Annotated in this window: 206 protein-coding genes, 1 tRNA gene, 1 other RNA gene and 2 pseudogenes (2 of these 210 running past the window's edge); 100 read left to right on the top strand and 110 right to left on the bottom strand. The window is 71.2% G+C overall.

Annotated features, from left to right (window positions below):
- The 3 genes from ACZ5K7_RS07325 to ACZ5K7_RS07315 all read right to left on the bottom strand — a co-directional run.
- Positions 1 to 557, bottom strand: partial view of a pyroglutamyl-peptidase I gene (locus tag ACZ5K7_RS07325; RefSeq protein WP_468911463.1) — the 5' portion only. 715 nt of this gene lie to the left of the window's left edge; only the first 557 of its 1272 coding nucleotides appear in the window; the start codon lies at positions 555 to 557; the stop codon falls past the left edge of the window.
- 291 nt (positions 558 to 848) lie between these two features.
- Complete coding sequence (locus tag ACZ5K7_RS07320; RefSeq protein ID WP_450971530.1) at positions 849 to 1823, bottom strand: aldose epimerase family protein; 975 nt, start codon at positions 1821 to 1823, stop codon at positions 849 to 851.
- Between the two features lie 23 nt (positions 1824 to 1846).
- Positions 1847 to 2746 carry an SGNH/GDSL hydrolase family protein gene (locus tag ACZ5K7_RS07315; protein ID WP_351692080.1) on the bottom strand — a complete coding sequence of 300 codons (900 nt, stop codon included), beginning with the start codon at positions 2744 to 2746 and terminating at the stop codon, positions 1847 to 1849.
- Between the two features lie 253 nt (positions 2747 to 2999).
- Between ACZ5K7_RS07315 and ACZ5K7_RS07310 the strand changes: the two genes are divergently transcribed.
- Complete coding sequence (locus ACZ5K7_RS07310; RefSeq protein WP_351692083.1) at positions 3000 to 3494, top strand: DUF3145 domain-containing protein; 495 nt, start codon at positions 3000 to 3002, stop codon at positions 3492 to 3494.
- A 199-nt stretch (positions 3495 to 3693) separates the two neighbouring features.
- On the opposite strand, the gene fabF is transcribed toward ACZ5K7_RS07310, so the two are convergent.
- The 5 genes from fabF to ACZ5K7_RS07285 form a co-directional block, all read right to left on the bottom strand.
- On the bottom strand, positions 3694 to 4956 hold the full coding sequence (gene fabF, locus ACZ5K7_RS07305; protein ID WP_351692086.1) for a beta-ketoacyl-ACP synthase II: 1263 nt from the start codon (positions 4954 to 4956) through the stop codon (positions 3694 to 3696).
- Positions 4957 to 5072: 116 nt separating this feature from the next.
- Entirely contained in the window at positions 5073 to 5321 is a 249-nt protein-coding gene (locus ACZ5K7_RS07300) for an acyl carrier protein (protein WP_351692089.1), read from the bottom strand.
- A 91-nt stretch (positions 5322 to 5412) separates the two neighbouring features.
- On the bottom strand, positions 5413 to 6444 hold the full coding sequence (locus ACZ5K7_RS07295) for a ketoacyl-ACP synthase III (protein WP_351692092.1): 1032 nt from the start codon (positions 6442 to 6444) through the stop codon (positions 5413 to 5415).
- 17 nt (positions 6445 to 6461) lie between these two features.
- Positions 6462 to 7382, bottom strand: a complete 921-nt coding sequence (locus tag ACZ5K7_RS07290) for an ACP S-malonyltransferase (RefSeq protein ID WP_468911456.1) — start codon at positions 7380 to 7382, stop codon at positions 6462 to 6464.
- 89 nt (positions 7383 to 7471) lie between these two features.
- On the bottom strand, positions 7472 to 8677 hold the full coding sequence (locus ACZ5K7_RS07285) for a PucR family transcriptional regulator (RefSeq protein ID WP_351692098.1): 1206 nt from the start codon (positions 8675 to 8677) through the stop codon (positions 7472 to 7474).
- A 73-nt stretch (positions 8678 to 8750) separates the two neighbouring features.
- Between ACZ5K7_RS07285 and ACZ5K7_RS07280 the strand changes: the two genes are divergently transcribed.
- Positions 8751 to 9404 carry a pirin family protein gene (locus tag ACZ5K7_RS07280; RefSeq protein WP_468911997.1) on the top strand — a complete coding sequence of 218 codons (654 nt, stop codon included), beginning with the start codon at positions 8751 to 8753 and terminating at the stop codon, positions 9402 to 9404.
- Positions 9405 to 9609: 205 nt separating this feature from the next.
- Here the strand turns inward: ACZ5K7_RS07280 and ACZ5K7_RS07275 are convergent, their stop codons facing one another.
- Both ACZ5K7_RS07275 and ACZ5K7_RS07270 read right to left on the bottom strand, forming a co-directional pair.
- Positions 9610 to 10434 carry a serine hydrolase domain-containing protein gene (locus ACZ5K7_RS07275; RefSeq protein WP_468911452.1) on the bottom strand — a complete coding sequence of 275 codons (825 nt, stop codon included), beginning with the start codon at positions 10432 to 10434 and terminating at the stop codon, positions 9610 to 9612.
- Between the two features lie 19 nt (positions 10435 to 10453).
- Positions 10454 to 10924, bottom strand: coding sequence for a GNAT family N-acetyltransferase (locus ACZ5K7_RS07270; protein WP_468911449.1), 471 nt, complete (start codon positions 10922 to 10924; stop codon positions 10454 to 10456).
- Positions 10925 to 11030: 106 nt separating this feature from the next.
- Here ACZ5K7_RS07270 and ACZ5K7_RS07265 point away from each other — a divergent pair, with 106 nt between their 5' ends.
- Positions 11031 to 11498 (top strand): MerR family transcriptional regulator, encoded by a 468-nt coding sequence (locus tag ACZ5K7_RS07265; protein WP_351692106.1) that lies wholly within the window; start codon positions 11031 to 11033, stop codon positions 11496 to 11498.
- A gap of 7 nt (positions 11499 to 11505) precedes the next feature.
- Here ACZ5K7_RS07265 and ACZ5K7_RS07260 read toward each other — a convergent pair whose 3' ends face one another.
- The 3 genes from ACZ5K7_RS07260 to ACZ5K7_RS07250 form a co-directional block, all read right to left on the bottom strand.
- Entirely contained in the window at positions 11506 to 12366 is an 861-nt protein-coding gene (locus ACZ5K7_RS07260) for a DUF4429 domain-containing protein (protein ID WP_468911446.1), read from the bottom strand.
- 67 nt (positions 12367 to 12433) lie between these two features.
- Entirely contained in the window at positions 12434 to 13651 is a 1218-nt protein-coding gene (locus tag ACZ5K7_RS07255; RefSeq protein ID WP_468911443.1) for an alpha/beta hydrolase, read from the bottom strand.
- A gap of 119 nt (positions 13652 to 13770) precedes the next feature.
- Positions 13771 to 14406 carry a TetR family transcriptional regulator gene (locus ACZ5K7_RS07250; protein WP_468911441.1) on the bottom strand — a complete coding sequence of 212 codons (636 nt, stop codon included), beginning with the start codon at positions 14404 to 14406 and terminating at the stop codon, positions 13771 to 13773.
- Positions 14407 to 14472: 66 nt separating this feature from the next.
- Here ACZ5K7_RS07250 and ACZ5K7_RS07245 point away from each other — a divergent pair, with 66 nt between their 5' ends.
- A complete protein-coding gene (locus ACZ5K7_RS07245; protein ID WP_468911439.1) occupies positions 14473 to 16092 on the top strand; it encodes an MFS transporter in 1620 nt (539 codons plus the stop codon).
- Between the two features lie 248 nt (positions 16093 to 16340).
- Positions 16341 to 16631, top strand: coding sequence for a small hydrophobic protein (locus tag ACZ5K7_RS07240; RefSeq protein ID WP_351692865.1), 291 nt, complete (start codon positions 16341 to 16343; stop codon positions 16629 to 16631).
- Positions 16632 to 16776: 145 nt separating this feature from the next.
- Here ACZ5K7_RS07240 and ACZ5K7_RS07235 read toward each other — a convergent pair whose 3' ends face one another.
- Both ACZ5K7_RS07235 and aceE read right to left on the bottom strand, forming a co-directional pair.
- The gene (locus ACZ5K7_RS07235; protein ID WP_351692121.1) at positions 16777 to 17622 is read right to left on the bottom strand and encodes a potassium channel family protein; all 846 of its coding nucleotides are present in this window, start codon (positions 17620 to 17622) and stop codon (positions 16777 to 16779) included.
- 137 nt (positions 17623 to 17759) lie between these two features.
- Positions 17760 to 20507, bottom strand: a complete 2748-nt coding sequence (aceE, locus tag ACZ5K7_RS07230; RefSeq protein WP_468911436.1) for a pyruvate dehydrogenase (acetyl-transferring), homodimeric type — start codon at positions 20505 to 20507, stop codon at positions 17760 to 17762.
- Positions 20508 to 20931: 424 nt separating this feature from the next.
- Between aceE and ACZ5K7_RS07225 the strand changes: the two genes are divergently transcribed.
- The 6 genes from ACZ5K7_RS07225 to ACZ5K7_RS07200 all read left to right on the top strand — a co-directional run bounded on the left by ACZ5K7_RS07225 (position 20932) and on the right by ACZ5K7_RS07200 (position 25557).
- Positions 20932 to 21369 carry a DUF3052 domain-containing protein gene (locus tag ACZ5K7_RS07225; protein ID WP_351692127.1) on the top strand — a complete coding sequence of 146 codons (438 nt, stop codon included), beginning with the start codon at positions 20932 to 20934 and terminating at the stop codon, positions 21367 to 21369.
- A gap of 118 nt (positions 21370 to 21487) precedes the next feature.
- Positions 21488 to 21946: a peroxiredoxin gene (locus ACZ5K7_RS07220; protein WP_351692130.1), complete on the top strand. Its 459-nt coding sequence runs from the start codon at positions 21488 to 21490 to the stop codon at positions 21944 to 21946.
- 175 nt (positions 21947 to 22121) lie between these two features.
- Positions 22122 to 22697: a TerD family protein gene (locus ACZ5K7_RS07215; protein WP_351692133.1), complete on the top strand. Its 576-nt coding sequence runs from the start codon at positions 22122 to 22124 to the stop codon at positions 22695 to 22697.
- A gap of 121 nt (positions 22698 to 22818) precedes the next feature.
- Positions 22819 to 23394 carry a TerD family protein gene (locus ACZ5K7_RS07210; protein WP_351692136.1) on the top strand — a complete coding sequence of 192 codons (576 nt, stop codon included), beginning with the start codon at positions 22819 to 22821 and terminating at the stop codon, positions 23392 to 23394.
- Between the two features lie 159 nt (positions 23395 to 23553).
- On the top strand, positions 23554 to 24699 hold the full coding sequence (locus ACZ5K7_RS07205) for a DUF475 domain-containing protein (protein WP_351692139.1): 1146 nt from the start codon (positions 23554 to 23556) through the stop codon (positions 24697 to 24699).
- Between the two features lie 120 nt (positions 24700 to 24819).
- Positions 24820 to 25557, top strand: a complete 738-nt coding sequence (locus ACZ5K7_RS07200; protein ID WP_351692141.1) for a TerD family protein — start codon at positions 24820 to 24822, stop codon at positions 25555 to 25557.
- Positions 25558 to 25675: 118 nt separating this feature from the next.
- Here the strand turns inward: ACZ5K7_RS07200 and ACZ5K7_RS07195 are convergent, their stop codons facing one another.
- On the bottom strand, positions 25676 to 26452 hold the full coding sequence (locus ACZ5K7_RS07195) for a TerD family protein (RefSeq protein ID WP_351692144.1): 777 nt from the start codon (positions 26450 to 26452) through the stop codon (positions 25676 to 25678).
- A 178-nt stretch (positions 26453 to 26630) separates the two neighbouring features.
- Between ACZ5K7_RS07195 and ACZ5K7_RS07190 the strand changes: the two genes are divergently transcribed.
- From ACZ5K7_RS07190 to ACZ5K7_RS07180, 3 genes are read left to right on the top strand one after another with little or no spacing between them, the layout of a single operon-like run.
- Positions 26631 to 27803, top strand: coding sequence for an HpcH/HpaI aldolase/citrate lyase family protein (locus ACZ5K7_RS07190; protein WP_351692147.1), 1173 nt, complete (start codon positions 26631 to 26633; stop codon positions 27801 to 27803).
- A gap of 29 nt (positions 27804 to 27832) precedes the next feature.
- Positions 27833 to 30454 carry a phosphoribosyltransferase gene (locus tag ACZ5K7_RS07185; protein WP_468911428.1) on the top strand — a complete coding sequence of 874 codons (2622 nt, stop codon included), beginning with the start codon at positions 27833 to 27835 and terminating at the stop codon, positions 30452 to 30454.
- Positions 30454 to 31266: an HAD family hydrolase gene (locus ACZ5K7_RS07180; protein ID WP_468911425.1), complete on the top strand. Its 813-nt coding sequence runs from the start codon at positions 30454 to 30456 to the stop codon at positions 31264 to 31266. Before ACZ5K7_RS07185 ends, ACZ5K7_RS07180 begins: the two co-directional genes overlap by 1 nt.
- Here the strand turns inward: ACZ5K7_RS07180 and ACZ5K7_RS07175 are convergent.
- The 3 genes from ACZ5K7_RS07175 to ACZ5K7_RS07165 form a co-directional block, all read right to left on the bottom strand.
- Positions 31263 to 31472, bottom strand: a complete 210-nt coding sequence (locus ACZ5K7_RS07175) for an FmdB family zinc ribbon protein (RefSeq protein ID WP_351692156.1) — start codon at positions 31470 to 31472, stop codon at positions 31263 to 31265. The two genes, ACZ5K7_RS07180 and ACZ5K7_RS07175, sit on opposite strands and share 4 nt — an antisense overlap.
- A gap of 73 nt (positions 31473 to 31545) precedes the next feature.
- Positions 31546 to 32118, bottom strand: a complete 573-nt coding sequence (locus ACZ5K7_RS07170; protein WP_468911423.1) for a DUF4383 domain-containing protein — start codon at positions 32116 to 32118, stop codon at positions 31546 to 31548.
- 69 nt (positions 32119 to 32187) lie between these two features.
- Positions 32188 to 33480 (bottom strand): hypothetical protein, encoded by a 1293-nt coding sequence (locus ACZ5K7_RS07165; protein WP_351692162.1) that lies wholly within the window; start codon positions 33478 to 33480, stop codon positions 32188 to 32190.
- A gap of 397 nt (positions 33481 to 33877) precedes the next feature.
- Here ACZ5K7_RS07165 and ACZ5K7_RS07160 point away from each other — a divergent pair.
- Positions 33878 to 33949, top strand: a tRNA-Val gene (locus tag ACZ5K7_RS07160).
- A gap of 46 nt (positions 33950 to 33995) precedes the next feature.
- On the opposite strand, the gene ACZ5K7_RS07155 is transcribed toward ACZ5K7_RS07160, so the two are convergent.
- From ACZ5K7_RS07155 to ACZ5K7_RS07120, 8 genes are all read right to left on the bottom strand, one after another.
- Positions 33996 to 34325, bottom strand: a complete 330-nt coding sequence (locus tag ACZ5K7_RS07155) for a hypothetical protein (RefSeq protein ID WP_351692165.1) — start codon at positions 34323 to 34325, stop codon at positions 33996 to 33998.
- Positions 34326 to 34538: 213 nt separating this feature from the next.
- Positions 34539 to 36659 (bottom strand): ArnT family glycosyltransferase, encoded by a 2121-nt coding sequence (locus ACZ5K7_RS07150; protein ID WP_468911420.1) that lies wholly within the window; start codon positions 36657 to 36659, stop codon positions 34539 to 34541.
- A 56-nt stretch (positions 36660 to 36715) separates the two neighbouring features.
- Positions 36716 to 37795 carry an NlpC/P60 family protein gene (locus ACZ5K7_RS07145; RefSeq protein WP_468911417.1) on the bottom strand — a complete coding sequence of 360 codons (1080 nt, stop codon included), beginning with the start codon at positions 37793 to 37795 and terminating at the stop codon, positions 36716 to 36718.
- 44 nt (positions 37796 to 37839) lie between these two features.
- Positions 37840 to 38322, bottom strand: coding sequence for a poly-gamma-glutamate biosynthesis protein PgsC/CapC (locus ACZ5K7_RS07140; RefSeq protein WP_351692173.1), 483 nt, complete (start codon positions 38320 to 38322; stop codon positions 37840 to 37842).
- Entirely contained in the window at positions 38319 to 39779 is a 1461-nt protein-coding gene (pgsB, locus tag ACZ5K7_RS07135; RefSeq protein ID WP_351692175.1) for a poly-gamma-glutamate synthase PgsB, read from the bottom strand. The genes ACZ5K7_RS07140 and pgsB overlap by 4 nt, the downstream gene beginning before the upstream one ends.
- Before the next feature lie 15 nt (positions 39780 to 39794).
- Positions 39795 to 42047 carry a HAMP domain-containing protein gene (locus ACZ5K7_RS07130; protein WP_468911413.1) on the bottom strand — a complete coding sequence of 751 codons (2253 nt, stop codon included), beginning with the start codon at positions 42045 to 42047 and terminating at the stop codon, positions 39795 to 39797.
- 315 nt (positions 42048 to 42362) lie between these two features.
- Positions 42363 to 43700 carry an alpha/beta hydrolase family protein gene (locus ACZ5K7_RS07125; RefSeq protein WP_468911410.1) on the bottom strand — a complete coding sequence of 446 codons (1338 nt, stop codon included), beginning with the start codon at positions 43698 to 43700 and terminating at the stop codon, positions 42363 to 42365.
- Between the two features lie 232 nt (positions 43701 to 43932).
- Positions 43933 to 45840: an SMI1/KNR4 family protein gene (locus ACZ5K7_RS07120; RefSeq protein ID WP_468911407.1), complete on the bottom strand. Its 1908-nt coding sequence runs from the start codon at positions 45838 to 45840 to the stop codon at positions 43933 to 43935.
- 105 nt (positions 45841 to 45945) lie between these two features.
- On the opposite strand from ACZ5K7_RS07120, the gene ACZ5K7_RS07115 reads away from it, so the two are divergent.
- On the top strand, positions 45946 to 46518 hold the full coding sequence (locus ACZ5K7_RS07115) for a phosphoribosylanthranilate isomerase (RefSeq protein ID WP_468911405.1): 573 nt from the start codon (positions 45946 to 45948) through the stop codon (positions 46516 to 46518).
- 95 nt (positions 46519 to 46613) lie between these two features.
- Here ACZ5K7_RS07115 and ACZ5K7_RS07110 read toward each other — a convergent pair whose 3' ends face one another.
- A complete protein-coding gene (locus ACZ5K7_RS07110; protein WP_468911402.1) occupies positions 46614 to 47555 on the bottom strand; it encodes a ketopantoate reductase family protein in 942 nt (313 codons plus the stop codon).
- Positions 47556 to 47651: 96 nt separating this feature from the next.
- Between ACZ5K7_RS07110 and ACZ5K7_RS07105 the strand changes: the two genes are divergently transcribed.
- A complete protein-coding gene (locus tag ACZ5K7_RS07105) occupies positions 47652 to 47885 on the top strand; it encodes a DUF2277 domain-containing protein (RefSeq protein ID WP_384472557.1) in 234 nt (77 codons plus the stop codon).
- A 102-nt stretch (positions 47886 to 47987) separates the two neighbouring features.
- Here ACZ5K7_RS07105 and ACZ5K7_RS07100 read toward each other — a convergent pair whose 3' ends face one another.
- From ACZ5K7_RS07100 to ACZ5K7_RS07085, 4 genes are all read right to left on the bottom strand, one after another.
- Entirely contained in the window at positions 47988 to 48599 is a 612-nt protein-coding gene (locus tag ACZ5K7_RS07100) for a DedA family protein (protein WP_351692196.1), read from the bottom strand.
- Between the two features lie 107 nt (positions 48600 to 48706).
- Entirely contained in the window at positions 48707 to 50596 is a 1890-nt protein-coding gene (locus ACZ5K7_RS07095; RefSeq protein ID WP_468911398.1) for an FAD/NAD(P)-binding protein, read from the bottom strand.
- Positions 50597 to 50725: 129 nt separating this feature from the next.
- Entirely contained in the window at positions 50726 to 52351 is a 1626-nt protein-coding gene (locus tag ACZ5K7_RS07090) for an alkaline phosphatase D family protein (protein ID WP_351692202.1), read from the bottom strand.
- A 185-nt stretch (positions 52352 to 52536) separates the two neighbouring features.
- Positions 52537 to 53181: an HNH endonuclease family protein gene (locus ACZ5K7_RS07085; RefSeq protein ID WP_468911395.1), complete on the bottom strand. Its 645-nt coding sequence runs from the start codon at positions 53179 to 53181 to the stop codon at positions 52537 to 52539.
- A gap of 423 nt (positions 53182 to 53604) precedes the next feature.
- Here ACZ5K7_RS07085 and ACZ5K7_RS07080 point away from each other — a divergent pair, with 423 nt between their 5' ends.
- Complete coding sequence (locus tag ACZ5K7_RS07080; protein WP_351692208.1) at positions 53605 to 54186, top strand: TMEM165/GDT1 family protein; 582 nt, start codon at positions 53605 to 53607, stop codon at positions 54184 to 54186.
- Positions 54187 to 54380: 194 nt separating this feature from the next.
- Complete coding sequence (locus tag ACZ5K7_RS07075; protein WP_351692211.1) at positions 54381 to 55037, top strand: HAD-IA family hydrolase; 657 nt, start codon at positions 54381 to 54383, stop codon at positions 55035 to 55037.
- 183 nt (positions 55038 to 55220) lie between these two features.
- Here ACZ5K7_RS07075 and ACZ5K7_RS07070 read toward each other — a convergent pair whose 3' ends face one another.
- Positions 55221 to 55409 (bottom strand): peptidoglycan-binding domain-containing protein, encoded by a 189-nt coding sequence (locus ACZ5K7_RS07070; RefSeq protein WP_351692213.1) that lies wholly within the window; start codon positions 55407 to 55409, stop codon positions 55221 to 55223.
- Between the two features lie 61 nt (positions 55410 to 55470).
- Here ACZ5K7_RS07070 and ACZ5K7_RS07065 point away from each other — a divergent pair, with 61 nt between their 5' ends.
- Both ACZ5K7_RS07065 and ACZ5K7_RS07060 read left to right on the top strand, forming a co-directional pair.
- Positions 55471 to 55842 carry a hypothetical protein gene (locus ACZ5K7_RS07065; RefSeq protein WP_468911391.1) on the top strand — a complete coding sequence of 124 codons (372 nt, stop codon included), beginning with the start codon at positions 55471 to 55473 and terminating at the stop codon, positions 55840 to 55842.
- A 790-nt stretch (positions 55843 to 56632) separates the two neighbouring features.
- A complete protein-coding gene (locus tag ACZ5K7_RS07060; protein WP_468911388.1) occupies positions 56633 to 58666 on the top strand; it encodes an MDR family MFS transporter in 2034 nt (677 codons plus the stop codon).
- Here the strand turns inward: ACZ5K7_RS07060 and ACZ5K7_RS07055 are convergent.
- Positions 58659 to 59156 (bottom strand): GNAT family N-acetyltransferase, encoded by a 498-nt coding sequence (locus ACZ5K7_RS07055; protein WP_351692221.1) that lies wholly within the window; start codon positions 59154 to 59156, stop codon positions 58659 to 58661. The genes ACZ5K7_RS07060 and ACZ5K7_RS07055 overlap by 8 nt on opposite strands.
- 152 nt (positions 59157 to 59308) lie before the next feature.
- Between ACZ5K7_RS07055 and ACZ5K7_RS07050 the strand changes: the two genes are divergently transcribed.
- Together ACZ5K7_RS07050 and ACZ5K7_RS07045 are read left to right on the top strand one after the other, a co-directional pair.
- Positions 59309 to 59962 carry a hypothetical protein gene (locus tag ACZ5K7_RS07050; RefSeq protein ID WP_351692224.1) on the top strand — a complete coding sequence of 218 codons (654 nt, stop codon included), beginning with the start codon at positions 59309 to 59311 and terminating at the stop codon, positions 59960 to 59962.
- A gap of 5 nt (positions 59963 to 59967) precedes the next feature.
- Positions 59968 to 60693, top strand: a complete 726-nt coding sequence (locus tag ACZ5K7_RS07045; RefSeq protein WP_468911384.1) for a hypothetical protein — start codon at positions 59968 to 59970, stop codon at positions 60691 to 60693.
- Here the strand turns inward: ACZ5K7_RS07045 and ACZ5K7_RS07040 are convergent.
- On the bottom strand, positions 60682 to 61113 hold the full coding sequence (locus ACZ5K7_RS07040) for a DnaJ family domain-containing protein (RefSeq protein ID WP_351692230.1): 432 nt from the start codon (positions 61111 to 61113) through the stop codon (positions 60682 to 60684). The two genes, ACZ5K7_RS07045 and ACZ5K7_RS07040, sit on opposite strands and share 12 nt — an antisense overlap.
- A gap of 91 nt (positions 61114 to 61204) precedes the next feature.
- Between ACZ5K7_RS07040 and ACZ5K7_RS07035 the strand changes: the two genes are divergently transcribed.
- Positions 61205 to 61594, top strand: coding sequence for a hypothetical protein (locus ACZ5K7_RS07035; protein WP_351692233.1), 390 nt, complete (start codon positions 61205 to 61207; stop codon positions 61592 to 61594).
- A gap of 36 nt (positions 61595 to 61630) precedes the next feature.
- Here ACZ5K7_RS07035 and ACZ5K7_RS07030 read toward each other — a convergent pair whose 3' ends face one another.
- The 3 genes from ACZ5K7_RS07030 to proP all read right to left on the bottom strand — a co-directional run bounded on the left by ACZ5K7_RS07030 (position 61631) and on the right by proP (position 65251).
- Positions 61631 to 62302, bottom strand: coding sequence for an O-methyltransferase (locus tag ACZ5K7_RS07030; RefSeq protein ID WP_351692236.1), 672 nt, complete (start codon positions 62300 to 62302; stop codon positions 61631 to 61633).
- A 109-nt stretch (positions 62303 to 62411) separates the two neighbouring features.
- A complete protein-coding gene (locus tag ACZ5K7_RS07025) occupies positions 62412 to 63599 on the bottom strand; it encodes a DUF2330 domain-containing protein (protein ID WP_468911381.1) in 1188 nt (395 codons plus the stop codon).
- A gap of 272 nt (positions 63600 to 63871) precedes the next feature.
- A complete protein-coding gene (proP, locus tag ACZ5K7_RS07020; RefSeq protein ID WP_450971520.1) occupies positions 63872 to 65251 on the bottom strand; it encodes a glycine betaine/L-proline transporter ProP in 1380 nt (459 codons plus the stop codon).
- Between the two features lie 371 nt (positions 65252 to 65622).
- Between proP and ACZ5K7_RS07015 the strand changes: the two genes are divergently transcribed.
- Positions 65623 to 67659, top strand: coding sequence for a bifunctional glycosyltransferase 87/phosphatase PAP2 family protein (locus ACZ5K7_RS07015; RefSeq protein ID WP_468911379.1), 2037 nt, complete (start codon positions 65623 to 65625; stop codon positions 67657 to 67659).
- Between the two features lie 197 nt (positions 67660 to 67856).
- Here ACZ5K7_RS07015 and ACZ5K7_RS07010 read toward each other — a convergent pair whose 3' ends face one another.
- Complete coding sequence (locus ACZ5K7_RS07010) at positions 67857 to 69026, bottom strand: steroid 3-ketoacyl-CoA thiolase (protein WP_351692245.1); 1170 nt, start codon at positions 69024 to 69026, stop codon at positions 67857 to 67859.
- Between the two features lie 275 nt (positions 69027 to 69301).
- Between ACZ5K7_RS07010 and ACZ5K7_RS07005 the strand changes: the two genes are divergently transcribed.
- The gene (locus ACZ5K7_RS07005; protein ID WP_351692248.1) at positions 69302 to 70537 is read left to right on the top strand and encodes a cytochrome P450; all 1236 of its coding nucleotides are present in this window, start codon (positions 69302 to 69304) and stop codon (positions 70535 to 70537) included.
- A 117-nt stretch (positions 70538 to 70654) separates the two neighbouring features.
- Here ACZ5K7_RS07005 and ACZ5K7_RS07000 read toward each other — a convergent pair whose 3' ends face one another.
- From ACZ5K7_RS07000 to ACZ5K7_RS06965, 8 genes are all read right to left on the bottom strand, one after another.
- Positions 70655 to 71341: a YoaK family protein gene (locus tag ACZ5K7_RS07000; protein ID WP_450971518.1), complete on the bottom strand. Its 687-nt coding sequence runs from the start codon at positions 71339 to 71341 to the stop codon at positions 70655 to 70657.
- Between the two features lie 157 nt (positions 71342 to 71498).
- Positions 71499 to 71912 (bottom strand): aggregation-promoting factor C-terminal-like domain-containing protein, encoded by a 414-nt coding sequence (locus tag ACZ5K7_RS06995; protein WP_351692254.1) that lies wholly within the window; start codon positions 71910 to 71912, stop codon positions 71499 to 71501.
- 336 nt (positions 71913 to 72248) lie between these two features.
- On the bottom strand, positions 72249 to 73058 hold the full coding sequence (locus ACZ5K7_RS06990) for an ECF transporter S component (protein WP_351692257.1): 810 nt from the start codon (positions 73056 to 73058) through the stop codon (positions 72249 to 72251).
- Entirely contained in the window at positions 73055 to 74914 is a 1860-nt protein-coding gene (locus ACZ5K7_RS06985) for an ABC transporter ATP-binding protein (RefSeq protein ID WP_468911375.1), read from the bottom strand. Before ACZ5K7_RS06985 ends, ACZ5K7_RS06990 begins: the two co-directional genes overlap by 4 nt.
- On the bottom strand, positions 74911 to 76035 hold the full coding sequence (locus tag ACZ5K7_RS06980) for an energy-coupling factor transporter transmembrane component T (RefSeq protein WP_468911994.1): 1125 nt from the start codon (positions 76033 to 76035) through the stop codon (positions 74911 to 74913). The genes ACZ5K7_RS06985 and ACZ5K7_RS06980 overlap by 4 nt, the downstream gene beginning before the upstream one ends.
- Positions 76036 to 76186: 151 nt before the next feature.
- Positions 76187 to 76798 carry an SCO2322 family protein gene (locus ACZ5K7_RS06975; RefSeq protein ID WP_468911991.1) on the bottom strand — a complete coding sequence of 204 codons (612 nt, stop codon included), beginning with the start codon at positions 76796 to 76798 and terminating at the stop codon, positions 76187 to 76189.
- A 35-nt stretch (positions 76799 to 76833) separates the two neighbouring features.
- Entirely contained in the window at positions 76834 to 78051 is a 1218-nt protein-coding gene (locus ACZ5K7_RS06970; protein ID WP_468911373.1) for a prenyltransferase/squalene oxidase repeat-containing protein, read from the bottom strand.
- A gap of 645 nt (positions 78052 to 78696) precedes the next feature.
- Positions 78697 to 79728, bottom strand: coding sequence for a hypothetical protein (locus ACZ5K7_RS06965; protein ID WP_468911371.1), 1032 nt, complete (start codon positions 79726 to 79728; stop codon positions 78697 to 78699).
- Positions 79729 to 80013: 285 nt separating this feature from the next.
- Here ACZ5K7_RS06965 and ACZ5K7_RS06960 point away from each other — a divergent pair, with 285 nt between their 5' ends.
- Entirely contained in the window at positions 80014 to 80610 is a 597-nt protein-coding gene (locus ACZ5K7_RS06960; protein ID WP_468911369.1) for an XRE family transcriptional regulator, read from the top strand.
- 139 nt (positions 80611 to 80749) lie between these two features.
- Here the strand turns inward: ACZ5K7_RS06960 and ACZ5K7_RS06955 are convergent, their stop codons facing one another.
- Complete coding sequence (locus ACZ5K7_RS06955; RefSeq protein WP_468911367.1) at positions 80750 to 81829, bottom strand: MBL fold metallo-hydrolase; 1080 nt, start codon at positions 81827 to 81829, stop codon at positions 80750 to 80752.
- 99 nt (positions 81830 to 81928) lie between these two features.
- Between ACZ5K7_RS06955 and ACZ5K7_RS06950 the strand changes: the two genes are divergently transcribed.
- From ACZ5K7_RS06950 to ACZ5K7_RS06940, 3 genes and pseudogenes are all read left to right on the top strand, one after another.
- Entirely contained in the window at positions 81929 to 83386 is a 1458-nt protein-coding gene (locus ACZ5K7_RS06950) for an aldehyde dehydrogenase (RefSeq protein ID WP_468911365.1), read from the top strand.
- 9 nt (positions 83387 to 83395) lie between these two features.
- Positions 83396 to 83629: a ferredoxin gene (locus ACZ5K7_RS06945; RefSeq protein WP_351692287.1), complete on the top strand. Its 234-nt coding sequence runs from the start codon at positions 83396 to 83398 to the stop codon at positions 83627 to 83629.
- A gap of 9 nt (positions 83630 to 83638) precedes the next feature.
- Positions 83639 to 83784 (top strand): annotated as a pseudogene (locus ACZ5K7_RS06940) (IS5/IS1182 family transposase); the annotation flags it as partial.
- 19 nt (positions 83785 to 83803) lie between these two features.
- On the opposite strand, the gene ACZ5K7_RS06935 reads toward ACZ5K7_RS06940, so the two are convergent.
- A complete protein-coding gene (locus tag ACZ5K7_RS06935) occupies positions 83804 to 84661 on the bottom strand; it encodes an alpha/beta fold hydrolase (protein ID WP_468911363.1) in 858 nt (285 codons plus the stop codon).
- Positions 84662 to 84761: 100 nt separating this feature from the next.
- Here ACZ5K7_RS06935 and ACZ5K7_RS06930 point away from each other — a divergent pair, with 100 nt between their 5' ends.
- The gene (locus ACZ5K7_RS06930) at positions 84762 to 85172 is read left to right on the top strand and encodes a winged helix-turn-helix transcriptional regulator (RefSeq protein ID WP_468911361.1); all 411 of its coding nucleotides are present in this window, start codon (positions 84762 to 84764) and stop codon (positions 85170 to 85172) included.
- 48 nt (positions 85173 to 85220) lie between these two features.
- On the opposite strand, the pseudogene ACZ5K7_RS06925 reads toward ACZ5K7_RS06930, so the two are convergent.
- A pseudogene (locus ACZ5K7_RS06925) lies at positions 85221 to 85394 on the bottom strand (IS481 family transposase); the annotation flags it as partial.
- Between the two features lie 87 nt (positions 85395 to 85481).
- Positions 85482 to 86426, bottom strand: a complete 945-nt coding sequence (locus ACZ5K7_RS06920) for an NADP-dependent oxidoreductase (RefSeq protein ID WP_468911359.1) — start codon at positions 86424 to 86426, stop codon at positions 85482 to 85484.
- Positions 86427 to 86496: 70 nt separating this feature from the next.
- Between ACZ5K7_RS06920 and ACZ5K7_RS06915 the strand changes: the two genes are divergently transcribed.
- A complete protein-coding gene (locus ACZ5K7_RS06915) occupies positions 86497 to 87510 on the top strand; it encodes a GlxA family transcriptional regulator (protein WP_351692299.1) in 1014 nt (337 codons plus the stop codon).
- A gap of 108 nt (positions 87511 to 87618) precedes the next feature.
- Here the strand turns inward: ACZ5K7_RS06915 and ACZ5K7_RS06910 are convergent, their stop codons facing one another.
- A complete protein-coding gene (locus ACZ5K7_RS06910; RefSeq protein ID WP_351692316.1) occupies positions 87619 to 88245 on the bottom strand; it encodes a maltokinase N-terminal cap-like domain-containing protein in 627 nt (208 codons plus the stop codon).
- A gap of 245 nt (positions 88246 to 88490) precedes the next feature.
- Here ACZ5K7_RS06910 and ACZ5K7_RS06905 point away from each other — a divergent pair, with 245 nt between their 5' ends.
- A complete protein-coding gene (locus ACZ5K7_RS06905; RefSeq protein WP_468911355.1) occupies positions 88491 to 89354 on the top strand; it encodes a tetratricopeptide repeat protein in 864 nt (287 codons plus the stop codon).
- 474 nt (positions 89355 to 89828) lie between these two features.
- Here the strand turns inward: ACZ5K7_RS06905 and ACZ5K7_RS06900 are convergent, their stop codons facing one another.
- The gene (locus ACZ5K7_RS06900; protein WP_351692322.1) at positions 89829 to 90458 is read right to left on the bottom strand and encodes a TetR family transcriptional regulator; all 630 of its coding nucleotides are present in this window, start codon (positions 90456 to 90458) and stop codon (positions 89829 to 89831) included.
- A 219-nt stretch (positions 90459 to 90677) separates the two neighbouring features.
- Between ACZ5K7_RS06900 and ACZ5K7_RS06895 the strand changes: the two genes are divergently transcribed.
- From ACZ5K7_RS06895 to ACZ5K7_RS06885, 3 genes are read left to right on the top strand one after another with little or no spacing between them, the layout of a single operon-like run.
- The gene (locus tag ACZ5K7_RS06895) at positions 90678 to 92132 is read left to right on the top strand and encodes a glycosyltransferase family 4 protein (RefSeq protein ID WP_468911351.1); all 1455 of its coding nucleotides are present in this window, start codon (positions 90678 to 90680) and stop codon (positions 92130 to 92132) included.
- The gene (locus tag ACZ5K7_RS06890) at positions 92126 to 92908 is read left to right on the top strand and encodes a class I SAM-dependent methyltransferase (protein WP_351692328.1); all 783 of its coding nucleotides are present in this window, start codon (positions 92126 to 92128) and stop codon (positions 92906 to 92908) included. Before ACZ5K7_RS06895 ends, ACZ5K7_RS06890 begins: the two co-directional genes overlap by 7 nt.
- On the top strand, positions 92905 to 93975 hold the full coding sequence (locus ACZ5K7_RS06885) for a prenyltransferase/squalene oxidase repeat-containing protein (protein ID WP_351692331.1): 1071 nt from the start codon (positions 92905 to 92907) through the stop codon (positions 93973 to 93975). The genes ACZ5K7_RS06890 and ACZ5K7_RS06885 overlap by 4 nt, the downstream gene beginning before the upstream one ends.
- Positions 93976 to 94041: 66 nt before the next feature.
- Here ACZ5K7_RS06885 and ACZ5K7_RS06880 read toward each other — a convergent pair whose 3' ends face one another.
- Positions 94042 to 94329 (bottom strand): hypothetical protein, encoded by a 288-nt coding sequence (locus ACZ5K7_RS06880; RefSeq protein ID WP_351692334.1) that lies wholly within the window; start codon positions 94327 to 94329, stop codon positions 94042 to 94044.
- Between the two features lie 134 nt (positions 94330 to 94463).
- Here ACZ5K7_RS06880 and ACZ5K7_RS06875 point away from each other — a divergent pair, with 134 nt between their 5' ends.
- On the top strand, positions 94464 to 95024 hold the full coding sequence (locus ACZ5K7_RS06875; protein WP_351692337.1) for a hypothetical protein: 561 nt from the start codon (positions 94464 to 94466) through the stop codon (positions 95022 to 95024).
- Positions 95025 to 95177: 153 nt separating this feature from the next.
- Positions 95178 to 95804 carry a hypothetical protein gene (locus ACZ5K7_RS06870; protein ID WP_468911346.1) on the top strand — a complete coding sequence of 209 codons (627 nt, stop codon included), beginning with the start codon at positions 95178 to 95180 and terminating at the stop codon, positions 95802 to 95804.
- Positions 95805 to 95841: 37 nt separating this feature from the next.
- On the opposite strand, the gene ACZ5K7_RS06865 is transcribed toward ACZ5K7_RS06870, so the two are convergent.
- The 5 genes from ACZ5K7_RS06865 to ACZ5K7_RS06845 all read right to left on the bottom strand — a co-directional run bounded on the left by ACZ5K7_RS06865 (position 95842) and on the right by ACZ5K7_RS06845 (position 101533).
- Positions 95842 to 96852 (bottom strand): LLM class F420-dependent oxidoreductase, encoded by a 1011-nt coding sequence (locus ACZ5K7_RS06865; protein WP_351692343.1) that lies wholly within the window; start codon positions 96850 to 96852, stop codon positions 95842 to 95844.
- A gap of 98 nt (positions 96853 to 96950) precedes the next feature.
- A complete protein-coding gene (locus ACZ5K7_RS06860; protein ID WP_351692346.1) occupies positions 96951 to 97757 on the bottom strand; it encodes a hypothetical protein in 807 nt (268 codons plus the stop codon).
- A 246-nt stretch (positions 97758 to 98003) separates the two neighbouring features.
- A complete protein-coding gene (locus ACZ5K7_RS06855; RefSeq protein WP_468911343.1) occupies positions 98004 to 98912 on the bottom strand; it encodes an N-acetylmuramoyl-L-alanine amidase in 909 nt (302 codons plus the stop codon).
- A gap of 22 nt (positions 98913 to 98934) precedes the next feature.
- A complete protein-coding gene (locus ACZ5K7_RS06850; protein WP_351692352.1) occupies positions 98935 to 99588 on the bottom strand; it encodes a class I SAM-dependent methyltransferase in 654 nt (217 codons plus the stop codon).
- 193 nt (positions 99589 to 99781) lie between these two features.
- Positions 99782 to 101533, bottom strand: coding sequence for an MFS transporter (locus ACZ5K7_RS06845; RefSeq protein ID WP_468911341.1), 1752 nt, complete (start codon positions 101531 to 101533; stop codon positions 99782 to 99784).
- Between the two features lie 204 nt (positions 101534 to 101737).
- Between ACZ5K7_RS06845 and ACZ5K7_RS06840 the strand changes: the two genes are divergently transcribed.
- From ACZ5K7_RS06840 to ACZ5K7_RS06825, 4 genes are all read left to right on the top strand, one after another.
- A complete protein-coding gene (locus ACZ5K7_RS06840; protein WP_468911338.1) occupies positions 101738 to 102982 on the top strand; it encodes a lipid-transfer protein in 1245 nt (414 codons plus the stop codon).
- Between the two features lie 103 nt (positions 102983 to 103085).
- Positions 103086 to 104522 carry an MFS transporter gene (locus ACZ5K7_RS06835; RefSeq protein WP_468911336.1) on the top strand — a complete coding sequence of 479 codons (1437 nt, stop codon included), beginning with the start codon at positions 103086 to 103088 and terminating at the stop codon, positions 104520 to 104522.
- 51 nt (positions 104523 to 104573) lie between these two features.
- Positions 104574 to 105113, top strand: coding sequence for a SigE family RNA polymerase sigma factor (locus ACZ5K7_RS06830; protein WP_351692364.1), 540 nt, complete (start codon positions 104574 to 104576; stop codon positions 105111 to 105113).
- A 26-nt stretch (positions 105114 to 105139) separates the two neighbouring features.
- Positions 105140 to 105946: a hypothetical protein gene (locus tag ACZ5K7_RS06825; RefSeq protein WP_468911333.1), complete on the top strand. Its 807-nt coding sequence runs from the start codon at positions 105140 to 105142 to the stop codon at positions 105944 to 105946.
- A gap of 25 nt (positions 105947 to 105971) precedes the next feature.
- Here ACZ5K7_RS06825 and ACZ5K7_RS06820 read toward each other — a convergent pair whose 3' ends face one another.
- The gene (locus ACZ5K7_RS06820) at positions 105972 to 106604 is read right to left on the bottom strand and encodes a response regulator transcription factor (RefSeq protein WP_351692874.1); all 633 of its coding nucleotides are present in this window, start codon (positions 106602 to 106604) and stop codon (positions 105972 to 105974) included.
- A gap of 260 nt (positions 106605 to 106864) precedes the next feature.
- Here ACZ5K7_RS06820 and ACZ5K7_RS06815 point away from each other — a divergent pair, with 260 nt between their 5' ends.
- Positions 106865 to 108433: an alpha-L-arabinofuranosidase B gene (locus tag ACZ5K7_RS06815; protein ID WP_468911330.1), complete on the top strand. Its 1569-nt coding sequence runs from the start codon at positions 106865 to 106867 to the stop codon at positions 108431 to 108433.
- Here the strand turns inward: ACZ5K7_RS06815 and ACZ5K7_RS06810 are convergent.
- The 3 genes from ACZ5K7_RS06810 to ACZ5K7_RS06800 are packed head-to-tail and all read right to left on the bottom strand — an operon-like array spanning position 108411 to position 111429.
- Complete coding sequence (locus ACZ5K7_RS06810) at positions 108411 to 109688, bottom strand: sensor histidine kinase (protein WP_468911327.1); 1278 nt, start codon at positions 109686 to 109688, stop codon at positions 108411 to 108413. The genes ACZ5K7_RS06815 and ACZ5K7_RS06810 overlap by 23 nt on opposite strands.
- Positions 109689 to 109705: 17 nt before the next feature.
- Complete coding sequence (locus ACZ5K7_RS06805) at positions 109706 to 110422, bottom strand: ABC transporter permease (RefSeq protein WP_468911325.1); 717 nt, start codon at positions 110420 to 110422, stop codon at positions 109706 to 109708.
- Positions 110422 to 111429 carry an ABC transporter ATP-binding protein gene (locus ACZ5K7_RS06800; protein WP_468911322.1) on the bottom strand — a complete coding sequence of 336 codons (1008 nt, stop codon included), beginning with the start codon at positions 111427 to 111429 and terminating at the stop codon, positions 110422 to 110424. The genes ACZ5K7_RS06805 and ACZ5K7_RS06800 overlap by 1 nt, the downstream gene beginning before the upstream one ends.
- A gap of 261 nt (positions 111430 to 111690) precedes the next feature.
- Here ACZ5K7_RS06800 and ACZ5K7_RS06795 point away from each other — a divergent pair, with 261 nt between their 5' ends.
- The 3 genes from ACZ5K7_RS06795 (at position 111691) to ACZ5K7_RS06785 (ending at position 114692) form a co-directional block, all read left to right on the top strand.
- Positions 111691 to 112548 carry a MaoC/PaaZ C-terminal domain-containing protein gene (locus ACZ5K7_RS06795; RefSeq protein WP_351692381.1) on the top strand — a complete coding sequence of 286 codons (858 nt, stop codon included), beginning with the start codon at positions 111691 to 111693 and terminating at the stop codon, positions 112546 to 112548.
- A gap of 81 nt (positions 112549 to 112629) precedes the next feature.
- Positions 112630 to 113706, top strand: a complete 1077-nt coding sequence (locus tag ACZ5K7_RS06790; protein WP_468911320.1) for a Zn-dependent alcohol dehydrogenase — start codon at positions 112630 to 112632, stop codon at positions 113704 to 113706.
- Positions 113707 to 113717: 11 nt separating this feature from the next.
- Complete coding sequence (locus ACZ5K7_RS06785) at positions 113718 to 114692, top strand: 3-oxoacyl-ACP reductase (RefSeq protein WP_468911318.1); 975 nt, start codon at positions 113718 to 113720, stop codon at positions 114690 to 114692.
- A gap of 66 nt (positions 114693 to 114758) precedes the next feature.
- Here the strand turns inward: ACZ5K7_RS06785 and ACZ5K7_RS06780 are convergent, their stop codons facing one another.
- Complete coding sequence (locus tag ACZ5K7_RS06780) at positions 114759 to 114911, bottom strand: hypothetical protein (protein ID WP_351692390.1); 153 nt, start codon at positions 114909 to 114911, stop codon at positions 114759 to 114761.
- A 117-nt stretch (positions 114912 to 115028) separates the two neighbouring features.
- Positions 115029 to 116234: a hypothetical protein gene (locus ACZ5K7_RS06775; protein ID WP_468911316.1), complete on the bottom strand. Its 1206-nt coding sequence runs from the start codon at positions 116232 to 116234 to the stop codon at positions 115029 to 115031.
- A gap of 187 nt (positions 116235 to 116421) precedes the next feature.
- Between ACZ5K7_RS06775 and ACZ5K7_RS06770 the strand changes: the two genes are divergently transcribed.
- Genes ACZ5K7_RS06770 through ACZ5K7_RS06760 form a run of 3 tightly spaced genes read left to right on the top strand, consistent with a single transcriptional unit; the run spans position 116422 to position 119307 of the window.
- Complete coding sequence (locus ACZ5K7_RS06770; RefSeq protein ID WP_468911313.1) at positions 116422 to 117261, top strand: Nif3-like dinuclear metal center hexameric protein; 840 nt, start codon at positions 116422 to 116424, stop codon at positions 117259 to 117261.
- Positions 117258 to 118001 carry a zinc ribbon domain-containing protein gene (locus ACZ5K7_RS06765; protein ID WP_351692877.1) on the top strand — a complete coding sequence of 248 codons (744 nt, stop codon included), beginning with the start codon at positions 117258 to 117260 and terminating at the stop codon, positions 117999 to 118001. The genes ACZ5K7_RS06770 and ACZ5K7_RS06765 overlap by 4 nt, the downstream gene beginning before the upstream one ends.
- Before the next feature lie 19 nt (positions 118002 to 118020).
- A complete protein-coding gene (locus ACZ5K7_RS06760; protein WP_468911310.1) occupies positions 118021 to 119307 on the top strand; it encodes a bifunctional RNase H/acid phosphatase in 1287 nt (428 codons plus the stop codon).
- On the opposite strand, the gene eda is transcribed toward ACZ5K7_RS06760, so the two are convergent.
- Together eda and yaaA are read right to left on the bottom strand one after the other, a co-directional pair.
- Positions 119279 to 119926: a bifunctional 4-hydroxy-2-oxoglutarate aldolase/2-dehydro-3-deoxy-phosphogluconate aldolase gene (gene eda / locus ACZ5K7_RS06755; RefSeq protein ID WP_468911307.1), complete on the bottom strand. Its 648-nt coding sequence runs from the start codon at positions 119924 to 119926 to the stop codon at positions 119279 to 119281. The genes ACZ5K7_RS06760 and eda overlap by 29 nt on opposite strands.
- 95 nt (positions 119927 to 120021) lie before the next feature.
- Positions 120022 to 120804 carry a peroxide stress protein YaaA gene (yaaA, locus tag ACZ5K7_RS06750; RefSeq protein ID WP_351692405.1) on the bottom strand — a complete coding sequence of 261 codons (783 nt, stop codon included), beginning with the start codon at positions 120802 to 120804 and terminating at the stop codon, positions 120022 to 120024.
- 88 nt (positions 120805 to 120892) lie between these two features.
- Here yaaA and ACZ5K7_RS06745 point away from each other — a divergent pair, with 88 nt between their 5' ends.
- Positions 120893 to 122329: an RNB domain-containing ribonuclease gene (locus ACZ5K7_RS06745; RefSeq protein ID WP_450971509.1), complete on the top strand. Its 1437-nt coding sequence runs from the start codon at positions 120893 to 120895 to the stop codon at positions 122327 to 122329.
- Here the strand turns inward: ACZ5K7_RS06745 and ACZ5K7_RS06740 are convergent.
- The 3 genes from ACZ5K7_RS06740 to ACZ5K7_RS06730 are packed head-to-tail and all read right to left on the bottom strand — an operon-like array spanning position 122220 to position 125313.
- Positions 122220 to 122897: a hypothetical protein gene (locus ACZ5K7_RS06740; protein ID WP_468911303.1), complete on the bottom strand. Its 678-nt coding sequence runs from the start codon at positions 122895 to 122897 to the stop codon at positions 122220 to 122222. The genes ACZ5K7_RS06745 and ACZ5K7_RS06740 overlap by 110 nt on opposite strands.
- Positions 122894 to 123646, bottom strand: coding sequence for a MerR family transcriptional regulator (locus ACZ5K7_RS06735; protein WP_468911300.1), 753 nt, complete (start codon positions 123644 to 123646; stop codon positions 122894 to 122896). The genes ACZ5K7_RS06740 and ACZ5K7_RS06735 overlap by 4 nt, the downstream gene beginning before the upstream one ends.
- Before the next feature lie 53 nt (positions 123647 to 123699).
- The gene (locus tag ACZ5K7_RS06730) at positions 123700 to 125313 is read right to left on the bottom strand and encodes an FAD-dependent monooxygenase (RefSeq protein WP_468911297.1); all 1614 of its coding nucleotides are present in this window, start codon (positions 125311 to 125313) and stop codon (positions 123700 to 123702) included.
- A gap of 46 nt (positions 125314 to 125359) precedes the next feature.
- On the opposite strand from ACZ5K7_RS06730, the gene ACZ5K7_RS06725 reads away from it, so the two are divergent.
- The 19 genes from ACZ5K7_RS06725 (at position 125360) to ACZ5K7_RS06635 (ending at position 147928) form a co-directional block, all read left to right on the top strand.
- Entirely contained in the window at positions 125360 to 125992 is a 633-nt protein-coding gene (locus ACZ5K7_RS06725) for a TetR/AcrR family transcriptional regulator (RefSeq protein WP_468911294.1), read from the top strand.
- A gap of 36 nt (positions 125993 to 126028) precedes the next feature.
- Positions 126029 to 126859 (top strand): helix-turn-helix transcriptional regulator, encoded by an 831-nt coding sequence (locus ACZ5K7_RS06720; protein WP_468911291.1) that lies wholly within the window; start codon positions 126029 to 126031, stop codon positions 126857 to 126859.
- 16 nt (positions 126860 to 126875) lie between these two features.
- Positions 126876 to 127844, top strand: coding sequence for a DMT family transporter (locus ACZ5K7_RS06715; RefSeq protein WP_468911288.1), 969 nt, complete (start codon positions 126876 to 126878; stop codon positions 127842 to 127844).
- 18 nt (positions 127845 to 127862) lie between these two features.
- Positions 127863 to 128269, top strand: an RNA gene (gene rnpB / locus ACZ5K7_RS06710) — RNase P RNA component class A.
- 810 nt (positions 128270 to 129079) lie between these two features.
- Entirely contained in the window at positions 129080 to 129901 is an 822-nt protein-coding gene (locus tag ACZ5K7_RS06705) for a helix-turn-helix transcriptional regulator (protein WP_468911285.1), read from the top strand.
- Positions 129902 to 130270: 369 nt separating this feature from the next.
- Entirely contained in the window at positions 130271 to 130450 is a 180-nt protein-coding gene (locus ACZ5K7_RS06700) for a hypothetical protein (protein WP_351692432.1), read from the top strand.
- A gap of 52 nt (positions 130451 to 130502) precedes the next feature.
- Positions 130503 to 131318, top strand: coding sequence for a phytanoyl-CoA dioxygenase family protein (locus tag ACZ5K7_RS06695; RefSeq protein ID WP_351692435.1), 816 nt, complete (start codon positions 130503 to 130505; stop codon positions 131316 to 131318).
- A complete protein-coding gene (locus ACZ5K7_RS06690) occupies positions 131315 to 132436 on the top strand; it encodes a zinc-binding dehydrogenase (RefSeq protein WP_468911282.1) in 1122 nt (373 codons plus the stop codon). Before ACZ5K7_RS06695 ends, ACZ5K7_RS06690 begins: the two co-directional genes overlap by 4 nt.
- A 16-nt stretch (positions 132437 to 132452) precedes the next feature.
- The gene (locus ACZ5K7_RS06685; RefSeq protein ID WP_468911279.1) at positions 132453 to 135716 is read left to right on the top strand and encodes an amino acid adenylation domain-containing protein; all 3264 of its coding nucleotides are present in this window, start codon (positions 132453 to 132455) and stop codon (positions 135714 to 135716) included.
- Positions 135713 to 136768 (top strand): GNAT family N-acetyltransferase, encoded by a 1056-nt coding sequence (locus tag ACZ5K7_RS06680; RefSeq protein WP_468911277.1) that lies wholly within the window; start codon positions 135713 to 135715, stop codon positions 136766 to 136768. The genes ACZ5K7_RS06685 and ACZ5K7_RS06680 overlap by 4 nt, the downstream gene beginning before the upstream one ends.
- Positions 136765 to 138063, top strand: coding sequence for an MFS transporter (locus ACZ5K7_RS06675; protein ID WP_468911274.1), 1299 nt, complete (start codon positions 136765 to 136767; stop codon positions 138061 to 138063). Before ACZ5K7_RS06680 ends, ACZ5K7_RS06675 begins: the two co-directional genes overlap by 4 nt.
- Positions 138060 to 140066, top strand: coding sequence for an FAD/NAD(P)-binding protein (locus ACZ5K7_RS06670; RefSeq protein ID WP_468911271.1), 2007 nt, complete (start codon positions 138060 to 138062; stop codon positions 140064 to 140066). The genes ACZ5K7_RS06675 and ACZ5K7_RS06670 overlap by 4 nt, the downstream gene beginning before the upstream one ends.
- Positions 140063 to 141502: a nitrosuccinate lyase gene (locus tag ACZ5K7_RS06665; protein WP_468911268.1), complete on the top strand. Its 1440-nt coding sequence runs from the start codon at positions 140063 to 140065 to the stop codon at positions 141500 to 141502. Before ACZ5K7_RS06670 ends, ACZ5K7_RS06665 begins: the two co-directional genes overlap by 4 nt.
- Before the next feature lie 176 nt (positions 141503 to 141678).
- Entirely contained in the window at positions 141679 to 143367 is a 1689-nt protein-coding gene (locus ACZ5K7_RS06660; protein ID WP_468911265.1) for a hypothetical protein, read from the top strand.
- Between the two features lie 74 nt (positions 143368 to 143441).
- Positions 143442 to 144617: an ATP-grasp domain-containing protein gene (locus tag ACZ5K7_RS06655; protein ID WP_468911262.1), complete on the top strand. Its 1176-nt coding sequence runs from the start codon at positions 143442 to 143444 to the stop codon at positions 144615 to 144617.
- A gap of 6 nt (positions 144618 to 144623) precedes the next feature.
- On the top strand, positions 144624 to 145415 hold the full coding sequence (locus ACZ5K7_RS06650) for a gamma-glutamyl-gamma-aminobutyrate hydrolase family protein (RefSeq protein ID WP_468911259.1): 792 nt from the start codon (positions 144624 to 144626) through the stop codon (positions 145413 to 145415).
- Positions 145409 to 146230 carry a hypothetical protein gene (locus tag ACZ5K7_RS06645; RefSeq protein ID WP_468911256.1) on the top strand — a complete coding sequence of 274 codons (822 nt, stop codon included), beginning with the start codon at positions 145409 to 145411 and terminating at the stop codon, positions 146228 to 146230. Before ACZ5K7_RS06650 ends, ACZ5K7_RS06645 begins: the two co-directional genes overlap by 7 nt.
- A 1-nt stretch (position 146231) precedes the next feature.
- Complete coding sequence (locus ACZ5K7_RS06640; RefSeq protein WP_468911253.1) at positions 146232 to 147281, top strand: hypothetical protein; 1050 nt, start codon at positions 146232 to 146234, stop codon at positions 147279 to 147281.
- Entirely contained in the window at positions 147278 to 147928 is a 651-nt protein-coding gene (locus ACZ5K7_RS06635) for a hypothetical protein (RefSeq protein WP_468911250.1), read from the top strand. The genes ACZ5K7_RS06640 and ACZ5K7_RS06635 overlap by 4 nt, the downstream gene beginning before the upstream one ends.
- A gap of 362 nt (positions 147929 to 148290) precedes the next feature.
- Here ACZ5K7_RS06635 and ACZ5K7_RS06630 read toward each other — a convergent pair whose 3' ends face one another.
- The gene (locus tag ACZ5K7_RS06630) at positions 148291 to 149232 is read right to left on the bottom strand and encodes an alpha/beta fold hydrolase (RefSeq protein ID WP_468911248.1); all 942 of its coding nucleotides are present in this window, start codon (positions 149230 to 149232) and stop codon (positions 148291 to 148293) included.
- 98 nt (positions 149233 to 149330) lie between these two features.
- Positions 149331 to 149840 carry a nuclear transport factor 2 family protein gene (locus ACZ5K7_RS06625; RefSeq protein ID WP_468911245.1) on the bottom strand — a complete coding sequence of 170 codons (510 nt, stop codon included), beginning with the start codon at positions 149838 to 149840 and terminating at the stop codon, positions 149331 to 149333.
- A 155-nt stretch (positions 149841 to 149995) separates the two neighbouring features.
- Between ACZ5K7_RS06625 and ACZ5K7_RS06620 the strand changes: the two genes are divergently transcribed.
- A complete protein-coding gene (locus ACZ5K7_RS06620; protein ID WP_468911243.1) occupies positions 149996 to 150475 on the top strand; it encodes a MarR family winged helix-turn-helix transcriptional regulator in 480 nt (159 codons plus the stop codon).
- Between the two features lie 189 nt (positions 150476 to 150664).
- Here ACZ5K7_RS06620 and budC read toward each other — a convergent pair whose 3' ends face one another.
- A complete protein-coding gene (budC, locus tag ACZ5K7_RS06615) occupies positions 150665 to 151441 on the bottom strand; it encodes a meso-2,3-butanediol dehydrogenase (RefSeq protein ID WP_468911240.1) in 777 nt (258 codons plus the stop codon).
- A 403-nt stretch (positions 151442 to 151844) separates the two neighbouring features.
- Between budC and ACZ5K7_RS06610 the strand changes: the two genes are divergently transcribed.
- The gene (locus tag ACZ5K7_RS06610; protein ID WP_468911237.1) at positions 151845 to 152786 is read left to right on the top strand and encodes a helix-turn-helix domain-containing protein; all 942 of its coding nucleotides are present in this window, start codon (positions 151845 to 151847) and stop codon (positions 152784 to 152786) included.
- A gap of 99 nt (positions 152787 to 152885) precedes the next feature.
- Here ACZ5K7_RS06610 and ACZ5K7_RS06605 read toward each other — a convergent pair whose 3' ends face one another.
- The 4 genes from ACZ5K7_RS06605 to ACZ5K7_RS06590 are packed head-to-tail and all read right to left on the bottom strand — an operon-like array spanning position 152886 to position 155981.
- Positions 152886 to 153824 carry a DODA-type extradiol aromatic ring-opening family dioxygenase gene (locus ACZ5K7_RS06605; protein ID WP_468911234.1) on the bottom strand — a complete coding sequence of 313 codons (939 nt, stop codon included), beginning with the start codon at positions 153822 to 153824 and terminating at the stop codon, positions 152886 to 152888.
- On the bottom strand, positions 153821 to 154699 hold the full coding sequence (locus ACZ5K7_RS06600; protein WP_468911231.1) for an alpha/beta fold hydrolase: 879 nt from the start codon (positions 154697 to 154699) through the stop codon (positions 153821 to 153823). Before ACZ5K7_RS06600 ends, ACZ5K7_RS06605 begins: the two co-directional genes overlap by 4 nt.
- Entirely contained in the window at positions 154696 to 155199 is a 504-nt protein-coding gene (locus ACZ5K7_RS06595) for a cupin domain-containing protein (RefSeq protein WP_468911229.1), read from the bottom strand. Before ACZ5K7_RS06595 ends, ACZ5K7_RS06600 begins: the two co-directional genes overlap by 4 nt.
- The gene (locus ACZ5K7_RS06590) at positions 155199 to 155981 is read right to left on the bottom strand and encodes an SDR family oxidoreductase (RefSeq protein WP_468911226.1); all 783 of its coding nucleotides are present in this window, start codon (positions 155979 to 155981) and stop codon (positions 155199 to 155201) included. Before ACZ5K7_RS06590 ends, ACZ5K7_RS06595 begins: the two co-directional genes overlap by 1 nt.
- Positions 155982 to 156120: 139 nt before the next feature.
- On the opposite strand from ACZ5K7_RS06590, the gene ACZ5K7_RS06585 reads away from it, so the two are divergent.
- From ACZ5K7_RS06585 to ACZ5K7_RS06560, 6 genes are all read left to right on the top strand, one after another.
- Entirely contained in the window at positions 156121 to 156885 is a 765-nt protein-coding gene (locus tag ACZ5K7_RS06585; RefSeq protein ID WP_468911223.1) for an IclR family transcriptional regulator, read from the top strand.
- A gap of 117 nt (positions 156886 to 157002) precedes the next feature.
- Complete coding sequence (locus ACZ5K7_RS06580; protein ID WP_351692501.1) at positions 157003 to 157467, top strand: cupin domain-containing protein; 465 nt, start codon at positions 157003 to 157005, stop codon at positions 157465 to 157467.
- Positions 157468 to 157469: 2 nt separating this feature from the next.
- Positions 157470 to 159071, top strand: a complete 1602-nt coding sequence (locus ACZ5K7_RS06575; RefSeq protein WP_468911219.1) for a flavin-containing monooxygenase — start codon at positions 157470 to 157472, stop codon at positions 159069 to 159071.
- A gap of 311 nt (positions 159072 to 159382) precedes the next feature.
- On the top strand, positions 159383 to 162589 hold the full coding sequence (locus ACZ5K7_RS06570; protein ID WP_468911216.1) for a TIM-barrel domain-containing protein: 3207 nt from the start codon (positions 159383 to 159385) through the stop codon (positions 162587 to 162589).
- A 400-nt stretch (positions 162590 to 162989) separates the two neighbouring features.
- On the top strand, positions 162990 to 163805 hold the full coding sequence (locus tag ACZ5K7_RS06565) for an SAM-dependent methyltransferase (RefSeq protein WP_468911213.1): 816 nt from the start codon (positions 162990 to 162992) through the stop codon (positions 163803 to 163805).
- Between the two features lie 203 nt (positions 163806 to 164008).
- A complete protein-coding gene (locus ACZ5K7_RS06560; RefSeq protein WP_351692512.1) occupies positions 164009 to 164548 on the top strand; it encodes an AMIN-like domain-containing (lipo)protein in 540 nt (179 codons plus the stop codon).
- A gap of 100 nt (positions 164549 to 164648) precedes the next feature.
- Here ACZ5K7_RS06560 and ACZ5K7_RS06555 read toward each other — a convergent pair whose 3' ends face one another.
- Together ACZ5K7_RS06555 and ACZ5K7_RS06550 are read right to left on the bottom strand one after the other, a co-directional pair.
- Positions 164649 to 166082 carry a sensor histidine kinase gene (locus tag ACZ5K7_RS06555; protein ID WP_468911210.1) on the bottom strand — a complete coding sequence of 478 codons (1434 nt, stop codon included), beginning with the start codon at positions 166080 to 166082 and terminating at the stop codon, positions 164649 to 164651.
- Between the two features lie 10 nt (positions 166083 to 166092).
- Positions 166093 to 166773, bottom strand: a complete 681-nt coding sequence (locus ACZ5K7_RS06550) for a response regulator transcription factor (protein ID WP_351692518.1) — start codon at positions 166771 to 166773, stop codon at positions 166093 to 166095.
- Positions 166774 to 167084: 311 nt separating this feature from the next.
- On the opposite strand from ACZ5K7_RS06550, the gene ACZ5K7_RS06545 reads away from it, so the two are divergent.
- Positions 167085 to 168293 carry a prolyl oligopeptidase family serine peptidase gene (locus ACZ5K7_RS06545; protein WP_468911206.1) on the top strand — a complete coding sequence of 403 codons (1209 nt, stop codon included), beginning with the start codon at positions 167085 to 167087 and terminating at the stop codon, positions 168291 to 168293.
- Between the two features lie 57 nt (positions 168294 to 168350).
- On the opposite strand, the gene ACZ5K7_RS06540 is transcribed toward ACZ5K7_RS06545, so the two are convergent.
- The 3 genes from ACZ5K7_RS06540 to ACZ5K7_RS06530 all read right to left on the bottom strand — a co-directional run bounded on the left by ACZ5K7_RS06540 (position 168351) and on the right by ACZ5K7_RS06530 (position 171748).
- Positions 168351 to 170693 (bottom strand): FdhF/YdeP family oxidoreductase, encoded by a 2343-nt coding sequence (locus ACZ5K7_RS06540; protein ID WP_468911203.1) that lies wholly within the window; start codon positions 170691 to 170693, stop codon positions 168351 to 168353.
- Between the two features lie 162 nt (positions 170694 to 170855).
- Positions 170856 to 171407 carry an HD domain-containing protein gene (locus ACZ5K7_RS06535; RefSeq protein ID WP_468911200.1) on the bottom strand — a complete coding sequence of 184 codons (552 nt, stop codon included), beginning with the start codon at positions 171405 to 171407 and terminating at the stop codon, positions 170856 to 170858.
- Entirely contained in the window at positions 171404 to 171748 is a 345-nt protein-coding gene (locus ACZ5K7_RS06530) for a hypothetical protein (RefSeq protein WP_468911197.1), read from the bottom strand. Before ACZ5K7_RS06530 ends, ACZ5K7_RS06535 begins: the two co-directional genes overlap by 4 nt.
- A 270-nt stretch (positions 171749 to 172018) precedes the next feature.
- Between ACZ5K7_RS06530 and ACZ5K7_RS06525 the strand changes: the two genes are divergently transcribed.
- A complete protein-coding gene (locus tag ACZ5K7_RS06525) occupies positions 172019 to 173119 on the top strand; it encodes a polyprenyl synthetase family protein (protein ID WP_468911194.1) in 1101 nt (366 codons plus the stop codon).
- A 273-nt stretch (positions 173120 to 173392) separates the two neighbouring features.
- Here ACZ5K7_RS06525 and ACZ5K7_RS06520 read toward each other — a convergent pair whose 3' ends face one another.
- The 4 genes from ACZ5K7_RS06520 to ACZ5K7_RS06505 form a co-directional block, all read right to left on the bottom strand.
- The gene (locus tag ACZ5K7_RS06520) at positions 173393 to 173788 is read right to left on the bottom strand and encodes an NUDIX hydrolase (RefSeq protein ID WP_351692527.1); all 396 of its coding nucleotides are present in this window, start codon (positions 173786 to 173788) and stop codon (positions 173393 to 173395) included.
- A gap of 132 nt (positions 173789 to 173920) precedes the next feature.
- Positions 173921 to 174553 carry a DUF1345 domain-containing protein gene (locus ACZ5K7_RS06515; RefSeq protein ID WP_468911192.1) on the bottom strand — a complete coding sequence of 211 codons (633 nt, stop codon included), beginning with the start codon at positions 174551 to 174553 and terminating at the stop codon, positions 173921 to 173923.
- A gap of 40 nt (positions 174554 to 174593) precedes the next feature.
- Positions 174594 to 175007 carry a MazG-like family protein gene (locus ACZ5K7_RS06510; RefSeq protein WP_468911189.1) on the bottom strand — a complete coding sequence of 138 codons (414 nt, stop codon included), beginning with the start codon at positions 175005 to 175007 and terminating at the stop codon, positions 174594 to 174596.
- Positions 175008 to 175038: 31 nt separating this feature from the next.
- A complete protein-coding gene (locus ACZ5K7_RS06505) occupies positions 175039 to 176472 on the bottom strand; it encodes a hypothetical protein (RefSeq protein WP_468911186.1) in 1434 nt (477 codons plus the stop codon).
- Positions 176473 to 177056: 584 nt separating this feature from the next.
- Here ACZ5K7_RS06505 and ACZ5K7_RS06500 point away from each other — a divergent pair.
- On the top strand, positions 177057 to 179219 hold the full coding sequence (locus tag ACZ5K7_RS06500) for an AIPR family protein (RefSeq protein ID WP_468911183.1): 2163 nt from the start codon (positions 177057 to 177059) through the stop codon (positions 179217 to 179219).
- A 148-nt stretch (positions 179220 to 179367) separates the two neighbouring features.
- Here the strand turns inward: ACZ5K7_RS06500 and ACZ5K7_RS06495 are convergent, their stop codons facing one another.
- Positions 179368 to 179979 (bottom strand): DUF6879 family protein, encoded by a 612-nt coding sequence (locus ACZ5K7_RS06495; protein WP_468911181.1) that lies wholly within the window; start codon positions 179977 to 179979, stop codon positions 179368 to 179370.
- Positions 179972 to 180241: a hypothetical protein gene (locus ACZ5K7_RS06490; protein ID WP_468911986.1), complete on the bottom strand. Its 270-nt coding sequence runs from the start codon at positions 180239 to 180241 to the stop codon at positions 179972 to 179974. The genes ACZ5K7_RS06495 and ACZ5K7_RS06490 overlap by 8 nt, the downstream gene beginning before the upstream one ends.
- A gap of 299 nt (positions 180242 to 180540) precedes the next feature.
- Here ACZ5K7_RS06490 and ACZ5K7_RS06485 point away from each other — a divergent pair, with 299 nt between their 5' ends.
- Both ACZ5K7_RS06485 and ACZ5K7_RS06480 read left to right on the top strand, forming a co-directional pair.
- Positions 180541 to 180894: a hypothetical protein gene (locus ACZ5K7_RS06485; protein ID WP_468911179.1), complete on the top strand. Its 354-nt coding sequence runs from the start codon at positions 180541 to 180543 to the stop codon at positions 180892 to 180894.
- 8 nt (positions 180895 to 180902) lie between these two features.
- Complete coding sequence (locus tag ACZ5K7_RS06480; protein ID WP_468911176.1) at positions 180903 to 183041, top strand: tetratricopeptide repeat protein; 2139 nt, start codon at positions 180903 to 180905, stop codon at positions 183039 to 183041.
- Positions 183042 to 183117: 76 nt separating this feature from the next.
- Here ACZ5K7_RS06480 and ACZ5K7_RS06475 read toward each other — a convergent pair whose 3' ends face one another.
- A complete protein-coding gene (locus ACZ5K7_RS06475; protein ID WP_468911174.1) occupies positions 183118 to 183321 on the bottom strand; it encodes a DUF397 domain-containing protein in 204 nt (67 codons plus the stop codon).
- Entirely contained in the window at positions 183318 to 184190 is an 873-nt protein-coding gene (locus ACZ5K7_RS06470) for a helix-turn-helix domain-containing protein (protein ID WP_468911172.1), read from the bottom strand. The genes ACZ5K7_RS06475 and ACZ5K7_RS06470 overlap by 4 nt, the downstream gene beginning before the upstream one ends.
- Positions 184191 to 184376: 186 nt before the next feature.
- Between ACZ5K7_RS06470 and ACZ5K7_RS06465 the strand changes: the two genes are divergently transcribed.
- Positions 184377 to 185039: an ATP-binding protein gene (locus tag ACZ5K7_RS06465; RefSeq protein ID WP_468911169.1), complete on the top strand. Its 663-nt coding sequence runs from the start codon at positions 184377 to 184379 to the stop codon at positions 185037 to 185039.
- A gap of 156 nt (positions 185040 to 185195) precedes the next feature.
- The gene (locus ACZ5K7_RS06460) at positions 185196 to 185789 is read left to right on the top strand and encodes a Uma2 family endonuclease (RefSeq protein WP_468911166.1); all 594 of its coding nucleotides are present in this window, start codon (positions 185196 to 185198) and stop codon (positions 185787 to 185789) included.
- Positions 185790 to 185853: 64 nt separating this feature from the next.
- Here the strand turns inward: ACZ5K7_RS06460 and ACZ5K7_RS06455 are convergent, their stop codons facing one another.
- The 4 genes from ACZ5K7_RS06455 to ACZ5K7_RS06440 all read right to left on the bottom strand — a co-directional run bounded on the left by ACZ5K7_RS06455 (position 185854) and on the right by ACZ5K7_RS06440 (position 194297).
- On the bottom strand, positions 185854 to 187395 hold the full coding sequence (locus ACZ5K7_RS06455; RefSeq protein WP_468911163.1) for an HsdM family class I SAM-dependent methyltransferase: 1542 nt from the start codon (positions 187393 to 187395) through the stop codon (positions 185854 to 185856).
- Positions 187396 to 187552: 157 nt separating this feature from the next.
- The gene (locus tag ACZ5K7_RS06450; RefSeq protein ID WP_468911160.1) at positions 187553 to 189199 is read right to left on the bottom strand and encodes a type I restriction-modification system subunit M; all 1647 of its coding nucleotides are present in this window, start codon (positions 189197 to 189199) and stop codon (positions 187553 to 187555) included.
- Entirely contained in the window at positions 189196 to 190620 is a 1425-nt protein-coding gene (locus ACZ5K7_RS06445; protein WP_468911157.1) for a restriction endonuclease subunit S, read from the bottom strand. The genes ACZ5K7_RS06450 and ACZ5K7_RS06445 overlap by 4 nt, the downstream gene beginning before the upstream one ends.
- Entirely contained in the window at positions 190617 to 194297 is a 3681-nt protein-coding gene (locus tag ACZ5K7_RS06440; RefSeq protein WP_468911154.1) for a type I restriction endonuclease subunit R, read from the bottom strand. The genes ACZ5K7_RS06445 and ACZ5K7_RS06440 overlap by 4 nt, the downstream gene beginning before the upstream one ends.
- 225 nt (positions 194298 to 194522) lie before the next feature.
- Between ACZ5K7_RS06440 and ACZ5K7_RS06435 the strand changes: the two genes are divergently transcribed.
- On the top strand, positions 194523 to 194660 hold the full coding sequence (locus tag ACZ5K7_RS06435; RefSeq protein ID WP_468911151.1) for a hypothetical protein: 138 nt from the start codon (positions 194523 to 194525) through the stop codon (positions 194658 to 194660).
- A gap of 386 nt (positions 194661 to 195046) precedes the next feature.
- Here ACZ5K7_RS06435 and ACZ5K7_RS06430 read toward each other — a convergent pair whose 3' ends face one another.
- On the bottom strand, positions 195047 to 195250 hold the full coding sequence (locus ACZ5K7_RS06430; protein WP_468911148.1) for a hypothetical protein: 204 nt from the start codon (positions 195248 to 195250) through the stop codon (positions 195047 to 195049).
- 7 nt (positions 195251 to 195257) lie between these two features.
- The gene (locus ACZ5K7_RS06425) at positions 195258 to 195803 is read right to left on the bottom strand and encodes a DoxX family protein (RefSeq protein ID WP_351692565.1); all 546 of its coding nucleotides are present in this window, start codon (positions 195801 to 195803) and stop codon (positions 195258 to 195260) included.
- Positions 195804 to 195923: 120 nt separating this feature from the next.
- Here ACZ5K7_RS06425 and ACZ5K7_RS06420 point away from each other — a divergent pair, with 120 nt between their 5' ends.
- Positions 195924 to 196250, top strand: coding sequence for a nuclear transport factor 2 family protein (locus ACZ5K7_RS06420; RefSeq protein WP_468911144.1), 327 nt, complete (start codon positions 195924 to 195926; stop codon positions 196248 to 196250).
- Positions 196251 to 196309: 59 nt separating this feature from the next.
- A complete protein-coding gene (locus tag ACZ5K7_RS06415; RefSeq protein WP_468911141.1) occupies positions 196310 to 197296 on the top strand; it encodes an aldo/keto reductase in 987 nt (328 codons plus the stop codon).
- A gap of 18 nt (positions 197297 to 197314) precedes the next feature.
- Here the strand turns inward: ACZ5K7_RS06415 and ACZ5K7_RS06410 are convergent, their stop codons facing one another.
- Both ACZ5K7_RS06410 and ACZ5K7_RS06405 read right to left on the bottom strand, forming a co-directional pair.
- Positions 197315 to 198097 (bottom strand): ABC transporter ATP-binding protein, encoded by a 783-nt coding sequence (locus ACZ5K7_RS06410; RefSeq protein WP_468911138.1) that lies wholly within the window; start codon positions 198095 to 198097, stop codon positions 197315 to 197317.
- Positions 198098 to 198183: 86 nt separating this feature from the next.
- Positions 198184 to 199650 (bottom strand): ABC transporter permease, encoded by a 1467-nt coding sequence (locus ACZ5K7_RS06405; RefSeq protein WP_351692577.1) that lies wholly within the window; start codon positions 199648 to 199650, stop codon positions 198184 to 198186.
- A gap of 200 nt (positions 199651 to 199850) precedes the next feature.
- On the opposite strand from ACZ5K7_RS06405, the gene ACZ5K7_RS06400 reads away from it, so the two are divergent.
- Complete coding sequence (locus ACZ5K7_RS06400) at positions 199851 to 201029, top strand: D-alanyl-D-alanine carboxypeptidase family protein (protein WP_468911134.1); 1179 nt, start codon at positions 199851 to 199853, stop codon at positions 201027 to 201029.
- A gap of 238 nt (positions 201030 to 201267) precedes the next feature.
- Here the strand turns inward: ACZ5K7_RS06400 and ACZ5K7_RS06395 are convergent, their stop codons facing one another.
- Complete coding sequence (locus tag ACZ5K7_RS06395) at positions 201268 to 202026, bottom strand: SDR family oxidoreductase (RefSeq protein WP_351692582.1); 759 nt, start codon at positions 202024 to 202026, stop codon at positions 201268 to 201270.
- Between the two features lie 151 nt (positions 202027 to 202177).
- Positions 202178 to 203176: a Gfo/Idh/MocA family protein gene (locus ACZ5K7_RS06390; RefSeq protein ID WP_468911131.1), complete on the bottom strand. Its 999-nt coding sequence runs from the start codon at positions 203174 to 203176 to the stop codon at positions 202178 to 202180.
- A 132-nt stretch (positions 203177 to 203308) separates the two neighbouring features.
- Between ACZ5K7_RS06390 and ACZ5K7_RS06385 the strand changes: the two genes are divergently transcribed.
- From ACZ5K7_RS06385 to ACZ5K7_RS06370, 4 genes are all read left to right on the top strand, one after another.
- The gene (locus ACZ5K7_RS06385) at positions 203309 to 204667 is read left to right on the top strand and encodes a multidrug effflux MFS transporter (protein WP_468911129.1); all 1359 of its coding nucleotides are present in this window, start codon (positions 203309 to 203311) and stop codon (positions 204665 to 204667) included.
- On the top strand, positions 204607 to 205806 hold the full coding sequence (locus ACZ5K7_RS06380; RefSeq protein WP_468911126.1) for a serine hydrolase domain-containing protein: 1200 nt from the start codon (positions 204607 to 204609) through the stop codon (positions 205804 to 205806). Before ACZ5K7_RS06385 ends, ACZ5K7_RS06380 begins: the two co-directional genes overlap by 61 nt.
- A 55-nt stretch (positions 205807 to 205861) precedes the next feature.
- Entirely contained in the window at positions 205862 to 206860 is a 999-nt protein-coding gene (locus tag ACZ5K7_RS06375; RefSeq protein ID WP_468911124.1) for a small ribosomal subunit Rsm22 family protein, read from the top strand.
- A gap of 253 nt (positions 206861 to 207113) precedes the next feature.
- Positions 207114 to 207857 carry a bifunctional DNA primase/polymerase gene (locus ACZ5K7_RS06370; RefSeq protein ID WP_351692597.1) on the top strand — a complete coding sequence of 248 codons (744 nt, stop codon included), beginning with the start codon at positions 207114 to 207116 and terminating at the stop codon, positions 207855 to 207857.
- Here ACZ5K7_RS06370 and ACZ5K7_RS06365 read toward each other — a convergent pair.
- From ACZ5K7_RS06365 to efeO, 4 genes are read right to left on the bottom strand one after another with little or no spacing between them, the layout of a single operon-like run.
- Positions 207854 to 208864, bottom strand: a complete 1011-nt coding sequence (locus ACZ5K7_RS06365; protein WP_351692600.1) for an SCO2278 family lipoprotein — start codon at positions 208862 to 208864, stop codon at positions 207854 to 207856. The genes ACZ5K7_RS06370 and ACZ5K7_RS06365 overlap by 4 nt on opposite strands.
- Complete coding sequence (gene efeU, locus ACZ5K7_RS06360; RefSeq protein ID WP_468911121.1) at positions 208803 to 209696, bottom strand: iron uptake transporter permease EfeU; 894 nt, start codon at positions 209694 to 209696, stop codon at positions 208803 to 208805. The genes ACZ5K7_RS06365 and efeU overlap by 62 nt, the downstream gene beginning before the upstream one ends.
- A 3-nt stretch (positions 209697 to 209699) precedes the next feature.
- Positions 209700 to 210953, bottom strand: coding sequence for an iron uptake transporter deferrochelatase/peroxidase subunit (efeB, locus tag ACZ5K7_RS06355; protein WP_468911118.1), 1254 nt, complete (start codon positions 210951 to 210953; stop codon positions 209700 to 209702).
- A 10-nt stretch (positions 210954 to 210963) separates the two neighbouring features.
- Positions 210964 to 212100 (bottom strand): iron uptake system protein EfeO, encoded by a 1137-nt coding sequence (gene efeO, locus ACZ5K7_RS06350; protein ID WP_468911115.1) that lies wholly within the window; start codon positions 212098 to 212100, stop codon positions 210964 to 210966.
- 265 nt (positions 212101 to 212365) lie between these two features.
- On the opposite strand from efeO, the gene ACZ5K7_RS06345 reads away from it, so the two are divergent.
- Positions 212366 to 212611, top strand: a complete 246-nt coding sequence (locus ACZ5K7_RS06345) for a hypothetical protein (protein WP_468911113.1) — start codon at positions 212366 to 212368, stop codon at positions 212609 to 212611.
- Complete coding sequence (locus tag ACZ5K7_RS06340; RefSeq protein WP_351692615.1) at positions 212604 to 213275, top strand: PhzF family phenazine biosynthesis protein; 672 nt, start codon at positions 212604 to 212606, stop codon at positions 213273 to 213275. Before ACZ5K7_RS06345 ends, ACZ5K7_RS06340 begins: the two co-directional genes overlap by 8 nt.
- Here ACZ5K7_RS06340 and ACZ5K7_RS06335 read toward each other — a convergent pair.
- The 3 genes from ACZ5K7_RS06335 to ACZ5K7_RS06325 all read right to left on the bottom strand — a co-directional run bounded on the left by ACZ5K7_RS06335 (position 213265) and on the right by ACZ5K7_RS06325 (position 215470).
- Entirely contained in the window at positions 213265 to 213447 is a 183-nt protein-coding gene (locus ACZ5K7_RS06335) for a hypothetical protein (protein WP_450971757.1), read from the bottom strand. The two genes, ACZ5K7_RS06340 and ACZ5K7_RS06335, sit on opposite strands and share 11 nt — an antisense overlap.
- Positions 213448 to 213624: 177 nt before the next feature.
- Positions 213625 to 214353, bottom strand: a complete 729-nt coding sequence (gene npdG / locus ACZ5K7_RS06330; RefSeq protein ID WP_351692621.1) for an NADPH-dependent F420 reductase — start codon at positions 214351 to 214353, stop codon at positions 213625 to 213627.
- 37 nt (positions 214354 to 214390) lie between these two features.
- On the bottom strand, positions 214391 to 215470 hold the full coding sequence (locus ACZ5K7_RS06325; RefSeq protein ID WP_468911108.1) for a sialidase family protein: 1080 nt from the start codon (positions 215468 to 215470) through the stop codon (positions 214391 to 214393).
- Between the two features lie 80 nt (positions 215471 to 215550).
- Here ACZ5K7_RS06325 and ACZ5K7_RS06320 point away from each other — a divergent pair, with 80 nt between their 5' ends.
- Positions 215551 to 216153 (top strand): hypothetical protein, encoded by a 603-nt coding sequence (locus ACZ5K7_RS06320; protein WP_468911105.1) that lies wholly within the window; start codon positions 215551 to 215553, stop codon positions 216151 to 216153.
- A gap of 192 nt (positions 216154 to 216345) precedes the next feature.
- Positions 216346 to 217614, top strand: coding sequence for an MFS transporter (locus ACZ5K7_RS06315; RefSeq protein WP_468911103.1), 1269 nt, complete (start codon positions 216346 to 216348; stop codon positions 217612 to 217614).
- On the opposite strand, the gene ACZ5K7_RS06310 is transcribed toward ACZ5K7_RS06315, so the two are convergent.
- Positions 217615 to 217848 (bottom strand): hypothetical protein, encoded by a 234-nt coding sequence (locus tag ACZ5K7_RS06310; RefSeq protein WP_351692634.1) that lies wholly within the window; start codon positions 217846 to 217848, stop codon positions 217615 to 217617.
- Between the two features lie 58 nt (positions 217849 to 217906).
- On the opposite strand from ACZ5K7_RS06310, the gene map reads away from it, so the two are divergent.
- Complete coding sequence (gene map / locus ACZ5K7_RS06305) at positions 217907 to 218764, top strand: type I methionyl aminopeptidase (protein ID WP_351692636.1); 858 nt, start codon at positions 217907 to 217909, stop codon at positions 218762 to 218764.
- Positions 218765 to 218913: 149 nt separating this feature from the next.
- Positions 218914 to 219561: a biliverdin-producing heme oxygenase gene (locus tag ACZ5K7_RS06300; RefSeq protein WP_468911098.1), complete on the top strand. Its 648-nt coding sequence runs from the start codon at positions 218914 to 218916 to the stop codon at positions 219559 to 219561.
- 20 nt (positions 219562 to 219581) lie between these two features.
- Here ACZ5K7_RS06300 and ACZ5K7_RS06295 read toward each other — a convergent pair whose 3' ends face one another.
- A complete protein-coding gene (locus ACZ5K7_RS06295) occupies positions 219582 to 220382 on the bottom strand; it encodes a site-2 protease family protein (RefSeq protein ID WP_450971755.1) in 801 nt (266 codons plus the stop codon).
- Between the two features lie 146 nt (positions 220383 to 220528).
- On the opposite strand from ACZ5K7_RS06295, the gene ACZ5K7_RS06290 reads away from it, so the two are divergent.
- A complete protein-coding gene (locus ACZ5K7_RS06290) occupies positions 220529 to 220987 on the top strand; it encodes a DUF6578 domain-containing protein (RefSeq protein WP_468911095.1) in 459 nt (152 codons plus the stop codon).
- A gap of 67 nt (positions 220988 to 221054) precedes the next feature.
- On the top strand, positions 221055 to 224321 hold the full coding sequence (locus ACZ5K7_RS06285) for a BTAD domain-containing putative transcriptional regulator (RefSeq protein WP_468911092.1): 3267 nt from the start codon (positions 221055 to 221057) through the stop codon (positions 224319 to 224321).
- Positions 224322 to 224343: 22 nt separating this feature from the next.
- On the opposite strand, the gene ACZ5K7_RS06280 is transcribed toward ACZ5K7_RS06285, so the two are convergent.
- Positions 224344 to 225123 carry the 3' portion of an ABC transporter permease gene (locus ACZ5K7_RS06280; RefSeq protein WP_351692651.1) on the bottom strand. 54 nt of this gene lie beyond the right edge of the window, so the window shows 780 of its 834 coding nt (coding positions 55–834); its start codon lies off the right edge, out of view; its stop codon occupies positions 224344 to 224346.

Below are 225123 nucleotides of genomic sequence, written 5' to 3'. Positions count from 1 at the left end.
TCGAGCGTGAACGGGTCGAACCCGGTGACCAGGATCCGCCGCACGCCCTTGCCGGGATACCGGATGTCGGTCTGCCCGCGCGAGGTCCGCTCCAGCACGTCGAGCAGCGCCGCCCGCTGCGGCTCGCTCAGCCCGAACCCCGGCTGCCAGGTGCGCACGTCCCGGGTCATCCCCAGCCGCGCCCAGTACAGCGGCCGGTCGTCGTCCCGGCTGATGTCACCGGAGACCGGCCCCCGCCCCTGCGCCCGGTCCACGGCCCGCCGCCACAACGCGGACCCGTCCCGTACGACGATCCGCCGGGCCTGCGTGTACGAGTGCGCGCCGCCGAGCGCTCGCGCGAACCCCGGCGCCACGGCGTCGAACCCGGACCGCCGGAGTATCTCCTGCGGCACGGCCCGGTCGAGCCGCTGCTCCTCGACGGTGGGGGAGGGCGGGGAGGACGGGGAGGACGGGGAGGACGGGGAGGGCACGGCAGCCGCGTGTGCGGCGCCCGGGGCGAGCGCCCCGGCCATCAGGGCGATTCCAAGGACACCGATCCGAACGCGCAGCGAAGTCACGGGAGTTGGCCTTCCGTCGCAGTGGGGTGCGTGGTGCCGTTCGGGCCGCAGTATCGCTTGCGGGGCGCGGTGTGGTCCACGCCGGGGGGAGCGAGCGCGCCGTCTTCCGGAGTGTTCGGGAGGTGCGAACGCTCCCGGGTGTTTGTGAAGGGTTCGTACGGGATACCTGTGAGGTGGGCGATCACCGGCCGTCGTCTCACCGGCGCGGCTAAGGTCTGGTGTGGGACCAGTCCCCCTTGAGCAGCCCCGGTCCGGGACCTGACCCCTGGACCGGGGCTTGCGGTTGGCCCGTCAGTCCCGCACCCCGAAGCCGTACACCGTCTCCGAGCGGTACACCGTGCCCGGGTCGAGGCGGGTGCTCGGGAACTCCGGGCGGTTGGGGGAGTCCGGGAAGTGCTGGGTCTCCAGGGCGACGCCGTCGCCCGGGGCGAACGGACCGCTCAGGTGCTCGGCCGTGTAGAGCTGGACGCCGGGCTCGGTGGTGGCCACGGTGAGGGTGCGGCCGGACGTCGGATCGTGCAGCTCGGCGATCTCGGCGGGGGAGTCCGTGACCCCCTTGTCGAGGACCAGGTTGTGGTCGTAGCCGGAGCCCACCTTGCGGGCCGTACGGAAGTCGAAACGGGAGCCGGAGACGTCCGCCAGGACCCCGGTCGGGATCAGGTCGCCGTCGACGGGGGTGTACCGGGAGGCGGCGATCCGGAGTTCGTGGCCGCCCGCGTTCCCGGAGCCCGCGAGGTTGAAGTAGCTGTGGTTGGTGAGGTTCACCACGGTCGGCGCGTCGGTGACCGCCTCGTAGGAGACACGCAGCGCGCCGGACGCGTCCAGCGTGTACGTCACCGTGAGCTCCAGCCGCCCCGGGAAGCCCTCCTCGCCGTGCGGGCTCACCCGCGTCAGCCGTACCCCGTGCTCGACGCCCTCGACCTCCCACACCCGCTTGTCGAAGCCGCGAGCGCCGCCGTGCAGGGAGTTGGGCCCGTTGTTCGGCTCCAGGGCGTAGGTCACGCCGTCCAGCGGGAAGCGGGCGTGTGCGATCCGGTTGGCGTACCGGCCGACCAGGGCGCCGAAGTACGGGCCCGGGTGCTCCAGATAGCCGTCCAGGCCGGCGAACCCCAGCACCACGTCCGCCGTCCGCCCGTCCCGGTCCGGTACCTCCACCGACTGCACGATGCCGCCGTACGACAGGACCCGCACCCGGGTCCCCGCGCGCTCCAGCGTCCAGCGGTGCACCTCGGTGCCGTCGGAGAGTGTGCCGAAAAGTTCGCTCATGGGGGAAACCCTAAGCCAAGGGTCTAGTCCACCGGGTCCTTGCCGGTGATGGTCCGGTAGGCGATCGCGGCGAGCTTCGACTGGCCGTCGGTGCTCGGATGGAACCAGTCCCAGTGACTCAACTGATCCGTGCCGAAGCGGTACTCGTACACCGCCCCGCCGTCGAAACGGCACCGGCGGTCCTTGGCGCAGACCTGCGCCAGCACCTTGTTGTAGTCCTCGACCCGCTGCTGCACCCGGTCCCGGCGCACGGTCGCCGCGCTGGTCAGGTTGTCCGCGTCGGCCAGCATCGACGGGCAGATGCCCAGCTTCCAGATCTGCTTGCCCAGCGGACTGGTCCGCCCCTGCGACCACAGCCGCTTCAGATTCGGCACGCTCGACACGTACACCTGCGTCTTCGGCAGCGACTTCCGCAGGGTGCCCAGGGCATCCTCGAACTGGGCGCGGAAGTCCGCCACCGAGGTCATCGCCCGCACCGACGTACGGCACGCGTCGTTCGCCCCCGCCATCACCGTCACCAGCTGCGGCCTGTGCCTGACCGCGTCGGCCATCTGCCCGGACAGGTCGGCCATCCGGGCGCCGGTCACCGCGTAGTTCCAGCTGTGGTCCGCCGCCTTCGCCCGCCCCAGCAGCCGCACCGCCAGGCTGTCCACCTGGTCGCTGGTGCCGGTCGCCCAGGACACCTCCGGGCAGTCCGAGAGCACCGTGCACGCGTCGAAACCGCGGGTGACGGAGTCGCCGACGGCCGCGATCGAGGCCGGGCTGCGGTCCCACACCGGCACGGTCCGCACGGCACGCGTCCGGCCGCCGTCGCCCCCCGAGGAGGAACCGCCGATCACGTCGCATCCGGCCAGCCCCAGCACGGCGGTCGCGGCGACGACACCGATCAGGGCACGCGAACGCCGGCGTCGCTGCTTCCGCATACCCCGCTGGTCCTCTCCGTCGGCTGATTCGTCCCCCTTCATAACAACGCACGGGAGTTCCCACCCCCCGCCCTGCAACGGTCCACCCCCGTACAAGCGTCCCCCTGGGTGAATGGCGGGGGTTTCCTGGCTGTGGGACCGACGGTACGTCACACTCCTTGCGCCGCCGCACGGTAGCCTCGCCATCAACGCGGCCGTCGTGCCACTGCCGCCAGCCAGCCAGCAAGATGTCCCGCTCTGCCCGGAGGTTCCGGTGACGACACGTGGAGTTCTGTACGTGCACTCCGCGCCGCGCGCGCTGTGCCCGCACGTCGAGTGGGCCGTCGCCGGGGTGCTAGGCACGCGCGTCAACCTCGACTGGATCCGGCAGCCCGCGGCGCCCGGCACCTGGCGCTCCGAGTTCTCCTGGCAGGGCGAGGTCGGCACGGCCTCCAAACTGGCCTCCGCGCTGCGCGGCTGGCACCTGCTGCGCTTCGAGGTCACGGCCGAACCCTGCGCGAAGGCCGAGGGCGAGCGCTACAGCTGCACTCCCGACCTCGGCATCTTCCACGCGGTCACCGGGATCCACGGCGACATCCTGATCCCGGAGGACCGCCTGAGGGCCGCGATGACCCGCTCACAGCGCGGGGAGACCGACCTGGAGGCCGAGATCTCCAGACTCCTCGGCAAGCCCTGGGACGACGAACTGGAGCCGTTCCGGTACGCCGGCGAAGGCGCCCCGGTGCGCTGGCTCCACCAGGTGGTCTGACGCCGGATGCCGTCTGCGGCGCCGTCGTGGCTGAGCGCGCAGTTCCCCGCGCCCCCAGAAGACCAGGGGCGAGCGCCCCTTTAGGGGCGCGGGGAACTGCGCGACAAGCCCCCACCGGCGGGTCAGCCGACAACGAAACGCAAAGTGGCCCGAACTCCGACAGGGAGTCCGGGCCACACGCCGTTCAGGGCGACGAACCTCACACGGTCCTGAAGGCAAGCGCCACGTTGTGCCCACCGAACCCGAACGAGTCGTTCAGCACGGCGATCCGCCCCTCGGGCAGCTGACGCGCCTTGCCCGACACGACATCCGCGTTGACCTCGGGGTCGAGGTTGTCCAGGTTGATGGTCGGCGGAGCCGTGCGGTTCACCAGCGCCAGGATCGACGCGACGGTCTCGATCCCCCCCGCACCGCCCAGCAGGTGACCCGTCATCGACTTGGTCGCCGAGATGGCCATGTGGTCGACGTCGTCGCCGAACACCTTCCGCAGCGCCTTGATCTCGGCCACGTCACCCTGCGGCGTCGACGTCGCGTGCGCGTTGACGTGCACGATCTCGGCCGGCTTCAGATCCGTGTTGTCGAGCAGGTTCTGCAGCGCGTGCGCGATGCCGTTGCCCGACGGCTCCGGCTGCGTGATGTGGTGCGCGTCGGCGGAGATGCCCTGCCCGACCGCCTCGACGTAGATCCGCGCCCCGCGCGCCTTCGCGTGCTCCTCGGACTCCAGGACGATCACGCCCGCGCCCTCACCGAGGACGAAGCCGTCACGGCCGGAGTCGTAGGGTCGCGATGCACCCTGGGGGTCGTCGTTGTTCTTGGACATCGCCATCATGTTGCCGAACGCGACGATGGGCAGCGGGTGGATCGCCGCCTCCGTACCGCCGGCCACGACGATGTCCGCACGCCCGGTGCGGATCATCTCGATGGCGTACCCGATGGCCTCGGCGCCGGAGGCGCAGGCCGACACGGGCGTGTGCACACCGGCCCGCGCACCCAGCTCGATACCGACGTTCGCGGCCGGCGAGTTGGGCATCAGCATCGGCACGGTGTGCGGGGAGACACGGCGTACGCCCTTCTCCTTCAGCACGTCGTACTGGTCGAGCAGGGTCGTCACACCGCCGATGCCGGAGGCGATGACGGCGCCGACCCGGTCGGGGTTGGCGGACGAGTCCTCACCGGCCTTGGCGGTGAAACCGGCGTCCTTCCAGGCCTCCTGGGCGGCGATCAGCGCGAACTGCGCGGACCGGTCCAGCTTGCGGGCCTGCGGACGCGGGATGATCTCGCCCGGTTCGACGGCGATCTGCGCCGCGATACGGACGGGCAGCTCGGCCGCCCAGTCCTGCTCCAGGAGGCGGACACCGGACTTGCCGGCGGTCAGGGCCTCCCAGAACGAAGCTGCGTCGCCACCCAGCGGTGTGGTTGCGCCGATACCGGTGACGACCACGGTGCGATTGGTCGGGCTCACGGGAATTCTTTCTCCAACGGATACGGGATTCGACGGCGCCACCGCCGGGTGGCGGGGCCTCGCAGTCCGGGAACCTGCCGGGTACCCGGGCATGCGGCCCGGGACCCGGCGGGAACTCAGTCCTGGTGCTTGAGGATGTAGCTGGTGGCGTCCCCGACGGTCTTCAGGTTCTTGACGTCCTCGTCCGGGATCTTGACGTCGAAGCGCTCTTCGGCGGCGACGACGACCTCGACCATGGACAGCGAGTCGACGTCCAGGTCGTCGGTGAAGGACTTGTCCAGCTGGACGTCCTCCACGGGGATCCCGGCGATCTCGTTCACGATCTCGGCGAGACCGTCGACGATCTCCTTCTCAGTGGCGGCCATGTCAGGCGCTCCTTCTTAGATGTTCCAGACGGTTGCTGCGGTGTTGCTGGCGGCGATTCCGGTACCGGATGCATGATCCGGCACGGAGTGCCTAGGGGAGGGTAACGACAGTGGCGGCGTAGACGAGACCCGCCCCGAACCCGATGACGAGCGCGGTGTCGCCGCTCTTCGCCTCGCCGGTCGCCAGGAGCCGCTCCATCGCGAGCGGGATCGAGGCGGCCGAGGTGTTGCCGGTGGTGCGGATGTCACGGGCGACCGTGACGTGCTCCGGCAGCTTGAGAGTCTTCACCATCGAGTCGATGATCCGCACATTGGCCTGGTGCGGGATGAAGACGTCCAGGTCGTCCGCGCTGATCCCGGCCGCGTCCAGCGCCTGCTGAGCGACCTTCGCCATCTCGAACACGGCCCAGCGGAACACCGCCTGGCCCTCCTGCGTGATCGCGGGGAACTTGATGTTCCCGGCGCTGTCGAGGGGGAGGTTGGTGACGTCGCCGACGTGGAACCGGTCCCAGGGCACGGTCTGCTTGATGGTCTCCGACTTGTCGCCCTCGGAGCCCCACACCGTCGGGCCGATCGCCGGCTCCTGCGAGGGGCCGACCACGACCGCGCCCGCGCCGTCACCGAACAGGAAGGCCGTGGCCCGGTCCTCCAGGTCGGTCAGGTCGCTGAGCCGCTCCACGCCGATCACGAGCACGTACTCGGCGGAACCCTCCACCACCATGCCCTTGGCGAGCGTCAGGCCGTAGCCGAAGCCCGCGCAGCCGGCCGAGATGTCGAAGGCGGCCGCCTTGTCGGTGCCCAGCTTGTCGGCGATCTCGGTCGCCACCGCCGGGGTCTGGCTGAAGTGCGAGACCGTCGAGACGACCACGGCGCCGATCTGCTCGGCGGCGATGCCCGCGTCCGCGATCGCCTTGCCGGACGCCTCGATCGACATCGCGGCGACCGTCTCCTCGGGGCCCGCCCAGTGCCGGGTCTCGATGCCGGAGCGCGACCGGATCCACTCGTCGGACGAGTCGATGGTCTCCAGGATCACCTCGTTGGGCACCACGCGGGTCGGGCGGTAGCCGCCGACGCCGAGGATGCGCGCGTACGGCGCACCCTTGCTGGGCTTGATCTTCGACATCGCAGTGGGCTCCTAATTCAGCTGTGCTCGGCGATGAGCTCGCGGGCCGCGTCGAGGTCGGCGGGGGTCTTCAGGGCCAGCGTCTTCACTCCGGGCAGCGCGCGCTTGGCCAGGCCGGTCAGGGTGCCGCCGGGGCACACCTCCAGGAGGGCGGTCACGCCGAGCTCCTTGAAGGTCTCCATGCACAGGTCCCAGCGGACCGGGTTGGCGACCTGCCCGACCAGCCGCTCCACGATCTCGTCGCCGGAGGTGACGGCCCGCCCGTCCCGGTTGGAGACGTAGGTGAGCTTCGGATCGGCGGGGATGAGCTCCTTGGCGGCCTCGGCCAGCTTGTCGACCGCGGGCGCCATGTGGCGCGTGTGGAAGGCGCCGGCGACCTTGAGCGCGACGACCTTGCGGACACCCTCGGGCTTGTCCTCGCTCAGCGCGGCGAGCTGCTCCAGGGTGCCGGCGGCCACGATCTGACCGGCGCCGTTGATGTTCGCCGGGGTCAGGCCCAGCTTCTCCAGGTGCGCGACCGACACGTCCGGGTCGCCGCCGAGCAGCGCCGACATACCGGTCTCGGTGATCGCGGCGGCCTCGGCCATCGCCATACCCCGCTTGCGGACCAGGCGCAGCGCGTCGGTGTCGTCCAGGACACCCGCGAAGGCGGCGGCGGTGATCTCACCGACACTGTGCCCCGCGACCGCGCCCGGCGCGATGTCCGTCATGGCACCGAGTGCCGCGCCGGACAGGAGACCGGCGGCGACGAGCAGCGGCTGCGCGATCGCGGTGTCCCGGATCTCGTCCGCGTCGGCGTTCGTGCCGTAGTGCACCAGATCGAGCCCGATGACGTCGGACCATTCACGCAAACGGTCCTGGGCACCGGGGAGTTCGAGCCAGGGGGTCAGGAAGCCGGGCGTCTGGGCGCCCTGGCCGGGAGCGACGAGTACGAGCACTCTCACACTCTCTCTTGGGGAGCCCCACGGCCGCCCGTGGGGACAAGGACGAAGAACACGAGGGGGTTTTGTGGACCCCCGACAAAATCCTATGGCTGGGGATCTCCATCGACCAGACGCCCCAGGATCAGTGCGATCCGCAGCGTGAAGGCGGATCGTACATCGGACGGTGACCATCCGGTGACGTCAGTCACACGTCGAAGCCGGTAGCGCACGGTGTTCGGGTGGACGAAGAGCATGCGGGCCGCGCCCTCCAGGCTGCTCGCCTGTTCCAGATAGACGCTCAGTGTTTCCAGGAGCGCCGAGCCCGCTTCTTCCAGCGGTCTGTAGATCTCCTCCACCAACTGCTCGCGCGCGCCCGGATCACCCGCCATGGCGCGCTCCGGAAGCAGATCGTCCGCCAGCACCGGCCGCGGCGCGTCCTGCCAGGCGGAACAGGCCTTCAGCCCCGCGGCGGCGGCCTGCGCGGACCGGGTGGCGGCCAGCAGATCGGATACCACGGGCCCCGCGACCACCGGCCCGGCGGCATAGGGCCCGATCAACGACTTGGCGACGGCCAGCGGGTTGTCGTTGCCGCCCGCGATGACCACGAGCCGGTCCCCGAGCACCCCGGTGAGCACCTGCAGCTTGGCATGCCGGGCGGCCCGCCGGATGGCCTCGACGGTCAGCTCACTGTCCCCGTCGGGCGCCGTACCGAGCACGACACACACATGCTCGGGCGAGTTCCACCCCAGTGCGGCGGCCCGGCTCACCGCCCCCTCGTCGGCCTCCCCGCTCAGCACCGCGTTGACGACCAGCGACTCCAGCCGGGCGTCCCAGGCACCCCGTGCCTCGGCGGCCTGCGCGTACACCTGGGCGGTGGCGAAGGCGATCTCCCGGGCGTAGACCAGCAGCGCCTCCCGCAGCACCCGCTCGTCGCCGGGGGCCGCCACCTCGTCGATGGCGCTCTCCATGACCTCGATGGTCGTCCGCACCATCTCCACGGTCTGCCGCAGCGTGATCGCCCGGGTCAGCTCGCGAGGGGCGGTCCCGAAGACGTCCGTCGAGATCGCCTGCGGAGCGTCGGGATGCCGGAACCACTCGGTGAAGGCCGCGATACCCGCCTGGGCGACGAGCCCGATCCAGGAGCGGTTCTCCGGGGGCATGGCCCGGTACCACGGCAGGGTCTCGTCCATCCGCGCGATGGCCTGGGCGGCGAGGCTGCCGGACGACTTCTCCAGCCGCTTCAGGGTCGCGGAGTGCTGGTGGACTGCATGAGCCGAGGGGTCGGACTTGCGCGTTACGGGTTCGGGCACGGGGACAAGACTGCCTTATCCGGACGGGAGCATGCGCCGCCGGGTGCCGACTGCGGTCTACGGTGGTCCCGTGATGGACGTACGGCGCGCGGCGAAGCGCTACCCCGGGGGAGACCAGGCGACCGGAATCGAGTCCCGCCACGCCTTCTCCTTCGGGCCGCACTACGACCCCGACAACCTCCGCTTCGGCGCGATCATCGCCTGCAACGAGGAGCGCCTGGCGCCGGGCGCCGGCTTCGACGAGCATCCGCACAGCCACACCGAGATCGTGACCTGGGTGGTGGAGGGCGAGCTGACCCACCGCGACTCGGAGGGCAACGAGACGGTGGTCCGGCACGGTGATGTGCAGCGGCTGAGCGCTGCGGGGGGCGTCCGCCACGTGGAGCGCAACGACGGGGCGGAGCCGCTGGTGTTCGTCCAGATGTGGCTGGCCCCGGTACGCCCCGGCGGGGAGCCGTTGTACGAGATCGTCCGTGGCATCGCCGACTCGACGCCGTACGCCGTCCCGGAGGCCGCGGCGATGCTGCACGTCCGCCGACTGGGGGCGGGGGAGCGGACGGCGGTCCCGGACGGGGCGTACGTGTACGCGCATGTGGTGCGTGGGGAAGTGCGGCTGGGGGGCGAGGAGTTGGGGCCGGGGGATTCGGTTCGGGTGGTGGGGGCTGAGGACTTGGAGGCGGAGGGTGTGACAACGGCCGAGTTGTTGCTGTGGGAGATGGCCGAGTAGCACTTCGGCTGCGGGCCGGTGGGGGCCGTTCGCGCAGTTCCCCGCGCCCCCAAAGGGGCCTCCTCAGCCGCGGGCGGTCGTGCCTCCCCCAGAGCTCGAAAGGCCTGGGGGGACCCCAGGCGGCACGGGTGGGCGCTGGGGGTACCCCCTCTGGGGGAGGCACCCTGCAAGCGCCGGTAGGCGTCCCCACCCGCCCCGGCCGACCTCAGCCGCGCAGCTCCGTCAGCAGCGAGTCCGTGAACGGCGGCCACGCGTCGACCGCCCAGGGGCCGAACGCCCGGTCCGTGAGGGCCACGGACGCCACCCCCGCGTCGGGGTCCACCCACAGGAACGTCCCCGACTGGCCGAAGTGGCCGAAGGTGCGCGGCGAGGACGAAGCCCCCGTCCAGTGCGGGGACTTACCGTCCCGGATCTCGAAGCCCAGACCCCAGTCGTTCGGGTTCTGGTGGCCGTACCCCGGCAACACGCCCTTCGTCCCGGGGTATTGGACGGTCAGCGTCGCCTCCGCCACCGTCCGCGGGTCCAGCAGCCTCGGCGCCTGCAACTCCGCCGCGAAGCGGAGCAGGTCGGAGACCGAGGAGACGCCGTCCTTCGCCGGTGACCCTTCGAGAGACGTCGACGTCATGCCCAGCGGTTCGAGGACCGCCTGCCGCAGATACTCGCCGAACGGAATCTCCGTCGCCTTGGCGACATGGTCCCCGAGCACCTCGAACCCGGCGTTGGAGTACAGCCGCCGTTCCCCGGGCGGTGCCGTCACCCGGTGCTCGTCGAAGGCCAGCCCCGAGGTGTGCGCGAGCAGATGCCGGACCGTCGACCCCTGCGGCCCGGCCGGCTCGTCGAGCTCGACCGCCCCCTCCTCGTACGCGACGAGCACCGCGTACGCGGCGAGCGGCTTGGTCACGGAGGCCAGCGGGAAGCGCTGCCCGGCCGGACCGTGGGTGCCCAGGACCGTCCCGTCGGCCCGTACGGCACCCGCCGCCGCGGTGGGGACCGGCCAGTTCTCGATCAACGCAAGGCTCTGCAAGGACATACCGACGAGCCTAAGCCGATCAGAGCGTCAGGATCATCGTGGGGTCCGGCTTGTGGACGAAGCCGAGCGCGGCGTAGAGGGGCTCGGCCTCGGGCGACGCGGTCAGCATGACCTGCCCGGCGCCCCGCTCGCGGAACCAGGCGAGCAGTTCCGCCATGCACGCGCGCGCGTACCCGCGACGGCGTGCGTCCGGGTCGGTGGCCACGCTGAAGACGTACCCGGAGTGCCCGTGCGGACTGGACGCCTTGCCGATCCGGTAGTCGAGGGTCCCGACGACCAGCGCGGCCAGCGCCCCCGGCCGGTCCGGGTGGTCGACGACGAACGCGGCGAAGTCCCCGTCCGGCTCGCCCAGCCGCTCCCGGAGCCCCGGCAGCGCCAGGGCGTGCCAGTGGGTGGAGGCGTCCCCACCGGGCAGTGCGTCGATCATGATCTGGCGCAGACGCAGCACTTCTGGTGCGTCCTCGGGCCTGGCGCGGCGTACGAGACTCATATCCGCGCACGGTAGTCAGCGGCCGTCCCCCGCGTCGCGCGGATTTCTCACCGTCTTCCCGGGTTCTGCTTGCTTCGAGCGCACTCCAAGGTCATAGCGTTGGGTCATGACGGTGATGCAGACCTCGACCGCGGCCCCCACTCGGCAGTCCGACCGCGCACCCGCCGACATCTGTTCCGCGCCGCCCCGCCGGCATCCGCGCCCCGAGGGCCAGGACCACTACACGATCAGCGAGGTCGTCGCCTTCACCGGACTGACCGCGCACACCCTGCGCTGGTACGAGCGGATCGGGCTGATGTCCCACATCGACCGCTCCCACACCGGCCAGCGCCGCTACAGCAACAGCGACCTGGACTGGCTGGACTTCGTGACCAAGCTCCGGCTGACCGGGATGCCGGTGGCGGACATGGTCCGGTACGCGGAGCTGGTGCGGGCGGGCGACGGCACCTACCAGGAGCGCCGGGAGCTGCTGGAACAGACGCGCAGGGACGTCCTGGGCCGCATCGCCGAGCTGCACGACACGCTGTCGGTGCTGGACCGGAAGATCAGTTTCTACGGGACGGGCGGGAGCTGAGGCGCCCTCAGAGCTCCGCCAGCAGTTCCGCCTTCTTCGCGGCGAACTCCTCGTCGGTGACCAGCCCCGCCTGGTGCAGTTCCCCGAGATGGCGAATCCGCTCCGCGATGTCGGCGGGGTCCCGACGTCCTGCCGACGACGGCAGCGCGGCCCCGCCCTTCGCCCGTACGGCCTCCAGGACCGCCGCGGCGAACGGCAGCGACTCGTGCACCGGCCCGTACCCGAGCCCGAACACCACGGTCGCCGGATCCTGGTCGGCCGGGACCGCCGGCCCCGCCCCCGTGAGGTCCCCGCGGCGCAGCAGTCGTAGATGCCCCTCGAAGACCTCCGGGGACCGCCACTCCACACCCCCCAGGTCGGCCACGGCGAACCGCTGGTCGCCGGCCTTCCACTTGGACGTCGACGCGCCCGTCCACGACCAGCGGAAGTGCACGGCCTTGCCGTCGAAGCTCGCCTTGCCGTCGTACGCCTTGAACTGCCGGGGCGCCTCGGGCGCGGCCACCAGGAACCTTTCGGCCGGTTCGGACCCGGACTCGGTGAGCAGCGGTCGTAGTTCGTCGGCGTAGTACTCCGCGAGGGTCTCCCGCTCGGCGGGGAGGACGAGCCGGTAGGGGTCGCTGCCGTCCTTCAGCTGCCCGGCCGCCGCCTCCATCAGCGGATCCGCACCGGGGCGGGGCTCGGCCCGCAGGACGACCGTGCCGCGTTTGCCGGGAGTGAGCGTGACCCCCGCGAGCGCGGCGAACGGCACCCGGCGTTCCCCCAGCGCCTGGAAGAGCTTGGGTGTTCGAATCCCCCGTTCGTAGCGGATGAGCACGGAGTCGGACTCGAACTCCCAGGCGGCATGAAATCCGGCCAGTACGTCACCCATGCGGCTCATCGTATGCGGCACGTGCTTCTCAGTCCCATCCCCGCGCATACCGCACTTCCTGCTGTCTCTACGCGCGTCCGGCCGTCGACGTGCCGGACAAACCCGCCCGGCACCCGTCATCGTCGTGGGCGCACGTCACCGCGCCGTACGCGCCAACCCCGATGTCGGCGAGGTTGCGCAGGCTGTCCGTGCCCGGCTCGAAGTAGCCGGCGTGTCCCTGTGCGTCGTGCGCCGACAGCACCCGCGCCCCGAAGGAGGAGGAGACGGGGTCGGCACCGTGGCCGAGTCCGCCGAACTCCATGTAGGGGACGTCCTGGATCCAGTCGGTGGTGTCCCGCATCGCCCACACCCGGGCGGAGGTGCCCAGGTGAGAGGCGCTTTCGACCCGCATCCCGGGGCTGGCGGCCACCGCTATGTCGGACACCCGGTCCGGCATGCCGTGCGCGGCCACCCCGCAGACCACGGAACCGTAGCTGTGGCAGAACATCGACACCGGTGCCGTGCCGGGCAGCGCGCGCAGCAGCGCGTTGAGGCGTACGGCGCCCTGCTCGGCGGCCGTGCCGGTCGCCGCGCCCACGCCGAGCCCGTCGGGCGCGGTGTAGTCGGCCCAGGCGATCACCGCCGTACGGGTCGCGGGGCCGGCCGTGTGCTCCGCCTTGTACAACGCCTTGGCCATGCCGACCGGGGCGGTGTACTGACGGTTCGTCCGCTGGAAGGTGAGCAGGTCGGTGTCGACGCCGGGGACGACGACGGAGATCCGCTCGGCCCTGGTGAGGTCGCCGAACACCTCGGCGACCCGCCCGCTGCCGTCCGGGTCGAAGGCGAGGATCTGCCGGCCCTTGGCCATCAGCGCCTCGTAGCGGTGCATCCGGCGGCCCGCGTCCTGTTGTCCGGCCGCGGTGAGCCGTGGGTCGTGCATACGTTTCTTCTCGACGGCGCGCTGCTGGTCGAGGGCGATGTGGTTGGCCCGGTAGCGCAGGCCGGCCGGGGCGCCGTTCATGTTGCCGACCGCGAGCGGGTAGCGGTGCGCGAGCCGGTCGCGCTCCTGCACGGTGAGCGTGGCGAAGAAACGGGTGAGCAGCGCGGGGGACGCCTCCGGGTCCGGCAGGTGGAGACCGTGCACGCTGCCGTGCTCCCACTTGTCGAGGGAGGTCTGCAGGGCGGTGGTCTCGCGGTGCGCGCGCATGGCCGTCCAGCCGGTGGTCGCGAGCATCACGAACACCACGGCCAAGGCCAGCAGCGCGCGCCAGACGTTCAGTGGCGGGGAGGTGTCGAAGGAAGTCACTGGGAGGACACACTAGGAGAACGAAGGGGTCTCGCGGTAACTGAGTGACAGTTATCACGTTTCGGCAAACGTGCGGCCGATGTTGGCTCCTGCGGTCCCTCTCGGCTCTCGCGAGCCTCTCAGCTCTCGCGGCCCTCTCGCCAGTTCCCGGTGAGCGCCGGTCCCACCTGGTCGAGGTACGACGCGGTGAGTTCGCGGAGCGCCGTGACGCCGAAGTCGTCGCCGACCGACCAGTGGCGCTCGGTGACCCGGATGACCGCGCCGAACACGGCGACCACCAGCCGGGGCCGCGGGTCGGTGTCCGGGTCGACGCCCTCCCGCTCGGCGACGATCCGCGCGATCTCCTCCTCCGTCTCCGACTGGCGTCGCAGATGCGCGGCGAACAGGACCGGCGTCGCCTCGATCATCTTGTACGTGCGCATCAGCAGTTCCACCGGGACGTACCGCTCGACGGCCTCCTCGATGCTGTCCCAGCTGTCCATGACGGACCGGCGAAGCGCCTCCAGCGGGGTCTCCTCGGCCGGGCGCCGGCGCACCGCCTCGACGTAGTGCGCCTCGGTGAGCCGGGGCACGAAGAAGGCCACGTCCTCCTTGCTGGCGAAGTAGCGGAAGAAGGTGCGCTGCGAGACGTCGACGGACTCGACGATCTCGTCGACGGTGGTGTGCTCGTAGCCCTGGGTCACGAACAGCTCCAGCGCGTTGCGCAGCAGCGCGTCCCGGGTGCGCTGTTTCTTGCGTTCGCGCAACGTTTCCATGCCTGACAGTTACTGACTAGTGATTTGGTTTGTCAACTGTCAGCGGCTGTCACTAGCCTGGATCGTATGACTAGTCAGACCACGATCGACACGGCGGGGTCGGGGGACGCAGCATCTACAGCCCTGCCGGAGCGGCCGCTGGCCGCCGGCCTGCGCGGCCACCCCTGGTTCACCCTGATCACCGTCGCCGTCGGGGTCATGATGGTCGCCCTCGACGGCACCATCGTGGCCATCGCCAACCCGGCGATCCAGAAGGACCTCGGTGCCACCTTCGCCCAGGTGCAGTGGATCACCAACGGCTACTTCCTCGCCCTCGCGGTCTCCCTGATCACCGCGGGCAAGCTCGGTGACCGCTTCGGCCACCGGCAGACCTTCCTGATCGGTGTCGTCGGCTTCGCCGCCGCCTCGGGCGCCATCGGCCTGTCCGACAGCATCGGCCTGGTCGTCACCTTCCGCGTCTTCCAGGGCCTGTTCGGCGCGCTGCTGATGCCGGCCGCGCTCGGCCTGCTGCGGGCCACCTTCCCGGCCGAGAAGCTCAACATGGCCATCGGCATCTGGGGCATGGTCATCGGCGCCTCCACCGCGGGCGGCCCGATCCTCGGCGGTGTGCTGGTGCAGCACGTCAGCTGGCAGTCGGTGTTCTTCATCAACGTGCCGGTCGGCCTGATCGCCCTGGTCCTGGGCGTGCTGATCCTGCGCGACCACCGTGCCGAGAACGCCCCGCGCTCCTTCGACCTGCTCGGCATCGGCCTGCTCTCCGGCGCGATGTTCTGCCTGGTCTGGGCGCTCATCAAGGCGCCGAGCTGGGGCTGGGGCGCCGGCCTGACGTGGACGTTCATCGCCGCGTCCGTGCTGGGCTTCGCCCTCTTCGCCTTCTGGGAGACCAGGGTCAAGGAGCCGCTGATCCCGCTCACCCTGTTCCGCTCGGTCCCGCTCTCCGCGGGCGTGGTCCTGATGGTCCTGATGGCCATCGCCTTCATGGGCGGCCTGTTCTTCGTGACGTTCTATCTGCAGAACGTGCATGGGATGGACCCGGTCGACGCCGGCCTCCACCTCCTGCCGCTCACCGGCATGATGATCGTCGGCTCCCCGCTGGCCGGCGCCGCGATCACCAAGCTCGGCCCGCGGATCCCGCTGGCCGGCGGCATGGCGGCCACCGCGATCGCCATGTACGGCATGTCCACCCTGAAGGCGGACACCAGCAGCGGCGTGATGTCCATCTGGTTCGCCCTGCTCGGCCTCGGCCTCGCGCCGGTCATGGTCGGCGCCACCGAGGTCATCGTCGGCAACGCGGCGATGGAGCTGTCCGGTGTGGCCGGCGGTCTCCAGCAGGCCGCGATGCAGATCGGCGGCAGCCTCGGTACGGCCGTCCTGGGCGCCGTGATGGCCTCCAAGGTCGACAGCGACCTGCCGGGCAACTGGGCCGACGCGGGGCTGCCGAAGCTGACCGACGCGCAGCTGGCGCAGGCCTCCGAGGCGGTGCAGGTCGGTGTCGCGCCGGTCGCCAAGGGGACGCCCGCGGAGATCGCCGCGAAGATCTCCGACGTCGCCCACGACACGTTCATCTCCGGCATGAGCCTCGCCTCGCTGGTCGCGGCGGGTGTGGCGGCGGTCGCGATCCTGGTCGCGCTGTTCACCAAGCGCGGCGAGAACGCGGACGCCGGTGCGGGAGTCGGACACATCTAGCGCAACACGCCGGGCCGATATGTCCGGTTTCCTGAGGTGAAGTTCGCCTATCAGGGTGACTCCGCTAAAGATTCCTCGCCCTCGGCACGCGTCGCAGGTCACAGTGGGTCAAGTCCTCCGCAGGGCATGGGAGGACACCCGGGCCGCGGCGCGCTGCCGGAGGGGGGCAGCGCGCGGGCAGGTCTGCGGACGCGGAACAGGGGTACCCGGTCATCGCACCCGAACAGTCCATGGAGACCAGGGAGTTGATGATGGCGAGCTTCGGGCAACGAACACGCGGGTACCCCCGTTCACGCGGCCGGGCAGGTGCGCGGGCCGGGCTGGACCGTGGCACGCTCGGAATCATCGGCACGGTGTTCGCCGTGGTCGGCTTCTTCGCCCTCGGGATCGTGCTGGGGCCGGCGGCACTGGTGTGCGGCTGGCTCTCCATGGGCCGGGTATGGAACCCGAAGAGTTCCATACCGGCGCTGGTGGCGGTGGTGCTGGGAGCGATCGACACGCTGCTGGCGCTGCTGTGGCTGGGCGGCGTCTCGCTGTAGCCGCGGCCGGGCGGGGGTTGCTCGCGCCCACGCGGCAGAGCCGCAAATCGACACAGCCCCGCGCCCCTGAAGGGGTGCCTCAGCTGCGGGCGGTCGTGCCGCTGGGGCGGCCGCCCGCCCATGAAGCGGCAGCCGTGCGAGGCACTCAGCTGCGGGCGGTCGTGCCTCCCCCGGAGCCCGAAAGGCCCGGGGGGACCCCCAGGCGGCACGGGTGGGCGCAGGGGCACCCCGCCAGCGCCGGTGAGTGTCCCGTTGCGCCGGCCCCCACCCCCTCGCGCAAAGCAACCACCTCGGCCCGCAGCGCCCGCACCTCCTCCGTCAGCAAGGCGATCGCCTCCGTCTGCCGGCGCTCCTCCACGTCGTCCTTCTCGAACCGTGCGATGAACCACGTCGCGATGTTCGCCGTCACCACACCCAGCAGGGCGATCCCGGACAGCATCAGGCCGACCGCGATCATCCGGCCCAGCCCGGTCGTCGGCGCGTGGTCGCCGTACCCGACCGTCGTCATCGTCGTGAACGACCACCACAGCGCGTCACCCAGCGTGCGGATGTTCCCGTTCGGGGAGTCCCGCTCCACCGAGAGCACGGCCAGCGAGCCGAACATCAGCAGTCCGACGACCGCGCCCACCACATACGTCGTCAGCCGGATCTGCGAGGCCATCCGGGCCCGCCGCCCCACCAGCGTCAGCGTCGCGACGAGCCGTAGCAGCCGCAGCGGCTGGAGTATCGGCAGCACCACCGCGCACAGGTCTATCCAGTGCGTCCGCACGAACTCCTTGCGCCGGGGCGCCAGAGCCAGCCGTACGAGGTAGTCGAGAGCGAACGAACCCCACACCACCCACTCCGCCACCGTGCACGCGGCGGTGAGGACATGCCCTGCGGAACTGTCCACGATCGGCAGCGCGTAGGCGACCGCGAAGGCCACCGCGAGCCCCAGCAACGGCCGTTGGGTCACCTGCTCCCAACGCGTCTGCGCGGACTGTCGCTCCATGAGGGCATCGTAGGCACTGTCCGCGCCCCAAAGGGGCGCGGACAGCAGCGGTCTGCGGCTCCGCCGCGTGGGCGCGACCAGCCACGACGTTGCCGCAGCTCCCCACCGCCCGCCCCGGCCGAAGCCGAGCGCAGCGGCTACGCGTCGCCGCCCGCCACGCCCGGGTGCGCCGCCGCCACGTCCAGCAGCTGGTACCGGTCGATGGCCTGCTTGAGCACCGAGCGGTCGAGCCTGCCCTCACGGGCCAGCTCGGTCAGCACCGCGACCACGATCGACTGCGCGTCGATGTGGAAGAACCGGCGTGCCGCGCCGCGCGTGTCGGCGAAGCCGAAGCCGTCGGCGCCCAGCGACTGGTACGTGCCGGGTACCCAGCGCGCGATCTGGTCCGGGACCGATCGCATCCAGTCGGAGACGGCCACGAACGGACCCTCGGCGACGCTCAGCTTGCGCGTCACGTACGGGGTGCGCTGCTCCTCCTCCGGGTGGAGGAGGTTGTGCTCCTCGCAGGCCACGGCCTCGCGCCGCAGCTCGTTCCAGGAGGTGGCGGACCAGACGTCGGCCTTCACGTTCCAGTCCGCGGCGAGGATCCGCTGCGCCTCGATCGCCCACGGGACCGCGACGCCGGACGCCATGATCTGCGCCGGGACGGTGCCGCCCGTGCCCGCGCTGATCCGGTGGATGCCCTTGAGGATGCCCTCGACGTCCACGTCGGCCGGCTCGGCCGGGTGCTGGATCGGCTCGTTGTAGACGGTCAGGTAGTAGAAGACGTCCTCGCCGTGCGGGTGCTCGGCGTCACTGCCGTACATCCGGCGCAGGCCGTCCTGGACGATGTGCGCGATCTCGTACGAGTACGCCGGGTCGTAGGCCACGCATCCCGGGTTCGTGGAGGCGAGCAGCTGGGAGTGGCCGTCGGCGTGCTGGAGGCCCTCACCGGTCAGGGTCGTACGGCCGGCGGTCGCGCCCAGGACGAAACCGCGCGCCAGCTGGTCGGCCATCTGCCAGAACTGGTCGCCGGTGCGCTGGAAACCGAACATCGAGTAGAAGACGTAGACCGGGATGAGCGGCTCGCCGTGGGTGGCGTAGGCCGAGCCCGCCGCGATCAGGGACGCCGTGCAGCCGGCCTCGGAGATGCCGTCGTGCAGCATCTGGCCGGTCGGCGACTCCTTGTAGGCGAGCAGCAGGTCGCGGTCGACCGCCTCGTACTGCTGGCCGAGCGGGTTGTAGATCTTCGCGCTCGGGAAGAAGGAGTCCATGCCGAAGGTGCGGTACTCGTCCGGCGCGATCAGTACGAAACGGCGGCCGAGCTCCTTGTCCCGCATGAGGTCCTTGAGGAGACGGACAAAGGCCATGGTGGTCGCGATGGACTGCTGGCCGGTGCCCTTCTTCACGGTCGCGTACGTCTTGTCGTCCGGCAGCGCAAGGGGCTTGGAGCGTACGACGCGGGTCGGGACATAGCCGCCGAGGCCCTTGCGCCGGTCGTGCATGTACTGGATCTCCTCCGAGTTCCGGCCGGGGTGGTAGTACGGCGGCAGGCCGGACTCCAGCTCCTGGTCGGAGATCGGCAGGTGCAGCCGGTCCCGGAAGCCCTTGAGGTCGGCGACCGTCAGCTTCTTCATCTGGTGGGTGGCGTTGCGGCCCTCGAAGTTCGGGCCCAGCGTCCAGCCCTTGATCGTCTTGGCCAGGATGACCGTCGGCTGGCCCCGGTGCTCGGTGGCCGCCTTGAACGCCGCGTAGATCTTGCGGTGGTCGTGGCCGCCGCGGCCCAGGTGCAGGATCTGGTCGTCGCTCATGTGCTCGACCATCGCGCGCAGCCGCTGGTCGTCACCGAAGAAGTGGTCGCGGATGTACCCGCCGGACTCGGTGGCGTAGGTCTGGAACTGACCGTCGGGGGTCGTGTTCATCTTGTTGACCAGGACGCCGTCACGGTCCTGGGCGAGCAGCGGGTCCCAGGTGCGGTCCCAGACCAGCTTGATCACGTTCCAGCCGGCGCCACGGAAGACCGACTCCAGCTCCTGGATGATCTTGCCGTTGCCGCGTACCGGGCCGTCGAGCCGCTGGAGGTTGCAGTTGACGACGAAGGTCAGGTTGTCCAGGCCCTCGCGCGCGGCGATGGACAGCTGGCCGAGCGACTCCGGCTCGTCCATCTCGCCGTCGCCGAGGAACGCCCAGACGTGTGACTTCGAGGTGTCGGCGATCCCGCGCGCGTGCATGTAGCGGTTCATCCGCGCCTGGTAGATCGCGCCGATCGGGCCGAGGCCCATCGACACCGTCGGGAACTCCCAGAAGTCCGGCATGGAGCGCGGGTGCGGGTAGCTGGAGAGGCCGTTCGGGTATTTCGACTTCTCCTGGCGGAAGCCGTCCAGCTGCTCCTCGCCGAGCCGGTCGAGCAGGAAGGCGCGCGCGTAGATACCGGGGGAGGCGTGCCCCTGGAAGAAGACCTGGTCGCCGCCGTGGCCGTCGTCCTTGCCGCGGAAGAAGTGGTTGAAGCCGACGTCGTAGAGGGACGCTGAGGAAGCGAAGGTGGCGATGTGGCCGCCGACACCGATGCCCGGACGCTGCGCACGGGAGACCATCACGGCCGCGTTCCAGCGGGTCGCGTTGAGGACCTTGCGCTCGATCTCCTCGTTGCCCGGGAAGAACGGCTCCGCGCGCGTGGGGATCGTGTTGACGTAGTCCGTGCTGCGCATCTCGGGTACGGCCACCCGCCGCTCGCGGGCGCGCTCGATCAGGCGGAGCATCAGATAACGGGCCCGTTCCCGGCCGCGCTCGTCCACGGCGGCGTCGAGCGAGTCGAGCCACTCCTGGGTTTCCTCGGGATCGAAGTCAGGAACCTGACTCGGAAGGCCGCCAATGATGATCGGGTTGCGATCGGATCCGGAAGCCACGCTGTTCCTTACCTGTCAGAGGGGCACTGATTCCCTGCGTTTTCCTGCATGTCCCTGCGTTTCCCTGCACCGCTGTCCATCGTCCACCTCGGGGCAGCGCACGTCATCTCTACCGTGAGGTAACTCGGTCCCGGCCAAAACGCAACGATACGCCCGGGGTGTGACGTGCTTGGCAAACTCGTTCGACCGTCGTATGTGAGGATGATTCCGAAAGGAACATAGCGGGCAAAAGGGAGTGGTGTGTGCCACACCTGTCTGCGATACGGTGCCGGGAGTTGCGGCGACACGGCCGGGATCGTCACCGTTTCGGCGGTCTGAAGGGCCGGGTACTTGCGCGATCCGTCCCGCCCGTGTGGACTACGGCCAATGCTTCGCGCACGCGCGTGGCTGAGTTAATCAACAAGACATGATCAGGAGGCAACCCGTGAGCGCGACCGCGGACCACGCGGAGGAGCGGACCACCCCTGCCGTCAGGCTGGGGTTCCAGCCAGACCAGGTGGTCCAGGAGATCGGCTACGACGACGACGTCGACCAGGAACTCCGCGAGTCCATCGAAGACACCATCGGCACCGAGTTGGTGGACGAGGACTACGACGACGTGGCCGACGCCGTGGTGCTGTGGTTCCGTGAGGATGACGGCGACCTGACGGACGCGCTGGTGGATGCCGTCACGTACATGGAGGAAGGCGGCTGGATCCTGCTGCTGACTCCGAAGACGGGCCGTGACGGCTACGTCGAGCCGAGCGACATCGGCGAGGCGGCCACGACCGCCGGCCTCTCGCAGACCAAGAGCGTCAGCGTGGGCAAGGACTGGAACGGCAGCAGGCTGCTGACCCCGAAGGGCGCCGCCAAGAAGCGCTGAGCCCCGCCCGGCGGACGGACCGTGCCCCGGTCCGTCCGTCGGCCTGCCGTGATCGCCGCGCGAAGGTCGCCGCATAGGGTGTCCTCACCCGAACAGCCCCTTACGAAGGGATGCAGCGATGGCGATCCAGGTCGGCGACAAGGCGCCCGACTTCGAGCTCAAGGACAACCACGGCCGGTCCGTGCGGCTGTCCGACTTCCGCGGCGAGAAGAACGTCGTGCTGCTCTTCTACCCGTTCGCCTTCACCGGCGTGTGCACGGGTGAGCTGTGCGAGCTGCGCGACAACCTGCCCCAGTTCGAGGACCGCGGCACCCAGCTGCTCGCCGTCTCCAACGACTCCATCCACACCCTGCGTGTCTTCGCCGAGCAGGAGGGCCTGGAGTACCCGCTGCTCAGCGACTTCTGGCCGCACGGCGAGACCTCACGCGCCTACGGCGTCTTCGACGAGGCCAAGGGCTGTGCGGTCCGAGGCACCTTCGTCATCGACAAGGAGGGCGTCGTGCGGTGGACCGTGGTCAACGGACTGCCGGACGCGCGCGACCTGAACGACTACGTGAAGGCGCTCGACGCCCTGTAGACCGCTTCGCGGACCGTTCGCCGGTCCCCTAGGGGTCGACAGGGCCGACACCCGGTAATTCTTCGGGGTCCAGGGCCTGCGGGGGGCGGGAACCCGTCACTAGGATCGAATCGTTGATCCGGTATCCGAAGCACCACGGGGGCTCCCCGCCCCTGGACACCACAAGGGAGGACTCGTGGGAGTCAGCCTCAGCAAGGGCGGCAACGTATCGCTGACGAAGGAGGCCCCCGGCCTGACCGCGGTCCTCGTGGGTCTGGGCTGGGACGTCCGGACCACCACCGGCACCGACTTCGACCTGGACGCCAGCGCGCTGCTGCTGAACACGGAGGGCAAGGTCGGCAGCGACGCGAACTTCGTCTTCTTCAACAACCTCAAGAGCCCCGAGGGCTCGGTCGAGCACACCGGTGACAACCTCACCGGTGAGGGCGAGGGCGACGACGAGGTGATCAAGGTCAACCTGGCCACGGTCCCCGCCGACGTCGAGAAGATCGTCTTCCCGGTGTCGATCTACGACGCCGACAACCGCCAGCAGTCCTTCGGCCAGGTCCGCAACGCGTTCATCCGCGTGGTGAACCAGGCCGGCGGCGCCGAGATCGCCCGCTACGACCTGTCCGAGGACGCCTCGACCGAGACCGCCATGGTCTTCGGCGAGCTGTACCGCAACGGCGCGGAGTGGAAGTTCCGCGCCATCGGCCAGGGCTATGCCTCCGGCCTGCGCGGCATCGCCCAGGACTTCGGCGTCAACGTCTGAGCCCGTCCGGGCGCCCGCCGAGGGCGTTCGAAAGTCCGCACTGTCCGGCGCCGCACCGTTTACGGTCGGCGCCGGACGTGCAGGACAACCGGAGAAACACCGCTAGGGGAGGACCAGCACCATGGGCGTCACGCTCGCCAAGGGAGGCAATGTCTCCCTCTCCAAGGCCGCACCGAACCTCACCAACGTCATGATCGGACTCGGCTGGGACGCCCGCTCCACCACCGGCGCCCCCTTCGACCTCGACGCCAGCGCGCTGCTGTGCAAGGACGGCCGGGTGCTCGGCGACGAGTGGTTCGTCTTCTACAACCAGCTCAAGAGCCCCGACGGCTCCGTCGAGCACACCGGAGACAACCTCACCGGTGAGGGCGAGGGCGACGACGAATCGATTCTGGTCGACCTGCCCAAGGTGCCGGCCGAGTGCGACAAGATCATCTTCCCGGTCTCCATCCACATGGCCGACGAGCGCGGCCAGACCTTCGGCCAGGTCTCCAACGCGTTCATCCGGGTCGTCAACCAGGCCGACGGCCAGGAGCTCGCCCGCTACGACCTCAGCGAGGACGCCTCCACCGAGACCGCCATGATCTTCGGCGAGCTCTACCGGTACCAGGGCGAATGGAAGTTCCGGGCCGTCGGCCAGGGCTACGCCTCAGGGCTGCGGGGTATCGCGCTCGACTTCGGTGTGAACGTCTCGTAGCACCCGTCACAGCCGGATGTAGGGCCCGCGCGAGCCGTAGGACACCGATGCCCTCTAGACTCCGTGGTCAACAGTGAGTAAAGCCGAGTACGGCGCGGGAGAGACCCTCCCTCAGACTCCGTCTGGGAGGTACCCCCACACACCATGATTGGGTAACCAGTGCTTTTGAAAACCTTCGGCTGGTCGTTCGCGATCACCGCGCTCGGCCTGGTCGCCGCGGTCCTCTACGGGGGGTGGGAGGCCTTCGGCATCGTGGCGATCCTGGCCGTCCTCGAGATCTCCCTGTCGTTCGACAACGCGGTCGTCAACGCCGGAATCCTGAAGAAGATGAGTGCCTTCTGGCAGAAGATCTTCCTCACGGTCGGCGTTCTCATCGCGGTCTTCGGCATGCGGCTGGTCTTCCCGGTCGTGATCGTCGCGGTCACCGCCAAGATGGGCCCCATCGAGGCCGTCGACCTCGCGCTCAACAACAAGGACCGCTACCAGGAACTGGTCACCGACGCCCACCCGGCGATCGCCGCCTTCGGCGGTATGTTCCTGCTGATGATCTTCCTCGACTTCATCTTCGAGGACCGGGACATCCAGTGGCTGCGCTGGATCGAGCGCCCGCTGGCCAAGCTCGGCAAGGTCGACATGCTGGCGGTCTGCATCGCCCTGATCGTCCTGCTGATCACCTCCTTCACCTTCGCCACCCACGCCCACCAGCACGGCGGCGGCCACGTCGACAAGGCGCAGACGGTCCTGATCGCCGGTATCGCCGGCCTGATCACCTACATGATCGTCGGTGGCCTTTCCGGCTTCTTCGAGGACCGGCTCGAAGCCGAGGAGGAACGCGAGCACGAGGAGGAGGAAGAGGCCGAGCGCACCGGCAAGAAGAAGTCGGCGGTCGTGCTGGCCGGCCAGGCGGCGTTCTTCATGTTCCTCTACCTGGAGGTCCTGGACGCGTCCTTCTCCTTCGACGGCGTGATCGGCGCGTTCGCCATCACCAACGACATCGTGCTGATGGCCCTCGGCCTCGGTATCGGCGCGATGTACGTCCGGTCGCTCACGGTCTACCTGGTCCGGCAGGGCACCCTCGACGACTACGTCTATCTGGAGCACGGCGCCCACTACGCGATCGGCGCGCTGGCGGTCATCCTGATGGTCACCATCCAGTACCAGATCAACGAGGTCATCACCGGTCTCGTCGGCGTCGTCCTGATCGGCTGGTCGTTCTGGTCCTCCGTGCGACGCAACCAGCGGCTGGCGGCGGCCGAGGGAAAAGCGGGGACGGACGACAAGGCTGAGGTCTCGTCCGGCGTCTGAACGGGCTCACCGGGCCGAAAACGGAGGGTGTGACACCCTTCTGGACGAGGAACGCTCTGTTCGGGGCGGCCGACGCGGTCGGCCGCCCCGAGGCGTCGGCGGAAGTCTCTGGGGGCGGGAATGGGTTTCTTCGACGGGCTGCTGGGCGGAAGGGCGGCCGAGTTCGACTCGGGCAGCGCCGCGTCCAACGCCATCGAGCTCACCAAGCGGCACCAGCAGGTGTCCCTCACGAAGCAGGGCGCGGCCACCGGCAACCTGCGCATCAACCTCGCCTGGCGGATGCGGACGTCCGACTTCGACGGCGAACAGCGGACGAGCCTGTTCCGGCACCCCTTCAAGGCGCTCAGGCCGCCGGAGGTGCTCGGACACGGGCAGAGCATGGTCAACGTCGACCTCGACCTCGGCGCGCTGTACGAGCTGACCGACGGGAGCAAGGGTGTCGTACAGCCGCTCGGCGGCCTGCTCGGGGACGTGAACGCACCGCCGTACGTCAAGCTCAGTGGCGACGACCGGTTCGGGTCCGCGTCCGGCGAGACGATGTACGTCAACCTTGATCATCGCGACGACATCAAGCGGCTGCTGGTCTTCGTGTACATCTACGACCAGACACCGGCGTTCGACCGCACCCACGCGATCGTGACGCTCTACCCCAGCAACGGGCCGCGGATCGAGATAGGCCTGGACGAACGGCATCCGCAGGCCCGGTCGTGCGCGGTGGTGATGATCGAGAACGTCAAGGGCGAACTGGTCGTCCGGCGCGAGGTGAAGTTCGTGTACGGGTTCCAGGGGGAGCTGGACCGGTTGTACGGGTGGGGGTTGCAGTGGGGGCGGGGATACAAGACGAAGGTGGAGAAGTAGGGCGGGTACGGGGGGTGGGGTATGCCGTGCGTTCGCGGGTGCGGTGCCGTCGTGGCCGCTCGCGCCCGCGCGGCGGAGCCGCACATCGATACACCCCCACGCCCCTGGGCAAATCCGGTCATCGTCCGATGAATTGAGGCCCTTGCGGAGGCAGCCGGAAGTCCGTGTTCGGGACCGTCGCCACCGGGATCGGGGCCGGCGGCGGGTAGCCGTAGCCCGACTGGGGCTGCTGCTGGGGGTAGCCGTAGGCCGGTGAGGTCGGCTGCGGGTAGCCGTACGCGGGCTGGGCCGGGACCGAGGTCGGCTGCTCGGGCGGCAGCGGCTGGGAGGCCGGGAGTTCCTCCAGCGACTCCGACTCGTCCACCGAGATGCCGAAGTCGGTCGCCAGGCCCTTGAGGCCGTTGCTGTAGCCCTCGCCCAGTGCGCGGAACTTCCAGCCGTCCCCCCTGCGGTACAGCTCACCGCAGATCAGGGCCGTCTCGGCGCCGGTCTCCGGCTTGATGTCGAAGTGGGCCAGCGGCTCGGCGTCGGGAGCCGAGGCGTCGTACAGCAGGATGCGCAGGGCGGGTACGTGCTCGAACGGGATGCCGTCCGCCGATGCGACCAGGAGGATTCGGCCTACATTGGGCTCGACACCGGGGAGATCTGTCTGGATCGTGTCGGTGAGGCCTTCGGCCACCCGTTTCTTGCCCAGCCGCCAGACCTTCCCGGAGGGGTGCCGGGGCTGGTTGTAGAAGACGAAGTCCTCGTCGGAGCGCACACGTCCGTCGGGGCCGAGGAGCAGCGCCGAGGCATCGACGTCGGGGACTCCCTGCCCGGGGGTCCAGCGCAGTACCGCCCGGACCGTGGTGGCCTCCACGGGGACGTTCGACCCCTTCAGCATCGCGTGCGTCATGCGGTCATCCTGCCCTCTCGGTCCTGGTCACGACAACGCGGGGGGCTCCGCGACCGACACAGGCGGGTTACCTGGAATTCATGCCCGGCGGGAACCCACGACATGGCTTTGTACGTACTATTACCGGCCACCCTTTACCAATTTCACAGACTGGGTCCACGCCGCCACGGGGAGTTTTATGCGTCATTTCGGGCACATCGCACCTGAGGTGCGGCAGCGTCTCTTCCACCAGGAGCCGTGCGAGTTCACCGCCGACTCCCCGGCCCGGCTGCTCTCCGCGGCTCTGGGCGCCACGCTGTACAGCCCGGCCACCCGGGAGCGGCTCGCCGACGACATCGTCAAACAGGCGGGACTCGGCGTGGTCTCCATGGTGCTGTGCCTGGAGGACTCCATCGGCGACGAGGACGTGGTGGCGGGCGAGGCGAACCTCGTCCGCCAGTTCGCCGACCTGGCCGCTCGGGTCCGGGCGGGCGTGGAGCTGCCGCTGCTCTTCATCCGGGTGCGCGAGCCCGAACAGATCCCCGACCTGGTACGGCGGCTCGGCGGCAGCGTGTCGCTGCTGTCCGGGTTCGTGTTCCCGAAGTTCACCGAGGAGCGCGGCATCCCCTTCCTGGAGGCGCTGACCGGAGCCGAGGCACGCAGCGGCCGCCGGCTGTTCGGGATGCCCGTCCTGGAGACGCCCGAGCTGATGTACCGGGAGACGCGCGTGGACGCCCTGGAGGGCATCGCCCGCGCCGTCGACAAGTACCGGAGCAAGGTGCTGGCGCTGAGGCTCGGGGTGACCGACTTCTGCTCCTCGTACGGGCTGCGGCGGGCACCCGACATGACCGCCTACGACGTGCAGATCATCGCCTCCGTGATCGCGGACGTGGTGAACATGCTGGGGCGGGCCGACGGCACCGGGTTCACGGTGACCGGGCCGGTCTGGGAGTACTTCCGGGTCCCCGAGCGCATGTTCAAGCCGATGCTCCGCTCCAGCCCCTTCCTGGAGGAGCAGGCCGTGGAGCTGCGCGACCGCCTCATCGAGCACGCCATGGACGGGCTGCTCAGGGAGATCTCCCTGGACCACGCCAACGGGCTGCTCGGCAAGACCTGCATCCACCCCTCGCACGTCCTCCCCGTGCACGCGCTGTCGGTCGTCAGTCACGAGGAGTTCTCGGACGCCCAGGACATCCTCCGGCCGGAACGGGGCGGTGGGGGTGTACTTCGATCGGCGTACACGAACAAGATGAACGAGGTGAAGCCGCACCGCGCCTGGGCCGAGCGGACCATGCTGCGGGCCGAGGTGTTCGGCGTGGCCAACGAGGACGTCGGCTTCGTGGAGCTGCTCGCCGCCGGAATCCCCGGCTGACGGGCCCGAGGGGACGACACAGGAAGCGCATGAACAACGCAGTGAACAACGGGGACTGGTCCGGCAGCTGGGTCGCCGAGCGGCTCGGCGTCGAACTCGTGGGTGACGACGGCCTGCGGGCCCTTCTCGGACTGGCCCTGCGCCGCAACCCCAAGCGGGCCCACCTGCTGGTCTCCAACGTGCTCGGCAAGCACGTGCCGCAGTCGCCCGCGGTGGTGTACGGCCACGGGTTCACCCTCGGCCGCCGGGTGCGGGAACTCCTCGGCGACGAGGAGGCGGCCCGGGCCGTGGTGGTGGGCTACGCCGAGACGGCCACCGGCCTCGGCCACTCCGTCGCGGACGGCGTCGGTCTCGCCCCCTACCTGCACTCCACGCGGCGTCCGGTCCCGGGCGTCACCCCGGCCGGCGGCTTCGAGGAGTCCCACTCCCACGCGACCTCGCATCTGCTGCTCCCGGAGGACCCGGCGCTGCTGGTCGGCGAGGGCCCGCTGGTCCTGGTGGACGACGAGTTCTCCACGGGCAACACGGTCCTGAACACGATCAGGGACCTGCACGCCCGTTATCCGCGGAAACGTTACGTCGTGGTGGCTCTGGTCGATATGCGGTCCCCCGCGGACGCGGGGCGCCTCGCGGATCTCGCCGGTGAGATCGGCGCGAGCGTGGACCTGGTGGCCGGCGCGTCGGGGACGGTACGGCTGCCGGAGGGGGTGTTGGAGAAGGGGCAGGAGCTGGTGGCGAAGTACGAGGAGAGTGCCGCGAACGGTGACCGGCCGGGTGCGGCGCCGTCCGGACTGGTCGCGCCCCGCGGCGGAGCCGCACATGGACACGGCCCCGCGCCCCTGGGTGGATGGACTGGTAGTCGCCTTCAAGGGCAACGCCCTGAAGGGGCGCGGGGAACGGCGCGACCAGCCCCCACCGGCCCGCAGTCGACCGACAACGGCACCACCCCCCACCTCACCCACCTCACCCACATCGACCTGCACTGGCCGCAAGGCCTCCCCGACGGCGGTCGGCACGGCTTCACCCCCGCCCACCGAATACGCCTCGAAACGGCCCTCCCCGCCATGGCCGCGCGCCTCGCCGAGGCCCTGCCCCCCGACGCACGCCGCGTACTCACCCTCGGCTTCGAGGAGCTGATGTACGCCCCCCTCCGGGTCGCCCGTGAGCTGGAGCCCCTCGTCGCCGCCGAGGTGCGGTACTCCACCACCACCCGCTCACCCGTCCTGGCCGTCGACGACCCCGGCTACGCAATCCGCAGCCGTCTCGTCTTCCCGGCCCACGACAACCCCGCCGACGGCCCCGGCGAGCGCTACGCGTACAACGTGGCCGGCGGCGGCTTCGACGCGGTGGTCGTCTTCGTCGACTCCGCCGGCGACACCCCCGAACTGCACGCCCCGGACGGCCTGCTGGCCCGGCTCGGCGCGCATGCCCCGCATGTCCTGCTCGCGGTTGTACCGTCGTACGCCCCCGCGCTGACCGAAGAGAGCCCCGCCATGCTGCCCGAGCCCCTCCGCGGCCCCGCCTTCTCCTCGTACCCGCCGGAGGACGTCGGCTGGCTGCTCCAGGACCTCTCGGACGTCACGCTGGAGGCGCCGACCGAGGAGCGCGAGGAGGCCATCCAGAGCGGCGGCGCGCACTACGCCGAGTCGCTGCCGGTGGAGTACCAGCCGAGCGAGCAGTACCAGGCGCTCTTCCACGCGGCCCTGGAGACGTCGGCCGCCCGGATCGCGCAGGCGGTCGGGGTCGTGACGGAGACCGTGCTGGCCGAACGGTCGGCCCGGCCGGTGCTGGTCTCGCTGGCGCGCGCCGGGACCCCGGTGGGCGTGCTGATGCGCCGCTGGGCGCGGTTCCGGTACGGCGCCGAGCTGCCGCACTACGCCGTGTCGATCGTGCGTGGCCGCGGTATCGACGCGAACGCGCTGCGCTGGCTGGCGGACCGTCACGAGCCGCGGGACATTGTGTTCGTGGACGGCTGGACCGGGAAGGGCGCGATCACCCGGGAACTCGCCGACGCGATCGAGGAGTTCGAGGAGCGGGAGGGCGTCTCCGGGTTCGACCCGGAGATCGCGGTGCTCGCGGACCCCGGGTCGTGCGTGCGGACGTACGGCACCCGGGAGGACTTCCTGATCCCCTCCGCCTGCCTCAACTCGACGGTCTCCGGGCTGATCTCACGGACCGTGCTGCGGGCCGACCTGGTGGGTCCCGACGACTTCCACGGCGCGAAGTTCTACCGCGAGCTGGCCGGGGCCGATGTGTCGGTGGCCTTCCTGGACGCGGTCGCCGCGCGGTTCGAGGAGGTCGTGGACGCGGTGGACGAGGCCGTGAAGGAGCTGGCCGTCGCGGACCGCACGCCGACCTGGGAGGGCTGGGCGGCCGTCGAGCGGATCAGCGAGGAGTACGGCATCCACGACGTGAACCTCGTCAAGCCGGGTGTGGGGGAGACCACCCGGGTGCTGCTGCGCCGGGTGCCCTGGAAGATCCTGGCGCGGGCCGGGGCGGGCGCCGACCTGGACCATGTGCGGCTGCTGGCCGAACAGCGCGGTGTGCCGGTGGAGGAGGTCGGCGAACTGCCGTACACCTGTGTCGGGTTGATCCATCCCAAGTACACCCGCGGGGCGACCGGCGCCGACGGCAGGGCGGTGAACGTCTGATGGCGCTGCTGGTGGCGAGCGATCTCGACCGTACGCTCATCTACTCGGCGGGTGCCCTGGCGCTGACCATGCCGGACGCGCGGGCGCCCCGGCTGCTCTGTGTCGAGGTGCACGAGAGCAGGCCGCTGTCGTACCTGACCGAGACGTCCGCGCGGTTGCTGACCGAGCTCGGCGACGCGGCCGTCTTCGTGCCGACGACCACCCGGACCCGCAAGCAGTACGAGCGGATCAACCTGCCGGGGCCCGCGCCGCGCTACGCCATCTGTGCCAACGGCGGGCATCTGCTGGTGGACGGGGTCTCCGACGGGGACTGGCACGGGCGGGTGCTGGCGCGGCTGGCCGACGAGTGCGCGCCGCTGGACGAGGTACAGGCGTATCTGGCCGAGCACGCCGACCCGGTGTGGCTGCGCAAGCTCCGGGTCGCCGAGGACCTGTTCGCCTACCTGGTGGTGGAGCGGGAGCTGCTGCCCGAGGAGTGGGTGAAGAGCCTCGCGGTGTGGGCGGAGAACCGCGGCTGGACGGTGTCGCTGCAGGGGCGGAAGCTCTACGCGGTGCCGAAGCCACTGACGAAGAGCGCGGCGATGCGGGAGGTCGCGCGGCGGACCGGCGCCGAGCTGACGCTGGCCGCGGGGGACTCGCTGCTCGACGCCGACCTGCTGCTGGCCGCGGACCGTGGCTGGCGCCCGGGGCACGGCGAGTTGGCCGACGCCGGATGGGCCGGCCCGGCCGTCGTCGCGTTGCCCGAGCGCGGGGTGCTGGCCGGAGAACGGATCCTGCGGGAATTCCTGAAGACGGTCCGTACGGAGGGCTAGCCGCAGCAGCCGCCGCCGCAACAGCCGCCGGAGCTGGGAGCGGCGGCGGGTGTGGAAGCCGTACCGCCCACCGCCACCGTGGACAAAAGCTTCACGGTGTCCCCATGCCCCTGCGGGCATGCTGCCGGAGCGGACGACTCGGCCATGGGGCGGGACAGTTCGAAGGTGTCGCCGCAGGTGCGGCAGCGGTACTCGTATCGGGGCATGGGGACAGGCTAACGGGAGTACCGAGGAAGTGCGGGGAGACAGATCGGGCCCCGCCGACCCGGACCCAGCCCACTACCGGCGGTCATCGGCGTCGTCAGCCTGCCGCACCTGACCACGGGTGGTCGCGGGCCGTTGCTCCGCCTCGGGGTGGCGGGCCCGCCAGTACGGGTTGTCGTGTGGCAGGTTCGTGCTGACCCTGCCGTACATTCCGAACACCATCAGCACGAGTCCCACCACGAAACTGAACAGCACGTTCTGGATCCCGAAGGCCAGGAAGTTCGAGTCGGTGCCGAGCAGGCCGAGGAACAGGAAGCCGTTCAGGATGAACAGCACGCCGAGCACCATGTTCAGCGTGGAGGCGAAGTTCCCGCCGATCACCATGCCGACGAAGAGCAGCAGCCCGACACAGATCGACAGCACGCTCAGCGCGCCGTTGGTGTTCAGGCCGATCGCGGTGTTTCCGCCCGTGTCGAAGAAACCGATGTTGTTGGTGAGCCCGAGGATCCCGAAGGCCACCAGGAACAGGCCCATCAGGCCCGCACCGATCCGGTAGATCCTGTTCAGGCGGTGGTCGACGGGCAGTGCCTCGTCGAACATGATCCGCCGCCGTGTCTCCGGGTGCGCCAGGTGTGAGTGTGAGGCCATCTCCGCCTCCTGCTCTCGAATGCGGGTCGCCTTCCAATATCCGCCCGGTGCGGGTCATCGGCAAACGCCTCAGTGAGCGGTGCCCCGGTCCTCCCTGATCTGCGCGACCACCCGCGCGACCGACTGCCGTACCGCTTCCGTCTCCGTCAGGAAGTGCCAGTAGTCGGGATGGCGCCCCTCCAGCGACCCTGCCGCCCGCTCCAGCCGCGCCACCGCGTCGTCCAGCGGCCGCGCGTGCCGCGGATCAGGGCTGGTCCGCCCGGCCATCGCCAGCCGCTGCGCATCCCGGATCGCGAACCGGGTCCGCTCGATCTCCGCCCGCGGATCCTTCTGTACGGCGTTGAGCCGGCTCAGCCGGTCACCGGCGGCGGACACCGCCTCGTCCGTACTGTTGAGCAGCGCCCGCACGGTGGAGAGCAGCGAGGTGGCGTCCGCCCACTTCTGCGCGTCCCGCGCGGCCTGCGCGTCCCTCAGCTTCAGCTCGGCCTGCCGTACGTTCTGCGCGGCCTGCTCGGGAACCTGCTGGAGATCCTGCCAGCAGGCGGCCGAGAACCGCCGGCGCAGCTCGCTGAGGACCGGATCCACCTGCCCGGACCGGGTGGTCAGCGCCTGCGCCCGCGTCCGCAGGCTCACCAGCCGGTGATCGATCTCGGCGGCCTTCTCCGGCAGCCGCTCGGCCTCGACCCGGATGGCCTCGGCCTCCCGCTGCACCCGCCCGGCCCGCTCCAGCGTCGTCTGCACACCATGCTGTCCGGCGCCCTGATTGAGCTTGGTCAGCTCGGGCGCGAGCGCGGCCAGCCGGGCCGCCAGATCGTCGGCCCTGATCTGGGTCTTCCGTACGGCATCGAGCCCGTTGCTGGCCGCCAGCAGCGCCTGCCGGGCCCGCTCCACGGCGGGCGCGAGCCGTGCCAGCTGCGTCTCGGCCTTGCCGAGCAGCGGCCCGAGAGACTCCCCGAACCGGTCCAGGTCCCGCTTCACGCCGACGAGCTCGTCCTTGGCGCGGGTGATCTCCCCCCGGGCCCGCGACGCGGCGGCGGCCTCCAGATCGTCCCGGTCCAGGTCGTAGGCGTCGATGGCCTGGATGTACCGGTTGCTGACCTCGTCGATCCGACGCCCCAGCGCCTCGAAGTCGGAGACGGCACGACGGGCGGCCGGCGTGTCGTCGACGGCGGAGATGGTCTCTATGGAGATCCGCAGATCCCGCTGGGCGGTGTCCAACTCGTAGAAGGCGTTGGCCGCGGCGTCCTTGGCCGCCTGCGCCTCGGCCCGCTGACTCTCGGCCCGCCCCCCGAACCACCGCCGGGTGCCGCCACCGGCGAACGCCCCGGGCACCATGAGCACGGCCAGCAACGGCACACTCATCAGGCCGAGGACATCCCGGAGCGGGGAGCGCCGGGCCTGCACGGGACGCGAATACGACTGCTCGGATGCCGCCGAAGTCGCCGATGTCGCCGTCACTTCTCCCTCTCCCGTGCCGTGGTGCGCCCCTGTGTGCTGGCGGTGCTGACATTCTCCCACCCAGGAAAGACGAACACACGGGTCGGTCAGTTCGCGGTTCGCGTGATCACTTCGCCGGCCGGGAGGCGATGGTCCCGCCCACGGACTCGATCCGTGCCGCTCAGCCCACGGACTCGATCCGTGCCGCTCAGCCCACGGACTCGATCCGTGCCGCTCAGCCCATGGATCGCTGCGCCTGTCCGACCCGGAAAACGGAATTGCGGGACTGAGTCCGGGACGATGTAGGCTGTCGAATCGTCTCGGGTGCGTAGCTCAGGGGTAGAGCGCCTGCCTTACAAGCAGGATGTCGGCGGTTCGAAACCGTCCGCGCCCACTTCGAGGAAGACCCCGGCCGCATCGGCCGGGGTCTTCTCGTGTTCTCAGCCCTCCTCGTGTGCGTGCTTGAGGCGGCTTCGGGCGTCCATGCGGTCCGGTGCCGTTATCTCCGCCCAGAAGCGGTGGCCGCTGACGAACACCGCGAGTTCGTGTTCGCGGCGGCGCAGCTTCTCCACTTCGGCCTGTTCGTCCTCGGTCCAGCCCGGGGAGGCGGGGCGCTCCACCTTGCGCCAGCCGCCGTCGTCACTGAAGCCGTCCAGCGGCTCGACCGACCAGGGGAGCCGCTTCAGCAGGGCCGACAGCTCGGCCCGGACCTGATGCAGCTCCTCCTGACCGGCGAGGAGGTCACTCGGAAAGTCATAGGTCGCAGCCACGCGGCAATGGTACGCCTGTTCGAATTTGAGAGGCGAGTTCGTCCATGGGGTTCATGTGTTCGAGCATGGTCGGGTGGCCGGGGACCAGCGCTGATCCCCGGCGTCCCGCAGAAACGGACGTGCAGTGCCGGCCGCGTCCGGCTCAGGCGGGCCCCGCGAGCTCTCCGGGTCGGCAGGGATCGAGCGGCTGCTCCGGGCGCGGCCCCGTCGGGCTCACTTCTGGGCGTTGCAGTCGTAGAGGGTGAAGCTGCCGCCGGCGGTGCGGCCGTAGGCGGTGGGCTGGACACGGGCGCAGTGGGACTTCACCCAGGTGGTGACCGCGGTGGTGGGGCGCTGGCTGGTGAGCAGCGCGTAGCGCAGCTGGTGGGCGGCGACGAGGCTGCCGAGCTGCCGGGCGGTGGGGAAGGGGGTGTTGCCGGTGAAGCCGCCCATGACGAGGATGGGTTCGGACTTCGCACGCAGCAGGGGCTCGGCGCCGTAGGCGGCCTGGGTGGCCAGCAGGTACTTCTCGCCGTGGCGGTGCTCGGTCAGGTAGTCGAGCAGGGCGGTGTCGCGGGCGCTGGGCTTGTCGAGACCTATCCGCTGCGGAGCGTGGTGCTGACGGACGCTGTCGTAGTACGCGTTGCCGACCGGACCGGCTATCGGCGCGGTGGCGGCGCCCGCGTAGAGCGGGTTGAGGCTGGAGGCGGCCCAGCCGGCCGGTGCGACCAGGATGGCCGCGATCGCGGAGGCGAGGGCCGCGCGGACCATCCGCGAGGAGGTGCGCGGGCCGCGGGTCCACAGGCCCACCACGCCGCACAGCGCGAGCATCACGGCGACCGGCAGCAGCCAGGAGACGAATCGGGTGGGCCAGTCGAGCACCAGCGCCCAAGCCGCCGTCAGCACGATCGCCGCCGGCAACGCCAGGTGCCGTCGGCCGCCCGATTCGCCCTCGGACCGGGGTTCCGACTCGTGCGCCGACCCGTGCTCGGATTCGTACGGTGACACGTGCGGCGACCAGCCCTGCGAACCGTACGCCGGCAGGTACGGCGACCAGGGCTCCGGCTCGTGCTCCGATCCGTGGTCCGATCCCTGCTCCGGCTCGTACTCCGATCCGTGTTCCGGTTCGTGCCCCGACCCGTCCTTCGGCGCGTACACCGACTCGTACTCCGACCGGAAGAGCGCGAGCCCGCCGCCGGCCAGTGCGGCGAGCGCCGGGGCGATGACGGCCATGTAGTAGGCGTGGTTGCCGTTGGAGGCGCTGAACACCAGGGCGTGCACGGCCAGCCAGCCGCCCCACATCAGAAATCCCGCGCGCAGCATGTCGGTTCGCGGCTGACCGGCGCGCCAGACGATGCCGAGGATCGCGGCGAGCACGGCGAGCGGCAGGAACCAGGCGACCTGGGGGCCGACCGTCTGGTTGATCAGCATGTCCCAGCCGGTGTTGCCGGTGGTGCGGCTGGTGGCGGTGCCCGCGACGGCACCGAACGCGGTGGAGTCGCTGGTGAAGCGGCTCAGGCCGTTGTAGCCGAAGACCAGGGCGAACGGGTTGTTGTCGGACGTTCCGTCGAGGTACGGGCGGTCGGCGGCCGGTGTCGCCCAGGCGATCAGCACCCAGAAGCAGGAGACCGCCAGCGCGACCGCACCGGCCAGCAGGACGCGCAGAGCCCGCTTCAACGGCGTTCCGGGCGCGACGACCAGGTACACCGCGGCGAAGACCGGCAGCACCAGCCACGCCTGCAGCATCTTCGCCTGGAAGGCGAGCCCGACCCAGATCCCGCAGGTGATCAGCGGCAGCAGCCGCTCGGTGCGCACCGCCTTCTGCAGCGCTCCGGCGGCCGCCACCAGGAGCAGAGTGAGCGCGGTGTCCGGGATGGTGGCCCGGTTGAGGACCACGGTGACCGGGGTGACGGTGAGCGCCAGCGCGGCGATCAGCGCGGCGAACGGCCCGGCCCAGGCCCGTACGATCCGGTGCAACAGCCATACGGTGAGCACGCCCTCGACGACCTGCGGAAGAGCGGCCGCCCAGGTGTGCGGGCCGAAGAGCCAGACGGAGACGGCGTCGGGCCACAGGGCGCCGGGCAGCTTGTCGATGCTGACCGAACCGCTGGTGTCGAGCCCGCCGAAGAAGAAGGACCGCCAGCTGCCGGCCATCGACCGTATCGCCGCACCGTAGAAGGGGTGGAGCGCGGCGTGCCCGATGCCCCAGGAGTACAGCAGCGTGGCGACGGCCAGCACCGCGGCGAGCGCCGGGCGCTCCCAGCGCGGGGCGTCTTCCGGCAGGCCGGATCGGCGGTTCGCCGCCCGGCGGCCTCGGTGCGCGCCGGTGGGCCGGGCGGCGGGGATGGCGGTCATGGCAGTGGTCCTTGGATCAGCAGGTCAGGTGGAGCCGCGGTGCACTGGCGGCGGGATCACAGGCGGCGGGCGGACCGGAAGCCGCGGGCGTAGAAGTCGGTGCCGTCCAGCAGCGAGCGGCCCGACAGGTCGCCCAGGGTGGGGCCGTTGGCGGCGGAGCGGCTGGAGTAGAAGCGGTGCCGGCCCTGGTCGTCGAGGCCCATGTATATGCCGCAGTGGTCGATGAAGTCCGGCCGGTCCTTGATGATGGCGAAGAACACCAGATCGCCGGGTTGCAGGATGCCCAGGTCGGTGGCCTGCTTCGTGCCGGTGTGCGGGATCACCAGGCGGCCGGGACCATAGGCGGCGATGGCGAAGGCGCGGCGCGGCAGGCCGGTGCCCTTGGTGTTGGTGTTGTGCAGGGGGATGCCCATGCGGTAGCCCCACACCAGACGCTGGAAGCCGGAGCAGTCGACGTCCCCGTAGCGGGCCTGCTCCGGTTGCACGCGGGAGCCGTCCGGGAAGGTCCAGGGAACGCCCAGATAGTCGTAGAAGTCGGACTGTTCGTCGTGGTAGGCGAAGTCCAACGGGTTGTTGACCTCGGAATTGCGCGGGCCGAAGTGCGCGGTGCCCGCGTAGCGCACACCCTTGGCGTTGTGCTTGTCGGGCGCCCCGGCGCTGCTGTACTGGAACGCCACCGCGAAGACGTCCGGGCTGGTGTCGCCGAGCGTCTTGTCGAACCAGCCCTCGAACCAGGCGGACTTCTCCATGCCCCGCTGCCACGGGTGCGGCAGCACCCGTACCCAGGCGTCCGTGGTCACCTTGGCCTCGGTGGTCCGCGGCTCGCTGAAGCTGCGGGTGCGCCCGGTGAGCACAGCCGTACGGGCTCCGTCGGTGAACGTGGCGAGGGTGCCGCCGTCGGCGGCACGGACCACGGTGCGGTCGGGGGCGGACAGCCGCTCGAAGGTCCGCTTCCCGGTGCTCGAACCGGTGCCCGTGCCGTCGGCGGCCGTGCCGCCGTCGTCGTCGCTGCTGCCGTGCCCGAGGCGGTTCCAGGCGTATCCGCCCGTCACCCCGGCGGCCGCCACGCCCGCGATCGTCCCGAGCAGAGCACGGCGATTCGGGCGGCTGCCTCTGCCGGCGGAGTGGGAGTGCATGGCCGATCCTCCTGGAAGTACGGGGTGTGAGGGTGGTGGGCAGGTCACCCGGTGGGCAGGACGCCGATGAGCAGACCGGAGACCAGCACCACGTACGTGGCCAGCGTCACGGCCGTGGTCGAGATGATCGTGGCCGCCATCGGCTGACGGACCATCTGGTAGGAGACCAGACCGGGGACGATGAAGCCAAGGGTCTGTGATGTGTACAGCAGCGGGAACTCGTGGCTGAGGGCGAGCATCACGGTGGTCTGTATCAGCACCGCGCTCAGCACCACGGCGGCGAACAGCCGCTTGCCGTAGAGAATCACGGTGCGCTGCAGCAGCTTCGTCGTGAAGTACGTGAGTACCGCCACAACGACCATCAGCCCGGCCAACTGCACGTCGGTGACGAGCGTGAGGGCGATCCAGCCCGGGGTGATCATGCCTCCCGGGGAGAGGTTGGTGGTCAGGTAGCAGACGAGCGAGAAGACCAGCCCGAGGGCGATCCCAAGTGCGGCGGTCTGTGCGGTGAGGTGGGCGGGGATCACGGGTTCCTCGTGGACTGGGGCTGATCGTAGGAGTGGCGCGGGTCGTCCGTGGTGCTCTGGCTGTCGGGCCGGCCGTGGCGGGCGGCGAACTGGCGGGCGAGTTCCCGCTGATTCGGGATGTGGAAGCTGTGGGTCGTCTCCAGCGGTGCCACCCAGCTGTACGGCTCCGGCTCGGGCGGCCGGCCCATCGCGACCTGCGGCCGGACCAGCGCGATCTGCATGGTCTCCTGGTCCAGGCCGTCGCCCTGGGGAACGGCGTCGAACGGATCCTCGGACTCGTCCAGCGGCAGCCCGGCGAGGCATTCCAGGAACAGCTCGCCCTGGCCGTGGATGTTGCCGATCGCCACCATCGAGGAAGTCGGGCCGAGTTCCGCGAGGATCGCCTCGGTCACCTCCTCGGGATCCCGGCGGTCACCGCCGAGATCCACCACCCGCCCGGTGAAGCCGGCCGGAATCGCATCGCGGGCGCTCTTGGTCGGGTGGCCGATCAGGAACACCGTCTCGGGGGCGAGGCCGGGGACGATCGCGCCCATCTGGCCGTTGCGCTCCACCCGGTCCGGGCGGCAGTTGATGACCACGTTGAGAGGCCGTCGGATCGCGCCCAGATCCTCCAGCTGCTGGACGTTCATCAGCGTCGACTCGGGGTCGTTGGCCGCGAAGACGTTGGCGAACCGCAGTTGCTTGCCTTCAGGGGTGACGTAACGTTCCACCGACAGCACGCCCGGGTCGGGCGGCGCGTCCCACATGCCCTGCATCGCGGTCTGCCGCTCCACGCCGAGCAGTTCGGCGACGGCCAGCGCGATCGCCACGTTCTCCTTGAAGGTGAACCAGCTGAAGCCGCGCAGCTCGGCGTCGGTCACCGACTCCGGATCGACCGCGATCAGACGGCAGTTCCGCTTGTCGGCCTCCTCCTGGAGGATGTGCAGCCGGTCCTTCTCCGCCGTCACGCACACCCCGCCCACCGGCATCGAGCGGGAGAGCGAGCGGGCGACATCGTCCAGCGTCGGCCCCATCTCCTCCAGATGGTCCTCGCGCACGTTGCACAGCACGCCGATCGTGGAACGGATCAGCTTCTCCTGATTGATCTCCTGCAACGCGGGCATCACCGCCATGCACTCGATCACCAGCGCGTCCGGCCGGTAGGCCGCCGCCCGCCGCACGATGCCGATCTGCTCGACGACGTTGGCCAGCCCGAACTTGCGGTACACCGGCTCCTCGGTGGCATCCGGATGGATGAACCGGGCCGCGGTGCCGGTGGTCTTGGCCACCGTGACCAGGTCGCCGCCGCGCAGCGCGCCCGCGCACAGCCGGGTGATCGAACTCTTGCCGCGGATGCCGTTGACCAGCACCCGCGTCGGTATCTGCTCCAGCGAGGCGAAGTGCCGCCGCTGCTCCACGATTCCGGCGATCCACAGCCCGGCGCAGCACAGCAGGACTATGACATAGAGGAAAAGCATGCCGATTCCGTCCTTCTACCGCTGGAGGGTGGTCTGAGGCAGGGACGGGAAGGGCCCGGCGGCCTGGCCGGATCTGGCCGTCCGGTCGCGGTCCGCCAGGGCCTGGCGCATCAGTTCCAGGCTGCGGGTGACCGAGCCGATCTCGTCGTGGTTGACCGGGTGCAGCACGGTGCGGCGGTCCCCGCCGGCGAGCCGCTCGACGAGCACCGCGACCGAGCGCAGCGGCCGGACCACTACGACATGGAGCCAGCCCAGGCAGGCAGCGCCCAGGGTGAGGCCGAGGATCCCCGCGAGCATGGTGCGCTGCTCGGCCTGCACCGCCGGAATCTGGAGTGCTGCCGCGGGTTCCGCGGTCACCACGTGCCAGCCGAGTCGGGCCGTCGGACCGCTCTGCGCGAGCGGCGCGGCGGCGTCGACCGAGGGGCCGGAGGATGTGCGGAGCACCCGCGAGGTCGCGGTGCCCGCGGTCCCCGGGGCGCCCTGGGTGGCGCGGGCGAGACGGCTCAGACCGGAGTCGGGCAGCGACTGGAAGGCGCGGTAGCCCACGTTCGCCGCCAGCACCTTGTCGTCGCCGTCCGTCACCCAGACGCTGCCCAGTTTCGGTCTGGACAGAATGGAGTTGAGTGCCTTCACGTCGATCTCGCCGAACAGGACCACGCCGGCCGCCGGGGTCTTGCCCTTGACGGGCCGGACCTGGGTGTAGGCGGCGATCGCCGGGATCCGGCCCGAGGTGTTGACGGTGGTGATCCCGCCGCCGCCGGGCACGTGGACGATGGTGCGCAGCGGTGACCCGCCCACGCGCAGCGAGATGCCGCCCGAGCTGTCCAGGAGATACAGCGAGCGGAACTGCTTGTGGTCGGCGAGGGTGCGCCGCAGCACCTCGGTCTGGGCGGCCCGGTTGCTGCCCGGCAGACTTGCGGCCGCGTCACTCAGGTCGGTGTACAGCTGGTCGAGGGACTGCCGGACCCGGTTCGACGCGATCTCGGTGCGTGTCTGCTGGACGGCGAGGACCGAAGCCGGCACCGCGGTCGCGGTGTCCGCCCGGTTCAGCACGAAGATCATCGGCGCCGCCCAGCAGACCAGCACCAGCACGCCGACCCCGGCCAGCGCCCGGTAGCCCGGTCCGCGCCGGACCGGGAACTCCTGCGGGCCGCTCTCGCCGAGCAGCTGCCGGCGCAGCGACTCCAGTGCCCGCCCGATCCGGGCCAGTTCCCCGAAGCCGTTCACCGGCACCGGCCGGGACAGCTCCTCCCACGCGGTCGGCCCGGCCTCGGTCGCGCCCCGGGCCAGACGGCCGGCGGACAGGTAGAGCCACAGCAGCGGCCGCTGCAGGAAGAAGTGCAGCGCCAGCCCGAGCAGCAGCGCGAGCACGACCAGCGCCCCCGCGGCCTGGAGCGCGAAGCCCGAGTAGTCGACGGCGGTGGTCGTGGCGGGCACCGCGCGGAAGGTGAGCACCACCAGACCGAGGCTGTCGGTGTCGCCCGGGCCGGTCGTCGAAGCGACCTGGGCCCAGCCGGCCACCGTGCGCCGGTTGCCCGTGGCGGCGCCCAGCAGGCTTCCCGAGGCGTCGGTGTCCTGCCCCGACCCCTTCGCCGCGCGGGCCGCCGTCGAGGGCAGACCGCTGTCGGCGGCGGCCGGCGACGCCGTGCCGTGGGACGCGGTGGCGAGCGCGGTGCCGCTCGCGTCCAGCACCTCGGCGGTGCGTCCGTCGCCGTACGCCGTGGGGGCGGGGAGCGCCTCGGAGACCACCAGCAGCCACTGCCGGTCGGGCCCGATGGGGACCTGGTTCTGGTCCTGGTTGGCGTCCTCCTGCTGCGCCGGCAGCGTGACCTTGGCGAAGTACAGCAGTTGCCGCGTGCCGTCCGACGTCACCAGCCGGGGCGGGATCGCCCCGTGCCCGGAGGCCGTCCTGGCGACGTCCACCCCGGCGAGCTGCACCGTCTTGCCGCCGACCGCCAGCAGTTTGCCGGTCTTCGGGTCGAGCAGCGCACTGCCCAGGATCCCCTTCCTGGCAGAAGTCAGTGCTTTGAGCGTGGTCGCGGGGGTCGATGTGCCCGTCGCCGGGTACGCCTTGGCCGTACGGCGTACCGTCCTCGCCTCGGCGTCGATCGTGGTGCGCATCGACAGCGCGGTGTCGGCGGCGATCTGCTGCTCCCCGTCCGACACCGCCTGCGGCACACCCGCGGAACGGATGCCGTCGAGGGCGATCATGGTCAGGGCGGCGACCACCAGCAGGAGTACGACGAGTGAGGCGATCGGCGGGCGCACCCCGCCGAGCATCGGCATATCGGCGCGGCGGCGGGTGCGGTGTCGGCGCGGCGCCCGAGGGGCGGAGGGCAGGGCAGGAGGTCCTTTGTCAATTGGCGCCGGGCGCCCGAACGTTCTACAGCTCGAACACTCTAGCGCCACGCGATTACATAACCGTCACACTTTCACGCCTGTTTCGTACGTGTGAACCGGGCCGCCGGATATGACGGCCGACACATGCGGGCCCACGGCGAACCGAAGGGCGGACCCACGAGCAGGATCCGCCCTTCGGATGTCCGGTCAGCCGTCCGGCCGGCTGTTCGGCCGGCTGTTCGGTCAGGGGACGAAAGAGATCTCCGGGTACTTGCTGTTGGACCCGTCGAGCAGGGTGCTGTGCTGCTTGCGCAGCTCCTGGTCGAAGAAGGCCGCGAGGTAGACACGCTGGACCGCGATCGCGCGGTTCGGGTCGATCGTGCCGTACTGCTGCTGGATCTGCGCCTGCGAGAGCCCGAGCAGGCGCGCCTCCTGCGGGATCATCCACTCGTTGTCGCTGAAGGACAGGTGCGCCGCGCCCTTGAGCTTGATGTCGACCTTGTAGCCCTTCAGGTGCGACCACAGCGTGCGCCACGACGAGTCGTTGTTGCGGTTGTGGCTGCCGGAGCTGAAGAGCATGAAGGGGCGCTTCAGGTCCTTGCTCGGCGCCGTCCCGAAGAACTGGCCGTCCAGGTTGGCACCGGCGTCGATACGGCTGTCGAGCTGCATGGCGGTGTCGACCGCCGCGCCGCCCAGCGACCAGCCGAACATCCCGATGCGGGACATGTCGACCGACTTCGTCAGCCCGGAGGGGAGCGTGGCCTTGCCGGCGTCCGGGTTGCCGCCCGTGCTGAGCGTGTTGAGCTTGTTGATGACGAACTTGATGTCGGCCGCGCGCACCTTGAGCGTGTCGGAGGAGTGGGCGCCCGCCGGCATCTTGTTGACCTCGAGCCGGCTCTTCGGGAACTGCACCTCGTTGGCGTCGTGGGTGTGGTCGACGGTGACGACGAGGTAGCCACGGCTGGCGAGGTCCTGGACGAGCGCGGTGCCCATCGCACGGTCCGAGTGCAGCCCGGTCGAGTACAGCAGGACGGGCAGCTTGCCGAGCGTGGTGTTCACCGGGGCGAGCACATGACCCGCCGTGGTCGGCAGGGTCACCTGCTGCGGCGACAGCCCGCGCGTGGCGAGGAAGTGGGCGCCGGAGACCGACGGCATCCACGGCGCCTGATAGTGCCCGGACGTGGAGGTGGCCGGATACCAGAGCGACACCATCAACTCGCGGGTACCGCCCACGTACGGATCCGTACGGGACGTGTCGACGAGGTGCAGGCCGACCATGCCCACGCTGTACTTCCCCGACGGCGCGGGCATCTTGAGCTGCAGAGCGTTCGAGGCCGTGCGGCCGGCCGCGAGGGTCTTGGGCTGCACGGCCTTGTGGCGGCCCAGCGGCGCCTCGTCGTTCTCGGGTGCCCACGGCGTGCTCGGGGCGGACGAGGACGCGGTGGGCGCAGGCGTGGCGGACGACGTCCCGGTGGCCATCGCCGACGTCAGCCCCACACCCAGTGCAACGGCCAGCGCACCCGCCGAGCCGACCGCTACGGCGATCATTCTGCGGCGGTGGCGCAGGCGGCGGTGATTCATGAAACCCCCTCGTGGGTCAGCGATCACAGAACAGGCGATCGACTGCCGCACACCGTACCGTGACAGCGGCCTACGGACGCGCGCGCCCCGGACGCCCCTGTAGTGACGTCAAGTACCGGACGTCGAGCGGTCGATGTCGTCGCTGCTCAGTGGCCCGCCCGCCGGAATGCCCGGCTGAGTGCCCCGGACATCGTCCAGGGCACTCGACACCGAGACGGCAGGACCAGCCCCCCTACGGCCGCCCCAGCTCCACCCGGACCGTCAGGTACGGCTCGCCCGGCCCCGGGGGCCGGTTCCACGGGCGGGTGCGGAAGGTGTGCAGGCGGCCCCGGGTGAGGGCCGACCGTGGCAGGCGGACGCGGAGTTCGGCCGCGAGGGCCTCCAGGGCGCGGCGCTGCCGGTCCTCGGCGGACGCGTCCGCGGGGGAGAGGAACGCTGCCGGTACGGGACCCCGCATGTCGGACGTGGCGTCGCGGAGCGTGCAGCCGTAGCGTTCCTCGCCGTTCTCCGCGACAGAAAGGTGGAAGACGGCCGGGCGTCCGTGGCCGGATTCGCTCCACACCGTCACCACGCGGGTGTTCGCGGAGGCGGCCAGGCCCGGGGAGACGAACCGCCGATCGTCGAACTGCCCGCCCGGGTTCGGTGCGAAGGCGAAGCTCCAGCCCGGCCCCGCCCGGCCCACGGCCGTCAGCGCCTGGTCCGCCCAGGGGGGAGCGTCGGCACCGCTGCGGAAGCGTCTCCGCGCCTCCCACAGCGTCGCCGGGTCGTTGAGGACGGTGGCCTCGCCGTCGCCCAGCAGAGCCGGCAGCTCGGCCGGTGCCACCCCCTCCACCAGTAGGAAGCGGTACGACGTCAGGAAGTTCCCGGGGTCTCCGTCCGCCAGCCAGGCCAGGCCCGGCGGGTCCAGGTCGGTGGTGGGCGGTGGGAGCTCGCCCGGTTGCCCGGCCCGGGGCGTCGCCAGCAGCTCCCGGCCGCGTTCCGGGGTGATCAGGGGGCCCAGGAGCGGGTCGGCGCACAGGCCGACCGGGGCGAGATGGTCGGCGCTGAGCGGACGCCACTCGGGCAGCGCCGCCCGCAGGGTGTGCCAGGCCGCGTCCGTCTCCCCCCAGCGTGCCTGCTCGCGGGCCTCCTCGACGGCCCGTCCGAAGGCGCCCTCGGCGGTGTAGCGGAAGGTGCCCGACCGGATCCGGCGCAGGATCCCGTCCGCCGCCTCGCGCACCGCGTCCGACGCACCGGGCAGGTCATAGGGCGACAGCTCCTGGTCCCGGCGCATCCGCGCGTGCTCGGCCAGCAGCACGGGCACGACCTCCGGAACGTACACGGGGTCGGCCGCCAGGCCGTGGAAGTACACCATGTACGTCTGGCCGAGCAGCCGGCGGATCTGGTCGCGCAGCCCGGTCGCCCGTGGCCTGCCGAACGAGACCGCCTCCGCCAGCGCCGTCGCGGCCCGCTCGTACCGCCCGCCCAGCGCGTCCAGCCGCGCCGCCTCCACGGCCGCGTCCTGGGCCTGTGTGGTGACGTTGACGAACTCGGTCCCCGTCCGCTCCGAGCCGCTCACCGCGAGGCTGTGGAACTCCCGGTACATCGCCGCCATGAACGCGCCGAACGAGCCGTACCGCGTCGGCTGGTCCCCGTGCCAGGGCGCCCAGCTGTACACGGCCCACTCACCCGAGCCGTCCACGTCCCCCGGGTCCAGCAGGACGTACACGGCGTCGGACTCCACGTCCAGTTGCAGCGCTCGCCCCCACATCCCGGCCAGGAGCACGTCCTCGGGCGTGGAGTCCTCGTCCAGTTCACCGGGGAAGGACTCGGACAGCCCCGACGCGTCCTCGTGCCACCGGGCCTGCTCGGTGCCGGCCAGCAGCCAGACGAAGCCGCCCGCGTGCCGCCAGCCGTCGGTCACCGCGAGGAACGTCCGGTACGACGGCGGCAGCCGGTGCCCGAGCCGCTCCTCCAGCGCGCGTATCCGCTCCTCGGACGCGGGTGGGAAGCCCAGCCACCGCGTCCGCAACGGCTCCTCGTCCCGTGCCGGCCGCTCGCCCTCCGGTGTCTCCCCGTCCTGCGCGTCCGCCCACTCCTGGCTCCACCGCGCCAGGAGCGACCGCCACTGCTCGACCGTGTCCGTCATGCCGTCCGTCATGCCGGTGATCCTGGCAGCCGCCACTGACAACGCTCCGCCCGCGAGTGAGAGCCTGGAGGCGGAGATCGCGTTCCCGCCGGGCGGGAGAACGGAGCAGGAGACAGGATGAGCGGGCAGCAGCCGACGTTCGTGAAGGTGTGCGGGCTCACCCAGGAGCAGCAGATCGACTGGGCCGTCGAGTTGGGGTACGACGCGATCGGGATCGTCGTGACCCCGAAGAGCAAGCGGTACTGCCCGCCCGAACGGGCCGTGGAACTCGCCGGGTACGCCCGCGGCCGGATCCCGGTCTTCGCCGTGGCCCTGAGGTACGCCGAGACGGCCGAGGTCGCCGGGCACGTCGACACCGTCCAGATCTACGAGACCGCCGACATCCCGAACCTCGCCCTCGCCTCCGGCGCCCCGCCGGAGCGGCCGGAGGCCCTGCAGTACTTCTTTTACGACGCCAGCGCGGGCAGTGGGGTGTTCGCCGACATCCCCGACTGGGTCGCGGACGTGCCCGGGAAGGTCGTCATCGCCGGCGGACTCGACGAACACAACGTGGCCGGTGTCGTCGAGGCCTTCGGCCCCTACGGCGTGGACGTCTCCAGCAGCGTCGAGACCGCGCCGGGGGTCAAGAGCCGCGAGAAGATGGCCTCCTTCATCGCCGCCGTCCGGACCTCCGGGCGGGACAGCCGCTGACCGCTCCGCCGGAGGCGCCGTGAGGCGCCGTCGTGGCCGGCCGCGTCCTGTGCCCCCGCGGAGCGTTGGACCGCGGCCGGCTTGGCTCGACCTGCTCAGTGCCCGGCTTCGCGCAACTCCCGCACGATACGGGCCGTCACCGGCACGGGTACCCCGTGGCGGTCCGCCGCGCGCAGCAACGCACCCCCGATCGCGTCGAGTTCGAGGGGCCGGCCGGCCTCCGCGTCGCGTTGCATCGAGGACTTGGCGGCGGGCGGGAAGGCGTCGTACCGGGCCAGGGCCTGCGCCGGGTCGACCGGGGCGCCGCAGGCGCGGCTGACCGCGGCCGTCTCCGCGACGAGCGAGGCCAGTTCGTCGCGGTGCCGGGTGCGGGTCTCGCCGAGGGGGAGGCCGTAGCGGGTGGTGAGCAGGGCGAAGGGCGCGAGGAACGACATCTTCGCCCACAGGGCCGTGGTCTCGTCGTCCAGGACGCGGGTGGCGGGACCGGCCGCGGTGAGGGCCCCGGCCAGGGCCTCCAGACGGGGGCGGGGGACCTTGGCGCCGGTCAGGTCGATCTCCGCGAAGGGACTGGTGTGTTCGACCAGACCGGGGGCCGGGCGGGTGGACTCGACGCGGATCACCGAGGGGGCCACGCGGTCGGGGGCGTACCGGGCACGCAGCGGCGCGGGGTGCTCCACGCCGTTCAGGAACGGCACCAGGAGGGCGTCGCCGAGGACCGTGGGCGGGATCCGGGTGAGGGCCGCGTCCAGGGCGGTGGCCTTGACGGTGATCAGGCAGGCGTCGACCGGTTCGCGCAGGGCGGTGTCGGCCTCCACGGCGGCGGTGAAGTCGCCGAACAGGGCGCTGCGGACCTGGATTCCGGCGGTACGCAGGCTGCGCGCCGTCTCGTCGCCGGCCAGGCACAGCACGCGGTGGCCGGCGCGGGAGAGCAGGGCGGCGAGCAGTCCGCCCACGCCACCGGGACCGAGAACGGCGACGGTGAGCGGGGGACCGGGTGCACTGTCCGGGCTGTCCGGGATATCAGGGGTGTTCGTCATGGGGGGCTGCTGTCCTCTCGTCGGTCGGCCCCGGGAGCGGTGGCCGCCACAGGACGATCCTCGCAGGAGGGAGGGGAGCTGCGGGAGACTGGGGACATGTGCCGGAGTATCAAGACCCTGCGTCCGCCTCAGCTGGCCGAGGAGGCCACCGAGGAGGAGATCCGTGCTGCCGCGTTGCAGTACGTGCGGAAGGTGTCCGGTTTCCGGGCGCCGGCCGCGCACAACCGGGAGGTGTTCGAGCGGGCGGTGGAGGCGGTGGCGGCGGCCACCGCCGAGCTGCTCGGAGGACTGGAGGTACGGGGGCAGGCTGTGCGCGAAGCCGCCGGTTGAGGGCGCCGGGGCCCCGGCCGCTTGAGGCGCCGAGGGCCCGCGGGAGGCCGACTGCCCGTCGCCGGTGAAACAGGTGACGGATCAGGCCGGGCGTCTTCGTACTCAGGCGGGGCGTCTTCGCATCAGGAACCCCGCTCCCGCGCCCGCCCCGAACAGCGCCACCACCGAGACCGCCGTCGCCAGCCAGGTCGCACCCAGCCACTGGGCGCCCAGGTAGCCGAGGGCGACGCTGTAGACCGCCCAGGTCAGGCCCGCCAGGGCGGACCAGGGGAGGAAGTCGCGGACGCTGCGGTGGGTCGCGCCGGCGCCCAGGGAGACGAGCGAGCGGCCGGCCGGGGCGAAGCGGGCGAGTATGACCAGCGCGCCGCCGCCCCGGGTCAGGGCCTCGCCGAGACGTTCCTGCGCGCTGCTCAGCCGTCGGGAGCGGGCGATCGCGCGGTCCAGGCGGGCCCCGCCGCGCCAGGCCAGCCGGTAGGCGACCAGGTCGCCGAGGACCGACGCGGTGGCGGCGCAGAAGGTCAGCGCGAGGATGTCGGGTATGACGTGCGGGACGTGCCCGGGGGCCGCCCCGGTGCCCGCCGCCGCTGCTGTGGCCGCGGTGATGACCAGGACACCGCTGGGCAGGACCGGCAGGAACACATCAAGCAGCACGGAGACGGCCACCATGGCGTATATCCATGGCCCGGCCTCCAGCGACCCCATGCTTTCCCACACGACGGTTCCCCCGTGATTGTCCTGTTGCGCCCCCCGACGTCAGCCATACAGCGTACGCGGAGGGTGTGACAGGAGTTTCACGGGGGGTTTGCGAAATCCGCAAAGGGTTAAGCGGCCACCGGCGTGTTCCGCGCACCCGGCTGGACCGGTTCCGCTCCCGCGTCGGGTGCGGCCGTCCGGAGCACCGCCCGTGCGATCGCGTCGGCGTCCGACAGGGTCACCGAGTCCACACCCGGCCGGGCGCCCGCCGCGGTCACCCAGTGCACGCCCTCCGTGGGCACGCCGAAGGCGAACCGGCTCGGGTGCGGCAGCCCGTGGCGGTCGATCAGCCGGTACGGGCGCGGGGTCACGTCCAGGCCCCCGGTCTGGTGGCCGTCCACCCGGTGCGGGCGGCACGCGCCCTCCCGCAGCAGCCCGGCCAGCAGCTCGTCGGCGGTACGGCGCAGGTCCGGCTCCGGGAGCCGGGCCTCTATGAGCGTGGTCACCCGGACCGTCGAGCCGGGGACCGCCGGGGAGCGGGCCGTCCACGCGCCGTCCGCCCGGCCCACCTCCAGACCGGGGCCCAGCACCTCCACCACGCCCGCCGCCAGCAGCGCGGTCAGCTCCTCGACCCGGCGGCGGGGCGGGCCGATGGACAGGAACGCGTTGAGCGGGGTGTACCAGCCGTCCAGGTGGGCCCGCCGGGAGGCGCCGGTCAGCCCGCCGTGGTCGACGACCAGCCGTATCTCGTTGCGCAGGTCGCGCAGCACGTCCAGGGCCGCCTTGAGCGGGCCGCGCACATTGCCGAGGGCGGCCTGTGCCGCGTCCTCGCGGAGGTGCCCGAGGAGCCAGTCGCGCCACTCCGCCGGACCGGCGAACTCCCGCTCCCCGTACGGGCGCTGGAGGCGCTCCCAGGACCAGCGGTCCGCCTCCGGGACACCCGCCCGGTCGAGTACGGCGGTCTCCGCGCGCCGGCCGTCGGCCGCGAGGAAGCGCTCGGTGAGGTCCGGGTCGCCGGTCAGGGCGGTGTAGTAGACCGTCTCCACCTCCTTCGCCACCAGCGGCCAGACCTCCGCGAGGAAGTCGGGCGCCTCGCCGGAGTCCGCGCGTTTGCGCAGGCCGGCGATCACCTCGGGGGTGAGCAGCAGCGGGGTGTGCCGGCCGTACGGGCCCTTGGCGTTGTCGCCACGCGCCTGGTAGGGGACGCCCCGCCGGGAGCCCGCGTACAGGCGGGGCTCGCGGCCGGAGGGCGTGTAGCGCAGGCCGCCGGCCGGTGTGCGGGTGAAACGGCCGCCCCGGCCGGTGGTCAGCAGGGCGAGGTGGTCGAAGAAGTTGAGGCCGAGGCCGCGCAGCAGCACCGGTTCGCCGGGGCCGATCGGGGTGAGATCGACGTCGGCCGGGTTGGCGGGCGGTATGTGGCGCAGGCCGTGCCGGGCGGCGTGTGCCAGGTGGCGGCGGTCCCCGGGGGCCGCCGCCACCGGGAGGTGGCCCTGGGCCAGCACCACCGCCGCCAGACCGGACAGGGCGCGGCCGTCGTCGAGGGTGAGCCTCTGGCGGCCGTCGGGGTCGTCGGCGAGCCGTACGGCACGGGCGCGGTGGGTCTCGACGTGGACCGTCTCCGGTGCCCGGGCGACCGTCCTCGCGAACACCCACTCCAGGTAGCGGCCGTAGTGGGCGCGGGTCGGGTAGTCGTCGGGGTCCAGATCGCCGGCCGCCCACTCGTGCAGGCTGGGGCCGGGCCGGACCGGGCCCGAGCACTCCACGCTGTCGTCGGTGAACAGGGTGACCTGGCTCGCCACGGTGTTCATCAGCAACTCCGCCGACTGCGCCGTACGCCAGACCCGGCCCGGACCCGGCGGCGCCGGGTCGATCACATGGACGGTGAGGCGCGATCCCGGGGGCAGCAGCTCGGGTGCGGAGGCGCAGAGGCGTTCCAGGACGCTGGTGCCGCGCGGTCCGGCGCCGACCAGGGCGACGGCGACCGGGGCGGATTCCTGGGGCGAGGCAGACAAGGACATGACTCCCGGGCGGGTGGGGGCGCTGGGCAGGAACACCGCCCGCACGGGATGGGGAAGCGGACGGTCCGCCTCATCATGCCGTCGCGATTAACAGAAGCCAACGCGCGCCCCACCCGCCTCGGATGTCCCTCATGGGGTGGTGAGGGTGGACTCCTCCACGGTCTCCAGCGTCCCGTTCCGCCGGGCCCGCTCCAGCCGCAGCCGGGCCGAACGGCCGTGCAGGGTCAGCGTCATGAGCTGGTTGCCGAACCACGGCCCGCCCCTCTTCCGCCACGTCACCGGCGGTCGCGCAGAGCGTCCGTGCCGGGTGAACCGCCGGCCGAGGAACCGGGCCAGGGCGCTCCAGCCGAACCGGAAGCCGACCCGGATCGTCGGCGGCACGGAGTTGTGGACGGGCGAGCAGGTGAGTTGCAGCACACGGGAGGAGGGCCCGGTACCGGCCGGCCACGCGGGCTCGGCGACGTAGGCGTGATGGACGTCCCCGGAGAGCACACAGATCGACGCGGGTGCCCCGGGGCCCGAGCCGGTGCGGGCGATCAGGCCGGCCAGTTCGGCGAAGGAGGCCGGGAAGGCCGCCCAGTGCTCCAGGTCGGCCGCGCGGCGCAGCCGCTCCCCGAACTCCGCCCAGCGGGCGCCCCGTTCACCCCGGCACAGGGCCGCGTCCCAGGTCTCCAGGTCGTGTATGAGGTGCGGCAGCAGCCAGGGCAGCGAGGTGCCGACCAGGAGATGGTCGTACGACTCCCGGTCGGCCAGCGCCTGTTCGCGCAGCCACCCGGCCTCGCCGGGGTCGAGCATGGCGCGGTCGTGCTCGTCCAGCACCCGCGCCGCCCGGGTGTCCACCATCAGCAGCCGCACCCGCCCGAAGTCGCGCCGGTAACTCCAGCGCACCGAGGCGGGGTCGGCGTCGGCCTTGGCGGCGAAGGCACGCAACTCGTCGGTGCCGTCGGGGGATTCGCACACGGCGGTGTAGAGCGGGTCGGCGGCCAGTTCGGCGGGGGAGAGGTTCCCCAGGTGCTGGTGCACCCAGTACGACATCAGTCCGCTCAGCAGCCGCTCCTGCCACCAGGGCGTGGCCCGTACGTCGGCCAGCCAGGCGGCGGAGGTGTTCCAGTCGTCTATGACGTCGTGGTCGTCGAAGATCATGCAACTGGGCACGGTGGACAGCAGCCAGCGCACCTCGGGGTCGAGCCAGGACTCGTAGTAGAGGTGGGTGTACTCCTCGTAGTCCGCGACCTCGGCGCCGGGCGGCTCCGACAGGTCGCGGCGGGCGGCCAGCCAGTGGTGGGTCGCCGCCGAGGTCTCGTCGGCGTACACCTGGTCGCCCAACAGCAGCAGTACGTCCGGCCGTTCACCGCCGGCGGCGACCCGTGCGGCCAGGCTGTCCAGGGCGTCGGGGCCGACCGGGTCCTGGCCGTCGGCCGGGGGAGCGGCCCAGCGGCAGGAGCCGAAGGTCACGCGGAGGCCGTCGTCCTCGGTGGGGACGCGTATCACCGAGTCCGGGAACCGGGAGTCCGGCAGCGGCCACACCCGCGTGCCGTCCAGGACCACCTCGTACGGCGTCGAAGTCCCCGGGGCCAGCCCGGTGACCGTGACCAGGGCGTAGTGGTGGCCCGCCACCTGGAAGGTGCGCGCGGTGCCGCCGGCGCCGTCCGGGCAGCGCACCTCGGCGGTGCACGGACGGCTCGTCTCGACCCAGACGGTCGCCGACGAGCCGTCGGTGTACCTCAGCAGCGGTCCCAGGCGCAGTCCGGCCACGTTCGCCCGCCCTCTTTCCCGGTCGGTTCGCCCCCGTCGCCCCGTACGGTACGGAACGACGGAGGTCAGCGGGGAGGCTTCGACGCGGGAAAGAGAGCGGGAAGGGGGGTGGAGCGTGGCCGGAATGCGGGGGAAGCGGGACCTTCTGCGCGCCCGGCTGTCCGCCGGGCTGTCCTACGGGTGGGTCAGCAGGCGGAGAGGTAGCTGGTGAGCGCGCTCTTCTCGGCGGAGTCGACCGAGAGGCCGTAGTAGTACTTCACCTGGACCCAGGCGCGGACGTAGGTGCAGCGGTACGACGTCAGCGACGGCATCCAGGTGGCCGGGTCCTGGTCGCCCTTGGACTGGTTGACGTTGTCCGTGACGGCGAGCAGCTGCGGGCGGGTGACGTCGTTGGCGAAGGACTCGCGCTGGGCGGTGGTCCAGTTGCGGGCACCGGAGTCCCAGGCCTCGGCCAGCGGCACGAGGTGGTCGATGTCGACGTCGGAGGCGGCGGTCCAGGTGGCGCCGTCGTAGGGGGAGTACCAGCTGCCGCTGGTGGCGGTGCAGGCGGAGTTGGTGACGACGTTCGAACCGTCGCGCTTGAGGATCCACTCACGGGTGTTGCAGGTGCCGCTGATGGTGTCCCAGGTCGGGAACAGGTCGCGCGCGTAGCCGGTCCTGACCTCGGTCGCCACGGTGAGGGAGGCGAGGTAGGTGCGGGCGGTGGACGCGCTGACCGGCGTGGGGAGGGCGGCGGAGGCGCTCGGGGAGTTGAAAAGGGCGGCGGAGGCTATCAGGCCGGTGAATGCCGCGAGTATGCTGAGTCGTCGACGCGCGTAGAACTTCGGCATGCGAACTCCCTGGTGGGGGTGGGGTGTTGGAGCGCGAGCGAGGGAATGCTCGCGTGGCCGTGTTGCCGAGGGGTGAGCGTTGGGTAAGAAGCTAGTGACGTGTGCATGACACGACAAGGTGTGCGACGTGACTCACAGGCGGGAACTTCGGCCTTGGAAATCGGTGCGGTGGTCACGTACCGTGGACGGCGTTGAAGGGGAGTAGCTCTTCGCCGGACCGTCGACATACTGCTCAGCCCGTCTGAGCCGGCGCCCGGAGGCGGACCTCGATCACGAGGCCGCCAGCGAGACCTTCGGCAAGCAGTGCACGCCTTCGCCGCACAGCGGCGCGGGTGATCCATGTGTGCTGCCGTGCCGAGGTGTCGTGTGTTCCGCGCGAAGTGCAGCACTCTCGGTGGGGTGGCCCCGACCGATTGAGGACCCTTGATCAGCATCACCGTGACGGCGCTCGTCTTCGGCGTCATCTTCCTCGCCGAACTGCCCGACAAGACCGCGCTCGCCGGCCTCGTCCTGGGCACCCGCTACCGGGCGTCCTACGTCTTCGCGGGCGTCGCGGCCGCCTTCCTCCTGCACGTCGTGCTCGCCGTCGCGGCCGGCAGCGTGCTGACCCTGCTGCCCCAGCAGATCGTGCACGCCCTGACCGGCGTGCTCTTCCTCGGCGGCGCGGCCGTGCTGCTGCTGAAGAAGGACGAGGAGGAAGAGGAGGTCCGCAAGCCCGCCGACCAGTCCTTCTGGAAGGTCGCCGGTACCGGGTTCATGCTCATCCTGGTCGCCGAGTTCGGTGACCTCACCCAGATCATGACGGCGAACCTCGCGGCCCGGTACGACGACCCGCTCTCCGTCGGCCTCGGCGCGGTGCTCGGCCTGTGGGCGGTGGCCGGACTCGGCATCGTCGGCGGCAAGGCGCTGATGAAGAAGGTGCCGCTGCGGCTGATCACGCAGATCGCGGCCGTGCTGATGCTGGCGCTGGGCGTGTGGAGCCTGTGGGAGGCGATCGCCGGCTGAGCCGGACGCGTCCCGCCCGGGGCCCCGGCGACGGCCGGCGAGCTGAAGAGTGGGTGAACGGTCGGCGACGGCGGTGGCGGGATGGCCGCTCCTTTTTGTACCGTGGAGAAACAAAGTGGCTCCCGCCCGTTTTCCCTGACCGGCGGGCGGGGCCGCTCTGTTTTGCTTTGCCCGGCCTGCTTAGGAGCTGCCCGATGACGGCCACCGTCCTCACCGCCCGCGCCCTCCTGCTCGACATGGACGGCACCCTCGTCAATTCCGACGCCGTCGTCGAACGCATCTGGCGGCGCTGGTCCGAGCGGCACGGGCTGGACGGCGACGAGGTCCTGAAGGTCGTCCACGGGCGCCAGGGGCACGCGTCCATGGCGGTGCTGCTGCCGGACCGGCCGGTGCAGCAGAACCTCGCGGACAACGCGCGGATGCTGGCCGAGGAGACCGCCGACATGGACGGCGTGGTGGAGGTCCCGGGCGCCGCGGCCTTCCTCGCCTCGCTCGGCGGGCTGCCGCACGCCCTGGTGACCTCGGCGGACGTGGCGCTGTCGACGGCGCGGATGGCCGCGGCCGGGCTGCCGCTGCCGGCGGTGCGGATCACGGCGGAATCGGTGGGCGCAAGCAAGCCGGACCCCGAGGGTTTCCTGAAGGGGGCGGCCGAACTGGGCGTCGCTCCGGCCGACTGCCTGGTCTTCGAGGACTCGGGTGCGGGGATCGCGGCGGGGCGCGCGGCGGGGATGCGGGTGGTGGGCGTCGGCGCCCGCGCGGGCGTGCACGGCCCGGACGCGGTGGTGCGGGACCTGACGGGGGTGCGGGTGGAGGCGGTGGCGGACGGCTCCCTCCGGGTGCGGGTCGGCTGAGACGGCGGCGGAAGGGGCGGTTGTGGGCGACCGCGGGCCCGGTGGGGGCTGGTCGCGCAGTTCCCCGCGCCCCCCAGGGGGTGTCCTCGAAGCCGGCTTCAGGGCCGACGCCGGGAAGGGGCGCGGGGAACTGCGCGCTCAGCCCCCACCCGTCCGCACCCGACCGACAACCGAGACCGGCTCCTACGGCTCGGTCGTCTCCGACTCCAGGGCCGCTCGGGTGGCCGTCCCGTACACCCCCGACTCGTCCGTCAGGATCCCGCGCGCCAGCTGGTACGTCCGCACCGCGTCCTCCGTCCTGGGCCCGTAGTGGCCGTCGGCGGTGCCCGAGAAGAGCCTCAGCTGCGTCAGCCGCAGCTGGAGTTCCGTCACCTCGGCGCCGCTGTCGCCGGGGCGCAGGACCGGCGCCGACGTGGGCTGCGCGGAGGCGGCCGTGCCGGTCGTGGACGCCGACTGGGTCGGCGTGGCCGACCGGGACGCGGTCGCGGACGGGCTCGGACTCGCCGTCCGTGCGGACGAGGCCGTCGGCGACGCGCTCGCGCCGACGGGCGCGGACGCGGCCGGCACGGCCGGCGCCGACGCTTGTGCCGACGTCACCGGCGCCGCCGCCGAAGGCGACCCCGTGCTCGGCGTCACGTCGGGAACACTCTCCCGGACGTCCTGCGGCGCCGCCGTGTCCCGCGTCGGCGTCACATGGGAGAACAGCCCGCTCGCGAAACCTGCCACCGCGAGGATCCCGATCACCGCCCCGGCGATCGAGAGAACCAGCACCCACCGAGACCGACGCCGGCGGGCCTCCCCCTGACCGGGAGAGGCCACGGACGCCTCCCCGGGCCCTCCACCGGCGCCCACCGCCTCCCGCACCACCCGCAACGGCATGGTCCCCGACTCGACCACCGGCAACGCCGCGGCCTCCCCGCCACCGACTACACCCCGACCGCCGACTGCACCTCGACCGTCGGCTGCACCCCGGCCGTCGGCTGTGCCCCGGCGGTCGGCTGTGCCCCGGCCGTCGGCCCCCGCCCCGGCCCGGCCATCGGTCGTGACCCCGCCGTCGGTCCCGGCTCTGGCCCTGCCGTCGTCCATGGCTTCGGCCCCGATGCCGGCCGCCGACAGGGCAGCGTCGTCGGCCGTATCACCGGCCCGGTGGTCGGTCCCGGCTCTGGCCCCGCCGTCGCCCCCGGCCTCGACTCCGCCGTCGGTCCCGCCCCCAGCCGCGGCTCCGGCCCCGGACAGGTCGACGTACGGTCGTATGCGTAGGGGGTCGAAGTCCTCTGCGGCTGCCTGTTCGGCCGTGCGGGCGTCGCGCAGTGCGTCGGATGCCCGGCGGGTGCAGTCGCAGGAGGGGGTGTTGTCCCGTCCCCTCGGCGCTCCGCACTCCGGGCACCGGTGGCCCCCGGTCGTATCCGTCACGGTGTTCGTCCCTCCCCTCACGCCCCTCACGAACCCTCACGAACTCCACAGATTATGCGGGGTACCCACACGTACGTTCGCCGGATCGCCTTGATTCAGGGGGTGCGAAGAGGGCTCGACGGGCCATACCGGGCGACACCGTCCACGATGGAAGATGGCTGAAAGCATCCCGGGAGGTCTCCATGGCCCTGGACATGACGCACACCCAGGCGAAGGACGCGGAGCACGTACCCGGCAATGTGCTCGTCCCGATCGGTGCGCTGCTGCTCGGCCTGCTGCTGGCCGCGCTGGACCAGACCATCGTGTCGACCGCGCTGCCGACGATCGTCAGTGATCTGGGCGGCCTTGAGCATCTGTCGTGGGTGGTCACCGCCTACCTGCTGGCGTCCACGGCCGCCACCCCGCTGTGGGGCAAGCTCGGTGACCAGTACGGGCGCAAGCGGCTCTTCCAGGCGGCGATCGTGATCTTCCTCGTCGGGTCGGCCCTGTGCGGGATGGCCCAGAACATGGGCGAGCTGATCGGCTTCCGCGCGTTGCAGGGTCTGGGCGGCGGCGGGCTCCTGGTGCTGTCGATGGCGATCGTGGGGGACCTCGTGCCACCGCGTGAACGGGGCCGCTACCAGGGGCTGTTCGGTGCCGTCTTCGGCGCGACCAGCGTGCTGGGGCCGCTGCTCGGCGGGGTGCTCACCGAGCATCTGAGCTGGCGCTGGGTGTTCTACGTCAACCTGCCCGTCGGCGTGGTCGCGCTCGCCGTGATCGCCGTCGCCCTGCACATACCGCGCAGGACCGCCCGCCATGTCATCGACTATCTCGGCACGTTGCTGATCGCCGCCGTCGCCACCTGCCTGGTGCTGGTGGCCTCGCTGGGCGGCACGACCTGGCGCTGGGGGTCGCCGCAGATCATCGGGCTCGCGGTGCTCGGGGTGCTGCTCGCCGTCGCCTTCGTGGCCGTCGAGCGGCGGGCCGCCGAACCCGTGCTCCCGCTGAAGCTCTTCGGCATCCGCACCTTCACGCTCGCCGCCGTGATCAGCTTCATCGTCGGCTTCGCGATGTTCGGCGCGATGACCTACCTGCCGACCTTCCTCCAGGTCGTGCAGGGCATCTCGCCGACCCTGTCGGGTGTGCACATGCTGCCGATGGTGATCGGCCTGCTGCTGTCCTCCACCCTGTCCGGACAGATCGTCAGCCACTCGGGCCGCTGGAAGGTGTTCCCGATCGCCGGCACCGGCGTCACCGCCTTCGGCCTGCTGCTGCTCCACCGGCTCGACGAACACAGCTCGACGATCGAGATGAGCTGCTACTTCTTCGTCTTCGGCCTCGGCCTCGGACTGGTCATGCAGGTGCTGGTGCTGATCGTGCAGAACTCCGTCTCGTACGAGGACCTCGGCGTCGCCACCTCCGGCGCGACCTTCTTCCGTTCCATCGGCGCCTCCTTCGGCGTGGCCATCTTCGGCTCGGTCTTCGCGAGCCGCCTCGCCGACAAGCTGGCCGACGCCTTCCGGGGCGTCCGCCTCCCGGCCGGTGTCACCCCGGACGCCCTCAAGGCGGACCCGCGCGGCATCGCCGAACTGCCGCCCGCGCTGCGCCCGGCGGCCCTGCACGCGTACGCGTCCTCGATCACCGACGTCTTCCTGTACGCCGCTCCCGTGGCCGCCCTCGGCTTCGTCCTGGCCTGGTTCCTCAAGGAGGACCGGCTGCGCGGCTCGGTCACCGCGCCGGACGCGTCGGAGATCATCCCGCCCAACCCGGTGCAGCGGTCGTCGTACGACGAGTGCTGCCGGGCCCTGTCGCTGCTCGGCACCCGGGAGGGCCGCCGGGAGATCTACCGGAAGATCAACGAGCGGGCCGGAGTGGACCTGCTGCCCGCGGCCGGCTGGCTGCTGCTGCGGATCCGCAGATACGGCTCGGTGGAGCCGGGCCGGCTCGCCGAGCGCGGGCCCGTCCCGATGGCCGTCGTCCTGGAGGGCGCCCGTCAGCTGGAGGAGCGGCACCTCGTCGACCGACTGGGCCTCGACCTGACCCTGACCGAGCAGGGCCGCGAGACCGCCGAACGCCTCGCCAGGGCCCGCGAGGAGTCCCTGGCCGATCTGCTCGGCGACTGGTGGAGCCCGGACCGGCCCACCGACCTGGACCGCCTGGTGCGCGACCTGACCGACGAACTGTGCGGCACCGAACGCGAACAGCCCCAGACCCCGGCCTCCCCGCACGTCAGTTGACGAGTTCCTTGCGGAACCAGTGGTCGGCGTAGATGTCGTCGTTGTGCGGTTCGGTCTCGGTGTAGCCGAGCCGTGCGTACAGGGCGCGGGCCTCGACGAGGTCGGTGCGGGTGTCCAGCACGAGCCGCCCGGCCCCGAGCGCGCGGGCCGCGTCCTCGGCCGCCGCGACCAGGAGCGCGGCGCCGCCCCTGCCGCGCAGCCCCTCGTGCACGAAGACCCGGGTGAGTTCGGCGGTGGCCGGGTCCAGGAGCCGTACGCCCGCGCTGCCGGCCGGCGCACCGTCGTACCGTGCGATCAGCAACCGTCCGGTGGGCGGGGCGAGTTCGGATCCCGGGTGGGCGGCGATCTCGCGTTCCAGCTCGGCCGGGTCGGTGCGCCGGCCCTCGTGGCGCAGGTACCAGCGGTCGCTGACCTCCGTGTAGTACGCACGCCACAGGGCGGCGGCCACGGGTGAGTCGGGGCGTTCCGGGGTGATCGTCCAGGTGGTCATGGACGGCAGTCTCGGGTGGGCCCGGGTGGGTCGTGCAACCGAATTCTGTGCGGGCCCGGTTCGACCGCATGGTCCGGGGCTGTTTGCCGGGCGCTGTGCGGGTCACCCGGAGGGCGAGCCGGCCCGTCGGGCCGAGACACCGGAAGGCAACCATGTCCACAGGCTTGATCATCGCGATTGTGATCGTGGCCGCCGTGGTCGTCGTCGCGGCCGTGCTGGCCGCGCGCTCCAGGAGGAGCGGCCCGCACGGCCTGAAGCAGCGCTTCGGGCCCGAGTACGAGCGGGCCGTGGCCCAGCACAGCGGCGACACCAAGGCGGCCGAGCAGGAGCTCGCCGAACGGGTGCAGCGCCACGGCGACCTGCACGAGCGGCCGCTGGAACCGGCGGAGCGCGAACGCTACGCGGCTCGCTGGACGACCGCACAGGAACACTTCGTCGACTCGCCGCGGGAGTCCATGACCGAGATCGACCGGCTGCTCGCCGAAGTGGCGGCCGCCCGTGGCTTCCCGGCCGGTGCCGAGTACGACGACCAGGTCGCCGCGCTGTCCGTGCACCACGCCGACCACGTCGACGGCTACCGCCGCGTCCACCGCGCCGCCCAGGCGCCCGCGGACGGGGCCCAGCAGAACCAGGCGGGCACCGAGGAGATGCGCACGGCCATGATCGAGGCCCGCTCCCTCTTCGACGACCTGATCACCCAGTCGGCCGGCGAGACCGGCCGCCACCGCGCCGGTGTCGGTGCCGACACCGGCGGCCATCCGCATCTGCCCTGGTCCGCCGACCGGAGCCGTCCGAAGGAGAGCTGACCGACATGACCGACGCGAGGACAGAGAAGGGCCGCCCGCAGGGGAGCGGCGACATATATCCCGACGACGAAGCGATGCCGGGACGTGAGGAGCGCACGACCAAGGGCACGACCGACCGGGGCGACGCCTCCGTCAGGGGGGTCGACGCCGGGCGGGAGGACATCGCACCGGAGCGTACGGACGACCGGGAAGAGACGCCCGGGCAGGCGGTGCTGGTGGCCGGCAAGGGTCCGGGCCATGCACCGGACGCGGCCCGCGACGACCGGCTTGCGCGCAACGACGACCGGCGGATGTCGACCGGCGACCGGCGGACGCCGACCGACGGCCGAGTGGCGGCGGAAGGCGACCGGCGGACGCCGACCGATGACCGGCCGGCGGCGAATGACGACCGGCGGACGCCGTCCGGCGATCGGCGGATGTCGGCCGACGACCCGTCGGCGGCGAACGACGGTCGGCTGATGCCGAACGAGGAGTGCGGGCAGCTGGAGCGGCGTCTCCAGCACGCGGTCACCGGTTTCGTCGACGAGCCGCGCGCGGCCGTCGAGGAGGCCGACCGGGCCGTCGAGGAACTCAGCGCCCGCTTCACCGACGCCGTCGACCGGCGCCGCCGTACCCTGCGCGGCAGCTGGCAGGACACCGACCGGGACCACCCCGGCTCGGCCGACACCGAACAGCTCCGGCTGGCCCTGCGTGAATACCGTGAACTGGCGGACCGGCTGCTACACATCTGAGTCCGCCGCCGCCTCGGCCGCCGCCCGGCGCTCCCGCCACTCGCGTACGACCTCCTCGACGTCGTACGGCTTCTTGCCCAGCGGGGGCCCGGGCGGCGGCTTGAACATCATGTCCCGGATCTTCACGTTGACCTCCGTGATGATCTTGCGGACGATTCGCTCCGAGGGGGCCGCGTAGGCGGCCGCGAGAGCGTCCTCGGCCTCCTTGCGCAGGGCGAGGGCCGGAGGCAGCATCGCCAGGCCCTCCCGGGCCAGCTTCCTTCTGACCCACCACAGTTCGTCGTAGGACGTTTCCAGGTCGGCCGGCAACGGCTCGCCCGCGCCCGCGAGTTGATCGAAGTCACCGCGCCGCTGCGCATCAAGGATCTGCTTGTCGACCCAGGATTCGAACGGCACCCCGGGTGGCTTTCGCTCGGTCATGACTTCATTGTGCCGGACGCCACCCCGCCGGGCGTTTTATCATGCGCCGGAGATCCACGAACGATTCAGGAACCGCGCAGGGGGAACGCACGTGCTCGAACTCACCATGGCCTCCGTGTCCGGGGACGCGGGCGAGACGGCCGGAATGCTCATGGCCGACGCGCCCACTGAACCGGGCGCCGTGCTGCGAGTGGGCCGCGATGCCTCCGCCTGCCGGCTCACCACGCCCGACGACTGGCTGTTCGTCTCCCGGGTGCACCTGGAGTTCCTGTGCGGGCCCGAGGGCGGCTGGCAGGTCACCTGGCTGCGCGGTTCCCAGGCCGAACCGTCCTCCGAGGTACTGCTGACCGTCGGCGAGTACGCCCAGGCCATCGGGTACGGCGGTACGGTCGCGCTCCCCCGGGGCGGCTCCGGCGAGATCGTCGTCCGGGACCGCACCGCCCCGCGCAGCGTCAACGTGGGCTTCTACCACGAGGCTTGAGACCCTGCCCGCGCCCCCGGCCGGGCCGGGGCCCGGCTAGGCCAGTACCCGGGCCAGGGCGAAGCCGTCGTAGCCCTTGCTGCCGACCGTCTGGATCGCCGTCCCGCTCAGCCTCGGGTGGGCGGCGATCAGCTCGATCGCGGCACGGGTGCCGACCACGTCCGGTTCGCTGCTGTCCGCGTCGACGACCCGGCCGCCGCGCACCACGTTGTCGATGACGATCAGGCTGCCGGCGCGGGTGAGCCGCAGCGCCCACTCCACGTAGTGCGGGTTGTTGGCCTTGTCGGCGTCGATGAAGACCAGGTCGAAGGGGGCCGGGTTCTCGTCGGCGAGCTTGGGCAGCGACTCCAGGGCGGGGCCGACCCGCACCTCGACGACCCGCTCCAGTCCGGCGCGGGCGATGTTGCGGACCGCCACCTCGGCGTGCCGGGCGCTGTACTCCAGCGAGATCAGCCTGCCGTCCTCGGGCAGGGCGCGGGCCAGCCAGATGGTGCTGTAGCCGCCGAGGGTGCCGATCTCCAGGATGCTCCGGGCGTCCTGGACCTGTGCGAGGAGCTGGAGCAGCTTGCCCTGGTTGGGGGTCACGCTGACATGCGGGAGGTCGTTGGCCTCACTCTCACGCAGGGCCGCCTGGAGCGCCTCGTCGTCCGGCGAGAGGTGGCTGGTGAAGTAGAAGTCGACGTCGTCCCAGAGCTGAGAGCCGCTCATGCGTCCGCTGCCTTTCGGATATCGGGTAACCGTCCACTGACGGCTACCCGATAGCAGTACTTAGGGGGCGGGTGACTCGGTGATCTCCCGCCCCGGTACCGGACGGAACTCAGCCGATCGGCGCAGGGGGCTGGGCCGGGGGCGGGGGTGGCCGCACCGGCGGCGGGGGCTGTACGGGCGGTGGGGGCTGTACCGGCGGTGGGGGCGGGGCCGGGCGGCGGGAGCGTCGTACGGCCACCAGGGAGGTGACCGTGACGGCCAGCAGCAGTGCGGCGCCGACCGTGAGCAGCCACAGCGGGACCCCGGCCGCCTCGCGCAGCCGGTCCTCGTAGACGACCTGTTGGACGGGGGTGTCCGAGGACGCCCGGCGCAGCACGTGGTCGTCGGAGATCCGGGACGGGTACGGGAACTCCTGGCCGATGGCCGTCAGATACGGGGTGCCGGCGGCGAGTTCGCGGAGATCGCCGGTCGGACGGCTGAGCCGGCCGGCGTAGACGACCCTCGGGCGCTCGCCGCCGATCGCCGCGCGCGGCTCCATGCGGTGGGCGGCGAGCACGTACAGGCCCAGCGACTGCGGGGTGGCCGCGAGCCCGGACAGCCGCATCGGGTAGACGGGCCGGTCGCTGGCGAAGGCGAGGCGCAGCGGGTCGAGGGCGCCGTTCAGCGCGGTACCGGCGGTCTCGGGGGCGAGCCGGACCGCGACGTACTCCCAGCGCTCCTCGACGTACGGCCGTAGCGCGGTGTCCAGGCGGGACGGGAACGGGAAGCCGTTGCTGCGCAGCCAGCCGTCCAGGGCGCCGGGGTCGGTGGCGGTCAGCTGGGCCACGTCGAACGGGCCGAGCCGCTGGCGCCCGACGACGCCGACGCCGGGGGCATTCGCGGCGCCGTCGGGCGGGCCGGCCGTCGTGGTGCCGCCGGTGGTGAGGGGCCAGTCGCCGTTCTGGGGCCAGAAGTGGTACCGGGTGCGGTGCACCGGGGCGGTGAGGGTGTGCAGCTCGTCGAAGAGGGCCGGGTCGGCGAGGGCGACGGTGGCGCGGTGCGGGACGGGCATGACCCAGGCGGCGCGGTCGGCGTCGCCGTCGACCGTCAGGCGCATCACGATCTGTTCGCGGGTGCCGTCCCAGCGCAGGACCGACTCCTCCCGGCCGACGGTGACCTGCTGCCGGCCGCCGGGGACGAGGGCACCGCAGCCGCAGGCGAAGGCGGGGGCGGCGAGCCAGCCGAGCTGGATGCCGGTGAGCAGGAGGAGGACCGTGAGTAAGCGTGTGCGTCGGCGGGGTCGCCGCTGGCCGATCATGAACCGATGCCCTCCGCCGTACCGTCGATCTAGGACTTCAGACGGTATAGCGGAAGGCGTGGCCCGAGGGGGTACTTCCGGACGGCTACCGTCTGTCTGCCGACGGTACGGGCCGACGGGGCGGATCGTTCGAACGGTGCAGGTGAGTGGGGGGATTGCGCAGTTCCCCGCGCCCCTGAGGGGGGTGGCCGCGCTCGTTTCGTCGGCTGCGGGCCGGTGGGGGCCGAGCGCGCCCGCGCGGCGGAGCCGCGTATGGGTACAGCCCCGCGCCCCTAAAGGGGCGCTTCGACCGACGGTGCTGAACCGGGCAGGGGCTTGCCCGCCGTCTCTGTCATGCGCCAGGCCGCGAAGCCGCCGATGACCGCCGCCGCCATCATGTAGTACGCGGGCATCATCATGTTGCCCGTCGCTCCGATCAGGGCCGTCACCACCAGCGGGGTCGTGCCGCCGAAGAGGGACACGGAGACGTTGAAGCCGATCGACAGGGAGCCGTAGCGGACCCGGGTCGGGAAGAGGGCCGGGAGGGCCGCCGGCATCGCCGCCGTGAAGCAGACCAGGAGGAGGCCCAGGGCGCCCATGCCGAGGCCGACCGCCAGCAGGCTGCCCTGGCGGATGAGGAGCAGGGCCGGGACGGAGAGGAGGAGGAAGCCCGCACAGCCCGCGGCGATCACCGGGCGGCGGCCGACGCGGTCGGTCAGGGCGCCGGCGAACGGCTGCACGATCATCATCAGGGTCATGACGGCGAGGACCACCAGCAGGCCGTGCGTCTCGTCGTACTTCAGCTCGCTCGTCAGATAGCTCGGCATGTACGACAGCAGCATGTAGTCCGTGACGTTGAAGACCAGGACCAGGGCCATGCACAGCAGCAGGGCCTTCCACTGGCCGGTGATCATCTCGCGCAGCGGGACCTTCGGGCGGGCCTGCTCGGCCTTCTCGACCTCGGCGGCGAACGCGGGGGTCTCCTCCAGGCGCATCCGCAGGTACAGGCCGATGATGCCCATCGGGCCCGCGATCAGGAACGGGATGCGCCAGCCCCAGGAGGTGAGGTCGCCGTCGGAGAGCAGGGCCGTCATCAGGGTGACCAGGCCCGCGCCGCCGATGTAGCCCGCGAGCGTGCCGAACTCCAGCCAGCTGCCGAAGAAGCCGCGCTTCTTGTCCGGCGCGTACTCGGCGATGAACGTGGACGCGCCCGCGTACTCGCCGCCGGTCGAGAAGCCCTGCACCAGGCGGGCGGCGAGGAGCAGGATCGGGGCGCCGACGCCGATCGTCGCGTACGAGGGGATCAGGCCGATCGCGAAGGTGCCGGCCGCCATCATGATCATGGTGACGGCGAGGACCTTCTGGCGGCCCACGCGGTCGCCGAGCGGGCCGAAGACCATGCCGCCGACCGGGCGGACCAGGAAGGCCGCGGCGAAGGCGCCGAACGTGGACAGCAGCTGGGCGGTCGGGTTGCCGGACGGGAAGAAGACCTTGCCCAGGGTCACCGCGATGTAGCTGTAGACGCCGAAGTCGAACCACTCCATGGCGTTGCCGAGCGCGGCCGCCTTCACGGCGCGCTTCACCAGCGCGGGATCGGTGACGGTCGGCGCTGGGGCGGCCGTACGGGGGCCGGGGATCTTGACGGACGGGGTGACGGCTGTGGCGGTCGCCAAAACGGGGCTCGCCTACCTTTCGACGGGGACGGGGGCGCGGCCCGTACGGCGCCGGACGGGTCGGAAAGTGACGATAGGAGGACTTGGGCCCGTTACGTCACGTACACGCATCCGTGCATTGTGCAGCTAAATGCGGTGTATGCAGGGACGTCTGCCCGCTCCCGTGCCCGTAAGCGGACCACGCACTGTGATCCTTGTCGCGCTCCACGCGGGCAACCGCACCCGTTCCGCACTGTCGGCTTCCGGACAAAACGGGGGCGGCCGTCAGGTGAAGAGGGGGTTGCCCGCGTCTCTCACAGACAGGAATGGGAGCCTCATGGGGGTTCTCAGGGTTCTCAGAGCGAACGAGCGGGGCGGGAGGCCGGCGCGGCGTGGCGAACGTGGAACACAGTGGGAGACCGGGAGACGCGTTCGGGGGAGCGGAGCCAGGGGCGCGGTTCAGAATGGCCAGGCTCGGGCTGTGGGCGGTGGCCGCGATCCTCGCCGTACGGCAGATGGCCGTCGTCCTCGGCACCCCGAGCGGCGAGCGGCTGACGACTCTGGAGACCTGGGTCGGCCCGGAGGGCGTGCTGCACGTCAACGGTTCGCTGTACGACTCGACCCAGTTCACCGGGTCCCCGTTCGGCGGGCTGGTGCTCAAGCCGCTCACCAGGGCCGCCGAGCAGGCCCTCGGCTGGGGCTGGACCTTCGGCACGCTGCTGCTGGTGGTCGCCCTCGGCCTGGTCGCCGCCCGTGCGCTGCCCCAGCCGGTGAGCCGCCGTACCGCGCTGCTGGCCGCGCCGGTCGCCGTCAGCCTGCTGATGCTCTCGCTGCCGGTCCGCAACACCCTCTGGCTCGGCCAGACCAGCATCATCCCGGTGCTGCTCGTCCTGCTCGGCTGCTTCACCGCCCGCGGGCAGCGCGACGGCGGCCTGTGCATAGGCCTGGCCGCCGCCCTCCAGCCGGCCCTGCTGCTGTTCGCCCCGCTGCTCTGGTTCACCGGCCGCCGCCGGGCCGCCCTCGCCTCCGGTGTCACCTTCGCCGCGTGCACGGCGCTGGCCTGGGCGGCGATGCCGCACGACTCGTACACCTACTGGGTCCACCACATAGCCGGCGTCGGCCTCGGCGGCCAGGCGGACGCGCTCGCCAACCAGTCGCTGCACGGCGCTCTGCTGCGGTTCGGGCTGAGCGGTCCGCTGGAGATCGTCCTGTTCCTGGCGCTCGCCGCGACCGTGGCCGTCCTCGCGCTGCGCCGCGCGGTGCGCTACGCCCGGGACGGGCAGCTGCTGCTGGCGGTCGCGATCACCGGCTGCGCGGTCGTGGCGGTGTCACCGGCCGCCTGGCAGCACCAGCTGCTGTGGGTGCTGCTCGCGCTGGTCGGCCGGACCGGGCGGCGCGCCGCCGACCGGTCGGTGTGGCCGGTCGTGGTGGTCATGGTGATGACGCTGCCCGCCAAGGCGCTGCTGCCGAACCAGTCCCTCTTCGTCCCGGTGCGCGACAACGCCGTCCTGCTGGCCGCCCTGGCCGCGGCCACGGTCGTACCGTTCCTGTCCCGCACCGCCCCGGAGTTCGCCCGCCCGGTCCCGACGGACTACGCGGAGCCGGTGCCGGCCCGCTTCGGCCGGGTGCCGCTGGCCCCCTGGCTGCGCCGGGTCCTGACCCGGCCGAACCTCTTCCTCGAGCTGGTCGCGATGCGGCTGGTCTACTTCGCCTACCAGCAGGTCCGGCTGGCCGCCGCCGGGGACGGGGACGGCACCTCCGGGCGGGTCCGGGCCGAGCGGCACGGGCACCAGATCCTCGACATCGAGCGGTTCCTGCACCTCGACATCGAGCACTGGGCCAACCACACCGTGTACGGCATCGGCTGGCTGCGCGGCTTCCTCGACTTCTACTACGAGTCCTTCCACTTCGTCGTCCCGCTGACCGTCCTGGCGGTCCTCTACGTCCGCCGCCCGGTCGACTACCGCTGGGCCCGTACCGCCCTCGGCTTCGCCACCGCGTTCGCCCTGATCGGCTTCTGGCTCTACCCGCTGGCCCCGCCGCGTCTGATGCCGGGGCTCGGCATCATCGACACCGTGCACGGCCCGCAGGACTTCGCCAAGCCGGACTACGGCACCCTCACCGAGCTGACCAACCAGTACGCGGCGATGCCCTCGCTGCACTTCGGCTGGGCGCTGTGGTGCGGGATCGTCATCGCCGTCGTCGCCCCGAAGTGGTGGCTGAAGGTCCTCGGCCTGATCCACCCCCTGTTCACGGTCTCGGCGATCATCGGCACCGGCAACCACTGGGTCCTGGACGCGGTGGGCGGCGCGGCGGTGGTCGGCGCGGGCTTCGGTGTCGGGTATCTGCTGCAGGGGCCGCGGGCCCTTCGGGTGGCGAGGGCCGACAGGGAAGACCGGGAGCCGGTGACGGCAGCGGCTCCCGGGTGACGCATGATGGGCTGTTGAGCGCCCAGTTGGAAGTGCTGCGATGCGTCGTCGGTCGTCCGCGGCGCCGTTGTGGCTGGTCGCGCCCACGCGGCGGCAGCCGCACATCCCATACAGCCCCGCGCCCCTTCGGGGCGCCGACCTTCGGGGCGCCGACCTTCGGGGCGCTGCCGAACAGCAGCGGACTTCCCCCGGCCTGCTTACAGCCGCTGGATGATCGTCCCGGTCGCCAGGCCGCCGCCCGCGCACATGGTGATGAGGGCGAACTCCTTGTCGGTGCGCTCCAGTTCGTGCAGGGCGGTGGTGATGAGGCGGGCGCCGGTGGCGCCTACCGGGTGGCCGAGGGCGATCGCGCCGCCGTTGACATTGACCTTGTCCAGGCTCTGGTCGAAGACCTGGGCCCAGCTCAGCACCACCGACGCGAACGCCTCGTTGATCTCGACCAGGTCGATGTCCCTGAGGGTCATGCCGGCCTTGCCGAGCACGGCCCGGGTCGCGTCGATCGGGCCGTCGAGGTGGAAGTGCGGGTCGGCGCCGACCAGGGCCTGGGCGACGATCCGGGCCCGCGGGCGCAGTTTCAGGGCGCGGGCCATCCGCTTCGACGCCCACATGATGGCGGCCGCGCCGTCCGAGATCTGGGACGAGTTGCCCGCGGTGTGGACCGCTGTCGGCATCACCGGCTTCAGGCCGGACAGCGCCTCCATGGACGTGTCGCGCAGGCCCTCGTCCTTGTCGACCAGGCGCCACATGCCCTGCCCGGCGTGCTGCTCCTCCTCCGTCGTCGGCACCTGCACGGCGAAGGTCTCCCGCTTGAAGCGCTCCTCGGCCCAGGCGTACGCCGCCCGCTCCTGCGAGAGCAGCCCGAGCGAGTCGACGTTCTCCCTGGTCAGGCCCCGGTTACGGGCGATGCGCTCGGCGGCCTCGAACTGGTTGGGCAGATCGACGTTCCACTCGTCGGGGAAGGGCTTGCCCGGCCCGTGCTTGGAGCCGGAGCCCAGCGGCACCCGCGACATCGCCTCGACCCCGCAGCTGATCCCGACGTCGATGACCCCGGCGGCGATCATGTTGGCGGTCATGTGCGAGGCCTGCTGCGAGGAACCGCACTGGCAGTCGACGGTCGTGGCCGCGGTCTCGTACGGCAGCCCGACGGTCAGCCAGGCCGTACGCGCGGGGTTCATGGACTGCTCGCCGGCGTGGGTCACCGTGCCGCCGACGATCTGCTCGACCGCGTCGGCGGGAATGCCGGTGCGGCCGAGGAGTTCACGGTAGGTCTCGCCCAGGAGGTAGGCGGGATGCAGATTGGCCAGCGCGCCGCCGCGCTTGCCGATGGGGGTGCGTACGGCTTCGACGATCACGGGTTCCGCGGCCATGGGGGCTCGGTCCTCTCCTCGGTCACCCGCGCGGCGCAGGGGCGTCCCGGCCCGGCCCGCCACGCAGAACTAGAACGCGTACCAGTTCTGTGTGCAGTCTGCTGACAGCCCCTCCGTAACCGCAAGGGGGGTGCACGCAATTGGGGTGACCGTGCCCCTTGCTACTTGTAGAACCCGTTACTACCTTCACGACAGCCCGCTCTTTCTGATGGGCCGTCAGATGGCCGTCGTAAGGCATACGTATCCAGGTTCGTACACGGTGGGAGTGAGCCGCCATGCCCTGTCCCGCACTGCCCGACGGGTTCGACCTCACCGACCCCGATCTGCTCCATCACCGGGTGCCGCTGCCGGAGTTCGCCGAGCTGCGCCGGGCGGAACCGGTCCGCTGGATCGAACAGCCGCACGGCATCGCCGGCTTCGCGGACGACGGCTACTGGGCCGTCACCCGGCACGCGGACGTCAAGTACGTCTCCACGCACCCCGAGCTCTTCTCGTCCTGGCTCAACACCGCGATCATCCGCTTCGGCGAGCACATGGAGCGGGACGCGATCGACGCCCAGCGGCTGATCCTGCTGAACATGGACCCGCCCGAGCACACCCGGGTCCGCCAGATCATCCAGCGCGGCTTCACGCCCCGCTCCATCCGCGCCCTGGAGGACCGGCTGCGCGCCCGCGCGCTGGCGATCACCGAGGCGGCCCGCGCCCACTCCGGCCCCTTCGACTTCGTCACCGAGGTCGCCTGCGAGCTCCCCCTCCAGGCGATCGCCGAACTGATCGGCATCCCGCAGGACGACCGGGCCAAGATCTTCGACTGGTCCAACAAGATGATCTCGTACGACGACCCGGAGTACGCGATCACCGAGGAGGTGGGCGCCGAGTCGGCCACCGAGCTGATCGCCTACGCGATGAACATGGCCGCCGACCGCAAGCAGTGCCCGGCCAAGGACATCGTCTCCACGCTGGTGGCGGCCGAGGACGAGGGCAACCTGAACTCCGACGAGTTCGGCTTCTTCGTGCTGATGCTCGCGGTGGCCGGAAACGAGACCACCCGCAACGCCATCACCCACGGCATGCACGCCTTCCTCACCCACCCCGAGGCCTGGGACCTCTACAAGCGCGAGCGCCCGTCGACCGCCGCCGAGGAGATCGTCCGCTGGGCCACCCCGGTCAACTCCTTCCAGCGCACCGCCACCCAGGACACCGAGCTGGGCGGCAAGCTGATCCGCAAGGGCGACCGGGTCGGCGTCTTCTACGCCTCGGCCAACCACGACCCCGAGGTCTTCACCGACCCCGACGCCTTCGACATCACCCGCGACCCCAACCCCCACCTCGGCTTCGGCGGCGGCGGCCCGCACTACTGCCTGGGCAAGTCCCTCGCGGTCCTCGAAATCGACCTGATCTTCAACGCGATAGCCGACGCGATGCCGACCCTGCGCCTGGTCGGCGACCCGGACCGGCTGCGCTCGGCGTGGATCAACGGGGTGAAGCACCTCCAGGTCACCACGGCGTAACCCCTCGACCCGGGCCGACGGCTCCCGGCGCCGCCGGCCCGCCCCGAGGGAGGCAGGAGCACCCCCTCCGTACGCCCCGTTCCTGCCTCCCCCGAGACACCGGCGCCGCCCTTCCCGTCACTCCCGCCCGGACGCGACCACCGCCAGCACCCCGGCGACCACCGCCGCGACGAGCAGCGGGATCCCCAGGCTCCTGTGGAGGACCAGCCAGGCGCCCAGGACCGCGCCGGCGACCAGCGCGAGGACCGCGGCCACGCGGCGCGGGGAGTGCGGCCTGGTGGCGTCGCCGAGGTGGGACTCGGAGACCAGGCCGGTCAGGGTGGTTGTCAGGACCGTGGTCGCCGTCAGGTCGGGGATCCCCAGCTTGCGGACGTTCGCGTTGCGCACACCCATCGCGAAGGCGGTCAGCGCGATCAGGGTGTACGTCGTCGCCGTTCCGGCGGGCCGGGCGAAGGCCACCACGGTGGACGCGGCCAACACGACCGCCTCCGCGGCCAGGGTCACCCGTATCCACCGCCGGCGGGAGCTGCCGCCGAACCGGGCCGAGACCCGGCCGCCCACCGCCGCGCCCAGCAGAAAGGCGGCCAGCGAGGCCGCCGAGTGGGGGACGGAGAAGCCGGGCGCCCCGGCGGCCGCGAAGCCCAGGACCACCACGTTGCCGGTCATGTTCGCGGTGAAGACATGACCCAGGCCGAGATAGCTGACGGCGTCGATCATGCCGCTCATCATGGTCAGGGCCAGCAGTACGAACACCAGCCGCACACCGCGGGTCTCGGGATCGGGGGTCGGTGTCGCCGTGGGCATCGCTCCTCCGGTGGGGACGCGCCGGACCGGGCACCTCGCCGGCCCCGGGGTCCGGCGGCTCTGGGACCTCAGTCCACCACGTCCGGACATGCGTCGGCACCCTGGCCCGGGAGGAGGGCGAGGGTGCCGAGGTGCAAGGGGGAGCGGGTCGGCCGGCTCAGTACCAGCCGTTGGCCTGCCAGAAGCTCCAGGCGGCCGTCGGGCTGCCGTAGCGGGAGTTCATGTAGTCCAGACCCCACTTGATCTGGGTGGCCGGGTTGGTCTTCCAGTCGGACCCGGCGGACGCCATCTTCGAGCCCGGCAGGGCCTGGACCAGGCCGTAGGCGCCGGAGGAGCTGTTGCTGGCGCTGGGGTTCCAGCCGCTCTCATGCGAGACGATCTTGCTGAACGCGTTGAACTGCGCGGCGTCCGGGATCATCTTGTGCGCGATCGCCTGAGCGGAGGAGGCCGAACCGGTGGCGGCCTGGGCGGGCGCCGCGCTCAGCGCCATACCGGCGGTGGCGGCGGCCACGGCGGCGGCGGTGAGGACCTTCTTCGGGGAGGCGATGCGGCGGATGATGGACACGGACACGGAGAACCTCGTTCGTCGGGGACAGGGGGTCGCCGTGCTCCGGTACCACCCGTGGGCGGTGGCCGTGTGCGTCGGCTCCGTGGCCCGCTGGGAGCCGGTGGTGCCTGGCGACGTCGTCCAGAGAAGCAGGCCGCAAACCCGTCCGCAATCACCCCTTTTACTAGTTGTGGTCGCATAGGCGGTGATGGCCCGTTGTGTGGCGTGGCTCTCAATGTGCAGGTCAGAGGGCTTAGCAAATCGGACATTTGGGAAAGGTCCGACTACTAGTCCGGGTCGTAGGTGACGTGCGTCATGTGGGGTGCTTCACCGGTCACGTCACCGGGCGCGTACGACGCCTCACGCCCCGGGGTCGTCGAATGTGACCGCGGTCTCGAAGGCGGCCCTCCTGGTCGCCCGCCGCAGCGCCCGCAGCAGCGCCGGCCCGAGGACGAGGGTGAGGACGACCGTGCACAGGGCCCGGCCCAGGTTCCAGCCCATGGCGGTGGCCAGGCTGTAGGCGAGGAACCGGGCCAGATTGGCGGCGGGCCCGGCGTGCGGGTCGAAGGCGATGTTCGAGGCGGTGCCCGCCAGCAGCGGCCAGCCGGCCAGGTCCACGACCATGCCGTAGCCGAACGCGGCCAGGAAGCCGTAGCCCGCCAGCAGCGCCAGCTCACCGCGCCCGCGCAGCCGCCCGGCGCCCGGCAGCAGCCCGGCCCCCATCGTGAACCAGCCCATCGCCAGCATCTGGAACGGCAGCCACGGCCCCACCCCGCCGGTGAGCAGCGCCGACGCGAACATGGTGAGCGAGCCGAGGGTGAACCCGAAGCCCGGCCCCAGCACCCGCCCGCTCAGCACCATCAGGAAGAACATCGGCTCGATCCCGGCGGTGCCCGCGCCGATCGGCCGCAGCGCCGCCCCGGTCGCGGCCAGCACGCCGAGCATGGCGACCGCCTTCGGACCGAGCCCCGACTCGGAGATCGTCGCCCCGAGCACGGCGACCAGCAGGAGCAGCAGGCCCGCGAAGAGCCAGGGCGCGTCCTGGGCGTGCGAGGTGAGCCGGGAGGACGGCGGGGCGAGGAAGGGCCAGCCGACCGCGACCACGCCGACGGCACTGACGAGGAGAAGGGCGGCCAGGGAGCGGGGGCCGAGCCGCACCGGGCCGGTCACGCCAGTGCCTCCCGCACCTGCGCCACGGTCAGCCACCGCTGCGGCGCGAGGACCTTCGTCACCTGCGGCGCGAAGGACGGCGAGGACACGACGATGTCGTCCGTCGGCCCGTCCGCGATCACCTCGCCCTCCGCGAGCAGTACGACCCGGTGCGCGATCTCGGCGGCCAGCTCCACGTCGTGCGTGGCCAGCACGATCGCGTGCCCGTCGGCGGCGAGCCCGCGCAACACGCCGACCAGCCGGGCCTTCGCCGCGTAGTCGAGGCCCCGGGTCGGCTCGTCCAGCAGGAGCAGCGGCGGCCGGGCGGCCAGCACCACGGCCAGCGCCAGCGCCAGCCGCTGCCCCTCGGAGAGATCACGGGGATGGGTGCCGTCGGCGACCCCAGGGAGCAGCCCGGACACCAGCTCACGACAGGTCCCCGGCGCCGCCCCGGCATCCCGGTCGGCGGCCGCGCACTCGGCGCCGACCGTGTCGGCGTACAGCAGGTCACGGGGTTCCTGCGGGACCAGCCCGACCAGGCGTACGAGGTCCCGGGGCCGGGTGCGATGCGGCACGGCGCCGCCGACCCGGACCGTCCCGGAGCCCGGCTCCACCAGCCCGACCAGGGCGCCCAGCAGCGTGGACTTCCCGGCGCCGTTACGGCCCATGAGGGCGACGGTCTCGCCGGGCGCGACGGTGAGATCGACGCCACACAGCGCGTCCACCCGGTCCCGGCGGACGGCGAGGGAGCGCACCTCGGCGAGGGGAGGGGCGGGAGCCGCGGTGGCCGCCGGGGCGGCGGACCTCTGGCTTCCAGGCCACCCGGAGCGGGGAGCGCCGAGGGCGGCGGGCCACCAGCGGTGTGGTGCCCGCCCGGTGCGGGGAGCCGTGGCGGGGGCGGGGGCGGGGGTGGGTTGGTGGGCTTGGGGCGATGCGGTGTGGGGAGTGGGGGTGGGGGCGGCGGTGGGCCGCTGGGCTGCGGCGGACTCGGTGCGGGGAGCCGTGGCGGTGGGGGCGGGGGTCGGCGGGGTGCCAGGGGTCCGATGGTCCGGGGCCGGTCGGTCGGCGAGCCGCTCCCGCAGCCCGGCCGCCTGGCGCCGGGCGTCCCGCACGGTCATCGGGAGCGGCGACCACCCGGCCAGCCGCCCCAGCTCCACCACCGGCGGACACACCGGCGACACGGCCATCACCTCGGCGGGGGTGCCGCACACCGGCGCGGCCCCCGGCTCCGGAAGCAGCACGACCCGGTCGGCGTACTGCACCACCCGCTCCAGCCGGTGCTCGGCCAGGAACACCGTGGTCCCCAGGTCGTGCACCAGCCGCTGGAGCACGGCCAGCACCTCCTCGGCGGCGGCCGGGTCCAGCGCCGAGGTCGGCTCGTCGAGGACCAGGACCTCCGGATGCGGGGTGAGCACCGACCCGATCGCGACCCGCTGCCGCTGCCCGCCCGAGAGCGTGCCGATCGCCCGGTCCCGCAACCCGTCGAGCCCCAGCAGATCGAGGGTCTCCTCCACCCGCCGCCGCATCACGGCCGGAGGGATCCCCAACGACTCCATCCCGTAGGCGAGTTCGTCCTCCACCGTGCCGGTCACGAAGTGGGCGAGCGGATCCTGCCCCACCGTGCCGACGACATCGGCGAGTTCACGCGGCTTGTGCGTCCGGGTGTCCCGCCCCGCGACGGTGACCCGGCCGCGCAGCGTACCGCCGGTGAAGTGCGGCACCAGCCCGCTGACGGAGTTCAGGATCGTCGACTTGCCGGTACCGGACGGGCCCACCAGCAGGACGAGTTCGCCTTCCGGCACCTCGAAGTCGACGCCCCGGACGGCCGGCCCGGCCGCGCCCTCGTACGTCACGGAGACGTCCTCGAAACGGATCACGACGGCTCCTTCGGCACGACGAGGACGGGCAGCAACCCGAGCAGCACGGCGGCCGCGGGCCACAGCGGCAGCGTGGGGGCGACCAGCGGTACGACCCCGGGATGCAAGGCGTCCGGATCCCGTACCGCGGCGAGCGCCAGCAGCCCGGCGACGGCGGCGCCCGCCCCGGACACCAGCCAGGCCCGCCAGTCCCACGCGTCCGGCCGGTAGCGGGTGCGCAGCGAACGGCGGCCACCGAGCCGCAGCCCCGCCAGCGCGGCCACCACGCCGGCCGGCAGCAGGGACAGTTCGTAACCGCCGCCCTCGGCGGTGAGCAGCCCGTACGTTCCCGCGCACACCCCGAGCAGCCCGCCGAGGGTCAGCGCGGCCGTCGTCCGCCGGACCCGGTCCGGTACGTCGGCGCCGCGGCCGTAACCGCGCGCGTCCATCGCGGCGGCGAGGGCGACCGAGCGCTCCAACGCACCCTCCAGGACCGGCAGTCCGACCTGGAGCAGACCCCGGACGCCGGAGTCCGGGCGGCCGCGGAGCCGACGGGCGGCGCGCAGCCGCTGGACGTCGGCGATCAGGTTCGGCGCGAAGGTGAGGGCGACGACCACGGCCACGCCCAGCTCGTACAGGGCGCCGGGCAGCGACTTCAGGAGACGGGCCGGATCGGCGAGCGTGTTCGCGGCGCCGACGCAGATCAGCAGGGTGGCGATCCTGAGGCCGTCGTAGAGGGAGAAGGCCAGTGCCTCGGCGGTGACCCGGCCACCGAGCCGGATGCCCTGCGCCCAGTGCGGGAGCGGCACCTCGGGGAGGGTGACGAGGGTGTGCGAGCCGGGGATGGGGGAGCCGAGGAGGACGGTGAAGGCGAGGCGGACGATCAGGACGGCGAGGGCGAGCCTGGCGAAGGCGGAGTAGGAACGCGATCCCTGCGACCGGTCCCGGCAGGCGGCCACGACGTAGCCGGTGACCGCGACGAGAAGGGCGAGAAGGAGGGGGTTGGTGGTCCGCGAGGCGGCGACACCGAGGGAGAGCGCCCAGAGCCACCAGGCGCCGGGGTGCAGGCCACGGGTACGCCGGGACCGGGGCACGGGGGGTTTCACCCGCCCGCGCTCGCGGGGTGCCGCCGCGCCCGCCAGTGCCGCCTGGGGGTCCCCCCAGGCCTTTCGGGCTCTGGGGGAGGCACTACTGTCCACGGCCAGGACGTGCCCCGTAAGGGGTGCGGGCCGTAGCGATCCGCGGCTCCGCCGCGTGGACGCGACCAGCCCCCACCGGCTCGCACTGTGACGATCACGCATTCTTCCGCCGCCGCGCCTGCCAGAACGCTCCCGCGGCCACCACCACGACCACCCCCGCCCCGGCCAGCAGGCCCACGGACGGCCCGGCCCCCGACGTACCACCGCCCGACGTACCACCGGCCGGCGTACCGCCCGCCGCCACCTTCTCCCCGCATCCCTTCTCGGGATACCCCCCGATCGCGCACAGCAACGCGTTCGCGTCGTACCGCAGCGGTTTGGCCACCGCGGCCAGCGCGTCCGCCGCCGTCGCATCGTCCGGCACCACCGCGCACGCGGTCCGCCGCACCGGCGGCCGCTCCGCGGACGGCGCGTCCGCCGCCGTACCGAAGTCGATGACCAGCGCCACCCGCTTCTTCCCCCGGACGGCGGCCGTGTCGGCGCAGATCGTCCCGAAGCCCGCCGTCCCGCGTGGCTGCGACGCGTCCCCCGAGTCCTCGCTCACCGCGAACCGGAACCCCTCGACCGCGCCGTCTTCCGGCCGTGCCGTGGACGGTCCCTGCGTGGCGTACGTCCACCGCGAGCCGTCCCGCTCCCAGAAGGACCAGTAGCGGTAACCGGCGGCCTCCGCCGGCGCGGCCGTCGCCAGCAGGGTCAGCGCGGCCATCACCAGCAGCGCCGCACGGCGGACGCGGACGCCGGTCACGGCTGCCGCTGCTTCCGGCGCCCGCTGAACAGGAAGCCGATGCCGATGCCGGCGACGAGCCCGGTACCGACGATCCACCAGACGCTGGTGCCCGACGACTTCTTCTCCTTCTTCTCCTCGGTGTGCGCGGCCGCGGCCTCGGGGGCCGGGCCCGTCGCGTTGAGCGCCGTCACCAGGTTCGTACCGCCGAAGTCACGCGGATCCGCGCCCATCGCGTGCGCCGCGAAGATCAGCTCGGCGTAGGCCGCGGGCCCGCTCTGCTTCGCCCACGGCACGGCGTGGGCCTCCAGCCAGGCGTACGGCTTCCGTGCCGGCTTGGTCCAGCCCTGCGCGGCCATGGCCACGACCGCGTCGGCGGTGTTGCCGTAGTCCGGCTGGGGCTTGGCACCGGCGAGCGCGGAGACCAGGTGGTTTCCGTGGTCGTACATGACCTCCCCCAGATACGCGGCGCCGTTGCGGGACGCGTCGGCCGGCGTCAGCGCCTTGTCGGAGTTCTCGCAGGCATAGCCCTCCTCCGGGGCCTTCCCGGCCGTGGCCGCGAACCCCTTGCCGAGGGCACCGAGCACCCCGGCGGCCGTCGCGTCCGCGTTGGCGGCCAGCTTTCCGTTCTTGTCCGGCTGGTAGGCGATGCCGCCGCCACCCGCCGCGTCGCAGTGGAGGGACCACTTGGCGAGGAGGCCGGCCGCCGCCTCGTCGGTGCTCTCGCCGGCCGCGGTGAGCGCGCCGATCACCACGCCGGTGGAGTTGGTGTCGCTGGGCGAGCCGGGGGAGTAGCCCCAGCCGCCGTCCTTGTTGCGCTGCGCCTTCAGCCAGGTCACCGCCTTGCCGACGGCGTCGTCGTGCCCGCCGACCGCCGTCAGCGCCTGTACGGCGGCGGCCGTGCTGTTCGTGTCCACCGTCACCTTGGCACCGCAGGCCACGGTCGGCTCGGCGCGGAACGCCGCGTACGAGCCGTCGGCGCACTGCTGCCCGGCCAGCCAGTCCACCGCCTTCGTGGCCGGGGTCAGGCCCACCGTGTGCTGGGCGAGCAGGGCGAGCGACTGGCGCCAGACGCCGTCGTACTTGGGGTCCGTGCTGCCGAACAGCCCCGACGGGAGCACCGTCGAAGCGGACGGGGACGGGTCGTCGGCGGCCGTCGCGGTCATGGCGGGCGTGGCGGCGCCGATGACGGCGGTGGCGGCCAGCACCGCGGCACTGCGGCGGAGGACGGTCATGATCGGCGGGTGCCTCTCCCTGCGGGGGAGCCGGGCGGCACGGGACACCCCGGCGGCTCGGCTCCGCGAACCTCGACGGTGCCGTGCGCCGGCGGGTGCCGGCGCACATAGGCCGATCAACGTCCCGCGCGGGGCAGTCCGGCTCACCGTCGGTGCGACGGTTCACGGACAGGGGGCGTCCCCGGTTCGGGCGAAGCCGGGAACCGGGGAAGGGACGGCGCCGGGTTTGCACCGGCTTTCCCCCGTACGGGTGATGACGACCCGGCTACTTTACCGGCCGCCGAAGTGAAGCTGAGGGGCGGCTGTGAGTCGTAGCCGCTGGTTAGGGTCATGCCACGACGGGGACACGGCTCGGCTCGGGGCGTGCGGCGGATGCCGCGGATGTCTACGAGGCCGGCGGGGCGTGGGTGCTGCGGTCTACGAGGCCGGCGGGGCGTGGGTGCTGCGGTCTACGAGGTCGGCGGGGCGTGGGTGCCGGTTTGGGGACGGGGCCGTCCTGGCCCGGCCCCGGGGCGGCTGGGGGGCGCGGCCGCCGAGGGCGGGCACGGCGGGCACCCTGGGCACCGGAACCCGTGCCCCCGCACGTCCGGAACCGGTGCCCCCGCACGGTCGGAAACCGTGCCCCCGTACGCACGGCATCACCGCTCAGGCCGCTGTCACGATCGGGGCGATGCCCGCGGACAGGTGGCGGCCCATCCGGCGCAGGGCGTCGTCGCAGCCGGCGGGATCCTCGCCGACGGCGACCCAGAGCGCCAGCCGGTCGTCGACGGTCGCGTGCTCCCCGGCGGTGACCTGCCGGCCGGCGTCCTGGGTGAGGATCATGCGTTCGGCGCCGGGCTCCTGGGCCGCGTCGGGGGAGAGGGCCAGGTGGTCGAGGCGGCCGGTGGCGGCAGGGTAGGCGAACCGGATCGCGGCCGCCCGCTGCCGGGTCGGCGTGGTGTCCGGCACCTCGCCGGTGGCCAGCGCGGCGGCGGCCTGCGCGAGGTCCACGCCGGTGGCCCGCCTGACGAGGAGCGGGATCAGGTCGCCCGGGAGGCACGGGGTGACGTCGGTGACCCGGGGGCCGCGGTCGGTGAGCCGCAGCCCGACGTGCAGCACACCCCGGGTGAGGCCGAGGGCGTGCACGGCGCGGTCGACGGCCAGGCGCAGGAAACGGTTGTGCAGCAGGCCGTCGTGGGCGTGCACGGTGTGCCGGAGCGGCTGCCTGGCGGGCGCCGGGCCCAGGGTCGTACGGGTGATGGCGACGATGCGGATCTCGCCGTCCAGGACGACGGTCTCGGCGCTGACCCTGGGCGTGCCCGGGTCGTCGACTGGGGCCGTGCCGGCGACGAGCGAGGCCCGCAGAGTGGCCGGGTCGGCGCACGCGGCGGCCGCGGCGAGGGAGGGGCCGGGGAGCCCCAACTGCCCGGCGATCCTGGCGGCGGCGACCGTGTACTCGGCCGATTGGGCCAGCACCCCGCGGACCCGGTGCCGGGCCGCGAACCGCACCACCGCCGACGCCGTCGCCCCGTCCTTGCCGGGGTCAGCCGCGAGGTGAGCGGCCAGGCACGGGCGGGCCCAGGCGGGCGGCGCGGCGTCCACCAGCACCACGGGGCGGGCCGCGGCGACGCGCGTCAGCGCGAACTCGTCGTACGCGCGCCGGCGGCCGGCGCCGAGGAGCAGGACGGGCTGCGACATCGGGTGCGCCTCACCTTCCGGGAGGAGGCGGGCGGCTGGTCGCCCCGGATGCCGCTCCCCCATAGGCGGCACCCGGGGCGGGTCGGTTCGACCATGACCTGGTGACGTGATCGTTCCCGATCCTTTCTGGCATACCGTCATATGTCAACGATTGCTGCCCCCTTCCGCAGTGACCCTTGTCATGTCTGGTGAGTAGACCGGGGAATTGGATAACCTCGCGTCTGCTCGGCCGACCGACTGCTCGGCTGACCGACCGGTCAACGACGTGTCTCCAGGGGGATCTTGGTGAGTGACGCCCATGCCCCGCTGGCCGGCGTACTGGTACGGCTCGGGGAACTGACCGGGCGGCCCGGGCGGCTGTCCGAGGTGCTGGACGTGGCCGACCTGTCGTACCGCACGGGGATCCCCGTCGGGACCGTCGCCGAACTGCTCTGCGGCGGGACCGCGCCTGAGACGGGGCTCGCCGAACGGGTGCGGCAGCGGCTGGACTTCATCCGCGAGAACCGGCGCCGGGCCGACGGCAAGCGGTACTCGCTGGGCGAGCTCGCGGCGATCGCCGGCACCAGCAGACAGTGGCTGAGCGAATGGCGCAAGAGCGGCATGCCGGGCCTCGAACACACCGACCGGCTACGGCGGTTCTTCGGGCTGCCACCCGGTTTCTTCACCGCCGACGAGTCCGAGGCGCTGTACGAGGCGCTCCAGCCGGTGCTGCAGGGGCTGGAGGCACAGGCCGACCCGCTGTCCCGGCTGCGCGAGAGCGGCCTGGTCCGGCTGGCCGCCCGCGCGCAGCAGATGAACGCGCGCCAACTCGCCACCATCGCCGACCTGGCGGAGATGCTCATCACGTCCGAGAGCACCGCGGTCGGCCACGCCGTCAACTAGGCGCCGAGCGGGCGGCCGCCTCACGACTCCGCGGACCGCCGGCAGCCGCCCCCCACACACACAAGAGGCCTCCGGCCTCCCACCCGACCTGCCTGGCCTGTCCTGCCCGGCCTGTCCGGGCGACCGCAGGGGGACTCCGCTACACCGCCACGTACGTGACCGGCTCGCTCCCCGCCACCTGCTCCACGAGCCCCAGTTTCACCAGGCGTCGCAGATGCGCCTCCGCCTCCGAGACGGCGATGTTCCGTGATCCGTAAGGGATCTGCTCCCAGGGCCGGTTCCACTCCATTCGGACAGCCAACTCCCACAGTGTGAGGGGCTGTTGGAGCAGTGCGAGGAGTGCGGTGAGACGGTCCTCGTGGTGGGCCAGGAGCTCCCGTACCCGTGCCGGTGCGTCGGCGAAGGTGTACTGGTGGGCCGGGAGGACCTGGGCGGGGGCGAGCCGGCCGATGCGTTCGAGGGAGTCGAGGTAGTCGCCGAGGGGGTCGGTGACGGTCGCGTCGTCGGGATCCTCGTAGAGACCGATGTGCGGAGTGATCTCGGGGAGCAGGTGATCGCCGGAGAACAACCGCCCACGCCCCGGCAGCCGACCCGGATGCTCCTCCTCCAGGTGCAGGCAGACATGCCCGGGCGTGTGCCCTGGAGTCCAGACGGCACGCAGCCGCCGACCGGGCAGGTCGAGCAGCTCGCCGGGAAGGATCTCGCGATCGGGAAGAGCGGGGGACAGACCCGGCGGAGAGTTGCGCCGACGGGGTCCGCCCCGCAGCGGCGCCACATGCTCCTCGGGCGCACCGGCGGCCGTCAGCTTCGCCGCCATGTAGGTGAACCACCGCTCGGGCCGGGTCTCCCGGGCCCGCCGCACGATGGCCGCGTCGGCCTCGTGCATGGCAAGCCAGGCCCCGGAGGCGTCCCGCACCCGCCCCGACAGCCCGTGATGATCGGGGTGATGGTGAGTGATGACGACCCCGTACACCTCACCGACACCCGTACCGCACGCCGCCAGTCCCGCCACCAGAACATCCCAGGAGCCGGGATCGTCCCACCCGGTGTCGACCAGCACCGGCCCACGATCGGTGTCGACGACGTACACCAGCGTGTAGCCAAGGGGATTGTCCGGAATGGGAACCTCGATGGACCGCACACCCCCACCGTGATCGTGAACGGTCACCTCCGACCGCCCCGCCGCCGACTCGCCCTGCTCGCCCTGACTGCTCGCCATTCGTCGCCCTCCGCCCCCGCACCGCCGCACGGCCATTGCTCACTATAACTAGAACTGGTATCAGTTCTGAAACATCGTCAGGAAGGGTGGTGGGGCGCCATGGCCGAGTTCCTGGAACATGGGCAGCTGTTCATCGGCGGGGAGTTGACCGACCCCCTGGGCAAGGACGTCATCGAGGTGGTCTCGCCGCACACCGAGGAGGTGTTCGGGCGGGTGCCGCATGCCTCGCGGGAGGACGTGGACCGGGCGGTCGGGGTCGCGCGGCGGGCCTTCGACGAGGGGCCCTGGCCGCGGATGAGCCTTGCGGAGCGGGTCGAGGTCGTCACCCGGATCAAGGACGCCATCGCCGTACGGCACGAGGAGATCGCGCGGGTGATCTCCTCCGAGAACGGTTCACCGTACTCGTGGAGCGTGCTCGCGCAGGCGCTCGGCGCGATGATGGTGTGGGACTCGGCGATCAGGGTGGCACGCGACTTCACGTACGAGGAGACGCGCGACGGGGTGCTGGGGAAGATCCTGGTGCGGCGGGAGCCGGTCGGGGTCGTGGCGGCCGTCGTGCCCTGGAACGTGCCGCAGTTCGTGGCCGCCGCCAAGCTCGCGCCCGCGCTGCTCACCGGCTGCACGGTGGTGCTCAAGCCGTCCCCGGAGTCGCCGCTGGACGCCTACATACTCGGCGAGATCACCAAGGAGGCCGGGCTGCCGGACGGCGTGCTGTCCATCCTTCCGGCGGACCGCGAGGTGAGCGAGTATCTCGTCTCGCATCCGGGCGTCGACAAGGTCTCCTTCACCGGTTCGGTCGCGGCCGGCAAGCGGGTGATGGAGGTGGCCGCGAAGAACCTCACCCGGGTGACCCTGGAGCTGGGCGGCAAGTCGGCCGCGGTCGTGCTGCCGGACGCCGACGTGGCCACCTCCGTCGCCGGGATCGTCCCCGCGGCCTGGATGAACAACGGCCAGGCGTGCGTCGCGCAGACCCGCATCCTCGTCCCGCGCTCCCGCTACGACGAGTTCGCCGACGCCCTCGCGGCCGCGGCGAGCGCCCTGAAGGTCGGCGACCCGCTGGACCCGGCCACCCAGGTGGGCCCCCTCGTCGCCCGCCGCCAGCAGCAGCGGAACCTGGACTACATCCGCATCGGCCAGGAGGAAGGCGCGAAGATCCTCACGGGCGGCGGCCGTCCGGCTGGTCTGGAGAAGGGCTGGTACGTCGAGCCGACCCTCTTCGGCGACGTCGACAACTCCATGCGGATCGCCCGGGAGGAGATCTTCGGTCCGGTGATCTGCCTCCTCCCCTACGGCGACGAGTCCGAGGCCCTGAAGATCGCCAACGACTCGGACTACGGGCTGAGCGGCAGCGTGTGGACGGCGGACGTGGAGCACGGCATCGAGGTCGCGCGGCAGGTCCGTACCGGCACCTACTCCGTCAACACCTTCAGCCTGGACATGCTCGGGCCGTTCGGCGGCTACAAGAACTCGGGTCTGGGGCGGGAGTTCGGGCCCGAGGGCTACAGCGAGTTCCTCGAACACAAGATGATCCACCTGCCGGCCGGCTGGGAGGGGTGAGCGGACGCCATGGGTGACCGTTGGCACGTCGAGGTCGACCGTTCGATCTGCATCGGCTCGGCCCAGTGCGTCAACCGCGCCACCGGGGCCTTCCGCCTCGACTCCGCCATGCAGTCCCACCCCGTGGACCCGGAGACGGACGCCAACGGCAGGATCCTCGACGCGGCCGAGAACTGCCCGGTGGAGGCGATCACGATCACCCTGCTGGGCGCCAGGGAACCCGTCTTCCCACCCGAGGAGTAGCTTCCGCCGGCCAGTCGGCGTTGGCAGGTCGAACGCCCTCATGCCTGGCAGAACGCCTTTCACCGTCTCACCCGGTGCTCCGAGCGTCGCGTCACTGTCATTGATGCCTTCTTCGGCCTCATCGCTGGGACGAACGCCCGGACCGCCGGCCGTGATCCTTCGGCGCCGCTCCGTTCACTTTGGCAGATCGGCGGAGAGGAAGGGAGCCAGGAGCGCGAACAATGCGTCGGGGCGGTCGAGGGGGATGATGTGGCCGCAGTCCTGGAGGTGGTGTCCGACCAGGTCATCGGCGATGGGACGGAGTTGGCGTTCGAGGCCGGTGCCGACGGGGTCAGAGCCGACGGCCATGGTGGGCATCGTCAGCCGAGCCGTCGCGACGGCGTCCTGTATCTGCTGCGCGCTGGTGGGCAGGGCCCGGTAATAGGAGAACGCGCAGCGCAGGGCCTCGCTGCCGGTGTACGCGTGGACGAAGGCCGCGCGGATGTCGTCGGGTACTCCTCGCCCGAGCGTCCCCGAGTCGAGGAACCAGTCGATGTACGGGGCCTCGTTGCGGGCCAGGACGGTCTCGGCGAGGCCGGGGACGGCGTGGAAGCCGAACCACCACGGGGTGCCGCCCGCGATGACATGTTCCGCTCCGGGCAGGCGGCCGAGCAGTGCCTCCATCACGACCAGGCGCCGGACGAGGCCGGGACGGCGCAGCGCGAGCAGGACGGCGGGGGCGGTGCCCGCGTCGATGCCGACCACTGCAGCCGAGGGCTCGCCGAGTGCGTCGAGTAGCCCTTCGGCGTCGGCGGCGAGGGTGCCTGCGTCGTAACCCTCGATGGCACGTGTACTGGCACCGAAGCCTCGCAGGTCCGGGGCGATGACCCGGTACTGCGAGGCCAGTCGGCCCATGATGCCGCTCCAGAGTTGCCAGGTGTGCGGGAAGCCGTGCAGCAGGAGAACCGCAGGTCCGTCCCCGGCGACTGCGACGTTGAGTTGGACGCCGTTCGTCGCGATGCGGCGCAGGTGGTGTGCGGTGGTGGCGGGCATGACGGCTCCTCCGACTGGTTACCATTGGTGACCACGGAACGATAGGTAACTGTCCGACCGCCGCCTAGACGGCACTTTCAGGGAAGGTGGTGAGCCACAGGTGACCACCCAAGAAGCCCGGACCGCCGGTCGCGGGGTGCGCGGCGATCTGTTCGATCCCCGGTGCCCGACGCGGCAGTTGCTGGACCGCATCGGTACGAAGTGGACGTCCATGGCCGTCAAGACGCTCGCCGATGCCGCACCGGACGAGGTGCGCTTCGCGGAGCTGAGACGCCGGATGCCCGGCGTCTCGCAGAAGATGCTGTCCGTGACGCTGCGAAACCTGACCCGCGACGGGCTGGTGTCGCGCCGGGTCGAACCGACCGTGCCGCCGCGGGTCTTCTACCGACTCACCGGACTCGGGCTGTCTCTGGAAGTCGCGCTTGCGGGGCTGCGGACCTGGGCGGAGGAGCACATGGCCGAGATCGACCGCGCCGGCGAAGCTGCCGCCCAGGAGGCCGATGAGGGGTAGGCAGGCCGGTCCCGAGCTCAGTACCGGTGGCTGGGGTACTCGATGTGGCCGGCGTCGCCGCCCGGCCTGACGGCCCAGCACTTGATGGCCGCCACCGTCGGGGATATTGCCGGGCTTCTTGATGTCGACATGGGCCAAGTCGCCTGGTGCGGCCTGCTCGTAGCGCCGGATGACGCGCCCTGTAGCGCGGTCGAGGTAGGACAGCCGGGCGATTCGGTATCGGGGCTCTGAAGATGACGACGGCCGGGTGCACGGGACATGTCCCGTGCACCCGGCCGCGGTGCTGGCTGAGCTGAGCTGAGTTGAGCTTTAGACGGTGAGCACCAGCTTGCCGGTGCTGCCACCGGCCTCGGCCAGCGCGTGGGCCTGCGCAGCCTCGGCGAGCGGGAAGGTGGCGGCCACGTGCGGGCGCAGCTGCCCGGCCTCGGCGAGCGCGGCTAGGCCGATGATGGCGGTTCGGTCGTGCTCGACGACCAGGTTCGTGGCCCTTACCCCCAACTCGACGGCGCGCGCCGTCACTTCGTCGAAGTCGACGGGCAGGCTGGAAACCAGGATGCCGCCGGGCCTGAGGGTCTGCAACGAACGCAGCCGGTCCTTGCCGCCGACCAGGTCGAGGACCACGTCGATGTCGTGGGCCTGCGTGGCGACGTCGGCGGTGCGGTAGTCGATGACCTCGTCCGCTCCCAGGTCGCGGACGAGGTCGCACTTGTCGCCGGAGGCCGTGCCGATCACGTACGAGCCGCGCGCCTTGGCGACCTGGACCGCGACGTGTCCGATGCCGCCGGCCGCTCCGAGCACCAGCACCCGCTGCCCCGGTCGCACGTCGGCGGTGTCGACCAGCGCCTGCCAGGCCACCAGGCCCACCATCGGCAGCGCGGCGGCCTCGGTGTGGCTGAGCGCGGCGGGCTTGGGAGCGAAGGCGCGGACCGGCCCGGTGACGTACTCGGCGTAGGCGCCGGCCCCGTCCGGGTAGGGCAGCATGCCGAACACCTCGTCGCCCACCTCGAAGAGCGAGACGCCCAGGCCGACCGCCTCGACGACACCGGACACGTCCCAGCCGAGCGTGAAGGGCGGCTCGCCCAGGAACAGGCCGAGCCCGCGGTGCTGGGCATCGGTGGGATTGACCCCGGCGGCATGGACGGCGACGAGGACCTGGCCGACGCCGGGCTCCGGGCGCTCGCGCTCGACCAGGTGAAGGACGTCCGGGGCTCCGAGGGCGTCCTGGCTGATGGCCTGCATGGTGTTCGCGTTCATGGTTCCAGGCTGCGGCAGGGGCTCTGACCTGGCCAATGGCAAGATGGTCATAAACCCATAGAATCGTGCCATGGTCGCGCCCAAACCCTCCACCACCCCCAGCACCCCGCCGCACCGGGTCGTCGTCCTCGCTCTCGACGGCGTGTACCTCTTTGACCTGGGCATCCCCGAACGGGTCTTCGGCGGGGTCCGCTACGCCGGCATTCCCGGGGCGTACGAGGTGGTGGCCTGCGCCGCGACCGAGGACCGCACCGTCACGACCAGCACCGGCATCACCCTCACCCTCGACCACGGACCCGAGGCACTGGAAAGCGCCGACACGGTCGTCCTCCCGCCGTACGATCTGACCCGCTTCACGGCCGACCTGCCCGAGCCGGTCCGTGTGGCGCTCGCCCGCATCCGCCCCCACGCCCGCATCGTCTCCCTGTGCACCGGCGCGTTCACCCTGGCCGCCGCCGGGCTGCTCGACGGGCGGCCCGCGACCACACACTGGGCGCTCGCTGACGAGTTCCGCCGACTGTTCCCCCACGTTGCGCTGGATCCCGCCGTGTTGTTCGTCGACGACGGTGACGTGCTCACCTCGGCCGGTGTCGCCTCGGGGATCGACGCGTGCCTCCACCTGGTACGCCGCGACCACGGCAGCACCGTCGCCAACCAGGTCGCCCGGCAGTGCGTGGTCCCGCCCTGGCGCGAGGGCGGCCAAGCCCAGTTCATCGTCCAGCTCATACCTGCGGAGGGGAACGCCGGAACCGGCGCCACCCGAACCTGGGCCCTGGAACACCTCGACCAGCCGCTCGTCCTACGGGACCTTGCCGCGCACGCCCGCATGAGCCCACGCACCTTCTCCCGCCGCTTCCAGGAGGAGACCGGCACCAGCCCCGGCCGCTGGCTGACCCAGCAGCGGGTGAACCACGCCCGCCACCTCCTGGAGACCACCGACCTAACCGTCGACCGGATCGCGGCGGAGGTCGGCTTCGCCACCGGCAACTCGCTGCGGCAGCACCTGCACACGGCAATCGGGGTCTCACCCCAGGCATACCGAGCCACGTTCCGAGTCCGCGGCGAGCTGCCTGCCGAGGAGTGAGTACCTCACCCCATGAACGACGGCAGCGGTGCAGGCAAGGCCGGCGAACGACATGGCCAGTCCCACCTACGAGCCGCGCCCTGTCACCAACCTCTGTGGGCAGGACGACTAGCGAGGCTGAAGTGCGGCGAACAGTGCCCTGGCGCGCGTGCCGTCCGGTTGCTGCCAGGCTCCGGTGACATGCCCGGCCGCGTCGGCGGGCGGCAGCGAGCCGGGGGTCAGTACGCGGCGCAGCCGCAGGACCAGGCCGTCGTCCGCAGCGGCGAACTCGGTGCTCTCGTCGGTGTCGACGGGGGCACCGAAGCCGGGGAGCGGGCCCGCGCCGGTGTATCCGCGGGCGACCTCCCGGTCCGGGGTGTCGGTGATGCTCTGTGCCTGCGCCGCGGCACGCCCCTCGATCAGGGCGGCCAACTCGGCCGTCAGCACGGGGTCGTGGCAGCCGTCGTAGGCCCAGCGTGTACCGAGCACACCGTGCTCCATGGTGCCGACGAGAGCGTGCTCGGCGCCGTCGAGCGGGGCGGCGCGGTAGGTGAGCGGTACGAGATACGCGTCCGTGCCCTCGGTGGCGACCATGAACTCGATCCCGACCTCGCCCTCCGGGTCGTCGAGCCGGAACCCGCCGGCCTTCACCAACTCCGGTGCGGCGGGGCCGTGGTACCAGGGGCGGGTGGGGAGCCAGCCGGCCAGGAGCTCGACCTTGGTGGGCGTGATGGTGGTGCGGTGGATGAGTGCCATGGGGGAGATTCTCTGATCGGACGCGGAGCCCCGCCAGAGACTTTCCACCCCGGCGGCTGATCCGATAGACCAACACGACCCACCGATGCCCCGACCCCGGCCCGCCGACGGCCCGACCCCGGCCTGTCGCCGTTCCGGCCCCGACCTGCCGCCGCCCCGGCCTAGGTCTGCCGCCGCCCCGGCGTGGTCTGTCGGTGGCCTGGGATACGCTCCTGCCGTCCGGCGGGCCGATCAAGGTGGGGAACGTGCGCAAGTCCGAGGCCGAGGGCCTGATCAGCGAGGCCTACGAGGCCTGGGAGGCGGAGGAGTGGCTGGCCGCCGCCGCGCTCTTCGAGCGGGTCCTCGCACGGTTCCCGGACGAGGAGCGGAGCGCGGTGTGGTGGTACGACGCGGCGCTCGCCCACAAGTTCCTGCGCAACTGGGCGAAGGCCTACGCGCTGGGCCGCGAGGCCGCCGCCCGTGCTCCGCGCGGTGAGGGCGCCCCGGCGTTCTGGAACCTCGGCATCGCGGCCACCATCCAGGGCGACTGGGCCACCGCCCGGGCCGCCTGGGCCGGCTTCGGCATCGAACTCCCGGCGGGGGAGGGGGAGATCGACGGGCGGTTCGGGGCGGCCTGCGTGCGGCTGGACACCGGCGGCGAGCGGGAGGTCGTGTGGATCGACCGCTTGTGTCCCACGCGGGGGAGGGTGATGAACGTGCCAGTGACGGCGGGGCGGCGGTTCGGGGAGGTCGTCGTGCACGACGGCGAGCCCACGGGGCGCCGGGTGGTCGACGGCCGCGAGTTCCCCGTCTTCGACGAGCTGCTCCTCCTCCGGGCGTCGGAGCTGCCGACCCTTGAGGTGACGGTGAACGCCGGGGAGGTCGCCGACCTGGACGCGCTGATCGCCCTCTTCGTCGAGCACGACTTCGGCGCGGAACCCGCGAGCAGCCTGGAGATGCTCTGCTCCTGTTGCAGCGAGGGCACCCACGAACAGTCACGCAAGGTCCACGCGGGGGCCCAGCGGGTGTCCCTGGCGGCCCCAGAGGAAGAGGCCCGGCTGCTGCTGGAGCGCTGGGCGGGGGAGACCGCGATCGGTCGGAGCTGGAGCGGGCTGGAGACGGTGGGCTAGGGGCGCGGAGGGCTGGGCCGGCGGCCCGGAAACGCTCTCGCGTGCACCCGTATCAGGAAAAGTAGAAAAAATCCACCATTGGGGTGTTCCATCCCCTTCCGTGCGTTCTATGCTGGTATCAGCCTACGGGGCGAGTGAGGGAGTCCGAGCGGCGTAGCCGACTCAGGCGTGACGCAGATGCATCAGCATCCGCCAGTGCCGACGTCGACGGTCGGGCTGAGAGGCCGGAAGGCAGCGGTTGGGCTGGACGGCGACCCCCAGTACCTGATCCGGACCATGCCGGCGAAGGGAACCCGTCTCGTAGGTCTTCGCATGCCCGGCCTACGTCTCCGGCCCTCGCATGTCCGGCCTTTGCATGCCCGCCCGTCCCGGGTCCGGCTTTCGCATGCCCGGCCTTCGCGTCTCCGACCCTCGCATGCCCGGCTTCCGCGTGCCTGCCTTCGCGTGCCCTCCCGTCCCGGTGCCGTGTGCCCCCTACGGCTTCCCGCCCGGCTCCGTCAGGTCGATCAGCCGGCACACCGTCTCGATGTCGATCTTCACCTGGGCGATGGAGGCGCGGCCCGAGAGCCAGGTGATCAGGGCCGAGTGCCAGGTGTGCTCGATGACGCGGACGGCGGAGAGCTGGGCGGGGGTCGGGTCGGTCAGGCCCATCGCGTCCAGGATGATCGCCGTCGTCTGCCGGGAGACCTGGTCCACCTCGGGGGAGACGCTGCGGTCGGCGAAGGTGAGGGCGCGGACCATCGCGTCGGCCAGGTGCGGCTCGCGCTGCAGTGCCCGGAAGGCCCGCATCAGGGTCTCGGCGACCCGCTCGGACGCCGTCTCGCCCGCCGGCGGCTTCTTGCGCAGCGTGCCGTGCATGTGCTCCAGCTGGTCCTGCATGGTCGCGACCAGCAGATGGATCTTGGACGGGAAGTACCGGTAGAGCGTGCCCAGCGCCACCTGGGAGGACTCGGCCACCTCGCGCATCTGCACCGCGTCGAATCCGCCCCGGCTGGCCAGCTGGGCGCTCGCGTGCAGGATCCGGCGGCGCCGGGCCTCCTGCCGCTCGGTGAGCGGCGGGGTGGCCGATCTGGCGCCGATGTCCACCTTGGCTTCCGCAGGCATGGGTCCCGTCCGTGACAGTCGGTGAGGGCAGTGCTCAGGGCGAGTGATCAGACAGCATGGCAGGGGTCGCGTCGTGGCGCGAATCACCTGATCCACTGCTCACTCCGCCCCTACCTGCCGGTAGATTCAGAGCCTCTTGAACGATCAAGTCTGAAACTTGTTCTAGATTAGCGTCCCGGCGTAACCTCGCGGGAAAGTGCAGGGAGAAGGGGGCCCAGAGTGACCGCTGAGGCCAGGCGGGCGGGTGCCGACCAGGAACCCGCCGCCGACGGCGAGCGACCGCTCGACATCGCGCTCCTCACCTATAAAGGGAACCCGTTCTGCGGCGGCCAGGGCGTCTACGTACGGCACCTCTCCCGCGAGCTGGCCCGCCTCGGGCACCGTGTCGAGGTGATCGGCTCGCAGCCGTACCCCGTCCTCGACGAGGGCTACCCCGCGCTCAGCCTCACCGAGCTGCCCAGCCTCGATCTGTACCGCTCCCCGGACCCCTTCCGGACGCCCGGTCGGGACGAGTACCGGGACTGGGTCGACGCGCTCGAAGTGGCCACCATGTGGACCGGCGGCTTCCCCGAACCGCTGACCTTCTCGCTCCGCGCCCGCCGCCATCTGCGCGCCCGCGCCGGGGAGTTCGACGTCGTCCACGACAACCAGACACTGGGATACGGCCTGTTGGGGGACGTCGGCGCGCCTCTCGTCACCACCATCCACCACCCCATCACCGTCGACCGGCAGTTGGAGCTGGACGCGGCCGAGGGGTGGAAGCGGCGGTACTCGGTACGCCGCTGGTACGCCTTCACCCGGATGCAGAAGCGGGTCGCCCGCCGGCTGCCCTCCGTGCTCACCGTATCCGGCACCTCCCGCCAGGAGATCGTCGACCATCTCGGCGTACGCGAGGACCGCGTCCACGTCGTCCACATCGGCGCCGACACCGATCTCTTCGCGCCGAATCCCGCGGTACCGCAGGTGCCCGGCCGGATCGTCACCACCTCCAGCGCGGACGTACCCCTGAAGGGGCTGGTCTTCCTGGTCGAGGCCCTCGCCAAGGTACGGACCGAGCACCCCGCCGCCCACCTCGTCGTCGTCGGCAAGCGGCCCACCGAGGGGCCCGTCGCGCAGGCGATGGAACGTTACGGCCTGGCCGGCGCCGTCGAGTTCGTGAAGGGCATCTCCGACGCGGAACTCGTGGACCTGGTCCGTTCGGCCGAGGTCGCGTGCGTGCCGTCGCTCTACGAGGGCTTCTCGCTGCCCGCCGCCGAGGCCATGGCGACCGGCACCCCGCTGCTCGCCACGACGGGCGGCGCGATTCCCGAGGTCGCCGGACGGGACGGGGAGACCTGCCTGGCCGTGCCACCCGGCGACGCCGACGCGCTGGCCGCCGGCCTGCGCCGCCTCCTCGGCGATCCGGAGCTGCGGGTACGGCTGGGCCGGGCCGGCCGTGAGCGGGTGCTACGGCAGTTCACCTGGGCGCGCGCCGCGGAGGGCACGGTGGCCCGCTACCGCGAGGCGATCGCCACCGCCCCGAACCGAACCGGGACACACCCGGCGACTGCGACGGCTGCCCGCCCCGCGACCGCGGCTGTCGAACGCCCCGTGGTGCCGGCGGCCCCAGAGGTCGTCTCCCCGGACTTTGTCTCTTCAGAGGTTGTCAATTCCGAAGGCAGGGCTACGTGCTGACCGTCGACTTCTCCCGGTTCCCGCTCGCCCCGGGGGACCGTGTCCTGGACCTCGGCTGCGGGGCCGGACGCCACGCCTTCGAGTGCTACCGGCGCGGCGCCCAGGTCGTGGCCCTCGACCAGAACGGTGAGGAGATCCGCGAGGTCGCCAAGTGGTTCGCGGCGATGGAGGAGGCCGGCGAGGCCCCGGCCGGCGCGACCGCCACCGCCATGGAGGGCGACGCGCTGGCGCTCCCCTTCCCCGACGAGTCCTTCGACGTCGTCATCATCTCCGAGGTCATGGAGCACATCCCCGACGACAAGGGCGTGCTCGCCGAGATGGTGCGCGTGCTCAGGCCCGGCGGCCGGATAGCCGTCACCGTGCCGCGCTACGGCCCCGAGAAGGTCTGCTGGACCCTCTCCGACGCCTATCACGAGGTCGAGGGCGGGCACATCCGCATCTACAAGGCCGACGAACTGGTCGGGAAGATCAAGGAAGCCGGTCTGCGGCCCTACGGCAGCCACCACGCGCACGCGCTGCACTCGCCGTACTGGTGGCTGAAGTGCGCGTTCGGCGTCGACAACGACAAGGCGCTGCCGGTACGGGCGTACCACAAGCTGCTCGTCTGGGACATCATGAAGAAGCCGCTGGCCACGCGCATCGCCGAGCAGGCGCTGAACCCGGTCATGGGCAAGAGCTTCGTCGTCTACGCCACCAAGCCGCACCTGCCCCGGACCGATGCCGGGCCCGAGGCCGGGACCGGCACCCCCGCGGACACCGAGGTGGCCGCCAAGTGACCACCCCCCGGACAGAACACCTCGTCCTGCCCGGGGTCCTCACCGCCGGGCAGGCTGCCGCGACCGTCCGTGGCATCCTCGCCGTCCAGCGGGAGGACGGCGCGATCCCGTGGTTCCGGGGGCACCACCTCGACCCCTGGGACCACACCGAGGCCGCGATGGCGCTGGACGCGGCCGGGGAGCACACCGCCGCCGAGCGGGCCTACACCTGGCTCGCCGAGCACCAGAACGAGGACGGCTCCTGGTACGCGGCCTACGCCGACGGCGCGTACGACGACGTCACCGACCGCGCCCGCGAGTCCAACTTCGTCGCCTACATCGCCGTGGGCGTCTGGCACCACTACCTCTCCACCGGCGACGACACCTTCCTCGACCGGATGTGGCCCGCCGTCTACGCGGCCGTCGAATGGGTGCTGCGGTTGCAGCAGCCCGGCGGCGAGATCGGCTGGCGCCGCGAGGACGACGGGACGGCCACCGACGACGCGCTGCTGACCGGGAGTTCGTCGGTCCACCACGCGCTGCGCTGCGCACTCGCCATCGCCGAGCAGCGGGAAGAGCCGCAGCCGGACTGGGAGTTGGCGGTGGGCGCGCTGCGGCACGCGATACGGCGCCACCCGGAGCGGTTCCTGGACAAGGACCGCTACTCGATGGACTGGTACTACCCGGTGCTGGGCGGGGCGTTGACGGGTGCGGAGGCGGGTGCGCGGATCGAGAAGGACTGGGAGCGGTTCGTCGTACCCGGGTTCGGGGTGCGGTGTGTCGTACCCAATCCGTGGGTGACGGGCGGCGAGTCGGCCGAACTCGCCCTCGCGCTGTGGGCGGTGGGCGAGTCCGACCGGGCGCTGGAGATCCTGCAGTCCATCCAGCATCTGCGGGACGCGGAGTCGGGGCTGTACTGGACCGGATACGTCTTCGAGGACGACGCGATCTGGCCGCGGGAGCTCACCACGTGGACGGCGGGGTCGCTGTTGCTGGCCGTCGCCGCGCTCGGGGGGCATGACGCCACGTGTGCGGTGTTCGGGGGAGCGCAGCTTCCCGCTGGGCTCGAGGTGGACTGCTGCGCCTGACGGGGCGGGGATTCTGGGGTACGGCGGGTACGGCGGGTGCGGCGCCGTGGGGGCTGGTCGCGCCCCTCAGTGCCGCTGCATCCGGTTGGCGATCGCGTGGCCGATGAACAGGTAGACGACCGCCGCGAGGCCGTATCCTGCCACCACCCTCGCCCACGCCTCGTCGAAGGTGAACAGGTCGCGTGACCAGCCTGCCAGCCAGGCGGCCGCGTTGTGGATGAACTGGACCAGGCTGTTCGCGCGGTTCGCGTCCAGCAGGTACATCATTATCCAGAGGCCCAGTATGAGGGCCATGATGTCGGCGATGACCGCGACGACCGTGCCTGCCTGATTGTGACGATATCGAGGGGACATAACCTTCGGGTTGCCGTCGATCGGTCCTTGAAACCCGAAGGGGTTCCCCCGAGTGGCGCAGCGCCGCCATCTGGGTGAGGCTGCCGGAGGAAGCAATCGCTCGGGGAGGACATCGAGACACACGGGAGGACCCCGTGCCCGTACCGATACGGCGCCTGGTCGTCGCGCTGACCCTCTGCTGCGCACTCGTCGCCGGCGTGACCGCATGCAGCAGCACTCAGAGCAAGTCCACCGACACCGGCATGGCCGCGGCACCCGTGGCCGACACGCCCAGTCCGAGTACGTCCGCCGAGAAACAGAAGTTCGCGAAGACCCGGTTCATCGCGAACGCGTCACTCGCGGCCGGCGCGACCTACCAGTGGATCGTGAAACCCTGGAAGGCCGGCAAGTTCAAGAAGGGCGCCCACGGCCGCACCTTCGCCCTGATCAAGGCCGGTCTCGCGGGCACCTTCGCCTACAACCGGCTGCAGGCCGCCAAGCGGAACGCCCAGGGTGATCCGCTGCTGTCCAAGGCCGTCGCGCCGCTCTCGTCCGGCATCGACGCGCTGAAGGATCTGCCGTCCAAGCTCCGCAAGGGCGACGGGAACGCGGCCAGTTCGTTCAACGACGTCATCAACAACGTGAAGGACGCGGGGAAGAGCGCCGGCGCCCCGGTCACCAACCAGGTGCCTTCGACGTCTCAACTCACCCACTGAGAAATGCGGTTCGGGAACGGCGCCGGTGTGTCTGAGGGGCGTACGCCTGAGGCTCGACTCGTTCGCCCGGTGTTCGGCCGGAGTTGACGCTTCCGGCGGAGACTGTTCGAGGCGGTCCCCGATGATCCTGCCCCCGGAGCGGCAGGAGTGCAGGTGTCCGACTCCAGACCCGTCACCGCCGACGAGCCCCGGCTCGGCCTCGGCCGAAGACCCCGGCGCCGTTTCCCCCGCCGCGTCCTGCTCGCCCTTCCGCCGGCCCTCGCCGGCCCGCTCTCGCTGCTGCTGCCCGTGGACGCGCCCCGGCCCTACCACGGCATCGTCACCGTCGAGGCGAAGATGGCCTCCAAGTCGGACTTCTTCAAGGACGCCGAGGTCCGGCGGCTGCTGCTCAAGCACGGCATCCGGGTGGACATCCACCGGCTCGGCTCCCGGGGCATCGCCACCCAGTCCCTCAAGGGCATGGACGTGGTGTTCCCGTCCGGCCAGCCCGCCGCGAAGATGATCCTCGACCGGCAGCGGGGCGTGAGCGCGCAGTCTGCCCGCCCCCTCGTCACCCCGTTGGTCCTCGCGACCTTCCGGGAGTACGTCGAGACCCTGGTGAAGGCGGGGGTGGCCGGCCCCCAGCCCGGCTCGGACGCGGTCTCCGAGGTCCGCGAGGAGTTCCAGGACGCGGAGTACTCCGACGGCGTCGAGTTCCAGGCCCGCTGCCTGGCCAAGGTGCGCAGCTGGAACCGCCGGGCCCGGGAGCTGACCCTGGACCCGCTCGCCGTCTTCCGCTGAACTGTCTCTGCGCTGTCTGTGAACTATCCCTGACGGGTCAGGAGTTGAGCTCCGCGAGGACCCGCAGGGTGTGCGGGTCGGGGGCCAGCGCCAGCAGGTCGGTCACCGGGCCCTTGCGCCACGACTCCAGCCGCTCGGCGATGCGTTCGCGCGGGCCGACCAACGAGATCTCGTCGGCGAACGCGTCCGGCACCGCCAGCACGGCCTCCTCGCGCCGCCCGGACAGGAACAGCTCCTGGATCCGCCGCGCCTCCTCCTCGTACCCCATGCGCGCCATGAGGTCGGCGTGGAAGTTGCGGGCCGCGTGGCCCATCCCGCCGATGTAGAAGCCGAGCATGGCCTTCACGGGCAGCAGCCCGGCGGCCACGTCGTCGCAGACCTTCACCTGGGCCATGGGGGCGACCAGGAAGCCCTCCGGCAGGTCGGCCACCGCGGGCCCGTACACCTCGGGCCGGCTCGGCGCCCAGTACAGCGGCAGCCAGCCGTCGGCGATCCGGACCGTCTGGGCGACGTTCTTCGGCCCCTCGGCGCCGAGCAGGACCGGCAGATCGGCCCGGAGCGGGTGGGTGATCGGCTTCAGCGGCTTGCCGAGACCGGTGGCGTCAGGCCCCCGGTACGGATGGGAGTGGAACCGCCCCGCCGACTCGACCGGCCCCTCCCTGCGCAGCACCTGCCGTACGACGTCCACGTACTCCCTGGTCGCGGTCAGCGGCGACGTCGGGAACGGGCGGCCGTACCAGCCCTCCACGACCTGCGGCCCGGACAGGCCGAGCCCCAGCATCACCCGGCCTCCCGACAGGTGGTCCAGGGTCAGCGCGTGCATCGCGGTGGTGGTCGGCGAGCGGGCCGCCATCTGGGCAACGGCCGTACCCAGCCTGATGGTTGTCGTCTGCGCGGCGATCCAGGTGAGCGGGGTGAAGGCGTCCGAGCCCCAGGACTCCGCCGTCCACACCGAGTGGTACCCGAGCCGCTCCGCCTCCCGCGCCAGCGGCACATGGTCGGGGGAAGGCCCCCGCCCCCAGTATCCGAGCGCCAACCCGAGCCGCATACGAGCCTCCTGACGTCACGTCAGACGATCGATGGACGACTGTACGACAACGGCCCCCCGCCCGGAAGGGCGAGGGGCCGTGGCTGGCCTTCGGCGGATCAGCCGCGCTGGATCCCGGAGGTGTCCTGCAGCACGCCGCGGCGGCCGTCCTGGGTCTGCGCCACCAGGGCGCCGCCGCGCTGCTCGACGGCCAAGTACCAGGTGCCGGGCGCCAGTTCGGCGATCGGCGCGGCCGAGCCGTCCTCCGCGAACAGCGGCCGGGCCACCGGGACGGCGAACCAGAACGGCGAGAAGTCGGGTGCCGGGGTGGCCGGCTGCTGGTGCGCGGCGGCCGGGGGCTGCTGCTGGCCGAACGGCTGACCGGTCTGCGGCTGGGCGCCGTACGGCTGGCCGGGCTGCGGGGCGGCGGCACCGGGGTAGCCGTAGCCGCCGGGGGGCTGGGCGCCGTAGGGCTGCGGGGCCGGCGGCTTGGGGGCCGGGACCAGGGCCGCCTGGAGGGCCGGGACCAGCGGGGTGGCGATCGCGGCAGCGGCCGCGACCAGCGTCGCGAGCAGCCCGAGGATCAGACCCGAACCGGCGCCGATGTCGACGGTGTTGAGGTCGTCGAACGCGCCCAGCGGGTCGATGGTCGACCAGAGCGCGGTCCACAGGGCGAACACGGTGAGCCCGACGCCGATCTGGCCCAGGTCGAGACCGACGAACTTCAGCGGCTGCGGCAGCGCGCGGGCGAGGACGATCAGGACCACGCCGGCGATCCCGCCGACGTACATGCTCATCACCAGGCCGAGGTTGTCCCAGGCGTTCGGGCCGGACTTGTCGAACGTGTTGAGGAACGACGCGATGAAGAGCAACACCGCTGCTCCGATCAGCACGCCGTCGCCTCTAGTGAGGGAGCGGATATTCACTTCAGGTCCTTCGCAGGTCGTCTCGTCGGCGGAGGAGGCGTCGCACGTGGCCTCTCACGGTAGGTAGGAAGGACACTATCGTCCGGCCGATCAGGCTGTCCGCCCGGTCCTGCCCGCCGATGTCTACTCCGCGCAGGAAACTCACGATTCCGTTACCCGAGTCCCAGTGGCCCTCGGGACGGGACGGCCGGGCCGCGGTGGGAACCTCCCGCTCGCTCGGCGGGTGCGGGACCGCTCAGCGGTCGTCTACCTGCTGAGGAAGTCCGTGATGCCGTCCGAGATACCCTGCGCCGCCTTCTGCCGCCAGGCCCCGCTGGTCACCAGTGCCGCGTCCTTGCTGTCACGCATATTGCCGCACTCGATGAACACCTTGGGAACCGTCGACAGATTGAGACCGCCGAGATCCTGGCGTACGTCGAGACCGGTGCCGTTGCCGACGTAGTTGGACGGGGAACTGCCGGTCGCCTTCGCGAAGTCGCTCTCGACGTGCTCGCCGAGGGTGCGCGAGGGGCCGACGATCGGGCGGGTGTCGGCGGTGCCGGAGTGCACGGACGCGGGCAGGATGACGTGGAACCCGCGGTCGCCCTCGGGCGCCCCGTCGGCGTGGATGGAGATGGCCGCGTCGGCGTGCGCGTCGTTCCCGATCTTCGCCCGCTGGTCCACGCAGGGTCCCCAGACGGGCCGGTCCCCGTCATGGGTCAGTTTCACCGTGGCGCCCTGCTTCTCCAGCAGCGTCCGCAGCCGGTGCGCGACGTCGAGCGTGAACCGCGCCTCCGAGTAACCGGCGTTGGTGGCGGTCCCCGTCGTGTCGCACTCCTTCCAGTTCGTCCCGATATCCACCTTCTGGTTGATCTCGGACGTGTGCTGGAAGTTCCCCGGGTTGTGCCCCGGGTCGATGACGACGACCTTGCCCTTCAACGGGGCAGCGGCACTGGGGCTGGGCACCTTGGCGTCATCGCCGGGCGACACGGGCGCCGACCTGGGGGTCGCCGCGTCCGCGTCCCCGCCACCACTCCCGCCGGGCTTCCCTACTCCCTCGAACACCACCCATCCGAGCAGCGCACCGGGTACGAGCGCGGCGAGAGCGACGGTCATGGGCGCCCGCCGGGAGCGCCGCTGCTGCTGGGAATCGAATTCCGGGCCTGTGTACGACACGTCTGCGACTCTAACCGCGCCCTCAGATCCCCGCCTCCGTTCGCCGCAGGACCCGCAGCGAGTCATGCGCCGAGACCTCCGTGAACGCGCCCGACTCCAGGGCGCGGAGGTAGACGCGGTAAGGGGCCTGGCCGGTGAACTCGTCCTTCGGGTCCGGGAAGACGTCGTGGATCAGCAGGAGCCCGCCTTGGGCCACATGGGGGGCCCAGCCCTCGTAGTCGGCGGTGGCATGCTCGTCGGTGTGGCCGCCGTCGATGAAGACGAACCCGAGGGGCGAGTTCCAGAACGCGGCGATCTGCGGGGAACGGCCGACGACAGCGACGACGTGCTCTTCGAGCCCGGCCCGGTGCAGGGTGCGCCGGAACGTCGGCAGCGTGTCCATCAGCCCGAGCTCCGGGTCGACCGTCTCCGGGTCGTGGTAGTCCCAGCCCGGCTGCTGCTCCTCGCTGCCCCGGTGGTGGTCGACGGTGACAGCGGTGACCCCGGTGGCGCGCGCCGCGTCGGCGAGGAGAAGCGCGGAGCGCCCGCAGTACGTCCCGACCTCCAGGAGCGGGAGGCCGAGTTCCCCGGCTTCGACGGCGGCCGCGTACAGCGCCAGCCCCTCGTGCACGGGCATGAACCCCTTGGCCTTCTCGAACGCGGCGAGGATCTCGGGCTGGGGCGCGGCCGCGGCCATGGGGGTCCTTTCGGTCGTACGACGTTCTCGACGCCCCATGCTGCCGCACCCCCTGCCGGAGTCCGACAGGGGGTGCGAAGGAAGCGGCGTGCCCCGTCAGGGGCGCGGGGCGGTGTCAATGTGCGGCTCCGCCGCGTGGGCGCGACCAGCCCCCACGCACCCGCGGTCGCCGAACGGCAGACCGCGAACGCCGCTAGGCGCTCACCGTCTCCCCCGGCAACGAAAGATCCAGATCCACCGCCCGCTCGTCCCCCGCATGCGACGCCGAGGAAGCCAACGGCCCATGCCCCGCCGCCTTCGCGGCCAGCACGTACGCCCCCTCGGTCGGCACCGCCAGCGCATACGTGCCGTCGTCGCCGGACAGCGTGGCGCCCGCCTGCCGCCCCCTGCGGTCGATCAGCGTGACCTTGGCGCGGGCCACCGGAACGCCCGCGGCGTCCAGCACGCGCCCACGGAAGCCCCGCAGCACTTCCTCGGCGTCGGCCAGCACCGCGTCCTCGTCGCTGCTCGCCCGCAACTGCGTGTGCTGCGCGGCCTCCGCCGCCGGCGTGCTCCGCTTCGGCAGCAGCAGGGCAAGGACCAGGCCCACGGTCACCGCACCCGTCGCGATCAGGAAGGAGACCCGGAAGCCGTGCATGGTCGGGATGGCGACGCCGCCCACGTTGTTCGCCGTGTTGGCCAGCACCATGCCGATGACGGCGCTGGACACGGACGTACCGATGGACCGCATCAGCGTGTTGAGACCGTTCGCCGCGCCCGTCTCCGACGCCGGCACCGCGCCGACGATCAGGGCCGGGAGGGACGAGTACGCGAGGCCGATGCCGGCGCCCAGCACCACCGCGATGACCAGGCTCTGCCAGGCCGCGCTCATCAGGCCGAGGCCCGCGCCGTAGCCGATGCCGATGATCAGCATGCCGAGGATCAGGGTGGTCTTGGGGCCGTACTTGGCGGACAGCCGGGCGTAGATCGGGGCCGTGAACATCATCGTCAGGCCCAGCGGCGCGACCAGCAGACCGGCGGTGACCATCGACTGGCCGAGGCCGTAGCCGGTGGCCTTCGGGAGCTGGAGCAGCTGCGGCAGGACCAGCGAGACGACGTAGAAGCTGACGCCGACCATGATCGAGGCGAGGTTGGTGAAGAGCACCGCCGGGCGGGCCGTGGTGCGCAGGTCGACCAGGGGGGCCTTGACCCGCAGCTCCATCACTCCCCACAGGAGGAGCACGACGGCGGAGGCGGCGAAGAGGCCGAGGGTGGTGCCGGAGGTCCAGCCCCAGTCACTGCCCTTGGTGATCGGGAGGAGGAAGAGGACCAGGCCGACGGAGAGACCGATCGCACCCAGGACGTCGAACGTGCCCTCGGCGCGCGCCGGGGACTCCGGTACGGCGAGGAGGGTGAGGGCGATGGCGATGACGCCCAGGCCGGCGGCGCCGTAGAACAGGGCGTGCCAGTCGGCGTGCTGCGCGACCAGGGCCGCGGCGGGCAGCGCGAGGCCGCCGCCGACGCCGATCGAGGAGCTCATCAGGGCCATCGCCGAGGCGAGCTTCTCGCGCGGCAGCATGTCGCGCATCAGGCCGATGCCCAGCGGGATCGCGCCCATGGCGAAGCCCTGGAGGGTGCGGCCGACGATCATCGTGAGCAGTTCGCTGGTGAGTGCGCTGATCAGTGCGCCCACCACCATCACGGAGAGGCTGAATATCAGCATCCGCCGCTTGCCGTACAGGTCGCCGAGGCGGCCCATGATCGGAGTGGCCACGGCACCGGACAGGAGCGTCGAGGTCAGGACCCAGGTGGCGTTGCTGGGCTCGGTGCCCAGCAGTTGCGGCAGGTCCTTGATGACCGGAACGAGCAGGGTCTGCATCACCGCGACCACGATGCCCGCGAAGGCGAGTACCGGGACCACGGCCCCGCTCGCGCCCCGGGCGGACTGGTCGGTCGTGTGCGTCATTGGGTGAGGCCTCCGGGCCAAGAGAGTGACGGGAAGTGCGCGAAGAGACGGATCCGGCATCGGATAAGTGGTGGGTAAACCTCGTATGCACAGGCAACTATTCCGTTGCTTCGAGCTGCTAACGAATTCTTGACCGTCCCATGGGTTTCTGATCCGCAGTCAGGCTCTGGTCAATTTGTGGAACGTGTTCTAGTCTCACGCGCCATGAGTGCCACGAGGAGTGCCGTGAGTGCTGGGAAGGCGTATGTCGCCGGGGTCGGAATGACCCGGTTCGAGAAGCCCGAGACCCGTGACTGGCAGTACTGGGACATGGTCCGGGAGGCGGGCGGGTCCGCGCTCGCGGACGCGGGCATCTCGTACGCCGATGTGGAACAGGTTCCTGTCGGTTACTGCTTCCAGCCTTCCACCGCCGGCCAGCGCGCCGCCTATGAACTGGGTCTCACCGGCGTCCCGGTCTACAACGTCAACAACAACTGCGCCACCGGCGCCACCGCCCTGATGCTGGCCCGCCAGCTCGTCGAGGGCGGGGCGGCCGACTGCGTCCTGGCCCTCGGCTTCGAGAAGATGAAGAAGGGCGCGCTCGGAAGCGGCGCGGACAGCGGGGCCCGCGGCGGAGCCGCTGATGACTGGAGCGCCACCTCTCCCGTCGCCCGGCACTACGGGATCATGGCCGCCCGGCACGGCTTCGAGATGACCCCGCCCACCGCGCAGATCTTCGGCGACGCGGCCCGCGAGCACATGGAGCGGTACGGCACCACCGACGCGCAGCTCGCCGCCGTGGCCGCCAAGAACCACCGGCACTCCGCGCACAACCCGTACGCCCAGTTCCAGGACGTGTACGACGTCGCCGGCATCCTCGCCGCCCGCACCGTCCACCGCCCGCTCACCAAACTCCAGTGCTCGCCCACCTCCGACGGCGCGGCGGCGGCCGTGGTCGTCTCGGAACGGTTCGCCGAGCGGCGCGGGCTCACCGGCCTCGTCGAGATCGTCGCGCAGGCGATGACGACGGACACCGAGGAGTCCTTCGCCTCGGGCTCGTGCATCGACGTCGTCGGGCAGCCGATGTCACGGGCGGCGGCCCGTCAGGTGTACGACCGCTCGGGACTCGGCATCGAGGACGTCGACGTCGTGGAACTGCACGACTGCTTCTCCGTCAACGAGCTGCTGACCTACGAGGCGCTCGGCATGTGCCCGGTGGGCGAGTCGGGCAAGCTCGTCGAGTCCGGGGCGACGACGTACGGCGGCCGCTGGGTGGTGAACCCCTCCGGAGGGCTCATCTCCAAGGGGCACCCGCTCGGCGCGACCGGCCTCGCGCAGACCGCCGAACTGGTGTGGCAGCTGCGGGGCACCGCGGGGGAGCGGCAGGTGCCGGGCGCGCGGGTGGGGCTCGCGCACAACATCGGCCTGGGCGGGGCGGCGGTGGTGACGATGCTCCGGAAAACGGTGTAGGCCATACGGCCGTGAAGGGCGCGGCGCGGGGCGGTGTAGGCCGTACGACCGAGGGCCAGGTGGGCCGAAAAGCCGATGCAAGGACCGTAACCGGCTTGAGAGCATGACAGTCATGCTCGAAGCCGCGGACACCTCACGCATATCCCGCCGTACCGCGCCCCCCACCTGGCTGGTGGTCGCGCTGGCGTGTGCCGGGCAGTTCCTGGTCGTGCTCGACGTGTCCGTGGTGAACGTGGCTCTGCCGTCGATGCGCGCCGACCTGGGGCTGAGCGCGTCGGGCCTGCAGTGGGTGGTGAACGCGTACGCCATCGCCTTCGCCGGGTTCATGCTGCTCGGCGGGCGGGCCGGTGACCTGTACGGCCGCAAGCGGATGTTCCTGGTCGGGCTCGCTCTGTTCACGCTGGCCTCGCTCGGCGGCGGCCTCGCCCAGGACGGCTGGCAGCTGCTGCTCGCCCGGGCCGTGCAGGGGCTGGGCGCGGCGGTCCTCGCACCCTCGACGCTGACCCTGCTCACGGCCGCCGTGCCGGAGGGCCCGGCCCGGGCGCGGGCGATCGCCACCTGGACGGCGGTCGGTGCCGGCGGTGGCGCGGCCGGCGGGCTGGTCGGCGGGGTGCTGGTGGACACGCTGTCCTGGCGCTGGGTGCTGCTGATCAACGTGCCGGTCGGCGCACTGGTCCTCGCCGGGTCCGTGCTGTGGCTGACGGAGAGCCGCGCCGGAGACGGACGGCGGCTCGACCTGCCCGGCGCGCTGCTGGTGACGGCGGGCCTCGCGACCCTGGCGTACGGCGTCTCGCAGACCGAGGCCAAGGGGTGGGCGGCGGCGGGCACCGTGGTCCCGCTGGCCGCCGGGCTCGCGCTGCTCGGGCTGTTCCTGGCCGTCGAGGCGCGTACGGCGGCCCCGCTGATGCCGCTCGCCCTGCTGGGGCGGCGGACGGTGGCGTCGGCCAACGCGGCCATGCTGGTGTCCGGGTCGGCGATGTTCTGCATGTGGTACTTCATGACGCTGTACGCCCAGAACGTCCTCGGCTACTCCCCGCTGGAGGCCGGCTTCGCCCTGATACCCAGCTCGGTCGCGGTGCTCGTCGGCTCCAAGACGGCGCCCCGGCTGATGCGGCGGGCGGGCGCGCGGCCGGTCGCGGTGGCGGGCACGCTGGTCGCGGCGACCGGGTTCGGCTGGCAGTCGACCATGGGCCCGCACGGCGCCTATACGACGGCGATCATGTTCCCCGGGGTCCTGATGATGCTCGGCGCCGGCCTGGCCGCGACCCCGCTGGCCGCGCTGGCCACCTCCGGGGCGGCGCCGGGGCAGGCCGGGCTGCTCTCGGGGCTCGTCAACACCTCGCGCACGATGGGTGGTTCGCTGGGGCTCGCGGTGATGTCGACGGTCGCGGCGTCCCGGACCGGCACGGGCGGCGGGGCCGCGGCCCTGACCGAGGGGTACGCGCTGGCCTTCCGCAGCAGCACGGGGGTGCTGCTGACCGGGGCGGTGCTGATGCTGCTGTGGCTGCCGGGAAGAATTTCGCCGACGCCCGCCGGATGAGGCAACGATCCGGGCGGCTCGTGGACTCCTCTTTACATCTAGGAGGTGCCCATGGGGGAACGGGAGAACGCTCGGAACGAGGAGTTCCAGAGCTTCATGACCGGCCGCTGGCCGCGGCTGATGCGTACGGCATATCTCCTCACGGGGGAGCAGCACGCCGCCGAGGACCTGGTCCAGTCGACGCTCGAGCGGGTCTTCGTGGCCTGGCGGAAGGTCGGTTCGGCCGATGATCCGGAGGCGTACGTACGGCGCGTGATGATGAACGCGCACGCACGCAGGCACAGAAGGAAACTCAAGGAGTTCCTCGCGCCGAAGGACGACTCGGGCCTGGTGCGCGAGGTGCCCGACACGGGGGACCGGATCGCCCAGGCCGACGACCGCAGCGCCCTGCTCAAGGCGCTCGCCCAACTGCCCGTGCGGCAGCGGGAGGCGGTGGTGCTGCGCTACTGGGAGGACCTGACGGAGACTCAGGCGGCGGAGGCGATGGGCTGCTCGGTCGGCACGGTCAAGAGCAACGCGGCCAAGGGGATCGCGAAACTCCGTGCCATACCGGGACTGGCCGAGATGGTGACGCAGGGAGGGCGCGGGTGATGAGCGGGAATCGGGAGAACCACGGCATGACACAGACGGAGTCGGACATCGCCCTCCTCCTCGCGGAGGCCACGGACGGGGTCGAGATCGGTATAGCCCCCGTACAGGCGGTCATCCACGGCGGCCGACGGCGCAGGGCCCGGCGCTGGGCGGTGGCGACGGCCACGGCGGTGGCGGTACTGGCGGGGTCGGTGGGAGCGACCCTGGCGGTGACCGGCGTGCCGGACGGCGGACACGGGGACCGGCGGACGAACGTGGCGAAGCCGCCGGCGTCGGCGGAGGCACGGCACGTCTACGAGCCGCAGCGAACCCAGCTGTCTCGGGGTTCCTCCCAGGGCGAGGCGTGGAGCGTCGATGTCCAGGTGTGGGGAGCACCGCGCAACGAGAGTGAGGCGGACCGGCAGTTCGACACCATGGCCGAGCGGGGGCTGAAGCCGGCCGGTGTCCACAAGCCCGCCGATCTGATCGGCAAGATCTCCTACTTCGCGACCCGGAGCTGGGGTGAGGACCGTCCCCAGCAGCTCATGTACAACACCGTCCGCACGCTGGAGTCCTTCTCCGGCACGGACCTGGAGGCCTTCGCCACCCGCTTCTCGCCCGACGACGCGAAGTCGGAGCGGCTGGTGATCGGCGAGGTCGCCAAGACGGTTCAGGAGGTCACCTGCCGCTGGAAGGACGGCACGGCCGGCGTGGCCCGCCTCACCGTGGGCTTCTCGGCGCACGACCACCCGAACGCGATCCGCGCGGTCGACGGCTACCCGACGGCGAACTGGTTCGTCTGCCTGGCCCCGCAGGGCACGGCCTACAAGCTGGCGGAGGTGACGGCGAAGTAAGCGGGCGGGCCGGGCCGGCGGGTGCTCACAGCCACCCCTGCTGCCGGGCCTCCCGTACCGCCTCCGTGCGGTTGCGGGTGCCGGTCTTGCCGATCGCGGCGGACAGGTAGTTGCGGACCGTCGACTCCGACAGATGCAGCTTCGCCGCGACGTCGGCGACGGTCGCGCCGTCCACCGACGCCTTCAGCACATCGCACTCGCGAGCGGTGAGCGGGTTCGGCCCGGCGCTGAGCGCGGCCGCGGCGAGCGCCGGGTCGACCACGGTCTCCCCGGTGAGCACCTGCCGGATCGCCCGGGCCAGGTCCTCGACCGGTCCGTCCTTGACGAGGAAGCCGGCCGCCCCGGCCTCCATGGCCCGGCGCAGATAGCCGGGCCGCCCGAAGGTGGTCAGGATCAGCACCCGGCAGTCGGGCGCCTGCGCGCGCAGCTCCGCCGCGGCGTCCAGGCCGCTGATCCCCGGCAGTTCGATGTCGAGGAGAGCCACATCGGGCCGGTGGACGAGCGCCGCGTCCACGATCGCGTCACCCGTCGCCACCTGGGCGACGACCTCGATGTCCGGCTCCATCCCGAGCAGTAAGGCGAGGGCCCCGCGCATCATGCCCTGGTCCTCGGCGAGCAGCACCCTGATCGACTTGGCGGGCCGGTGGTCCCGGGGCATCTCGTTCGCAGGCTCGTACACGGCCCAAGCCTAGCCTCGGGCCCGGAAATTAAAGAGTGGTCCTTGTTCCGTGCCGCAGGACTTGACGGCGGTTGACCGTGCTCAAACAATCACCTCTGCAATTCTCCGAATTCCCGGTCAATGGTCGGTATTTCGACCGCTGAATAGGTTCGGTATTTCGGTCGAACGACGTTCGGTATACCGGCCACGCACCCGCACCGCCCTACGAGGAACCGAAGAAGAGGTGCATCGTGTTCTCCATGTCCCTACGAGCCCCGCGCTCCTGTCCGCCACGCGTCAGGAGAGCCCTGCTCTCCGCGGCCGCGGCCTTCGCGACCGTCGCCGCGCTCGTCGTCGGGGCCGGCGCCCCGCAGGCCGCCGCCGCGGGTTCGCTGCCCTGCGACGTCTATGCCACCGCCGGCACGCCGTGCGTGGCCGCGCACAGCATGGTCCGGGCGCTGTACTCGTCGTACAGCGGATCCCTGTACCAGGTGCAGCGCGCCTCGGACAGCGCCACCGCGAACATCGGTCTGCTGGCCACCGGCGGATACGCCAACGCGGCCGCGCAGGACTCCTTCTGCTCCGGTACGACCTGCATCGTCACCAAGATCTACGACCAGTCCAGCAGGCACAACGACCTCACCGTCGAGGGCGCGGGCGGGGCCGGCGCGGCCGATGTCGGGGCCCCGGCGGACGCGCTGCCGGTGACCGTCGGCGGGCACCAGGTCTACGGCCTGGAGATCTCGGCCGGCATGGGCTACCGGGACAACACCACCACCGGTGTCGCCACCAACGGCGCCGCCGAGGGGATGTACATGGTCACCTCCGGCACCCATGTCAACGGCAGCTGCTGCTTCGACTACGGCAACGCCGAGACCAACAACAAGGACACCGGCAACGGCCACATGGACGCCATCAACTTCGGCACCGAGTGCTGGTTCGCGCCCTGCTACGGCTCGGGCCCCTGGGTGCAGGCGGACCTGGAGAACGGGCTGTTCCAGTCCAACCTCGGCTACAGCACCAACTCCTCCAACACGGGGACGGGCGCGACACCTTTCGTCACCGCGTTGCTGAAGAACAACGGCCAGGACCATTTCGCACTGAAATGGGGAAACGCGCAATCCGGCGGTCTCACCACCACGTATTCCGGCGGTGAGCCCACCACCAGCGGCTACTCGCCCATGCACCAGGAGGGCGCGATCGTCCTCGGCACCGGCGGGGACAACAGCAACGGCTCCATCGGCTCGTTCTTCGAGGGCGTGATGACCTCCGGCATCCCGACCGACGCCGCCGACAACGCCGTCCAGTCCAACATCGTCTCCGTCGGCTACGGCGGCGCGACCGGCTCCACCGGCACGCTCAGCCCCGGCTCGGAGATCTCCCTGAAGGCCACGACGTCCTGCTGCACCACCGACTACGTCCGCCACCAGGCCAACGCGGCCGTCCTCTCCGCCATCACCGCCGGCAGCTCCGCCCTGGACAAGAGCGACGCCACCTGGATCGTCCGCCGCGGACTGGCGAGCAGCTCCTGCGTCTCCTTCGAGTCGCGCAACTACCCGGGCGACTTCCTGCGGCACTACAACTTCAAGCTCCTGCGGCAGCCCATGGACGGCACCGCCACGTTCAGAGCCGACGCCACGTTCTGCCCGGAGACCGGCAAGAGCGGCACGGGCACCTCGTTCGCCTCGTACAACTACCCGACGCGCTGTCTGCGCCACTACAACTACAACGTCTACATAGCGAGCGACGGCGGTTCCAACACCTGGGACAGCGCGACCTCGTGGACCGACGACGTGAGCTGGGTCGTCAGCTCGCCCTGGGCGCCGTAGGCGCCACCGTCAGAGCGGTCAGCAACTCCAGCGACTCGGTGGGGAGTTCCGCGGCGACCGTGAAACCGCCGCGTGGCGACGGGCCGGCTTCGAGAGAGCCGCCCGCCGCCGCGAGACGCTCGGTCAGTCCCTTCAGGCCGGTGCCGCCGACGCCCTCATGGCGGGGCTCGGCGGCGTTCGCGCCGGTGCCGTCGTCGGTGACCGTCAACCGGACCCGCTCGGCGCCGCTGTCGACGGTGATCTCGCAGCGGGTGGCGTCGCTGTGCCGGACCACGTTGGTGACCGCCTCGCGCACCACCCAGCCCAGCAGTGTCTCGGTCTGCGGGGCGAGCGGCGTCCCGGTCTGCCTGACGACCGGCTCGACGCTCGCCGCCGAGAGGACCGAGCGCGCCCGGTCGAGTTCCGTGGCCAGGCTGCCCTCGCGGTAGCCGGTGACCGCCTCACGGATCTCGGTGAGCGCCTGCCTGCCGACCGACTCGATGTCGGAGATCTGGGAGAGGGCCGCGTCCATGTCGCGGGGGGCGAGGCGGCGGGCCGCCTCCGACTTGACGACGATCACCGAGAGGGTGTGGCCGAGCAGGTCGTGCAGATCCCGGGAGAAGCGCAGCCGCTCCTTCTCCACCGCGCGCCGGGCCAGCTCCTCGCGGGCGGCGCGCAGCTCCCGTACCGCCTCGGACAGGGAGAGGATCGCGGCGGTCACCATGGTGGACAGGAAGGTCCCGTAGGCGACGTTGATCGCGTCCCAGCCCGCCCGGAACACGGAGACCGCCGCCGCGAGGGCGGTCAGCGACAGGCCGATCCGACCCAGCCGCGGGCCGCGCAGGCAGGCCCCGGTGGCGAGGCCGAGCAGCGGGAAGAAGTACAGCCAGCTGCCGCCGTAGCCGAGGGCGAGGCCGCACGTGAGCAGGCCCATCAGGCCGAGCGCCACCCGCGTCGAGGCGGCCTCGCGCTTCTCCTTCACGAAGGAGCGGAACACGACGTAGATGTAGAGCGAGTTGAAGGCGAACAGACCCAGGCCGCCGATCCAGGGGTTGGGGGTCTTGCCCTGGAGGAGGTTGGAGAAGGAGCCCAGCCCCAGCAGCAGCCACGGCAGCAGGGAGAAGCCGGTCGGCGGCGGCCCCGGGTTCTCGGGCCACTCGCCCTTGCGGCGCGCCTCCTTCTGCGCGGCCTTGAACTCCGCCATGTCGGCCTTCCACTGGCTCCGCGCCGCCCGCCCCCGGCGCAGCTGGCAGGTGATCCCTCGCATCCAGGACATCTCTCTCGCTCCCCCGGTCACACGGTCCGCCCGGTCCGGCGGTACGCCAGCACAGCGTACGAACCGAACGCGAGCAGCCACAGTGTCAGCACCGCGATCGCGCCGGGTGCCGGGGTGCGTCCGTCGGCGACGGAGGTGCCGAGTTCGGCGAAGCGGTTGGTCGGGGTGTACTGCGAGACGGCGCGCAGCCAGCGGGGGAACAGGCTGACCGGGAACCACAGGCCGCCGATCACGGCGAGCCCCAGGTTGCAGGCCATGTTCGCCACACCGGTGGTCTGGGCGGTCAGGCCGTAGCCGTTGGCGAGGCCGAGCAGGGTGAAGGGGATCGAGCCCAGCCACAGCAGCAGCGCGATCCCCGCCCACTGCCAGGCCGCCAGCCGTACGCCGTTGAGCAGACCGCCCGCCGCGAGCACCGCGAGGATCGCGGGCAGTACGGTCACCGAGCCGGTCAGCGCCCGGCCGAGGACGACCTGGCGCGGGGTCATCGGGGTCACCCGAAGCTGCCGCAGCCAGCCGATCGCCCGGTCCTCGGCGACCCCGCCGCCGGTGTTGAGGGCGGAGCCGACCGCGCCGTAGGCGGCCATGCCGACCATGGCCTGGGTCTTGTAGCCGCCGTCGTCGCCGCCGAGGTTGGTGAAGAGCAGGTACATCATCACCGGCATCGCGATCCCGCCGATGACGAAGCCGACGTCGCGCAGGGTCCGGCGTACTTCGAGGCGCAGATAGTCGAGCATCAGACGGTCTCCGTCTCAGCGGCGGTGCGGGCGGGGGAGCTGCCGTTCGGGGCGGCTTCGGAGGGCAGGGGGCCGGGCAGCACACCGTCTCCGGTTCGCGGGCCGGAGGTCAGGGCCAGGAAGGCGTCGTCGAGGGAGGCGGGGGTGACCTCCAGGCCGCGGATCGCGTTTCGGGCGGCGAGTACGATCACGGTCGCGTCCGAGTCGTCGGTGCGCAGCAGCGCGCGGTCGCCGCGCACTTCGAGGGACCGCACACCGGGCAGCCGCGCCAGGCCCTCGGTGCCGCGGCCCGCCAGATCGAAGGAGACGAGGCTGCCGCCGGCCGCCCGTTTGAGCTGCTCGCCGGTGCCGTCCGCGACGATCCGGCCGCGGTCGATGACGAGGATGCGGTCGGCGTGCGTGTCCGCCTCCTCCAGGTAGTGCGTGGAGAACAGGACGGTGTGGCCGCGCCGGGCGTACGCGCGCATCGAGCGCCAGAACGCGTGCCGCGCCTCCACGTCCAGGGCGGCGGTCGGCTCGTCCAGGACGAGCAGCGACGGGTTCCCGGCCAGTGCCACGGCGAACCGCACGCGCTGTGTCTGGCCGCCCGACAGGCGGTCCACCCGGCGCCCGGTCAACTCGCCGATACCGGCCAGCTCCAGGGCCTGTGCGACGGGCATCGGCGCCGGATAGCGCCGGGCCACGAAGGTGACCAGCTCGCCGACGGTGACCCGGGGCACCGCCCGTGCCTCCTGGAGCATCGCTCCGACCAGCCCGCCGCGTACGGCCTTCGCCGGCTGCGCGCCGAAGAGTTCGACCGTGCCGGCGTCGGGCGTGTTCAGCCCGAGCAGCAGCGAGATCGTCGTCGACTTGCCCGCGCCGTTGCGGCCGAGCAGCGCGACCGTCTCACCGCGCCCTATCTCCAGGTCCACCCCGTCCACCGCGCGCACCGCGCCGAAGGTCTTGACCGCCCCCGCGAAGGACACGGCACGCTCTGTCCGGCCTGCCGTCCCACTTGTCCGTGTCATGACTACGACGCTACGAAACCGGGCCCACCGCGCGGCAGATGCGCTTGTACGGACTCGGGCAGGACAAATGTCATGGCCCGGCACGGCTGAACCTGACACTGTGTCAGGAGCCTTCACAAGTGTGGAGCGCTCGGCTATACAAGGGGCGCTGGACTGGAACGCGTTCTAGGGACACCCCCTTGGACCCGCCCCGTGGACGACCTCGGTGCGGCCGACGGTGCGGACGGTCGTGCCGAGGTCTTGAGACACCTCAGGAGCCGTATGCCCATCGACGCAGCCAAGGCCCTCGCCGCCGAACCCCGGTCCGGGGAGATCCGCTGGGAGCGCCGGGACGTCCAGCTCTACCACCTCGGCATCGGCGCGGGCCGCCCGGCGACCGACCCTGACGAACTGCGCTACACCCTGGAGACCCGGCTGCACGTGCTGCCCAGCTTCGCCACCGTCGCGGGCGCCGGCTCGCCCGGGGTGATCAGCGGACTGTCCATGCCCGGCGTCGACGTCGACCTCGCCAAGGTGCTGCACGGCGGCCAGTCCCTCACCCTGCACCGGCCCATCCCGGTCGCGGGCACGGCGACCGCCACCGGCCGGATCGCCGCCGTGTACGACAAGGGCAAGGCGGCCGTCCTGGTGATGCGCACCGAGGTCGCGGACGCCGACGGGCCGCTGTGGACCAACGACGCGCAGATCTTCGTACGGGGAGAGGGCGGCTGGGGCGGCGACCGGGGCCCGTCCACCCGGCTCGACCCGCCCGCCGGTGAGCCCGACCGGACCGTCGAGCGGCCGATCCGCGAGGACCAGGCCCTGCTCTACCGCCTCTCCGGCGACTACAACCCGCTGCACGCCGACCCGGAGTTCGCCAAGCTCGCCGGCTTCGACCGGCCCATCCTGCACGGGCTGTGCACCTACGGCATGACGCTCAAGGCGGTCGTGGACACGCTGCTCGGCGGGGACGTGAGCCGGGTGCGGTCGTACGCGACGCGGTTCGCCGGGGTGGTGTACCCGGGGGAGACCCTGCGCATCCGCATGTGGCGGGGCGACGCGGGGGCCCGCGTGGCCGTCAGTGCAGTCGAGCGGGACGACGCGCCCGTCCTCGCCGACACGATCGTCGAACACTCCTGATCCAGCTTGAGCCAGCCTGAGCCGGGTTGGGACGGATTGATCCATGTTGTTCCGGAACGCAGTCGAGGGGAGAGCCGCACCATGCGCGCAGCCGTACTGCAGGAGACAGGCCAGGAGAAGCTTGAGGTCCTCGACGACGTCGAGGCGGTCGGGTTCGGCCCCGGCCGGGTGCGGATACGGGTGCGCGCCACCGGGCTGTGCCACTCGGACCTGTCGGCGATGAACGGGGTGCTGCCGCAGCCGGCCCCGTTCGTACCGGGACACGAGGGCGCGGGCGAGGTCCTGGAGGTGGGGGAGGGCGTCACCCGGGTGAAGCCGGGCGACCGGGTGGTCGTCTGCTGGCTGCCGGCCTGCGGGGCGTGTCCGGCCTGCAAGCGCGGGCAGACCGAACTGTGCCTGGCCGGGTTCATGAACGCCGGCACCCCCAACTTCAGGCGCCCCGGCGGTGACGTCTTCGGCTTCGCGGGCACCGGCACCTTCGCCGAGGAGGTCGTGGTCGACGCCGGGTGCGCGGTGCCGATCCCGGACGACGTGCCCTTCGACATCGCCGCGCTGATCGGCTGCGGCGTCACCACCGGGCTCGGCGCGGCCCTCAACACGGCCGATGTGGAGGCCGGTTCGTCGGTCGCCGTGATCGGGTGCGGAGGGGTCGGGATCTCGGCGATCCAGGGCGCGCGGCTCAAGGGGGCGGCCGAGATCGTCGCCGTCGACCCGGTCGAGTCGCGGCGCGAGTCGGCGCTCAGGTTCGGGGCGACGAAGGCGGTCTCGCCCGACGAACTGCCCGGCGCCAAGCAGGAGGTCACCGCCGGCGAGGGCTTCGACTACGTCTTCGAGGTCGTCGGCAGGTCCGCCACCGCCCGGACCGCGTACGAGAACACCCGGCGCGGCGGCACCCTCGTGGTCGTCGGCGCCGGCGCCATGGACGACTTCCTCCAGCTCAACATGTTCGAGCTGTTCTTCGACGAGAAGCGGATCCTGCCGTCGATGTACGGCGGCGGGGACGTGGTCGCCTCCTACGAGCGCACGATCGCCCTGTGGCGGGCCGGCCGCGTCGACCTGGAGGGACTGATCACCCACCGGGTGCCGCTGGCGGAGATCAACGAGGCCCTGGACCAGATGCGCACCGGCACCGCGCTGCGCACCTGCATCGAGATCTGAGGGGCGGCCGTATGCCGGAGAAGTCGCTGCCGCAGGGATCGCTGCCGGAGAAGCCGCTCGAAGGGCTCAGCGCGATCGTCACCGGCGCGGGCCGGGGGCTCGGCCGGGCCGAGGCGCTCGAACTGGCCCGGCTGGGCGCGGCCGTCGTCGTCAACGACTTCGGCCAGCCGGGCCGGGACGGCTCGGGGACGGCCTCCACGGGACCCGCCGAGCAGGTCGCCGAGGAGATCCGCGCCGCGGGCGGCCGGGCTGTCGCCCACACCGGGGACATCGCCGACTTCTCACAGGCGCGAGACCTTCTCACCCTGGCGACAACCCATTACGGAAAGCTGGACATCCTCGTCAACAACGCCGGCATCCTGCGCGACCGCATGGTCTTCTCCATGACCGAGGACGAGTGGGACTCGGTGATCCGGGTCCACCTCAAGGGCCACTTCAACACCACCCGCTTCGCGGCCGCGCACTGGCGGGAGCGGTCCAAGGCGGCTGGTGGCGCGAGGGTGTACGGCCGGATCGTCAACACCTCCTCCGAGGCCTTCCTCGCCGGTTCCGCGGGCCAGCCCAACTACGCGGCCGCGAAGGGCGGCATCGTCGGCCTGACCACCTCCACCGCCCTCGCCCTCGCCAAGTACGGCGTGACCGCCAACGTGATCTGCCCGCGCGCCCGCACCCGGATGACCGAGGACGTCTTCGCCGGGTTCGAGCGGCCTGCCGAGGGCCTCGACCCGCTCGCCCCCGAACACGTCGCCCCGCTCGTCGGCTACCTGGCCTCCCCGGCCGCCGAGCGGATCAACGGCCAGCTGCTGGTCGTGCACGGCGGCATGGTCGCGATCGTCGAACGCCCGCGGGTCCAGGCCAGGTTCGACAGCAAGCAGGACACCTTCAGCTACGACGAACTCAACGCCCTGCTCACCCCGCACTACGCCGACCGGCCGCCGGGGGAGACCTTCGCGGCGGCGGAGGTGCTGGGGCTGAAGCGGCAGTAGCGGCAGTAGCGGCACAGACGACAGCGGCCCCACCCCACGAGGGCGGAGCCGCTGTTGTACGTACGGTCAGGCCGCGGTCTCGGCCGGCTCCGGCTTGCGGTGCCGGCCGCTCGGGGCCGATTCGCCGTCCTGGGCCGAGACCGGACCACGGTGCTTGCCGTGGCTGTCGGACTCGTGCAGGTCGGCGGACAGGTGCTGAGACGTGCTGGTGTCGCTCATCGGAAGAATTCACCCCGTCAACATGATCTTTCTTACAGCGCGGCGAGTTTAACCAACCCACCACAGGGCGAATCCAGGCAGGCACGCCGACCGGTGCTACTTCGTTACAAGCCGTCTCTACTTCGTTACGAGCCGCCCCAGCGGGGCCTGTTGCAAGGGCACCGGCCGGGCCACGACAGGCTCCGGAGGATCCGGTTCCGCCGACTCCCCGGGCGTACCCGACGCCCCGGCAGCCGTGCCGTCCCGAACCGGATCCGCCGGGCCCGCGTCCCCCGGCCCCCCGTGCTCCCCCGCATCCCCCCAGGGCACCGCGACCTCCGCCACGCCGCACGGGACCTCCCCCGTGGCGTACGGCAGCCGCAGCACCCCGTCCTGCGTCCACAACCCGGCGCCGGCCAACCACCCCTGCGGCGCCGGGAGATGGCACACCCCGCGGGCCCTCGGCCGCCAGGCGCCGACCCAGCTGCCGAACGGACCGTCGATGCGCAGCGCCACCCCGCAGCTCTCCGGCATCAGCACCAGCCCCGGCTGGATCGCGAACGGCGTCACCGCGCACTCCGCCAGCCGCAGGCTCTCCGGGAAGCGCACCGGCAGCGTGCTGCCGAGGACACCCCAGCCCAACCGTTCCTGCCCGGGGGAGGGCGCGTCCGAGCCGACCAGGATCAGCCCGCTGTCCGGGTCGGCGACCAGCAGCCGGTCGTCGCTGTCCGCCGCGATCTGCAGCAGCGGCGACACCTCGCCGCCCCGCTCCAGATCGACCACCACCGCCTTGGTCCGCCCGCCCAGCTCCCGGTCCAGGGCCAGCATCCGGCCGCCCCGGTCCAGCCAGACCCCGCCCGAACAGCGCCCCGGAACCACCGCGACCCGCTCCGGCCCGAAGGTCCCGCCCGCCACCAGCCAGACCACCGAGGAGCGCGGCCCGGTGGCGAGTGCGTAGGCGTCACCGCCGCCCGGCGCGGGTGGCAGCAGCCGCAGCGAGGTTCCCGCGTCCGGGCACTCCACCGCGCCCAGCGGCAGCTCACCCGTACCGGGCCCGGTCGGATAGAGCAGGGCGAAGTGGTGCCGCCCGTCCACCAGCCGGCGGATGAGCACCCGCCCGTCGCCCATCGGCTGTACCTCCGTGCCCGGCTCCTCGGGCTGGTTGCCGGGCAGCGGCACGGCGTACGGCTCGGGGCCGTCCAGCGTCCACCGTTCCGGGTACCAGGAACCTTCCTGCTGGGTCAGCCGGGCCGCGTACGCCCCGTCCGCCGTGATGGTGCAGCCCGCTCTCGGCGCGCTGTCGTCCTCGTCCGCAGCCGAGGGTTCGATCGCACAGGCCGTCATCGCTCGGTCACCTCCGGCAACGAAGCTAGTTTTCGCACGCACAGACGGGGGAGAGGCAGCCGACGGCTTCACACATACGGGTGCACACGCGGCGATTCGCCTGAGGAAACGGGGACGGGTGTGCTGGACGTTGTCTCCCGTGGGCGAGCAGGTACGGCCCCGGGGAACAGGCAGGTAGCCTTTCCCCGTGCCCCGTCTGTCAGAAGTCATTGCCGCGCTGGAGAACCTGTGGCCCGCCGCGCGGGCCGAGTCCTGGGACGCGGTCGGCACCGTCGTGGGCGACCCCGAGCAGGAGGTCACCCGGGTCCTCTTCGCCGTCGACCCGGTGCGGGACATCGTCGACGAGGCGGTGAAGCTGGGCGCCGACCTGCTGGTCACCCACCACCCCCTCTACCTGCGCGGTACGACGACGGTCGCGGCGAGCCACTTCAAGGGCCGGGTGGTCCACACCCTCATCAAGAACGACATCGCGCTGCACGTCGCCCACACCAACGCCGACACCGCCGACCCGGGCGTCTCCGACGCGCTCGCGGGCGCCCTGGACCTGCGGGTGGTACGACCCCTCGTCCCGGACCCCACCGACCCGGAAGGCCGCCGGGGCCTGGGCAGGGTCTGCGAACTCGACCACCCGGTGACCGTCCGCGACCTCGCCGAACGGGCCGCCGCCCGGCTGCCCGCCACCGCGCAGGGCATCCGCGTCGCCGGTGACCCTGACGCCATCGTCCGTACGATCGCCGTCAGCGGCGGCAGCGGCGACAGCCTCTTCGACGTCGTACGCGCCGCCGGGGTGGACGCCTTCCTCACGGCGGACCTGCGCCACCACCCGGCCTCCGAAGCCGTGGCCCACAGTCCCCTCGCGCTGCTCGACGCGGCGCACTGGGCCACCGAATGGCCCTGGTGCGAGCTGGCCGCAGCCCAGCTCGACGAAATCTCCGACCGCCACGGCTGGGACCTTCGCGTGCACGTCTCCAAGACGGTCACCGACCCCTGGACCAGCCACTCCCCCTCCCTTGGAGCCCCCAACTGAACGCCGCGCCCGCCGACCAGATCCGACTCCTCGACGTCCAGGCCCTGGACGTCCGCCTCCAGCAGCTGGCGCACAAGCGGAAGTCGCTGCCCGAACACGCCGAGATCGACTCGCTGACGAAGGACCTCACCCAGCTGCGCGACCTGCTCGTGGCCGCGCAGACCGAGGAGAGCGACACCGCCCGCGAGCAGACCAAGGCCGAGCAGGACGTGGACCAGGTGCGCCAGCGCGCCGCCCGCGACCAGCAGCGCCTGGACTCCGGCGCGGTCACCTCCCCGAAGGACCTGGAGAACCTCCAGAAGGAGATCGTCTCCCTCGCCAAGCGCCAGGGCGACCTGGAGGACGTCGTCCTGGAGGTCATGGAACGCCGCGAGTCCGCCCAGGAGCGGGTCGCCGAACTGACCGAGCGGACCGGCGCCGTCCAGGGCCGGATCGACGAGGCCACCGCCCGCCGCAACGCCGCGTCCGGTGAGCTCGAGGCCGAGGCGGCCACGGTCACCAAGGAGCGCGAGGTCATCGCGGGCACGGTCCCGGCGGACCTGCTGAAGCTCTACGACAAGCTGCGCGAGCAGCAGGGCGGCATCGGCGCGGCCAAGCTGTACGCGCGCAGCTGCCAGGGCTGCCGTCAGGAGCTCGCCATCACCGAGCTGAACGAGATCCGCTCGGCCGCGCCCGACACGGTGGTGCGCTGCGAGAACTGCCGCCGCATCCTGGTGCGCACCTCCGAGTCGGGTCTGTAGGAACACCTAAGGGGCGTACGTGGCAAGGGAGTTCATCGTCGAGGCGGACGGCGGTTCCCGGGGCAACCCGGGGCCGGCCGGCTATGGCGCGGTGGTCATCGACGCGGCGACCGGCGAGACGCTGGCGGAGGCGGCCGAGTACCTCGGCGTCGTCACCAACAACGTCGCCGAGTACCGCGGCCTCCTCGCGGGCCTGCGCGCGGCGCACGACCTCGATCCGGCCGCCGTCGTCCACGTCCGTATGGACTCCAAGCTGGTCGTCGAGCAGATGACGGGCCGCTGGAAGATCAAACACCCCGACATGAAGCCCCTGGCGACAGAGGCGGCCCGGGTGTTCCCGGCGGACCGGGTGACCTACGAGTGGATCCCGAGAGCCGAGAACAAACACGCCGACCGCCTGGCGAACGAGGCGATGGACGCGGGCAAGCGGGGCGAACAGTGGTCGGCCGAGGGGTCTACGGCGGAGCTTGACGCACGGGCTGAGCGGTCGGGCCGGGCGGAGTCGCCGACGGCACCGGCAGCGCCCCGTAAGGGGCGCGGGGCCGAGACATTTGCGGCTCCGCCGCGTGGGCGCGACCAGCCCCCACCGGCCGGCACTGTGACCACCGACAGGACTACCGCCGACACCCGCGCCGCGAGCCGTGTAGCGAGCCCTGGCTGGAGCTCAGCCCCCGACCTCGGTGCCCCCGCCACCTTCGTCCTCCTCCGCCACGGCGAGACCCCCCTCACCCCCCAGAAACGCTTCTCCGGCAGCGGCGGCACCGACCCCGCCCTCTCCGACGTCGGCCAGGAGCAGGCGCGGCGCGCCGCCGAGACCCTCGCCCGGCGCGGCACGATCGAGGTCATCCTCGCCTCCCCGCTCACCCGCACCCGGCAGACCGCCGCAGCCGTCGCCGAGCGCCTCGGCCTCGACGTCACGATCGAGGAGGGGCTCAAGGAGACCGACTTCGGCGCCTGGGAGGGCCTCACCTTCGGCGAGGTCCGCGAGCGCTACCCGGACGACCTGAACGCCTGGCTCGCCGACCCGGAGGCCCACCCCACCGGCGGCGGCGAGAGCTTCGCCGAGACGGCGACCCGCATCGCGGCCACCCGGGACAAGCTGGTCGCGGCCTACGCGGGCCGCACGGTCCTGCTGGTCACGCACGTCACGCCGATCAAGACGTTCGTGCGGCTCGCCCTCGGCGCCCCGGCGGAGTCCCTGTTCCGCATGGAACTGTCGGCGGCCTCCCTGTCGGCGGTGGCGTACTACGCGGACGGCAACGCGAGCGTACGGCTCTTCAACGACACGTCCCACCTGCGTCCCTGAGGCCCGCCGCGGCCCGCGCCAGCGACTCGACGCGGGCCCAGTCCCGGGCGGCCACGGCCTCCGCCGGGAGCATCCACGTACCGCCCACGCAGCCGACGTTGGACAGGGCGAGGTACTCCGGGGCGTTCTCCGCGCCGATCCCGCCGGTCGGGCAGAAGCGGGCCTGCGGGAGCGGACCCGCGAGGGACTTCAGGTAGGCCGTGCCGCCGGCGGCCTGCGCCGGGAAGAACTTCATCTCCCGCACCCCCCGTTCGAGCAGCGCCACCACCTCCGAGGCGGTCGACACGCCCGGCAGGAACGGCACCCCGGACCCGGCCATCGCCCCCAGCAGCCCGTCCGTCCACCCCGGGCTCACGAGAAACCGGGCCCCGGCCGCCACACACTCCGTGACCTGTCCGGGCGTCAGCACGGTCCCCGCCCCGACCACCGCGTCCGGCACCGCACCGGCGATCGCCCGGATCGCGTCCAGCGCGGCCGGGGTCCGCAGGGTCACCTCGATCGCGGGCAGCCCCCCGGCCACCAGCGCCCGCGCGAGCGGTACGGCATCGCCGGCGTCCTCGATCACGACGACGGGGACGACGGGGGCGAGGTCCAGCACGGAGGTGGGCATGGCCGACATCCTGCCGGGGTGATGCGCACCGCGCAAAGGTCGTTGCGCATGCTGCAATGCGCCGCGATGACTGATGAACCTCGTCCACCGATTCGCCGCAACGGCTAATGAACCTCGTCCACCAACACGTCCAGTGCCCAGGCCTGCCCCGCCCTCCCCGGCGCCGCGACCTCCACCTCGTACCCCAGGTCCCGCAACGCCTCCACCAGCTCACCCGGACCGCCCGGCGCGATCCCGGCGGTCAGCAGGCTCCGTACGATCCGCCCCTTCGTCGCCTTGTTGAAGTGGCTCACCACCTTCCGCGTCGGCGCGTGCAGCACCCGCACGGTCGCCGTCCGCGAGGCCACCTCCCCCTTCGGCTTCCACGCCGCCGCGTACGCCGCCGACCGCAGATCCAGCACCAGCCCCGCCCCGGCCGCCTCCGGCAGCACCTCCGCCATCGGCTTCCGCCAGTGCGCCCCCAGCGCACCGAGCCCCGGCAGCCTCACGCCCATCGAGCAGCGGTAGGAGGGGATCCGGTCCGTCACCCGGACCGCGCCCCACAGCCCCGAGAACACCAGCAGCGATCGCGCGGCCCGCCGCTTCGCCGCCGTGTCCAGGGAGGCCAGGCCCAGGGCGTCGTACAGCACTCCCGTGTAGATCTCCCCGGCCGGCCGTGCGCCCGCCGTCCGCAGTTCCGCGTTCTTGGCGACCTCGCCGCGCAGCCCTTCGCTCAGCCCGAGGACCTCGCGCGCCTTCTCCTCGTCACCGGCGCACAGGTCGACCAGTTCGGCGAGCACGGCCTCGCGGGCGTCCGCGAGTCCCGGCAGGGACAGCGACAGAGGCTTCAGCGGGGCACCACGGCCCGAGGACGCCTTGCCTTCCGAGGGCGGCAGCAGGACCAGCACACGTACTCCTCTTGACCATCAGGTTCTTCATCGACGCTTCGCGCCAGCGTAGAGCGCCGGACCGGCACGATGTGACTACGCTCGTCCTATGCCCAGCCGCCACATACGCGTCAAGGGTGCCCCCGAGGCGCCCCTCCGGGCAGCGCTCGCCGCGCTCCGGGACGACCTCGGCATCCCGGACGGTTTCCGGCCCGAGGTGCTCGCGGAGGCCGAGAGTGCCGCCAGGTACCCGGCCGTGCCCGCCCACGACGCGACCGACCTCCCCTTCCTCACCATCGACCCGCCCACCGCCCAGGACCTCGACCAGGCGATGCACCTCTCCCGGCGCCGCGGCGGCTACCGCGTCCGGTACGCCATCGCCGACGTCGCCGCCTTCGTCGTACCCGGCGGCGACCTGGACTCCGAGGCACACCACCGTGTGAACACGCTCTACTTCCCCGACGAGCGGGTCCCGCTGCACCCCGCCGTGCTCAGCGAGGGTGCGGCCAGCCTGCTCCCCGGCCAGACCTGCCCGGCCGTCCTGTGGACCATCGACCTGGACGAGCAGGGCCGCACGTTGACCGCCGACGTCCGCCGGTCGCTCGTCCGCAGCCGGGCCAAGCTGGACTACGCGGGCGTGCAGCGGCACATCGACGAGGGGACCGCCGAAGAACCCCTCGCCCTGCTCAAGGAGATCGGCGAGGCGCGCGAACGGCTCGAGGTGGAGCGCGGCGGCATCTCGCTCAACGTGCCCGAGCAGGAGATCGTCGAGTACGACCACACCTACCGGCTCAGCTACCGCGCCCCGCTGCCCGCCGAGTCCTGGAACGCCCAGATCTCCCTGCTCACCGGCATGGCCGCCGCCGATCTGATGCTGGCCCACGGCACCGGTGTCCTGCGCACCCTGCCCACCGCCCCCGACGGCGCCGTCGCGCGGCTGCGCCGTACCGCCACCGCCCTGCACATCGACTGGCCGCACCATGTCTCGTACGCCGCGCTGATCCGCTCCCTGAACCCCCGCCGCCCCCGCCACGCGGCCTTCCTCCAGGAGTGCACCACGCTGCTGCGCGGCGCCGGCTACACGGTCTTCCGGGACGGCGTGCTGCCCGCGATCACCACCCACGCGGCCGTGGCCGCCCCCTACGCGCACTGCACCGCGCCGCTGCGCCGCCTCGCCGACCGCTACGCCTCGGAGCTGTGCCTGGCGGCGGCCGCCGGTGAGGCTCCGCCCGACTGGGTGCTGATGGTGCTGGACCTGCTCCCCAAGGAGATGGCCGAGGGCTCGCGGCGGGCGGGCACGGTGGAGCGGGAGTGCGTCGACATCGTCGAGGCGGCACTGCTCAAGGACCGCGTCGGGGAGGTCTTCGACGGGTGTGTGGTGGAGGTCGAGGCGCGTCAGCCGACCGTGGGGAAGGTGCTGTTGCAGCAGCCCGCCGTCATAGGCCGGATCGAGGGCGGCGCGCCTCTTCCGCTGGGCGAGCGGTTGCCGGTGCGGCTGACCCAGGCCGATCCGGGGACGGCGAAGGTACGGTTCGCGCCCGCGTGAGCTGCCGTGCCGCCGTGAGCTGTCGTACGAGACCGGTGGCGTCGTCGGCGTGGAACCGCACGACGCTCACCTCGCGGCGGCGGCCCAGCAGGGTGAAGTGGGTGAGGGGCGCGGCCAGTTCGAGGGCGACCGAGGTCTGGGAGCCGATCGGCACGTCGAGTTGGCCTTCGGCGTTTCGGTCGTGCTGGTAACGCGTCTCGTGCCGTACGGACTTGATCGCGTCCAGTGGGATGCGCAGGTCGAGCCGGACGCCGTTGCGGACGTGCAGGGCGTCCGGGGTCAGCAGGTGCGGGTGGACCACGGAGGCCGCGTGCAGGCCGACGACGAACAGGACCGTGTAGACGTCCAGGACCAGGAACACGCGGTGCACGGCCGGCCAGTCGCGCAGCAGCACCGACAGGGTGACCGTCTCGATCACGCACACGAACGCGAGCCCGAACATCATGGCGCCCTGGCCCCGGGCGTACCCGAAGCGCTCCCCGGTCCCCTTCGTGCGCCGGGCGGCCCACAGCACCAGACTCGCCAGCAGCCCCAGCTCGTGCCGGAGCACGGCGTACACCGTCTTCACGGCCCCTCCTCGGTGACGATGTCCAGCGCCCGGCGGATCGCGGCGGCCTGCGCCGGGGCGAGGTCGGCGTAGAGGGCGCGCAGGAAGCTGTCCCCGTGGTCGAAGCCGTGCTCCGGGAGCAGGTCGGCGGGGATGCAGTCGGCGATCGCCCGGGCGGCCTCGGCCACCCGGGGATCGTCGGTGCCGGCGTCGGCGAGCGCGTCGAGGAGCGCGTACACCTCGTTCACCCGGGCCGTCGCCCGCGGCGAGCCGGCCATGGCACCGGCCAGGGACATCAGCCGCTCGCGCTGCGCCGGGTCGGCCGCCGTCTCGATCAGGGCGAACACCTCACGGTCCTTGGCGGCCATGGGGGAGTCCGCGAGGCGTGGGGTCGTCTCGGCGAACAGCGCGGCCAGTTCGGGCGAGACGGGCCCCTCGGCGGGCAGCTCGCCCGCGTTTAGCAGGGCCCGCAGCCGCTGCCGCCGCTCCCGGATCCCCGCCTCCTGCCGGGCCAGGTCCTCGTCGAGTTCGGTGAGCACCTCGACGAGATCCTTGCCGGCGTCGTCCGCGAGCACGTCCCGCACCTCGGCGAGCCCGAGCCCCAGCTCGGTCAGCCGCCGGATCCGGGCGAGGACCACGGCGTGCCGGAGGGTGTAGTCCCGGTAGCCGTTGGAGAGCCGCTCGGGCTCGGGCAGCAGGCCCAGGTGGTGGTAGTGCCGCACCGTGCGCGTGGTGACGCCGACGGTGGCGGCGAGTTCTCCGATCCGCATGACACCAGTACAGACGTTGACGTCGCGGCAAGGTCAACCGAGCGGCCGCGGGCTCAGGCGGTGACGAACCAGCGGGCCAGAGCGTCGTCGAGGTCGTCTCCCCGGTCGTCGTCCCCGTCCGCGGCCCAGGCCACGAACCCGTCGGGCCGGACGAGGAGGCCGGTCAGCTCCGGCCGTCCGGGGCAGACCGCGCCGACCACGTCCACCCGGTCGCCGTACCCCTCCGCACGGGCGCGCAGCTTGGGGTCGTCGGCGAGGTCGAACAGGACCGCCCGGCCGCCGTGCAGCCGGTCGCCCAGCCGGGTGCCGTCGGAGAACTCCAGGTCAGGGGCGCTCCGCCCGGTCAGCGGGTGCTCGCCGGGCAGCTCGTAGCGCTGCCAGACACCGGAGATCTGCTTGACGAGGTACGTCGTCCCGTCCTTCGTCAGCGCGAGATCCGTGACCACCCGGCGCAGGGCGCGGGCGTGCCGGTCGGGCCGCATCACGGCGATCTGGGCGCGGGTCCAGTCCAGCACCCAGGCACCGACCGGGTGCCGTTCGCCGGTGTAGCTGTCCAGGAGGGCCTCAGGGGCCCGGCCGCGTGCGACGGCGGCCAGCTTCCAGCCGAGGTTCATGGCGTCGCCGAGCCCGAGGTTGAGCCCCTGTCCGCCGAACGGCGAGTGCACGTGCGCCGCGTCCCCGGCGAGCAGCACCCGGCCCCTGCGGTAGGTGCTCGCCTGCCGGGCGTTGTCGGTGAACCGGGTCGACGAGTGCACCTCGTGGATGGTCACCTCGGGCACCCCCGACACCCGGCGCAGGGCGGCCTGGAGCTCCTCGGCGGTGATGGGCGCGGAGCGGTCGGCGGGCGGCCCGTCGAACTCGACGGTGAGGATCCGGCCGGGGAAGGGCCCGTTGACGTACGTCCCCACGTCGGTGGTGTTCCACCCCTTCCCCAGCCGTTCGCCCCCGGTCATCTCGACGACCGCCTGATAACCGGTGATCTCCGGTTCGGTACCGGGGAAGTCGAACCCGGCGAGCTTGCGGACGGTGCTCCGTCCGCCGTCGCAGCCGACGAGCCAGCCGGCCCGGACCGTCCCGGAGGCGCCCAGCCGTACGGTGACGCCGTCGTCGTCGGTGTCGAAGCCGGTCAGCTCCACGCCCCGGCGGACCTCGACGCCGAGCCGTTCGGCGCGGGCGGCCAGGATCCGCTCCAGGTCGGCCTGCGGGACACCGAGGCCGACCCGGTCGGCGGGGCCGATGTCGGCGAAGGCCGGGTCGGAGCCGTCGAACAGGTCACCGCGCATCATGATCCCGGCGAAGTGCCCGGCGAACTTCGGGGGTGTACGGGACGCGTCCTTCGGGGGCGCGTCCTTCGGGGAAGTCCGGGGCGCCTCGGCACCGCGGTCCCGGTCCCCGAGGAAGGCCTGCAACCGCCACCGGTTCCGCTCCCAGGCCTCCGCGAGCTCGGGCAGCATGCCCCGCCGGTAGAGGGCCACCGCGCCGGCCGTGTTGATGCCGCCCGCCTTGATGGTCACGTCCACCTCGGCCAGCCGCTCCACGACCAGCACACTCGCCCCGCCGAGCCGCAGCTCCCCGGCGAGGAAGAGCCCGACGGGCCCACCGCCGGCCACCACCACGTCGTAGCCCATGTCGTTCTTGCGCTCTGTTGCTGTTGCTGTTGCTGTCATGACTTCACTGTAGTCACTAAAAGTTTCGAGCGGCTATAGTTTCCTTGTGATCGATGAGAGCAGGCCAGGGGAGTCCCTGCGGGAGCGCAAGAAGCGGGAGACGCGGCAGCGGATCTCGAACGTCGCGACGGTGATGTTCCGGGAACACGGCTTCGACCAGGTGACCGTCGCCGAGGTCGCGCGGGCGGCGGGCGTCTCGGCGATGACCGTCTTCAACTACTTCCCGCGCAAGGAGGACCTGTTCCTCGACCGCATCCCGGAGGCCGTCCGGGCCTTCTCCGGGGCGGTACGGGACCGCGCCCCCGGCGAGCCCCCGCTCACGGCGCTGCGCCGGCTGGCCTTCCGGTTCATCGACGCGGGGCACCCGCTGGGCGGGCTGGGGGAGGGGTTCGAGGGCTTCTGGCCAGTCGTGGCCGCCTCGCCGGCGCTGCTGGCGCGCGCCCGGGAAGGGGCCGAGGAGGTGGAGCGGGCGCTGGCCGGAGCGCTCGCCGAGGCCGGGCAGGCCGACCCGGAGCTGCTGGCGGCCGTGACCGTCGCCGCGTACCGGGCGGTGTGCGTCGCCTCCGTGCGGCGCCAGCTCGCGGGCGAGCCGTTCCCGGAGATCGCGGAGGACCACCGGGTGCGGATGGCGGCGGCGTTCGACGCGCTGGAGCGGATGGGGCATGAAACGGGTGCCTGAAGGCGTTGCACCGTCAGCGCATAGGGGGTGCCGAGGGTGGCGGAACAAGCACGGTGGACGAGGGCTCGGCTGGGCCGCTGCGGGCCGCCGCTCGACCTGCTGACGGCGCACTTCGAACGCCACATCTACGCCCCGCACGCGCACGCCGAGTTCACGATCGGGGTGTGCGTGGGCGGCTCCGAGATCATCGACTACCGGGGCGGCCACATCCGCAACGGCCCCGGCGCGATCGTCGTACTGGCCCCCGGCGAGATGCACACCGGCGGCCCGGCCACCCCGACCGAGGGCTACGCCTACCGCGCCCTGTACGCGGACCCGTCCCTGCTGGCGGAGGGCACCCTGGGCACCGGCACACCGCACTTCCGCGACCCGGTGCTGGACGACCCGGAACTGGCCGCGGCCCTCCGCCAGGCCCACACCGACCTGGCCACCTGCCCCGACCCGCTGGAAGCGGAATCCCGCCTCCCCTGGCTGCTGACGGCCCTGTCCCACCGCCACTCCACGGCCCGCCCGGCGGCGGACCACGTCCCCGGGTCGCCGCACATATCCCACCTCGTCCGAGACAGACTCGCCGACGAACTCACCGCCCCACCCTCACTCGCCGACCTTGCGGCCGACCTAGGCCTGTCCCGCTACCAGCTCCTGCGGGCCTTCCGTACGACGATGGGCGTCCCGCCGTACGCCTGGCTGGCGCAGTACCGGGTGACCCGGGCCCGCGCCCTGCTGGACTCGGGCCTGCGCCCGGCGGAGGTCGCGACCCTGGTGGGCTTCGCGGACCAGGCCCACCTCACCCGCTGGTTCCGCCGGGTGCTGGGCGTGACCCCCGCCGCCTACCGCAACAGCGTTCAAGACGCGGGACGGTCATGACGCCGATGCTGTGCGCATGACTGCACGAGGCTGGTTCCTCTTCTCCCTCATGGGAGTGATCTGGGGCATCCCCTATCTGATGATCAAGGTGGCGGTGGACGAGGTGTCCCCGTCGATGGTGGTGTTCGCGCGTTGTGCGGTGGGCGCCCTGCTCCTCCTCCCCCTGGCGATCCGCCAGGGAGGCCTGTGGCTGACGATCCGCACCCACTGGCGCCCGATGCTGGCCTTCGCGTGCATAGAGATCATGGGCCCCTGGTTCACGCTCACGGACGCCGAACGCCACCTGTCCAGCTCCACGGCGGGTCTGCTGATAGCGGGCGTACCGATCGTGGGCGTGGTCGCGGCTCGCTACTTCGGCGACACGGAACACCTGGGCGCCCGCCGGATCGCGGGCCTCCTGATCGGCCTGGCCGGCGTGGGCGTCCTGACCGTCCCCCACCTCACCGGCGGCGACGCCCGCTCCCTGGGCGAGGTCCTGCTGACGGTGATCGGCTACGCGACGGCGCCCCTGATAGCGGCCCGCCGCCTGAAGGACGTCCCGACACTGCAGCTCATAGCCCCCTGCCTGACCCTGGCGACGATCGTCTACGCCCCCGCGGCCGCGGCCACCTGGCCCACCTCGATGCCCTCCTCCGGCGCCCTCCTCTCCCTCCTCGCCCTGGGCGTCCTGTGCACGGCGGTGGCCTTCGTCGCCTTCCTGGAACTCATCAAGGAGATAGGCCCGACCCGCTCGACGGTGATCACGTACGTCAACCCGGCGGTGGCGGTGGCGGCGGGCGCGCTGTTCCTCAACGAGAGCTTCACCGCGACGATCGCGGTCTCCTTCGCGCTGATCCTGGCGGGGTCGGTGCTGGCGACGATGGCCTCGGCACCGAAGGGGTCGGCGGACCCGGTACTGGGCAGTCCCGGGGGCCGCCCCGCCCGTCAGTGGCTCCGCCGCGGCCCGGACCCCCGGCCGGAACGAGACGAGGCCGGCGCCCGGTAACATGGTCGACACGGCAGACGAGCCGGGCGGACGGCCGCGTGGAGTCCCTTCAGGGGGGCTTCCCGAGGAACGTCCGGGCTCCACAGGGCAGGGTGGTGGCTAACGGCCACCCGAGGCGACTCGCGGGACAGTGCCACAGAAAGCAAACCGCCGGGGACCTCGGTCCTCGGTAAGGGTGAAACGGTGGTGTAAGAGACCACCAGTGCCCAGGGCGACCTGGGCAGCTAGGTAAACCCCACCCGGAGCAAGGTCAAGAGGGGCCGCCGTAACAGGCGGCCCTGCGGGGACGTTCGAGGGCAGCCCGCCCGAGCCCCCGGGTAGACCGCACGAGGCCGGTGGCAACACCGGCCCTAGATGGATGGCCGTCACCCCGGCACCCGCGAGGGACCGGGGCACAGAACCCGGCGTACAGCCCGACTCGTCTGCTGTTCTTTATTTCCGCAGGTCAGAGCTCATGTTTTCGCACTGAACAAACTGTCCGGGTCGAATCCGGGTCGAATCCGGGGCGCATTTGGGCCCGCGTATTGTCCGCCCCGTCCAATCGGCACGTGGACCGCCCGCAGGCCGTGGTCCACACGGTCCGCTACGCCTCGCCGATCGTGCTGGGCCGCAGGCGAGGCCCTCTCTGTCGCATCGTCCGGCGCACGATCGAAGCGCACTCCCGAAGGCCCGCTACACCGCGCGTCACGTGTCTTGGCGAGCAGCTTCCGAGTCCGGTTCTCCAGTTCCGTCTCCGAAGGCAGGTGTACGCGCCCATACTCCTGCGCCCTGGGCAGGTTGATCTCCTCAAAGGTGAAGTGACGCGTGCCGGGGATCTCCTCCGCTTTCTTCTTGCGCCCTCGGAAGAGTGACCGTTTCTACGGCATCGCCATACAGGTTGCAGCCAAGTCCGCCCGGCAGGGGCACGGTAGGCGCGGCCCCCGCTTTTGGCGACTCGCCGCACACGGAGCGGAGGCCGTCGCATCCGGGGCGACGCGTTCCGATCTCGTATGACAAGACGACCACTTGAGGATGTATGACCGTAACCTTATGGTTATGCAGGGCATGGCGGAGCAGCCGGGCCGCGGGAGCATCACGTCGCTGACGCCGTGAGCTGGGGGCTCGACGATGGAGCGGACATGTACCAACGGGACTACGCAGGTGTGCACCAGGACCCCGTTCCTCCGCCCCCGGCCGCGGTGGGGACAACGCCCGGCGGAGGAAGGCATGTCTCACCCGAAGTGGCCCTCAGGGAAATGCTGGACTCCCAACAGCGGTCTCTTGAACGGCATTTCGCGGAAGTGCAGCACGCGCGGAGCCTTTTCTCGGCGATCGACGAACAAATGGCGGCTGTGCGGGTCGGCGTGACGGATCTGGCGCAGGTGACCGTGCTGAACGGTCCGGCGGATATATCCCACGCGCTGGAAGAGGTCGTAGGTTTGGCCCGTACCGAGGTGATCGGAATGCACCCCGGTATTCCGATCTCCCCGGAACGGCTTGCGGAAGGCCGTATTCGGAACAAGAAACTGCTGGACCGTGGTATCGCCATGCGGTCCATTCATCTGACGGCAATGCTGCGCACCTCGTTCGGACCGGCTCATCTTCGGGATCTGGAAAACGCCGGGGCAAGTGTCCGAATTGCCGCGGTACTTCCTGTCCGGCTCGTCATTGCGGACCGGCGGGTGGCCCTGGTGTCGACCCCTTCCATGGAACAGGAAGGATCTGCCGTCCGCCTGGAATCCGGCGCCTTCCCGGAGGTCCTGGTCCGGTTCTTCGATCACCTCTGGGTCCATGAAGCCGTCCCCCTCTCCCCGGCCGTGGAAGGCGTCATGGAGGGGGGCGGCGAGGTGGACGAGGCGAGCGGCAGCGATCGGCTGACCAGCCGGGAACAGGCCCTGCTGCGGCTCATGGCCAAGGGCCTCAAGGACGAGGTCATCGCCCGCGACCTGGGTGTTTCGCCGAGGACGTTGCGCAGGCTGATTGCGGACCTGATGCGGCGGCTCGACTGCGAGAGTCGCTTCCAAGCCGGTGTGGAGGCCGCGGCCCGCGGCTGGCTGGACGTCGCATCGCGCGACTGACACGTATTTTCCTTCCCTCCGCAGCACCCCGGCGGCCCACTCGGCCGCCGGGGTTTTCCGCATGCGCTCCCGGCGATCGGAAGCAGGACTGACAGCGAGGATGTGACGTGGCTTCTCCGGCGGGTCCGACCCACCGACTGACCGGTGTCTCCACCGCCTTGTTCGGGATTTGTCGATCCGCTCGGAGGAGTCGCCTCGCACGCGACCGGGCGGGCGTCCGTGACCTTATAGGGGCTTGGTCAAGAAGCCCCGCCACTGTCCTGGAGTGGCCATGGCCGCACGAGGTCAACCCGAATCTCTGGACGCGGACGCGGCGGTCGGCCAGCATTTCGAACGCAAGATTCGTACGACAGACAAAGGGGAGCTGCCGTGGATCAGCATAAGAAGAACAGCAAGAAGTCGGTGTGGATGGCGGCCGTCGGGATCACTCTGGCCGTTTTCGCCGTGGCCACTCCGATGGTTTCAGCGTCTTCCGCCGGAGCCGACGTACGGGCCGCCGAGCCGTCGGCCGTTCTGCTCGACACCTCGTGGCCGGCACCCACGCCGTAACGCCACGAAACGTACCGGGAAGAGCGGGAGTCGAACGTGAAGCGGGAGATACATGCTTCTCAGTGAAGAGCAGGTCCGGAATTACCGGGAACGGGGATTTGTCGTGGTCGACTCCCTGTTCACCCCCGACGAGGTGGAGGCACTGCGCGACTCCTTCCACCGGGACGGGGAGATTCCCGGTGACCATCGCATCGTCGAGGAGCACGGGCGCGCCGTCCGTGCCGTGTACGCCTCGCACCAGCGACAGCCGGAGTTCGCCGCGCTGGTGCGGCATCCCGGAATCCTGGGGCCCGTGCACCAGCTGCTGGAGGCCGAGGTCTACGTATACCAGTTCAAGATCAACGCGAAGCCGGCGATGGGCGGCGGCGGTTGGGCCTGGCACCAGGACTTCGCGGCCTGGCGCATCGCCGACAACCTGCTTGCTCCGCGCCTGGTGAACGTGGGTGTGTTCCTCGACGACGTAACGGAGTTCAACGGGCCGGTCATCTTCGTGCCCGGCTCGCATCGCGACGGTCTCGTGCAGAGCAGCCGGACCCAGGGCACCGTCAGGTCCGAACAGCATCTGGACCCCGACGACATCGCGCTGAAGCCCTCCGACATGGTGGCGCTCGCCGCCGAGCACGGCATGGACAGCCCGAAGGGCATCGCGGGTTCGGTGATCTTCTTCGATCCCGAGATCGTCCACGGCTCCGCGCCCAACATGTCGCCCTTGGACCGCAGGCTGCTGATCCTCACCTACAACGATGTGACCAACAAGCCCCAGCCGCTGGGCGAGCCCCGGCCGGACTACGTCGTCTGCCGGGACACCACGCCCCTGCGCGTCCTCGACGGTGCGCCCGTGCTCGCAGCGGCCGGGGAGACGGTGTGAGCGAGCAGGGGCGCAGCCGTGCCGTGATTCTCGAGGAGTTCGGACGCCCGCTCGCCCTGCGCGACTTCGAGCTGCCGCAGCCGCCCGAGGGCGGCATGGTCGTCGCCGGGCGGTACGGAGGAGTGTGCGGCACGGATCTACACCTCCAGCAGGGGCACTTGCCGGTACCCATACCGCTGGTGCTGGGCCACGAGGGGCTCGGCACAGTGCACTCCCTCGCCCCCGGCACCCATCTCGACGCCTCGGGCGCTCCCCTCGCGCCGGGCGACGAGGTGATGTGGGCGTCCTCGCTCGCCTGCGGCACCTGCCCGCCCTGCCGTCTGCACCGTGAGCCGACGCTGTGCGAACAACGCCGCACCTACGGAGTGAACCGGCCAGCCACCGGCTCGTATCCGCTCGCCGGGTCCTGGGCCGACCACATCGTGCTGCACCCCGGCACCACCGTGATCAAAGTCCCCGAGGACGTGGGGTCGTTGGCCGCGATGTCGCTGGCCTGCGCGGGACCGACCATGGTGCATGCCTTCTACGAGCGCAGGCCGGTCCGCGTCGGTGAGACCGTTGTCGTCCAGGGATCCGGCCCCGTCGGACTGGCCGCCGTCGCGCTCGCCCAACTCGCCGGTGCCGCCCGGGTGATCCTCGTCGGCGGCCCCGCACAGCGGCTGGAGCTCGCGGCGAAGGCGGGTATCGGCGACCACCACGTGAACCTGGTCGAGGCCGCCGACACCGACACCGCGCTCGCGGAGGTCCGGCGGCTCACGGGCGGGGCCGGTGCGGACCTCGTCGTCGAGTGCACCGGCGTGCCCGCGGCCGTCGGGCAGGGGCTGGCTCTGGCCCGGCGCGGGGGCTCGTACCTGATCGTCGGTCAGTACACCGACAGCGGCGACACCCTGATCAATCCGCATCAGATCGTGTACCGGCAGCTCGACGTCGTCGGTTCCTGGGCGTTCACCGGTGCCCATCTCGTCGAGTACGTACGGCTGCTGCCGGCGCTGACGCGCCGGTTCGCGCTGGCGGACCTTGTGACGGAGTACCCGCTGGCGGACCACGGGCAGGCGCTGGCGGCCGTCGCCGACGGCTCGGTGATGAAGGCAGTACTGGCCGGCGGCGACCGGTTCTGACGGGGGGAGCGCGATGATGACGACAGCATCTGTACGCGAGGGAGCGCGCCGGCGGCTCACGGCGGACACGGTCGTGGAGCTGGTGCAGCGGCAGGCCGAGCGGCATCCGGAGGCGGTGGCCGTCCGCCACGGTGGCCACGCGCTGACCTATGGCCGACTCCTGTCGGCCGCGGCCGGGATGGCGGCGACGCTGGCGGACGACCACGGTGTGGCGGCCGGTCTGCGGGTGGGTCTCGCCACCCGGCGTGGCATTCCGCAGATGGTGTCGGTCCTCGCCATCCTCATGGCGGGCGGCTGCTATGTGCCGCTGGACCCCGCACTGCCCGCGGAGCGGCTGCGCGGCATGATCGACGATGCCGGGCTCAAGTTGCTGGTGAGCGACGACGCGTATGCGGGGCCCCGGCCGCCGGGTGCGGTGATCATGGCGCCGCAACTGCCCGCGGAGAACGGGGAGATCGGGAAGAACGAGGCGAACGCCGGCGCCGGTCCCGGGCCGGGGCAGGTCCGGCCGGGGCCCTCGTCCGAGGCGTACGTGCTGTTCACCTCGGGGTCCACCGGCCGGCCCAAGGGCGTGGTGATGCCGCACCGCCCGCTGGTCAACCTCATCGAGTGGCAGCGTGCCTCCTCGACCGCGGGCGTCGGCACCCGCACCCTCCAGTTCGCGCCGATCGGCTTCGACGTCTCCTTCCAGGAGATCTTCTCGACCTGGTGCACCGGCGGGGAACTGGTGCTCATCGGGGAACAGGACCGCCGCGACCCGGCCCGGGTTCTCGACCTGGCCCACCGACACCAGGTGCAGCGGATCTTCGTGCCGTTCGCCGTCCTGCAGTCCATGTCGGACTGGGCGTTCGACGGCGGCCAGGCCCTGCCGCGCCTGCAGGAGATCATCACCGCGGGTGAGCAGCCGATCGTCACCCCCGCGCTGGAGCGTTTCGTCGAACTCACCGGCAGCCCCACGCTCGCCAATCAGTACGGGCCGACCGAGACCCACGCGGCGACGCAGAGTGTGCTGCGCGGCTCCCCGAAGGACTGGCCGCGCGTACCGCCGCTCGGCGAGGTCCTCGACAACTGTTCCGTCCTGCTCCTCGACGACTCCCTGACCCCCGTGCCCGAGGGCACCGAGGGGGAGATCTGCATCGCGGGGGTTTCGCTCGCCGACGGGTACGCCGTCGACGACGACCGCACCCGCGGCAGATTCGTCGACGCGACTCACCTGGACGGCGTCCAACGGCTGTACCGCACAGGCGACTTCGGGATCGTCGAAGACGGTGTGCTGCTCTACCGCGGCCGGCGCGACGACCAGGTGAAGATAAGCGGGCATCGCATCGAGATGGGCGAGGTCGAGGCCGCCGTCTCGGCGCACCCCGAGGTCGGTCAGGTGGCGGTGGTCCCCGTCGGCGACGGTCCCGGCACCCGGCACCTGGTGGCCTTCGTCGTACCACGCCACGGAACGACGCCGGACGAGGACGGGCTGCGGGCCTTCACGGCACTGCTGCTGCCTGCGTACGCCGTCCCCCGGCGCTTCCTGACGGCCGAGGCGCTGCCGCGTACCGCCACCAACAAGGTGGACCGGCGGGCCCTCGCCGCGCGGGCCGCCCCCGCCCCGCCCGCCCCCGCCCCGGCCGGCGACGACGTCCGGCCCCGGGGCGCGCGGGAGACCGTACGCGCGGTGTGGCAGCGGATCCTGGGGACGGCGGTGCCCGACGGCGCCCAGTTCTTCGGCGTGGGCGGTGACTCGCTCACCGCGGTCCGTCTCGTCGTCGAGCTCAACAAGCACTTCGAGCGGAAGATCTCCGTCGGCGATCTGCTGCTCCGGCCGGGGTTCGAGGAGTGCGTCGCCCATTTCGAGGCCACCGGGACGACCGACGTCTTCCGGCCCCCCACCCCGGCGGGCCGCGTGGAGCGCGGGGCGTGGCTGCCGGTCGCCCTCACCCAGGCCCATCGCATGAACCGCGAGGCCTGGCGGGCCCGGCACGGACTGCCGAGCATCAGCAACGTCCCCATGGCGTACCACCTCGAGGGACCGCTGGACGCGACGGCTCTCGAAACCGCGCTGCGGAACTTCGTCGTCCGCCACCCGGCACTCGCCCTGGAGATCGACGAGACCCCCGGCGCCCACCGCCAGCGGCTCACCGACTGGGCGCCCACGCTGCGCAGGGTGCGGCTCGATCCACAGCTGCCCGCCGAAGCCACCCGGAAGCAGGCGCTGGCTCTCGTCCAGGAGGACGCGGAACGCCCCTTCGTCCGGCACGGCACGGGGTACGACGGACTGCTGCGGGCGACGCTGATCCAGGTCGCCGACCGGGAACACCACCTGTTCCTGTGCGCCGACCACATCGTGTTCGACGGCTGGTCGGTGGGGGTGCTCAACGAGGACCTGGCCGCCTGCTACCGGGCCGCCCTGCACGGCGCGGCACCCCCGGCGGCCGAACCCGACCTGACCTTCCTCGACTGGGCCCGCGCGGAACACGCCTGGCTGGGCGAGGAACTCGCCGCCACCCTCCGCGCGGACTTCGGCCGGCAGCCCCGGGTGCCCGAGGACCCGGCCGCCGCCCTGCTCTTCCCCGCGATCGAGCCCGGCCCGGCCGCCCACTACGCCCAGGAGACGCTGATCCGCAGACGGCTCGACGCGGACCGGACGGCGACCGTGCACGGGCTCGCCCAGGCCACCGGGCATCCGATGGGCTCCGTCCTCACCGCGCTCTACGCCACCGCGTTCGCCCGCTGGTCGGGACGCGACCCGGTCGCGCTGGTCTCGACGTTCGCCAACAGGACCATCCCGGACGCGGACCGCTCCGTGGGCTTCTTCGCCAACAACGTCCCGGTGTTCCTCGGCCGGGCCGCCGGACTGTCGCCCGCCGAGATGATCGACCGCACCGCCCGCCAGGTGGGCCGAGCGGCCCAACGGGAGGCCGTGCCCTTCCCGTTCTGGCTCGCCACACTGCTGCCCGGACACGAGGACCTCGCGGGCAGTGCGCGCTACGCCTTCCTGAACGTTCGCAGCCAGGACCGCTCGGGCCTGGACCGGCTGGAGCTCGACGGAGTGACCTCGCGGGCGGTCCGCGTCGACATCAAGCTGACCCCGTCCTTTGCACTCGGCCTCCGGGCCGGGGACAACGGCGACGACATCGCGCTCGAACTCGCCTTCCTGCCCGCCCTCGTCGCACCGGACCGCGCCGAGGCGCTCATGGCGGAGCTGGAGGACGTCGTGGACCGGGCCGGACACCCACGGGGAACGGCGGACCCGGCCAGGCACCCGCGGGGAGGGGAGAGCCGGTGATCCTCACCGAAGTCGACGACCTGAGCGCCGACAAGGAGTGGTTGCGGCTGTGGCGGGCGGACGACCACCAGCACGCCAACTACACCGTCACCTCACTGGCGGTCGGCGCCGCGCATTACACCCGCCTCTACTACCTGCCCGAGGAACACGACGTCAGCGCGTACCGGCCGTGCGCCGAGCAGTTCATCCCGCACCACCTGCTGGCGACCGGCCCCGACGGCCCGGTGGCCGGACTCGCGCTCACCGTCGAGGTGCTGCCCGGACGGCACCGGCTGTCCGCCTACGGTCGGCCGCTCATGCTTGTCGAGGACCGTACGGCACCCGCACGGCTGCGCAGGCAGGCCGCCACCGCGATCCACACCCGGCTCCAGGAGCTCACCGAGCAGTACGGCGCGGAGCGCTACCACGCCAGGGACTACCTGGTCGGCGGGGAGATCTCGTCGCTGACCGAGGTGATGCTCCGTCATGGAGGCGTCAGCCGACACCACTTCACCCAGACCGTCGACCTGCGACCGCCCGCCGAGGAGCGCTTCGCCGAACTGCGCAAGAACTTCCGGAAGATCCTGCGCAGGGAGCGCGACGGCTTCGCCCTCGACGTGGTGACCGCACGCGACGTGACCCGCGCGCACCTGGACGACTTCGTCCGGCTTCACCTGGACTTCTTCGGCAAGACCCTGCGGACGCAGGCCTCGTGGGACTCGATCCTGGCCTCGGTCCGCGCCGACGAGGGATTCATGGTGGTGGGACGACAGGGCGAGAAGCCGGTCTCCATGGCCTACTTCGCCGTGTCGGACCACTACTGCCTGTACGCCTCGGGAGTCAACGACGCCGACAGCTACGGCAGCGGGCTCAGCCACCGGGTGCTGTGGCGGGCGATGGAACACGCCCGCGACCTCGGTTGCGTCCACTTCGAACTGGGCGAGCAGCTCTACCCAGGCATGTATCCGGACCTGCCGGAGAAGTTCCGGGCGATCGGTCACTTCAAGGCGGGCTTCAGCAACACCACGGCCACCCGGCTCGACGTGTTCTCCGCGCCGCTGGAGGCACCGTGACCCGCGACTCCCGGCGGGCCGGCCTGCCCCACGACTCCCGGTGGACCGCCCTGATCCACGGCCCCCGGCGGGCCGAACTCGTCCTGCACACCGTCACCCTCGTCAACGCCCTCGGCAACGGCCTCTTCACCGTCGCCGGCACGCTGTTCTTCGTCCAGGTCCTGGACATGTCACCGATCCGCATGGGGGTGGGCCTGGCCGTTGCCGCCGCCCTCGGGCTGGCCGTCAGCGTGCCGGTGACCCGGGCCCTCGACGGCCGCTCGCTGCGCGCCGCCTACAGCGCGCTGCTGGTGGTCCAGGCCGTGGCCATGGCCCTGCTGCCGACGGCCCGTTCGTTCGGCGTCTTCGTCGCTGTCCTCGCGCTGGGAGCCGCCGGGCAGAAGAGCGCCCGCGCGGTGAACAACGCGCTCATCGGCCAGGTGGCGGGCGACCGCCGGGCCGAGGTACGCGCCATCTCGCGGTCCGTGAACAACGTGGGGACCGCCGGCGGAGCCCTGCTGTCCTCGGCGGCCGTGGTCAGCGGCACCGACCGGGCCTACGAACTGCTCGTGTACGCCGACGCGTCGACCTTTCTTCTCGCCGCCGCGCTGGTGCCCACGGTACGCGCCGCGGGCCGGCTGGCCACGGCCGGGCGGGGCCGGTACGCGTCCGCGCTGCGCGACCCGCGCTATGTGACGGTGACGCTGGCCGACGGCGTCATGTGCCTGGAGTACTTCGTCATCACGCTGGTGCTCCCGCTGTGGGTCGTCGAGCACACGGCCGCTCCACGGGCCGTCGTTCCCGCCCTCTTCGCGCTCAACATGCTGCTGGTGGCGCTCCTCCAGATCCGGATCAGCCGACGGGCCGGTACGATCCCGGCGGCCGCCCGGTCGGTACGGGTCTCCGGCGCGGTCTTCCTGGTCAGCCTGGCCGCACTGCTGGCCGCCGGGCACGTGGCCGTGGTGCCCGCGGTCGTTCTCCTCGTGGCAGGCGTCGGGCTGCACACCGTCGGCGAGGTGTACCACGCGGCCGGCGCCTCCGAACTCAGCTACGGGCTGGCGCCGGAGGGCCGGATGACCGAGTACCAGGGCGTGTTCGGGCTCGGCATGGGGGTGGCCGAGATCGTCGCTCCGTACGCCCTCGTCGTCGCCTGCCTGGAGAGCGGGTGGGCCGGCTGGGCGGGGCTCGCCGTCCTGCTGGCCGCCACCGGCGCGACCGTGCCGTTCCTCGCCTCCTGGCCCCCGGGGCGCATCCCGGACGCGCCGGGCCGGGGACAGTCCACCGAGTCCGACTCCACGGAGGTCCTGGCGCCATGAACGTGCCTTCTCCTGCCGCGCCGAGGACGCCCGGCCGCCTCGACGTGTGCCTCGTCGGAATGGGACCCCGCGGCCTCGTGGTCCTTGAGCGGATCACCGCGAACGCCGCACTTCTGCTGCCCGGAGGCACGGTCACCGTGCACGTGGTCGATCCGTTTCCGCCGGGTGCCGGTGCGGTGTGGCGCACGGACCAGCCCCGGGAGTTGCTGATGAACACGGTGTCGTCGCAGGTGACGGTGTTCGCCGACGACTCCGTAGAGATGCGGGGGCCGGTGCGCCCGGGCCCGAGCCTGCACGAGTGGGCACGGTTCCTCACCCTCATGGGGCCCCTTGAGGGCCAGGACCACCCGCCGGACGTGCTGGCCGAGGCCTGCGAGCTGGGCCCGGACGACTACCCGACCCGCGCCCTGTACGGCCACTATCTGCGCTGGGCGTTCCGCCGGATCACGGTCACCGCCGCCGGCCAGGTCAAGGTTCGCACCCACCGGAGCCGGGCCGTCGCTCTCGACGACGGACCGGGCGGCAGGAGAGGCCCGCAGACCGTGCGGCTGGCGGACGGCACCGAACTCACCGGCCTGGACGCGGTCGTGCTGGCGCAGGGGCACGTCCCGGTCCGGGTCTCGGGACGGGTGCGCGCGCTGAGGACGTTCGCCGCCCGGCACGACCTGCACTACATACCGCCGGCCAATCCCGCCGACGTGGACACCTCGGGGGTGCGGCCGGGGGAGGCGGTGCTGCTGCGTGGCCTCGGGCTCAACTTCTTCGACCACATGGCCCTGTTCACGGTGGTCCGCGGCGGTCGCTTCGAACGGTCCGGCGGGCGCCTGGTCTACCGGCCCTCCGGCCGCGAACCCCGGCTGTACGCGGGTTCCCGCCGCGGTGTGCCGTACCACGCGCGCGGCGAGAACGAGAAGGGCCCGCACGGACGCCACCTGCCCAGACTGCTCACCGAGCGGTATGTCGCCACCCTGCGTGCGCGGGCCGGCCGGGGCGAACGGATCGACTTCGGCGACGAGTTGTGGCCGCTGATCGCCGTCGAGGCCGAGACGGTCTACTACGAGGCCCTGCTGCGGGCCGCGGGACGGCCCATCGAGGCGGAACGGGCGGCGGCGCTGTACGCCGGGGCGGGATCACCCGCCGAGCGTGCCCGGCTCCTCGACGACCTGGGCATCGACCCAGCCGCCCGCTGGGACTGGGAGCGCATCGCCCGTCCCTACGGGAACCGCTCGTTCACCGGCTCCGCGGACTTCCGTGCCTGGACGCTGGCCCATCTCGACGAGGACGTACGGCAGGCCGGGCAGGGGAACGTCAACGGCCCGGTCAAGGCGGCCCTGGACGTGCTGCGCGATCTGCGCAACGAGGTCAGGCTCGCCGTGGACCACGCGGGTCTGGACGGTGACTCGTACCGCGACGAGCTGGAAGGCTGGTACACCCCGCTCAACGCCTTCCTGTCGATCGGCCCGCCGGCCCGCCGGGTGGCGGAACTGGCCGCGCTGATCCGGGCGGACGTGCTGGGTCTCCTGGGTCCTGACGCAGTCTTCGGCACCATCGAGGAAGGGCCTGCGGGCCCCGCGTTCACGGCCCACTCGCCCAGGGTGGCGGACAGCGGGGTGAGCGCGCGCGTCCTGGTCGACGCGCGACTGCCGGGCGTCGACCTGCGGGCCGCCGCCGATCCGCTGCTCGGGCACCTCCTCGACTCCGGTCAGTGTGCGCCGTACCGGATCGCGGGAAGAGACGGCACCGCCCACACCACCGGCGGGCTCGCGGTGACCCCCCGGCCCTATCGGGTGGTCGATGCGCGGGGCCGGTCGCATCCACGCCGGTTCGCGTACGGCGTGCCCACGGAGGGCGTGCACTGGGCAACCGCGGCCGGGATCCGGCCCGGGGTGAACTCGGTGACGCTCGCCGATGCCGACGCCATCGCCCATGCCCTCTTCTCCCTCCCGCCGGCCGGCCCGTCGCTGCCCGGGTCCGTCACCAGCCTTCCCGAGGTGACCACATGACGTTTCCCGATTCCGTCCCGACCGATGCCCGCACCGCTCTCGACTCCGCGCCGGACACGGGGCTGCTCTCGCCGGTCCGGGTGGGCACTCCGGTCGAGGCCGCGGTCTCCGACCCGGCCTGGCTGCAGGCGATGCTCGACGCCGAGGCGGCCCTGGCCCGGGCGCAGGCCGGACTCGGCACCCTGCCGGAGTCGGCGGCCGACGCCATCGGCGCGGCGGCCCGGGCCGAGGCGGTCGACCTCGTGGCGATCGCCCGGGCGGCGAGAGAGACCGCCAACCCGGTGGTCGGTCTGGTGCGGGCACTCACGGACGTCGTCGCGGCGAGCGATCCGGAGGCCGCCGAGTACGTGCACCGGGGATCCACCAGCCAGGACGTGATGGACACCGCGGCGATGCTGGTCGCCCACCGCGCGCTGGGCCTGATCCACACCGACCTGCTGCGCACGGCGGACGCGTTGGCCGGCCTGGCACTGACGCACCGGGACACCCCGATGGCCGGGCGCACCCTGGCCCTGCACGCCGTCCCCACCACGTTCGGCCTCAAGGCGGCCGGCTGGCGGCAGTCGGTGCTGGACGCCGCTCTCCGGGTGGAGCGGCTGCGGTCCACCGGGCTGCCGGTCTCCCTGGGCGGCTCCGCCGGAACGCTCGCCGGATACCTGGAGTACGCGGAGCGCGACACCCCGGCCCCGGAGTCCTTCGACACCGGGACGTACACGCACCGGCTCGTCGAGGCCTACGCCCGGGAGACGGGACTGGCGCAACCCGTACTGCCCTGGCATGCGCTGCGGACGCCGATCGCGGACCTGGCCGGTGTGCTCGGCACCGTCGGGGGCGTGCTCGGCAAGCTGGCCCTCGACGTGCAGAACCTGTCGCGCACCGAGACCGCGGAGGTGGCCGAGCCCGCCGCGCACGGAAGGGGAGCATCCTCGGCCATGCCGCACAAGCGCAATCCGGTACTGGCCACGCTGATCAGATCGGCGGCCCTTCAACTCCCCTACCTTGCCGCCGGATTGACAGGGTGTCTGCTTGCCGAGGACGAGCGGTCCGGTGGCGCCTGGCACGCCGAGTGGCAGCTGCTGCGCGAATGCCTGCGGCTGGCGGGCGGTGCGGCCCACACGGCCGTCGAGCTGACCGAGGGGCTGCTGGTGCATCCCGACCGGATGCGCGCGAACCTCGGCATGACGGGAGGCCGGCTCGTCTCGGAGCGGATCGTCGCATGGCTCGCACCGTCTCTGGGCCGGGCCGTGGCCCGGCAGTTGCTCGACGCGGCGTCCGCGGAGGCGGAGCGCACCGGCGTGCCACTGGATCGCGTGCTGGCCGCCCGGCCCGAGGTCGTACGGCTCCTGGGCGCCGGGCGGATCACCCGACTCATGGACCCGGGCGCGTACACGGGCGCGGCGGGCCCGCTCGTCGACCACGCCCTGAAGCGGTCGTAGGGCCCGGCGCACTCCCTTCCCCACGTCCTTCGGCACCCGTCTGCCCGCACGCACCCGTTACATCCGCTCTTCTGACCATTTGTCACTGCGCTCGATCGAGGTGTCTTACGTTGGGTCTCCTTAGTACAGAGGGATTTGCGAAACTCCTGGAGCTCGTCGCGGAGGAGTCCGACACGTTGGAGTCGGCGTACGCCGCCGCCTTCCACACCGCGACGCTCGGTGGTCGGCTCAAGCCCGAGGTGGGCCTCGGCGCCCTGAGCCGCGCCGAGTCCGTCGTGCTCGCCGAGCTGCGGGAGAGCGGCGCCCGACGGCACCTCCCCCTGGTGCGGGACACCGCGGGCGAGCGCATGGTGCTCACCGGCACCGGGCGGCTGCGCATCCTCAAGGACGGCGAACCGGCGCCCGAGGACGGGCTGGAGATCGGCCGCATCGACTGGAACGGCAACCGCCCCGCCGACCTCGATCAGCGCTGGGACGAGCAACAGCGCGCGGAGGAAGGTGAGTTGAGCGATCTGCACGACTGGCTGCGGGCCCACCCCGCCGATGCGGTGGACACCATGGTCGCGGACCTGCGCAGGACCCTGAGCCATGTCGGACCGATGCGCGTCCACATCGGCGATCACTGCTACACCAACCTCGGACGGGAACACAGCAACCTGGTGGGCAAGTCGGTCCCGGCCGCCTCAGGGCGGTGCCGACTCAACGGGGTCGACGGCGTACCCGTCGAGCGGTGGACGGCCCCCGACGCCGCCTTCGTGGTCTGCATGTCCGCGCTCATCGCCTCCGGAACCCCCTCCAGGACCGAGGAGTTCAGCGGCACCCAGCTGACCGCCGCACGCCTGGAGGACTTCATTCGGGCCAGGATCGGCTCGTACGACGGTGTGGTGGACGCCGAAACGGAGCAACTGCCGCTGGTCGAAAGGCTCTTCGCGCTCGCCGAGCATGCCAGACGGCTGCGCCCCGGGAAGCTCGAACGGGGGCCGCAGATCTACCGCACGGTCCAGGCCATGACGATCAACAAGCAGGAGCAGTTCCTCGACCGCCCGGTCACCGCCGCCGATCTGCCGGCCGCCTTCGCCGCGAAGGTGACGGAGCTGCTGCCGGGGGCGGATCTCGACCGTCCGGACGAACTCGTCGACGCCTGGGCGCGGTTGATGCCCGCACTGCACGGACCCGCGTCCGGCGGGGCCTTCACCACCGGTCTGGAGGAAGTGATCCACGACCTGGTCGAGGTGGGTACGGAGTCCACCGGATCCCATGTCGGAATGTCCCGCGGACCGCGTGACATCACGGCACTGTCCGCACTCGTCGCCGCGGGCAGCCCGGACCCCGGGCACTGGAAGACCAGCGACTACTACTGCTGCGTCGTGCCGGCCCAGGACTTCACCCGGCGCTTCGACCGGGTCCCGGACGAACTGCCGCAGGTCGTCAAGGCCATCGCCGCCCGGATGCGCTGGAACGGCTGGCACTTCATGCCGCACGCCAGCGGTGCGAGCGACCACCCGAGCTTCGAGGACCGCGACTGGTTCTACGCTCCCACCATGCCCGACATGACCGAGTGGACGTCGCACCATCACCAGGGCCATGTCGCGAACGGAGTCCGGCACGCCATCCGGGTTCCCTTCGGCCTGACCCTGGCCGGCGCCCACCGGCCGGGAGTCCACGACTTCCGTCTGATGCGCACGGACGGCGATGTCTACGGCATTCCGGACCTGCGCGCCGCCATCGCCATCGGCCGGGTCCTGCAGAGCCTGTACCAGGCGCACGTGAACCGGTCGGAGCGGACCGGACCCGCCCTCGTCGTCTCGGACTTCGGCAACTCCTGGTACCAGCGGCGCCACGTGTCCGCCGCGGCCGTGCTGTGACCCGCGCCCCTGTGACCCGCGCTCCCGTACCCTCCCGACTCCCGCCAGTGGACCACCTTCAGGAAGGCCCCCGTATGTCCCCCGACCGTTCAGTCCTCCATCTCGGCCTGCGCCGCTCCCCCTTGGAATGGCGGCCCGAGATCGACGCCGCGGCGGAGCTGGGCCACGCCGTGTACGTCCACTCCGACTCCGGCCTCGGTCACACCGGGCTGCCCGACGACCGGGTCGCCGCCTTCACCAGGGCGGAGTCCGCCGAGGACGTGGCGGCCCGCGCCCTGCGGCAGGCACGGGACGGCGGGCACGAGCCCGCGGCGGTGCTGTGCTGGGGCGACCGGTACGTGGACGTCGCGGCCAGGGTCGCCGAGGCGCTCGGCCTGCGCGGCCCCTCGGTCGTCGCGGCCACCGTGTGCCTCGACAAGTCCGCGCAGCGCCGGGCCCTCGAACCGCACGGCCTCAACCCCCGCTGGCGCAGTGGGACCACGGCCGACGAGCTGAAGGCCGCCGTGGGGGAGCTGGGCCTTCCGCTGATCTTCAAGCTCGCCCACTCCTCGGGGGGCCGCGGATCCGCCGTGATCGACGCGGACACGGAGCCGGACGAGCTGATGAAGCTGACGTCTCTCAACTACGAGGACTCCGCCGCCTTCCTGGTCGAGGAACTCGTCGACGGCAGCGAGCACTCGGTCTCCGGGCTCGTGCACGGCGGCGAGGTGGTGATACTCGCCGTGTCCGACAAGTACTTGGCGCCCGGCGAACTCCGTACCACCACCACGGTCGTCCCCTCGGCGCTCACCCCGGAGCGGCTCGCCCGGGTGCACGAGGCGGCCGAGAGCGCGGTGCGCGCCGTGGGCATCGAGTCCGGCGGCTTCCATGTGGACCTGCGCTACTCGTCCGAGGGCCCCGTCGTCCTGGAGATCGGCGCACGGCTCGGCGGCGACCTGATCAACTCCCATCTCGTGCCCCTCGCCACGGACAGTGCCACGCAGCCGTACCGCTCTCTCGTCGAGACCCTCGCCGACGGTGAACTGCCGCGACCCGCCCCCTTTGTGACCACCGCGGTGATGCACCTGCTGCCGGTCCCCGCCGACAGCGACCTGCCGGCGGTGCTGTCCCGCCTCGCGGACCACCCGGCCGTACGGATCGCCGCCGAGTGGCCCTCCCCGGAGGACGAGGTCGTGGTGGTGGTGACAGCACAGGACCCGGACACGATCCCCGCGATCCTCGACGAACTCCGGCAGCGGACGGGACGGTAGGGCCGCGTGCCGGACCCCGTGAACTCCCCGGACACGCAGGGCCTCCCGGTCGTCGGCGTCCTGGCCTGCCGCAAGCGGCGTGCCAACGGGACCAGTTACTCCCGGGTCAACGACGTCCTCGCCGACAGTCTGCTGCGATACGCGCGCGTGCTGCCGTTGGTTGTCCCGCCCGACGAGGCCTCGGCCGGGGCCCTGGACGACCTCGACGGACTGGTCCTGCCCGGCAGCGGCTCCTTCGTGCACCCCCGCTTCTTCGGGGAACCCGGCGCGGAGACCGAGGGCCGGGAGTACGACACCGACCGCGACGCCGCCGCGCTGGCCCTGCTGCGTCACGCCCGTACCCTGCCGGACCTGCCGGTGCTCGGCAGCTGCCGGGGCATGCAGGAGATCGGCGTGGCGGCCGGGTCCGCGCTGCGGGACACCAAGGCCGCGGAGGCAGCCGTCCACCGCTTCACACCCGCTCCGGCGGGCGGCGACCGCTGGGCCGACGCGCATCCGGTGCACATCCGGCCCGGCGGACTGCTCGGCGGCCTTCCGGGAGGCCTCGCCGGGACCGCCGCATCCGTCAACTCCCAGCACTCGCAGGTTGTCTGCGCGCTCCCGGACGGCGTACGCGTCGAAGCCCTGGCGCCCGACGGAGTACCCGAGGCCATCAGTGTCGACTGGCCCGCACGGTATGTCCTCGGCATCCAGTGGCACTTCGAGCAGCACACCGGGGACAGCGCGCTGAACCTGACCATCCTGAAATCCTTCGGGCGGCACTGCCGCCTGCGCAGAGAGAAGAGAAAGACGTGCTGAACCTGACCGGGCCGTTCCTCGACTCAGTGGCCGAGCAGGCGCTCGGCGCCGTCGGAGACCCGGCGGACGGCGTGCTGTTCGTCGCGGGCTCGGTCGTCGACGGACTGGCCAACCGCAACTCCGACCTGGACGTCTACTTCCTGGGCGGCGACGGGGCTGCGACCGTCGGGGCCGACACCACCGTCCGCAAGGGCGAGAAGAGCGGCACCATCGGAGAGCTCGACGGACGTGAGGTCAGCCTCTCGATCCTGGAGCCCGCGGGCATCGAGGAGCTGACGCGCTCCTTCCAGGAATGTCTGGCCGCGCTGTCCGACGGCGGCGGAATCGTCCAGCTGGAGAGCCAGAACGATCTGAAGGTGCTGCACCGCATCCGTACGGGCGTCCCGCTGCGCGGTGCCGAACGGCTCGAGAAGCTGCGGGTGTCGACGGGCACCGAACGGCTGGCCGAATACCACGTCAACGTTCAGGCGGTGGCCGCCGTCAACCGGCTCACCGATGTCGACGGAGAACTCGCCGAGGGCAACGACGCCTCGGCATGCTGGATGTTCCGGGAGGCCGTCGCCCATGTCGCCCGACTGGTGCTCGCCCTTGACGGAGAGACCAACCCGGCGCCCAAGTGGCTGGTCAGACTGCTGGAACGGGGCGGCCCGGACCCCCGGCTCCGCTCCCGCCTCGCCCAGCTGCTGACGGAGCACGAGGAGGATCTGCCTGCGGCGCTCACGGAGGTCAAGGAGTTGTTGCGTGCCACCGTCGACCTCGCCCCCGACTCGGTCGTCGGCCCGTATCTGCGGCGCGTCATCCGGAAGCTGGGCTGACATGACCGCTGTCCTCGGACTTGCGGACCTCGCTCTGCACGAGATACCGGACGCACTCGTCCCGTCGGAACCCCGGCTCGGCGGGGCGGCGGTGCCTGTTCCCGCGGCGCGGCTGGCGGCGCTGAGAAGCACCGGGTCGGTGCTTCTGGGCCGACGGCCGGACGGCACCCACCTCAGGGAGTTCCGGGCGTCGGTCGTCGCCGAGGCCCGGGACCTGTTCCGGGTGCCGGACGGCCACACCCTCACCGTCGTGGCGGCACGGCCGACGGAGCTGTGCCGCCTTGCCGCCGCCCAACCCTGGGCCGCGGGCCTGGAGGTGACGGGGAGGGGGCCGGTCGCCGCCGCCTGGCGGTCCGGCGCGACGGATGCACGGGAGGCCGCCGGTTTGGCCCCCCTCGCCGTGGTGGCCGAGGAGGACCCCGCCTGGCGGGAGCGACTCGACACGGCCCCGGACGGCACGTGGCGCGCCGCGGAGCTCACCGGCACCGCCGAGGTGCTCACCGGGCAGTGCCTCCGCGACACCGACATCGCGTTTCTCTGCCCGAGCGGACTGCTCGGCGTCGGCGTCGGCCTCACCGTGGCCGTGCTCTCGCCGCGGGCCGTGTCGGCGTCACCGGGACTCACCCGGGCACTCGATGCGGCCGGCGCCGCGGTCGGCACCGGTGACCTGGTGATGTTCGCGCACGCGGTGCGGGCCATGGCGGAGAGGGATGCCGCACGCGCGGCAGCCGAACGCGAGGCCCGCCGCGCCCTGGTCGTCGCCTGGGCGGCGGAGCGCGACTGGATCACCGCACCCGCGGTCCGGGCGGGCGGCGAGCTGACGGTCCGGCTGGTCGTCGGCCTGCCGCCGCGCACCGTCGCCGAGCTCGGGCGGTTCCTGGAGGCCGCCCATCTGGCGTACGGACTCACGGACGCCGCCGACCCGCAGGCACTCCGCATCGGCCTGTACGACTCCCTGCGCACCGCCGATATCGAGCGCCTGCTCGGCCTGCTCGACTTCCTCCTGGCACGCCTGGCGCAGGCCACGGAACCCGATCAGGAGGGACGATGACCCCCCGCTCCGACGCCCTCATGATCCTCAAGCCGGACGTGCTGGGCGGCCCGTACGCCGTGTGCCCCCGGCCCGTCGCCAGAGACGCCGTGCGCGGGCTCGTCGACCTGTACACCGGGTGGCCGCCCGGCCCGTACGAGGCGGAGGCGTCCGGCGGCGCCGTCCAATGGGCCCGGCGCAACGTGGACCGGAAGACCGCGGCACGAGGCTGGTACGACAAGGAGCTGCGGTCACCGCGGGAGCGCGTGGACCGGCTGGGCGACCTTCTGCGGTCTCCTGAGCTGACCGGAGGAGGCCTCACGGAGACGGCCGGGCTGATCCTCGGCATGGCGGACGCCCTGGGCTTCACCGTCGCCGAACGCACCCGTCGCCGCTTCACCCACCGCGATGTCCTCGGCCTCTACGCGTACAACACCCACTACACCAGGCTTGCCGGCGACCTGACCGCCTACCTGTCCGGCAAGGAGGGGGAGATCATCCTGTTCGAAGGAGACGAGAACCTCAGCAGCCTCCACATCCTCAAGGAAGTGGTCCGCCGAGTCGTCCGCTACCCCACCACGCACTACGACGCTCTGGAGAACCTCCTGCACGTCTCCGACCCGGGGGCGACGGACTGGACGTACTTCGAAGGGACACAGGATCCGTGATCAGCAGCTGTACCACGCCCGTCAGCCGGTAGACGTACTGCTCCGTGGGAACGGGGATTTCATCGGGCAGGGAGAGGTGGGCCCGAAGGTTGCGGCTCCCCGCCGGCTTGCCGAAGTCGGACACCCGGTGCCCGTCCGTGGGCCGGGTCTCGGCCTCGGCATGTGGATTCCACCGCCGCTGTGCGCCCTGTGGTTGCCGGCGTCGCCGCGTACGCCTCGTATGTGCACCAGAGGGAGTGCGTCTTCGGTGTCCCCGGTCGGGCACGTCGGCCTGGTGCGCGCGGTGAGAGGTGGGCAGGGCGCCGGCGTGAGGCCTGTTACGTGCTGTGGATTCGTCGGGTGTCGGGAGGTGCGGTCGGTACTCAGGCCGCTGGGGCGGCGAAGAAGGCGGCGAGTCTGTGCGCGGTCCAGACGGGGTTGTCGGCGGCGTAGGCGTGGCCGCTGTCGGGGACGAGGTCGGCCCGGACGTCGTCGGCGACCTGGCGGACGCCTTCGAGGAGCGGTGTTTGGGGCAGGCCCAGGGCGGCGTTGAGGACGAGGACAGGCATGGGCAGTCTGGTGGTGGTGGCCGCGCGGATGGCCCGACCGTCCTCCAGCAGGGTGGCGTAGTGCTGGAATCCGCCGCGCATGCCGCCGGGGGCGGTGTAGTGCCGGAGGAACTCGGCGCGGTCGGCGTCGGTGAGGCCCCCGGCGGGGGAGCCGATGGCCCAGGCGGGGGTGAGGTAGGCGGCTTCCTTGCCGGCGGTGAGCAGTTCGGCGATGTCGAGTTGCATGTGGAAGCCGAAATGCCAGTAGCCGCCGGTGGCCGGGTTCATGAGCTCTTCGAGTCCGAAGCCGGGCAGTACCGACTCGGAGAGGACGAGTCGGCGGACCTCGCGGGGGTGGGCGGTGGCGTACGCGTGAGCGACCATGGCGCCGATGTCCATGCCGACCAGGTTGATGCCGGTGTCGTCGGGGCTGGTGCCAACGGTGCCTGCCGGGTCGAGCGTTGCCACGAGCTGGTGGAGGTCCTCGGCGACGTCGTTCTTGGCGTAGCCGCTGTCGGGCTTGCCGGAATCGCCGGTACCGCGCAGGTCGGGAGCGACGACGGTGAAACCGGCGGCGGCTAGGAGCGGCATCAGACGGCGCCATACCGCCCAGGTGTACGGCCAGCCGTGCAGCAGGACGACCGGTGGTCCCTCGCCGCCGACCACGTAGTGCAGGCGGGTGCCGTTGACCTCGGCGTACCGGTGGAAGAAGCCGCCCATGCCCGATACCGGGCCTTCGGCCGGCGGAGCGATGACCGGGGAGCTGTGTGCTGTCATCTGTCTGCCTTTCTGTCCTTGGTCTGTCTTTTCCGTCCCGTCCTGGGCGAAAAGGGCGGCTGGGCGGCTTCTTCCGTTGATGCTTGGGCCGCCGACGTTCAGGCCGCGCTCGCGTCGGCCGCCTCGAAGCGGGCGGCTGCCTCGGCGGGGGCGTTCAGGTTGCCTTCGGACCAGCCGATGCCCTGGACGAGGCGCTCGATGCGCCAGCCCTGCGCGGTGCGGCGCATGTGGTTCGTGTACGTGCCGCGCATGAGGAAGAAGTCCCCGCCTTCGGCCCCCTCCAGGTAGTGCTGGGCGTACATGTACGAGTGGCAGACGGCCCGGTCGGGGTCGTTCTCGTCGAACTCGATGACGTGGTTCGGGCTCAGGTGCTGGCGGGCGGTGAATCCGGAGAGGCCGCCGCGGGCGAAGTGGACGAAGTCGTCGCGGGCGAAGTCGTTCGCCGGCATGCCCGCGGCGGAGAAGTCGATGTGCACCGGGTCGGTGAAGCAGGTGGCGTACAGGTCCCAGTCCGCGCGGTCGATCGCGACGGCGTAGCGGATGACGGTGTCACTGATCGCGGCGCGGTCTTCGAGCCGGCGGATACGGGATTCGAGGTCGGAAGTCATGGCCTCTCCTTGCGTGAGGGTGCGCCTGGCGGACGCCTTGCGCGCCAAACATACGACCCAGGATCATCCGAAGCAAGATGATCTGAAGCAAGAAGATCCTGTTCTGGATCATATTATGGTGGATGGACGACCCAGGGAATCCAGGATGGTGACGCGTGGCCCCCACCGATCGGCGGACAGTGCCGGATGAGGCGTGTGCGCTCACCGATGACCCCTCGACGGCGGATCTCACCTGGCTGACGCACCGGGCCGCCGCCGCGCTCGGTGATGTCTTCGACGCGGTGTGCCGGGAGGCGGGCCTCGCGGACATGCGGGACTGGCTGGTCCTGGCGCTGGTGGGCGAAGCGGGGCAGCGCACTCAGTCGGAGATCGGTGCCCAGCTCGGCATCGACAAGACGACGCTGGTCTCCCTGTTGGACCGACTGGAGCGGGAGGGGCTGATCGTCCGCACCTTCTCCGCACGTGATCGCCGGGTCCGCATCCCGGAGGCGACCGCCGCCGGGCTCACCCTGCACGACAAGGTGGCCGCGGCGCGCGATGAGGCGATCCAGCAGCGGCTGGCAGCCATTCCGGGTGCCCAGCAGGCGCTCCTGAGATCGATGCTGTGGAGCATCGCCATGGGCTCACCTCAGTAAGGTTTTCCCGGCAACGTGACGGTTACGGAGGGGCGCTGTGCGGTCGAGGGCCGACGCTCCGGACACACAGGTCATGCGCTCCGGACACACAGGTCATGCGCTCCGGACACACAGGTCATGAAGGAGAGCAGCAGCCGATCCATGGACCTGCTCCCCTGACTGCGCCGATCCGCCGCGCATGTCACCGAGTCACGCGATGTGCGGGTTGCCGTTCGACGCGCCGAGGCCGCCGTCGACGCGGATATGGGCCCCGTTCACGTAACTCGCCGCCGGACTCGCCAGGAACGTGATGACGGAAGCCGCCTCGGCAGGCTCGCCGAAGCGCTGCATGGGGACACGGTTGAGCGCGGCGGCGACGATCGCGTCGTTCTGCAGGAATCCCGCGGTCATGTCAGTGGAGATCATGCTGGGGTGGACGGCGTTGACCCGGACGCCTTCCGCGCCGTGGTCGAGCGCCATCGCGTTGGTCAGGTTGGTCACCGCGCCCTTGGCGGCGTCGTAGGCGGCCAGGCCCCAGTCACCGCCGAGCCCGGATGCCGAACCGACATTGACGATGCTGCCGCCCACGGCGCGCAGGTGTGGAAGTGCGGCCCTGGAGGCGAAGAAGACTCCGTCGACATCGGTGGCCATGACACGTCGCCAGCCCGTCGCGTCGATGTCGGACACGGTGCCCAACGGCTCACAGGACGCGGCATTGTTGACCAGAGTGTCCAACCGGCCGTGGTCCTGGGCCACGGCGTCCACCAGCCCGGTGATCTCTGCCTCGTCCGAGACGTCACCGACCCGGGCGATCAGCGTCGAGCCCGTTGGCGCGTCGGACACCACCTTGTCCAGCTTCGCCCGCGTCCGGCCGATGATGACCACCGTGGCACCCCCGGCGGCGAAACGGTGAGCGGTGGCCGCGCCGATGCCCGATCCGCCGCCGGTGACAATGACGACCTTGCCTGTGAACGTGTCCTCAGCCATCGAGAATCCTCAACTCCTCATGTATGACGTGGTGGTGGTGTCGCCCGCGCGTCATCACGGGCGGGCGGGGCGGTCCTGATGTGCTCTGCGCGCTTGGCGCAAGGGGTACGGCGGATCGCCTGCTGGTGCTTCAACGGGGCGATGCACGGTGCACTCGTGCGCGGTAACGGCTTGGCTGCCGGCACCCCTCGTACCGGCAGCCGAGCGGCCGGAATACTGTTGGCTCACGAGGCTCTCCTCCTGTGCGTCCGCTGGTGTAGGTGTATCTGCCGGGCTGGAGCGGGCGGTTGGCCCTGCCTCGAACCCTAGGAAGATCGGCCCGGCGCAGGCTTGGACCGGGGCGCCAGCCGGACAGAACATCGGCGCCAGACAGCGCGGGGCCAGGAAGGCGGAGGGCACCGTCATGAACGGCAGCGGAAGGAAGGCCGACGGCTCGGGCTTCGACGCCTTCCGCAGCGGCTGGGAGGCGGAGATCGGCGACGGCTTCCCGCTGCCGACCTTCAGCCCGGCCACGACCCGTGACTTCAGGGTCAGGAGCCGCGCCACCAAGGTGGGCGACGTGGCTGTCACCGATCTCCACGGTGCGTCGGCCATCCGCACCGAGGGCCCCCTCGACGGCGTCGAGGACCAGGTGCGGATGTACGTCGTGCAACACGGCTCCTGGACGTTGGGAGCCCCGCTCGCCCGCGCCGAACAGACGGTATCGGCCGGGCAGTTCCTCCTGCGTCACATCGGCCGGCCCCTGCACTTCGAGACGGTGCCGGACACGAGGGCGAAGGTCGTCGTTCTGCCCGCGGCCATGCTCAAACCACTGCTGGGGGGACGGCAGAGCGTCAGCGGGCCGGCGGACTCCGCCGAGGTGCGCCTGCTGGTGGCCCACTCGAACATGATGTACGACACCGTCGCCGACCTCGCGCCGGCCGGAGTGCAGGCCGCCCACAGCACGCTCATCGAACTGGCCAAGGCGGTGGCCAGGCGCCGGATCGACGACGCGGAACCCCGACTGGCCCCCGCGCTCGTCCAGGCAGCGAAGGACCTCGCGGACAACCACCTGGCCGACCCCGAACTCTCCGGCACGATGCTGGCCCGTGAACTCAGTGTCTCCGTACGCAACCTGCAACGGGCGTTCGCCGCGACGGGAGAGCCGGTGACCGCCTACATTCGCCGGCGACGGCTGGAAGAGGCCCGACTCGCCCTCACCGCACCCGCCGGACGGCTGAGTGTCTCGGAACTCGCCGCCCACTGGCAGTTCGCGGACAGCAGCCATTTCATCCGAGCCTTCAAGAAGCACTACGGCCGGACTCCCACCGAGTACGCCCGCACAGTCACCCCGCCGCGGAACTGAGCCGCACACCGCACCGCACACGTGCGCGGCGGCTGTGTGCCCGCCTGCTCCGGGGCGAGGTCGGTGCCGACGAGCCGGGTGGTGATGGGCTCGGGCACCTCACCGCACCTCGAAGGTCGCACCGAGACCCATACCGGTGATCCACTCGGGGACCGGCTCGTACGCGGTCCACACCAGCGGCGCCCGTACCGCGGCGTGCCCGATCAGCCAGGTGCGGATCTCGTGGCCGCCGCTGCCCGCCTGCTCCTCCAGACCCGCGTCGCCGAGGGCCGCGATCGGCCCGGGCTCCCCGGTCCCCAACTGCTTGAGGAACCAGCGGTCCCAGGCGCTGTTGACGTGGGCGTGCGGATCGCCGCCCATCGCCCGCACCCGGTGCTCGCGCGCGACCGCGGAGGCGCGGGGGGCCTCGCGCCCGTGGATCACCGCGTGCCGGCGGTCTTCGGCCATCGCCGGATCACGCGGGTCGTTGGTGGGCAGCCAGTGGGAGAGCCCGCCGCTCGCGATGACCAGGACCCGGCCGGCGCTGCCGTTGCCGCGAAGGGCGTCGCCGAGTGCCCGGCCGAAGCCGAGGCAGCGGTCCATGGTCGGCAGCGGGGGAGCAGCGGTGTTCACCACGAGCGGCACCAACGGTATGTCCGTGCCGCCGCCGCACACCATCTCGTAACTCTGCACGAGTCCGTGATCGACGGTCAGCGCGTAGGACAGCGACAGGTCGAAGCCCGCGCCGGTGAGCCCGTCGTACACGGACCAGGCCAGTTCGCCAGCGACGGGCAGCGGGCCCGGCCGGCTGCCGAAGTCGCCGAATCCGACCACCTGCTCGACGCCGATGAGGAACGGCGGCATCGCGTCGTAGAAGTTCCCGTGGAAGTGGTCGGGGCCGATGACCACGACCGCGTCGGGCGCGAGCCGCGCCACCGCCTGGGAGAGCCGGGCCGCGTCGGCGAGGAACCGGCCGCCGGGTTGTTCGGGGCCGTCGGGCGGCAGCAGGGTGGCGAACGGGGAGTGGGACATGGCGACCAGGCCGAGGATCTCGCTCATGCCGGGTCCTTGCCGAGCAGCAGGAAGTCGCGATGGGCGCGGAGGAACTCCGAGGGCTTCTCCCACTGCGGCCAGTGGCCCGCGCCCTCGATCACGTGCAGGCGGGCATCGGGCAGCCAGCTCTGGAGCATCGCCGCCTCGTCGAGTCCGCCGGTCGGGTCGTGGTCGGTCCACAGCAGCAGCGTGGGCGCGGTGATCCCGCCGACCCAGTCGGGGTCCCAGGCGAAGTCCTTGCGCACCTCGGGATCCTGGAGCACCAGGGTGTTCTCGATCGCGCGCAGGAAGCCGGCGCGGCTGTAGACGGCACGGCGCAGGTTCACCAGCTCGTCGGTGACCATCGAGGTGTCGTGGAAGAGGAACTCGACGCGGCGGCGTACGGTCGCGTCGCTCGGGTCTTGGACGGCGGCCAGGGTGCTGTCCCGCATCCGGACCATCACCTCCGGCTTGTTGGCGATGTTCCCCGGGGTGTTGAGCACGAGCCGTTCGACGCGGTCGGGGTGATACGCCGCGGTCCACGCGGTCACCCAGCCTCCGAGCGACTCGCCGGACAGGTGCGCCGAGTCGATCCCGAGCGCGTCCATCAGGCCGACCAGGTGGTCGGAGAGCACGTCGATCGTGTAGGGCCGGTCCGGCAGGTCGGACCAGCCGTGGCCGACCATGTCGTAGGCGGTGACGCGGAAGTCGGCGGCGAGTCCGGCGATGTCCCGGGCGTAGGCCTCCAGATGTCCGCCGGTGCCGTGCAGCAGGATCAGCTCGGGGCCGGCCCCCGCGCGCAGCACCCGGGTGCGGACGCTGGCCACGTCGACGAACCGCAACTCGTGCTCCACGTCGGACAGTTCGCCCCAGATGCCGATGTGGGCGGGCAACGGGCTCATGCCGGGTCCTCCTTGAATCGCGCACGGGCTTCGGCGACCGTGGCCAGTCCCGCGCTCTGCCGTCGTCCGACGCCCAGCAGGTTCAGCAGGCGGGAGTTCTCGATGGTCAGGAAATCGACCGGGTCGGTCTCCGAGTCGTTGTAGTGGCGGTGCCAGGTCCAGGGCGGGGTGTAGATGAAGTCGCCCGCGGACCAGGGTTCGATGTCGTCCTCGATCTCGCTGTGGCCGTTCCCGCTGATGACGAAGTGCACCGTCTCGTGGTGGTGGCGCTGCATGTCCGAGCTCTGTCCCGGCGGGATGGTCTGCCGGAAGAGCTCGAAGGTGGCCGTCGGCAGCAACCCGGCGATCGCCAGCACGGTCGGATTGTGCACCTGGTCGGCCGGCAGCGGCTGGAGCTCGTCGGCGTGCACGACGACCGGCCGCGCCGCGCCGGGCTGCACGGTGTCATGCAGCGAGCCGAGGAAATCGGCCATGGTGAAGCGGGATCCTGATGCCGCCATCAGATCGTCTCCGTCCTTCCGCCGTCGACCGTGAGCACGGTCCCGTTGATGTACGCCGCGTCGTCGGAGGCCAGGAACGTCACGGCGGCCGCGATCTCGGCCGGCCGCGCGGCACGGCCGGCCGGAATCTCCGCGAGGTCCTGCGCGTCGAGTTCGTCGAAGCCGCGGTGTGCGGCGCGTGCCCGGTTGGCCAGGATCCGCGTGCGCCGCTCGGTCGAAGTGGCGCCGGGAGCCACGCAGTTGACGGTCACGCCCAGGGCCGCGAACTCCAGGGAGAGCAGCTTGGCCGCGGCCGTGACCGCGGAGCGCAGCACCACGGACGCGGCCAGGTCGGGCTGGGGCTGGCGTACCGCGGTGGACGTCACGAACACCACCCGCCCGAAGCCCCGCTTCGCCATGCCCGGCATCGCCAGCCGCGCCAGCCGCAGCGGGCCGAGCAGCAACAGTTCGGACGCCTCCCGCCACCGCGTGTCGTCGAGGTCGAGGATCCCGCCGGGCGGTGGACCGCCGGCGTTGAGCACAAGCACGTCAAGGCCGCCGTGGCGGTGCTCGACCTCTTCCATCGCCGCCGCGGCCGAGGCCGGATCGGCCATGTCGTACACGAGGGCGTGTACTTCGCTCGCCGCGCTGTCGCCCACGGTGTTGCGGAGTCGGGCGGCCGCGGCTTCGAGGGTGTCGGCGTGCCGACCGGTGATCACCACTCGGTCGCCCGAACACGCCAGGCGCTCGGCGATCGCGTGGCCGATACCGCTGGCACCGCCGCCGACCAATGCTGTCCGCATGATGTGGGCACCCACCTGAAACCCTCCTGGATCCGCCTGAAACCCTCCTGGATCCCTCTTGGATCCCTCCTGGATCCGCCCCTTGTCCGCAGGGCGGGGCAGCCTTAGCGTGACCGCCATGACCCCCGGGGAACAAGGGATGAGTCCCACTGCGCGGGACGGCGCGGTAGAGACCAGGGGCCTTGAGCGCGCGGCGGCGATCCTCGGCGCCTTCGACGCGGCGCACCGCGAACTGACCCTCTCCGCGCTCGTGGCCCGCTGCGGGCTGCCCCGGTCGACCACGCACCGCACCGCGGAGCGGATGATCCGGCTCGGCTGGCTGGACAAACCCCAAGGGCACTACCGGATCGGCAACCGGCTGTTCGAGATCGCGAGCCTGGCACCGATCCGGCTCGAACTGCGCGAGGCCGTGCTTCCCTACCTCCAGGACCTGCACAGCGCGACCAGGAACACCGTGCAGCTCGGCGTCCTGGACGGTGCGCAGATCCTGGTCGTCGAGAAGATCACCGGCCACCGCCCCATGCCGATGCTCTCGCAGGTCGGCGGGATCGTCCCGGCGTACTGCTCGGCGCTGGGCCGGGCGATCCTCGCCTACAGCGACCCCGCGACCATCGACGCGGTGCTCGCCGCCGACATGCCGCCGCGCACCCCGCGCACGCTGACCACCAAAGTGGCCGTGATCCGCGAGCTGACCGCCGTGCCGGCCAGGGGCTGGGCGGTGGAACGCGAAGAGGGCAACATCGGTGTGAGCTGCGTCGCCGCCCCGATCTTCGGGCCGTCCGGCGACGTCGCCGCCGCCCTGTCCGTCACCGGGCCCACCGCCCTGGTCCGCGCCGACCGGGCCGGGCCCGCCGTACGGCTCGCCGCCGCGGCGGCCTCCCGGGCCTACAGCACCCGCCGTTGAAAAAGTCCCAGCCGGTGGGACTGAGTCATTGTGCATCGACCGCTGCGAACCGACGCTGGGCCGAGCGGACCAACGCCGCGGTCGGACGGCCGTGGTGGCGACCGGAAGGAGACGACGGTGACTCTAGGCGGTGGCTACATGCTGCCCTCCCGCGAAGGGCACAAGATCGCGGCGATCGGGCTGGGCGTCACCCTGAAGGCGGACGGCCCGGCGACGCGCGACGCGTACTCGCTGTTCGAGTACACGGTCCCGCCGGAGACCGACGGGCCGCCGCCGCACCTGCACACCCGTGAGGACGAGTCCTTCATCTGCCTGGCCGGACGGCTCGACGTGCATCTCGGCGGCAGGGACTTCGTCCTCGAACACGGCGACTACCTGTACCTGCCGCGCGACGTGATCCACGCCTTCCGCAACCCCTACCCGGAGGAGTCGCGCGTCATCTCCGTGGTCTCGCCCGCCGGCCTGGAGGGCTACTACCAGGCGCTCGCGGACATGCCGCCCGGACCGAAGGACATCGGGCTGATGAAGAAGATCATGGCCGACTTCGGCATCGAGCTCCAACTGCCGCCCGAGGCCGTGTGACCATGAGGATCGCCATCATCGGTGCCGGTGTCGCGGGCCTGGTCACCGCGAAGGTGCTCACGCAGGCCGGACACCGGACGGACGTGTTCGAGAAGGCCCCGGACGTGGGCGGCGTGTGGAGCCGGACGCGCCGCTATCCGGGAGTGACGACACAGAGCTCGAAGGCGCAGTACTCGTTCTCCGACTTCCCCATGCCCGCGGACTTCCCGGAGTGGCCCGACGGCGCCCAGGTCCAGTCCTACCTCGCCGACTACACCGCCCACTTCGGACTCGAACCCGCCCTGCGCCTGAGTACCGAGGTGACCTCGGCCAGGCCGACCGAGGACGGCGCGTGGAGCGTCGAGTACCGCGACGCCGCGGGCGCGCACACCACGGAGACCTATGACCGACTCGTCGTCGCCAACGGGGTGTTCTGCGAACCGGCGGTGCCGAAGTTCGAGGGTCTGGCTGAGTTCACCGAGGCCGGCGGCCAGGTGTGCGCGGGCACCGAGTTCCACGACGCCGAGCAGGCCCGGGGCCGTAATGTCCTCGTCGTCGGCTACGGCAAATCGGCCTGCGACGTGGCCGTGCCGATCAGCGCGGTCGCCGCCCGGACCGACGTGATCGCGCGCCAACTGCTGTGGAAGGTCCCGCGGAAGATCGGCGGTCGGCTGAACTTCAAGATGCTGCTGCTCACCCGGCTCGGCGAAGGGCTGTTCCGATACATCCGCCCGCGCGGCTTCGAACGCTTTTTGCACGGCCCCGGCAACGGCCTGCGCCGCCGGATGATCAACTCCATCGGCAGCGTGTCCGTCCGACAACTCGGCCTCAAGCGGCTCGATTTGGTGCCCGAGGGAGCGATGGAGGACATCGTGCGCGGCGCCATCGGGCTCGCGACCGAGGGATTCTTCGAGGCCGTCACCACGGGCGACATCACCGTCCACCGGGATCGCACCGTCGAGAAGCTCCTCGTCGTGGACGGTGAGCCCTCCGCCCGCCTGTCGGACGGCACCCTGCTGCCCGCCGACCTGGTGGTCTGCGCCACCGGCTTCACCCAGGGCGTCCCGTTCCTGCCCGGGGAAGTGAGCGAGCAACTGCTGGACGCGCGCGGCAACTTCATGCTCTACCGCCAGATCCTCCCCCTCGGGATTCCCGGCCTGTACTTCAACGGCTACAACTCCTCCTTCTTCAGCCCGCTCAACGCCGAGATCGCCGCGCTGTGGATCGCCGCCGACCTCGCCGGCGCGGTGGAGACACCCGACGCCGAGACCATGAAGCACGCGGTCGTGGAGCAACTGGCCTTCATGGACACCGCCACCGACACGCACCACTGCCGAGGCACCAAGATCATCCCGTTCTCCATGCACAACGCCGACGAAGTACTCGGAGACCTCGACCTCAACATCAACCCGCTCATCCGCGCCGCTCACTGGCTCGGCCCGGTCGATCCGGCGGCGTACCGACGGCTGACCCCGATGCTGCTCAAGCGCCTGGCGCGGGTCGAGCACGAAGACCGGGACCGACCAGATCTCCGCGTGCTACCCGGCCCGGGCGGTTCGGCCCCGGGTTCGGGGCAGGGGAGTGCGTCGGACCAGAGCCTGACAAGATCTTCGTCGCAAGGCTGAGACGAACCAGGTGCCCCAGAGTGCGCCTGCCCGCAGCTGCAGGTGTCCGCCCCGGCGTACACGAGAGCCCCACGTGTGCCAGGGCGGACGCGCTCGCGCGGAGGCCGACGGATGTGAACGGTGGGGCTTGACAACGATGTCGGTCGGCGGCAGTTTCCACCAGGCGCGAACGGTGACCGACGCACCTTCACGAGGGGCCACAGGCCCGCTTCAGGACGGAGCTGTCCATGAGAAGAAGATCAGCGTTACGCACGACACGGTTCCTGCGAAGACGTCTCACGGCCATTGCCCTGGCAAGCGGCCTGGCGGCCATGATGGCGACCGGTACCGCGGAGGCGTCGGCGGACGCACCGACGAGTCACCGAACCGCGTCGGTGACCTCCGGCAACGCACGCTTCCAGATCCTGTCCCCGACCTTGATACGCACCGAGTACGCGCAGGACGGGAAGTTCACCGACAGCGCGACGTTCAACGCGGTCGGCCGCACCGCGTTCGCGCCGACCTCGTACACCTCCAGCACGTCCGACGGCTGGCTGACCATCAGCACGAGCGCGCTCACCCTCCGATATCAGGAGGGTTCCGGGCCCTTCGACGCCCAGAACCTCTCCGTGCGGCTGTCGGCCGGCGGGTCACCGGTCAGTGCCACGCCCTGGCATAGGCTCACGTGCGCGCTGGGCGCCCTGTGCGAGGCCGAGCAGTTGTCCTACAGCGGGGTCGGCGTGGCCTCGGACCACACCGGTTACACCGGCTCCGGATTCCTGGCCGGCTTCGAGGGGACGGGCAACTCCGTGTCGGCCGACGTCGACGTCGCCACGTCGGGGACGTACCAGTTCGACACCCGCTACGCCAACTCCGTCGGCGGCGACGGCCAGAACACCACGCGCACCCTCACGTTGTCGGTGGACGGCGGAGCGAGCCGGTCGGTGAGCCTGCCCGCCACCGCGAACTGGAACACCTGGGGCCTGGCGAGCAGCGCGGTGCAACTCGGCGCCGGCCACCACACCATCACGCTGGCGAGGACCGCCGCGGACTCCGGCGACGTCAACATCGACAGCGTCGCCCTGGTGAACCAGGGCGGCGGCTTTCCGTCGACGTCCACGACCGCGATCACGGCCTGCGGGTTCGGTGTGAACTGCGAGGCCGAGGCCGACCGCGTCTCGGGCTCGGCGATCACGGCCACCGACCATGCCGGCTACTCCGGCAGCGGCTTCGTCGGGGAACTGAACCAAGGGGCAGGCCTGTCGGCCCACGTGGTCGGCGTACCGGCGGACGGCACCTACGCCTTGCAGGTGCGCTACGCCAACGCCACCGGCGGTGACGGCCTCTACCGGACCCGTACGGCGACGGTGTCCTCCGGGGGCGCCACGCAGACCCTGTCACTGCCCGTCACCGGCAACTGGGACACCTGGAAGACCGCGTCGGTCCCCGTCACCCTCAAGGCCGGAGCCAACGACCTCTCCATCGGCTGCCCGGACACCGCGAGCTGCCACGTCAACCTCGACACGATCGCCGTCACCGCGGCCAACTCACCCGCGCCGCAACCGCACTTGGCGCTCGGCGGCTACCGCCGCAGCCTCGACGGCTTCAACGGCGACAACGGCACGCCGGCCACCACGCCCGGGCTGCTGTACAAGGACGGCTGGTACCTGCTCGACGACACAGCCTCGGCCCTCTACGACACCGGCACCCGCCAGGTCACCCAACGCCCGTCCCACACCGGCGGCCCTTACCAGGACGGCTATGTCTTCGGCTACGGCCACGACTACAAGCAGGCCCTGTCCGACCTGGCCACCCTCACCGGCCCGCCCCAACTGCTTCCCCCATGGGCCTACGGTGTCTGGTACTCGGAGTACATCGACCGCACCGCCGCCGACTACGAGAACAGGATCCTGCCCGCCTTCCGCGCCGAGGGCGTGCCCCTGGACGTCCTGGTGACCGACACCGATTTCAAGTCGCCCAACACCTGGAGCGGGTGGGAGATCGACACGTCCAAGTTCCCTGATCCGAAGGGGTTCTTCGACTGGGCGGCAGCTCAGGGACTTCACAACACGCTCAACGTCCACCCGAGCATCCTCAGCGGCGACCCGCAGTTCGCCCAGGCCCAGGCGACCGCCAAGGGCAAACTGCACAAGGGGGGTTGCTCCTCCGCCGCGAGCAGCGGCCCGGGGGACTGCTACACCTTCGACTGGGGCGACCCCGACCAGCTCAAGGCGTACATGGACCTGCACCAGACCATGGACCGGCAGGGCAACGACTTCTGGTGGCCCGACTGGTGCTGCGACAACTCCCAGTCGTCGCTGCCCGGCGTCACTCCCGACGCGTGGATCAACCAGCAGTACGCCACGGACGCCGACAAGACCGTCGGCCGCGGATTCGTCGTTTCCCGCGCCTACGGCTCCCTCCAGGCGGGCGGCTACAGCGGCCAGCAGGGACTACCGACCGGGCCGTGGGCCGACAAGCGCACCACGGTCCACTTCACCGGCGACACCTCCTCCACCTGGGGCACCCTGAAGGCGGAGGTCGGCTACACGCCGGGCGAAGCGGCCGCCACCGGCCTGTCGGCGATCAGCCACGACATCGGCGGCCACAACGACACCACGAACCTGACCGGTTCGGAGACCTACACCGCCGACGGCACGACCCACACCACGCACAAACTCCCCGACGACATGTACGCGCGCTGGGTCCAGCTCGGCACCTTCCAGCCCATCGACCGTCTGCACAGCAACCACAGCGACCGGCTGCCCTGGCAGTACGGCACCGCGGCCCGCGCCTCCGCGGACAAGTTCCTCAACCTGCGCGAGAACCTGGTGCCCTACACCTACTCACTCGCACAGCAGGCCAACACCACCGGCGTCCCCGTCACCCGCCCGACCTACCTGGAATACCCCGACGAGCCCCAGGCGTACGCCACTTCCGGCAGCGAGTACTTCTACGGCCCCGACATGCTCGTCGCCCCCGTTACCACGCCCGGCACCACGGCGACGACCTCGGTGTGGTTTCCGCCCGGCAGCCAGTGGACCGACTACTTCACCGGCCAGACCTACGCCGGCGGCACCACCCAGAACATCACCAACGGCCTCGACACCATGCCGGTGTTCGTCAGAGCCGGCGCAGTCGTCCCGACCCGCACGAGCAACGTCACCAGCGACGACAAGGCCCCACTGACCAAGGTCACGCTCACCGTCGCCGCGGGCGCCTCCGGCTCCTTCTCCCTCTACGAGGACGACGGAACCGGCACGGGCCCCGGCCACAGCGCCGTCACGAAGATCCGGTACCGGGAGAACGGCACCAAGCGCACGGTGACGATCAATCCCGCAACCGGGACCTTCCCCGGCCAGGTCAGAAACCGGCAGTGGACCGTCTCCCTCCTCGGCGCCACCGCCCCGACCACCGTCCGAGTGGGAGGGTCCCGACTGTCCCCTCACGCCTACCACTTCGATGACGCGACCCGCACCCTGACCGTCACGCTGCCCCCGCGCAGCCTGCACGCACCGATCACCGTGACGTACCGCTGACCACCACCCGGCCGCCGACGGGCCCGTACGCGGACCCGTCGGCGGCCGGAAACCGTCATCCACTCCACACCTCACTACGACTTGCGCCCCGGACACATCCGCCCAGTTCCACAGAGGCATCCGGAGACGCTTCGCTGCTCTGGAGAACCAACGCCCGGTTGGAGACCTGGTTCAGGCCGCCCGGCATGCCGCCGACCACGTAGAGCCCGGCTCCTCTGCCGCTACCTGCGGCTGGGCCCGGGGTGTTTGACCGGCGCAACGGCTCCGGGCGGTCGAGGACCCGGCGCCGCCGGCCGAACCACCCGGAAGTAAGACACGAACTAGCGGGCAGGAAACGGGAGTTCGATCGTAGGATGTGCCGCGACTGATCCCCGCCCCGGTTGAAGGACGTACACGACTCATGACCGACCCTGTGACGACGCCCGAGCCGGCTGACCAGCAGAAGATCGACACGGCGGTGCCGCACTCTGCCCGTATCTGGAACTACTGGCTCGGCGGCAAGGACAACTACCCCGTCGACGAGGCGGCCGGTGACGCGTACACCGAGGTGTTTCCCGGGATCGTCACCATCGCTCGCTCCAGTCGTGGCTTCCTGCGTCGCAACATCGCGTATCTCGTCTCCGAGGCGGGCATCCGGCAGTTCCTGGACGTCGGTACCGGGCTTCCGACCGCGCAGAACACCCACGAGGTCGCCCAGGGACTCGCTCCCGAGGCGCGGATCGTCTATGTCGACAACGATCCGATGGTGCTCGCCCACGCCCGGGCGCTGCTCACCTCCACCGAGGAGGGCGCGACCGCCTACATCGACGCCAACGTCAATGACCCGGATCGCATTCTCGAGGTCGCCGCCAAGACGCTGGACTTCGGTCGTCCCACGGCGCTCATCCTCAGCAACATCCTGGGGCATGTCGCCGACTACGAGCAGGCCCGTGCCATCGTCACCCGGCTGATGGACGCCCTGCCCTCGGGCAGTTACCTCTCCGTCAACGACGGGTCGCGCGGCATCGACCCCGTCTTCGAGCAGGCCCAGGACGCCTACAACAACAGCGGCGCCGTTCCGTACAACCTGCGCTCCATTGATGAGATCACCGCGTTCTTCGACGGTCTGGAGCTTGTCGAGCCCGGTGTCGTCTCGGTGACGGAGTGGCGTCCGGAGCCCGGTTCGGGCGTCCCGGAGGTCGTCGCCGAGCACGGTGGACTTGCTCGTAAGCCGTAACGACGCGAGCCCCTGCGTCCTTCGACAGCAGGGCTGGAAGAACAGCGGCAGGCGGCTGCGTGCGCGGAACCGCTGAGGCCTCACGGGGCAGTTGGTGCTGGACGGGCCTCTGCGCCGCAATGGGCTGCCCCCCTGCGCACAACCTTCCGGAAGGCCGCCGGTCTGAACAGACACACACCTACGCGAGCTACCGGGGGGTAGTCATGCGACGGATAGGTACTGCGCTGGCCGCGATGATGCTGGCGGGCGGTGGTCTGTTGGCCGGGACGGTTCCGGCGGTGGCCGCGCCGACGGCGGTGGACTGTGCCGTGACGTGGGGGAGTCTGGACAAGGCCGGTGACTCTGTTGCCTCCAGGCGGCTGGCCGACGTGAGGGCCGGGCAGCACGAGTGCTTCGACCGGCTGGTCTTCGACGCCGCGGGCACGTCGGCCGACCCGATCGGCTACAGCGTCCGCTACGTCGACGTGCTGCACCAGGACCCGTCCGACGTAGTGGTTCCGATCAAGGGGGGAGCGATTCTGGAGATCTCGCTGTTCTCCTCGCGCTACGACCCCGAGACCGGCGAGCCCTACCCGCCGCTTCCGGCCGTCAACGTCACCGGGTACCGGACGTTCCGGGAGTTCAAGTTCACGGGTGGCTCCGAGGGCTACACCCAGGCCGGGCTGGGCGTCCGCGCCCGGCTGCCGTTCCGGGTCTTCCAGACGGCCAACCATCTCGTGGTGGACGTGGCTCACACCTGGTGATCCTGTACGGCCGGGGGTGAGTTTCCTTGACGCGCCCCCGCCCCCGCCCCCACTCCATCCGGCACCATGGCCGGCAGCGAGGAGAGCCGAGAGCGCCCCGTCAGCCCGCCGCCCCGCCCGGCAGGGTGACGGTGAAGCAGGCGCCGCCCTCCGGTCCCTGGCCGCCGGCGGTGATGGTGCCGCCCAGCCGGGTGGTGAGGCGATGGGCGATGGCCAGGCCGAGGCCGCTGCCGACGGGGCGGATGTCCCGGTAGCGGTCGCGGAGCACGCCACGCTCGAACGCGACCCCGGCGTCGTCGTCGGACAGGCCGGGGCCGCCGTCGCGGACCTGGATGACGGCGTGGTCGCCTTCGGCGCGTAGCGCCAGGACGAGGGGTTGGCCCTCCGGGGTGACGCGCAGGGCGTTCTCGATGAGTCCGTCGGCGATCTGCCGTACGCGGAAGCCGTCCGTGTCGGCCAGGACCGGGGACTTCGGGCGCTCCAGACGGAAGTCGACGTGGTGGCGTGCGCACAGCCGCGACCAGGTGTCGGCGGCTTCCTCGACCAGGGAGTTCAGGTCGGTGCGCTGGACGTCGAGGTGGAAGTCGTCCGCTTCGAGGCGGGCGAGCCGCAGCAGGTCGCTGACGAAGCCGTCGAGTCGCCGGGTCTCGGTCAGCAGGGTGCGCCCGACGGCGGGCAGTTCCTCGGCGGGCACAACGCCGTCGTCGAGGGCCTCCGCGTAGCCCTTCAGGACGGTCAGGGGGGTGCGGATCTCGTGGGAGATCGACAGCAGGAACTCCCGTTGGCGGTTCTCGCTGCGCGTCAGCGCCTGGTCGAGCACGGTCAGCGAGCTGCCCAGTTCGACCGCTTCCGCGGGTCCGCCCACGGGGCCGTGCAGCCCGCGTTCGCCCGCGGCCAGCCGGTGGGCGACGGCCGCGGCCGAGGTCAGCGGCCGGGCGATGCGGCGGGCCAGCAGCGCCCCGGCCAGTGCGGCGCCCACCAGTCCGGTGGCCATCGGCAGCAGCAGGCTGCGTTGCATCCGGGTGGCGGCCTGCCGTACGTCGGTCATCGGCTGGGCGAGCACGACGGCGCCTCCGCCACGAGCCGGGTGCGCTTCGACCATGACGTTCCTGCCGTCCAGGGCGGCGGTGGCGGACACGGGGCGGCCGGACAGCAGCCGGTCGCGGTCGGTGTCGGTGAGTGCCGGTGCGGCCGGTCCGGCGACCCTGCCGTCCGGGGCGACGACGGCGAGCCGCACGCCGTTGGATCCGGCCAGCCGCTGCTCGTCCTCGCGGAGGAGGGAGGGGAGCGCCGGGACGCGGCTGAGTGTCGCGGCCTGCTGGGCGAGCCGGCCGCGCTCCTGGGCCTCGGCATTCGAGTGGGCCGTCTCCCCGGCCACGAGCCCGGTCAGCATGACCGCGAGCGCCGCCACCAGTGTCGCCAGCAGGACGAGGGCGCCGGCGAGCGAGCCACGCAGCGGCCACCGGAGCCGGAGCTGGTGCCGGTCCCGGTGTCTGAGCCGGCGCCATGCCGCCTTGTACACGCCCTTGTACACGCCGGATCCCTCACGCCGGGCCGGCGCTGTAGCCGACCCCGCGAACCGTGCGGATGGGGCCGGCGTCACCGAGCTTGCCGCGCAGCTGGGAGACGTAGACGTCGACGACCCGGCCGTCGCGGTAGTCGGCGTACCCCCAGACGTGGGACAGCAGTTGCGCGCGGGTGAAGACCTGGCCGGGCCGGCGCATCAGATAGGCGAGCAGGTTGAACTCGGTCGTGGTCAGGTCGACCGGCCTGCCCTCGTGGTGGACGGTCCGGCGGGCCGGATCGAGGGTGAGTGCGCCCAGCGTCAGGACCGGCTCGGACGGCGGCCCGGCGGCCCGGCGCAGTACCGTCCTGATCCGGGCGACGAGCTCGCGCGGCGAGAACGGCTTGGTCAGGTAGTCGTCCGCGCCGAGCTCCAGGCCGATGATCCGGTCCGCTTCCTCGTCCCGCGCGGTGACCATCACCACCGGCGTCCAGTCGCCGCTGTCCCGCAGCAGACGGCAGAACTCCACGCCGTCGAGGCCGGGGAGGGTGAGGTCGAGGACGATGGCCACCGGGCGGAGCCGCCGGACCGCCGCCAGGCCGGCGCGGCCGTCGCTCTCCACGTGCACGCCGAAGCCGTCCCTGGTCAGGTAGAGCCGCTGCAGGTCGGCGATGTGCGCCTCGTCCTCCACGATCAGGACGAGCCCCTTGTCCTGTGGCATGCGCACCGAGCCTAGCGGTCATGGCTCCCGCGCCCCGGCCCCGAGAGAGCCGGTCGGCCGATCCTTACGTTCCCCGAACATTCCGCGAACACCCCCCTCGTACGGCCCGCCCATGCTCGGTGGCGGCCGGGAACCGCCCGGTCCACCGGCTGCCGAAGGCGACGGAGCCGTCCCGCCGGCTGCCGAGGGCGATCAGCGCTGCCCCACCGGCCACCGAGGCCGGGAGAGCCGTCTTCTGAGGCCCGTACGGCGCAGGTACGGCAGGTACGGCAGGGCCCGCCTCGATGTCGAACATGTGAAAGAGGAACGTCATGGCCAAGTTCATGCTGGGCAGGGCACTCGTCGGAGTGGCCGCCCTGGGACTCGCTCTCACCGCCTGTTCCACCGACAGCGAGTCCACGGAGTCCGGCGCGTCCGGCACGGCCGCCGCCCGGCCGAGCAGCAGCTGCCCCACCACCCCGGCCCCGCAGGGAGTCGCGGGCACGGCTGCGGGCGCCGGCGCCCCCTCCGGCGCCCCTTCCGGCCCGCCGCCCGGCGGCGCGGGCGCCGGTGGCCAGCTCCCGGTGGCTTCGACCGTGGCCAAGCCCGACACCACCAACAGCACGGTGATCTCGGCCACGGGGGCCCAGATCGAGTGCGGCAGGACCCAGGTGGAGACGCACGACGACATCGTGTACTCGACCCCCCGCACGAACGGGAAGAAGACCGAGCTGAAGCTGGACATCACCGTCCCGAAGACCGACGGCGAGAAGCCCCTGGTCGTCTACATCCCCGGCGGCGGCTTCCTGACGGCCCAGAAGGAGCAGGGGTTGAACCGGCGGACCTACATCGCCGAACAGGACTACGTGGTCGCCAGCGTCCACTACCGCACCACCACGGACGGTGCCACCTACGTCGACGGCCTCGCCGACGTGAAGTCCGCGATCCGCTATCTGCGCGCCCACGCCGACACGTACGGGATCGATCCCGATCAGGTCGCCGTGTGGGGCGACTCCGCCGGCGGCTACCTCGCCGCCATGGCCGGCACCACCGGCGGGGTCGAGAAGTTCGACGTCGGTGACAACCTCGACCGGAGCAGCGAGGTCCAGGCCGCCATCGACGACTTCGGGCCGGCCGACCTCTCCAGGATCGGCGCGGACTTCGACGACAAGACCGAGCAGGCCAACCTCACCGCCGGCAACATGACGGCCAAGTGGGTCTACGGTCCCGACACGAAGAAGTCCGTCGCCGAGTACACGGACGCGGTCAAGGCCGCCGACCCGGCCACGTACGCGGACGCCGACGACCCCGCCTTCCTCATCTACCACGGCGACCAGGACCGCCTCGTCTCGCCCAGCCAGACCCTCCAGCTGAACAACACGCTTGTGGCCAAGGGCGTCGACAGCACCCGCTACCTCATCACGGGCGCCGGTCACGGCGACGGGGCCGTCGGGATGCCCGCCTCGATGACCGAGCCCTGGACCACCCGGAAGGTCGTCGACCAGCTGGTCGGCTTCCTCGACGGGCACCTGGGCCACTGACCCGCCCGGAGAGGAAGGTCCCGGGCGCGTCTGACCGCCGCAGGCCCGCCGGGACTCTCAGGTCGCGGCCGCCCGGCTGATCGTCGCCCTGATGTGCTTCATCAGCGGCTGGTCGCTCTGTTCGCTGTAGTCGCACAGGGCGATCAGGACGTTCATCTCCGGCATGTAGCCGGCCGCGCAGCCCCGGGGGAGGTCGTAGGGGATGGCCAGATAACCGTTGAGGGTCCGGGTGGTGCCGTCCTTGGCCGTGCTGGTGATGTCGACCGGGTCGAACTCGGTGATGTCGCGTTCACGCATGTCGGACGGGTTCATGAAGACGAGGGTGCGCAGGTTCTTGATGCCCCGGTAGCGGTCGTTGTCGGAGTAGATCGTGGTGTTCCACTGGTCGTGGGAGCGCATCGTGCCGAGGGCCAGGGTGCCCGGTGGGGGGACGACGTCCGGCAGGGGGGCCGAGGAGAACTCGGCGCGGGCCGACGGGGTGCGGAAGACCAGTTCGCGGGCCGGCTGGCGGATGCGGAAGCCCAGGGGGAGGCGGACCCGGCGGTTGAAGTCCTCGAAGCCGTCCAGGACCTGGGCCATGGTGTCGCGGACGCGGTCGTAGTCCTCGACGTACCAAGCCCAGGGCGTGCTGCTGTCGGGGAGTGCCGCCCGGGCGATGCCGGCGATGACGGCGGGCTCGGAGAGGAGGTGCGAGGAGGCGGGCTTCTTCATGCCCACCGACAGGTGCACCATGCTCATCGAGTCCTCCACCGAGGTGCCCTGGACGCCGTTGCGCTGGTGGTCCTTCTCGGTGCGGCCCAGGCACGGGAGGATGAGGGCCTGCCGGCCGTGGACCAGGTGGCTGCGGTTGAGCTTGGTGCTGACCTGGACGGTGAGGTCGCAGGAGCGCAGGGCCTCGTACGTGGCCCGGGTGTCCGGCGCGGCCAGGGCGAAGTTGCCGCCCATACCGACGAACACCTTGATGTCCCCGCGCAGCATCGCCTCGATGGTGCCGACGGTGTCGAGGCCGTGCTCCCGGGGCGGGGTGATGCCGCAGACCTCGGCCAGCCGGTCCAGGAACTCCGGTGCGGGCCGGTGGTCGATGCCGCAGGTGCGGTTGCCCTGGACGTTGCTGTGCCCGCGCACGGGCGAGGGACCGGCACCCTCCCGCCCGAGGTTGCCACGCAGCAACAGCACGTTGACGATCTCCCGTACCGTGTCCACGCCGTGCTCGTGCTGGCTCACGCCCAGGCACCAGCTGACGATGGAACGGTCGGCCTCCCCGTAGATCCGGGCCGCCTGCAGGATGTCGGCGCGGCTGATGCCGGACTGGCGCTCGATCTCCTCCCACGGCGTGGCCTCGCACAGTTTGCGGTACTCCTCGAAACCCGTGGTGTAGCGGTCGATGAACTCCTGGTCCAGCGCCTTGGGGTCGCTCGCGGACTGGTCCAGGACCGCCTTCGCGATGCCTCGCATCAGCGCCATGTCGCCGCCCACGCGCACCTGGAGGTTCAGGGTGCCGGTGCGGGTCGCGTGGTGGACCGCCATGTCCACGAAGTCGTGCGGGATGATCGTGCGCCGTGACGCCGCCTCGATCAGCGGATTGACGTGCACGATCTGCGCGCCGCGCTGGTACGCCTCGGCCAGGGCCGTCAGCATCCGGGGCGCGTTCGACGCCGCGTTCACCCCCATGATGAACAGGGCGTCCGTGACCTCCCAGTCCTTGAGGTCGACGGTCCCCTTGCCGGTGCCGAGCGAGGCGGTGAGGGCGCGGCCGCTCGCCTCGTGGCACATGTTGGAGCAGTCCGGCAGGTTGTTGGTGCCCAGTTCGCGGGCCAGGAGCTGGTAGAGGAAGGTGGCCTCGTTGCCGAGCCGGCCCGAGGTGTAGAAGGACGCCTGGTTCGGGTCGGCCAGCTCCCGCAGCGCACCGCCGACCAGCTTGAAGGCGTCACGCCAGCTGATCGGCACATAGTGGTCCGACGCGGCGTCGTACACCATCGGTTCGGTCAGCCGGCCCTGGTCCTCCAGCGCGAAGTCGCTCCACTCGGACAGTTCGCCGACGGAGTGCGCGGCGAAGAACTCCCGTCCGACGCGCTTGTGGGTCATCTCCCAGGTGACGTGCTTGACCCCGTTCTCGCAGAGGTCCAGGCGCAGGCCCTTGGTGTCGTCGGGCCACGCACAGCCGGGGCAGTCGAAGCCGCCGTTCTCGTGGTTCATCTTCATGATCGCCCGGGGTCCGTCCACGAGCGCCCGTTCCCGCAGGAGGAACTTCGAGACGCTCTTGGCGGCGCCCCAGCCGGCGGCCGGGTGATGGTACGGGTGGAAGAACGGCTCCCCGTCCGGCCTCGGCCCCACCTCGGGTTCGATCTGCTCCCCCGTCCCCCGTCGCAGCCGCTTCTGCTCGTCGTGGGAGGTGCTCACGGCTCTCGCCCTTCGCCGTCGAGAGTGCACGCCGCCGGACCCAGTGGCGCCTTTTGCCATGCTAGGCACGCCGGATCAGGCCACGCGAGGCGAGGGGGAAGCGGCAGAGGGCGCGAGGCGAGGGGGAAGCGGCAGAGGGAGGGACGGGGGCCGTTACGGCGATCAGGACACCCCGGTCCCTCGCGTCGCGTACCGCTCATACGCCGCCACCAGCTCCGTCACCTCCAGGGCCGGTCCCTCCGGGTCCTTCGCCGCGTCGTCCCAGCGGCGCAGGGCCACCGCGTCGGCGGCCATCGGATGGGCGGCGAAGGCGGCGGTCTCCGTCTCGTCCATCGGGCCGCCCTGTATCTTCAGCGACGCGATCGACGCCGGGCTGAGCAGGGCGTGATAGGCGGGGTCCGTGGCCACCAGGTAGCGCTTGGCCGGGACGTGCTGGGCGATGATCCAGGCCGCGCGTTCGCTCAGGTGCCGACGAGCCCACTCCGCGCCCGCCAGCTCGTGCGGCAGACCCGGGTGCTCGGCCCGTATCTGCTTCGCCCTGCCGATGTCGTGCAGCGCGGCGGCGACCACCAGCTCGTCGTCGGCGCCGGCCGCCACCGCCAGGTGGGCGGCCTGGAGGGCGTGGGTGCGCTGGTCGACCGGTTCCCCGCCGTAGGGGAGGCCCGCGAGGCCGTCGATCAGTTCGGCCAGTCGGTCACTCGTGAGCGTGTTCATGATTCCTCCGTGCCGGAAGCTGTGTTGTGAGCACCCAGGTCGCGGGCGGCCTCGGCGGCGGCGAGCGTGGTGGGGAAGTCGGCCACCGCGCCGCCGCTTTCGCGCAGTGCCGCCACTTCCGACGGCGAGCCGGGGTCGTGGCCGAGGAGGCGGACACCGCCCGCCGCGGCCCGCTCGCCGAGATGGGCGAGCGCCTCCTCCCGGATGTCCAGGCGGCCCTCCCGGTCCTCGATCAGCCGGTCCACGTGCTCGCGGGCCTCGTCCTCGGTCAGGCCCCGCGTGCCCATCAGGTACTGCTCCAACCGCTCCACCAGGTCGGCGGGGAGGGGCGTCCGGCGCACCGACTTGAGCAGTGCCCGGGGCGTGGCGCCCGCCGCGGTGATCCAGCCGGTCCGCGATCTCCAGATACCTGGTCGTACTCACACCAGGAACGGTGTCCACCCAAGTCGTCCGGACAACTTGCCGCCAGCCAACGGCCCCGACCCGGAAAGTGAACAGTCCGGACAGTTGTATCGCGTTTTTTGCGTTCCCTTTGCCTTCGGTGGGGCGGCCCGCATCCCGTCGCGCATGATGGGGCGCCCGCGTCCGCACGCCTCCTCAGGAGCCCCGCCATGCCCGACACCGCTGGTGTCCATGACCAGTTGACGGCTCGTCTCGCCGGTCACACCCAGTCCTTCGAGAAGCTCTTCGCGGAGTACTTCGACTCCCTGGGCGGCGCGCTCGACACACCCTCGTTCAGCAGGTTCACCCCGGAGTGCCTGCACCTGCTGAGGGAGCTGTCCCTGCGCGGCGGGAAGCGGATCCGGGTGGTGATCCTCAACGAGGCGGCCCGCCTGGTGACGGACGAGCCCGTGGCGGGGCTGGAGCACGCGGCCCTGAGCCTCGAACTGCTGCACAGCCACGGCCTGATCCACGACGACCTCATCGACGACAGCCCCACCCGCCGCGGCGGTCCCTCCACCTACTACGCCTACCGCGAGCGGTTCCCCCGCCACCCCCGGACCGCGCTCGGCCTCACCGTGCTCGCCGGCGACCTCGCGCTGGCCCTGTCCCTGCGGGTCCTCCTCGACGCGCGGGCCGCACCGCCGGTACGGCAGGCCATGATCGAGGCGCAGACCAGAGCGGCGGCGGAGACGTTCCTGGGCCAGATCATCGACCTGGAGCGCGATGTCACCGGCGGACTCCCGGACACCGAGGTCATCGACCAGGTGGCGGACTACAAGTCGGCCCGCTACTCGCTGCTCGCGCCCCTGCGGCTGGGACTCCTCGCCGCCGGTGTCCAACCGGACCACCACGACCGGGAGTTGAGCCGCTACGCACGCCTGGTGGGGATCTGCGCGCAGATGCGGGACGACTATCTGGACCTGTTCGGGGACGGCGAGGTGATGGGCAAGCCGACCGGAACCGACATCCGCGACGGGAAGCGCAGCTACGTGGTGACCGCGCTGCTGTCGTCGCTCGACGGCCTCGGCGGCGCGGAGCGGGCCGTGCTGGAGACGGCGCTCGGCGACCCCGCCTGCACCGTCGGGACGATCGCCGCCGTCCGGGAGATCGCCGAGGCGCGCGGGGTGGCCGGCCGGCTGCGGGCACGGATGCGCGACCACGCCGAGCAGGCCGCTGCGGTGGCCGAGGGCTGGCGGCCGCGCTGGCGGAGCGAGGCGGTCGCCTTCTTCGAACTGCTGCCGCACTGGAGCGTCGAGCGCTCCCACTGAACCCGCCCGCTCGGCCAAAGCGCACCGACACCCCGCTCACCCGCGTCGTCGAGCAGGGTGCGGTGGAAGCGTTCGACCATGCCGTTGGTCTGCGGGCGCCAGGGCCGTGACGTCCGGAACCAGGAGGGCGTCGCCCGGCCCTTCCGGTCCGCTGCGTGCGTCGTGTCGTCATGTGTCCGACCCCCGAGGGGCCGCTGAGCCACCCTCAGGACGGGGAAGCAGGCGCGGAGTTCGACGCCCGGCCTGTACGGGTGACCACAGGGGCCGGTTTCCCTACACGGGCGTATGGCCCTCCAGATAGACACGTACGGGTCCGGGAAGCCCTGCGCCGATGGCTTCCGCGAACAGGAACCAGCGGAGCTGCTCCGGGCCGAGCCGCGCCTCCGCGGACGGGGTTTCGGACAACAACTGGCACACCACGAACGAGCGCGCGTCCAGCCGAGCGGTATCCAGCGGAGCCGTGCCGGCCGGCCGTAGCGGCGTTGAGCCGTCGACGAGATAACCGGTCAGCTCGTACACCAGGCGCGCCGCGGTGGCCGTCGCCGATTCGGCTGGTTCAGGAGTGCCGGACGGCAGTTCCCAGTCGCCCTTCTCGTTCACCAGCAGCAGGCGCCCGTCGTACACGACGACCGCACCCACCACGCTCCCGGCGGCCTGTTCCGACGTCATGGCCCACCCCTGCCTTCCCGCTCCGCCTGACCGCCGGCCGGTCACGTCGGCGCGATGATCCTTCCCTACCCCGGACACACCGGCTCACGCCGTACGGCCGCACCGGCCCGGCCCTGCCCCGGAGCCGCCACCTCAGCCGCTGACGATTCCCACGACGAGATTGATGGCGGTGGCGAGAATGCCGGTGCCGAAGACGTAGGACAGCAGTGTGTGACGCAGCACGATCGCCCGGATCGCCGAACTCGACACATCGGTGTCGGACACCTGATAGGTCATGCCGAGGTTGTAGCTGAAGTAGAAGAAGTCCCGGTACGCCGGAGGGTCGTCCGAATTGAAGTCGATCCCGCCCGCGGACTCGTAGTACACGTAGGCGTAACGGGCGGCGTACATCAGATGCAGCGCGGCCCAGGCCGTGAAGACGCCGCACAGGGCGGTCGCGGCCGCCACATGGCCGGGGTCGGACTTGCCGCGCAGGAGCAGCAGCACGATGGCGGCCAGTCCGCACAGGGCCACCGCGACCACCACGAGTTCGTCGGTCACGGGACGGAAGTCCTCACGCCGCGCATTGCGGTGGGTGGCCGTGGCGTCCATCGGCCACAGCACCGCCCATCCCGCCAGGACGAAGGACAGTTCCGTCGCGGCGATCGCGGCCAGTGCGCCCAGTGCTCCATCGGTCGCCAGTGCCACGGCCATACCGACCACCGCTCCGACGATCGCCGCGCCGGTGAGGCGGGGCACGGCATCCAGGGGCAACCAGCGTCTCATGCGTCATCACGGTAGCGTCGTCGCCGCCGGTCAGCGCCCTTCACGGCGTCCGATCGACACGGCGGGGCATGGGGCCGTCCGAGGGGTGAGTGTTCGTCGACGGGCCCAGCGAGCGTTCCGTCACCCGCCTCAGATGCCGCCCGAAAACCCCCTCCGTGTCCGGCGTCAGCGTCCGCAACGCCACCAGTGCCGTGATCACGACGTCGCACAGCTCCCCCTGCACGTCCTCCCACGTATGGGTGACGCCTTTGCGCGGGTTCTGGCCCGTCGCGCCGATCACCGCCTGGGCGACCTCGCCGACCTCCTCGGTGAGCTTGAGCATGCGCAGCACGAGGCCGGTCTCGCCGCCGTGCTTCCGGTCGGCCTCCAGCCAGCTCCAGAGGTCCTCGACGGAGGTCCACAGGTCCGGGGCTTTCGCCGGCGGTGTCGTCCGCTGGCCCGACTGTTCTGTCATGGCGGTGAGCCTGCCCTGCCCCGCCCGGCGGCTACTCCTCGAAGTCTGGTTGGTACGCGCCATGGGCAAGGGCAGATTGATTCTCCGTCCACCCGACTCGTGCGACGCGGGTCAGATGACTCGGCGGTTGCCGGGTGGAACCTCGCTCCGGTGCATTCCCACGACGACGGAGCCCGGCCCCCCCGGCGGACAGGCTCTCGCGTATCAGGTCGATGACGTAGTCCCAGCCGGTGCCGCGCGTGCCGATCCACCCGTCCCTGAGCAGAGTGGTGAAGGTGGTGTTGTTCAGGTACCGGGGAACCGACGCCTCGACGATGCGTGTCCCGCCGGACGGCCCGTCGGCCTCGGGGCGTTGAAGCAGTTCCTGGAAGTGCTCCCGCGTCAGGTACATGCCGGGGATGAGGGCGGCGGAGTTCATCATGAAGGGAGTGGTCCGGCACAACTTGACCATGCTGGGGGTGGGGACCAGGCGCGGATCTCCCAGTGTCCTTGGGCCCTCCTTGCTGGTCCGAGCCCACTCGTCCTCGGCCTCGCATTCGTCGTCCACGGTCTCCATCCGCTTCAGCTCCCGCTCACCGGTGGCATCGTGCCAGTACACCCAGCCGCGCCCGCTCTGCCGCATGCGCTTGTACTGGACCATGGCCACGCTGCGGGCGTGCTCGTTCACGTAGATCATGTCGACGCCCATGACGGTCTCGGCATTCGTGCGGTTGGCGTTGTACACGAACAGCCGATGGCGAGATTCGGAGTTGCGGCGGTAGATCCGCCAGCCGACCTGCACGGCGTCCTCGCCCTCCATGCCGGGGAAGCGCAGGTAGTCATGGACGATCTGCTGGTCCTCGATCTGCCGGAGAGTGGGCAGCCCTTCGACGAAGGGGACGGACCGGGAGCGGGGATCGTCCACGCTGAGCGGCTGCTGCCACGCTTCGAGAGGATCGCGGTCCGCGCCGAACGTCTCAAGGAGGGTGCCCACCGCGTCCTTCTCGAGGCTCCGCCGTTCTCCCACCTCCCCTGTCGGGGGATTGGCCCCCAGGCTGTTCTCCAGGTCGTTCAGCGTCTCGTTCAGTTCCGGCCGCAGATGCCGGACGGCGGCGAGCAGGTTGTCGCCGGCCGCAGGAGACATACGGCCGTCGTCACCGAGGAACCGGCGACTGGACCCCATGGCGTCCTCAAGGTCGATGAGCGGCAGTGGAATCCGGAGTGCGGTGAAGTCGCGGGTGAGCAGGGCGCGTTCGTAGGTACCCGACCGTCTACCTGGGAAGACGCTGCCCACGCCGATTATCCTGCGTTGGTTGTCGCGGGCGTGACGGTCGGTGAAGAAGGCGAGACACCACACACGCGGCTTCCTCCAGTCCTTGTACGGGTACGCGAAGGTCCGCTCACCGCGGGTCAACCATGCCGGTGCTTGCTCGGGGAGCCGCTCCGTCATCAGCGAGGTGCTGTGCACCAGAGCGACGGCGACCATCTGTGACCTCCTGCATCTCGTGAAACTGGAGGCTCAATTGTTGGCCAGTTTCCGGCTGTCAGGGCGGAGTGGCCGTCAATCGGTCATGTGAATGGCGATGATTCGACGGTGACGGGACCTCATGATGCGCCCGGCCACCGCGCGAGAACCCCCGGCGCTGCAACTCCCGTATGTGGTCCGCCATCCGTCCCGGCATGGGGCCGCCGTTCAGCAATACGCCCGCCCTGAGGTTGGTGCTGGTGAGCCGGGTGAAGCCGATGAGGGCCCTGACCTCGCGTCGCTGTTCCACCGGCCGCTCCTGGGAGAAGACGGACGATCGCGGCACGCTGAGCGAGGCTGTCTGTCCTCGGCTGGTGCCGATTCCCTATCCACCGGCGCTGACGAAGGCACGAGTCACCCACGCTCTGCGGGCAGCAGACGCGAGCCGAACTCTAGCCAGCCGTTGGCCAAAACCGGTCCGGAACAATCGGATCGGCTGCATATGCTGACGCAGGGCTGGGGCACGCTGTACTTCGCTTCGATAGTCTGAACAGTTCTGTCGAGAGCGGTCGTGGGGAGTACGGATGGGCAAGGGCGCGCAGGACATGCCTCTCGAGGTCCAGCACATCAAGAGGGCTCTGCTGCGGGAGTTCCAGGACCGGATCTCCATGGACGACTTCGAGAAGAAGGACCCCAAGGAGCGCGAGACAGCCCTGCTGTCGAGAGCCGTGTCCGCGAAAGCCGCCCGCATCCTCGCGGACTGCACGTCGGACGAGGCGGCGGCGTGGGTGATCGACGGCCGGGACGACTTCGGCATCGACTGTGTCGCGTTCTCCGCCTCGGGATCAGAACTCTGGCTCATCCAGGCCAAGTGGAAGGACAAGGGGACGGCCGGCTTCGACACGGAGGCGGCACTCAAGCTGGTACACGGGCTGAAGAAGCTCGACAACCGGGATCTCGACCACTTCAACGAGAGGTTGCAGCTGCTCGCGGATCGTGTGCACGGCGTCCTCCGGCTCCCAACGTGCAAGGTGAACCTGGTCGTCGCGCTTATGGGGGACGGCCGTCTCTCTCCTGAGACCCGCAACATCCTGGACGAGGCGGCCAACGAGTTCGGTGGACGCGGAAGGAGCGTGGAGTACCGGGTCTTGGACCAGAGGGACTTCCACCGGGCGATCCGCGAGGATCTGGAGCCGCAGCCGATCACTCTCAAGGCGACCATGGACCGGGAATGGTACAGCCGCGAAACACCGTACAAGGCGGTGATCGGTGAGGTCAGCGCCGATCAACTGGCGTGCTGGTATGGCGGCAAGGGCGATGACGAGGGCCACGACAAGGGGCACGGCGAGCGTCTCTACGACCGCAACGTCCGAAAGTCGCTGGGGCTCACCGGGGTCAACCAGACCATGGTGGAGTCGATGCTGGAGGATCCGGAGGGGTTCCTCTACCGCCACAACGGCATCACCGTGCAGTGCGACAGGATCGAGCAGGAGTACCACGCCAAGAGAGCGGTCGGCCAGCCCACCACCCTGACCCTGCACAACGCCAGCGTGGTCAACGGCGCACAGACGGTGTCCTCCTCCTTCCGGGCATACGAGAGAAACCCAGAGGCCGTCGCGGAGGCCTATGTCCTGGTGCGGATCATCTCCCTGGAAGGAGCGCCGGAGGGCTTCGGACACTCCATCACCAAGGCGACCAACACACAGAACCACATGGAGCGCCGAGACTTCATCGCCATCGACACCGTCCAGAGCGAGATCCAGAAGGACTTCAGCCTCTCGCTCGACAAGGAGTACGTCTTCCGGCGGGGCGAACTGGACCCGGCCCCCGAGTCGGGCTGCTCGGTCACGGAAGCGGCCACGGCCCTGGCCTGCATGCATCGGGACTCGTCGCTCGCCGTTCGGGTCAAGGGTTCGACGAACGCGCTATGGGAGGAGGGCCCGGGAGGTGCTTACACCAGGCTGTTCGGTCAGCAGCCGACCGCCCAGCAGATCTGGCGCGCGGTACAGGTGTTCAGGTTGGTGCGGGACCAACTGACCGAACTGCGAGCCAAGTTCACTGGACGACCGGCCGCAGTGGTGGACAGCGGTGCGCTGCTGGTGGTCCATCTCGTGTTCCAGCGCATCGGCAGGGACCGGTTCGACGAGTCGGACGACGAGTGGGCCGCCATGCTCACCGACGTGCCGGGGCAGGTCAGCGCCGTGCTCCTCTGCCTCATCACCATGGTCGACACCCTTTTCACGAAAAAGAGTTACGTCACAAGCACCTTCGCCAACGAGGAGCGCTGCGCGCGACTCGTTGCCGCGGTCCTGGGTGTGCTCGAACGCGGCACCGGTCCGGACTCGCCCATGAACCTGAAGGCCCTCATGGAGAACACCGCGGAGAAGCGGCAGCGGCGACCCCAGACCGTTCGCCTGCTCGTCGACCACGACGCCATCAGCGAGGGCACGCCTCTCGTCTACGCCCCCAGCACCGTGGAGGAACTGGCCATCGGAGCCTGGCTCGACGAGGACCCCCGGCGTCGCAGGGCGACTTGGGTGAACGACCGGAAGACCCCCATCCTCTGGGAGGCCGACGGCAAGCGGTACTCGCCGACCGGACTGGTTTCCCAGATGTGGAACGCGGCAGACTGGAGGGAGCAGTGGAGCGCGGTCCAGGGCCCGAAGCAGTGGAGGGTTCCGGGTGACGGGACGCTGGTGGAGATCGCCGAACGGCTCTGGCGGGAGATCGCGGACGAGGGTGAGCCGGGGGAGGAGAGCCTGGCGTAGCGTCCGGGACGGTCTGCCCGCCATGGGCTGCGGCCAGGGCATCCCGTCGGCCGCCTGCCACCTCGGACGGTCTGGTGGGCTGCGCTCTGTGTCGACGTCCGAGAGCGCCGGAGTGGCGCCACCGAACGTGGGGAGCCCGGCGCTCAGCTCAGTGGGCGGCTGTGGGTGGGGCGAGAGGAGCGATCTCCCTGTCGAAGAAGCTGTGGAAGTCTTCCCCGCGCCGGTACAGCGCATCGAATCCAGCCAACGTTTCCCGGATCAGTGCTCGGTCGGCGAAGCGGTTGGCTCCCGCCGCGTTTCCGTCATCGTCATAGCGCACCTCGTACATGACGACGTCTCCGAGGATCACCACCTCCGGAACAGGGCGGTCCTGCTCGATGTCCGCGATCTTGCGGGCATCGAGCACCCTGATGTTGTCGCCCAGTTCCACGCGCAGGCGAAGAACGAACATCTCCCATTGGACGTATGGGGTGACAGGGAACTCCACCACGCGAAGGCGGCGCTCCAGGATGTTCAGCCGTGCCGCCTCGCGAAACTGCAGCGTGTAGACATCGCGCTTCTCCTCGACGAGGGACAGCGCTCTTTCCCATTCTCCGGCGGCGAAGGCCTCCCAGCTGGCAAACCCTCGTTCCTTGAAGTTCTGCCCCCGTTCGAGCTTGTTCAGGCAGCGAACGCCACTGCCGTGGATTCGACGGAAATCCGCGTGATATGTGGAGCGATCCATACGTTCGGAAGTGCCGCTCGGGAAGGAATCAAACACTGGGGATATCCGGTTTCGCCGCAGCCAACATGTTCCTCGGGATGACAACGAGTCGCTCGTCGGGCCCTACTGAGACGCCCGTCGGCAGCTTCCCGCCAAGTGACTGCGTAAGGTCTCGGCCGATGACGGCGATGTCTCCGTTCTCGAGCTCCCAGATGTCGGGGCAGTCGGGGTTGTCGGTTGTGTTTCCCAGTTCCTGGGGTGACTTTCCCAGGCGCCGCTTGAATGTTGTGGTCGGATCGGCTTCCCAAGGCCTACTCATGGCCATCGCCCCCTCGATTGGATCAAAGTTTCATTAACTTAGCACTCGATGAATCAGCTTGACCGTGTCCAAACCGGACTTGCCGATGATAGCGGCGGGTGACCCCATGCTGTTCCATCCGGCCCGAGAGTGCGACGATAAGTGGTCACGAAACGGCAAGATATCAAAGCATGGCAGATGCTGAAGATTCGACTGATTTAGCATATGGTCGTAAGATTTGGAATTTCTACCCAGGGGGAACTGGGGACCCGGAGACAGCCTTACTCGCGCAGAGCGCGGGAGTCACACTGGTCACATTGATGACAACTGACGCCTGGCATCGCACCCGGGAAGGGATCACGCAACTGTGGCGTCGAACGCAGCCGCACCGCGCGGAGGCTGTCGTTGCGGAGCTGGAAGCCACCCGCGAAGACGCCCTGACGGCCGGCGAGGCCGACGACCAGGAAACTCTTGGCGAACTGCACCTGGAGTGGCAGGGACGGCTCCGGCGTCTGCTCGCCGCCCAGCCCGGCGCCGCTGTGGAACTGCGCGCACTCCTCGACGAACTTGAGCCGAGGGGCTCGACGGGCGCTGCGGTCACCCAGCACGCCAGCGCGTCCGGCCGGGCCCGGATCTATCAGGCGGGACGAGACCAGCACAACGCGCAGCAATGACAGGCGCGATGGACGGCCATGCCGAGGACCGTGGCCGTGTCTACCAGGCGTCGGGCGACCAGCACATCAGCGAACACCACCACTACGGCGATGAAGCGGCCACGCCAGCTGGCCCCGACTCGGTTCGTCGGCCGGCAGTCGGTCGGCCTCCGGTCGTGCTGCGGGATCGCGTCGAAGTTCTGGAACGTCTGCGAGCAGGTGTGCGTGCGGGGCGTGGCGGTGAAGCCTATGTGCTGTACGGCATGGGTGGCTGCGGCAAGACCGCGGTCGCCTACACGTTCTTCCAGCTGGCCATCAACGAGTGCGGCAGGGTTGGCCTGTGGGTCAGCGCATCCGACCGCGCGAGCCTGCGCGCCGGCATGCTCGCGGTCGCAGCCGACCGAGGTGCGGGCGACGGCGAACTGCTGGCTGCCCGCAACGGACTCCGTGCCGCCGCCGATCTCGTCTGGCACTACCTCGACCGCTCTGCCGAGCCCTGGCTGCTGGTACTCGACTACGCCGACCAGCCCGAGATCCTCCGTGATGGCAGCTGGCTGCGCACCAGTCCCCGCGGCACGGTCCTGGTGACCACACGCCGGTCGGCCGCCCGCTGGTGGCCCGGGGCAGAGCTGCAGCACATCGGGGTACTACCGCGTGAGGACGCCGCGTGGGTACTGCGCGACCTCGCCCCGCACAGCGGCACGCAGGAGGAGGCGGCGGAGATCGCGGAACGACTCGGCCGGTTGCCGCTCGCCCTCACCCTGGCAGGCGGCTTCCTCTCCCAACAAGTGCTCGATCCCTGGACGATGGAGACCTACGGGCGCCATCTCGACGAAGGGCAACGAGTCGCGCTCATCGACCAAGGAGCCGACGTCCTGTCCCAAAAGGACCCACGGCACATGGTGGGGCTGACGTGGCAACTGACACTCGACGCGTTCGGGGCACGAGGGCTGCCCGAAGCGACCGCCCTGCTGAGGCTGCTGGCTCGCTTCGCTCCCGAACCATTGCCGCTGTCGCTGCTCAACCGATCCGAGATCGACGCTGTTCTTCCTCGCGCGAGTTACGAAACCGCGCTGAGAGCACTGCTCGACCAGTCGTTGTCCGAACTGGTCGACGTCGGTGTGCGGTGCGCGCAGAGCCATGGGGTGCTGCTCGACAGCGTTGCGGCGGCGACTCCGGCGGAGACGGTTCCGCTTCTCGACACGACCGCCGTCCGACTGCTTGACGCGGCCGTTCCTGGTCTCCCCGACGCGGGTCCGCACGATCCGCTGCTCCGGCTGCTCGTTCCCCATGCGCTCGCCTTGCTGCGACGCATCGACGACCTGGCGACGTCGGCGGATGCTCTGGCCGTGGTGACCCGGTTGACCGTCGCTCTGCACCGCACCGGAGACTACGTCTCCGCCTGGGAGACCGCCCGAGCCGCAGCGGACCTCGGCGAGCGGCAACTCGGCGCGGAGCACCGGTCCGTACTGGCCGCCCGTTCCAGGGCAGGCCGCGCGCTTTTCCGTCTGGGCAGGTACGCCGAGGCCGAGTCGCTGCTCGAGCGCGTCCGCGCCGCTCAGGACCGTCTGTTCGGGGCAAACGATCCCGACACCCTGGACAGCGGCCATGGCCTTCAGCTCGTGCTGGGAAATCTCGGCAGACGGGACGAGGCCCTCTCGCTCCTCCGGTCCACGGTCGCCGGCCGACGCATGGCGCTGGGCCCCACGCACCCTTTGACCTTACGCTCGCGCTCAAGCCTGCTGGTCCTGCTGTCCGCCTCCGAGGTCGTCATTGAAGAAGACGGCGCACTTCTTCACCTGCCCTCGGAATGCGACCGGCTTCTCGGCCCGGACCACACGGTGACCTTGGGAGCCCACCACAACCGCGCTTGGGCGCTCTACTTGTTGGGTCGCTTCGACGAGGCCGACCAGGAGATACGGCTGGTCGCCGAGGCCTACCGGCGACGCTTCGGTCCCGACTACCCGATCGCGCTCTCGGCCCAGCAGCTTCTCTCCCGCACCCAGGCCGCGCTCGGACATGTGGACGCGGGGACAGAACTGATGACGGATGTCGTGGCCAGACGGGAACGCAGCCTGGGTTCCGACCACCCGTTTACGGTTGCCGGCCGGGAGCTGTTGAGCGCTCTCGCTTCGGGGCAGTGGGGTCCACCCGCGACGGAGGCGTGATGGGCGTGCGTCCGCGGCGGGTGGGCGCGCCCACGGGTGGGTCCCAACCTTCACTGATTGAGGCTCAGGGCTCCGTTCAGCGCAGGTGATCGACGAAGGCGGACCATGCGCTGGGGGAAAAGGCCAGCGTGGGGCCGGTAGGGCGCTTGCTATCGCGGACGGGGATGAGGGTGGGGAGGCTGTCGGCGACCTCGACGCAGTTGCCTTGCCCGCCGCTGTAGCTGCTCGCCCGCCATGTTGCTCCCGCGGGTGCGGGATGTATGTCGTGGTCCTGACTCATGATCGGTACTCCTTGGCGGTACGGCGGATCAATGCGAGCGATTCCGTCGGCGGCAGCGCTGTGGTGCGGGCGTCGTCGAAGAGGGCGCGGTAGTACGCGACTTCCGGTTCGCGCTCCATCCAGATGTTGCCGGTTGGGGTCTCCGTCAGTACGAGGTCGAGCGACGTCACCTGGGGAAAGCTCAGCAGCAGGTATGGGCCGAACATACCCGAGTGGGCACCGCGCGAGAACGGCAATACCTGGACAGTGATGTTGGGGAGCTCCGCCATCGTGGCGAGGTGCTCCAGTTGCGCCTGCATCACTGCGGGACCGCCCACGTGCTGTCGGAGGACTCCTTCTGCCAGCACTGCCCAGAGCGACATGGGGTCCTCGTCGGTGAGCCGTTGCTGTCGGGCGAGCCGTACCTGGACGAACTGATCGATCTCCTCCGGCGTCTTCCAGGCTCTTGACGCGACCGTCACCGCACGGCCGTACTCAGAGGTTTGGAGGAGTCCCGGAATCAGCTGCACCTCGTACGTTCGGACGGTGTCGCAAATGGCCTCCAGCTCGATCTGATCGCGGTACGAGTCGCCCAGAACAGAGCCGTACTGATGCCACCACCCGTCGCGACGGCGCCGGTTGGCTCGCAGCGCCATGGCTCCGAGGCGGTTGCGTGTCTCTGGGTCCTCGACCCGGTAGGCGTGCATGAGCGCGTTCAGATCAGGGGTGCGGACGGGCACGTGCCCGTTCTCCATCCGGCTGATCTTCCCCTTGGTGCAGTCGAGTAACTCGGCGGCTTCCGCCATGGACACACGCGCGGCCTCACGAAACTTGCGCAGTTCGTCGCCGAGTTGGCGTCCGAGCACAGTGGACGGTTTGACAGTAGGCATGCCCGACTCCTACCAGAGGCCAGAGGTGTAGGGCGTGACGCTTACTCGAAAGAGTGAAACAGGGCTAGCAAGCTCCATGCAACATTGCGCCGATCCATATGCTGCGGAACGCTGTGAATAGCTGGCCAGTAACTGGCGTGGCAGCGCGGCAACTTGATCAGTGGTTATCGACTCTCTGGGGGCGTCATGGCAGAGAGCTTCAGCTCGAACGAAGTCACCTTCCGGCTGTCCCGGTCCCGTCGAAGCGTGCCGAGGTCCCGGGCCGCTTTACATGCCGTACTCGGCGGGTGGGGTGTCGGCCAAGATGTCCTGGAGTCGGCGGAGTTGGTGCTCTCCGAGCTGGTGACCAACGCGCTGCGCGTGCGTGTACCGAGCGACCGGCAGGTGGGTGTCAGGATCGCACGATCGCCGGCGGACGGGCTGCTGCGGTTGGAGGTCAGCGACGCGGGCCCGGGCAGGCCCGAAGTGCGGTCGCCCAGTGACGAGGAGACCGGCGGGCGTGGGCTGCTGCTGGTGGAGGCGTTGGCTCACCGCTGGGGCGTCGAGGAGCGCGCGGGCGCGATCGGGAAGACGGTTTGGGCCGAGCTGAAGGCACCGGACATCGTGGCCGCCGAGCCCGTCGGGAGGGAGGTCGCGGCGGCCGTCGTGCGGCCTGGGCAGCACGTGAGGGTGTGGGGTGAGTGGCACAGCGTCCGCGCGGTGCGCACTGAGCCGTACGCGGCTGGTGGTCTCGCTGTCGTGCTCGGACTGGACGACGGCCCGGAGCTACGGGTGTCCGCGGCGGAGACACTGGTTGTACGGGACGGTGGGGCTGCTGTGATCACCGGGTGCGGCCACCCTGAGCGGTGAGGCGCAGGATCGGCGGCGGCCCGGTACTTCTGTGAGCCGTCCGTCGATCTCTGGAAACCCTGTCCTCAATCCCTGCCGTACAGTGAAAACCATGTCGCGCGAGTGCTGAGATGCTTCCCGAGGGAGCTCCAGCCAGGCAAGGAGAGAGGTGGCACCGTGAGCACCCCGGCTCATCACCCCATTCCCGTCCGTCGTGGGCACCTGCGCGAAGCCGCGGAGAGCATTGAGCAGGCCACAGGCATGAGTGTTGAGATCATCGGAGGAACACTCGTGATGTCCCCAAGCCCGAGCGGCAGGCACGCCGGAATCATCATCGACCTGCGCGATGCCATTCGCCCTGGGCTTTCGTCTCCGTACGAGGCGTTCGAGAACGTGTCCGTCCCGATGCCTGATGACCCGGACGACTACGCGACCCCGGATCTGACCATCGGCCCACGCACGTTCAAGGACGACGACGGCTGGCTCTTGGACGCTGACGCGGTCGAACTGGCCGTGGAGGTCATCTCTCCGACCGAGCGGCTCAAAGGCATCAACGAAAAGACCGCGTGGTACGCCGCCGCGGGCGTCGCTCGCCTTCTGCAGGTCGACCCGAGGACGGGCACATGGTCGCTGTTCGGCCGGCCTGGGGAAGGCGAGTACAGGAGCGTCGTCCACGGCAAATATGGAGAAGAGGTACCGTTGCCCGCTGAACTCGGTGGCGATCTGTCCACCGCCGACCTCGGCCTTTACGGGATGCGACCGGGCCGCTGACTGCAGCGTGCCCCCCGTGCGGAAGGCGCGGAGGGCACGCCGGAGTGATCAGCCCTTTGCCGGTTCACTGCTCTGGCAGTGCCTCCGCGACCTGGCGGAAGTGGGCCGCCGCCTCGTCGAGTCGGTCCGCTACCTCGAAGGCGATCTCCCTGGGGGAGCCGAAGTCGTCCAGTTCCGGGGCGAGATGGGCCATGAGGAGCAGGCTCGTCTTCGGGCGGGCGAGGAGTTCCTCCACTCGGTAACGACGGAAACGTTTCGACTCCGACTCGGTTCGTTCGGTGAAGCCCCCCTCGGGGAGGCAAGCGGCGACGAAGTCGTCGAAGTCGGCCTCGGTGACCGGGTTGCCGGTGTCGGTGTGGTGGTTGCCCGTGCGGGCGTCGTACACCCACAGGTGCTGGGTGGCGGGCTCACCGCTCGGCTTGGGGGCGGACTTCGTGAAGAAGAGGATGTTCGACTTCACGCCCTTGCTGTGGAACAGCCCGGTGGGCAGGCGCAGAAGCGTGTGCACATCGCAGTTCCTCAGCAGGTTCTGACGTACGGTGGCCGCCGCGCCGCCGCCGGACAGGACTCCGTCCGGGACGAACACGGCCGCCCGCGCGCCCTGGGGCAGGGTGATCGCCAGGTGCTGGAGGAAGTTGGTGGGGAAGTTCCCCCTGTACGCCCAGAAGTCGTCGCGCATGGTGGCGTCGGGCTGGACGCCGTTGCTCTTGAACGGCGGATTGCAGATGGCCACGGTGGGAACGGCGCCGACCACGGAGCGGACCACAGGGCTCTTGCGCTTGAGGGTGTCCGCGAGCTGGACGGGAGCGGGGTCGGCGAACGGACGGCCGGTGTGCAGCAGGATGTTCAGCATGGCCAGTCGGCACATCTGTGCGTCGAGGTCGGCGCCCGCGAGGGCGGACGGGGCCAGTTGACGGTTCGCGGAGAGCATCGCGTTGTAGGCGGCGATGAGCGTCGTGCCCGTACCGCACGCCGGATCGATCACGATGTCGTCGGGTCCCACGTCGAGCACTTTAGTGATGGCGTTCAGGATGGGCAGGGGCGTGAGGGTCTGACCGGTCTCGATCTTGAGGTCGATGTCGTCGCGGCAGTCGCGCAGCATCCGTGAGAAGGCGCGGCCCAACTCGGCCTGGCGAACCGCCAGCCACTGGTAGGGGTCGATCTGCTCGACGATCAGCTTGTTGAGCTCGGCCATGCGGTCGAGGTCCCAGGGCTGGGCGTCACGGAAGACGACGCTCGCGGTCTGGCGGTCGGGACGTCCGGCGAGGTCCTGGTCGCCGAGATCGTCCATGAGCCTGGTCAGTCCGGTGTGCAGCGCGTCACCGCTGAGCAGAGCCAGGTTCGGCCAGGCGTCGACCGGCGCGACGGGTCGGTGCGCGAACCGTGTCGAGCGCTGGGCGCGCTCGTGGTCCAGCTTGAGGAACAGCAGGTAGCCCACGTGCTCCACGAACTGGAGGCGGGTGATGGCGCGAGTGCTCGTTTCCTCGCGGAAGAACTTCCAGAAGCGGTCCGCTATCGCGTCGCCGTTCCAGAACTTCTCCGGTTGTGTGCTTGCCGCCGCCGCGCCGTTGCCTCGGCCGAGCCCGTTGGTCATGCTGTCTGTCACCCAGTCCCTGTTCAGTCCCTGGCAGGCCGCCTGTGTCCGTACCGTCTGTACGGACACAGGGACGACCCGCCGTCCCGTTCCCGGAGCGGGCTCCGGCGGGCCCTCGGGAACTCCGGAGCCCGTGTGGGGCTGGGAGGGGAGGGACGGGGAGGCCGGGCTAACGCTCCTGGGGTGTGTCGTCGTCCGTGTGGTCGTCTTCGGAAGTGCTGGTGGTGCCAGTTGAACCGTCGGCGGCTTCTGCTTCCGTGATCGGTTCGGTGTCGGCCGCCTTGCTGCTCGCGGCCTTCTTCAACGCCTGTGCGACGGCGGTGAATTCGGCCAGTGCTGTTTCCAGGTCCTCCACGATCTCCTGCGCGATCACGTCCGGAGGTGCGAGCGAGGCGGAGGACGCGGAGGCAGACTGAAGCACCGTCAAGTCGAGGTTGACCTTGTCGCGTGCGATCAGTTCATCGTACTCGTATGCACGGAAGCACTCACTTGGCTTTCGGGCGGAGTGGTCACTGCCGCCGGAGTGGAACGCGGCGACGAACTCGTCGAGGTGTTCGCGGCGCAGGGCGCGCTGCTTGAGCGTGAATCGCTGGTCGGTGCGGAAGTCGTAGACCCAGAGCTGCTTGGTGGCGGGCTTGCCGCCGGGGCGGGGCGGGCGCTTGTCGAAGAACAGGACATTCGCCTTGACGCCGTTGGCGTAGAAGATGCCGGTGGGCAAGCGCAGCAGGGTGTGGACGTCGGTGAGGTCCAGCAGGCGGCGGCGGATCTCCGCACCCGCGCCACCCTCGAACAGCACGTTGTCGGGCAGGACCAGGGCGGCCCTGCCGTTCGTCTTCAGCAGGGTGTAGATGTGCTGGACGAAGTTGAGCTGCTTGTTCGTGGTCTGCGTCCAGAAGTCCTTGCGGGAGGTGTACGCCTCACCGGTGACCGAGCCCACGCCGAACGGCGGGTTGGCAAGCACGATGTCGTAGAACTTGTGCGGCGACTTCGCCAGGGAGTCCTGGATGGTGATCAGCGGACGGGCCTCGGACGTGCCGATGCCGTGCAGCAGCATGTTCATCAGGGCCAGCCGGGCCGTCTCCCGGACCAGTTCGTAGCCGGTGATGGCACCCGTCTGGAGCTTGCGCGCCTCGTCGCCGTACAACTGCTCCTCGTAGCGCCCGACGATGTGGGCGTGTGCGGCGATGAGGAAGCCGCCGGTGCCGCAGGCGGGGTCGGTGATCGACTCGCCGGGGCGCGGCTGCAGGCAGTCGACCATGGCGTCGATGAGCGGGCGGGGCGTGAAGTACTGGCCGGCGCCCGTCTTGCGGTCCTCGGCGCCGCGCTGGAGCAGGCCCTCGTAGGCGTCGCCCTTGAGGTCCTGGTTCTCGCGGGTCCAGGTGTAGGGGTCGATCAGGTCCTTGATGAGGCGTTCCAGGACGGCGGGCTCGTGGATCTTGTTCTGCGCCTTGGTGAAGACCTCACCGAGCATCGTGCCGCCGTTGCGGCCCAGCTGCCGCAGGACGTGCTCGTAGTGGTCCACGAGATCCTCGGCCGACCGGCTGGTAAGGCTCTGCCAGTCCAGGCCCGGCGGGACGAGCGGCTCTTCCGGCAGGTTCTGGCGGAACTTGGCCGGCCGGTTGGCGCGCTCGTCCGCCATCTTCAGGAAGAGGAGGTACGTCAGCTGCTCGACGTAGTCGAGGGTGGAGACACCGGAGTGGCGCAGCAGCTCGCAGTACGACCAGAGCCGGTTGACGAGCGTCGAGGTCGTCTCCCCGGCGGAGCGGCGGGGGCCTGGGGTGGTGGCACTGTTCATGAGGGCGGGGGCGGTGCTCATTGGGGCAGTTCTTCCTGACCGGGTGGGGCGGAGCGCGGCTTGCGGGGGGCACGCTTGCGGGGTGCCTTGGCGGTCATGCGTCCGGCGCGGATCCGGTCGAGCAGGACCGAGGCGGGCTCGTCGGCGATGTCCTGGGGGACGAGGGCGCCGGTGAAGGCGGCGTGGAGGAGGGCGGCGCGGAGGTCTTGTGCCTGTTGTCGGGCTGACGCCAGCGTGGCAACCATTGCCGCGGCTTCTGCTCGATGCTGGGCCAACTCCTTCAGAACCACCTTCTGGAGGGAGACTGGTGGCAGTGGTACACGAATCTTCTTTATGAGAGTGAGACTAAGGTTCGGTTGGACTCCGCCCGATGCAAGTGCTCGATTCTCTTCGTATAGCGATTCAAGCAATGCCTTGACCCATTCCCGGCGCGATTCATGATCGGAGTGCAGCTGAATTGCTGCACAGGCCTGATTAGTCGTGGCAGGGATGCGGAGCTCTGAGCATTTCCCCCGCGTTTTCCCCTCGCCATACATTGCCACTAGAATTGTGCCGGGTTCATATCTCTTGACGGCGGTTTCTGCTACAGCCAGGTTGGTGATAAATTTATCGGCTTGTTCAATGAAGGGCTCGTTCAGTAGTGAGCTGGTAACCCACGGAACTGTGCCGCCCTCATAGTATGCGGAATTTGCTTTTAGTGGAGTGGCTCCAGATGAGACATCTGCGATTTCTCCTATGGTGGCAGAATCCCATGAAGGTGCTTCTGGATGAGCCTTTGTTGCTGTTGCGAGGAGAATTGCATCTAGGAGACGAAGCCTCTTGTCCGCCTCGTCCAGTACCGCTTCTCCTGATTGAACATGCTTGATCTGTTCCTCAACCGCAGCAATGATGCGGCGCTGTTCCGCAAGCGGCGGCACAGGAATCTCAAGGGATTCCAGATAGGGTCGCGGCACGCGTCGTTGACCAACTGCGCCAGACATGTTCTGCTCTGCGTTGGCGCGCACGTCGCGCTGCAGCAAGTAGTGCATCAAGTATTCGGGGAGAACGGCCCCACGGCTGCGAAGCACGTGGAACTCGGTACTGCCAAGCGCGCGACCGCCCAGCAACCCTTGGGCTAGCGCAATCTTGCCGTTCTCCATACAGGGCGTGATCTTGGCGAAGAGAACGTCGTTCTCCTGGAAGTGTGTGAGGGACTTCTTTTTGAAGTCGCCATATCGCACATGGGTGGACGCATCAATACGCCCAGATTCGGCCTCAACGGAAGCCATGGGGACCTGAGAGATGTCGTCATCGTCTCCGGGTACATCATCGAAGGCGCGGGGGTTGACAATGCAAAGTTCCTCCAGCGTCGCCTGAGCCCACCCGCGCGGAAGCTCCCCACCGGACCCGCCCGGAAGCTCCTCCCGACCGTCCCCGGAATCCTCCCCCAGTCCCAGAGTCACGCGCCCAGCTCCCTGTCCAGTTCGTCGAGGATCTCTTCCGCCCTCACCTCGCCGAATTCGGCGAGAAATCCGTCCGTGCCGTTCATCTTAGTGAACGGGGCGTAATCGAGGTCGGCGGTGTCGAAGCGTACACGCTCGATCGTGGCACCGGCGATGTGGTCGAGCCACCAGCGTTCGGCGTCGGTGAAGGTCACGCCTGCCTGTTCCTGCCTGGCCAGCCAGGCCGCGTACCGCTCCTGTACCGCCTCCTCGTGCGGGCGCGGCGGTGTGGCATCCTCCTCCGCGCCGCCCGCCAACTCGTACCGCATCAGGGCCAGCAGGTCGGCCGCCGTGCGGGCGGCGGAACGGTTCGCCGTCACGGCCTCGCCCACCTGCTCGTACGACCGCCACAGCTTCTCCGCCGTCCAGGCGCGCGGCGGGCGGGCGACGGCCCGTGCCAGGTCCCTGAGGCGCCGCAGGGCCTCGCGTGGCGGCACCGGCGAATCGGCCGAGAACGCGAGGGTGAGCGCCGCCATCTCGTCCCGGTGCTCCTTGACGTAGGCCTGCCAGTCGCGGACGGTCTCGCGTGCCGTCGACTCGTCCTCCGGGACGGCGCCGGCTGACACGAGGGCGTCGCGGCTCGTCTCGTCGTACAGGATGTCCTTCGCGCGGCGCATCTCCAGCAGCCGGGTGCGCAGCTCGGGGTTGGAGGCCAACGGGCGTAGCGCCCGTTCGGTCACGTCTTTGACGGCCTGGTCGGGGTCGAGGCCGAGGCGTTCGGCGGCCTCGCGGGTCTTGCCCTGCTCGTCGATCGAGACGGCATCGACCATCTTGTGCACGATGTGCTTCAGCGGGACGCCGCCGGTGAGGCCCTCGACCTCGGCGCGCTCGTCGTCGGTCATCTGGATGTCGAGCTTGGCCAGACGCGACGCGAGGGTGGAGATGTGGGTGTCCTCTGCGACGCCGCGAGCGGTGAGGCGGAGGAGCTTCTCAAGGTTGAGGTCCTTCTCCGTGTGCTGCTCCAGCGGACCCGCGTCCACCTTCGGCTTCCGGGTCACGCCGACCGCGTCGACGATCACGAAGTGCGTCTTGGGGCCAACGCCGGGGGTGACCCGCTCGAACTCGGTCAGCGACAGGGTGCGGGCGCCGCGGCCTTTCATCTGCTCGAAGTAGGCCCAGCTCTTGACGTCCCGCAGGAAGAGGAGGCATTCGAGGGGCTTGACGTCGGTGCCGGTCGCGATCATGTCCACCGTGACCGCGATGCGCAGTTGCGGCAGGTTGCGGAAGTCGGAAAGCCGTTCCGCCGGTTTCTTCGCCGCGTGCGTGATCTTCGCGCAGAAGTCGTTGCCCTTGCCGAAGACGTCGCGGATGACCTCGACGATTTCCTCGGCGTGGTTGTCGTTTTTGGCGAAGACGAGGGTCTTGGGGACGTACATCTCGTCCCACAGCAGTTCGCCGGTCTCTTTGTCGCGCTTGGCGCGCTCGGGGAAGATCTCGGTGAACAGCCGGTTGCGGAAGGTGTGGACGACCGTGCGCAGCTGGTCCTTGCTGATCACGCCGACGCCGACTTCCGTCGCGCCGTAGGAGACGTCCTCGTCGAAGTCCTCGTAGCGCTGACGACGGGTGCGGCGGTCGCGGACCGGGATGACGCCGCGCGCGATGACTCCGCCCTCACCCGTTATCCGCGTCACGATCTCGTACACCTTGAAGTCGACGTTGACCCCGTCGGCGACGGCCTCCGGGTAGGTGTACTCGCTGACCAGATTGCCGTTGAAGTAGCCGAAGGTCTGGGCGACGGGCGTCGCGGTGAGGCCGACGACGGGCGCGTCGAAGTACTCCAGGACGGAACGCCACTTGCCGTAGATGGAGCGGTGGCACTCGTCGACCACGATCAGGTCGAAGGACTCGGGCGGGATGCCGGGGTTGTAGCCGACGGAGATGTCGCCCGGTGTGTCGTACGAGTACTCCTCCTCGCCGTCCTCGCCCTGCGTGGCGGGGACGGTTGCGCCCGTCAGCTCCATGTACAGGCGCTGCACCGTGGAGACGACGACCTTCGCGGAGGGGTTCATGCCCTCGGCACCCAGGCGCTGCACGTTGAACAGGTCGGCGAAGGTGCGGTTGGTGTCGGGCGTCGTGAAGTTCTCGAACTCGTTCTGCGCCTGGGCGCCCAGGTTGTTGCGGTCCACCAGGAACAGGACGCGCTCGGCCTGGGCGTACTTGAGCATCCGGTACGAGAACGTCACCGCCGTGTACGTCTTGCCGGCGCCGGTCGCCATCTGGACGAGGGAGCGGGACTGGCCCGTGCCCTGCTGGCCCTTGCCCAGTGCCACGGACTCCTCCACGCCCTGCACCGCCTTGATCTGGGCGGGGCGAAGGGGCCGCTCGTCCAGCTCGGGCATGCGCAGGCGCAGCCGGGCACGGTAGGAGGGTGCCTGTGGGTCCTGCTCGGCCTGGCGGATCCAGCGGGACAGGGTGCGGGGCTGGTGGAAGGAGAAGATCCGCCTACTGCGCGAGTCGGGGTCCAAGGTGTTGCGGAACCGGGTCTCCCCGCCGTCCGACACATAGCGGAACGGCAGCGGGGTACGCCAGGCGATCAGGCGCTGCTGTGCCTCGGTGGGGTGGTCGGCGTACCGGTCGGCCTGCGCCTCGGCGGCCGTCAGGTCGGCGCCCTCGCGTTTGGCCTCAATCACGCCCACGAGCTTGCGCTCCACGTACAGGGCGTAGTCGGCGCGGCCCGTGGCGGTGGTCGTCTCGCGGACGGCGACACCGCTGCCGCGCCGGTCGCCCTGCACGTACAGGTTGAGGCTGCCGCCCGCGTCCTGGACGCTCCAGCCCGCCTCGGCGAGCATCTGGTCGAGGCGGGTGCGCACCTGGGCCTCGGTGAGGGGCTCGCGGGCCGCCTGCTCGGCGTTCTCCAGGAGACGGGCGCGCTCGGCCACGGCCTCGGAGGCGGCGGTGGGGCTCGTGACCTGCTCGCGCAGCAGCCGGGCGTCGGCCGCGGACTGGGCCTGCTGGAGCGCCGCGAGCTGATCGTGCATGGCGGCAACTCGGCGGGCCAGTTCCTCGCGCTCCGCCGCGGCGTCGGCGAGCTCCTGCTCCGCCGCGAGGCGAGCGGCCTGCTCTGCCTGTGCCTGGGACGCCTTGCCCTCGTAGGTGAGACGGGCCTCCTCCAGCGCACGCCGAGTCTCTTCCACCTGCGCGCGCAGGGCCAAGTTCTGGGCGGCAGGTGTCCGGGCCGGGTCCGGCGGAACGAAGGTCCGCTGTTCCCGGGAGCCGGTGATCAGGCGGTGGTACCAGACGCCGAGCCGGTGACAGGTCCGCAGAGCCCGGAAGGCTTCGTCCGGGTCGTCGTAGTCGTCGTGGTTGGCCTTGTTACCGAGCACGCGGACCTCGTGGAAGGCCGGCCCCACGTTGCCATGCAGATAGCCCTCCCGGTCGAGTGCGGCCAGGCGCTCGATCTGCTTGGTCCCGGTGAACTGGACGCGACCCCGGCGCACCAGATCGGAAGCGAGAGCCTCACCGAACTGCCGGGACTTGATGAGCGACGTGTTCGGGTCGGTGAAGACGTTGGCCTCGGCGCCCGAGCCGTAGGCGACAAGCAGCGGAAGATGGGCGTACAGGAAACCGAAGTTGCGTGATGTGCGGGCGAGTTCGGCGAGTCTGGGGTCCGGCGTCTGCGCCGCGCCACCTGCGCTCATCAGAGGGGTACCGCTCTTCCTGGGCTGCTGTACGACGTGGGGTGCACGGGCTGTACGAAGTGCACTGAAGGGATCATTGAGCCTAGCGCCGGGGGTGTTCAGGCGCCAGGAGTTTCGCCGTCGCGAGTGGTCGACTGAAAAGCGGACCCTGTCGCAGCAAGACCTCGCCTCTGGGTAAACAGGCGCTGCCCAAGACCAAGGGGGAACTTCAGTCGCCTGGAGTGGATGACCGACCGCGAGAACACGAGAGCCCTCTCTTCCTACCCGGAACTCGGCTTCGCCGGGTTCGACGAAAGGATCGTCTACCGGTTGGAGACTGGGACGGGCGTGGTCAGGGAACCGGCGCACTCCACGTCGCCCTGAACGTGCCTGGACGCCGGGCGCCGTGCCTGCCGGAGGCGGCGTCAGCCCGTGGTGGCGATGAGTTCGTGGAGTATCTGCTCCTACAGGCTGTTGTCGCCGAGGAAGCTCTTCACCGAGGCGTCCTCGTTACGCTGTGCGTCCATGCCCGACCAGCTCAGGTCGTCTCCTGCGTCGGCGCTGAGCTGGGCCAGGAACGCCTGTTGCCCTCGCGGAGCGGCTGCGGAGCGTCAAGTCTTCGTACAAATAGGCAGGTTGGATGACGAATTCCTGCCGGTGAAGATCCCGCAAATGGGTGGAGGAAGAGAGGCGTAGGGCACCAGGTTCCTCGCCGGGCAGAACGGTGTGCGCTTGGCGACGTCCACGGTACGTAACTCGCCTGCCCGGGTCTAAATGTCGCCGAAGATCGCGGCATGGAACGCCGGGAGATGGGCGAGGTGGTACACGCCGGGTGCGGGGCGCTCGACTAGCATGACGAGACGGACCGGGGTGATGTCTGTCTCCGCGGCCGCGAGCAGCCCGTGATCGGTGACGCCGAGCCTGTTCCGCAGTACGCCGTCCGCTGTTCCGTCCCGGCGGAGAGCCCGCCCCACCCCGCCGTCACTCCTCGAACAACGCCTCCTGCTCGCCCTCCCGCTCCCGCTGCAACCGCTGGTTCCGGGCCCCGATCACCACCGCCGTGACCGCCGCCGTCACCCCCAGCGCCACCGGGACCATCCAGCCCCGGTCGAAGACGTGCCCGAACGTGTGGTCCAGGGAGAGCCGGCCGGGACCCGAGACCGCCAGGCCCGTGGCGGCCAGGCCCAGGCTCGCCGCGTACTCGTAGCCGCCCTCCGCCGCGAAGAAGCCGTTCGGCATGTGCAGCGCGGCCGCGCCCGCCATCGCGCCGGCCGCCGCGGCCCCCGCCGCCGGGGTCGCCAGGCCCAGCGCCAGCAGCGTGCCGCCGCCCGCCTCCGCCAGCCCCGCCGCCAGCGCGCTCTGCCGTCCGGGGGCGTACCCCACGGACTCCATGAACTGGCCGGTGCCCTCGACCCCGCCCCCGCCGAACCAGCCGAACAGCTTCTGCGCGCCGTGCGCCGCCAGCACCCCGCCGCTCCCCAGCCGGAGCAGCAGCAGGCCCACATCACGTCGGTCGTAGCAGGTCACGGTGGCTCCTCCGGCCGGGGGTGCGATCAGGTCTCCACCGTCGCACCGGGACACCCGACCGGCCCGTCCTCGGCGCCGTTAGGGTGGCGGGTCCCCGGCCGCGGTGTGACGCTGACTGGCATGACGATTCACACGGACAGACTCAGCGACCCGGCCGTCCGCGCCTTCGTCGGCGCCGTCAACGCCGGTGACCGCGCGAGCCTCCTGGGGCTCCTCACCCCGGACGCCACCATGGCCGACGACGGCTCCGACCGGGACCTCGCCGACTGGCTCGACCGCGAGATCTTCTCCTCCCACGGTCACCTGGACGTCGACAAGGAGTCCCGCGACGGTCGCTCCCTGGTCGCCGGCTACCGCAACGACACCTGGGGCGAGATGCGCACCAAGTGGTCCTTCACCGTCGAGGACGACGGCCGTATCTCCCGCTTCGAGACCGGGCAGGCCTGACAACTCCCGTGTCCGCCCCCCTTGTCTTCGGGTGCACTTCAACTCCTAGCGTCTCGGGCATGGACAGCTACAGCACCACCAGGACCCTGGGACGCTCCGGCATCGAGGTCAGCGCGCTCGGCTTCGGCTGCTGGGCCATCGGCGGCGAGTGGCAGGACGGCACCGGGCAGCCGCTCGGCTGGGGCAAGGTCGACGACGAGGAGTCCGTACGGGCGGTCCATCGCGCCCTCGACCTCGGCGTCACCTTCTTCGACACCGCCGACACCTACGGCACCGGGCACAGCGAGCGCGTCCTCGGCCGTGCCCTCGGCAAGCGCCGGGACGAGGTGGTCGTCGCCACCAAGTGGGGCAACGTCTTCGACGAGGAGACCCGCACCCTCACCGGCAGCGACGACTCCACGGCGTACGTCCGCCGCGCCCTCACCGCCTCGCTGCGCCGCCTCGGCACCGACCACGTCGACCTCTACCAGCTGCACCTCGCCGACGCAGACCCGGCCCGCGCCGCCGAACTCCGCGATGTCTGCGAGGAGTTGGTGGCGGAGGGGCTGATCAGGGCGTACGGCTGGAGCACCGACGACCCGGCCCGCGCCGCCGTCTTCGCCGAGGGTCCGCACTGCACGACCGTCCAGCACACCCTCAACGTGCTCCAGGACGCGCCTCAACTGCTGGAAGTGGCAGCGGACCTGGATCTCGCCGCCATCAACCGCGGCCCGCTCGCCATGGGTCTGCTCGCCGGCCGGCGCGGCGGGACCGGCGCCGGGGACATCCGCAGCAGGCCGCCGGCCTGGCTGCCCGGGTTCGGGGACGGCTCCGGGCCCGATTCCGAGTGGGTCGCGCGGATCGACGCGCTGCGCTCGGTCCTCACCAGCGGCGGCCGTACCCTCGCGCAGGGCGCCCTCGCCTGGATCTGGGCCCGCAGCCCGCGGACGGTCCCCATCCCCGGCTTCCGGTCCGTCGCACAGGCCGAGGACAACGCCGGCGCGATGGCGAAGGGGCCGCTCACCGCCGGGCAGCTGGCCGAGACCGACCGGCTGCTCGGGCGCTGAACGGCCCCTGCGGGGAGGTCAGTAGCCCGGTCCGCCGCCGTACTGCTGCTGCACGTACGGCTGCTGGTCGTAGCCCTGCCGCGAGGCGTCGTAGCCGGCCGCCTGCTGTGCGTACTGCTGTCCGCGGCCCTGCTCGGTGAGGGTGATCTGGCCGGCCTTGATGGTGGCCAGGCGCGGGGCGCGGCGGGCGATGGAGGAGTCGTGGGTGACCATGATGAAGGTCAGCCGGTACTCGTGCCACAGGCCCTCCAGCAGGCCCATGATGTCGTCCCGGGTGCCCTCGTCGAGGTTGCCGGTGGGTTCGTCGGCGAGCAGCACCTTCGGCTTCTTCACCAGCGCCCGGGCGATGGCGACCCGCTGCTGCTGGCCGCCGGAGAGCTCCGCGGGGGCGTGGGTGAGGCGCTCGCCCAGGCCCACCGAGCGCAGCGCCTCCGCCGCCCGCTCGCGCCGCTCGGCCGGCTTCACGTCGAGCGGCACCAGGGCCGTCTCGACGTTCTCCTGCGCGGTGAGCGTCGGGATCAGGTTGAACGACTGGAAGATGATGCCGATCTTCTCGGCGCGCAGCCGGGTCAGCTTCGCCTCGCTGATGCGCGCGAGGTCCACGCCGTCCAGCTCGACACTGCCCTCGGTCGGACGGTCCAGGCCGCCGATCATCTGGAGCAGGGTCGACTTGCCGCCGCCGGTCGGGCCCTGGATGACGAGCTGGTCGCCGTCCTCGATGGTCAGGTCGACGCCACGCAGCGCCTCGACGGTCTCCTTGCCCCGGGTGTAGCGCTTGGTGACTCCGGTGAGTCTGTACATGGGTTCTCCACTGGGTGCGGTGAGGGAGTGGGGGCGCCGCGTCCCGGGGGGAGTGGAAGCGGCGCCCCGGCTTCGGGGGCGGGGTGTTACGAGACGCTGCGCAGGGCGTCGGCCGGGCGCATCCGGGAGGCGCGCCAGCCGCCCATCGCGCCGGCGATCAGACCGCCGGTGACCGCGAGGCCGACCGCGAGCGCGATGGTGGTGAGGGAGACCGGCGCGGTCAGCGCGATCTCCAGGGTGTTCTGGGAGGCCTGCTGGCCGGGGCCGCCGCCGCCCGGGCCGCCGCCCATGCCGCCACCGCCGCCGGTGGTGCTGCCCACCTGGGCGGTCAGCTTCGGGCTGATCGCGGTGACCACGTAGGCCGCGCCGACGCCGAGGGCGATGCCGAGGGCGCCGCCGAACAGGCCGTTGACCATGGACTCGCCGACGACCTGGCGGGTCACGTTGCGCGAGGGCCAGCCCAGCGCCTTCAGGGTGCCGAACTCACGCACCCGGCGGGACACCGCGGAGGAGGTCAGCAGCGCCGCCACCAGGAAGGCCGCCACCAGCACCGCGATGGACAGCCACTTGCCGACGCTGGTCGCCAGGCTGGAGGCGGTGGAGAGGGAACCGGAGACGGTGGACGCCAGGTCGGCGGAGGTGGTGACCGTCGTACCGGAGATGTTGGACGTGATCTCCTTCTTCACGGTGGAGATCTGCTTGGAGTCGGTCGCCTTGACGTAGATCGTGGTGACCTGGTTCTTGGCGTCGCCGAGGGTCTGCGCCAGCTTCAGCGGGATGAACACGTCGGTGTCGGACTCGCTGCTGTCCGGGGTCGCGATGCCGATGACCGTGAACTTGGTGCCGGAGATCTTGAAGGTCGAGCCGACCTTGTACTTCTTCTCCTTGGCGTACGACTTGCTGACCACCGCGGCCTTGGTGCCGGTCTGCGCCGCGGTGAAGGTCTTGCCCGAGGTGATCTTCATCGAGGCCAGCGGGCCGAGGCCCTGGTGGGCGACGTCGACGCCGGCCACGGAGTAGCTGTTGACGTTGAAGTTGGCGCCGCCGCCCTGGACCTGGGGCTGGCCGGTGGAGGTGCCGCCGCCCGGCTGGCCCTGGCCGCCGCCGCTGTTGCTGCTCCCGCTGGAGCTCTGTGCCTTGCCCTGGGTGAAGGAGCCGTCGACCTTGGTGACGTTCAGGGAGAGCGCTCCGACCGCGCTCTCCACGCCCTTCTGCGCGGCGACCTTGGTGACCAGGGTCGACTTCAGGGCCTGACCTCCCTGCGTCTGCACCCGGTCCGAACTCTGCGTGGAGCTGCTGCTGGACTTGGCGTCGAACTTGAAGTTCGGGCCGCCGGAGCTGCCCGACGTGGGTGCCGTACGGGCCTTGGTGACCGTCATGTCGGTACCGAGGCCGTAAAGCGACTTGAGGACCTTGTCCTGCGCCTGGGTCATGCCGGCCGACACGGAGTTGACCGTGATGACCAGCGCGATTCCGAGCGCCAGACCCAGTGCGATGACCAGGGCCGCCTTCTTTCTGCGGCCCAGTTCGCGCTTGAGATAGATGCCAAACATCCCGTTCCTCGAAGGTTCTTGGCGCCCGCTGTGGACGCGAGCTCAAGCTAGGGAGAAACCTTTGAGTCACACTGGGTAAAAGATGTGTCAGAGCTGAGAAAGCTCGTACTCTTATCAAACTTTCATAAGACAGCAAATTCCTATCGAGGCGAGGGGGCCCTCCCAGGAACCCGCTGTTCGATGCGGTGTACGGTCCCGGGGTGCGCGATTCCTCTCGGCTGACCAGGCGTGCCGTCCTCGGACTGACGGCCGCCACTCTTCCCCTTTCCGCGGCGACCCCTGCCTCCGCCGCCACCGTCATAGGCGGCGAGCGCCTCGCCCGCGGCGGCGTCCAGGTGCGCGGTGCCACCGGTCTTCCCAAGAAGATCACCGCCCACGCCTGGCTGCTCGCCGACTGCGAGAGCGGGGAGGTGCTGGCCTCCTTCGACGCGCACCGGCGCCTGGCGCCCGCGTCCACCCTGAAGATGCTGTTCGCGGACACCGTGCTGAAGAAGTTCGAACGGACCGAGCGCTACAAGGTCAAGGACACCGACATCTCCGACGTCCCGGCCGGCTCCAGCCTGGTCGGCATCAAGCCCGGCATCACCTACACCGTCGAGCAGCTGTGGCAGGGCGTCTTCCTGCGCTCCGGCAACGACGCCGTGCACGTCCTCGCCCACATGAACGGCGGCATCGCACGGACCGTCGCCGAGATGCAGGCCAAGGCGGCCGACCTCCAGGCCCTCGACACCCATGTGGTCAGCCCCGACGGCTTCGACCACCCCGGCCAGCTGTCCTCCGCCTACGACCTGACCCTCTTCGCCCGGCACGGGCTGAAGGACGACGACTTCCGGGGCTACTGCGGGACCAGGACCGCGAACTTCCCGGCCGGCGGCAAGAAGACCTTCCAGATCCAGAACACCGACCGCCTGCTCACCGGCGCCTGGGGACTCGGCGTCTACAAGGGCCTGTTCGGCGTCAAGAACGGCTACACCAGCCACGCCGGCAACACCTTCACCGGGGGCGCCACCCGGGGCGGCCGCACCCTGCTGGTCACCGTGATGCACCCCGACAGCGGCAGCAACGCCGTCTACGAGGAGACCGCCGCGCTGCTCGACTGGGGCTTCGGGAAGGGGAGTTCGGCGCAGGCGGTGGGCACGCTGGTCGACCCGCTGAGCGAGGGCGGCGCGAGCGCGAGCCCGTCGCCGACGACGGCCAAGGGCGCCGCGGGAGCGGCCGGGACCGGCGCGGCGGCCGGTTCGGGGTCGTCCGGACCGTCGCCGTGGCGGCTCGCGGAGGGTGGCGCGGGAACGCTCGCGCTGCTGGGCGCGGGGGCCTGGGCGCTGCGCCGGCGTCGCCGGGCGGCCGGCGCCGACTCGGCCGACACACCCGTGAGCTGACGTCACGCGGCAGCCGTCCCGCCCACCGGTGCGTACCCGCGGTCCCACACGGGTCCACCCCCACCCGGTCCGGTGGGACGGCTGCCGCCTCCCCCTCGGTGTGGTCAGCGGAACACCAGAGCCTCAACTGTGAAGCTCTGGTGGAGGAAAGTTGAGCATAGGCGCGTTACCGGCCGCAATACCGCGGACGTTCGGATTCCGTTTGTGCACGTTGCGCAGGTCCGGGCTGAACGGCGGTTCAGCCCCGCCCCACGTACGGCATCGCCGTCGCCAGCACCGTCGCGAACTGCACGTTCGCCGCCAGCGGCAGCTCCGCCATGTGCCGCACGGTGCGCGCCACATCGGCCACGTCCATCACGGGTTCCGGGGCGATCTCCCCGTTCGCCTGCAGGGCGCCGGTCTGCATCCGGGCCGTCATGTCCGTGGCCGCGTTGCCGATGTCGATCTGCCCGACCGCGATGCCGTACGGCCGCCCGTCCAGGGACAGCGACTTGGTGAGGCCGGTCAGCGCGTGCTTGGTCGCGGTGTAGGGGGCGGAGTTCGGGCGGGGCGTGTGCGCCGAGATGGACCCGTTGTTGATGATCCGCCCGCCCTGCGGCTCCTGCTCCTTCATCTGCCGGAACGCCGCCTGCGCGCACAGGAACGCCCCGTTGAGGTTGGTGTCCACGACATGCCGCCACGCGTCGTAGGCGAGATCCTCCACGGGCACCCCGCCGGGCCCGAACGTCCCCGCGTTGTTGAACAGCAGGTCCACCCGCCCGAACCGCGCCACGACCGCCGCGAACAGCCCGGCCACGTCATCCGGTTGCGCCACGTCGGTGCGTACGACGAGGCAGGCGCCCTCGGGCACCAGTCCCGCCGTCTCCTCCAGCGTCCGGGGCCGCCGCCCGGCCAGCGCCACCGACCAGCCGGCCCGCAGCAGCTCCACGGCCACGGCCCGTCCGACACCGGAACCGGCGCCGGTGACCACCGCGATCTTCGATTGCTTGGCATTCATGGGCCAGCAGCGTAGGCGCTCCGCTGGGGAGGGCCGTGTTGGGTCGTCGGTCGGCTGCGGCGCGCGTCGTGGCTGGTCGCGCCCACGCGGCGGAGCCGCATGTCGGATACCGCCCCGCGCCCCTTACGGGGCGCTTTCCCTTCAGGGAGCTTTACGCCTCACCCGCATAGCGGACGCCGATCAGTTCGCGGAGGGTGTCCAGGGTGCGCATGACGGCGAGGGTGCCGTCGAGCGGGACCAGCGGGGACTCCTTCTCGCCGGCCCGCAGGGCACGCATGACCTCCCGGGCCTCGTGGCGGAGGGTGTTGCGCGGGCCGTCGGCCGGGTCCAGGGCGAACTCCTCGGGGTCGCGGCCGTCGCGGTGCAGGACGAAGCGTTCGGGGTTGAAGAAGCCGTCCGGGATGTCGATCCGGCCCCGGGAGCCGGTGACCGAGGCGGTGGTGCCGGTGCCGCCCACGATGGAGCAGTGCACCGCCGCGAGAGCACCGCTCTCCCAGGAGAGCAGCGCACCCGTCTGGAGATCGACGCCCTCGTCCGAGAGCACCGCTCGCGCCGACAGTCCGTCCGGCTCGCCGAGCAGCAGATGCGCGAACGACACCGGGTACACCCCCAGGTCCAGCAGCGCGCCCCCGCCCAGCGCCGGGTCGCGCAGCCGGTGCGCCGGAGGGAACGGCCCCTCAAGGCCGAAGTCCGCCTGCACGGTCCGCACGTCGCCGATCGCACCATCCCCGACCAGCGCCTTCAGCCGCCGCACCAGCGGGTTGCAGTACATCCACATCGCCTCCATCAGGAAGCGGTCGTGCTCCTTCGCCAGCGCGACCAGTTCCCCGGCCTCGCGGGCGTCGATCGTGAACGCCTTCTCGCACAGCACGTTCCGCCCCGCCTCCAGGCACAGCCCGGCGGCCGCCCGGTGTGCCGAGTGCGGAGTGGCGACGTACACGACATCGATGTCCTCGTCCCGGGCCAGCGACTCCCAGTCGCCGTACGCCCGCCCGATCCCGAACCGCTCCGCGAACGCCTCCGCCGACTCGGGGGAGCGCGAGGCCACCGCCGCGATCTCCGCGTCCGGCAGATCCACCAGGTCTGCCGCGAACGCGGCCGCGATCCCGCCGGTCGCCAGGATCCCCCACCGCACACTCTGCTCAGCCATCCCGGCCGCCCCACCCTCGCTCATGTGTTTCCAGGCTGTCTGTACGAGCTGAGAGCATAGGCGGCGGACATCGGGATCCACCAAGGCAGGGACTCGGCGAACGCGCGACTTCAGGAGAGAGCGAGGGGGCACATGCCCGAGCAGCCGGCACCGCCGACATCGGACACCCAGGACACCACCGCACCCGCATCCGCACCCCGTGGGTCCGGCACCCCCGCCCCCGCACCCGCCGCCTCCACTCCCACCCCCACCCCCGCCGCCCGCCGGGCCGGCCTGCTGCTGGTGCTGGTCCTCGGCGCGCTCACCGCGACGCCCCCGCTGGCGATGGACATGTACCTCCCGTCGCTGCCGGAGGTCACCCGCTCCCTGCACGCCCCGGCCACGACCGTCCAGCTCACCCTCACCGCCTGCCTCGCCGGCATGGCCCTCGGTCAGCTGGTCGTCGGCCCGATGAGCGACCGCTGGGGCCGCCGCCGCCCGCTGCTGGCCGGCCTCACCGTCTACGTCGCCGCCACCGCCCTGTGCGCCCTCGCGCCGAACGTCGAGATCCTGGTCGCCTTCCGCCTCGCCCAGGGCCTCGCGGGCGCGGCCGGCATAGTCATCGCCCGGGCCGTCGTACGCGACCTCTACGACGGGGTCGCGATGGCCCGCTTCTTCTCCACCCTGATGCTGGTCTCGGGGGCGGCCCCGATCGTCGCCCCGCTGATCGGCGGGCAGATCCTGCGGGTGACGGACTGGCGGGGCGTGTTCGTCGTCCTGACGGTCGTCGGCGCCGTCCTCGCCACGGTGGTGTGGGCGAAGCTCCCGGAGACCCTGCCGGCCGCCGACCGGCACGCCGGGGGAGCGGCCGCCGCCGTCCGCGCCATGCGCGCCCTGCTCGCCGACCTGCCCTTCACCGGCTACATGCTCGCGGGCGGCTTCGCCTTCGCCGCGCTCTTCGCCTACATAAGTGCCTCGCCTTTCGTGATCCAGGAGATCTACGGCGCCTCCCCGCAGACCTTCAGCCTGCTCTTCGGGCTCAACTCGGTCGGGCTGGTGATCGCCGGGCAGATCAACGGCAAGGTGCTGGTCGGCCGGGTCAGCCTGGACCGGGTGCTGGGCGCGGGCCTGGCCGTGACCGTGCTCGCCTCGACCGCCCTGCTCCTCATGTCGACCGGGGTCTTCGGCCCGGTCGGCCTCGCCCCCGTCGCCACCGCCCTGTTCGTGCTGATGTCCGCGATGGGCTTCGCCCTCCCCAACGCCCAGTCCCTCGCCCTGCTGCGCACCCGGCACACCGCCGGATCGGCGTCCGCGCTGCTCGGGACCTCCTCGTTCCTGGTGGGCGCGGTCGCCTCGCCGCTGGTCGGGATCGCCGGGGAGAGAACCGCCGTGCCCATGGCGATCGTCCAACTGGCGGGGACACTGGTGGCGCTGGCCTGCTTCGTGGGAATGTGCCGTCCCTGGACAGTGCGTGGGAACACACGTGCGGTGTTGGAGGGAGCAGAGAGCTGAGCGTACCGAGACTCCGCGTCGAGACACCGGAACGGGCCGGGCTCGACCCCGCGGAACTCAGGCACCTCGCGCGCGAAGTGCGTGCCCTGACCGCCGGTGAGCGGCCCTGGGCGGCCGGGGCCGTGGTGGTCGCCGGACGCGGTCCCGTGATCGCCGTGCAGCAGGCGGCAGGCTGGGCGGTGCGCTGGTCGGCGTACGACGCCGAGGCCGACGCCGGTGTCGGGCTGCCGCCCGCCGCGCAGGTCCCGATGACCGTCGACACCCCCTTCGACCTGGCCTCCCTGACCAAACTCTTCACCGCGGTCGCCGCCGTGCAGCAACTGGAACGCGGCACCCTCGGCATCGACGCCCAGGTCGGCGCCTACCTGCCCGACTTCCGGGCGGCCGCCGTCCACCACATCACCGTCCGCCAGCTCCTCACCCACACCTCCGGCCTGCGCCCCGAACTCCCGCTCCACGACTGCCCCGACGACGCGGCCCGCCTCGACCTGCTCCGCGCCGAGGCCCCGAGCAGCGCCCCCGGCGCCTACCGCTACTCGGACCTCAACATGCTCCTCCTCCAGCACGTCCTGGAGCGGATCACCGGCCGTACCCTCGACGTCCTCGTCCGCGAGGGCATCACCCGCCCGCTCGGGATGACCGCCACCGACTTCGGCCCCTGTCCGGGCGCGGCGGCCACCGAGGACCAGCGGCGGCCGTGGGCCAAGGCGGACCGGGGCATGCTGCGCGGTGTCGTGCACGACGAGAACGCCTGGGCGCTCGGCGGGGTGGCCGGGCACGCGGGTCTGTTCTCCACGGCCCGGGACCTGGCCGTCTTCTGCCGGACGCTGCTGGCGGGCGGTGCGTACGGCCCGGCGCGCATCCTCGGCCCCGACTTCGTGGACCTGCTGCTGGCCCCGCCCGGTCTGGGGTTCCTGGTGGACCAGGCGTGGTTCATGGGCGAACTGGCGGGACGGGGCGCGGCCGGGCACACCGGGTTCACGGGCACCAGCCTGGTGCTGGACCGGGCGACGGACACTTTCCTGGTCCTGCTGGCCAACACCGTCCATCCACGGCGGCGGCCCGGCGACAGCGCCCCGAGAGCGGCGGCGGCGACCCGCCTGGCGCGGGCGGTGTTCCTCAGCCCGTCCGGGGTGTGAGGGCGGGCCCGCCGGGGAGGTGAGGGTACGGGTCGGCCGCCCCTACAATCGCCGGGTGAACCACCCCGCATCCCCGGCCGACCGGCTCCGTGCCACCCTCTCCGACCTCCTCGACGGCCTTCCCCCGAAGCAGGCCGCCGGAGCCGTCGAGCGGCTGATCGCCAACTATCGGGGGGCCACCCCGACCGACGCGCCGATCCTGCGGGACCGCGCCGACGTGGTGGCCTACGCGGCCTACCGGATGCCGGCGACCTTCGAGGCGGTACGGGCGGCGCTGGCGGCGTTCGCCGACGCGGTGCCGGAGGGCTGGGTGCCGGGGAGCCATGTGGACGTCGGCGGCGGTACGGGCGCGGCGACCTGGGCGGTGACCGACACCTGGGCCGGGACGCGGCCGGTGACGGTCCTCGACTGGGCCGAGCCGGCGCTGGCCCTCGGCCGGGAGATCGCCACGGCCAACCCGGAGCTGCGGGAGGCGGTGTGGCAGCGCTCTCGGATCGGAGCGGCGCTCACCATCGAGAGCACTGATCTGGTCACGGTGTCGTACGTCCTCAACGAACTCGACGAGGCCGCCCGCGCCGCCCTCGTCGACGCCGCCGCGACCGCCGCGCAGGCCGTCGTCATCGTGGAGGCCGGCACCCCGGCGGGCTACGCCCGGGTCATCGAGGCCCGCGACCGCCTGATCGCCGCCGGCTTCCGGGTCGCCGCGCCCTGCCCGCACAGCGCCGCCTGCCCGATCGTCCCCGGCACGGACTGGTGCCACTTCTCGGCCCGGGTCAGCCGCTCCTCCCTGCACCGCCAGGTCAAGGGGGGATCGCTGCCCTACGAGGACGAGAAGTTCAGTTATGTGGCGGCCACCCGCCTGCCGGCCGCCCCGGCGCCGGCCCGGGTGGTCCGGCGGCCGCAGATCCGCAAGGGCCAGGTCCTCCTCGACCTGTGCGAGGCCGACGAACACCTGCGCCGCACGACGGTCACCAAACGCCACGGCGACCTGTACAAGGCGGCGCGGGACGCGGACTGGGGCGACGAGTGGCCGCCGCCCGGTTCGGGGGCGTAACTCCCGTGAGCCCTTATCCCCAGTGTGGGGATATAACCCCTCTCGCGAGTCCCTGTCATCCCAGCGCGAGGACATAACTCCCGTGAGTCCTTATCACCAGAGTGTGAGGGCGTAACTCCTGTAACCCCTCCTCGCCCCAGTGAGACCTTCCGCCCCTTGTCCTGCCTGCGCCCACGACTCTCGCGTACCCCCCTTCACGCCCAGATGGGACGATAAGGCATGCTGTCGGGACCACAGGGAGGCGAGGCGATACATGAGCGGGACGTTCGGCGGCCGTAGCGGCAGGCAGGGCAAACTCTCCCAGTGGCTGCTCGGACGGCGGCCCAAGGAAGCCGCCGCCACCGACGACGACGGCCGTGCGGCCCTGCTGCTCGCCGCCGCCGAGGCGGGCCTCCCGCTGGCCCCCGCAGCGCATCCCGCCCCCGGCTACGGCTGCTCCTGCGACCGCGTCGGCTGTCCCACCCCGGCCCGGCACCCGGTGTCGTTCGCGTGGCAGACGCAGTCCACCACCGACCGCGCCCAGATCGAGCGCTGGGCCCGCCACCAGCCGGAGGCCAACTTCATCACCGCGACCGGGATGACGCACGACGTCCTGGACGTCCCCCTGGAGGCCGGCCGGCCGGCGCTGGAGCGGCTGCTCGCGAACGGCGTCGAGGTCGGTCCGGTCGCCGAGAGCGACGACGGCCGCATGCTGTTCTTCACCCTCACCCGCGGCACCCCGGAGGACGAGGACGAGTGGTGGCCGTGCGAGCTGGACTGCCACCCCGAGACCATGGACGAGCACCCGGGCCTGCGCTGGCACTGCCGGGGGTCGTACGTCCTCGTACCGCCCGCCCGGCTGCCCGGTGACGGCGACCGGCGGGTGCGCTGGGTGCGCGGCCCCGAGCACCCGCTGCCCGACCCGCTGACCCTCCTGGAGATCCTCACCGACGCCGGCGCCCGGCACGCCGGCCAGGAGTCCGACCAGGTGGGCGCCGCCTGGCCGGTCCGCCGCTAGGAACCCTCCGCGGAGGTCAGACCCTGGATGCGGCCCAGGACCGAGACCTTTCCGGTGCCCGCCGGGTCCAGGGCGACCTGGTTGGAGACGAACTCCATGGTCAGCGACTGCTTGATCTCACCCTTGGTGAGGGCCTTCACGTCCTGGTTCGGCGTCGGCAGTGAAGTGCCCGCGGCCGCGGTCTCCTTGGCGTAGTAGCGGGTGGTGAAGAACACCATCGCGCCGCCGTCGGTGGTGCGCAGGGCGAGCGGTGCGTAGTCGCCGTTGATCAGCGGCTCGTCGATGTACTGGGTCGCGAGGCCCGGCTTGGTCGACTTCTTGCGGTCCGTGCGCCAGCCGCTGGTGTGCGCGCCGTTCGCGAAGACGGCGCCGCCGCTCTTCAGGTACGTGGCGTAGTCCTGGCTCAGGTCGGCTGGACTGGCGGCCAGTTGGGCGCTGTTCGCCGGCACCGCCTCGGCCCAGCCGTCCTTGTCGGTCGTGAACTTCGGTACCGCGTCCGGCGCGACCAGCGTCAGATACGCCACCTGGAACGGCTCGGAGAGGCTGTCGCGGGTGAAGACCAGCAGCCAGCGGTCGTCGCCGCCCTTGTTGCCGTGCGCGTCGGCGAGGAACCAGCGCGGCCAGCCGGCCTTCTTGGGGATGGTGTAGGTGACGTCGTCGAACTCCAGTGGCGAGTGGCCGGAGTTGCCGCTCGGGCTGTTGACGTGCCCGGCCTTCAGACGCGCGGAGTCGATGTCGGCGAGAGCGCCGGTCGTGTAGTCGGCGTCCAGGGAGCCGTCGTAGGCCTCGTCGGCCTTGTTGTAGGCGTCCGTGAACTGCTTCAGCGCCTTGGCGGCCTCGGCGCGGGTGGTGGTGGGGAGCACCTCGCGCTCCCCGTGCACCACCACGCAGCCGCTCGCCGTCAGCGACATCGCGGTCAACGAGACCGCGATGAGCGCGTTCCGATCACGCCTGCGGAGTCTGCGGAGCCGCCGAGGGCCGCGCCCCCTGGTCGTCAGGTGCGTCATCAGGTGCCTTCACCTTCCCCTTCCCGGAGCCGAACCCTACCGGGGCGAAGAAGAGTACGAGTGTCGGGACCAGGTACAGCAGCCACACCGTGACCTGGAGCACGGTCGGGTCGGGCTGGAAGTTGAAGACGCCCTTGAGGAGGGTGCCGTACCAGCTGTCCGGCGGGATGGTGCCGCTGATGTCGAAGGCCTGGTTGGTCAGGCCCGGGATCCAGTCGGCCTCCTGGAGGTCGTGGAAGCCGTACGCCAGCACGCCTGCGGCGACCACGACCAGCATGCCGCCGGTCCAGGTGAAGAACTTGGCGAGGTTGATCCGCAGGGCGCCGCGGTAGAAGAGCCAGCCGAGCAGGACCGCGGTGGCCAGGCCGAGGGCGACGCCGATCAGGGGGCGCGGGGTGCCGTCGCTGGCCGCGTGCACGGACGCCCACACGAACAGGGCGGTCTCCAGGCCCTCGCGGCCGACGGCGAGGAACGCGGTGGCGACCAGCGCACCCGTGCCCATCGCGAGGGCCGCGTCCAGCCTGCCGTGCAGCTCCGTCTTGAGGTGCCGGGCGGTGCGCCGCATCCAGAACACCATCCACGTCACCAGACCGACCGCGACGACGGACAGGGACCCGCCGAGCGCCTCCTGCGCCTGGAACGTCAGCTCCTGGGAGCCGAATTCGAGCGCGCAGCCGAAGCCCATGGCGATCAGCACCGCGACGGCGATGCCGATCCAGATCGGCCGCAGGGCGTCCCTGCGCTCGGTCTTGACCAGGTAGGCGATGAGGATGCAGACGACGAGCGAGGCCTCAAGGCCTTCGCGCAGCCCGATCAGGTAGTTGGAGAACACGGCTCACGCCCCCTTGGCGGACTCGGAGAACAGCGTCCGGCCCCACCAGTCGTCCTTGTCCCGGACGCCGGGCGGGACCGCGAAGACCGCCGAACCCACGTGCTGGATGTACTCGTTGAGTGCGTCGGACGCCGACAGCCTGCGCTGCAACGGGATGAACCCCTTGCGCACGTCACGCTGGTAGGCCAGGAAGAACAGGCCCGCGTCGAGCCGGCCGAGCCCGTCCGTGCCGTCGGTGAACGAATAGCCCCGGCGCAGGATGGTGATCCCGTCGTTGGAGTCGGGGTGTGCGAGCCGCACATGGGCGTCCGGCTTCATCGCCTTCAGGAACGGCGCGTCGTGCTCCTTGGCCTTGCCGACCGGGGCGCCCTCGCCCTTGTCCCGCCCGAAGACGTCCTCCTGCTCCTGGAGCGAGGTCCGGTCCCAGGTCTCGATGTTCATCCGGATGCGCCGGGCGACGAGATACGATCCGCCGCTCATCCACGCGGGACCGTCGCCGTCGCCCACCCACACGAACTTCTTCAGCCGGTCGGTCTCGGTGCCCGCGATGTTGCGGGTGCCGTCCTTGAACCCCATGAGGTTGCGCGGGGTCTGGGCGTCCGGCGTGGTCGAGGACGTCTTGCCGAAGCCGAGCTGGGACCAGCGGATGGCGACCTTGCCGAAGCCGATCCGGGCGAGGTTGCGGATGGCGTGCACGGCGACCTGGGGGTCGTCGGCGCAGGCCTGGACGCACAGGTCGCCGCCGGTGCGGGCGGAGTCGAAGTTGTCGCCCGGGAACTGCGGCAGATCGACCAGGGCGTCCGGGCGGCTGCCCGCCAGCCCGAACTTCTCGAAGAACGACGGCCCGAAGCCGATCGTCAGCGTCAGCCGGTTCGGCTTCAGCCCGAGCGCCTCGCCGGTGTCGTCCGGGGGCGCCTCGGCGAGCCCGCCGTAGGCGCCGTCACCGACCGCCTTCCCGGCGGTCAGCCGCCGGGCCGCGGCCGTCCAGTCCTTCAGCAGCTGGACGAACTCGGCCCGGTCGTCGGTCTTCACGTCGAACGCGGCGAAGTGCAGCCGGTCCTGGACGGCGGTGGCGATACCGGCCTGGTGCGCCCCGTGGAACTCCACCGCGCCACCGGCGTCGGCGGCAGTCGGGTCCAGGTCGTCGCCCGCCTCGGCCATCGCCACCGCGCCCCCGGCCACGGCGGCGCCGAGCGCGAGCCCGGCCCCGCCCCAGCCGATGAGCGCGCGCCGCGACGGATTGGCTTTCTCGGCCATGTCCTGCCCCTTACTTGGCGACGGTCGCGGCGAGCTTGGACAGCGGCTCCGCGAGGGCGTTGACGGCGTCGGACAGCTCCTTGCGCTGGTCCTTGGTGACCTTGTCGTACGACACGAAGCCGTCCGAGGTGGCGGTCGTGCGGTACTTGTCGAGCAGCGTGTTCAGCGCGGTGAACTGCTTGTCCAGCTCGGTGGTCAGGGCCGCGTCGTTCTTCTGGGCGACCGGCTTGAGCAGCTCGTACGCCTTCTGCGCGCCGTCGACGTTGGCCTTGAAGTCGCTCAGGTCGGTGTGCGAGTAGAGGTCCTCCTCACCGGTGATCTTGCCGGTGGCGACCTCGTCGAGGAGTTCCTTGGCGCCGTTGGCCATGGAGGTCGGGGTGATCTCCGCCTTGCCGACTCGCTTCTGCCAGTCCTTCAGGTCGGTGAGCAACTCGTCGGCGAGGGCCTTCTGCTCGGCGCCGATCTTCTTGTCCTGCCACAGCGCCTTCTCCAGCGCGTGCCAGCCGGTCCACTTCTGGCCCTTCTCCAGGCCGTCGGCGCGGGTGTCCGTTTTGGGGTCGATGTCCCCGAAGGACTCGGCGATCGGCTCGGTGGTCTCCCAGCCGACCCGGGAGGGGGCGTAGGCGTTCTTGGCGGCCTCCATGTTCCCCGCCTTGATGGCGTTGGCGAACGTCTCCACCTTCGGGATCGTCGCGTCGGCCTGTTCCTGCGCGTACTCGCGGTAGTCGGCGACGGCCTTGTCGAGCGCCGGGTTGCGCTTGGCGACCGTGCCGGAGCCGGTGACGGTCAGCTTCTGCCGGACCCCGTGCCCCTTCATCCCGGGCCGGCAGGCGATCTCGTACGACCCCTGCTTCACCTCGGCGGTGAGCGTGTACTTGGTCCCCGGGCCGATGTTCTCCTTCTCCGAGACGATCCGGTCGTCCGGGAAGAGGATCTCGACCTCGGTGGCCTTGGAGCCCTTGTTCTCGATGGCGAGCGTGACGTGACCGGCCGGCACGGACTTGGTCGACGTCTCGCACTTGGCGTCGGCGGCGGTGACCTGGATCGCGTCACTCCCCTTGGCGTCGCTCTTCGCCGTGCAGGCCGAGAGGGCGGTCAGAGCGGCCGCGGTGGCGGCGGCTGTGACGGTGAGTCGGACGGCACGCATGCAGGCTCCAAGCGGGGGAGGTGTGGTGAGGCTGGCCTAACTTACATGAGGCTTACCTCACTGATACCCGCCCGGGTCGGGATTGACCAGACACGGAAAGATCACAGACACGGCTTGATATCGGCGTCCCAAAACCGCCACCAAGAAATGGTCAAGGGAAGGTCAAGGGAGACGTGTCGGGCCTACGACGACCGCGCCGGTCCGCGGATGCGGGAACACCTCGACCGGGTGGCCGTACACCTCCGACAGCAGCCGCTCCTCGAACATGCGGGCCGCGGGCACCGAACTCGACCCGGTCGACCTCTCCGTCGCCCTCACCGACGACGCCCAACTCCCCTCCGGGGACGGCGACTCCACCGGCACCGCGACCGCCACCGCCTCGGACGCCTCCGGCACGGCGCGCGGCGGCGTCACCGGCTCGACCACCGGCGGCACGGGCGGCACCGGCGGCGGCCTCGCCTCCACCGGCTCGGCCCTCCCCGCCGCAGTGCTTGAATGCCGGAGTGACTGAATACGACGTGCTGCGTGTCTTCTGCGCGGCGAACGGCGGCTACGGCAACGAACTGGGGGTCGTCCGCGACGGCTCGGTGCTGCCCGCGCGGGAGGACCGGCAGGCGCTGGCGGCGAAGCTCGGGTTCAGCGAGACCGTGTTCGTCGACGACCCCGAGCGCGGGGTCGTCGACATCTACACCCCCACCCTGCGGCTGCCCTTCGCCGGCCACCCCTGCGTCGGTACGGCCTGGCTGCTGGACGTGCCCGAACTGGTCACACCGGCCGGTGTGGTCGGCGCCCGGCTGGACGGGGAGTTCAGCTGGATCGAGGCGCGCCCCGAGTGGGCCCCGCCGCGCACCCTGCGCCAGTACGCCACGGCCGCCGAGGTGGACGCCCTGCCGGTGCCGGAGCCAGGGGAGTGGATCTACGCCTGGGCGTGGGAGGACGAGTCGGCCGGGCGGGTCCGGGCCCGCGCCTTTCCCGGGCGCGGCGACGGCATCGACGAGGACGAGGCGACCGGGGCGGCGGCACTGCTGCTCACCGACCGGCTGGGCCGCGCCCTGAACATCACCCAGGGCAGGGGCTCGCAGATCCTCACGGCACCGCAGCCGTACGGCTGGGTGGAGATCGGCGGGCGGGTCCTCCTGGAGGGCGAGGAGAGGCAGCCCGGGATCAGCTGGTGACGGACGTGTCCTGCCGGCCGCGCCGCACGTAGTACCAGGTCATGTTCGACGACAGCCCCGTCAGCAGCACCCAGACAACACCGATCAGCCAGCTGCCCTGGACGAAGGAGACGACGGCGGCGACGACCGCGAGGACGCAGACGGCCAGGGAGTAGAGGGCGAGGCGGGGCATAAGGGGAATCGCTTTCGGGTCGGTCGGATCGGCCGGGGACACCGGTGGCCGTCCACCAGTGTCCCCCATCCGCTCAGAGAGTCCGCTCAGTGAGTCTGCTCAGTGAGTCTGCTCAGTGAGTCCGTTCAGAGGGTCGGCTCAGACGACCGGCTCGGACGATCGGCTCGGAGGATCCGCTCAGACGTCCGTGACGCGGAGACCGGCGTGTGCCTTGTAGCGGCGGTTGACCGAGATCAGGTTCGCGACCAGGGACTCCACCTGGTGGGCGTTGCGCAGCCGCCCCGCGAAGATGCCCCGCATCCCCGGGATCCGACCGGCCAGCGCCTGCACGATCTCCACGTCCGCGCGCGCCTCGCCCAGCACCATCACATCGGTGTCGATCTCCTCGACCTCCGGGTCCTGGAGCAGCACCGCCGACAGATGATGGAAGGCCGCCGCGACCCGGGAGTCCGGCAGCAGCGCCGCGGCCTGCTCCGCCGCGCTGCCCTCGTCCGGCTTGAGCGCGTAAGCGCCCTTCTTGTCGAAGCCGAGCGGGTTGACGCAGTCCACGACCAGCTTCCCCGCCAGTTCCGCGCGCAGCGACTCCAGCGTCTTGCCGTGCCCGTCCCACGGTACGGCGACGATCACGAGGTCACTGCGGCGCGCGCACTCGGCGTTGTCGGCGCCCTCGACACCGTGCCCGAGTTCGTCGGCGGCGGCCTGCGCGCGCTCGGCGGCCCGGGAGCCGATGATCACCTTCTGGCCGGCCCGGGCCAGCCGGTAGGCGAGGCCCTTGCCCTGCGGGCCGGTGCCGCCGAGTACACCCACGACCAGGCCGGATACGTCGGGCAGGTCCCAGGGATCCTTGGCGGGGGCCTTCTCGGCCGCCGCCTGCTGTGCACTGTCGGAAGTGTCGGAAGAGGTCATGCGCCGACTCTACGTCCGTGGCGACGGCCGCACCCGGTCAGGTGAGCCGGTTCACGGGCACCCGGCGGAAGGTGATCGTCTCGTACGCGCCGAAGTCCCCGGTCTCGTACAGCAGTCCGACGGTGTCCTTGTCGATCCGGGTCAGGTCGGAGTACGCGGCGGGCAGGCCGTCGAGCGGGTGGACGGGGCGCCAGGTGGTACCGCCGTCGCCTGACGCACGGATCGTCATCAGCGCACGGGTGGCGGGGTCGGCGGGGCCCGAGTAGAGCAGCAGATCGGGATCCCGCAGCTGGAGCACGGAGGCCTCACAGACCGGCGCGGTGAGCCCGGCCTGCGGCCGGAACGGCTTCACCAGCGTCTTCCCGTCGTCCTTCGAGTGCGCGTCGGCCCGGTTGCCCGGGGACGGCGAGTCGTTGCGGGTGTTGAAGTAGACACGCCCGTCGGGGAGTTCGGCGGCGGTGGTCTCGTTGACGTTGATGTAGCCGTTGGGGTTCTCGTCGACATAGCCGAGGTACCAGGTCTCGCCCCGGTCGTCGCTGAGCAGGCAGTGGCCGCTGTTGTACTTGCCCTCGGTGCCGTTGTCGGTCCCGGTGGGCGCCACGGTGTGGTTCGCGGCCACCACGACCCGCCCGGTGCGCAGTTGGATGGCGTGCCCGGGGGTTGTGGCGTACCACCGCCACCCGGCCTTCTTCACCGTCTTGGTGATCTCCTTCGGAGCGGACCACGTCACCCCGTCGTCGTCGCTGTGCTGCACCCACACCCGTCGTCCGTCGGCGTCCGACACCTGCCCGCGCAGAATGGCGTCCTCGGTGGCGGAGGCGGCGCTGCGGACGTGCACGAGCAGGATCCGGCCGGTGTCCAGGACGACGGGGGCGGGGTTGCCGGCGAGGTCGCCGCCGTTGCTGGCGGCGACCTGGAGCGCCCCCCAGGTACGCCCGCCGTCGCCGGACCTCTTCAGCACCACGTCGATGTGCCCGTGGTCGGCGCCGGAGTTGACCCGCCCCTCGCAGAAGGCGAGCACGGTGCCCGCCCGGGAGACCACCACGGCCGGGATCCGGAAACTGGCGTAGCCCTCGGTGCCCGCGCGAAAGGGAATGCTTGCTTCTACGTCGCTCATGGGCCGCCTTCTCCCCGGGTCGGGCGAATTCGGGGTGAACTCCGCGTCACGAGTGACCGATTGCGGCAGTATGCGGGGGCATGGACGCCGTACGGGTCGCGTTGCTGCGCGAAGTGCTCGCCGGGACCGAGTGGTTGGGGGCGACGCGCCGATTCGCGGGCGCGCTGCGGGGCTCGGTGGTGACGCACGGCGGCGGACTGCTGCTGCTCGGCACCCCGGAGTACGAGCCGTGGCATCTCGCCGCGCACCTGGTGGACGAGGCCGCGTGGTCCGGTACGCCGGAACTGGCGCCGACGCTGGTACGGCACGGGGCCCGCCCCACGGACCCGGCGCATCTCGCGGCCGGTCTCGGCCGTGTCGAGGCGGCTCGCCGGGGCGAGACGCTGCTGGTGGTGGCACCGGGCGACTCCTCGGAACCGCTCCTTGACCACGTCCACAGCGCCCGCCGGGCCGGGCTGACGGTGCTGGCGCTGTCCACCACGGCCGACGACGCGCTGACGGCGATGGCCCACGAGACGCTCACGGTGCCGGAGGGCGCGGAACTGGACCTGGACACGGTCCAGCACCTGGTCAGCGCGGCGACGGGGGAGAACGGCCCGTCCCCGAGAGCCCGCCGCCGCTTCCGCGACCGCCTCTCAAGGCTGGCCGAAACGGTAACGGCACCGCCCCCGACACCTTGGTAGTCGCGCACCCACCCGACTCGGTCGATCACCTGCCTACGGCAGCACCGACGAGAGCCACAGACACCGACCGCCCCGCCGCCCGAGCAGCCTCCCTCTCTTCTTCGCCCAGCCCCTCTGCCGACCGAGTCGGGTGGGTGGGTGGGCGGAAAAGTGGTTGAGAGGGGTGGCGGTGGGCGGTCAGCATGGCTCGGCGTGACTGTGCTTCCCGACCTCACCCCCTGGCGGGCCTCCGTCGACTTCCGTCGGCTGTGGGCCTCCGGCCTGATCAGCAACTTCGGGACCTTCCTGACGTTCGTCGCACTCCCGGTGCAGATCAAGGACCTCACCGGGAGCGCGGCCGCCGTAGGAGCCGTCGGCGCGGTGGAGCTGCTCCCGCTCATCCTCTTCGGCCTCTACGGCGGCGCCCTCGCCGACGCCCTCGACAAGCGTCTGCTCATCCTGTGGACCGAGGTAGGTCAGGGCCTGCTCAGCGCGGCCCTGCTGCTCAACGCCCTGCTGCCGCACCCGGCCGTCTGGCCGCTGTACGCCGTCGCCGCGCTCTCCTCCGCACTGGGCTCGGTGCAGCGCCCCGCCCTCGACTCGCTCTGGCCGAGGATCGTCGCCCACGACGACCTCCCGGCCGCGGCGGCCCTCAACTCGTTCCGCTGGACGGTCGGCGGCGTCGCGGGGCCCGCCGTCGCCGGCCTGGTCGTGGCGTACGCGGGCCTCGGCTGGGCGTACGGCGCCGACCTCGTCACGTTCGCCGTCTCGGTCGTACTGATCCTGCCGATCGCCGCGTCCCCCGCCGCCCACGAGGCCGTGAAGCCCTCCCTCCGCTCCATCGCGGAGGGCGCCCGCTACGCCTGGTCCCGCAAGGAACTCCTCGGCACCTACGCCGTGGACCTCGCGGCGATGTTCCTGGCGATGCCGCTCGCCGTCCTGCCGTTCCTGGCGGACGAGTTGGACGCGAAGTGGTCGCTCGGACTGATGTACGCGGCCATCCCGGCCGGTTCCCTCCTCGTGAGCCTGGTCAGCGGCTGGACCGGGCGGGTGCGCCGGCACGGGCGGATGGTGGTGCTGTCGGCCGCGCTGTGGGGCCTGGCGATCGCCGCCGCCGGCGCCGTGCGCGACGTGTGGCTGGTCCTGCTCCTGCTGGCCGTCGCCGGCGGCTGCGACATGGTCAGCGGGATCTTTCGGGGCGCCATGTGGAACCAGACGATCCCCGACGAGCTGCGCGGCCGGCTCGCCGGGATCGAGCTGCTGTCGTACTCCGTGGGCCCGACCCTCGGCCAGGTACGGGCCGGCGGCATGGCCGGATGGCTGGGCGTCCGCGCGTCCGTCGGCGTGGGCGGCCTGCTGTGCGCGGGCACGGTCGGCCTGCTGGCCCTGTGCCTGCCCGCCCTGATGGCGTACGACGCGCGGACCAACGAGCACGCCGTACGGCTGCGCGCGCAGCGCACGGCCGCACCGACCCGGCTCTGATCAGCCCTCGTCCGAGGACTCACCCGCCGGCGCGTCGTGCCACTTGGGATCGTTCTCCCACTGGAGGTTGCGCTCCCGGGCGATCTCCATCGCGTGCTCGGCCTCCTGCCGGGTGGCGTAGGGGCCGAACCGGTCCTTGGCAGGGCACTCGGGGCCCTCCTCGACCTTCTTGTGCTCCAGGCAGTAGTACCACTCGCCCGGCTTGCCGACGGTCCGCTTCTTGAACAGGGCCATGACCGGCTCCTTTCGCCTTCCACATGTTCCCGCATGCCCGCTGGTTAGACTCGCTGGCATGTCTGGCCAGTCGCTGCTCGTACCAGGGGAGCTCTCTCCCACCCGTTCGGTACCCGGAAACATCCGCCGCCCCGAGTACGTCGGCAAACCCGCGCCGACCCCGTACACCGGGCCCGAGGTGCAGACCCCGGAGACCATCGAGGCGATGCGGATCGCCGGCCGTATCGCCGCGCAGGCGATGGCGGAGGCCGCGAAGATCATCGCGCCGGGGGTGACCACGGACGAGCTGGACAAGGTCGCGCACACGTACATGTGCGACCACGGGGCCTACCCGTCCACGCTCGGCTACCGCGGCTTCCCCAAGTCCCTGTGCACCAGCCTCAACGAGGTCATCTGCCACGGCATTCCGGACTCGACGGTCCTCCAGGACGGTGACATCGTCAACCTGGACGTGACGGCGTACATCGGCGGGGTGCACGGCGACAACAACGCGACCTACCTGGTCGGGGATGTCGACGAGGAGAGCCGGCTGCTGGTCGAGCGGACCCGGGAGTCCCTCGACCGGGCGATCAAGGCGGTCAGGCCCGGCCGCCAGATCAACATCATCGGCCGGGTCATCGAGTCGTACGCCAAGCGCTTCGGGTACGGCGTGGTGCGGGACTTCACCGGCCACGGCATCAACTCGTCGTTCCACTCCGGGCTGATCATCCCGCACTACGACAGCCCGCAGGCGACGACCGTGATGCAGCCCGGGATGACCTTCACGATCGAGCCGATGCTGACGCTCGGGACGCACGAGTACGACATGTGGGACGACGGCTGGACGGTCGTCACCAAGGACCGCAGGCGGACCGCCCAGTTCGAGCACACCCTGGTGGTGACCGACACCGGCGCGGAGATCCTCACCCTGCCGTAGCCCCGCCCGAGCCCCGCCGGGCCCGTCCTCCCCTCGGAGGGCGGGCCTTTTTCGGGTACGCTTTTACCGACAGCATGTCGGTAACGTTCCCGACAGGGTGCCGGTAAGGGCATTGACTTAGGTAAGCCTTACCTCAGAGGATGTTGCCCATGGACTCCTTCTCGACACTCATCCGCAGCGCGTCCAACGAGCAGCACGTGGAGGTGGGGACCTCGACGTTCATGAGCGATCTGCTGGGCGGCCGGCTCGGCGTGCGGGCGTACACCCGCTACACCGAGCAACTGTGGTTCGTGTACGACGCGCTGGAGGGCGCGGTCGACCGGCTGGCGTCGGACCCGGTGGCCGGGCCGTTCGTCCGGCCCGAGCTGTTCCGGCTGACGGCGCTGGAGCGAGACCTGGCGCATCTGCGCGGGGCCGGGTGGCGGACGCGGCTCACGGCGCTGCCGGCGACGGAGGAGTACGCGGCACGGGTGCGAGAGTGCGCCGAGCGGTGGCCCGCCGGTTACATCGCCCACCACTACACCCGTTACCTCGGCGACCTCTCCGGCGGCCAGATCATCCGGGACCGGGCGGAGCGGACCTGGGGCCTCGAGAAGAAGGGCGACGGGGTCCGCTTCTACGTCTTCGAGGGCATCGCCAACCCGGCCGCCTTCAAGCGCGGTTATCGCGAACTCCTCGACGCGGTGCACCTCGACGACCTGGAGAAGCAGCGCGTCGTGGCCGAGTGCAAGCGGGCGTTCGCCCTCAACATGGCGGTGTTCCGGGCGCTGGGCGAGGAGTTCCCACTCTCGGCGTGAGGGCCGTCAGAGCCCTCTGCTCACCGGGCCATCGAGCAGTACTCGTTCGTCCCCTGCCAGAAGCGGTACAGCTCCTGGCCGCAGTACTGGTCGACGGCGTCGACGCCCAGCCCCCGCAGCAGCGCGTCGATCACGTCGAAGAACGCACTGTTGACCGACGGCACCCACAGCAGCGCGAAGACGAAGAGCAGGCCGAAGGGGGCGAACGGCTCCACCTGGCGCTTGATGTTGTAGGACAGCCAGGGCTCGATCACGCCGTAGCCGTCCAGGCCCGGCACCGGCAGGAAGTTCAGGATCGCGGCCGTGACCTGGAGCAGGGCGAGGAAGGCGAGGGCGTAACGGAAGTCGCGCGGCACGCCGTCCAGGGAGTGCAGCCAGAACGGCGCGGTGCAGACGGCGGCGAAGACCACGTTCGTCAGCGGTCCTGCCGCCGAGATGAGGCTGTGCCGCCACCGGCCGCGGATCCGGCTGCGCTCGATGAAGACCGCACCGCCGGGCAGACCGATCCCGCCCATGATCACGAACAGCACCGGGAGCACGATACTCAGCAGGGCATGGGTATAGGCGAGAGGATTAAGGCTCAGATAGCCCTTCGCGCGGACCGAGGTGTCACCACTGTGGAGGGCGGTGCGCGCGTGCGCGTACTCGTGCAGGCAGAGCGACACGATCCAGGCCGCCGTCACGAACAGGAAGACGGCGACCCCGGGCTGCTCGGCGAACCCGGACCAGGTTGCCCACCCGGTGACCGCGGTGACGGCCAGGATCCCGATGAAGACGGGACTGATCCGCCGGTCGCTGTGGCGGGTGATGGTGGCGGTCATGGGCGGGGCTCCTGGGGACTGGGGCGGTCGGCGCGGGTCCGACCGTACCTGGCGCGGCGGGAAAACGCCTCGAGTGCTGGGGAAATACCTCTCGGCACAAGGGAAAACGGATCGCGACCGGCATTCGGTTCCTGGAAGCTGGAGCCATGCTGCTGAAGGTGTTCTACGAGGACTGGCAGATGGAGTGCTGCGGCACCCCGTTCGCGGTCGGCGACGAGGTGGCCTGGAAACTCGTCGCCTACCGGGCCGAGGCCCGCCGGGAGGATGTCGGGTACGGCGCCGAGGCCTGGGTGGAGAACCACGGCGGGCCCGACCACCCCACCACCGGCCGGGTCCACGCCGTCGACCTGATCCGGGAGGAGTACCGCTTCCACCGGCCCGACCCGGTGCCGGCGCCGCCGGGGAAGGGGGTGGTGGTGCAGGGCACCGGACGCGGCCTGGAACCGGTGCCCGGGACCGTCACGACGACGTCCGTCGAAGCCTGCCCGAAGTGGTTCGGGGAAGTGGACCTCGGCACGGTGGACGGCCTGAGGCGGGTCCGCCGTACCTGCGGCGCCCTCGTCACGCTGGCCGCTCCGGACACCACGCACGTCCTGCGCCCCTGACCTCCGCGGCGGCTCCCGACACCCCGCCGCCCGAACCCCGTGACCGCTCCCGACGCGGCCAGCGACAATGGACCCCGTGCGCTACCGGATTCTTGGCACCACCCAGGCCCTCCGCCCCGACGGCACGGCCGTCCCCGTGGGCGGGGCACGGCTGCGGGCCCTGCTGACCGTGCTGGCGCTGCGCCCCGGCCGCGCGGTGCCCGCCGGGCTGCTCGTCGACGAGGTGTGGGGCGACGAACCGCCCGCGGACGCCGGCGGCGCCCTCCAGGCCCTGGTCGGCCGGCTGCGCCGGGCGCTCGGCGCGGACGCGATCGAGTCCCCCGACGGCGGTTACCGGCTCGCGGCCGCCCCCGACGACGTCGACCTGCACCGCTTCGAGCGGCTCACCGGCGAAGCCCTGCGCGCACTCGCCGACGGCGACCCCGCCAAGGCGGCGACCGTCCTCGACGACGCCCTCGCCCTGTGGCACGGGCCGGCCCTGGCCGACCTGCCCGACCGCACCGCCGAGGCGGCCCGCGTCGACGTCCGCCGCCTGGACGCGCTGCGCGCCCGCCACACCGCCGCCCTCGCCCTCGGCCACGCCGAACAGGCCCTGCCCGAGCTGACCGCCCTGTGCGACGCCCACCCCCTGGACGAGCGCCTCCAGACGCTGCGGCTGCGCGCCCTGCACAGCTGCGGCCGCACCGCCGAGGCGCTGGCCGCCTACGACGGCGTACGACACCTGCTCGCCGACCGCCTGGGCTCCGACCCCGGGCCCGAACTGCGCGCCCTGCACGCCGAGTTGCTCGAACCGGCGGCGGAGCCCGAGGAGCCGTCCCGGCCCGGCAACCTGCGCGCCCGGCTCACCTCCTTCGTCGGACGCGAGGCCGACCTGGAGGTCATCCGGGGCGACCTGGCCGGCGCCCGCCTGGTCACCCTGCTCGGGCCCGGCGGGGCCGGCAAGACCCGGCTGTCCCAGGAGGCCGCCGAGACCGTGCGGAACGCCGCCCGGGACGGGGTGTGGCTGGCCGAGCTGGCCCCCGTCGACGACCCGGCCGACGTCCCCGAGGCCGTGCTCAGCGCGCTCGGCGCCCGCGAGACCGTGCTCTACGGCGCCGGCGCCGAGGGCATGCGGGCCGCCGCCGACCGGCACGACGACCCGGTCGAGCGGCTCGTCGACCACTGTTCCCGGCGCCGGATGCTGATCGTCCTCGACAACTGCGAGCACGTCGTCGACGCGGCGGCCGACCTGGCGGCACAGCTGCTGGAGCGCTGCCCGGACCTGACGATCCTCGCCACCAGCCGCGAACCCCTGGGCGTCCCGGGGGAGTTGCTGCGTCCGGTGGAGCCACTGCCCGAGCCGGTGGCGCTGCGGCTGTTCGCCGACCGGGGCGCCGCGGCCCGGCCCGGCTTCACGGTCGACGCCGACGAGGAGACCGCGGCGGCCTGCGCCGAGATCTGCCGCCGCCTGGACGGACTGCCCCTCGCCATCGAACTGGCCGCCGCCCGGCTGCGGATGCTCACGCCCCGCCAGATAGCCGACCGGCTCGACGACCGCTTCCGCCTGCTCACCTCCGGCAGCCGTACCGTGCTGCCCCGCCAGCAGACCCTGCGCGCGGTCGTCGACTGGTCCTGGGACCTGCTCGACGCGGCCGAACGGGACGTCCTCGGCCGGCTCTCCGTCTTCGCGGGCGGCTGCGACCTGGCCGCCGCCGAGGCGGTCTGCGGCCCCGCCGCCCTCGACGCCCTCGCCTCCCTGGTCGACAAGTCCCTGGTCGTCGCCGCCCCTTCGGACGGGCAGGGGATGCGCTACCGGCTCCTGGAGACCGTCGCCGAGTACGCCGGCGCCCGCCTGGACGAGAGCGGCGCCCGCGCCGACGCCGCGCGCGCCCATCTGACGTACTACCGCGAACTCGCCCGCACCACCGACCCGTTGCTGCGCGGCTCCGGCCAGCGTGCCGCCGTGGCCCGGCTGGAGCTGGAGTACGAGAACCTGCGCACCGCCATCCGCCACGCCGTCGCCGCCAAGGACGAGCAGGAGGCGCTGTGCCTGGCCCACTCCCTGGTCTGGTACTGGCAGTTGCGTGACAAGCGGGTCGAGACCCGCACCTGGTGCGCCGACATCATGACCCTCGGACCGGACCCCTTCGCCGAGCCGGTCCGCCGTGCCGAACCGGTGTGGCAGCGCGTGCACGACACCCCGCCGCCGTACACCGGAGAGGTCCTCGTCGAGGCCCGGCGCGGCATCCATCTGGCCCATCTGGCCTGCATGGACACCGAGTTGGAGGTCTGGCAGACCCCGGCCGCGCAGGCCAAGATGCGCGCCGTCGTCCAGGCCTACGAGCCCGGCCAGCCGCAGACCTGCCGGGCCCCCGGCATGTTCTGGTTCTTCGCGGTGATGCTGATCGGTGGCCTGGAGCAGCTGCGCACCATCGTCGACGCCGGCGTCGAGACCAGCCGCCGTACGCCCGGCTACGAGTGGGAACTCGCGGGCGCCCTCCAGCTGCGCGCCAACGTGTTCGCCAACTTCGCCACCTCGGCCGGTGCCGCCACCCGCGACGCCGACGAGGCCCTGGAGATCTTCCGGCGCCTCGGGGACGACTGGGGCACCGCCGAGGCGTTCTCCGCGCGCGCCGAGTCCCGGGAACGCATGGGGGAGTACCGGGAGGCCGCCACCGACTACGAGGCCGCCATCGAGTGCGCCGAACGGCTCGGCGCCCGCACCCAGGTCGCCGTGCTCAACGCCCGCCTCGGCATGGCGCTGCTCGAACTGGGCGAGATCGAGCGCGGTGAACGGCTGCTGCGCGAGGTCATCGCCGACCACGACAGCAGCCACAACGAGGCGATGCCGGCCGCCCGGCTCTTCCTCACCGTGTGGCTGCTGCTGACCGACCGGATCGCCGAGGCCCGCGAGCAACTCCGGCTGCTGCGCGCCCAGTTCAAGATCTCGCACTTCGTCGTCTTCGACGCCATGATCCTCATCCAGGAGGCCTGGGTGGACGCCCTCGACGGCCTCCACGCGGACGCCCTGGCCAAGCTGCGCGAGGCGATATCCCACTCCGACGACCCGCTGTCCCAGGCCGTCACCCCGCACTCCGGCTCCTCCAGCCTGACCGTCGCCGCCTTCGCCCTGGCCGGCCTGGACGACGGCGCCCGCGCCCAGGACGCCGCCCGCTGCCTGGGCGCCGCCAGTGCCCTGCAGCCGCCCGGCCACATCCCCTCCGGCATGGAACGCAGGCTGTACGCCCGCGCCGAGACCCGGGTCCGCGCCGCACTCGGTGACGACACCGCCTACGAGGCCGCATACGCCGAGGGCGGTGGCCTCTCCCTCGCGGAGGCCACCGCCCTGCTCTGACCCGGGACCGGGTCGCCGAACGTCAGCTCTTGGTGCGGAACTTGTAGATCGCGTACGGTGCCGCCACCGCCGTGATCCCCACCGACCAGGCGAGCGTGATCCACAGGTCGTGGGCGACCGGGCCGCCGACCATCAGTCCGCGCGCCGCGTCGGCGAGCGTGGACAGCGGGTTGTAGTCGGTGAAGGCCTGCAGCCAGCCCGGCATCGACTGCGTCGGCGCGAAGATCGACGAGCCGAACTGCAGCGGGAACAGCACCAGGAACCCCATGGCCTGCACGGACTGGGCGTTCTTCAGGGTCACGCCCAGGGTGAGGAACACCCACATGATCGAGGAGGCGAACACCGCGGACAGGCCCACGGCGGCGAACAGCCCGCCCCAGTGGGTGATGTGGAACCCGACCAGCACGGCGACGACCATCAGCACGGCGGTCGCGAACAGCATCCGCACCAGCTCGACGGAGATCTTCGCGAACAGCACCGAGCCGCGCCCGATCGGCAGCGACCGGAACCGGTCCATCACACCCGAGTTGAAGTCCTGGCTGAACCCGGTGCCGACGCCCTGCGAGAGCGTCATGCTCATCATCGCGATCATGCCCGGGATGACGTACTGGACGTAACCGTCCTGGCCGCCGCCGAGGGCCTGCCCGATCGAGCCGCCGAAGACGTACACGAACAGCAGCGTGAAGATGACCGGCATCAGCAGGGCGTCGAACATGGACTCCGGGTCCTGCCGGATCCACAGCAGATTGCGGCGGATCAGGGCTCCGGTGTGCCGCAGATGCCCGCGCAGCGGGATCCGGGC

The sequence above is a fragment of the Streptomyces sp. NPDC031497 genome (assembly GCF_055580905.1).
This window is presented reverse-complemented; position numbering and strand designations above follow the sequence as displayed.

Excerpts from the sequence above, each read along its gene's own strand:
- npdG (WP_351692621.1), bottom strand. The coding sequence starts at position 214,353 with ATGACCTCTTCCGACACTTCCGACAGTGCACAGCAGGCGGCGGCCGAG.
- ACZ5K7_RS06525 (WP_468911194.1), top strand. The coding sequence starts at position 172,019 with ATGCCCGACACCGCTGGTGTCCATGACCAGTTGACGGCTCGTCTCGCC.
- ACZ5K7_RS06490 (WP_468911986.1), bottom strand. The coding sequence starts at position 180,241 with ATGAGTAGGCCTTGGGAAGCCGATCCGACCACAACATTCAAGCGGCGC.
- ACZ5K7_RS06625 (WP_468911245.1), bottom strand. The coding sequence starts at position 149,840 with ATGACTTCCGACCTCGAATCCCGTATCCGCCGGCTCGAAGACCGCGCC.
- ACZ5K7_RS06595 (WP_468911229.1), bottom strand. The coding sequence starts at position 155,199 with ATGGCGGCATCAGGATCCCGCTTCACCATGGCCGATTTCCTCGGCTCG.
- ACZ5K7_RS06600 (WP_468911231.1), bottom strand. The coding sequence starts at position 154,699 with ATGAGCCCGTTGCCCGCCCACATCGGCATCTGGGGCGAACTGTCCGAC.
- ACZ5K7_RS07150 (WP_468911420.1), bottom strand. The coding sequence starts at position 36,659 with ATGACCGCCATCCCCGCCGCCCGGCCCACCGGCGCGCACCGAGGCCGC.
- ACZ5K7_RS07060 (WP_468911388.1), top strand. The coding sequence starts at position 56,633 with ATGGCCCTGGACATGACGCACACCCAGGCGAAGGACGCGGAGCACGTA.
- ACZ5K7_RS06320 (WP_468911105.1), top strand. The coding sequence starts at position 215,551 with ATGGACGCCGTACGGGTCGCGTTGCTGCGCGAAGTGCTCGCCGGGACC.
- ACZ5K7_RS07320 (WP_450971530.1), bottom strand. The coding sequence starts at position 1,823 with ATGAGCGAACTTTTCGGCACACTCTCCGACGGCACCGAGGTGCACCGC.
- ACZ5K7_RS06785 (WP_468911318.1), top strand. The coding sequence starts at position 113,718 with ATGCCGGAGAAGTCGCTGCCGCAGGGATCGCTGCCGGAGAAGCCGCTC.
- ACZ5K7_RS07295 (WP_351692092.1), bottom strand. The coding sequence starts at position 6,444 with ATGTCGAAGATCAAGCCCAGCAAGGGTGCGCCGTACGCGCGCATCCTC.
- ACZ5K7_RS06745 (WP_450971509.1), top strand. The coding sequence starts at position 120,893 with ATGCCCAGCCGCCACATACGCGTCAAGGGTGCCCCCGAGGCGCCCCTC.
- ACZ5K7_RS06560 (WP_351692512.1), top strand. The coding sequence starts at position 164,009 with ATGCGACGGATAGGTACTGCGCTGGCCGCGATGATGCTGGCGGGCGGT.
- ACZ5K7_RS07240 (WP_351692865.1), top strand. The coding sequence starts at position 16,341 with ATGATGGCGAGCTTCGGGCAACGAACACGCGGGTACCCCCGTTCACGC.
- ACZ5K7_RS07030 (WP_351692236.1), bottom strand. The coding sequence starts at position 62,302 with ATGAGCGGCTCTCAGCTCTGGGACGACGTCGACTTCTACTTCACCAGC.
- ACZ5K7_RS06685 (WP_468911279.1), top strand. The coding sequence starts at position 132,453 with ATGACGACAGCATCTGTACGCGAGGGAGCGCGCCGGCGGCTCACGGCG.
- ACZ5K7_RS07180 (WP_468911425.1), top strand. The coding sequence starts at position 30,454 with ATGGCGCTGCTGGTGGCGAGCGATCTCGACCGTACGCTCATCTACTCG.
- ACZ5K7_RS06935 (WP_468911363.1), bottom strand. The coding sequence starts at position 84,661 with ATGCCCGCCACCACCGCACACCACCTGCGCCGCATCGCGACGAACGGC.
- ACZ5K7_RS06570 (WP_468911216.1), top strand. The coding sequence starts at position 159,383 with ATGATGGCGACCGGTACCGCGGAGGCGTCGGCGGACGCACCGACGAGT.
- ACZ5K7_RS06970 (WP_468911373.1), bottom strand. The coding sequence starts at position 78,051 with ATGACCGTCCTCCGCCGCAGTGCCGCGGTGCTGGCCGCCACCGCCGTC.
- ACZ5K7_RS06880 (WP_351692334.1), bottom strand. The coding sequence starts at position 94,329 with ATGTCCCCTCGATATCGTCACAATCAGGCAGGCACGGTCGTCGCGGTC.
- ACZ5K7_RS06590 (WP_468911226.1), bottom strand. The coding sequence starts at position 155,981 with ATGCGGACAGCATTGGTCGGCGGCGGTGCCAGCGGTATCGGCCACGCG.
- ACZ5K7_RS07300 (WP_351692089.1), bottom strand. The coding sequence starts at position 5,321 with ATGGCCGCCACTGAGAAGGAGATCGTCGACGGTCTCGCCGAGATCGTG.
- ACZ5K7_RS07175 (WP_351692156.1), bottom strand. The coding sequence starts at position 31,472 with ATGCCCCGATACGAGTACCGCTGCCGCACCTGCGGCGACACCTTCGAA.
- ACZ5K7_RS06865 (WP_351692343.1), bottom strand. The coding sequence starts at position 96,852 with ATGCGGCTCGGGTTGGCGCTCGGATACTGGGGGCGGGGGCCTTCCCCC.
- ACZ5K7_RS06325 (WP_468911108.1), bottom strand. The coding sequence starts at position 215,470 with ATGAGCGACGTAGAAGCAAGCATTCCCTTTCGCGCGGGCACCGAGGGC.
- ACZ5K7_RS06955 (WP_468911367.1), bottom strand. The coding sequence starts at position 81,829 with ATGGCGAGCAGTCAGGGCGAGCAGGGCGAGTCGGCGGCGGGGCGGTCG.
- ACZ5K7_RS06435 (WP_468911151.1), top strand. The coding sequence starts at position 194,523 with ATGACCGACCGCGAGAACACGAGAGCCCTCTCTTCCTACCCGGAACTC.
- ACZ5K7_RS06575 (WP_468911219.1), top strand. The coding sequence starts at position 157,470 with ATGAGGATCGCCATCATCGGTGCCGGTGTCGCGGGCCTGGTCACCGCG.
- ACZ5K7_RS06285 (WP_468911092.1), top strand. The coding sequence starts at position 221,055 with ATGGACCCCGTGCGCTACCGGATTCTTGGCACCACCCAGGCCCTCCGC.
- ACZ5K7_RS06310 (WP_351692634.1), bottom strand. The coding sequence starts at position 217,848 with ATGGCCCTGTTCAAGAAGCGGACCGTCGGCAAGCCGGGCGAGTGGTAC.
- ACZ5K7_RS06390 (WP_468911131.1), bottom strand. The coding sequence starts at position 203,176 with ATGGCTGAGCAGAGTGTGCGGTGGGGGATCCTGGCGACCGGCGGGATC.
- ACZ5K7_RS07220 (WP_351692130.1), top strand. The coding sequence starts at position 21,488 with ATGGCGATCCAGGTCGGCGACAAGGCGCCCGACTTCGAGCTCAAGGAC.
- ACZ5K7_RS06385 (WP_468911129.1), top strand. The coding sequence starts at position 203,309 with ATGCCCGAGCAGCCGGCACCGCCGACATCGGACACCCAGGACACCACC.
- ACZ5K7_RS07105 (WP_384472557.1), top strand. The coding sequence starts at position 47,652 with ATGTGCCGGAGTATCAAGACCCTGCGTCCGCCTCAGCTGGCCGAGGAG.
- ACZ5K7_RS07260 (WP_468911446.1), bottom strand. The coding sequence starts at position 12,366 with ATGGGTGACGTACTGGCCGGATTTCATGCCGCCTGGGAGTTCGAGTCC.
- ACZ5K7_RS06850 (WP_351692352.1), bottom strand. The coding sequence starts at position 99,588 with ATGGCCGCGGCCGCGCCCCAGCCCGAGATCCTCGCCGCGTTCGAGAAG.
- ACZ5K7_RS07265 (WP_351692106.1), top strand. The coding sequence starts at position 11,031 with ATGACGGTGATGCAGACCTCGACCGCGGCCCCCACTCGGCAGTCCGAC.
- ACZ5K7_RS06395 (WP_351692582.1), bottom strand. The coding sequence starts at position 202,026 with ATGAATGCCAAGCAATCGAAGATCGCGGTGGTCACCGGCGCCGGTTCC.
- ACZ5K7_RS07245 (WP_468911439.1), top strand. The coding sequence starts at position 14,473 with ATGACTAGTCAGACCACGATCGACACGGCGGGGTCGGGGGACGCAGCA.
- ACZ5K7_RS07095 (WP_468911398.1), bottom strand. The coding sequence starts at position 50,596 with ATGTCCTTGTCTGCCTCGCCCCAGGAATCCGCCCCGGTCGCCGTCGCC.
- ACZ5K7_RS07165 (WP_351692162.1), bottom strand. The coding sequence starts at position 33,480 with ATGAGTGTGCCGTTGCTGGCCGTGCTCATGGTGCCCGGGGCGTTCGCC.
- ACZ5K7_RS06835 (WP_468911336.1), top strand. The coding sequence starts at position 103,086 with ATGACAGTCATGCTCGAAGCCGCGGACACCTCACGCATATCCCGCCGT.
- ACZ5K7_RS07195 (WP_351692144.1), bottom strand. The coding sequence starts at position 26,452 with ATGACGCACGCGATGCTGAAGGGGTCGAACGTCCCCGTGGAGGCCACC.
- ACZ5K7_RS06805 (WP_468911325.1), bottom strand. The coding sequence starts at position 110,422 with ATGCTCGACTATCTGCGCCTCGAAGTACGCCGGACCCTGCGCGACGTC.
- ACZ5K7_RS06780 (WP_351692390.1), bottom strand. The coding sequence starts at position 114,911 with ATGAGCGACACCAGCACGTCTCAGCACCTGTCCGCCGACCTGCACGAG.
- ACZ5K7_RS07185 (WP_468911428.1), top strand. The coding sequence starts at position 27,833 with ATGAACAACGCAGTGAACAACGGGGACTGGTCCGGCAGCTGGGTCGCC.
- ACZ5K7_RS07190 (WP_351692147.1), top strand. The coding sequence starts at position 26,631 with ATGCGTCATTTCGGGCACATCGCACCTGAGGTGCGGCAGCGTCTCTTC.
- ACZ5K7_RS07005 (WP_351692248.1), top strand. The coding sequence starts at position 69,302 with ATGCCCTGTCCCGCACTGCCCGACGGGTTCGACCTCACCGACCCCGAT.
- ACZ5K7_RS06290 (WP_468911095.1), top strand. The coding sequence starts at position 220,529 with ATGCTGCTGAAGGTGTTCTACGAGGACTGGCAGATGGAGTGCTGCGGC.
- ACZ5K7_RS06630 (WP_468911248.1), bottom strand. The coding sequence starts at position 149,232 with ATGACAGCACACAGCTCCCCGGTCATCGCTCCGCCGGCCGAAGGCCCG.
- ACZ5K7_RS07270 (WP_468911449.1), bottom strand. The coding sequence starts at position 10,924 with ATGAGTCTCGTACGCCGCGCCAGGCCCGAGGACGCACCAGAAGTGCTG.
- ACZ5K7_RS06410 (WP_468911138.1), bottom strand. The coding sequence starts at position 198,097 with ATGTACAGACTCACCGGAGTCACCAAGCGCTACACCCGGGGCAAGGAG.
- ACZ5K7_RS07115 (WP_468911405.1), top strand. The coding sequence starts at position 45,946 with ATGAGCGGGCAGCAGCCGACGTTCGTGAAGGTGTGCGGGCTCACCCAG.
- efeB (WP_468911118.1), bottom strand. The coding sequence starts at position 210,953 with ATGGCCGAGAAAGCCAATCCGTCGCGGCGCGCGCTCATCGGCTGGGGC.
- ACZ5K7_RS07055 (WP_351692221.1), bottom strand. The coding sequence starts at position 59,156 with ATGACCACCTGGACGATCACCCCGGAACGCCCCGACTCACCCGTGGCC.
- ACZ5K7_RS07000 (WP_450971518.1), bottom strand. The coding sequence starts at position 71,341 with ATGCCCACGGCGACACCGACCCCCGATCCCGAGACCCGCGGTGTGCGG.
- ACZ5K7_RS06450 (WP_468911160.1), bottom strand. The coding sequence starts at position 189,199 with ATGAGCACCGCCCCCGCCCTCATGAACAGTGCCACCACCCCAGGCCCC.
- ACZ5K7_RS06440 (WP_468911154.1), bottom strand. The coding sequence starts at position 194,297 with ATGAGCGCAGGTGGCGCGGCGCAGACGCCGGACCCCAGACTCGCCGAA.
- ACZ5K7_RS06900 (WP_351692322.1), bottom strand. The coding sequence starts at position 90,458 with ATGCCTGCGGAAGCCAAGGTGGACATCGGCGCCAGATCGGCCACCCCG.
- ACZ5K7_RS06705 (WP_468911285.1), top strand. The coding sequence starts at position 129,080 with ATGCTGGACTCCCAACAGCGGTCTCTTGAACGGCATTTCGCGGAAGTG.
- ACZ5K7_RS06915 (WP_351692299.1), top strand. The coding sequence starts at position 86,497 with ATGGTCGCGCCCAAACCCTCCACCACCCCCAGCACCCCGCCGCACCGG.
- ACZ5K7_RS06790 (WP_468911320.1), top strand. The coding sequence starts at position 112,630 with ATGCGCGCAGCCGTACTGCAGGAGACAGGCCAGGAGAAGCTTGAGGTC.
- ACZ5K7_RS06405 (WP_351692577.1), bottom strand. The coding sequence starts at position 199,650 with ATGTTTGGCATCTATCTCAAGCGCGAACTGGGCCGCAGAAAGAAGGCG.
- pgsB (WP_351692175.1), bottom strand. The coding sequence starts at position 39,779 with ATGCTTTTCCTCTATGTCATAGTCCTGCTGTGCTGCGCCGGGCTGTGG.
- ACZ5K7_RS06815 (WP_468911330.1), top strand. The coding sequence starts at position 106,865 with ATGTCCCTACGAGCCCCGCGCTCCTGTCCGCCACGCGTCAGGAGAGCC.
- ACZ5K7_RS06345 (WP_468911113.1), top strand. The coding sequence starts at position 212,366 with ATGCGGGCCGCGGGCACCGAACTCGACCCGGTCGACCTCTCCGTCGCC.
- ACZ5K7_RS07075 (WP_351692211.1), top strand. The coding sequence starts at position 54,381 with ATGACGGCCACCGTCCTCACCGCCCGCGCCCTCCTGCTCGACATGGAC.
- ACZ5K7_RS07145 (WP_468911417.1), bottom strand. The coding sequence starts at position 37,795 with ATGCACTCCCACTCCGCCGGCAGAGGCAGCCGCCCGAATCGCCGTGCT.
- ACZ5K7_RS07120 (WP_468911407.1), bottom strand. The coding sequence starts at position 45,840 with ATGACGGACGGCATGACGGACACGGTCGAGCAGTGGCGGTCGCTCCTG.
- ACZ5K7_RS07235 (WP_351692121.1), bottom strand. The coding sequence starts at position 17,622 with ATGGAGCGACAGTCCGCGCAGACGCGTTGGGAGCAGGTGACCCAACGG.
- ACZ5K7_RS06730 (WP_468911297.1), bottom strand. The coding sequence starts at position 125,313 with ATGACAGCAACAGCAACAGCAACAGAGCGCAAGAACGACATGGGCTAC.
- ACZ5K7_RS06545 (WP_468911206.1), top strand. The coding sequence starts at position 167,085 with ATGGCCAAGTTCATGCTGGGCAGGGCACTCGTCGGAGTGGCCGCCCTG.
- budC (WP_468911240.1), bottom strand. The coding sequence starts at position 151,441 with ATGGCTGAGGACACGTTCACAGGCAAGGTCGTCATTGTCACCGGCGGC.
- ACZ5K7_RS07125 (WP_468911410.1), bottom strand. The coding sequence starts at position 43,700 with ATGAATCACCGCCGCCTGCGCCACCGCCGCAGAATGATCGCCGTAGCG.
- ACZ5K7_RS06810 (WP_468911327.1), bottom strand. The coding sequence starts at position 109,688 with ATGTCCTGGATGCGAGGGATCACCTGCCAGCTGCGCCGGGGGCGGGCG.
- ACZ5K7_RS06565 (WP_468911213.1), top strand. The coding sequence starts at position 162,990 with ATGACCGACCCTGTGACGACGCCCGAGCCGGCTGACCAGCAGAAGATC.
- ACZ5K7_RS06845 (WP_468911341.1), bottom strand. The coding sequence starts at position 101,533 with ATGACGCACACGACCGACCAGTCCGCCCGGGGCGCGAGCGGGGCCGTG.
- ACZ5K7_RS07250 (WP_468911441.1), bottom strand. The coding sequence starts at position 14,406 with ATGGAAACGTTGCGCGAACGCAAGAAACAGCGCACCCGGGACGCGCTG.
- ACZ5K7_RS06670 (WP_468911271.1), top strand. The coding sequence starts at position 138,060 with ATGAACGTGCCTTCTCCTGCCGCGCCGAGGACGCCCGGCCGCCTCGAC.
- ACZ5K7_RS07200 (WP_351692141.1), top strand. The coding sequence starts at position 24,820 with ATGGGTTTCTTCGACGGGCTGCTGGGCGGAAGGGCGGCCGAGTTCGAC.
- ACZ5K7_RS06485 (WP_468911179.1), top strand. The coding sequence starts at position 180,541 with ATGACAACTGACGCCTGGCATCGCACCCGGGAAGGGATCACGCAACTG.
- ACZ5K7_RS06300 (WP_468911098.1), top strand. The coding sequence starts at position 218,914 with ATGGACTCCTTCTCGACACTCATCCGCAGCGCGTCCAACGAGCAGCAC.
- ACZ5K7_RS06505 (WP_468911186.1), bottom strand. The coding sequence starts at position 176,472 with ATGGTCGCCGTCGCTCTGGTGCACAGCACCTCGCTGATGACGGAGCGG.
- ACZ5K7_RS06920 (WP_468911359.1), bottom strand. The coding sequence starts at position 86,426 with ATGAACGCGAACACCATGCAGGCCATCAGCCAGGACGCCCTCGGAGCC.
- ACZ5K7_RS06695 (WP_351692435.1), top strand. The coding sequence starts at position 130,503 with ATGCTTCTCAGTGAAGAGCAGGTCCGGAATTACCGGGAACGGGGATTT.
- ACZ5K7_RS06715 (WP_468911288.1), top strand. The coding sequence starts at position 126,876 with ATGACTGCACGAGGCTGGTTCCTCTTCTCCCTCATGGGAGTGATCTGG.
- ACZ5K7_RS06550 (WP_351692518.1), bottom strand. The coding sequence starts at position 166,773 with ATGCCACAGGACAAGGGGCTCGTCCTGATCGTGGAGGACGAGGCGCAC.
- ACZ5K7_RS06795 (WP_351692381.1), top strand. The coding sequence starts at position 111,691 with ATGCCCATCGACGCAGCCAAGGCCCTCGCCGCCGAACCCCGGTCCGGG.
- ACZ5K7_RS06910 (WP_351692316.1), bottom strand. The coding sequence starts at position 88,245 with ATGGCACTCATCCACCGCACCACCATCACGCCCACCAAGGTCGAGCTC.
- eda (WP_468911307.1), bottom strand. The coding sequence starts at position 119,926 with ATGTCGGCCATGCCCACCTCCGTGCTGGACCTCGCCCCCGTCGTCCCC.
- ACZ5K7_RS06610 (WP_468911237.1), top strand. The coding sequence starts at position 151,845 with ATGAACGGCAGCGGAAGGAAGGCCGACGGCTCGGGCTTCGACGCCTTC.
- ACZ5K7_RS06635 (WP_468911250.1), top strand. The coding sequence starts at position 147,278 with ATGACCCCCCGCTCCGACGCCCTCATGATCCTCAAGCCGGACGTGCTG.
- ACZ5K7_RS07280 (WP_468911997.1), top strand. The coding sequence starts at position 8,751 with ATGGACGTACGGCGCGCGGCGAAGCGCTACCCCGGGGGAGACCAGGCG.
- ACZ5K7_RS06465 (WP_468911169.1), top strand. The coding sequence starts at position 184,377 with ATGGCAGAGAGCTTCAGCTCGAACGAAGTCACCTTCCGGCTGTCCCGG.
- ACZ5K7_RS07110 (WP_468911402.1), bottom strand. The coding sequence starts at position 47,555 with ATGACGAACACCCCTGATATCCCGGACAGCCCGGACAGTGCACCCGGT.
- ACZ5K7_RS06950 (WP_468911365.1), top strand. The coding sequence starts at position 81,929 with ATGGCCGAGTTCCTGGAACATGGGCAGCTGTTCATCGGCGGGGAGTTG.
- ACZ5K7_RS06820 (WP_351692874.1), bottom strand. The coding sequence starts at position 106,604 with ATGCCCCGGGACCACCGGCCCGCCAAGTCGATCAGGGTGCTGCTCGCC.
- ACZ5K7_RS07050 (WP_351692224.1), top strand. The coding sequence starts at position 59,309 with ATGTCCACAGGCTTGATCATCGCGATTGTGATCGTGGCCGCCGTGGTC.
- ACZ5K7_RS06520 (WP_351692527.1), bottom strand. The coding sequence starts at position 173,788 with ATGACGTCGGAACAGGCCGCCGGGAGCGTGGTGGGTGCGGTCGTCGTG.
- efeO (WP_468911115.1), bottom strand. The coding sequence starts at position 212,100 with ATGCGTGCCGTCCGACTCACCGTCACAGCCGCCGCCACCGCGGCCGCT.
- ACZ5K7_RS07040 (WP_351692230.1), bottom strand. The coding sequence starts at position 61,113 with ATGACCGAGCGAAAGCCACCCGGGGTGCCGTTCGAATCCTGGGTCGAC.
- ACZ5K7_RS06415 (WP_468911141.1), top strand. The coding sequence starts at position 196,310 with ATGGACAGCTACAGCACCACCAGGACCCTGGGACGCTCCGGCATCGAG.
- ACZ5K7_RS06535 (WP_468911200.1), bottom strand. The coding sequence starts at position 171,407 with ATGAACACGCTCACGAGTGACCGACTGGCCGAACTGATCGACGGCCTC.
- map (WP_351692636.1), top strand. The coding sequence starts at position 217,907 with ATGTCTGGCCAGTCGCTGCTCGTACCAGGGGAGCTCTCTCCCACCCGT.
- ACZ5K7_RS06510 (WP_468911189.1), bottom strand. The coding sequence starts at position 175,007 with ATGACAGAACAGTCGGGCCAGCGGACGACACCGCCGGCGAAAGCCCCG.
- ACZ5K7_RS06825 (WP_468911333.1), top strand. The coding sequence starts at position 105,140 with ATGACACAGACGGAGTCGGACATCGCCCTCCTCCTCGCGGAGGCCACG.
- ACZ5K7_RS07010 (WP_351692245.1), bottom strand. The coding sequence starts at position 69,026 with ATGGCCGCGGAACCCGTGATCGTCGAAGCCGTACGCACCCCCATCGGC.
- ACZ5K7_RS06800 (WP_468911322.1), bottom strand. The coding sequence starts at position 111,429 with ATGACACGGACAAGTGGGACGGCAGGCCGGACAGAGCGTGCCGTGTCC.
- ACZ5K7_RS07085 (WP_468911395.1), bottom strand. The coding sequence starts at position 53,181 with ATGCCGAAGTTCTACGCGCGTCGACGACTCAGCATACTCGCGGCATTC.
- ACZ5K7_RS06665 (WP_468911268.1), top strand. The coding sequence starts at position 140,063 with ATGACGTTTCCCGATTCCGTCCCGACCGATGCCCGCACCGCTCTCGAC.
- ACZ5K7_RS06655 (WP_468911262.1), top strand. The coding sequence starts at position 143,442 with ATGTCCCCCGACCGTTCAGTCCTCCATCTCGGCCTGCGCCGCTCCCCC.
- ACZ5K7_RS06830 (WP_351692364.1), top strand. The coding sequence starts at position 104,574 with ATGGGGGAACGGGAGAACGCTCGGAACGAGGAGTTCCAGAGCTTCATG.
- ACZ5K7_RS06975 (WP_468911991.1), bottom strand. The coding sequence starts at position 76,798 with ATGGCCGCGCTGACCCTGCTGGCGACGGCCGCGCCGGCGGAGGCCGCC.
- ACZ5K7_RS06335 (WP_450971757.1), bottom strand. The coding sequence starts at position 213,447 with ATGCCCCGCCTCGCCCTCTACTCCCTGGCCGTCTGCGTCCTCGCGGTC.
- ACZ5K7_RS06370 (WP_351692597.1), top strand. The coding sequence starts at position 207,114 with ATGAGCGGGACGTTCGGCGGCCGTAGCGGCAGGCAGGGCAAACTCTCC.
- ACZ5K7_RS06420 (WP_468911144.1), top strand. The coding sequence starts at position 195,924 with ATGACGATTCACACGGACAGACTCAGCGACCCGGCCGTCCGCGCCTTC.
- ACZ5K7_RS06585 (WP_468911223.1), top strand. The coding sequence starts at position 156,121 with ATGAGTCCCACTGCGCGGGACGGCGCGGTAGAGACCAGGGGCCTTGAG.
- ACZ5K7_RS07045 (WP_468911384.1), top strand. The coding sequence starts at position 59,968 with ATGACCGACGCGAGGACAGAGAAGGGCCGCCCGCAGGGGAGCGGCGAC.
- ACZ5K7_RS06515 (WP_468911192.1), bottom strand. The coding sequence starts at position 174,553 with ATGAGACGCTGGTTGCCCCTGGATGCCGTGCCCCGCCTCACCGGCGCG.
- ACZ5K7_RS06470 (WP_468911172.1), bottom strand. The coding sequence starts at position 184,190 with ATGCCTACTGTCAAACCGTCCACTGTGCTCGGACGCCAACTCGGCGAC.
- ACZ5K7_RS07210 (WP_351692136.1), top strand. The coding sequence starts at position 22,819 with ATGGGCGTCACGCTCGCCAAGGGAGGCAATGTCTCCCTCTCCAAGGCC.
- ACZ5K7_RS06965 (WP_468911371.1), bottom strand. The coding sequence starts at position 79,728 with ATGTCGCAGCCCGTCCTGCTCCTCGGCGCCGGCCGCCGGCGCGCGTAC.
- ACZ5K7_RS06295 (WP_450971755.1), bottom strand. The coding sequence starts at position 220,382 with ATGACCGCCACCATCACCCGCCACAGCGACCGGCGGATCAGTCCCGTC.
- ACZ5K7_RS06500 (WP_468911183.1), top strand. The coding sequence starts at position 177,057 with ATGCCTCTCGAGGTCCAGCACATCAAGAGGGCTCTGCTGCGGGAGTTC.
- ACZ5K7_RS06775 (WP_468911316.1), bottom strand. The coding sequence starts at position 116,234 with ATGACGGCCTGTGCGATCGAACCCTCGGCTGCGGACGAGGACGACAGC.
- ACZ5K7_RS06605 (WP_468911234.1), bottom strand. The coding sequence starts at position 153,824 with ATGAGCGAGATCCTCGGCCTGGTCGCCATGTCCCACTCCCCGTTCGCC.
- ACZ5K7_RS07025 (WP_468911381.1), bottom strand. The coding sequence starts at position 63,599 with ATGATCGGCCAGCGGCGACCCCGCCGACGCACACGCTTACTCACGGTC.
- ACZ5K7_RS07275 (WP_468911452.1), bottom strand. The coding sequence starts at position 10,434 with ATGTCCTTGCAGAGCCTTGCGTTGATCGAGAACTGGCCGGTCCCCACC.
- ACZ5K7_RS06475 (WP_468911174.1), bottom strand. The coding sequence starts at position 183,321 with ATGAGTCAGGACCACGACATACATCCCGCACCCGCGGGAGCAACATGG.
- ACZ5K7_RS07170 (WP_468911423.1), bottom strand. The coding sequence starts at position 32,118 with ATGGCCTCACACTCACACCTGGCGCACCCGGAGACACGGCGGCGGATC.
- ACZ5K7_RS06735 (WP_468911300.1), bottom strand. The coding sequence starts at position 123,646 with ATGCGGATCGGAGAACTCGCCGCCACCGTCGGCGTCACCACGCGCACG.
- ACZ5K7_RS06640 (WP_468911253.1), top strand. The coding sequence starts at position 146,232 with ATGACCGCTGTCCTCGGACTTGCGGACCTCGCTCTGCACGAGATACCG.
- ACZ5K7_RS06365 (WP_351692600.1), bottom strand. The coding sequence starts at position 208,864 with ATGACGCACCTGACGACCAGGGGGCGCGGCCCTCGGCGGCTCCGCAGA.
- ACZ5K7_RS06480 (WP_468911176.1), top strand. The coding sequence starts at position 180,903 with ATGGACGGCCATGCCGAGGACCGTGGCCGTGTCTACCAGGCGTCGGGC.
- ACZ5K7_RS06840 (WP_468911338.1), top strand. The coding sequence starts at position 101,738 with ATGAGTGCCACGAGGAGTGCCGTGAGTGCTGGGAAGGCGTATGTCGCC.
- ACZ5K7_RS07315 (WP_351692080.1), bottom strand. The coding sequence starts at position 2,746 with ATGCGGAAGCAGCGACGCCGGCGTTCGCGTGCCCTGATCGGTGTCGTC.
- ACZ5K7_RS06945 (WP_351692287.1), top strand. The coding sequence starts at position 83,396 with ATGGGTGACCGTTGGCACGTCGAGGTCGACCGTTCGATCTGCATCGGC.